Here is a 227,211-nt window from a genome sequence, read left to right as displayed (position 1 = left end):
TCGTGCCCGGTGCCGGAACCGATGACGACCATCCAGGCGTTCGGCCCGGTCCGATAGAGGATGCAGTCGTCGGTGAACTTGCCAGCCGCGTTCAGCATGCAGGCATAGACGGCGCGCCCCGGATAGAGCTTGCGCACGTCCCGCGTCGTCGCGTGCTGCAGGATGTGATGGGAATGCGGCCCCACCAGATGGTACTTGCGCAGGCCCGACACGTCCATCAGCGCCGCGCGCGTCCTGATCGCCTCATGCTCGTCCGGCAGCGTGCTGGCCGAATAGGACCACGGCGTCTCCATGCCGTTCCAGTCCTCGAGATTGGACCCGAGGGCCCGATGCCGCGCCGCGAGCGGCGACCGGCGCCATGACATCGCACTCATGTCAGCGACCTCCTTGTTCTACTGCCGTCCATCCTTGCACCTCGTCGCCGGCGCCGCTCACGCATGACGCCTGCCTCCGGTGACACGCCGGCTCCAGGCCCGCAGCCGGCGGCTCACAGTCGCGATGTCACGCCACCTGCAGCGTCACCGACGGATTGCGACCGCCAGCGATGCTCTTGCCCCAATACGGCGCGGTACGGCGCTTCAGCATGGCCCTGAATTGCTGGGTGGTCTTGGACAGCAGCTCGCCGGACCCCCAGTTCACGATCACGCCATAGGTCCGGATCAGGTCGAGCATGCCGAGCTCCTTGGCGCGATACCGCGCCGCGATGGCCTCGGCATCCTCATCGAGCCACTTCATGCGGTTCGCCCGGATGTAACTGCGCTTGGCGAGCGTGGCCTCGGCATCGACCTCGTAATGCGCAAGGTCGGCATCGATCTCCTTGATCACGACGCCGTAGTCGATCGCCGCGCGCTCGACCGAGACATAGCCATCGATGACGTCCTCGCAGACCAGCGCCGCATCCCGCTCGAGCGGATCGCCGAGGCCGCCGCCGCCGGCCGACGGCCGCGTGACCGTGTCGCCGGCTTCCAGCGACACGTTGGAAAAGATCGAGCCAAGATAGCGCTGTCCCTGCGTGCCCGGATTGACCCAGACACCATGCGGGATCGACGGAAGCCCGCCCCACAGGCCCCAGGTGATCGAGCGCTCCCGGTCGCAGCAATAGGATGCGACGGTGCGGTCGACCTTGGTGAGGATCACGCCCTTCTCGACGCCCATGCCGCCGCGGAATTCACCGGGCCCGCCCGAGTCGACGCGAAGCTCGTGGCAGGTCGTCAGCACCGGCGCCAGACGTTCCTGGCCTTCGAACGGCTGGGTCCCGAGCTGGACGCCGAACACCGGCCCCGTGGCCGCCCAGCCATCGCGACCGTTGCGTGCGCCCCAGCCGCCGACCATCCAGTCGTACCACATGAAATATTTGTAGCCGTCGGCCTGCCGGCCATCCCTGCCGCCGATCAGCAGGTAGTCGAGGTTGAACGTGCAGGCCATCGCGCGATCGGGCAGGATCTCGGCCCACAACTCGAAGATCGAGTTCATGATCTTCTCGAAGGGTCCCGAGCAGAAGCCCGCGACCGGGGTTGGCCATGCTGCGTTGACGACGGTGCCCTCGGGCCCGAGATTGACCGTGACGACGCGATAGAAGCCGGAGTTCAGCGGGATCTCGGGAAACTGCATCTTGGTGCCGGCGACGATGGCCGCAAACGAGCCGCCGAAGCAGGCGTTGAGAAAGCTCGATATGGATTTCGGGTGCGACTTCGACAGATCATAGTGGACGGTGTCGTCCTTGATGGTCATCACGATCCGGATCGGAACCAGCCCCTCGCCCGCGCCGGGATCGACGTCGATGTAGTCCTCAGTCTCCCAAACGCCGTCTGGCAGCGCGGCGACGCGTTGCCGCGTCAGCGTCTCAACGTAGTCCTGCACCGCGCCGAAGGAGGTCTTGATCGTCGCCAGACCGTATTTCTCGACCAGCCGGCAGATCTCCTGCTCGGCCACCCGCGTGGCCTCGGCCTGCGCCTGCATGTCGCCGATGATGTCGGCCGGCGCCCGTGTGTTCGATGCGATCAGCCGGCAGACGTCGTCGAGACACTTGCCCTTGCTCCACACCCGCGTCGGGGTGATGCGCAGCCCCTCGGCCATGTGGTCGAGCGCGTTGACGTTGAACGAACCCGGGACCGCGCCGCCGACGTCGGCCCAATGGCCGTTGGCCTGGGCAAAGCCGAGCAGCTCGTCGCGGTAGAAGATCGGCCGCACGATGCGCGTGTCGTTGAAATGCGTGCCGCCCTGATAGACGTCGTTCACCACGAACACGTCGCCGGGATGGATGTCATCCTTGAAGTTGTTGATCACCGCCTTCGCAGTGTAGTGCAGCGTCCCGACATGAGCGGCGATGTCGCCGCTGCCCTGCATGATCGTGTCGCCATTCGGATCGCAGAGCGCCGACGAGAAGTCGCGGGAATAGATCACGAAGGAATAGCAGGTCCGGAAGATCTGCTCGGCCATCTGATCGACGATGTTCACATAGGCATTTTTCAGCACTTCGAAGGTGACCGGATCGAGATCCGTCTTGAAGGTCGCCATGGAATGGTCTCCGTGTGTCTGTTGTCCGAATGTCAGGCTTGCGGGATGCGCATCACGATCGTCAGCGACCGGTCGATCTCGGCCGTAACCCCGGGGGGAACGAGCGTCGTGGAGTCGAGCTGATCGATCACGGCGGGGCCTTCGACCTTCATGCCGGCCTTCAGCAGGTCGCGGTCGTACACCGGTGTCGGCACGGCCATCTCCGTCTCGTCGAAACGGACGGCGCGGCTGCCCACCGGCTTGGCCGGCTCGTCGGTGAGCTCGAACTCGGCGAATTTCGCCTTCGGGGTGAGGCCCGTCGCGATGACGCTGACGCGGTAGATCTCGACCGGCGCGCCGGGACGCGAATAGTTGTGCTCGCGCCCATGCTCGTGGTGAAAGATCGAGACTGCCTCGTCGAGCGAGGTGATGCTGGACGGCAGCGGGATCGACAGCGCGCGCCACTGGCCGAGATAGCGCATGTCGATCTTGCGCTGGAACACCATGCGGTCGTCCGGAACGCCCTCGTTCTTCAACCGCTCGCGCCCCTCGATCTCGAGACCGCGATAGGTCTCCTCGAGATTGGCGACGTCGACATCCTCGACCTTGGACAGGTACATCTGAGTGACGTCGTGCTGGATGTCGACCAGCAGGCAGCCCAGGGCCGAGGTCACGCCAGGGTTCGGCGGCACCAGCACGACGGGAATCGCGAGGTCGCGTGCGAGCGCCGCGCCGTGCAGCGGTCCGGCACCGCCGAAGGCAACGAGCGCAAAGTCACGCGGGTCGTAGCCGCGCCGGATCGACAGCAGACGAACCGCGTCGGCCATGTTGGCGTTGGCGACCTTGAGCACCGACAGCGCGGCGTCTTCAAGCGAGAGACCGAGCGGCTTGGCGACGCCGCGCTCGATGGCCTCGACGGCCAGCGCCCTGTCGAGCGAAACCTTGCCGCCCGCCAGCCTGTCGCTCAGCCGGCCCAGCACGACATTGGCATCGCAATTGGTCGGGTTGGCGCCGCCCCGCCCGTAGCAGGCCGGTCCGGGAGTCGAGCCCGCCGATTGCGGACCGTTGCGCAGCGACTTGGCGGCGTCGATCCAGGCGAGCGAGCCGCCCCCAGCGCCGATGGTCAGCACCTCGATCGATGGGAAGCAGATCGGATAGCCGTACTCGACATACCATTCCTTGGTGACGCGGAGATTGCCGTTGTCGCACAACGAAACGTCGGTCGAGGTTCCTCCCATGTCGAGGCCGATCGAGTTCTTGAAGCCCGCGTTCTCCGCGACGAAGCGGCTGGCGATCGCGCCGGCGGCAATGCCGGAGGCGGACAGTCTGGCAGCGAACTTCTCCGCCGTCTTCGCCGTCATGACGCCGCCGCCCGAATGCAGCAGCAGCACGTCCTCGTCGTAGCCGCCTGCCTTCATCCGGCCTTCGAGCCGCTGGGCATAGGAGCCGACCACGGGCGCCAGCACGGCATTGGCCACCGTCGTCGAGAACCGCTCATGCTCGAAGATCTCGGGCAGAATGTCGCTGGACAGAGAGATCGTCGCGTCCGGCAACTCGGCCGCGAGGATGTCGCGCATGCGGCGTTCGTTCGCCGGGTTCATGAAAGCGTTCGCAAAGCAGATCGCCACCGTCTTCACGCCGCGCTTCTTGACGATGCGGGCGATGTTACGCGCCTCGTCCTCGTCAAGCGGCGTGATGACTGCGCCGGAGAAATCCACGCGCTCCGAGACGACGAGCCGGTCGCGGCGCGCGATGTACGGCTTGGCCATTTCCTTGTAAGTGTCCCAGAGATCATCGCGATTGCCGCGGCGAATCTCGATCGTGTCGCGAAATCCCTTGGTCGTGATCATCACCGCGGGCGGGAAACGGCGCGTGATCAGCGCGTTGGTCGCGAGCGTCGTGCCATGCGAGAACAGCACGAGATCGTGCAGGTCGACGCCGCCCGCTTCGATCCCGGCCAGCACGCCCTCGATCGGATCCGGCGTCGTCGGGACCTTCGCGACATGCATGCGTCCCGACAGCTCGTTGAGCACGCAGATATCCGTGAAGGTGCCGCCAACGTCGCATGCGACGCGAACGGATTTGTCAGTGAGATCACCAGCCATCGTCATTTGCTAACTCTCCTTCGCTCCCGTGAGGGCATAGGTCCGCGTTGGCGCGCGCCGGTCGGCACGAGCCCAAAACAAAAAAGCCACCGACAGCCGCTACGGGCTGCTGGTGGCTTCCTTAGCCGCGATCCGGCGACGACAGCTTTGGCGCGCGCACGGATCTAGTCGTTGTTGGAATTGTCTGTTTCGGAGGCTCCCGAGCCGCCTTGGCTCAATCTCCGAACACCTCATTCGCCTCGACGATGGCCGCACATAGCGCTTCCATCGTCGTCCGCTTGGACATCGCTCTCTCGCGAAGATAGTCGTAGGCCGCTTGCTCGGTGAGGCGCTTACGATCCATCAGCAGCGTTTTTGCCTTCTCGATCTGCTTCAGAGAGGTCAGTCTCGTTTCGAGCTTCTTGACTCGCTCGGAGACAACTCGAAACTTATCAGTTAGCGTATGGGCGAGGACAATGCTTGTCAATAGACCAAAAGCGCGGATCGGTTTTGTGACGATTGCCGTGGTACCTGCGCGCACAATACACTCGATCACGTTCGGACTTTCGAACTCGACGATGCCGATCACCGTGCTCCCTGGCGGACGCCGTTCCAGCGACCTTGCCAGGCTGATACTGATGGCGTCCTGACGAAACAGGACGAAGATCACATCCGCGTCCGGCGGAATTTCATCCTGCGGCGGCCAGATCGCCTCGACGCGGCAACCTATCCTACGAATTTGAGTCGTGAGCTCGTCACGCTCACGATCCTTCGGATGGAAAACGAGCACCCTTACGTTGCGTATATCCCTGAGGGCGTTCAGCACGTCTTCAACTCGCTCTTGGAACCAGCTCGATGTCCTCTGTCGTGCGCCAATCCTCCAGACTATGATTGATCATGTAAGGATCTGGCTTCATCGCGGCCGGACTTTGTTCGACGATGGCGAACTGCCCCGTCGCCTCGGCCCGACCAATTCGCGGCCACAGGTAACAGTGGCCATTGTCCGGATCGAGGCGCACCGTGCCTTGCGGCGCCTCGAACGGAGTCCTTGCAAGCTCGGCGCGGACGACAGCGACATCAGTGGATTCGCTGAGGGCCGCGGCCTGTAGCACCATGTGGGTCAGGCTGTAGGCTGTCTCAGCCATTGCATTCGTCGTCGCCTCGGGACCGTACTTCGCCTTGTAGCTACTCACGAAGCGCCGGTTGGCCGGCGAGTTGATCGACTGGAAATAGGTCGCAGCGGTCAGATGTCCGACCGCGAGCTCGGGTCCCATCAGCGCCAGCTCGGCCTCGGTGATCGTCAGGCTGGCAATCTGGGTATGCGCGCAGATATCCGCGTCACGACAGAGCTCATAGAAAATGCGAGCCGCCTCGCCCACCACGGTACAGAAGACGACGTCCGGCCGCTTCAGCCGGATGTCCTCGACGATCGCCTTCAGCTCGCGATGGCGGACGTCGAGGGGAACATAGCGCTCGGCCAGCACTTGCCCCTTCTGTTCCGCAACCAGAGTCATCATCACGCGGTTCGATTCAATTGGAAATGTGTAGCGCGTTCCGACGAGATAGAACCGCTTGCCGACATTCGCGATCAAATGCCGCGCCAGAAGCAGAATGTGCTGGTTCGGCACGGCGCCGCCATAGATGACGTTCGGGGAATATTCGAAGCCCTCATAGGGCGCAGTATAGGCCAGCAGCGCGCCGCGCCGCTCGACGACGGGAACCACGGCCTGCCGCGTGTTGGTCATGTAGCAGCCGATCAACAGCGAGACGTGCTCTTCGTCCAGCAGATGTTCGGCGAGCTGGCTGAAGCGATTGGGATCCGATCGCGCGTCACCGCTGACGGCGATAACTTCGCGTCCGGCCAGCCCCCCGGCGAGATTGATCTCCGTGATCGCAAGCTGCAGGGCGTTCCATTGCGTGCGCTCGATAAACGCTGTCGGGCCGGTTTCGGAAAACAGAGCTCCAACTTTGAAAGGCCGATGCGGGTCGCCCTCCCATGCCATCGCGTACTCCAAAAAAATAGGGGGCCCTCCCCGACCAATGCGGTGAGAGCCCCCTTTGCTCATATCCAAGGCTAGCGGCTACAAGGGATTGCGTCAAGCTTTGCAATCAGCAGGCCTTCCGCTGACCGATCAAGGCGGCGCAGCTCCACTGTGAGAATATCAGGTGTTGAGTGCCGCGGCCAAGTGGACCGACTATCCCGTGATGGTCGTGATCAAGGGACTCTCCGGGACGCTTCCGCTCGACGGAGGCGCGACGATCACGAGCGCGATGCCGCCGTAGCAAGGCTTGAACGACGATGCGACCGCCGCCGTGGTCAACTACGTCTTCCGCCTCAACCTGCCAGGGTCCAGCTCAAGGCCGCCGACGTCGCCCGCATCCGCGGTCGCCCAATGGGCAATGACGACATCAAGCAGATCCGTTCCGGTCTGATGCCATGAGACCTCTCACCCTTGCCCTGATCGCAGCAACCACGATCGGCGTCATCGAACAGTCGAAGGCCGCAGAGAGCACTGAATATCTCTATCGGCTGCACTGCTCCGGCTGCCACGGTCTCGATGGCGAAGGATCGTCCGTCGACCGCATCCCGCCCTTCCCCGGCATCGTCGGACATTTCGCCGGCAGTGAACAGGGCCGGCTCTATCGTGCGAACGTCCCCGGCGTCGTGAATGCCGCCCTTCCCGATAGCGAGACCGCGGACCTCCTGAACTACGTCCTGCACGTCTAGGGCGCGCCGGCGCGCGATCGAGGCAAACCCTTTAGGGCGGACGAAATCCGTCGCCTGCGAGCGAGGCCGGTGGACGACATCTCGGCGCTCCGACAGGCGCTCGCTGTCGAGCTCGCCAAGAAGCGCATCTCGATCGCCTACTGACAGTCGCGGATCACACGGTGTCGATCTCCGCCGCTCGACGCTCTCGGGCTGGATGAAACGGCCTCAATCTGTGCCCCGATCTGTACACCAGAGGAACTGAGAAGGTCGGGAGCGAAGGCTTCTGGTCAAAAGCCGCCTTTCGGCCACGCCGTAAGTTTTCTTCCGGTTGTTCCTCGGAGGGGGACATCGCCCGCGCCAGCCGAGAGGTCCGATATGGGCTCAGAAGCGGACGTGGTGGGTGGAGCACGGCACCGCAGCTCGTCTATCAGCCACTGGGGCCGTCCTTCATAAGGCAGGCCATCAAGTCGTCCGCGCCGCTGATGTTCTTTACGACGTCTCCGATTGAGATCGCGCCACGACCGTGATCGCGCCCAGCGAGAGGATCGTCGCCAAGCACTTTCATCGATTATCGGGGTGCCCCAGTGAAGCGGATGAGGCTGAGAAAAGGTCTCAATCTGTACCCCAGACGAGGGAGACCAAATGGCGCAACCGAAAGGGCAAAAGCTGCAGGGGAAAAATGGTCGGAGCGGCAGGATTCGAACCTGCGACCCCTGCGTCCCGAACGCAGTGCTCTACCGGGCTGAGCCACGCTCCGACTTGGGAAGCCGGCTTATAGCGTCGGGTTTCCGTCTTCGCAAGGCACACGAGGCAGGAAATCGCATCGAAATCGCAGATCGCCGAGCGATGGGTTAACTCCTTGGCGCAATGGCGCTTTGCACGCCGGCCATGGCGCAGATGCAAGGCAGCGCACGATTTGCGTGCTTCATTCGCCCGGCACCAGCCGCTATAGCGGGCGCGCAGAGGTACCACCGCCGGCCCCAGATGTCCGAGCCCGAGACGACAGCGCTGAAGACCGAGATCCTGCCCGCCGACGCGACCGGAATCGCGAGAGCGGCGGCCGTGCTCGCGCGCGGCGGGCTGGTGGCGTTTCCGACCGAGACCGTCTACGGCCTCGGCGCCGATGCCGCCAATGCGACGGCGATCGCTCATCTCTATCAGGCCAAGGGACGGCCCGCCTTCAACCCGCTGATCGCCCATGTCGCGGACAGCGCTGCGGCGCGCCGCATCGGCCGTTTCGATGCCACCGCGGAGCGTCTCGCCGCCGCCTTCTGGCCGGGGCCGCTGACGCTCGTGGTGCCCCAGGCGGAGCGCTGCCCAGTCGCCGATCTCGCCACGGCCGGCCTCGACACGGTCGCGATCCGCGTGCCTGCCGATCCCATCGCGCGGGCGCTGCTCGCGGCGTTCGGTGGTGCCGTGGTGGCGCCGTCGGCCAACATCTCCGGCCACGTGTCGCCGACCACGGCCGGCCATGTCGCGGCCGACCTCACGGGGCGAGTCGATCTGATCCTGGACGGTGGCCCGGTCGAGGTCGGCGTCGAATCGACCATCGTCGGCTGCTTCGATGCGCCCACCCTGCTCCGCCCCGGCGGAGTTCCAAGCGAAGCCATCGAGGCGGTGCTTGGCCGGCCCCTGGTCCGGCCGGCCGCAGCGGAGCTGCATGCCGCCGAGCAGCCGCTGGCGCCGGGCATGCTGGCCTCGCACTACGCCCCGCGCGCGGCGGTCCGCCTCGGGGCAACGGAGGTCGCCCCGGACGAGGCCCTGCTCGCCTTCGGTCCGGCAGCGTTGCCGGGCGCCGCACGGGCCGCTGCGGTGCTCAACCTCTCGGCTGCCGGCGATCCGGCAGAGGCAGCCACGCATCTTTTCGGCTATCTTCGCAGCCTCGATGCGAGCGGCGTCCGCAGCATTGCCGTGATGCCGATCCCGAACGACGGGCTGGGCGAAGCCATCAACGACCGGCTGCGCCGCGCCGCCGCGCCAAGATAACCCTGGAAGCGACTGACCATGAACATCAGCCAGCCTGCCCTGCCGCCACTGTCCCCCGAATTGATCGCGCAATTCGCCGCCATCGTCGGCGAGCGCCAGGCGCTGACCGCGGAGACCGACGTCGCGCCTTACGTCACCGAGGAGCGCAATCTGTTCCACGGCCGCTCGCCGCTGGTGCTGCGCCCCGGCTCGACCGCGGAGGTCGCAGCGATCTGCAAGCTCGCCAGCGCGCATCGCATCGCACTGACGCCGCAAGGCGGCAACACCGGCCTGGTCGGCGGCCAGACGCCGCACAATGGCGAGGTGGTGGTGTCCTTGAAGCGCATGGACGAGATCCGCGACATCGACACCGCCTCCAACACGATGATCGCCGAGGCCGGCGTGGTGCTGCAGACCGCGCAGCAGAAGGCCGCGGAGGTCGACCGGCTGTTCCCGCTGTCGCTCGGCGCCGAAGGCAGCTGCACCATCGGCGGCAATCTCTCGACCAATGCCGGCGGCACCGCCGCGCTGGCCTATGGCGTCGCGCGCGAGATGGCGCTCGGCGTCGAGGTGGTGCTGGCGGACGGGCGGGTGCTCAACGGCCTGTCGAAGCTGAAAAAGGACAACACCGGGTACGACCTGCGCAACCTCTTCATCGGTGCCGAGGGCACGCTCGGCATCATCACCGCGGCGAGCCTGAAGCTGTTTCCGAAGCCGCGCGCGATCGAGACCGCCTTTGTCGGGCTGAAGTCGCCGGAGGATGCGCTGAAACTGCTGGCGATCGCGCAACGCGAGGCGGCCGGCAGTCTCACGAGCTTCGAGCTGATCGCCGCGATCGCGCTCGATTTCTCGATCCGCCATGTCGTGGGCAACCGCGCGCCGCTGTCCGGCCCGCATCCGTGGTTCGTGCTGATGGAACTGTCGTCGTCGCGCGACGATGCCCGCACCACCTTGGAGAATATTCTCGAGCAGGGCCTGGAGGCCGGCATCGTCGACGACGCCGCGATCGCCGAAAATCTCACTCAGCGCCTGGCGTTCTGGAAGCTGCGCGAGGACATCTCCTGGGCGCAGAAGCCGGAGGGCGGCTCGATCAAGCACGACATCTCCGTGCCTGTCGCGGCCGTGCCGGCGTTCATCGCCGAGGCCAACGAGGCCGTGGTCAAGCAGGTGCCCGGCGCGCGGCCGGTGCCGTTCGGCCATCTCGGCGACGGCAACATCCACTACAATGTCAGCCAGCCGGTCGGCGCCAATTCGGCGGACTATCTCGCGCGCTGGCACGAGGTGAACAAGGTCGTATTCGACATCGTGCTGCGCATGGGTGGCTCGATCTCCGCCGAGCACGGCATCGGCGTGCTCAAGCGCGACGAACTGCCTGATGTGAAGGACCCGACCGCCATCGCGCTGATGCGCGCGATCAAGGCGCAGTTCGATCCGCTCGGGATCATGAACCCCGGCAAGGTGCTCTAGGCCATCGATACGCTCATGACCCCTGCTCCGCTCTCGATCTCCGACATCACCGATGCCGACATGCCCGCGATCATCGCGCTGTGGCAGCGCTGTGGCCTGACGCGGCCATGGAACGATCCCGCTGCCGACATCGCGCTGGCCCGCCGCGGCGGCAGTTCCACCGTGCTCGTCGGCCGCAGCAGCGGCGCCATCGTGGCCTCCGCGATGGTCGGTCATGACGGCCACCGCGGCTGGGTCTACTACGTCAGCGTCGATCCCGAGCATCGCGGCCACAGCCTGGGGCGAGCCATCATGGCCGCCGCCGAGGACTGGCTGCGCGCGCGCGGCATCGCCAAGCTGATGCTGATGGTCCGTGGCGACAACACCAAGGTTCAGGCGTTCTATCAGACGCTCGACTATGCCGTGCAGGACAGCGTCGTGTTTTCGAAATGGCTCGACGGCCGCCCGCCGACGCCGGGGATGAAGTAGGAATTCAGCATGAGCATCTCCGATCGCATCCGCGTGCATGACAAGCGCGTGCTCTCCGATCACTACGGCACGCTGACCTCGACCCGGTTCGAATGGCGGCGCGACGACGGCACCTGGCAGATGCAGAGCCGCGACGTGTTCGACCGCGGCAACGCCGCGGCGATCCTGCCCTACAATCTCGCGCAGCGCCGCGTCATCCTGGTCAAGCAGTTCCGATATCCGGCATTCCTCAACGGCTATGACGACCTGCTGATCGAGACCGCCGCCGGCCTGCTCGACAACGCCTCGCCGGAGGAGCGCATCCGGCTCGAGGCCGAGGAGGAGACCGGGTTCCGGCTGCACGACGTCAAGTTCGTGTTCGAGGCCTTCATGAGCCCCGGCGTGGTCACCGAGAAGATCCACTTCTTCGTCGCCGAGTACGAGCCGGGCATGCGCGTCAGCGCCGGCGGTGGGCTGGCGCATGAGGGCGAGGAGATCGAGGTGCTGGAACTCGGCATCGACGAGGCGCTCGCGATGGTCGACGACAAGCGCATTCAGGACGCCAAGACCATCATGCTGCTGCAGCACGCGGCGCTGCGGATCTTCAAGTAGAGCACACACGCGCATCGTGTATTTCGCTGTCGTCCTCCACGAAAGCGGGGGATCGAGTATGCCACTGGCCGTCACGACATCACGAAAGGCCGCGGCGTACTGGATCCCCGCCTTCGCGGGGATGACGACAGTCTCTGTCGAGACATCCCACCTCAGAACAAACTCCCCTGCCCATCGTCGACGACAGGTGTAGCCTTGCGGGGTGCAACCTTCTTCGCTGGCTTGCGCTGCGCATCCTCCGCCGCGCGCATCTCCTCGGTCATCGGCAGCAGCAATTGCTCGTCGTCATTGGCGACCGCATTGACGCGCGTCGAAACCTCGTACCAAGCGAACTCGCCGTCGTCGGGCGCCACCATCAGCCGCATCGCGTCGGTCGGATCGTCGCTGCGGCAGTCGAGCCAGAGCGAGAAATCATCGGGCCTGATGGTCACGGGAACACGATGATGCAACACCGAGAGTGCGGGATTGGCCGCCGTCGTCACGATCGCCACCGTATCGACCTCCTCGCCGTTCGGACCCATCCATGTCTCGGCGAGAGCTGCGAAGCCGAACGGCGCGCGGTCGCTGCGATGGATGAAGAACGGACGCTTGCGGCCGTCGATCACCTGCCATTCGTAATACCCATCAGCGGGCACAAGCACGCGGCGCCGCCGGATCGCATTCTTGAACGCGGGCTTCTCGCGTACGGACTCCGAACGCGCGTTGATCACGAGCGTAAAACTACGGGGATCCTTGACCCAGGCCGGCATGAAGGCCCAGCGCATCAAACGATAGTGACGCTTGTCACGATCCAGCAGGACTACGGGGATCGGCTGCGTGGGCGCGATGTTGTGACGTGGCGGAAAGTTCGGCTGTTCCTCGTAGCCGAAGATCTGCCGCAACGCTGCGGGTGGTGAAGTGATGACGAAACGTCCACACATAATCTCACTCAAATCGTCGTGTGTTCAGCACCTTTTAACTCGGTTTGCCAACACTGCAGCCCGATGACCGCAGTTGCGACCCAATCCGTGCCGTCCGATCGCACGACCCAACGACCGGCCGGCAGCGCTATCGATCCCGCGCGCGCCGCGATCCTGCGCGCCGCGAACATCAATCCGCGCACCGGTCTCGCCACCGACTATCTGAATCATTTCAACGAAGCCGTGATGCTGCTCGAAATGATTCCCGATATCCCGGAATGCGCCGAGGATTTCCTGGCGTGGTCGCCGCTGACCTATCCAGAACATTTCACGCACACCAATTTCAAGGCCCGCGATCTCGTGATCGAGGCCTATGAACAGGCCGATCCGTCGATTCGCGATCGTTTCGACCATCTCACCAAGACCATGACCGACATCCTGCTCGCGGTCGGCAGCGCCATGCGCGAGGCCAAGCAGGACAAGACCAAGGCCGCGCTCGCCGAACAGGCCGCGGGCTGGGTCAAGCCGCTGGTGGCCCAGGCTGGCGGCATCATCAACGGCGACATCGAGTTCGATCCGGAACCGGTGGCGGAGGTCGACGAGGTCGACGCCGTCGACGCGATCATGGCCAGCTTCTGACCAGAACGACGCTGCGCGCGCCGCGGTCTTCACGGTAGAGTGCATGCCCCAGCCGGAGCGCCTCGCATGACCGCCACGCCGCCGTCTCCTCCCCAACTCGCTGTGAGCGCCGCGATCTTCCGCGACGACCGGCTGCTGCTGGTGCGTCGCGCCCGGTCGCCGGCGAAGGGCGTCTACACGCTGCCCGGCGGACGGGTCGAGTTCGGCGAGACTTTGCACGAGGCCGTGGCCCGCGAGGTCATGGAGGAGACCGGGCTCTCGATCGCCATCATCGGCCTCGCCGGCTGGCGCGAGGTTCTGCCGGCCGCGGGCGGCGGCGGCCACTACGTGATCCTGCCATTCGCGGCGCGCTGGATTGCCGGCGAAGCGCAGCTCAATCCGGAACTGGACGATGCCCAATGGCGCGTCCCCGACGCGCTGGACGGCCTGGTGCTGACCGAGGGGCTGCCGGAGATCATTGCCGCGGCCCGGGCGCTGCTGTAGGCGCCTTGCGTCCGCCGCTGGGCACAGGCATATCACGGACGTGTTCCCGATGCTCTCCAAGCGCCTCCTGGCCCTCCTGATGCTCGTCATGGCCTGCGCCGCCGCCCCGGTGCGGGCGCAGGATGCGGCTGCGCCCTTCGATGGCGATCTGCAGCGCCTGGCCGAGATTCTCGGCACACTGCATTACCTCCGCGGCATCTGCGGCAGCAACGAGGGCGCCAAATGGCGCAACCAGATGCAGGCGCTGATCGACGCCGAGACCCCGTCGGGCGAGCGCCGCGCCCGCATGATCGCCGGCTTCAACCGCGGCTATAACGGCTTCCAGCAGACCTACCGGACCTGCACGCCGGCCGCCATGGTCGCCATCCGCCGCTACATCGACGAGGGCTCGAAGATCTCGCGCGACCTCACGGCGCGCTACGCCAATTGAGGCCCGCGGCGCGTTATCCACGTTTGCGTTAACCTTGTTAACCTTTCCTAAAGAACTGGCCTAGGCGTTCCCGCCGCGCGTGTTAAACCTCGCTTGTCCGGCGCGCCCGCGCTTGGATTTCCTTGCGCCGCGGCGCACCGCCAGACTGAATTCAATGAGCTTCCCCGTACCCTTCAGCGCCCTCCCCGACGTCCTGCCCGACCATGAGCAGAAGCAGGCCGCGCTCAGCTATCTCAACGAAGCCTGGGCGGAAGCGCGCCATGACGGCGTCGATGGCGACTGCCTGGCCCAGGCCAGCCTGTTCGCCGCCCTCGCCGAGCTCGTGACGACCTATGGCGAGGACGCGGTCGCGACCTTCGTCGAGGGGTTTCCGGAGCGCATCCGCAACGGCGAATTCTCGCTGGCCCGCGCGACGCAGTAGGCTGTTCGCGTCGGCTGGAGGTGGGCAAAGGCGCGCCCGCCTCGCCTGCGGATCATGCCGCGCTGTCGCCGGCGCCGTGCCCACCATCGCGCTCCGCGTTCGTCTCACGACTCACGCCACAACTCACATCGTCATGCCCGCGCAAGCGGGCATCCAGTACGCCGTGACCTCTCGGTTGATCACGACAGGCGGTGAGACCTGGATCCCCGCCTTCGCGGGGATGACAGCAGTGGACGCGGCGGCGTCACGGCCCCGCAGCCGCGCAACGTCAGCAGCGTGAGCTGGCGCCTTCTTCACGTCTTCAAACAGCACAGGACACGTTTCATCGTCCTCGCGGCGCCGATTGCGTCCGAGCGATGGCCGACGTTCGGCCCTCGCAAATCGAGGGCGCAGGAAAGGCTGGGCGTCGGCTGACGCCCATGGCCCCCGTGCGAACAAGAATGCACGGGGCAGGAACCACAGGTGCAGCCGGATGAGCCCAGCCTTCCCTGCGCGATGGGTTTAACGCTTACTCCGTGCTCTCCCTGGGGACCGGCTGTCTTGCCCCCATCGTCCGCGCCGACGCTCTCGCATCGACAGCAGGCTTGACCTCGGCATCGGGAGGCCAGGACCACACGGCTTCACGTCCGCATCGAGATTGTTCGTCCGCGCGGACAAGCCACGCTGCAACCCGACACGGCCACCGCCTGCCCGCCTCGCGTCTCGTGACGACCGCGCGTACGCCCCTCTCGTTGAGGCGGGATGCGAGAGGAGTGACACATTTTCTGGAAAAAAGAAAGACCATTCTTCCGCCGACGCGGTGCTGCGAGCGCGATGCCATTGAAGCAACGCGCCAACTTTCCGATTCGGCGCATGCGTTGCGTGTCGTCGCCGTGATCGAGATCGTCGCCCCGCCTGACCAAGTCGCGCACTGATTCGCCCGTCGGGCGGCGCGGAGCAGCAACCGCTCATACCTCGTTCGACGCAAGGACGGACGTGTCCTGTCAGGCGGCCCGGCCGCCAAGTCGCGTCAGAAATCCTTCACCATTCGAAGGCCTTGGGCATGATTGAACATCCGCCCTTAACGAAAATGGGAAAAACTGAGCCGCTGATCTTCACCGACCTGATCACAGTACCGATTCGAGCTGACGCGAAAACTCGGCTCCGTGTCGCGACCTGGTCATCGCCAGAACGAGGTCCGACATGCCGTCACGGACGAGCAGGCGGAGCTTGATGCTGCCGCGTGAAGACTTCGGTTAAGGAAACGTTAGGGAACAGCTGGGGATTGCTGATGATTGCGCCGGAAGAAGAGAGGATGCTGAAGACGCTCCTGGTCGAGATGTTCGGTCACCTCAGCAGTATGCGACGGGAATTCGCCGCTCTTCAAGGCGACAGCAAGTACAATTTCGCGAGCATGGCCGATACCCTCGACGCGATCGTCGAGAATACGGAGACGGCCGGGAACGCAATCCTCGAAAGCATGGAAGAGATCAGCACCAGCGTCGGGAAGTTGCAAGGTGTCAAGGACCCGACGGTGGCGGCGGTCAGCGACGAGATCGTCGACAGCACCAACAAGGTGTTCGAGGCCTGTGCGTTTCAGGACCTCACCGGGCAGCGGATCACGCGCGTGGTCAAGTCGCTGAAGTTCATGGAGGAGCACATCAACCGGCTGGTCCGCATGTGGGGAAAAGAGGAGCTGGCGCGGATGGCCGCCGAGGTCGCCGCCCCGAGCACCGAGCCCGATTTGCTCGAAGGCCCCAAGCGGGTGGGCGTGGCGATTTCCCAGGACGACATCGACAAGCTGTTCGCGTGAATAGCTGCGGGACTGTCGTATCAGCTCCCGCGTCATTGCGAGCGCAGCGATGGGATCATACCTCGCCCCGCTTGCGGGGAGAGGTCGGATTGCATCGAAAGATGCAATCCGGGTGAGGAGGACTCTCCACGCACCGCACTCGTGGAGAGTCCCCCTCACCCCAGCCCTCTCCCCGCAAGCGGGGCGAGGGAGCGCACCGTCCGTGCGTTAAAGAGCCGGGATCCGATTTCGATAGGTGCGCTCGCGCCAGCCTCCTTGTCGCAACCGCGTAACCCGGATGAGCGCAGCGACATCCGGGGTCTCGCCTGCTGTGTTGGTGAACCCGGATGTCGCTGCGCTCATCCGGGTTACGAGCCGATCATCCGAAGCGCGATGCTCCTTCCGCGTCATTGCGAGCGCAGCGAAGCAATCCAGGACCCAGCAAGAACTCTGGATTGCTTCGCTGCGCTCGCAATGACGGAGCACATAGTAAGCGCCGTTACGGCCGCAGCGTCTCCATGAAGCGCACCGGTTCGCCAGTCGCCGGAGTCAGCAGTTCGCCCTGCCACATCACGCGCTGCCCGCGGACGAAGGTGCCGACCGGCCAGCCGGTGACGCGCACGCCGTCATACGGCGTCCAGCCGGCTTTCGAGGCGATCCATTTGTTGGTGATGGTGTCGCTGCGCTTGAGGTCGACGATGGTGAGATCGGCGTCGTAGCCGGCGGCGATGCGGCCCTTGCGGGCGATGTTGTAGATGCGAGCCGGGCCGGCGCTGGTGAGGTCGACGAAACGTTGCAGCGACAGCCGGCCGGCATTGACGTGGTCCAGCATGATCGGCACCAGCGTCTGCACGCCGGTCATGCCGGAGGGCGAGGCCGGATAGGTCTTGGCCTTCTCCTCGGCGGTGTGCGGGGCGTGATCGGAGCCGAGGATGTCGACGATGCCCTGGTGGACGCCCCACCAGATGACGTCGCGATGGTCGGCCGAGCGCACCGGCGGATTCATCTGCGCATAGGTGCCGAGCCGCTCGTAGCACTCGGGCGCTGTCAGAGTGAGATGATGCGGCGTCGCCTCGACGGTGGCGACGTCCTTGTGGTCGCGCAGATAGACGATCTCTTCCTTGGTCGAGATGTGCAGCACGTGGATTCGCTTGCCGGTCTCGTAGGCAAGATTGACCAGGCGCTGGGTGGCGCGCAGCGCCGCCTCCTCATCGCGCCATACCGGGTGCGAGCGCGGATCGTTCTCGACGCGCAGACCCTTGCGCTCGTTGAGGCGGTATTCGTCCTCGGCGTGGAACGCGGCGCGACGGCGGATGACCTGGAAGATGCGGCGGAGCGAGTCATCGTCCTCGACCAGCAGCGAGCCGGTGGAGGAGCCGACGAACACCTTCACACCGGCGCAGCCCTCGGCGCGCTCGAGCACCGGCAGTTGCTCGACGTTCTCGCGGGTGCCTCCGATGAAGAAGGCGAAGTCGCAATGCATGCGGTGCCGGCCGGCCTCGATCTTGGCGGTGAACGCCTCCTCGGTGACCGTCAGCGGGTTGGTGTTGGGCATCTCGAACACGGCGGTGACGCCGCCCATCACGGCGCTGCGCGAGCCGGTTTCGAGATCCTCCTTGTGGGTCAGGCCGGGCTCGCGGAAATGCACCTGGGTGTCGATCACGCCGGGCAACACGTGCAGGCCCTTGCAGTCGATGATCTCGGCGGCCGAAGCCGCGCCGAGATCGCCGATCTCGACGATGCGGCCAGCGGTGATGCCAATGTCGCGAACGCCCTCGCCGTCCTGATTGACCACCGTGCCGGATTTCAGAATGACGTCGAACCGCTGGCTCATGAACCCCTCTAGGATTTCATTCTCCGCATTCATCGGAGACAGATCGATCATGCTGCGCGCCTGCCCATTTGCTGGCCTGCCAGGCCTCGCGCGGCTTGATCTTTAGGATGAAGCCACCGCAGTGCAGCGTTTCAGCCTTGTGGTTTAAGCCAGGGCGGCTTACGTTTCGGTGCGGCGTGTCGCAAGAGGTTTTTCGAATGAAAGCGACGTTTCTCGACGACCGGGGCGTGGTCCAGGTCAGCGGCGACGATGCACGCAAGTTCCTCAACGGACTGGTCACCACGGACGTCACCAAGCTCGTTCCGGGCGAGGCCCGGTTCGGGGCATTGCTGACGCCGCAGGGCAAGATCATCATCGACTTCCTGGTGGCGCAGGCGCCCACGGGCGAGGCCGGTGAACGCTTCCTGCTGGATTGCCCGCGCGCGCTGGCGCAGGCGCTGGCGGACAAGCTCAATTTGTACAAGCTGCGCGCCAAGCTGACGGTCGCCAACCTGTCGGATCAGGTGGGTGTCATCGCAGTGTGGGACGGCACGCCCGGTGCGGCGCTCGATCTCTGCTTCAGAGATCCGCGTCACGAGGCGATGGGTGACCGCGTCATCGCGCCGCAGGCCGAGCTCGCCGAGATCGCGGCGGGACTCGGCGCCGACATTGTCGCGGCCGCAGACTACGAGGCGCATCGGATCGATCATGCCGTGCCGCGCGGCGGGCTCGACTTCATGTATGGCGACGCCTTTCCCTACGAGACCAACATGGACCGCCTGCACGGCGTCGACATCGGCAAGGGCTGCTATGTCGGCCAGGAGGTGGTGAGCCGCATGCACCATCGCGGCACCACGCGGACACGCACCGCCAAGGTGCTGATCGACGGCCCGAGCCCGGAGCCGGGCACGCCGATCTTGGCCGGCGAGAAGAGCATCGGCACGATGGGCTCGGCCGCTGCGCAGAAGGGCCTGGCGCTGCTGCGCATCGATCGCGCCGCGGAAGCCATGGAGGCTGGCACGCCGCTCACTGCTGGCGGGCTGACGCTGCGCATCGCCGATCCCGACGCGCTGCAGGGCGCGCCGAAACAAACGGTCGCCTGAGCGGATCGTATGGGCCGCGCCGCCGTCGTCCATCCTGATGGTCTGACGCGCTGCCCCTGGCCGGGCAGCGATCCGCTCTATGTCGCCTATCACGACACCGAGTGGGGCGTGCCCGAGTATGACGACCGCGCCCTCTACGAGAAGCTGATCCTCGACGGCTTCCAGGCCGGGCTGTCGTGGATCACGATCCTGCGCAAGCGCGACAATTTCCGCCGCGCCTTCGATGATTTCCAGCCGGAGAAGATCGCGCGCTACAGCGACAAGAAGATCCATGCGCTGATGAACGATGCCGGCATCGTCCGCAACCGCGCCAAGATCGAGGGTGCCATCCTCAGCGCGAAATCCTGGCTCGACATCCAGGACAAGGGCCCCGGCTTCTCGAAGCTGCTATGGGGCTTCATGGACGGCGCGCCGAAGGTGAATCAGTTCAAGACCACGGCGAGCGTGCCGGCTTCGACGCCGCTCTCGATCAAGATGTCGAAGGAGCTGTCCTCGCGCGGCTTCAAGTTCGTCGGACCCACGATCGTCTACGCCTTCATGCAGGCGACCGGGATGGTCAACGACCATCTCGTCACCTGCTTCTGCCACGAGACCTGCAGCGGCAAGCGCCGCGCCCCGCGCCTCAAGATCAAATGACGACCAAGACGCCCGACAACGGGCACGACCGCGTCTGGCAGCGCATGCTGTCCGGCCGCAGGCTCAACCTCATCGATCCCTCGCCGCTCGACGTCGAGATTGCCGATATCGCGCACGGATTGTCGCGCGTGGCGCGCTGGAACGGGCAGACGTCCGGCGCCCACATCTTCTCGGTCGCGCAGCACACGCTGCTGGTGGAGACGGTGATGCGCGCGAAGAAGCCGAACATCGATGCCAAGCTGCGGCTCGCTGCGCTGCTGCACGACGCGCCGGAATACGTCATCGGCGACATGATCTCGCCGTTCAAGGCGGTGCTTGGCGGCAGCTACAAGAGCGTCGAGAAACGGCTGCTCGGCGCGATCCACATCCGCTTCGGCCTGCCGGCGGAGGTCGCGCCCGAGATCGAGCGCCAGATCAAGGCGGCCGATCGCGGCGCGGCCTATCTGGAGGCGACACGACTGGCCGGCTTTTCCGAGAGCGAGGCGAGGAAGCTGTTCGGCCGCGACCCCGGCCTGCCGGAGGCGACCGTCACGGAATATCTGACGCCGTGGAGCGCGGCCAAGGCGGAGAAGCGGTTCCTGACCCGGTTCAACCTGGTGCTGGGGTCCTGACGGCCATGCCGTTGACGCCGGACGAACGCCGCAACGAACGGCTGAAGCTGACGGCCAACTGGCTCAACACGCTGGCGACCGCCATCGTCACCGCCGGAACGTTCGTGCCGCTCGCGCAGTTCGTCTACGGCGTCCTGCCGCAGAATACCCCGGCCGGCCTGATCTACGGCTCAGGCGTGGTTTGCATTGTGACCGGAGTGCTCTTACATTTGCTGGGCCAGTGGATCCTGGGAGGTCTTCGATGACCACGCACCAGCTTTTTGCCATGAGCTTCCCGCTCCTGACCGCCGTGGCCGTCGCCATGGTGGCCCTGCTCGTGCGCCGTCCCTGGTCGGAGAAGCCGGTCGAGATCGCCTCGCCGAGCCGGGAGCGCGTGCTCGAGCAGGTCGAGCGCCTCAATGCCGAGATCGAGGTCAAGGCGCATCTGGTCCGCCAGGAGCTGCGGCAGCTCAGGAACACGCGCTGACGGCCGCCCGCCCCCGCTGCGCCGGCCTGACGGCAGCCATCTCGAAGCCGCTTTTGCCCTGCCGCTTCCGATCGTATAATCGAGCTTTCAAAGGCCCGATATGATCCACGTCTGTTCGCTTGCCGCATTGCCCGAGACCGTGCGCCTGACCGGCGCCAGCCACGTGCTGACCATCATGGCCAATGTCGAGCAGGTGCGGCGGCCCGAGACGATCCTTCCCGAGAACCATCTCCGGGTCTCCGTGGACGACATCACCGAGCACATGCCGGGCTTCGTCGCGCCGTGCGACGAGCACGTCACGCAGGTGCTGGAGTTCGTGCGCGGCTGGGACCGCGCGGCGCCGCTGGTGATCCACTGCTACGCCGGCATCAGCCGCTCGACCGCGAGCGCCTTCGCCGCGGCCTGCGCGCTCAACCCGCACCGCGACGAGCTCGACATCGCCTGGGCGATCCGGCAGGCCTCGCCGATCGCCTCGCCCAACCGCCTGCTGGTCAGCCTCGCGGATCGGGCGCTGGGGCGCGAAGGCCGCATGATCCGGGCGCTGGAAGCGATCGGACCCGGCGCGATGATGGTGGACAGCACGCCGTTCCGGATCGATCTGGAGTGAGCTTGGTCCCGTCATTCCGGGGCGCCGCGTCAGCGGCGAACCCGGAATCCCGAGATGGCTGATCTCATCGCGGCATCCACCAAGCCACCAACCTCTGGGTTCCGGGTTCACGCTTCGCGTGCCCCGGAACGACATTGCATCGGCAGGGCGCGCGCAGGGGCGAAAGCCGAGTATCTGCGCACCGGCGCCGGTTGAACTTGCGCCGCGCCGTTTGACACTCATGGAACTGCAGCCATCGTGGCGGCGCGCGCGGGCCGGCCGTCGATTCGCTGCGCATCCCTCCGGGGCCGACATGGCCTCTCTCTCCTCTCCCATGACGCCGGCGGGCGCCATCGACTCAGGACTCCCAGGCGTGATGTTTGATTGGCCACTGGACTGGATTGCCCTCCTCATCGCGTTCGCGGCGCTCGCCTTCGCGCGCAAGACCTCCGATCGACTGAGGGAGGTCCAGGCGCGTCTCGCCAAGCTCGAGGCCCGCTCCGGCGAGGCACCGCTGGCGGGCGGACCGCCGCTGAGCCCGCTGTGGGACGCCCACGGAGCCCCGCCCGTGCCGCCTCCGCTGCCCGAGGTGACCGAGCCCACGCTGCAGCCTGCGGCAACGAGGGACGACGAGACCGTCGCCGAGGCCCCGCCGTTCGCGCCGCCGCCGCTGCCGCAAGCCTCGGCCGGCTTCGAGGAGCGCATCGGCACCCGCTGGGTGGTGTGGATCGGCGGGCTCACGCTGGCGCTCGGCGGCTTCTTCATGGTGCGCTATTCGATCGAGGCCGGCCTGGTCGGCCCCGAGGTCCGCGTGGCGCTCGGCGCGCTGTTTGCCGCAGCCCTGCTCGCCGCCGGCGAATGGACCCGGCGCAAGGAAAGCATCTCGCAGATCGCGGCGCTGCCGATCGCCAACATCCCGGCGATCCTGACCGCGGCCGGCACGGCCGTCGCGTTTGCGACCATCTACGCGGCCTATGCGCTGTATGAATTCCTGGCGCCGGCGATTGCCTTCGTGCTGCTCGGCGCGGTCGCGCTCGGCACACTTGCCGCGGCGCTGCTGCACGGCCCGGCGCTGGCCGGGCTCGGCCTCGTCGCAGCTTTCACCACGCCGGTGCTGGTGTCCACCGGACAGCCGAACTACTGGGCGCTGTACATCTATCTCGCCATCGTCACCGCAGCTGCGTTTGCGCTGGCACGGGTGCGGCTGTGGCGCTGGCTGGCGATGACCACGATCGGGCTGTCGTTCCTGTGGACCCTGCCCGGCCTCGACGCGGGCGTCGAGACCGTCGCGCCGCATGTCTTCCACGTCGTCGCAGGTTTTGCGCTGACCGCGCTGATCGTCGTCTGCGGCTTCCTGTTCGGCCCGGCGGCCGACAATGACGAGGTCGAGCCGATCTCGTCGGTGGGTCTCGCCGTCTATCTGCTCGGCGCGATGCTGGTCGTGCTGTCGAGCTTCCATGATGGCCTGGCGCTGATCGGCTTCACCGTGCTGATCGCGGCCACGCTCGCGGTGGCCTGGCGTGCGCCGAGCGCGACCGGTGCGGTCGCGGCGGCGGCCGGAACCGTGTTCCTGGTGTTCGCCGAATGGGCGTTGCGCGACAATCCGGACCTGCTGGTGCTGCCGGGTGGCGCGCTGCCCGACATGGGACCGAACCCGCTCGGCGCATCCGTGTCGTGGCACCTGGTGACCGCGGCGATCTTCGCGATCAGCTTCGGCGGCGCCGGCTTCCTGGCGCAGGGGCGCTCGCAGAATGCCGCCGTGCCGGTGGTGTGGTCGGCCGCCGGCGTGTTCACGCCGATCGCATTGCTGGTCGCGCTCTACGCCCGCATCGCTCATCTCGACCGCTCGATCCCGTTCGCGATCGTCGCGGTCGTGCTGGCGGCTGCGTTCGCGGTCGCCACCGAGCTCCTGACGCGGCGCGAGGAGCGGCCGGGACTCTCCGCCTCGATCGCGCTGTTCGCCACGGGCACGCTGGCGGCGCTGGCGCTGGCGCTGACCTTTGCGCTGGAGAAGGGCTGGCTGACGATTTCGCTCGCCTTGATGTCGCTCGGCACCGCCTGGATATTCGAGAACCGGCCGATCCCGTTCCTGCGCACGCTGGCCGCCGTGTTCGCCGGATTGGTGGTGCTCCGGATCGGCTACGATCCGCGCATCGTCGGCGCCGATGTCGGCACCACGCCGATCCTCAACTGGCTGCTGTGGGGCTATGGCGTGCCGGCCGCCTCGTTCTGGGGCGCGAGCATTCTGATGCGCCGCTATGGCGACGATGCGCCGCTGCGCGCGGTCGAGGCCGCCGCGATCCTGTTCACGACGCTGCTCGCGTTCCTGGAGATCCGCCATGCCGTCAATGACGGAGACATGCTGGCGGTGCCGTCGCTGGCCGAAGCGGGGCTCGACGTCTGCGTCGCGCTGGCGCTGGCGATCGGGCTGGAGCGGCTGCGCGTCCGCAGCCAGAGCATCGTGCACAATGTCGGCGCCGTGATGCTGACCGGCTTCGCCGGCGGCGCCACTCTGTTCGGATTGCTGCTGTTCGAGAACCCGATGATCTCGGACGTCACCATCAAGGGCGGCGTGCTCAACATCCTGATCCTGGCCTACGCCTTCCCCGCGGTGCTGATGCTGCTGCTGTCCTACGCGGTCGCGGGCCGGCGCCCCCCGGCCTATGGCAATACGCTGGCCGCCGGCGCGCTGATCATGGCGCTGGCCTATGTGAGCCTGGAGATCCGCCGGATCTATCACGGCCCCGACCTGACCAGCGGCGTCACCAGCGCGGCCGAGCAGTATACCTACTCGATCGCCTGGCTCGCCCTTGGTGTCGTGCTGCTCGGCATCGGCATCGTGGTGTCGTCGCAGCGGGCGCGACTGGCCTCGGCGATCGTGATCGCGCTGACCATCCTGAAGGCCTTCCTGGTCGACATGTCCGCGCTGACCGGCGTCTGGCGGGCGCTGTCCTTCATCGGCCTCGGCCTGGTGCTGGTCGCGATCGGCTGGCTGTACCAGAAGGTGCTGTTCCGCCGGCAGCAGCAGGCGCCGCCTGCTGCTGCCGGCAGGATGATCGTCAGGCCGCGCGCACCGACTGCAGGAACGAGGCGACCTCGCGCTTGAGCCGGTCGCTGTCGGTCGCCAGCGACTTGGCGGCGTTGAGCACATGCCCCGACGCCTGGCCGGTCTCGGTCGCGCCGCGCTGCACGTCGACGACGTTCGCCGACACCTGCTGCGTGCCGTGCGAGGCCTGCTGGACGTTGCGTGAGATCTCCTGCGTCGCAGCGCCCTGCTCCTCGACCGCAGCCGCGATCGCCGAGGAGATTTCCGACAGCCGCTCGATGGTGCCGGAGATGTCGCGGATGGCGCCGACGGATTCCTGCGTCGCCGCCTGAATGCTGCCGATCTGCTGGCCGATCTCGCCAGTCGCCTTCGCGGTCTGTTCGGCGAGTGCCTTGACCTCCGAGGCCACCACCGCGAAGCCGCGGCCGGCTTCGCCGGCGCGCGCCGCCTCGATGGTGGCGTTGAGCGCCAGCAGGTTGGTCTGGCCCGCGATCGAGTTGATCAGTTCGACCACGTCGCCGATGCGTGCCGCGGCCTTCGACAGCTCACCGACGCGATCGTTGGTCTGGCGCGCCTGCGAGACCGCCTCCTGCGCCATGCGCGCGGATTCCTGCACCTGGCGGCTGATCTCGGTGATGGACGACGACAGCTCCTCGGTGGCCGAGGCGACCGACTGCACGTTGGTCGACGCCTCCTCGGACGCGGCCGCGACCTGGGTGGAGATCTCCTGCGAGCGCGTCGCGGTCGAGGACAGCGCGCCGGCGGAATGCTCGAGCTCGGTGGACGCGGACGATACCGTCTGCACGATCTCGCCGATCGTATTCTCGAACTGCCGGGTGATGTTGTCGACGCGGCGGCCCCGCTCGATCTTGGCCTCGGCGTCGCGCGCGGCGAGCGCATCGGCGTCCCGCTTGGCGATCAAGGCCTCCTTGAACACCTGCAGCGTATCCGCCATCGCGCCCACTTCAGTCGGCTCGCCGCGATGCGGCACCTCGGCCGAGAGATCGCCCTGGCCGAGCGCCTGCATCGGCCTGATGATCGAGGCGATGCCAGACGAGACGTCCTGGACGAGATAGAGACCGACGGCGATGCCGCCAGCGACCGCGGCGATGATGATCGTGGTCACGAGCCAGAAGGTGCTGTTGTAACTGTCCGCCGCATCGCGCGTGCTCGCTTCCGCGCCGTTGTCGTTGAAGTCGATCGCCTTGACCAACAATTCCTCGGACGCCGCGGAGGCAATGCCGGCCGGCTTGAACAGCGCCTCGACGTCATCCGGCATCTTGCCGACGTTCTTGCGCGAGAACTCGAGCACCTTCTCGACCTCGGCCATGTATTTGTCCCACGCCCGGGTCCAATTCTCGTAGATGCCGCGCTCCTCGGCCGACGAGATCAGCGGCTCGTAGGTCTTGATGTCCTTCTTCACCTTCGCCAGCGTATCGGCCATGCGCTTGTCGTTGCTGGCCTTCGCCTCCGGCGTCTGCGCCATCACATGGGCGCGGAGCGTGAGCCGGTAGACGTTGATGTCGGCCCGCAGATTGCCGAGCGCGCGCACGCTGGGCAGCCAATTGGTGGCGATGTCGACTGTCCGCGCGTTGATGCCCCGCATGCTGTGCAACGAAAACACGCCCATGCCGGACATCACGATCAGCATGAACGTGATGACGGCGATGATCTTGATGCGAATGGAAAGCTTGGACACGTCCGTTGATCTCCCGAGAGAATCGTCTCTAACAACCGGCCGTATCTGCCAGGTCACGACGTCGTCGTGGCGACCGGTGCATCTGCGCAAACAAAAAGCGGCATCTGCTGTCGCGCAGATTGCCGCTTTCTCCGCAAACTTCTGTTAATGGTCGGCTACGTACTACTACGGAACAATGCGGCGGCGAGAGCCGCCGAATTGTCAGGCCGCGCGCACGGACTCCAGGAACGAGGCAACCTCGCGCTTCAACCGGTCGCTGTCGGTGGCGAGCGATTGCGCCGCCGAGAGAACATGCGCCGATGCTTGACCGGTCTCCGACGCGCCGCGCTGCACGTCGACGACGTTCGCCGAGACTTCCTGCGTGCCTTGCGAGGCCTGCTGCACGTTGCGCGAAATCTCCTGCGTCGCGGCACCCTGCTCTTCCACCGCCGCGGCGATCGCGGACGAGATCTCCGACAACCGCTCGATGGTGGTGGAGATCGCGCGGATGGCACCCACGGACTCCTGCGTCGCCGCCTGAATGCCGGAGACCTGCTGACCGATCTCGTCGGTCGCCTTGGCGGTCTGCTCGGCCAGTGCCTTCACCTCGGAGGCGACGACCGCGAAGCCGCGGCCAGCCTCGCCGGCGCGCGCCGCCTCGATCGTCGCGTTGAGGGCCAGGAGATTGGTCTGGCCGGCGATCGTGTTGATCAGCTCGACGACGTCGCCGATGCGGGCTGCGGCCTTGCTCAGCTCGCTGACGCGATCATTGGTCATGCGCGCCTGGTCCACGGCTTCGGTCGCCATCCGCGCCGATTCCTGCACCTGCCGGCTGATCTCGGTGATCGACGACGACAGTTCCTCGGTGGCGGACGCGACCGACTGCACGTTGGTCGAAGCCTCCTCCGAGGCGGCGGCAACCGCAGTGGAGATCTGCTGCGAGCGCGTCGCCGTCGAGGACAGAGCCCCCGCCGAATGCTCGAGCTCGGTCGAGGCCGACGATACCGTCTGCACGATCTCGCCGATGGTCGCCTCGAACTGCCGCGTGATGTTGTCGACGCGGTGGCCGCGTTCGATCTTCGCCCGGGCATCAGCAGCGGCGTGATCGTCGGCTTCCTTCTTGGCGATCAGCGCTTCCTTGAACACCTGCAACGTATCGGCCATGGCGCCGATCTCGGTCGGCTCGCCGCGATGTGTCACCTCGGCGGAGAGGTCCCCCTTCGCGAGCTCCTGCATCGGCTTGATGATCGAGGCGATACCCTGCGAGACGTTTTGTACGAGATAGAAGCCGACGGCGACTCCGGCGATCACGGCCGCGACGATGATCGACACCACCAGCCAGATCGCGCGCGAGAAGCTCTCGGCAGCCTGCCGCGTCGCAGTCTCCGCGCCCTTGTTGTTGAACTCGATGTCCTGGATGAAATACTTGTCGGCGTCACGCGCGATCGCCGCCGCGGACTTCTCCAGCAGCTCGGTCGCCTCGCGCGGCATCCTCCCGACGCTCTTGTTCGATTCGTCCATCACTTGCTTGACGGCGACGACATACTTCTCCCAGGCCTGTACCCAGTTGTTGTAGATCGCCCGCTCCTCGGCCGAGGTGATCATCGGCTCGTAGGTCTTCCGATCCTTGTTGATCGTTTCGAGGATCCCGTTCACGCGCTTCTCGGCGGCCTGCTTGGTCTCCGCCGTATCCGACATGACATGCGCGCGTAGTGCGATACGCAGGAGGTTGATATCTGAGCGCAGCTCGCCGATCGCGCGCACGCTCGGCAACCAGTTGGTTGCGATGTCGACCGTGTTCGCATTGATCGATTGCATGCTGACGACGGCCAGCGCTCCAAGCCCGCCCATTGTCACGAGCATGAACGCGATGACCGATATAATCTTCGAGCGAATGGACATTCTGGACACGGGTGACCTCAGCTGGCTGCGGGTTCGACCGCTTTCTTTGCAGTGCAAAAAAGACTGCCTGAAACGACCAGGTCTGCACTGCGTCGACGTCAGAGCACTTCGAATCAATCGAAGCTCCGGTTCCGATCTGACGATGCCATTGGGCGCGAAAGCGCCTTATCGGAGGTTAATGGGGAAGCCGTAGGACTACTGACAATGCAAATAAAACAATCACCGTCGCGACGCGAGCGGTGTTTGATGACCGTTCCTTGTTCTACCATCGTGGCACACGGATCCTGATGAGTTACAACTCGCAGATCATCGCCCGACGCTCTTGCAACATCTGGTATACCAACCTTGATGAAGCGAGAGTTAATAGTACAACCAGAACAATCACTGGGTTCGCGAACATGTCAGATCAGGACGTCTGCGACGGTCACGATCGCAGTTCGCCGGTTGCTCCAAACAAGCTTTGGAAGATCTCAGCGATCGCACCGACGGCGACATCGACGTGGCGCCGTCGCGGTGACCTCGAGAGAGATAGGAGAAAGGAGAGGGGCGTCGAGACGTCCTCGACGACATCACATCGCGGAAGCCGCTGGCGCAGAGCAACAGCGTCCCGGCGCACCGACGATCCGCATGACGCGGCGCGCGCGATCGCTGCTTGAACTCAGGTGACGGCCTCGGAGACGAGACGGATTCGGAACACGGGCTGCTTGGCCTCGTCCAGCAGTTCCATCTGCCATTCGGTGCCCTGCTGCAACGTCTTGGAGATGCCGCCGATGAGATCGGAGCAGACGGCCGTCAGTTCGTTCCAGGCGGATTCCCGGTTGGCGAATTCGTAAGGCTGATCAGCAGCACCAGAATATCGGCCCTGGCTGATCCGGAAGAAATAAAGCGACATTACCGACCCTTTCGATTGGGTCACCCCCCCGGTCGCAAACTGCAGAATGAGTCGCTACCGAGGCATGAATCCAACTGTCCGTACGACTACGGCGCAATGACCACTAGCGTGCGCTAGCGTCGTCGCAGATTGATCCATGTTAATCCGCGACGTGTTTTTCAATCGATGAGTGAACTAACAACTAATCGGTAGAGCGACGCAGTTCAGACGCACCGTCAGCATTCGCGTTTTCAGACTTGCTCGGCGCGGACTTCGCGGATTCGGTTTTCACCGGTTCCACCTTGCTGCGCTCGACGCGCGGCGTCTCCACCCGCGCGGCAACCTCCGTGTGCGACGGATCGGCAGCAGGCGCGGCTGCACGCGCCGCGCGTGGGCGGGCCACGGCGCGCGCCATCAGCATGGTGGCACCGCCCTGGTGCTGGAAGTCGCAATACGCGAAGGCGCCGAGTCCGGAGACCGAGCCGCGGAAGCTGCGCTCATCCTTCTTGTCGAGGTTGAAGCAGGGCTCGAACGGCATGCCCTTGATCGAGGCACAAACGTTCTGGCCACGGATCTGCAGCGTGTTGCCGGGCAGGCGAATGTGACGGACCGGGCCCGAGCCCGAGAACTGCACAGCGCCGGCGGCGCCCATGTCATCAAGAATGCGGCCCGCGCCCCGCGTGCCGTCGACACAGGTGAAGGCGAACACCTTTCCGGCGACGAACTTGCGTGCCTCGTCGGCCGTCATCGACCCCGCCAGCGCGGGAGCGACCACGGCGCCAGCCGTCAGGGTTCCCAGCAAAAATCGCCCGAGCATGCATCAAACTCCCACTTAACCCCACACAGCGGGTAAGGCGGTATCTTTACCCCATGCTTACCATACCATTCATGGCAACAATGGAGCAGCATGGTTTGAAAAGTCTGAACAAGTTCAGGATATCCTTACCACGGTGCGGCCGCGAACCTGGCCGGCGAGAATCTGCGGGCCCAGCGAGGCGACCTCATCCAGGGCGATTTCGCGAGTAATTTCAGACAGTTTTGACCGGTCCAAGTCGGTTGCGAGGCGCGACCAGGCAGCCTTGCGGGCCGGCAACGGGCACATCACCGAATCGATGCCGAGCAGGCACACCCCGCGCAAAATGAATGGGGCGACCGAAGACGGCAGATCCATGCCGGCGGCCAGGCCGCAGGCTGCGACCGCGCCGCCATATCTGGTCATCGACAGCAGGTTCGCCAGCGTGTTGGAGCCGACGCTGTCGACGCCGCCGGCCCAGCGCTCCTTCGCCAGCGGCTTGGCGGCTCCGGAGAGCTCGTTGCGGTCGATGATCTCGGCCGCGCCGAGCGACCTCAGGTAGTCCGATTCAGTGGAGCGCCCGGTCGAGGCGATCACATGGTAGCCGAGCTTGGCGAGCACCGCGATCGCCACCGACCCGACACCGCCCGCGGCCCCCGTCACCACCACCGGACCGCTCGCCGGCGTCAGCCCGTGCTTCTCCAGCGCGAGCACCGAGAGCATGGCGGTGAAGCCGGCGGTGCCGATCGCCATCGCGTCGCGGGCCGAGAGACCTTGCGGCAGGGCCACCAGCCAGTCGCCCTTGACCCGGGCCTTCTCGGCATAGGCGCCGAGATGCGTCTCGCCCATGCCCCATCCGGTGCAGATCACGGCGTCACCGGGCTTCCATGCGGGATGGCTGGACTGTTCGACCGTGCCGGCGAAGTCGATGCCGGCGATCATCGGAAAGCGGCGGACTACCGGCGCCTTGCCGGTCAGCGCCAGCCCGTCCTTGTAGTTCAGGTCGGACCATTCGACCTTCACGGTGACGTCGCCGTCCATCAGCTCGGCTTCGTCGAACTGCGTCAGCGTGGCGGTCGTTCCCTTGTCGGCCTTGTCGATCCGGATCGCCTTGAACGTTCCCACAGCGTCACTCCCTGAGCTCTTGAAGATTCAGGCCATGTTTAGCCGATCGGATCGGACGCGCAACTCAGGTCGCTGCGACTGCGCGCGCCACCGGCTTCTCGACGATCGGCAGGTTGATCAGGGCCGACAGCACGCCGAACAGGATCGAGAGCCACCAGATCGGCGTGTAGGAGCCGTAGCGCTCGAACACCAAGCCGCCGAGCCAGACGCCGAGGAATCCGCCGACCTGATGGCTGACGAAGGCGAAGCCGTAGAGTGTCGCAAGCCAGCGGGTGCCGAACATGATCGCGACCAGCGACGAGGTCGGCGGCACGGTGGAGAGCCAGGCGAGACCGGAGACGGCGCCGAACGCGATCGCGCTGGCCGGCGTGACCGGAAACGAGATGAAGGCGAGCGTCGCCAGCGCGCGGGTGAAATAGATGAAGGACAGGATGTAGCGCTTCGGCAGCCGGCTCTGCAGCCAGCCGACGCTGAGCGAGCCGATGATGTTGAACAGGCCGATCGCCGCGATCACCCAGCCGCCGACCTGCGCCGACAGGCCGCGATCGACCAGGAAGGCCGGCAGATGCACGGTGATGAAGGCGAGCTGGAAGCCGCAGGTGAAGAAGCCGAGCACCAGCAGCACGTAGGAGCGATGGCCGAACGCCTCCATCAGCGCCGTCGTGAACGACTGCTGCTCGGCCTCCGTCGGCTTGGCCTCGCTGGCCGGCGGCGTCGCCACCGCAAGCGACAGCGGCACGATGAACAGCATCAGCGTCGCGAACACCATCAGCGCGCTCTGCCAGCCGAACTGGTCGATCATCGCCACGCCGAAGGGCGCGAACAGGAACTGGCCGAGCGAGCCGGCTGCCGTGCCGGCGCCGAGCGCGACGCCGCGCCGCTCCGGCGGCAGCAGCTTGCTGAACGCTGACAGGATGAGATTGAACGAGCAGCCCGACAGGCCGAAGCCGACCATCACGCCGGCGCCGATGTTCAGCGACAGCGGCGACGAGGAATAGCGCATCATCAAGAGGCCGCCGGCATAGAGCAGCGCACCGACGCAGATCACGCGCATGACGCCGAAGCGGTCGGCGATGGCGCCGGCGAGCGGCTGGCCGAGCCCCCACAACAGGTTCTGCACGGCGACCGCGAGCGCGAACACGTCGCGGCCCCAGGCGAATTCCCGGCTCATCGGCTGCACGAAGAAGCCGAGGCTGGAGCGCGGGCCGAAGCTGAGCAGCGCGATGGCGCAGCCGCAGATGATGATGACGAGCGGCGTACGCCAGCTCTGGGTCCGGGCTGATGCGAGATCGCCTGCCTGTATCGACATGAATGTCTCCCCCGAATGCGCCGCGTCATCCGGCTGCTCGCTTCGGATTAATGCATTTGCATTGATCCCCCAAGCTCAAAAGCCGGAACCCAGCCATGAAAAAAATCATGCGGAGCCTCCTCATGAGCGGGAGTCATGCGAGGTGAAGTTCCAACGGCGGAACATTCGGCTCTTGCAACGCGAGTGCTTGCCGATGATTCAGCCCTTGCGCGAACGACCTTCAGAACGGCGGCGTTTTATCGCCAAACACGGCTAAACAGCGAGGGAAGTCTCTGAAGAAGAACTAACAGGTGCGGAGGTACAGATGCGCACGCAATGTGGAATTTGGACTGCCTCATGGACCACGATCGGATCGAGACCTCAGGCCACATCGTGATCGTCGGCGCAGGTGTCGCTGGACTGTCCTGCGCGCTGGCACTCGCACCGCAACCGGTCACGCTGATCTCGGCGACATCCCTTGGCGAGGCTTCGTTCGGCGCGACGATGCAGGCCGATATTGCCGCGGCGATTGCGGCCGGCGACAGCCCCGAGGCGCACGCCGCCGACATGATCGCGGCCGGCGGTGGCCTGGTCGACGCGACCGCCGCGCTGGACCTCGCGCGCGAGGCTGCGGAGCGGATCGAGCACCTTGCGCGCCTCGGCGTTGCCTTCGATCGCGATCACAACGGCAGGCTGGCGACCTCTCGCACAGCGGCCCATGGCACGCCGCGAATCCTCAGCGTGCGCGGCGACTTCACCGGACAGGCGATCATCGCCGCCTTGTCGCAAGCCGTTCGCACGACGCCTTCGATCCGGGTGATCGAAGGCCACGTCGTGGACGCGCTGGTCACGGAAGATGGGGTCGTGCGCGGCGTGCAATTGCGCCGCGCGGATGAGAAGACCTCCCCGCCGCTGCTGATCGCTGCGCCGGCGGTCGTGCTGGCCACCGGAGGCATCGGGCATCTGTTCTCCGTGACGACCAATCCGCCGCACGCGAATGGCGCCGGCCTCGCGGCCGCGGCACGGGCCGGCGCCATCATCGCCGATCCGGAGTTCGTCCAGTTCCACCCGACGGCGATGGCGAGCGGTCACGATCCGGCACCGGTCGTGAGCGAGAGCCTGCGCGGCGCCGGCGCCATCCTGGTCAACCGGCGCGGGCAGCGCTTCATGCTGCCGCGCCATCCGCTGGTCGATCTCGCTCCGCGCGATACGGTCGCGCGCGGCATCATGGCCGAGATCATGGCCGGGCGCGGTGCTTTTCTCGACGCGCGCGACGTGCTCGATGACGATGTCGCCGAGCGCTATCCGATGCTGCACCGGGCATGTGCTGCCGCCGGCCTCGATCCCACCCGGCAGCCGATTCCCGTGGCCCCTGCCGCGCATTTCCACATGGGCGGCATCGCGGTCGATGGCCGCGGGCGCAGCTCGATCGAGGGCCTGTGGGCCGCGGGCGAGGTCGCGGCCACCGCGACCGATGGCGCCAACCACATTGCCGGCAACGCGCTGCTGGCGGCCCTGGTGTTCGCCAGGCGCATCGCGGAGGACATCGCGGGCCGGACCTTCGCGCCTCCCCCTGCGCTGCATGACGCCGCGCTCGTCCGGTCGGGGGATGCGGCGTGCCCGCTGACGGAGAAGGCGCTGCGCGAGATGATGACCGCTCAGGTCGGCGTCCTCCGCGACGAGGAGCGGCTCGCGGAGGCCATCACCCTGATCGCCAAGACGGAGCGGGACAGCGCCGATCCGTGCCTGCGCAACATGGCGACGGCAGCGCTGCTGATCGCCACGGCCGCCTGGAGCCGGCGCGAGAGTCGCGGCGCGCATTGCCGGGTGGACTGTCCGGCGGAGAACCCGAGTTTCGCGCAACGGACGATGACGACGCTGGCCGCCGCACGCGAGATCGCCGACGAGATCGCAGCGCGTCCGTCGGCGCGACTGCCGCGATCGCTGAGCGCGTAGTAGAGACCGATCTCTTCACTCGGAACGACGGTCGTTCCGGGGCAAGGCCGCAGGCCTTGAACCCGGAACCTCGAGCTTGTCTTGCGCAAGCCAATCTCGAGATTCCGGGTTCGATCGTCCACGCGCGGCGCGCGCGGACGATCGCCCCGGAATGACGAAGGTGTTGATAGAGGCTTACCGCCGGGTCCAGTTCGGATTGATCTCGGCTTCGCTCTTGGCGGCTTCGGTCAGCTCGGCGGAAATGGCCGCGGTCTGCTGCGGCGTGCCCCAGCTCGGCGCGTCGCTGCCATCGCCCCAGCGCTTCGGCCGGTAGAAGGTGTGGACCCCGAACTTGTACATGCGCTTCATTTCGGCGACCCAGGACGGCCGCACCCAATAGGCATGATAGTGGGTCGACTTGCCCACCTCCGGCAGCCAGATCTCGCCGTCGAGCATCGCCTTGGCGATCTTCTTGGCGCGATCCCACATCTCGGGCTCGCGAATCACGTCGGCATTGTTGTCGCAGGCGAAGGTGAACTGGCAGGCGAAGTGGCGGTATTTGTTCTGGTAGACGACGCCGCACACCGTGGTCGGATAGTAGCCGGAGAAGGCGCGGTTCAAAACCACCTGCGCCACCGCGATCTGGCCGCGCACGGCCTCGCCGCGTGATTCGAAATAGACCGCTTCCGCAAGGCACTTCTCGGACTTGAAGCGCGACTTCTCGCTGGTCAGGCCAAGCCGCTCGGCCGGCGTCTTGGCGCGCTGGTTGTCGGCGTTGACCTCGCCCTTCGGCGCGATGCTCTCGCCGCCGTCGCCGGACTTCGTGACATCCTCCGCCGGCTGCGACAGCACCGCCATCGATTTGAGTTCGGGATCCGGCATCACGATCAGCGGCGCCTCGCCGGGCTGCCAGGTTTCGATCATACCGGCGGCGCCGCCGAGCGACGCCGTGCCGAAATACAGGCTAGAGGTTTTGATGTTGAGGCCGTCGGTGCCGGCGGCGGCCTCTGCGGAAGCGGGACCGACCGCGGGCTTGAGCTCACCCGAGGGCTGGGTCTCCGCCTTCGCGGCGTCGTACTGCACGAGCGGCGGCGCGCGCAGCGCCTCCTGCAATTCGGGATCGAGCGTTGTGTGCTGCGGCGCTTGAGTGGTCTTGGCGCCGAACACCGAGGAATTCGAATCAGGCTGGGTCGACGGCGTCGGTGACGGCTCGGCGGGCATCGGCTCCATGGGAGCGGCAGACTCCGTCGGCTGCTCCGGCGGCGCGGGGGGACGTACGACGAGACGATCGCCCTTCAGCGTGCGGTCGACCTTGGGAAAGTCGGAAGCCTGGTAGCGCGGCGGAACCTGCAGCGCCGGATTGCGCGGCGTCGTGCTGCCGGTGATGTCGAGATCGCGTCGATCGAGGCTGGCAAAGCGGATGCTGACCGCAGGCGGCGCCGACGTGCCGATCGGCAGGCCGAAGCTGTAGGTCGCCACCTGCACCGAGGCCGCGGCAGAATACACACGCTTCTGCCAGCGTTCGGCAACGCCCGGCTGGCGGGCGAGCAGTGACGCGATGTCTTGATATCCGGTCTCTGTCGGCATCAGAGCGAAGACGCAGAGACCGAGTCCGAAGGACGCATAACGCGCGCCCTTCGGACCGGGACGCAGAACTAACATCGATACGCTCAACGCAACGCTACGCTACTCACTCGATCGAACGACAGTGCTTCCGTGACAATTCGATCTGTCATGTTCGTATCGGGTTTAGGTTGCTGAGCGGTTAACCCGCGTTGCAGGATCGAAACATGCAAGCGGCGAGGTTGCAGCGCGCGCTGCGATCGCTGTGCGTGGTAAACAGCGGCGTGACGAGAGTGGTGAAGATTCCGTCAATGAACGTGGTGGATGAAATCCCAAGCTCGCTTCAATTAAGCGGAACTTTGCGCTCTCTCCTCGTGTCATTCCGGGGCGCGCAAAGCGCGAGCCCGGAATCCATAGCCACGACCGGACATGAGGAGCCGAGGTACTCGTGGCGCTTGTCTTCGACAAACAACCGACTGTGGTTATGGATTCCGGGCTCATTCGCGCTGCTTCAAAATGGCTGCGCCCTTTTGCGCGCGAATGCCCCGGAATGACGGCGGTGGGGATGAGACTTCCCCCTTCGTTCGCTTGCTAAGCGAGCACAAATCGAGCGCCGTTCATCGCGAACGAAAAAGGCCGGCAGTTCATGCCGGCCTTCATCAATTCACGTCAATCACCACAAGCATCACGCCTGGCTGGCGATCTCCTTGCCGAGCGCGGATTGCGCGGCGGCGAGGCGGGCGATCGGCACGCGGTAGGGCGAGCACGAGACGTAGTTCATGCCGACCTTGTGGCAGAACGCGACCGAGGCCGGATCGCCGCCATGCTCGCCGCAGATGCCGACCTTGAGCGTGGGCCGCGTGGCGCGGCCGCGCTCAACGCCGATCTTGACCAGTTCGCCGACGCCGTCGCGGTCGATCGAGATGAACGGATCGATCTCGAGGATGCCCTTGGCGACGTAGGCGCCGAGGAAGCTGCCGGCGTCGTCGCGGCTGATGCCGTAGGTCGTCTGCGTGAGGTCGTTGGTGCCGAACGAGAAGAACTCGGCGGCTTCCGCGATCTGCCCGGCCATCAGGGCGGCGCGCGGCAGCTCGATCATGGTGCCGACCTGGTACTCCAGCTCGGCGCCGGTCTCGCGGATCACGGCCTGCGCCATCGCGTCGATGCGCGCCTTGACGAGATCGAACTCCGCCTTGGTCGCGATCAGCGGCACCATGACCTCGAGGCCGACGGATTCGCCGGTGCGCTTCTCGGCCTCGACCGCCGCCTCGAAGATCGCGCGCGCCTGCATCTCGGCGATCTCCGGATAGGCGATCGCCAGACGGCAGCCGCGGAAGCCGAGCATCGGGTTGAACTCGGACAGCTCACGGGCGCGGTCGGCGAGCCGGCGCGGATCGGTATTCATCGCGCGCGCGACTTCCTCGACCTCGGCCTGGGTGTGCGGCAGGAACTCGTGCAGCGGCGGATCGAGCAGACGGATCGTGACGGGAAGTCCCTTCATGATCTCGAACAGTTCGACGAAGTCGGCGCGCTGCATCGGCAGCAGCTTGGCGAGCGCGGCGCGGCGCTCCTGCTCTTCCTCCGAGAGGATCATCTCGCGCACCGTGCGGATGCGGGTCTCCTCGAAGAACATGTGCTCGGTGCGGCACAGGCCGATGCCCTCGGCGCCGAACTTGATCGCGGTGCGCGCGTCCTCCGGGGTGTCGGCGTTGACGCGCACGCCGGTCTCGCGCACGGCGTCCGCCCAGCCCATCAGGGTGCCGAACTCGCCGGACAGCTCCGGCTCGATCATCGGCATCCGCCCCGCTAGCACCTGGCCGACGGAGCCGTCGATGGTGATGACGTCGCCGGTCTTGAAGGTGCGCGAGCCGATGCTCATCGTGCCCCGGCCGTAGTCGACGCGGATGGTGCCGCAGCCGGAGACGCAGGGCTTGCCCATGCCGCGCGCGACGACAGCCGCATGCGAGGTCATGCCGCCGCGCGTGGTCAGGATGCCTTCGGCGGCATGCATGCCGTGGATGTCCTCCGGCGAGGTCTCGATGCGGACCAGGATGACCTTGCGGCCGTCGGCCTGCAGCTTGGTGGCTTCATCCGACGAGAACACGATCTCGCCGGAGGCTGCGCCCGGCGATGCCGGCAGGCCGGTCGCCACCACGTCGCGCTTGGCAGCGGGATCGATGGTCGGATGCAGCAACTGATCCAACGAGGCCGGATCGACGCGCAGCACGGCGTCGTTCTGCGAGATCAGACCCTCATTGGCGAGTTCGACGGCGATGCGCAGCGCCGCCTTGGCGGTGCGCTTGCCGCTGCGGGTCTGCAGCATCCACAGCTTGCCGCGCTCGACCGTGAACTCCATGTCCTGCATGTCGCGGTAGTGCTTCTCGAGCAGCGTGTAGATCCGCGTCAGCTCCTTGAAGGCCTCGGGCATCGCGACTTCCATCGAGGCCTTGTCGGAGCCGGACTCGATGCGCGCGTCCTCGGTGATGTCCTGCGGGGTGCGGATGCCGGCGACAACGTCCTCGCCCTGCGCATTGATCAGGAACTCGCCGTACAGCTTGCTCTCGCCGGTCGAGGGATTGCGGGTGAAGGCGACGCCGGTCGCCGAGGTGTCGCCCATGTTGCCGAACACCATGGCCTGGACGTTGACGGCGGTGCCCCAGGATTCCGGAATGTCGTGCAGCTTGCGATAGGTCACCGCGCGGGCGTTCATCCAGGATGAGAACACCGCCCCAATGGCACCCCACAGCTGGTCATGCGGGTCCTGCGGGAAATCCTTGCCGGTCTCGATGGCGACGGCATCCTTGTACTTGCCGACCAGCATTTCCCAGTCTTCCGACGAGAGGTCGGTGTCGAGCTGATAGCCCTGGCTGTCCTTGAAGCTGTCGAGGATGTCCTCGAAATGATGGTGCTCGAAGCCGAGCACGACATCGGAGTACATCGTGATGAAGCGGCGATAGCTGTCGAAGGCGAAGCGGCGGTCTCCGGACAGCTGTGCCAGCGCTTCGACCGTCTGGTCGTTGAGGCCGAGATTGAGCACGGTGTCCATCATGCCCGGCATCGAGGCGCGGGCGCCCGAGCGCACCGAGACCAAGAGCGGATTCTCGGGATCACCGAACGTCTTGCCGGTCAATTTGCCGATGTAGTCGAGCGCCTTGTCGACCTGCGACTGCAGCTCCTTCGGATAGGTCTTGTCGTTGGCGTAGAAGTAGGTGCAGACCGAGGTCGGGATGGTGAAGCCCGGAGGCACGGGCAGGCCGAGATTGGCCATCTCGGCGAGGTTCGCGCCCTTGCCGCCGAGCAGATCGCGCAAGCCCGCTTTGCCCTCGGCCTTGCCGTCGCCGAAGGTATAAACCCACTTGTTCGGCTTGATCGCGGTGACCGTGCTCTTTGCTGCGGGCTTCGCGGTCTTGGCCGCAGCCTTCGCAACCGGCTTGGCGGCAACCTTGGCCGGCTTCTTCGGAGCGGTTTTCACTGGCGCTTTCGGCGCCGTCTTCGCAGCAGACTTGGCAGGCGCCTTGGCCGGGGCTTTGGCAGCCGTCTTCAGCGCCTTGCGCGGTGGAGCGAGCGGAGCGGCCTTGGCCTTACCCTGCTTGGAAGGCTTTGATTTCGCTGCGACTTTTTTAGACTTCGCTACCGCTTTGGCCATGAGATGCTTCGATCCGCAAATGGGAGGAGAAATCGCGCGCCTTACACCACTTTGGGCGCTGCGGCGCAAGCACAGAGGTTCCCGACCTTGGGCTGAGGTGCCCCTCGGAAAACTAGAAGTGGAGCCACTTCAGCAGCCCCATGCCGATGAGGCCGTTCAGAATAAGAAAGATCGCGACGATGAAGTTCAGCAGCCGCGGCATGATCAGGATGAGGACTCCGGCGATGACGGACATGATCGGCGAGATATGGGCAACGGTCAGGTGCATCCGCGAACTCTGAATGGATTGAAAGAGGAGGTTGGGCGATTCGATCGGGCGGGACCTTATCCCGGCTGATCGTGGCGGAATAGGAGACGCGCGGCGCGGGTTCCGGTTCCCAACAGCGAGGAACTGCCGCGAAAATGCCCAGTGTTCCCGTGGGAACGATGGCTGAAGGGCAGCATTGGGGAGCAGGTACCCGGCGCGTGCCGGTCTCTCACTTGGCGGATCAACAGCAAGGAGTCCCGCTCATGCGAACCCACATCACCCTTGCCGCTCTCGTGGCTGCCGTCGTGATCCCGGCGGCCGCGCAGGCGCAGTCCACCACCGTCGGACGCGGCGTCGTCGTCGAGGAGGACGCGCCTCTCATCACCGTGGAGCGGCGTCCGGAATTCCGCGAATACGTCGTGCGCGAGCGTGTTCCCAACTATGTGATCCCTGATCGCGTCGTTGTGGGGACCGTTCTGCCGGAGTCGGGTGTTACATATTACGACGTTCCGCAGCGCTTCGGTGCGACACCTTATCGCTACACGGTGGTGAACGGCGAAACTGTTCTGGTCGAGCCGCGATCGCGGCGGATCATTCAGGTGGTTGAGTAGTTATAGAGACGCATTTGGTCGCCAACGCCCCCGCAAGCGGCCAGATGTAAAGGCCCTGCCCGGTTCCCCCCGCCGGGCGGGGCTTACTTTTTTGGCGCTGTCATAGCTTAGCTCGTCATCGCGAGCGCAGCGAAGCGATCCAGGGGCGACACTGACAGTCTGCCTCCACGGCCCCTGGATTGCTTCGGCGCAAGAGCGCCTCGCAATGACGCGTGTGGCAGGCCTTGTCACCGTCACCACAGCTGTCATCGCCCGGCTCGACCCGGCGATCCCGTACGCCGAGACGACTGTGTGTCCACCGAAAAGCCGCGGCGTACTGGATTGCCTGCCTGCGCCGGCATGACAGCGGAGTTCGAGCCACAGACGTCATCGCGAGCGCAGCGAAGCGATCCAGGCTGCTCAGCCCTCGATCTTCGAGAAATCCGCCACCGCGCGGGTGGCGCTGCGGATCTCGTTCAAGAGCTTCAACCGGTTCTCGCGGATCGCGGCGTCGTCGTCATTGACCTTCACCTTGTCGAAGAACGCATCGACCGCCGGACGAAGCTTCGCCATCGCGCTCATCGCCGCGGCGAAATCCTCCTTGGCGACGGCAGCGCCCGCTTCGGCAGCCACCTCGCCGATCGCCTTCGCCAGCGCCTTCTCCTCGTCGAGCTTGTACAGCGCCGCGTCGGCAGCGCCCTCGAATTTGCGCTTGTCCTTCTTCTCCTCGATGGCGAGGATGTTGGAGGCGCGCTTGGTGCCGGCGAGCAGGTTCTTGCCGTCGTCGCTGTCGAGGAATTTGCCGAGCGCCTCGACGCGGCGGACGACCATCAACAGATCATCCTGGCCGCCGAGCGCGAACACGGCGTCCACGAGATCGTGACGCGCGCCCTGCTCGCGCAGTTGGACTTTTAGGCGGTCAGCGAAGAAGGAGAGCAAATCGGCCGTGAGCTTGTCAGGCTCATGCGCGCTCTTCACCTGCAGGCCCGTCAGCGCGGAAGCAGAGACTTGCAACAACGACAGGCGCAGCACATTCTCGGTGATCAATCTGATCACACCCAGCGCCGCACGGCGTAGCGCGTACGGGTCCTTCGAGCCCGTCGGCTTCTCGTCGATGGCCCAGAACCCGACCAGCGTATCGAGCTTGTCGGCCAGCGCCACCGCCACCGCAACCTTGTCGGTCGGCACGCGATCGCCCGGCCCCTGGGGTTTGTAGTGCTCCTCGCAGGCCGCGGCAACCGACGCGTCCTCGCCTTGGGCGAGCGCGTAGTACCTGCCCATCAGGCCCTGCACTTCCGGAAACTCGCCGACCACCTCCGTCAAGAGATCGGCCTTGGCGAGCTTTGCCGCACGCGCGGTCTTCGCGGCATCGGCGCCGACCAGCGGCGCGATCTCGGCGGCTAGCTTCTCGATCCGAGCAATACGAGCGGCCTGCGTGCCGAGCTTCTCGTGAAACACGATCTGCTCGAATTTCGGCAGCCGGTCTTCGAGCTTCGTCTTGAGGTCCGTCTCGTAGAAGAACTTCGCATCCGACAGCCGGGCGCGGATGACGCGCTCGTTGCCGGCGATGATGGTCTTGCCGCCGTCGGTCGCCTCGATGTTGGCGGTGAGAATGAATTTTGGCGCGAGCCCGCCAGTCTTGGGGTCGCGCACCACGAAGCATTTCTGGTTGTTGCGGATGGTGGCGCGGATCACTTCGCCCGGAACCTTCAGGTACTCCGGATCGAACGAGCCCATCAGCACCACCGGCCATTCGACGAGGCCCGAGACCTCGTCCAGCAACACCTGGTCCTCGACCAGCTCATAGCCTTGCGCGAACGCCAGCTGCTTGGCGTCGGTGACGATGGTGTCCTTGCGGCGCTGCGGGTCGAGCACGACCTTGGCGTCGAGCAGTTTGGCCTCGTAGTCCTCGAAGCGGCGCACGGTGAACGCAGCCGGCGCCAGGAAGCGGTGGCCATAGGTGGTCTGCCCGGCCTCGATGCCGTCGACGGCAAAGCTGACGACATCGGGCTCCTCGGTCTCCAGCCCGAAGGTCGCGGTGATCGCGTGCAGCGGCCGCACCCAGTTCAGCGCGCCCGGCTTTTCCGAGCGCTTGCCCCAGCGCATCGATTTCGGCCACGGGAAGGTGCGCACGATCACCGGCAGCATCTCGGCGAGCACGTCGAGCGTGGCGCGGCCGGGCTTCTCGATCAGCGCGACGTAGAAATCGCCCTTCTTCGGATCGCGCTGGATCGTCGCCTCGTCGAGCGAGGACAGGCCGGTGGCCTTGAGGAAGCCCTGGATCGCGGCGTCAGGGCCGCCAACGCGCGGACCCTTGCGCTCCTCCTTGAGGTCCGCCTGCCGCGCCGGGATGCCGTGCACGGTCAGCGCCAGCCGCCGCGGCGTCGCGAACGCCTTGGCGCCTTCGTAGACGAGGCCCTCGGCGACGAGCTTGTCTGTCACCATGCGGCGCAGATCGTCGGCCGCCTTGGCCTGCATCCGCGCGGGGATTTCTTCGGAGAACAGTTCGAGGAGAAGATCGGGCATTAGTTGAACTCGTTGGCAGGGCTGGCGCTGCTGCGCCCCCCTCCCCCACGCCGCAATCGCGCAGCGATTGTCGGCAGCGGGGAGGGGGTGGGGGTGGGGGTCGGCGCGCGCTGAAGGTGGTGATGAGCGTCGTCAGGACTGACGAGGACTTTGTTGTGGGCGATCGAGCGCGCGGCTTGATGCAAAGGCGTGTGGCGCCCCATCAGGCATATCGCCCGGGGACCCCCACCCCCGACCCCTCCCCGCAAGGGGGAGGGGGGCAGAGGCACCGCGTGTGTTGCGACATTCGACGGCACGACAGATCTCGATCCGAACCAAAAATGAGGAAGGCTTCAGCGGGCTTGCTCAGCCAGCTGTTGCAGCCCCCGCCCCGCCCGCTTCCGTGTGCAGCCACGCCTCGCCGCAGGCTTTCGCCAGCTCACGCACACGCAGGATGTAGCTTTGGCGCTCGGTTACGGAGATGACGCCGCGGGCGTCGAGCAGGTTGAAGACGTGGCTGGCCTTGATGCACTGGTCGTAGGCCGGCAGCGCCATCAAATGTTCTTTGCGGCCCTCGCCCCAGCCGGCGTCGAGATATTTGCGGCAGGCGCCCTCGGCCATCTTGAACTGCTCGAACAGCATGTCGGTGTCGGCATGCTCGAAATTGTGCCGCGAATATTCGCGCTCGGCCTGCAGGAAGACGTCGCCATAGGTGACCTTCTGATCACCGTCCCGGCCGTTGAAGTTGAGATCGTAGACGCGGTCGACGCCCTGGACATACATCGCCAGGCGCTCGAGGCCGTAGGTCAATTCGCCCGCGACCGGCGCGCATTCGAAGCCCGCGACCTGCTGGAAATAGGTGAACTGCGACACCTCCATGCCGTCACACCAGCACTCCCAGCCGAGGCCCCAGGCGCCCAAGGTCGGGCTCTCCCAATCGTCCTCGACGAAGCGGATGTCGTGCACGGCGGCGTCGATGCCGATCGCGGCGAGCGACTTCAGGTACAAGTCCTGAAGGTTCGGCGGCGACGGCTTCATGATCACCTGGAACTGGTAGTAGTGCTGCATCCGGTTCGGATTCTCGCCGTAGCGGCCGTCCTTCGGCCGCCGCGACGGCTGCACATAGGCCGCGTTCCACGGCTTCGGCCCGAGCGCGCGCAGGGTCGTCGCGGGATGGAAGGTGCCGGCGCCCATTTCCATGTCGTAGGGCTGCAGGATCACGCAGCCCTGCTCGGCCCAGAACCGTTGCAGGGCCAGGATGAAGCCCTGGAACGAACGTTCGGGGCGCATGTGCGGAGGCAGCTCGTCCATCGTCGGCATCGGTCTTTCGCGCAGGTCTGAAAAGCGCGCGGACCGTATCGGCGAGGGCATCAGGAATCAAGGCAATAGGCCGATGACGGCGGCCTCGTCAGCCGCCGATTCGAGGCGCGGACGAGGTCAGACCGGCCGGTAGGCGCCGGTGACGGGATCGCGGCGCAGGGTCTTGATCTCCGCCGGAGCGGCCTCGGCGACGCGCGACAGCCGCGCCTCTTCGAGCTCGTGATTGATCTTCTGCGCGGTCCTGTAGGCCCAGCGAACCACGGCAAGCCCGCCCAGCATTCCCGCGAAAGCAACGAACGGCGGCATTGGTCGATCCTTGTTCATGAGGAGTGCCACCCCCGACTCATATTGTCGCTCATCCGTGTTCCCCTCGCAATCCGGATTGCGAGGGGCGAAATGACGCGAAGCCGGGCTCTAGAACCCGAAACGGGCCCAGATTGCGCGGGTTTCGGCGGCGGAGATCAGCTCCTCGGCCAGCCCCGCCCAGCCGCCTCCGAGTGCAACGCTGCCGGCGCCCCCCGGGGAGCGGCGGCCGAGCAGGCCCGACAGCAGGCCCGCGGCCGGCGCCACCACGGGCATCCCCACCTTGTCGCCGAAGCGCGCCCGCAGCACCGAGCGCAGATCGCCGATGGCATCCGCCAGCCCGAGCGACACGGCGGTATCGCCGGCCCAATATTCGCCGGTGAACAGCACGTCGTCGGCGCCCTTGAGTTTCGTGGTGCGGCTCTCCTTGACCAGCGAGATGAACAGCGCGTGGATCTCGCGCTGGATCTTCTTGAGCCGCGCCACGTCATCGGGATTTTCGGGCAGGAACGGATCGAGCATCGCCTTGTGCTCGCCGGCCGTATAGAGCCTGCGCTCGATGCCGATCTTCTTGATCAGGTCCTGCAGCCCGAACGAGCCGCCGACCACGCCGATCGAGCCGACGATGGACGAGGGATCGCAGAAGATCTCGTCGCCCGCGCAGGCGATCATGTAGCCGCCGGACGCCGCGACGTCCTCGACGAACACCAGCACCGGCAGCTTCTTCTCGGCCGCGAGCTGGCGGATGCGCAAATAGATCTGGCGCGACTGCACCGGCGAGCCGCCGGGCGAATTGATCACCAGCGCCACCGCCTTGGCGTTGCGCATCGAGAACGCACGCTCCAGCATCTTGGCGACGCCGGCAAGCGTCAGCCCGGGACGCAACGGCGTCACTGCGCCGATCACACCGGACAGGCGGACCACGGGCACGACCGGCGCACCGCGCAGCCTGGCCGGGAGCAGCGCCTTCAACCGATCGAGCGGCCCCTCTGCAGCGGCAGGTTGTGTCAAATTGTCCACCATCCAGTTACCTCGAATTTACCATTTTTTATCGCCCCACTGCCATTCAATGGGCTGGAACGCGCCTTGCTATGCCCTGGGCAATGGCACGGCGAGCGAAGTTGCAGAGTGCGGCGGAGGAATCCATGAAGGTCTACCTGTTGATGCTGCTGATCGGTACTCTCTTGACTGCGATCCGTTTCACGGCGGTAACCGAACGCCAGTCCGAGGCGCAGACGCAGTAACGCGCGACCCCGATCACCCGTTCAGGGAGCCGGCCAAGGCCAGCTCAAGGCCAGCTCCCCCTTCCCTTCCAGTACGCGTCTCGCGTCCTCATTCGGCACACCTGTTGCCTCATTCAGCACCACGCTTGCGAGAATTTGCGTCGGCGCCCGGCCTCCCTTAACGGCCCGGACCAGGATACGGATTGCCGGCTTTCCGGCTTGGCCATGCACCGGCTGCAGCACCAGGCTGCCGAAGCCCCGCGCCAGCGCCGCCAGCACCTCTGACAGCCCATCCGCCCGCCAGATCAGCGTCAGCGCTCCTCCCGACTTCAGCATCCGCCGCGCCGCATGCGTCCAGGTCTCCAACGTCGTCCCGGTCGCCATATGCGCCGTCGCGCGCGCCTGATCCGGCGAGGCGCGATGCCGCGCGGCATCATGGAATGGCGGATTCATCAGCACGACGTCGACGCTGTCGGGTCCGAGCCCGGCGGCCGCAAACGCCGCCGCGTCAGCGGCGACGTCCAGCACGGCCACGTCCGCCTGCAGATCGTTGGCATGCGCATTGTCGCGCGCGAGGCCGGCAAGATCCGGCGCGCGCTCGACCAGGGTCAACGCAAGCCCGCCGACGCGCCGCGCCAAAGCAAGCCCCGCGGCCCCTACGCCAGCACCGAGATCGACCACGCGATCACCCGGACGGGCGGCCGTGGCGGCGGCCAGCAGGATCGCATCGTGGCCGGCGCGATGGCCGCGCGTGGGTTGGCGCAGGCGCAATTGCCCGCCGAGAAAGGCGTCCTCGGTGAGGTCGGCGGCGTCACTCATCCGGACGCAATTCATGCGCGAGCCCGGCCTCGGTCAGCAGCCGCCGCGCCTGCAGATTGTCGTCCTCGTGCACCAGGATTCGCCGCGGCAGGATGCCGAGTGAGCCCTCAATGATGCTCATGTTCTGGTCGAGCACGAGATGGTGGATGTCGGCGCCGTCCAGCAGCGCCCCGACTGCCGAAACCAGCACGATGTCATTGGTCCGAACCAATTCCTTCAATCGTTATGTCTCCGTGCAGGTCAAGGTTCCGTGTCCCGCCCTTGCCGCCTGCGGCCGCAGTTTCTATTGTCGATCCCTAGGATAGCAAAATTGGAGACCAGCGTGGCGGTTATCGTACCTTTCGAAAGTCCATCGGGCGCTTCGATCGATGGGCTGGTCGGTCTGGTCGCGGCCGACATGGAACGAGTGAACGCCACGATCATTTCGCGGACCGGCTCAGACGTCACGATGATTCCGGAGGTCGCCAATCATCTGATCTCCTCGGGCGGCAAGCGGCTGCGGCCGATGCTGACGCTCGCGATGGCGCATCTCACCGAGTACGGCGGCGACGGTCACGTCAAGCTCGCCGCGGCCGTCGAGTTCATGCACACCGCGACGCTGCTGCATGACGACGTGGTTGACGAAAGCGAAATGCGCCGCGGCAAATTGTCCGCGCGCATGCTGTGGGGCAACGAGGCCAGCGTGCTGGTCGGCGACTTCCTGCTCGGCCAGGCGTTCCGCATGATGGTCGAGGTCGGCTCGCTGCGCGCGCTCGACATTCTCTCGGCCGCGGCCGCCACCATCGCCGAGGGCGAGGTGATGCAACTCGCCGCCGCCAAGAACACCGCGACCACCGAGGACGAATATCTCGCCGTGATCCGCGGCAAGACCGCCGAGTTGTTCGCCGCCGCCTGCGAAGTCGGCCCGGTGCTCGCTGATCGTCCCAAGGCCGAGCAGACCGCGTCGCGCTCCTTCGGCATGAATCTCGGCATCGCCTTCCAGCTCGTCGACGACGTGCTCGACTATGGCGGCAAGGCCGCCAAGCTGGGCAAGAATGTCGGCGACGATTTCCGCGAGGGCAAGATCACCCTGCCCGTCGTGCTCGCCTTCCGCCGCGGCAGCGACAGCGAGCGCGCGTTCTGGATCAAGTCGCTGGAGCGCGGCGAGATCAACGATCATGATCTCGACCACGCCATCGGCCTGATGAACAAGCATCGCGCGCTGGAAGACACGATCAGCCGCGCGCATCACTATGGTGCGATGGCGGTGGATGCGCTGGCGCTGTTCCCGGCGTCACCGATGAAGACGGCGCTGGAGCAGGTGGTGGCGTTCTGTCTGGCGCGGTCGCATTAGTTCGCGGGGGTGCGTCTCCACCCTATGGTGTCATGCCCGCGCAAGCGGGCATCCAGTACACCGCGGCTTCTCGTGGACTCACGATCGTCTCGTAGTACCGGATAGCCCGGTCAAGCCGGGCGATAGCAGCGGTGGTGAGGCGACCAAACCTGCCACACGCGTCATTGCGAGGCGCTCTTGCGCCGAAGCAATCCAGGGGCCGTGGAAGAGACTGTCCGTGTCGCCCCTGGATCGCTTCGCTTTCGCTCGCGATGACGGCGGAGCAGCTAACTCAGCGTGCCCGCGTGCACCCACCACTCCGGATGCGCGGCGGCGATCGCAGCACCCGCCGCCTTCGCATCCGCCTCGCTGCCATAGATCGCGAAGCACGTCGCGCCCGAGCCCGACATCCGTGCCAGCAGCACGCCCGTGCTCGCACGCAATGCCTCAAGCACGGTGCCGATGACCGGCTCCACCTTCAGTGCTGGCGGCTCGAGATCGTTCTTCACCTGATCCAATGCGCTGACCCAATCGCCGATTGACGAGCCAGCCTTCGGCCAGGCCGGCGCAGCGAGCACGTCGGTCACCCCGACCAGCAGATCACCCGGCTTCAGCCCGAGCGCCTGGAACACGTCCTTGGTCGCGACCGGCACGCGCGGATTGATCATCACACAGGGAAGAACCGGCAGCGCGAGCGGCTGAAGATTCTCGCCGACGCCAGTCATGGTGCAGGCGCGCGAGGGCACGCAGACCGGCACATCGGCGCCGGTCTTCAGCGCCACCGCCTGCAGGCGCGGATCATCCAGCGCCAGGCCGTTCAGCGTCGCCAGCAGCCGCAGCGCGGCTGCTGCATCGGCCGAGCCGCCGCCGATGCCGGCCGCCACCGGCAGCACCTTCTCCAGGGTGAACGCGCCGAGCTTCAGGCCCGGCACGGCCTCCGCCAACAGCCGCGCCGCCTTGAGCACGAGGTTGTCCGACGTGTCGCCGCAGGCGTCCGCCAGCGGCCCGGTCGTGGTCAGCGTCAGCCCCTCGCCCGGCAGCAAGGTGAGCTGGTCGGCGCAGTCGGCAAACGCGACCACGCTTTCGAGATCATGATAGCCGTCGACGCGGCGGCCGACGACGCGCAGCGTGAGATTGACCTTGGCGCGGCCCTGCTCCTGCAGCGCGCCGGTGACCGTGGACGCCAACATCGGCGCAATGCCCCCAAGCTCTTCGGTGGTGGAGATCTGGTAACGCGACCGGCCCGGGACGAAACGCCCGCGGCCGTCACCACCACACCTTCATCAAAATCAATCCGGGCTCCCCGGCAAGCCGAGGAGCCCGTGATGGCTCTCACATCGTGATCGGTAGGACCTAACCGCCCTTGCCGTCGTCCTTCTTGGCGTCGGCCGGCGTGTCCTTGGTATCGTTGCTGGCCGCCGCAGGCGCCGGATCATCGGCCAGGCCGTTCTGGATCTTGGCCTCGATCTTCGGCAGCTCTTCCGGCTCCGGCTTCAGGTCGCGGGCGTGCGCCCACTGAAACTTGGCTTCCAGCTTACGGCCGATCTTCCAATAGGCGTCACCGAGATGGTCGTTGATGGTCGGATCCTCGGGCTTCAGATCGATCGCGCGCTCGAGGTTCTTCACCGCCTCTTCGTAATTGCCGATGCGGAAATAGGCCCAGCCGAGCGAGTCGACGATGTAGCCGTCGTCGGGGCGCTGCTCGACGGCACGCTTGATCATCTTCATGCCTTCGTCGAGATTGACGCCCTGGTCGATCCAGGAATAGCCGAGATAGTTCAGCACGTGCGGCTGGTCGGGCTGCAGCTCGAGCGCCTTGCGCATGTCGGCTTCGGCCTTCGGCCACTGCTTCGAGCGCTCCAGGCAGATGCCGCGATAGTAGTAATAGACGCTGTTGGCCTTGTCGTTGTTGGCGGGCAGCGAATCGACGCCGAGCGAATAGGTCTTGGCGCAGTCGGCGAACTTCTTGCGGCCGCGCTCGATGTTGCCGAGCGCCATGATGGCTTCGAGATCCTTCGGATCCTGCGCGATCACGTCCTTGAGGATCTTGATCGCCTCGTCGCTGCGGTCGGCGGCATCGAGATCGGTCGCGAGCTGGATCTGCGCGTTGCGCTTCAGCGGCGAGCTTGCCGGCACCCGCTCATACACCTTGATCGCCATCTGCGGCTTCTTCACCGTCTCGTAGAGATCGGCGAGCGACAGCAGCGCCAGCGGATGATTCGGCTGCAGGTGCAGCGCGAGCTGCAGATAGACCAGCGCGAGGTCCTCGCCGCCGCGGCGGCTCAGGGTGGCGCCGATGCCGTACAGCGCCTCGGCGGCGCCGGCCTGCGGCGAATCGACCAGCGGCGGGATCTTCTTGCCGGCCTTGGTGTCGCGCAGGCCTTCCTGCACCAGCGGATGGCGCGCGAGCTTCTTGTCGAAGGCCTCATAGATCGCGGTGGCGGAGGCCGCGTCCTTGTTGCGCGACAGCCAGTGCGCATAGGCCTCGGTGATGCGCAGCATCGAATCGTCGAGCTTGTAGGCGCGCTCGAAGCGGGCGCCCGCTTCCTTCTCCTTGCCGGCGAGTTCGAGGATCATGCCGGCATGAAGGTCCTTGAACAGCGGGTACCAATCCGGACCGGTGAGCTTGTCGATGTTGGCCACGGCGCCCTTGGCGTCGCCCGCGCCGGCCGTGGCCCAGGCCGACAGCAGGGTGGCGACGAGGTCGGTGATCGGCCCGCGCACCGACTGGTTGATGTTGTTCTGCGCGGCCGCGTATTTCTTCTGCTTGATGTCCTGCACGCCCATCACGAGACGCGCGATGCGGTTGGACTTGTCGACCGCAAGCACACGCTCCGCGAGCTTCACGGCCTCGTCGATGTCGCCGTCGGCGACCGAGGAGATGAAGGCGCGATCGAGCAGCTCGTTGTTCTTCGGATCGGTGCGCAGCGCGGAGCGGTAGAACGCCGCCGCCGAGGCCGCGTCGCGCTCCACGCTGGCGTGGCGGGCGGCGAGATAGCTGCCCGAGGTGGTGAGCGACTTCAGATCGACGCTGGTCGGAAACTTCGCGGTGTTATCGGCCGGGTGATCCGGCGTCTGTGCCAGAACGGTACCGGGAAGCAGCAAGGCGGCAACGGCAATTGCGGTCCAGCGATTGCGAATGGATAACATCACGGTGCGCTCTGGTTGTTGGAAATGACGGATCGGCACGGACGAGACCCCGATCGGCAGCTCTTCAGCACGCCGACAATGCCGCGTTTGGCGGCCAACCGCAAGGATTTGCAGGATATTCGGGTCAGCCGGAAGCCCCTTTGGCAAAGCTGACCTGCGTCAAACCGCGCCAGTATGGCCGTATCGTGACCGGCCGCCCCTCCCGGGGCAGCCGACTCACGCAATCGTGCGCAAAAAGGCGCGACTTACATCGCCTCGTAGTTCGGGCCGCCGCCGCCCTCCGGAGGAACCCAGGTGATGTTGCCGTTGGGGTCCTTGACGTCGCAGGTCTTGCAGTGGACGCAGTTCTGCGCGTTGATCACGAAGCGCGGGCTCGCGCCGTCCTCGACCCATTCGTACACGCCGGCCGGGCAATAGCGGTTGGACGGCCCGGCATAGACGTCGTGCTCGGAGCTCTTCTGCAGCGCCATGTCGGCAACCTTCAGGTGTACCGGCTGGTCTTCCTCATGGTTGGTGTTCGACAAGAACACCGAGGACAGCTTGTCGAAGGTCAGCTTGCCGTCCGGCTTCATCGCAGGCTTCGGCTGGTGCGCCTTGGCGGGATCGAGCGTAGCGCGATCCGGCTTGACGTGCGACTGGGTGCCGAACAGCGAGAAGCCGAGCGTGTTGCACCACATGTCGAAGCCGCCGAGGACGACGCCGAGCACGGTGCCGAACTTCGACCACAGCGGCTTGACGTTGCGGACCTTGAACAGGTCCTGCCCGACCGGCGAATCCCGCCAGGCGTTCTCATACTCCACCAGTTCGTCATTGGCCCGGCCAGCGGCGAGCGCGGCGTTCATATGCTCGGCCGCGAGCATCGCGCTGCCCATCGCATTGTGCACGCCTTTGATGCGCGGCACGTTGACGAAGCCGGCCGCGCAGCCGATCAGCACGCCGCCGGCGAACGACAGCCGCGGCACCGACTGATAGCCGCCCTCGGTGATGGCGCGCGCGCCATAGGCGAGACGCTTGCCGCCCTCGAACACCTCGCGGATCGAGGGATGCGTCTTGAAGCGCTGGAATTCCTCGAACGGCGACAGATAGGGATCGTCGTAGTTCAGATGCACGACGAAGCCGACCGCAACCAGATTGTCGTCGTAGTGATAGAGGAACGAGCCGCCGCCGGTCTTCATGTCGAGCGGCCAGCCGAACGAATGCTGGATCAGGCCCTTCTTGTGCTTGGCGGGATCGATCTGCCAGACTTCCTTGAGGCCGATGCCGAATTTCGGCGGCTCGCTCTTAGCGTCCAGCGCGAACTTCGAAATCAGCTGCTTGGAGAGGCTGCCGCGCGCGCCCTCGGCGAACAGCGTGTACTTGCCGAGCAGCTCCATGCCGCGGGTGAACGAGGCCTTGGGCTTGCCGTCCCGGCCGATGCCCATGTCGCCGGTGGCGATGCCGCGCACCGCGCCCTGCTCGTTGTACAGCACCTCGGTCGCAGCGAAGCCCGGATAGATCTCGACGCCGAGCGCCTCGGCCTTGCGCGACAGCCAGCGGCAGACATTGCCGAGCGAGCCGATGTAGCAGTGATGGTTGTCCATCAAGGGCGGCATCGCGAAGGCCGGCAGCGAGACCGCACCGTTCTCGGTCATCCAGTAGAACTTGTCGACCTGCACCTGCGTCTTCAGCGGGCAGTCGTCATCCGTGCGCCAATCGGGAATGAGCTTGTCGAGCGCGGCCGGATCGATCACGGCACCGGACAGGATGTGCGCGCCGACCTCGGAGCCCTTCTCGACCACGACGACGTTGAGATCGGCATTGAGCTGTTTCAGCCGGATCGCAGCCGTCAGGCCCGAGGGGCCTGCGCCGACGATCACGACGTCGAACTCCATGGATTCGCGCTCGGGTAATTCTTCGGTGCTCATGTCTCTCGATCTCAAGGCCCGGCTGGTGCAGTGGATGTGGCCCCTGCCGCCCCCTGGCGCAAGCAAAGGTCAAACCCGAGAGCTGCAATAGCGACAATGACTTAACTAGGGTTCCTCAAGGCGTTCGCGTTTCGCTGGAGGTGGGTCCTGAGGGGAGCGAAGGCGGCCGCCGGAACACTAGGGCGTTCCGTCCCTTTTTTGGGTTATTCCAAGCTCTTGTTTCCGATTTTTCGGGGCAGGACAACCACGTAAATGCATTCCGCCATGCGCCGGGACAGCGTAGACTGTCTTGAGTTGACGATCATGATGACCCCCGAGCCCCTCCCCGACATCCGCCAGCTGCTCGCCTTCTATCTGGAGGCCGGGGTCGATTGCGCGCTCGCGGACGAGCCGATCAACCGGCTGGTCGAGCCAGAGCCCGCGCCCGCGGCTGCGCCGGTCGCGCAGCAGGCGGCTGCGCCGCAGGCCGGCCGGCCGGGCGCGCCGGCGATCATTCCGCCGCGCGGAGAACCGCCGCCGCCTCCGGATGCCGCGATCGCCTCGGCGCGCGAGGCGGCGCGCACGGCGCCTACGCTGCAGGCATTGCGCGATCTCCTGGAGAATTTCGACGGCTGCGCGCTGAAACAAACAGCATCGCGGCTGGTGTTCGCCGACGGCAACCCGGAGGCGCGCATCATGCTGGTCGGCGAGGCACCGGGCCGCGACGAGGACATCGAGGGGCTGCCCTTCGTCGGCCGCTCGGGCAAACTGCTCGACCGCATGATCGGCGCCATCGGGCTCGATCGGACGAAGGTGTACATCGCCAACGTGATTCCGTGGCGGCCGCCCGGCAACCGCACGCCGACGCCGCAGGAGACGCAGATCTGCCTGCCGTTCATCCGCCGCCAGATCGAGCTGGTCGATCCCGACGTGCTGGTGACGCTCGGCAACCCGTCGACCCAGGCGCTGCTCGGCACCACCGAGGGCATCATGCGCGTGCGCGGCAAATGGCGCGAGTATGATACCGGCAAGCGCACCATCCGCGCGATCGCCACCTTCCACCCGGCCTATCTGCTGCGCTCGCCATCCTACAAGCGGCTGTCCTGGCAGGATCTGCGCGCGGTCGCGACGGTGCTGGCGGTTTGAAACGCCTCTCTCCGCGTCATTGCGAGCGAAGCGAAGCAATCCAGAGTCTCGCTCACGACTCTGGATTGCTTCCGCCGTCGCCCTCCGGGCTATGGCGGACAAGTCGTCGCAACTGCTCCTCGCAATGACGGAGAACGTGGATAGCCCTACGTCCCCTTCGGCCGCACGATCGCCCAGCCGATGCGCAGCACCGGCTGGCGGCCGTTGATCAGCCAGTCGAAGCTACGTGGCACTTCCGGCACCAGGCCGGGGAAGCGCTGGACCAGCTCCGGCGGCGGCGTGCCCGCGGTGTCGGAGGCGCGCCAGACCACGATGCCGCCGGTCTCGGCGAATTTCGCCGGCGTGATCCATGGCGTCCGCTGCGGCGTGGCGTCGAGCAACAGATGCGCGCGGCGGCGGCCGAGGGCAACGAGGCTGGCGAGCCGCGGATCGCCGGCGACCGCCTGCAGCCGCTGATTGGTGCGGCGCTCGAAGCTCTCGACGAAGAAGCGCGAGATGTCGCGGGCCGGCATCGAGGTGGCGACCTCGCCGTCGCCGGTCAAAGGCTGCACCACGGCATTGCCGGCGACGAGGATGGCGGGCGCGGCGACCGCGGCCGCCCAGACCACGCGTAAGAGGCGCTGCCGGCGCAGATAGATCAGGTCCCCGGAGGCGACGACCAGGGCCAGCCCGACCATGGTCAGGCTGACCGCGGTGCCGCCGAGCACGCCAGGAAGACCGAACAGGCCGGAGATCAGGCTGCCCGCGAGCGCCGGTGCGATCGCGAAGCAATAGACGAAGTCGCGGGCGAGCGGCGGTACGGAACGGCGGTAGATGATCGGCGCCTCGGTATCGCCGCGGCTGACCCAGGAGGCATCGAGCACGACCAGCAGCAGCATCGCGGCGATCGCCAGCAGCAAGCCGCCGACGAGCGCAAGCCAGTGCCAGCCGCGCAACGAGAGGTCCGCGAGCAGCGGCAAGGCCGGCAGGCCGACGCTGTCGGAGCGCAGCACGAAGATCAGGTAGGGCAGCGCCAGCGCCAGCACCACGAGCAGCGCGAACAAGGGATCGAACGAGCGCAGCACGCGGCGGCCCTGCGCGGTCGAGACCACGAAGCCGGCGAGCAGCAGCAACAGGAAGGCGGCCGCTGGCGTGGTCAGCAGCAGCAGCCCCGCCTCGATCGACCAGGCGAACCAGGCGTTGCGCCGGCCCTGCCCGAGAATCCGCCAGCTATGCAACAGCAGCAGCGCCCACAGCGGCCGTGCCAGCACCTCGGGACCGAATTCGAGCGTGGGCGCGCCGAACGCGGTGATGGTCATCGTGAGCAGCACCGCAAGCACGGCCTGCTGGCCGCCGACGATGGCACGCGCCAGGAGATAGATCACCCAGAGACTCAGCGCCGAACACGCCACGGCCAGCACATAGACGCCGAACAGATGGTTGCCGGCGATGCGGTAGGCGATGTCGGACAGCCAGAACGACAGCGGCGGCCCGAGATCGGTGCCGACCTGGTACTCACGGCCGAAGGCGATCGCGGTGGCGAGCTGGCCGGGCGGGCTGCGGTAGAACAGCACGGCAAGGCCGAGCCACATCAGGGCCTGGCAGAGCACCACGATGACGACGACCAGCCGCGGTCTTGCGCGGATCAGTTCGACAACCAGGGACGTGAAACGCATGAACGGCTGGATCGCTTAGCTGGGATCGCTTTGAAGCTGGGATCGCTTGGGACGTCGGGGATGCCGGCAGGACCGCCCCTCATGCGCAGCAGCCTCGCTGTCCGACGCCCGCAATCGATACCGCACGACTGGGCGCACAACACCGCCCCCGCTGCGAGGAGTGACACTTCGTGCTGGCTGGCTGCCTCAAGCTTTAAGACCGTGGCGCGGTCGAGGCAACCGGCATCAGGTGCCAAGCGAGATTTCGGTGGACGTGACCAGCGTGATCTCCGCGAACAGATCAGGCTCGGGCTCGACCGCCAAAGGCTGATGCTTCTGCCGGGCCGCCACGACCGGGGCAAACAGGCTGCGATGATGCACCGAGGGGCCGAGCCGGTCCAAGGCGGCGAGATGATCCGGCACGCCATAGCCCTTGTGCTGCTCGAAGCCGTAGCCGGGGCAGTCCTGCGCCAGCGCGCACATCAGCCGGTCACGCGTGACCTTGGCGACGATCGAGGCCGCCGCGATCGACATCACCAGCCCGTCGCCGCCGATCACCGCCTCGCAGTTGCAACCGACGTCGATACGGTCGCGGCCGTCGACGAACACGTGCTTCGGCGCCTCCGGCAGCGCCTTCACCGCGCGCGACAGCGCCCACAGCGACGCCCGCAGAATGTTGTCGCGATCGATTCGCGACGGCGAGGCGAAGGCAACGGCGAAGGCCGAGGTCTTGCAGATCTTGTCGAAGAGAATCTCGCGCTGCTCGGCGGTCAACCGCTTGGAATCATCGAGCCCCTTCGGGATGCGGTTGGGATCGAGAATCACCGCCGCAGCCACCACCGGTCCTGCGAGCGGACCGCGGCCGGCCTCGTCGCAGCCTGCGACCGGCCAGATGCCCTGCTTCAACAGCGCCCGCTCGCGCCGAAAGCTTGGCGGGGCCACCGCGATGACGCCCTTGCCGAGCTTGGCGCCGGCCTTGCTGGCCGCGCCCGCCCTGGTCGCGGCCTTCGCAGCGGCGCTCTTCTTCGCAGCACCGGCCGCTTTCGCCCTGCCCGGCTTGTTCGCTTGGTCCCGAATCATGGCCGGCATCGTGCGGAACGAGCCAACGCAGCGCAACCGGAGCGGACCTCAATTCCCCGCTATTCCCATCCGCCGAGTTCCGAATTGAGGTCGCCTCAGAACAGGCTCAACTGCTGCCCGCCGCCTTTCGGCCGCACGAAATGATCCGTGGTCAGCTTGGTCCGCCGCTTGTTCAGGCCGAGCTTCTCGCACGCGATCTCGAAGCGGCGTCCGATCATCCAGGCCATCGGTCCCGTGCCCTTCATGCGCGTGCCCCATTGCGAGTCGTAGTCGCGGCCGCCGCGCATGTCGCGGATCAAGGTGAAGACATGGCGATAGCGGTCCGGATAGTGCTCCAGCAGCCATTCGCGGAAAAGGTCGCGCACCTCCAGCGGCAGCCGCAACAGCACATAGGCCGCTTCCTTGACGCCGGCATGAGCAGCGGCATCGAGGATGCGCTCGATCTCGCTGTCGTTGAGCGCCGGGATCACCGGCGCCACCATCACCGTGGTCGGGATGCCCGCCTTCGACAGCGCCTGCAAGGCCTCCAGCCGCTTCGACGGCGTCGAGGCCCGCGGCTCCATGGTGCGGGCCAGCTTCGGATCCAGCGTGGTCACTGATATCGCGACCTTTGCCAGGTTCTTCTTGGCCATCCGCGCCAGAATGTCGGCATCACGCATCACCAGCGCCGACTTGGTGACGATTCCGACGGGATGGCCAACCTTTTCCAGCACCTCGAGGATGCCGCGCATGATCTTCCGCTCGCGCTCGATCGGCTGATACGGATCAGTGTTGGTGCCGATCGCGATCATCCGCGGCTCATAGCCGCTGGCGGCAAGCTCCTTCTCCAGCAGGGCCGGCGCCTCTGGCTTCACGAACAGCTTGGATTCGAAATCCAGCCCCGGCGACAGGCCGAGGAATGCGTGGGTCGGCCGCGCGAAGCAGTAGACGCAGCCGTGCTCGCAGCCGCGATACGGATTGATCGATCGGTCGAAGCCGATGTCGGGAGAATCGTTGCGCGTGATGACCTTGCGCGAGGTGTCGGTCGCGACCGTGGTCTTGAACGGCGGCAAGTCCTCGAGGCTCTGCCAGCCATCGTCGAAGACAACACGGGCCTCCGCCTCGTAGCGGCCGCTCGCATTGGATTGGGCACCCCGGCCGCGGCGCCGGCCCCGTTCGATGGCGACCGCGAGTTCGGGAAAGTCCTTGTCAGGACCAGTCGTATCAGGACCAGACGAAGGCGCGCCCACCGGCTCGGAGGGCACCGGGACCGGCGGGCGCTTGAGGGCATGTGAAGATGCTCGGCTCATGGCCAAGACATAGCACAAAAAGAGAACATAACAAGATCAAAATTGAACAAGCTCGGAGGATCGGTTCTGAGCCTGCGCAAGGCCAGCCATCACATTCCCGTTCTATGCTGCGGCCGCGTTGGAACGGGACGGTGCGGCGTTACTCTCCTGTACTCTCCCGCAGGCGCGAAACGGACGGCAAGCGAGGTCCCATGCAGCTCAGTTCTCCCCAACCGACCCTTCCCGCTGACGATCTCGACCTGCTCGACCGCTATTGGCGGGCAGCCAACTATCTCTCGGTCGGCCAGATCTATCTGCTCGACAATCCGCTGCTGCGCGAGCCGCTGAAGCCGGAGCACATCAAGCCTCGGTTGCTCGGCCATTGGGGCACGACGCCGGGTTTGAACTTCATCTACGCCCATCTCAACCGCGCCATCGTCGCCCAGGATCTCGACGTCCTCTATGTCTGCGGTCCCGGCCATGGCGGTCCCGGCATGGTCGCCAACACCTATCTCGAAGGCAGCTACAGCGAGATCTACCCCGATATCGGCCGTGACGCGGACGGCTTGCGAAAGCTGTTCCGGCAGTTCTCCTTTCCCGGCGGCATCCCGAGCCACGCGGCGCCGGAGACGCCGGGCTCGATCCACGAAGGCGGCGAACTCGGCTACGCGCTGGTTCACGCCTACGGCGCCGCGTTCGACAATCCCGATCTGATCGTCGCCTGCGTGATCGGCGATGGCGAGGCCGAGACCGGCCCGCTGGCGGCGTCCTGGCACTCGAACAAGTTTCTGAACCCGGCGCACGATGGCGCCGTGCTGCCGATCCTGCATCTCAACGGCTACAAGATCGCCAATCCCACCGTGCTCGGCCGCTTGGGCGATGCCGAGCTCAAATCCCTGTTCGAAGGCTATGGCTACGCGCCGTTGTTTGTCGAAGGCGACGAGCCCAAGGCGATGCACCGGCAGATGGCCGACGCGCTCGACGTCGCCCTCGCCAGCATCCGCTCGATCCAGCAGAACGCGCGCCAGCCGGATGCGGCGATCCAGCGGCCGCGCTGGCCGATGATCGTGCTGCGCAGCCCGAAGGGCTGGACCGGGCCTAGGGAAGTCGACGGCCTCAAGGTCGAGGGCTTCTGGCGCGCGCATCAGGTGCCGATCGCAAATCCGCGCGGCAAGCCGGAGCACCTCGCTCTGCTGGAAGCGTGGATGAAGAGCTATCAGCCGGAGACGCTGTTCGATACGAACGGCCGTCTCGTGCCGGAGTTGCAGGCTCTCGCGCCAAAGGGGACGCGGCGCATGGGCGCCAATCCGCATGCGAATGGCGGCTTGCTCAAGCGCGAGCTGAAGCTGCCGGATTATCGGGCCTTCGCGGTCGAGGTCACCTCACCCGGCGAGACCATCACCGAAGCCACGCGCGAACTCGGCAAGTTTCTGCGCGAGGTCGTGAGGCTGAACGCGGAGGCGAGGAACTTCCGCATCATGGGCCCGGACGAGACCGCCTCGAACCGGCTCGACGCGGTGTTCGACGTCACCGAGCGCGTCTGGATGGAAGGCATCGAGCCCTATGACGTCCATCTCGCCCATGACGGCCGGGTCATGGAGGTGTTGAGCGAACATCTCTGCCAGGGCTGGCTGGAGGGCTATCTGCTCACCGGCCGTCACGGCCTGTTCTCCTGCTACGAGGCCTTCATCCACATCGTGGATTCGATGTTCAACCAGCACGCCAAATGGCTGAAGGTCTCGCGCGAGCTGCCGTGGCGGCGTCCGATCGCGTCCCTGAACTATCTGCTGACGTCGCATGTCTGGCGGCAGGACCATAACGGGTTCAGCCACCAGGATCCCGGCTTCGTCGATCTCGTCGCCAACAAGAAGGCAGACATCGTCCGCATCTACTTTCCGCCGGACGCCAATACGCTGCTGTGGATCGCCGACCACTGCCTGCGGACCTATGACCGCATCAACGTCATCGTCGCCGGCAAGCAGCCCGCGCCGCAATTCCTCTCGATGCGGGAGGCCGCGGTTCATTGCGACGCCGGCATCGGCATCTGGTCGTGGGCCGGCACCGAGCGCGCCGGCGAGGAGCCCGACGTGGTGATGGCCTGCGCCGGCGACGTCCCGACGCTCGAGACGCTCGCCGCCGTCGACCTGCTGCGCCAGGAGCTGCCGGACCTCAAGATCCGCGTCGTCAACGTCGTCGACCTGATGACCCTGCAGCCACGGTCCGAGCATCCGCACGGCCTCAGCGATCGCGATTTCGACAGCCTGTTCACGACCGACAGGCCTGTCATCTTCGCCTATCACGGCTATCCCTATCTGATCCATCGGCTGACCTACAGCCGCACCAACCATGCCGGCATGCATGTGCGCGGCTTCATCGAGGAAGGCACCACGACGACGCCGTTCGACATGGTCGTCCTCAACGAGCTCGACCGTTTCCATCTCGCCATCGAAGCGATCGAACGGGTGCCTGGGCTCAGCGTCGCGGCGGCGCATGTGAAGCAGAAATTCCGCGACGCACTGATCGAACATGCCCGCTACATCCGGGCGCATGGCGAGGACATGCCGGAGATCCGCGACTGGGCGTGGACAAACAGCGCCGGTGGAACGACGCCGGCGCAGCCGGGCGACTGAACTAGCCGAGCGCGCATGTCTGCGCCAAGGCATCTTGAAATAGCACCCGCCGTGCATTGCCCGAACGGATCGCCGCGTGCCCGCTGCTGCAAAATTCCGCAGTGCAGCGGGCTGATTTGATTGTGACAAGATGCTAACAACCAGACCGGAGGCGCTGCAAACGAAGATGCCAGGTTCATGCTGAGCGTGATCATCCCGACCGAGGGCGTCGAGCAGACCGCCGTGGCCACCCTGTCCGCGCTGGTGCCGGGGGCCGCGGCCGGAGTCGTCACCGAGGTCCTGCTGGTCGACCGCTCCGCCGATTCCAGCGTGATGGAGCGCGTCGCCGACGTCGCCGGCTGCCACTTCATGAAGTTCGAGGGGTCTCATGCCGCCGCGCTCGCCGCCGGCGCCGCCAAGGCCCGCGCGCCCTGGCTGATGTTCCTTCCCGCGGGCGCCGTGCTCGATCCCGGCTGGATCGACGAGACCATGCAGTTCATCCAGAGCGTCGGGGCGGGCGGCCGGCCGCTCGCCGGCGTCTTCCGCTATGCTCGCTCACCCTACGCCCCTGTCAGCCTGCGCGACCGGCTGCGGGCGGTGAGCCGCGCTCTCTTCGGTCCGCTCGGCGACCAGGGCCTGCTGATCGCCAGGGACCACTACCGCCAGGTCGGCGGCTACAGGCCGGAGGCCAGGCGCCCCGAGACGCGGCTGCTGCGCCAGCTCGGCCGCTCCTCCCGCACCATGCTGCGCAGCCGGATCGTCATGATCTGAGCGCCGTCTCGATACTTGCCAAAGTCAACCATATGTTTGACAATGGCAAGTATTGGAGACGAGCCATGATTCCAGCGCCATCCGACACCCAGGTCACCGCCGTTCGCGCCTTCAACCGCTTCTACACCCAGAAACTCGGCGCGCTCGATCAGCACCTGCTCGACAGCCCGTTCTCGCTGGCCGAGGCCCGCGTGCTCTACGAGCTCGCCCATCGCGAGGCGGTGTCGGCCAAGGAGATCGGGACCTATCTCGGCCTGGATGCGGGGTATCTGAGCCGCATCGTGCAGAGTTTCGACGAAAAGGGCCTGATCACCCGGACGCCGCTGCCGTCCGATCGCAGGCAGCAGCAGCTCGCACTCACCGCGAAAGGACGGCAGGCCTTTGCCAGGCTCGACCGCAGCTCGCAGAAGGAGATCGCAGCGATGATCGCGCCGCTCACGCCGGCGCTTCGCGAGCGGCTGGTCGGCGCGATGGCGACCATCGAGAGCGCGCTGTCGCCCACGCCGCCGTCGCGCGCGCCGGTCCTGCTGCGCAGCCACCGGCCCGGCGACATCGGCTGGGTGATCGCCCGTCATGGCGCCGTCTACGCCGAGGAGTATGGCTGGAACGCCAGTTTCGAAGCGCTGGTGGCCGAGATCGGAGCGCAGTTCATCCGCAACTACGACCCGGCGCGCGAGCATTGCTGGATCGCCGAACTGGCCGGCGAGCCGGTCGGCTCGATCTTCCTGGTCAAGGGCGGCGACGACATCGCCAAGATCCGCTTGCTGCTCGTCGAGAAGTCGGCCCGCGGGCTCGGCGTCGGCCGGGCCCTCACCGAGCAATGCATCCGCTTCGCGCGCGAGAAGAATTACCGGACCATCGAACTGTGGACGCAGAGCATCCTGACGGCCGCGCGCGACATCTATGCCCGCGCCGGCTTTCGCAAGATCGCCGAGGAGCCGCATGCGATGTTCGGCGTGCCGCTGATGGGGGAGACTTGGCGGCTGGAATTGTAGACGCACGGCGCCGGCGGCCAGCAAACTGCGCTGAACCGCAACCACCGTCATTCCGGGACAAGGCCGCAGGCCTTGAACCCGGAATCTCGATATTGGTTTGCACGCGCCTGCAAGCTCGGGATTCCGGGTTCAATCGCCAGACGCGGCTGCGTCTGTCGATTGCCCCGGAATGACGGAGACATTCCCGGCTAAGCCGTCGCGCCCTGCGCCTTCGGCCGGCGCAGATGCTCGTCGAGGCGCGGCATGATCTCGACGAAGTTGCAGGGCCGCGTGCGGTAGTCGAGCTGGGCGGCGAGGATGCCGTCCCAGGCGTCGCGGCAGGCGCCGGGCGAGCCCGGCAGGCAGAAGATATAGGTGGCGCCGGCGACGCCCGCGGTGGCGCGGCTCTGGATCGTCGACGTCCCGATCTTGGCGTGGCTCAGCATGTGGAAGGCGATCGAGAAGCCGTCCATCCGCTTCTCGAACAGCGGCTCGATCGCCTCCGGCGTGACGTCGCGGCCGGTGAAGCCGGTGCCGCCGGTGGTGATGATGACGTCGACGCCGGGATCGGCGATCCATCCCTTCACCACGCCGCGGATCTTCTCGACGTCGTCGGTGACGATGTCGCGCGCGGCGAGCTTGTGCCCGGCCGCGGTCAGCCGGTCGCTTAATGTCGTCCCCGACTTGTCGTCGGCGAGCGCACGCGTGTCGGACACCGTCAGCACGGCGATGTTCAGGGGGATGAAGCTCTTGCTCTCGTCGATCGCCATCTCGCCAACACCCTTACAGCTGCGCGTTCGCGGCGAACGTATTGCAGGCCTGCACCGTGCCCTGCTGGTAGCCGATCATGAACCAGCGCTTGCGCTGCGCGGCCGAGCCATGCGTGAACGAATCCGGCACCACGCGCCCGGTCGCCTTGCGCTGCAGGGTGTCATCACCGATCGCGGACGCCGTCGTCAGAGCAGCGTCGATGTCGCCGTCCTCCAGGAAGCCCGGACGTTTCTTGGCTTCGCGATTGACCCAGACGCCGGACAGGCAGTCCGCCTGTAGCTCGACCTTGACCTGCAGCGCATTGGCCTCCGCCTTGCTGCCCGCCTGCTCCTGCATCCGCGTCACCCGCGGCAGGATGCCGAGCAGGTTCTGGATATGGTGCCCGGCCTCATGCGCAATGATATAGGCCGCGGTGAACTTGCAGGCATTGCCCTGGCAGCCGCGGAAGCGCGTCTCGACCTCGCGGAAGAAGTTGGTGTCGAGGAAGATCTGCCGGTCCGGCGGACAATAGAACGGACCCATCGCCGACTGCGCCATGCCGCAGCGGCCGCCATTGGTGCTGTTGCGAAACAGCACGATCTTGGGGCCGGTGTAATTCTGGCCCGAGGCCTGGAAGATCTCGCTCCAGCGGTCGTCGATCTCACCGAGCACGCCGGCGATCATGTCGCCCATCTCGTCCTTCGGGGCGCCGGTCTTGCCGGACGACCGGCGATCAGCCTGGTAGCTTGGCGCGCTGCCGTGGCTCAGCATCTCGGCGCCCCCGATCAGGATGCGCGGATCGATGCCGAAGGCGTAGCCGATCAGGCCGAGCACGATGATGGTGCCGATGCCGAGCCCGCCGCCGCCGATCGGCAGACCCATACCGCCGCCCATGCCGCCGCCGCTATCGTCGCGACGGTCGTCGATGTCGTCGCTGCGACGGAAATCATCGTAACGCATGGCGGCCTTTCCTCACTGTCCTTGCGCGGCTCTGCGCGAAATGCCTAACGCGGCAAACAGGTAAAATTTCCACTGTGTTAATCAATAACCCGGCGGGCAAAATTTGCCTAGCGTGGCGCGAAAAATCCGCCGCGCGCATGCCGGCCGAAAACCCGCGCGCCCGCGCGCACGCGGCTGAAAAGCCATTCACATCGCGACGTTGTGCGGCGAGCATCGTGAATGAACGCGCGTCTCGCCATGACCGGTGCGTGTGATGAACATGCTTGCTGAAATGCGAAAAATTTTCCCGGTTAAGTCCATTTTTACTTTGCCGGGTCAATGTGTGGGCAGTCGGTTGTTAGGTCCCGCGTCGCCGACAGCGTCGCCTGAGTCAGAGTTCTTGAGTCATGGTAGAGTCGCGTCGCGGGGCGTCTGCAAAGGCGCCCCGCACTAAATTCCAGCCCCTTGCAGAGCATCAAGTCATCGTCGGCGACTGCGTCGCCGAGATGTCGAAGCTGCAGGCCGCATCCGTCGACCTCGTGTTTGCGGATCCGCCCTACAATCTGCAGCTCAAGGGTGAGCTCAAGCGTCCCGACGAATCGCAGGTCGATGCCGTCAACGACGATTGGGACAAGTTCTCCTCCTTCGCCGCCTATGACGACTTCACCCGCGCCTGGCTGCTCGCTGCGCGCCGCGCAATGAAGCCGAGTGCGACGATCTGGGTGATCGGCTCCTATCACAACATCTTCCGCGTCGGCGCGATCATGCAGGATCTCGGCTTCTGGATCCTGAACGACATCGTCTGGCGCAAGTCCAACCCGATGCCGAATTTCCGCGGCCGCCGCTTCACCAACGCGCACGAGACCATGATCTGGGCGGCGCGCGACGAGAAGGCGAAGGGCTACACGTTCAATTATGAAGCGCTGAAGGCATCCAACGAGGATGTGCAGGCGCGCTCGGACTGGCTGATCCCGCTGTGCACCGGCGAGGAGAGGCTGAAGGACGGCGACGGCAAGAAGGTTCATCCGACGCAGAAGCCGGAAGGCCTGCTGGCGCGGGTGCTGCTGTCATCATCCAAGCCGGGCGATCTGGTGATCGATCCGTTCAACGGCACGGGCACCACCGGTGCCGTGGCAAAACGCCTCGGCCGCCGCTATATCGGCTTCGAGCGCGACAAGACCTACGCGGCAGCTGCCGAGCGGCGAATCGCCGCGGTCGAGCCGCTGCCGGAAGCGACGCTCGCGCCGTTCATGACCGCCCGCGAGGCGCCGCGCGTCGCCTTCTCCGAGCTGATCGAGCGCGGCATGATCTCGCCGGGCACCAAGCTCGTCGACTCCAAGCGCCGCCACGGCGCGCTGGTGCGCGCCGATGGGGCTATCATGCTCGGCGACAAGGTCGGTTCGATCCACCGCATCGGCGCGGTCGCCCAGGGACTGCCGGCCTGCAACGGCTGGACGTTCTGGCACGTCGAGACCAAAGGCGGCCTCAGGCTGATCGACGAGCTGCGCGCCGAGATTCGTTCCGAGATGAGCGCCGCCTGACGCTCAGCCGTTGCGGCGCGGCTGTCCCGAATAGCGCGCCAGCAGGTCCTCGACCTCGTATTGCTCGTCGTAGCGAGCATCGTCGCGCGGCACGACCTTGACCTGCCGCACGCCTGGCGGCCGGCGCTGCGCCAGACCCGGATAATAGTTCTCCACCGGCGGCAGGTGCATGCGGTCGAGCTGCGGCTCCTCCGGCCAGCGCGGCACGCGGCGCGCCGCCACCGGCTCGAGTCGAAGCTGGCGCCGGGCCCGCGCGCGGGCAAACAGCACGCTGGTCGAGAATCCGGCGACCGCGATGGCGCCGAGGAATGCGAACATCCGCGTCTTCGATGCGTCGTCTGCGGCCATGCCGATCGTCGCGGCCGGCGCCGCATCGGCTGCGGCGAGTTCCGGAGTGACAGTGGCGGTCGACGCCGGAGCGGGCTCGCTCGCTGCGGCGAGCTGATAGGACGACGCGCGGGGCGCCGGCTCGGCCGAGGATTGCAGCGCATCGGATGAATCGGGCCAGCGCGTCGCGACGGCCGATTCACTCGCGGACACGCGGGGGACCTCGGGCGCCGTCGTCACCGGCGCGGCTGCGACCGGTGCAGCCGCCATCGGTGCAGGCGCTGCAGCCGCAGGCGGCGCAGCGGGGAAAGCTGCAACGGACGGGAAGGCCGAGGTCGGCGGCAGCGACGTCGCGGTCGGCGTCGACGAGATGACCTTCACCTCGTCGCCGGACTCCCTTGACGACGACGTCTGAATTTCGGCCCGCGCATTGGCGGCCGTCGACGACAATTGCGAACGATCCCGGTGCGAGGCCAGCTTGCGCGTGACGAGAGACGCACCTTGCGATTCACGATCGTCCTCACGCAGATACCAACATTGCTTCTTGGTCGCACGATCGATCCGATAGAACCAATGCTTCCCCGCAGGCGTCGCCCCTGGCTTGGCCAGGCATTCGTCAGCAGCCGATGCCGGTGAAAACTCGATTGTCGCCGCCGCCGTCCCCGCCAGCACAGCGACAGCCACACACGGCAACAAATTCGCCGTTCGATTCGTCATCAGTCCTCCGACGATTCAACGCGCCCCCGATGGGCCGTTTCGGCGATGACTTCGTTCGGAATAAGGCTGCCGTGGTTCCATTTGTCGAAACAATGTTAGAACAGCGGTGTACCTTTGATGCGTTCTAATATTTTCGGGCTGTTTTGTCGCAGCAACAGCCGGAATAGGCGTCGAAGTCTCCGTCCATCGGCGGGTGTCGCAGTTGCGACAACACGCGGATGTGAGCTGGAGGACGGCCATCGCGTCCAACCTTACGATGAGATGTTGCATGCCAGCGTCGCGCAACGCGTGGAAACGCGCACGCATCGCCGTTCATGTCAGCTTCGACAGCGCCTTCTCGACGAGTTCGCGCGTGTACGGTTTCTGGATCACCGGCGCGTCCGAGAGCTCTGCGGGAATCGGTGCGCGCTCGCCATAGCCGGTGGCGAACATGAAGGGCACGCCGAGCTCCTTCAATTTGTGCCCGACAGGGAGGCTGCTCTCCGCGCCCAGGTTGATGTCGAGCAGCGCAAAGGTCGGCACCGCACGCTCGATGGCCTTGAGCGCCTGGCTCACCGATGCGGCCGTGTCGATATGACGCGCGCCCAGTTCGAGCAGGATCACCTCGGCACCCATCGCGATGATCAGATTGTCCTCGACGATGAGAACGTTGCCGGCCAGGCGCGGCGTCTGCTCCTCCGCAGGCGCGACACGCAGCAGCGCCCCGCCCATCGCCTGCACCATCTGCACGAAATTGGCGGGGATGACGAAGCGCGCCTGCACGCCGAGAAGGTCGAAGCGAATCTCGGCATCGCCCTTGAGATCGAACGGCACCGAACGCTCGATGATGGTGGTGCCGAAGCCGCGCCGCGACGGCGGCTGCACCGGCGGCCCACCGCTTTCCTTCCAGTCGATGACGAGGCTCGACCCGGAGTCGAGACGCCACAGCACCTCGACCTGTCCGGTCGAATCGGCCAGCGCGCCGTATTTCGCCGAATTCGTCATCATCTCGTGCACGACGAGCGCGAGCGTCGCAAACGCCTTGGGGTCGAGCGCGACGTCCGGGCCTTCCATGCGCACACGCCCTGCGCGCGAGCCGAGATAGGCGCCGGCTTCGGATTCGAGCAGCGAGCGCAGCGCGACCGGGGCCCAGTTCAGGTTCGTGATCTGGTCATGCGCGCGCGCCAGGGCCTGGATGCGGCCGCCGAGCACGGCGGCGAAGTCCTCCACAGAGGTCGACGTCTCCTTGCTCTGCGCGACCAGCCCGCGCACCAGGCTGAGGATGTTGCGGACGCGGTGATTGAGCTCGGCGATCATCAGCTCCTGCCGCTCCTGCGCGCCGCGGCGCTCGCGCGCGGCGAGCTCCGACAATTGCAGGATGACTTCCAGCAGCGTGACGCGCAGGCTCTCTGCGATGCGCAGGTCCGCGGCGGTCCATGGCTTCGACTGGCCGGCCACCGTCTGCTGCCAAAGTTCGAAGCTCTTGCGCGGCGTCAGCCGCGGCCCGAGCGGACCCTCGGCATAGGTCTTGTTAGGATCGCCGGCCCAATTGACCGAGCGCAGCACCTCGCGGCGGAAGAAGATCAGGCAATCGCGCGGCGCGCGCGAGATCGGGATCGCCAGGAATCCGGCGGCGCGATCGCGGAACGCCTCGCCCGCCGCATAGACCTTGGCGATCTCGGCGCTGGCGCAGATGCGGCCCGGCGATGTCCTATTGATGAAGCCGATGAGGTCCTGCACCTCATCCTCGGTCGGCGTCTCGCCGTCGAGCGTGATCTCGTCGTCCGACCACACGGCCAGGCCGTCGCATTCGATCATCTGGCGGTAGTCGGCGACGAAATCGAGGATCGCCCGCTTGCTGTGCGCCAGCGCGGCGGCGCGCTCGATCAGCCGCTCCTGGATCTGGTGCGCCCGCGTCTCATAGGCGACATCGGTCTCGCGCTCGCGCGCCTCGAGCAGCCAGGAGTACATCTGCCCGAACAGCTCGGCCGCGGTGCGCTTCTCGAACGACAAATGGCGCGGCGAATAATGGTGGCAGGCGAACAGCCCCCACAGCTTGCCGTCGCGCAGGATCGACACCGACATCGAGGCGGCCACGCCCATGTTGCGCAGATATTCGATGTGGACCGGCGACACCGCGCGCAGCACGCTCATCGACAGATCGAGCAGCCCGGCATTGTGCGCCGGCATCGACGTCAGCGGCGACGGCGTGGCGTTGATGTCGGCGATGATGCGCAGCCAGTTGCGCTGGTAGAGCTGCCGCGCCTGGCGCGGAATGTCGGACGCCGGATAATGCAGGCCGAGGAACGGCTCCAGGCCGGAGCCCGCGGTTTCTGCGATGACCTCGCCCGACCCATCCGGATGGAAGCGATACACCATGACGCGGTCGAAGCCGGTCAGGAGCTTGAGCTGGCGCGCGCCCTCCTGCGCAAGCTCGGCCATGCCCGCCGTCTTGCGAATGCGGCCCAGCATCAGCCGCACCAGCTCGCCGGAATTGACGCCGGTCTCGATCAGGCTCGGCTCCGCCTCGACCACCAGGTAGGCGCCCGAGAAGTGGATCGCGAGATCGAACAGCCGGCCCTGCCCTTGCAGATCGATGCCGAACGCGCGCTCGACCGCGTCCGGTCCGCTCAGATAGTCGACCCGCGCACGGATCGTCGCCACCGCGGCCTCGGAGAGGACGACGTCGAGCGGCCTGTGCAGCAGCCAGCCGAGATCGCCGCCGAGGAAATCCGGCGCATTCTCCGAGGCCATGCAGATCGTGAAATCGGACACCAGCGCGAGCAGGAAGCCGAACGGCTGCACGTTGCCGGGGACATGGATCGGCTCGCGATCGCAATTGGTGAGGTTGACAGGCTCGTTCATGATGCGGCCATCGCGGTCGCAAACACCGCGAACGCCTCGCGCGCGCTTGTCATCACCCTGATGTCCTCGCCTGGCGGAAGCCGCTCTGCGGCAAGCACCGACAGGAAGCTGCGCCACAGCCCCTGCCCGGCGCCATGACGCAGATAGCGCGTGGCGCGTCGCACCCGGGGATCGGGCGACGCCGCCACGATGCGCAGCAGATACACGGCGCCGAGACGCGACCCTTCCAGGACATAGAGCGTGCCGAGGACGGCGGAACGGTCGAGCGGCCGGGCTGGCAGCTCCATCGGAGCGGCGCGGCCGTTGAGCTCGGCGAGATCGGCGCAGATCGCCTCCGAGCGCCGCCGCCGGGTCCAGTCGCCGAGCATCGCGCCGGCACCGGCGCGGTCGAGCATCTGCTCCAGCGGCAACAGCGCGGCCGCGCTCGCCTGCAGGAACCGGCGATAATCCGCGGTGGTCGTCAGGTCGAAGCGGCTGAGGCGCTCGTCGAGGGCATGGTGAGCCGCTGCCGTGGCGGCCCTCAATCTGTCGCGAATGCCCTCGTTGCCGTCAGCGAGAAATGGGTCATCGGAAATGGCTGCCAGCGACATCAAGGGGCTCAGAAAAAGGAAAGGGGCCGCAGGCGCGCCACGGCCTCATGCAACGTCACTGGAACGGGTGGGTTCCCGCTCCAGCTCGCTTTTTTCTGGCACGATGATGCGGCCCTCCGCCCCGGGTTCCGGTCGCCGCCTCAGCGGTCGTCGCGCAGGGCCGCCGACGGTGGCGGCCCCAGCGCGGTCTCGATCAACAGCGTGTCGCAATACTCCACCCATTCGGTGATGCGGCCATTGTCGAGCCGGAGCACGTTGCAATAGTCGTTCTCATAGGCGCGGCCATCGGTGGTCGTGTTGCGGCCGCGCGCCTGGACCACGACGTGGTCGCCGTCCGCGATCAGCCGTACCGGGATGGTGGTGATGCGGCCGAGCCGCGCCCGCAGCGGCGCGAACAATTCGGCGAGAACGGTCTCCTTGCCGTCATAGCTGCGCGACCACGATCCGCTGCCCATGATGACGAAACGGAAATCGTCCGCGAGATGCGCCAGCAGCGGCTGCGGGTTGCTCCTGGCCAGTTCGTCGAAGACGTGCTGCACGATCTGCTTGTTGTGCCGGCTTGTGGTGTCCACGGTGCTCATCGGTGCGTCTCCCCCGGCTCTTGCCATCAGCTCGCCTGCCGCAGCGACGCTGGGTACGATCCCAGCACCGCCTCCGTCAGTGCGGAATCGCAATATTCGCGGATCTCGACGATGCGCCGCTCGTGCAGGCGAAAGATCAGGCAGTAGTCGTTGTTGTAGGCCTGCCCGGCCTTGGTGCGCATCTCCCCCTTGCCTTCGACCACGACGAGATCATCCTCGGCGATGAAGCGGTGGGGAACGGTGCGGCGGCCCTCCGCCAGCAGGCTGGCGAGGTGGCCATGGAGATTGCGCAACAGCGCCTCCTTGCCCCTGATGGTCTGCGACCATGAATATTGCCCCGTGATCACCATGGTGACGTCGTCGGCGATCGCCGAAAGATAGGCCGCGCGGTCGCCGGCGGCGGCCTTCGCGAGCAACTCCTGCATCCATTGCTTGTTGGCGCTGGCTGTCATGAGATCGTTCCTCCTGAATTTCCCGGGTCCGACGGGAGGATGGAGCAGGTCGGGGCATTCTTCCAATCGATATGAAATATGATATCCATTCGCTTGATGAATTTGGCCGCGCTCGATCTCAATTTGCTGGTGGCGCTGGACGCTTTGCTCCGCGAGAGCAGCGTCAGTCGCGCGGCGTTGCGGATCGGCCTGTCGCAGCCGGCGACCAGCCATGCGCTGCAGCGGCTGCGCGATCTGCTCGGCGATCCCCTGCTGGTCCGAACCGGCGCGCGCATGGAGCTGACGCCGCGGGCGCTCGCGCTGCAGGCGCCGCTCGCGCTGGCGCTGGACCAGGTGCGCGGCCTGTTCACGCCCGATGTCTTCGATGCCGGCCGCAGCGAGCGCCAATTCCGGCTGATGATGCCCGATCTCGCGGTCGAGCTGCTGATGCCGTCGCTGATGGCCAAGGTGACGCGCGCGGCGCCCAACATCCGCATCGACGTCGTGCCGTGGCGGGGGCCTGCGATCTTCCACGCCGAGTTCGCGCGCACCATCGACATGGTGATCTCGATCGGCGACGCCTTCAAAGGCTTTCACCGCCAGCTGCTCTACACCGACAGCGATGCGCTGGCGGTGCGCCGCGGCCATCCGGCCGGCGCGCGTCTTTCGAAGCGCGAGACGTTCCTGTCGGCGCGGCATGTCGCGGTCGTGCTGCGCGGCCAGAGCGAGGACCTGATCGACAACTGGCTGCGCAGCAAGGGCTGGGAGCGGCGGATCGCGCTGGTGGTGCCGAGCTATATCGAGGCGCTGCATGTCGCCGCGCGCACCGACCTCGTCGCCTTCGTGCCGCGCCGCCTGATCTCGGCGCTGGCGCGGCCGCTGGGGCTGACGACCGTCGCGCCGCCGCTCGATCCCGGCGTCGACGAGCAGTACATGTTCTATCCGACCCGCGCCCAGGTCGAGCCGGGCTCGATCTGGCTGCGCACGCTGATGCTGCAGACCGGCCGCGAGCTCGGCGGCGGGCCTGTGCGAAAAACGGCGGCCTCATGAGCCGCCGCCGCACGACGCAGACGCGCTCGTCAGGCCAGTTCGGCGAACGCCTGCTTCACCGCCGGCCGTTCGGCCATGCGCTTGAAGTGGTCGGCGACCTTCGGGAAGGCGTTGATGTCGACGCTGTCGCCTTCCAGCCATTGCGCGATCGTGAACAGATAGGGATCGCAGATCGTGTACTGCTCGCCCATCACGAAGGGACCGCGCAGCATCTTGCCTTCGATCAGCGAAAAGCAGGCGCTCATCGTCTCCGGCACCTTCCTCTTCATGTCGGCGAAAGACGACTCCTCATTGGCCCAGCGATGGCCGCGCATCTTGTGCGCATGGGCGATGTGGACCGTCGAGCAGAGATAGGCGGTGAAGGACTGCACTTCCGCGAAGGCGAAGATGTCGTCGAGCGGCGCGAGCTGCGCCTCCGGGAAGCGCTGCGCGATATAAGCGAGCATGGCGGGCGTCTCGGTCAGGATGCCCTGCTCCGTCACCAGCGCCGGCACGCGGCCCTTCGGATTGATCGCGAGATAGTCCGGGCTGTTCTGCTGGTTGGTCTTGAAGCTGAGCTTCTCAACCGTGTAGGCGGCGCCGGCCTCGGCGAGCGCGATGTGTGAGGCAAGCGCGCAGGTGCCTGGCGCGACATAGAGCTTGAGCATAGTGTGACCCCCTCGAAATTGACGGCGGACCGTAGCGGCGCCGGCTCGAGCCGTCCACCCCTGCCCGTGCGCGCCTGTCATTCATGCTGGCTGGCAAGGAACTCGACCAGCGCCTCGCGATCGGCGGCATTCTTGACGCCGGGAAACGCCATCAGCGTGCCCGGCACCATCGTCTGCGGATCGGCCAGATAGACGTCGAGCGTCTCGCGCGTCCAGACCAGGCCGGAGCTCTTGTTAGCCGAGGAGTAACTGAATCCGGCCACCGTGCCGGCCCTGCGGCCGAGCACGCCGAACAGCGACGGCCCGAGCTTGTTGCGGCCGGGCTCCAGCGAATGGCACATCGCGCAGGATTTCTTGAACTGGGCCTCACCGAGGTCGGAGGCCGGCCCGGCAAAGGCGAGGTCGCACGCGACCACGAGCGCGCTTCCGCTTAGGATCCAACACAAGGCTGGCGCACGCATTCGCGATCGACGCGCCACTTTGCCTCTCACCTCCTTCGATTGCTGTGCGACTGTCCGAAGCGCCGATGGTCCAAGTTGTTTCGTCATTCCAGGGCATTCGCGCGCAAAATGGCGAAGCCATTTTGAAACAGCGCGAATGAGCCCGGAATCCATAGCCACGACATAGGCTGTGAGGCGAGATGCCCACCGCGCGCGTGCCCCACACGACATCCTGTGGGTATGGGGTCCGGGCTCGCGCTGCGCGCGCCCCGGAACGACGACAGAGGCGAGAGTGCGCTCACTCAATTCGGCAATCCCAGGATGATCAGCGTCGGGTTGCCGAGTTCGCCGAAGGTGAACCGCGAGACGTTGCCGGAGGTCAGCGCGACGTATTGCCTGCCGCCGGTCTGATAGGTGACGACGCCGCCGGCGATCATGCCCTGCGTCGCCAGTTGATACAGCGGCTTGCCCGTCTGGCTGTCGAGCGCGAAGAAATTGCCGCCGGTGTCGCCGCCGAAGACGAGACCGCCCGATGTCGCCGTGATGCCGCTGACCACCGGCTTGGCCGCCTTGTACTTCCACTTCACCTCGCCGCTGACCGCGTTCAGGCTGGTGACCCAGCCGGCGGCCTGGTCCGGCGGATCGAGCGTCGGCTCGCCGCCGAAGAAGAACTCGCCCGCGACATATTTCGCGTCGCCCTTCTTGAAGGTGCCGCACCAGTCGACCGCACCGAAATAGATCGAGCCGTTGACCGGGTCATAGCTGCCGCCGTTCCATTCGACGCCGCCGAGCAGGCCCGGACAGACATGGACGCCGGCTTCCGTCGGCCGCGCCGTCACGTTGTCGATGGTCGTGACGGCCGTGCGATAGATCGGCTTGCGCGTGGCGCGGTCGATTCCCGTGACAAAACCGTCCTTGCCGCCGAACACGACGATGTCCTGGATATCGGGCGAGCGGAACAAGGTCGGCGCGGCGCCGAGATCGTGGTCGATGCCGTCGTTGGCCTTGACCTGATGATACCATTTCAGCGCGCCGGTGCGGGCATCGAGCACCACGAGCGAGTCCGTATAAAGATTGTCGCCCGGCCGATACTCCGGGAACATGTCCGGCGCGGGATTGCCGACCGGCACGAACAATTCGCCGGTGGTGATGTCGAGCGACAGGGTCGACCACGAGCCGCCGCCGCCGGTGAGCGCCGACTTCTTGTTCTGCCAGGTCTCCGCGCCCGGCTGGTCGCCGGTCGGAATGGTGTCGAAGCGCCAGACCTCGCGCCCGGTCAGCACGTCGAAGGCCATCACGCGGCCGCGCACGCCCCAATCGGAACCTGCGGTGGCGGTGAAGACGAGGCCGTTCCAGCCGACCGGCGCGCCCGACAGGAACTCGCCGAGCAGGGACTCGCCGACCATGTTCTGCCAGATCAGCGCGCCGCTCTGCGCATCCAGCGCGAGCAGATGGCCGTCGGGCGTGCCGCGAATGACGCGGCCATTGATGACGGCGACGCCCCGATTGACCGGCCAGACATCCTCGCGCGCGGACTCATGTGCGTGCCGCCATTTCTCCTTGCAGGTCGCGGCATCCAGCGCGAAGGTCAGCCGCGCCGTCGTCAGATACATCACGCCGTCGATCACGACCGGGCCGGTCTGGAACGGGCCGCCCTCCTGCAACTGGACGCGGCAGATCTCCTTCAGCTCGGCCACGTTCTTGGTGTTGATTTGCTTGAGCCGCTGATAGCGCTGGCCCATGTAGTCGTTGTTGTAAGCCGGCCAATCGACGCCCGGCCCAGCCTGCGCCAGCGTGGCCTGCGACAGCAGGCCGAGCCCAACCAGAGCGGCGACGCGTAACGGTCTCGCATTCCGACACTTCGCACCCACACGCACGTTGCACCTCCCTGCTTGCAGCGCTGTTGGCAGCGACCGGCCGCATGCTCGCGCAAACGCCCCCCATGCGCGGACGCGCGGCTCGGTCGCGATCTCCCAAGATGTCAGAGACGGCTGCGCGGACGCCGCTCAGAGCGGCGCCACATCCATCGTATGCACGGCCGTCGGGAAGTAGCGGAAGCCGTCGCCGGCCCTACCGATGTGCCCGATACCCGGCCAGGGGAAGTGATAGCCGAGCGTCCGGATGCGGTTGATGGCGAGCATGTCGAGCACGCGGACGCGGGTCTTGGCCGCCTGCTTCGGATCGGTGTCGTAAGCGAATTCGATCAGCGGCTTTTCGATCAAGAGCACCGGGTGATGCGAGATGTCGCCGATGTAGCAGAGCTGCTCCTTGCCGGACTGGATCAGGAAGATGGTGTGCCCGACCGTGTGCCCCGGCGTGAACATCGCCTGCACGCCCGGCAGGAACTCCTGGCCGTCCTTGACGAAGGTGATGCGGTCCTTGACCGGCACGAGATTTCGCACCGCCTGCTCGTAGAACGCCTTGTAATTCGGGCCGACCTTGGCCTCGTCGGTCCAGTAGGTGAAGTCGGCCTCTGAGATGAACAGCTCGGCGTTCGGGAAGCTCGGCTTGCCGTCGGGGCCGATCACGCCGCCGCAATGATCGATATGGGCATGCGTCATCACGAGCGCATCGACATCCTTGGCGTCGATGCCGGCCTGCTTCAAGGTCAGCAGCATCTTGCCGGTGGTGTCGCCGAAAAGTTTCGAGACGCCCATGCCGTTGTCGAAGATGATGATCTTGTCGCCGGTGTTGAGCACCAGGATGTTCTGCTCCAGCGTCGCCGCGCCGGTCGGCAGGAAGTTGTTGGTCAGCATCGAATCGAGTTCGCCGGGCGAGATGCCGAGGAACGCGGCATGGGGATCGCCGAGCGGCAGGATGCCGTCCGAGATGATCGTCGCCTCGGCCGTACCGAGCTTGAAGCGGAAGAACGTCGGCACCTGCGTGTTCAGGAACGGCCCCTTGGCGAGAACGGGAGAGCTGGTCATTCCCGTCAATCCATAGAATCCTGCGGCCGCGCCGGCACCCAGCAGCGAACGACGTGAGACAACAGCATTCGTCATGCGTCCCTCCCCTCATATGATCTTGTTCTGGCGAAGCTCGTGTTGGTCCGAGCCGTTGATCGATGACTCTTCCTTGTCCTTGCCCCGCAGCGCTTGTTCGCGCCGCACACAAAAGATGCAAAGCGAAGCAGTACAATCTCAGATTATCTACATCCGCTTTCGCTGGGCAATGAAAAAGATTCAGTGCCGTGGTCACGAAACAGATACGCAGCCATTTGCCTCGCGGGATCGCCCCGACGCCGCGGCTTAATTCTGCTAAAAATAATCTTCTTGCTATTTATCGGAAATCATGATTATCTCCCGTTCGTCCCGCCTCAACGAGAGGGGCGTAGCGCGCGATCGTCACGACACGCGAGGCCGGGATGCGGTGGCCGCGAGAGATCGCAGCGTCTTCGGCAACGAAGGCGCCGACGAACGATGTCTCGCGGACGTGAAGTCGCAGCGTCCTGACACCCCGAAGCTGGTGTCCCCCGCCCGGTGCGCAAGCATCGTCGCGGCATGGTGGCCAACAAGCCGGCGCACCAGGGAGACTGCGTATAAGCGTGAGACCATCGCGCGGGGAATGCCGGTTGTTCTCGGCTGAACCTGTGGTGACTGCCGCCTGCTTTTTGTTTGCAGGCGGGCCATGGGTGCGGCCAGCATCCGGCATTCCCTGCGCCCTCTGCCTGTTTGCGAGGGATGGACTGAGGCCAGCCTCGGGCATGATGTGCCGCGAGAACGCGCAGCCATGTCGCTCTTCATAATTGTCTGCCATGCCCGCTGTTTGAAACGTGAATCGATCTCTCCTTCGTCTGCAAGGATCGTAGGGTAGGCAACGCGGCCGCTGAAGGCAGTGACGTGCCCACCGTCTTGCGGCAGCGTCCCAATCGCGATGGGGGGGCACGGCGCGGGAGACAGCCCGGCTGACTCACAGCAGCGTCACACGCCTTTGCCCACCAGCCAGTCGGCGATTGAGCGCCGCCACAATCTCCAGCAGGGTCGCGCGGATTTTGGACTGGCGCTCGGCTTCTTGTCGCGCTATCAAGTTGCCGCTGCGCTGATGCGCACCGTAAGCGTCTCACGTCAGGCAACGCATTCAACGGATCGGTTCGATCCGGAGGAATGCAGGACGCGTTGCCCGTGATCGACCGACGAATTCCAGAGCTGCAATCATGAAATCTTCTGGTGAACCGCGCTCGCGCGGAAAACTGCCGGCGCGCTATGCGGCCGTCGTCATGCCTTTCACTCTTTCGGTGCTGATGACGTTCGTCGTCTCCGCGATCGCGACGCTGAAGAGCCTAGGGCCGACGCCGGCGTTCATCGCGACCTGGCCCGCGGCATGGGCCATCTCCTGGGTCGTCGCGTTCCCCACCCTGCTCGCGGTGCTGCCGCTGGTGCGGCGGATCGTGGCGCTCGTGGTGGAGGCGCCCAGGCCGAACTAAGCGGAAGCGGGTCACTGACATGCGGCCCCGGCGTCGACCTCACCCTCCGCCGTCATCCCGGACAAGCCGCGGCGCGCAACAGGGCGTCGTGGCGCTGATCCGGGATCCATACGCCGCAGCCGTCGTGATGAGCAAAAGGCCAATGACCAGCATGCCTCAAACCGCTCCCTGGGGGTATGGGTCCCGGCTCAAGGCCGGGACGACGGTGGAGGTTGTAGCGCCGTAGGGTGGGCAAAGCGGCCGCCGGAGGCGGCGGCGTGCCCACCATGTTGCGGCGGACTCGCTGATACAATGGTGGGCACGGCGCGAGAGGCATCTCGGCCAGCTTAGAAGCTTTCGAGGCGCGCCTTTGCCCACCCTACGACTACAAACTACACGCGAAGCGCTGCCTCACTCCCCGAGCCCATGCGCGACGACCTTGCGCATCACGTTGGGCAGCGCCTCGCCGTCGAGCGTGGCAATCTTCACCCAGCGCATGCCGTCGGGGGCGCGCGTCCGTGCCGGCACGGTCGCGGTGTAGACCACGAGCTCCAACGGAAAGTGCGTGAAGACGTGGGTGACGACACCGAGCTTGCGATGCCAGCGCTTGACGCTCGCAAGCTCCGGAGCTTGCGCGAGCGCCTCTTCATCGTCCTGGCCGGCCAGCCAATCCGAGCCGGGCACCTCGGTCATGCCGCCGAGCAGGCCCTTGGCGGGGCGCGAGCGCACCAGCAGCTCGTCGCCTCTGACAACGACGAAGGCTGCTCCGCGCCGGAGCGTCCCGGTCTTCTTCGCCGCCTTGCGCGGGAACGTCTCCTGGTCGCCGCGCTGGCGCGCCGCGCAGTCCTCGTTCAGCGGGCACAGCACGCAGGCCGGCTTCTTCGGCGTGCAGATGGTGGCGCCGAGGTCCATCAGCGCCTGGGCGCTGTCGCCGGCGCGGGACGGTCCGAGCAGGGTCGCGGCCATCGCCTGGATCTGCGGCTTGGCCTGCGGCAGCGCCTCCTCGATTCTGAACAGCCGCGTCGTCACGCGCTCGATGTTGCCGTCCACCGGCATCGTCCGGCGGTCGAACGCGATCGCCGCGATCGCGGCCGCCGTGTACGGGCCGATGCCGGGCAGCTTGCGCAAGCCCTCCTCGGTGTCCGGGAATACGCCGCCATGCTCGCGCAGCACTGTCACGGCGCAGGCGTGCAGGTTGCGCGCCCGCGAGTAATAGCCGAGGCCGGCCCACATCCGCAGCACGTCCTCGAGATCGGCGCTGCCGAGCGCCGAGACATCCGGCCAGCGCGCCAGGAATTTCTCGAAATACGGCCCGACCGCCTTCACCGTGGTCTGCTGCAGCATGATCTCCGACAGCCACACCCGGTACGGATCCGAGCGCTGCCCGGCCGGCGCCCGCCACGGCAGCCGCCGCCGGTGGCGATCGTACCACGCGAGCAGTTGCGCCGGGCGCCCGGCGTGCCCGTGATTGTCTTGCTGGCTCTTGCGCTTGGCAGGAAGGGCTGATGACACCATTGGCTTAATCTAGTACGTCATGAGCCATCGTCGCCTGCGGAACAGCTGGCTCGTCCACGGCTTTCTTCGCGCCGGGATTGACGACAAGCACCACGAGACCCCGTTCATCATGGCAAAGCCCGGCCGCCTCACCGCAAAGCCTCTCGCGCTAATGATGGGCGACGTGCTGACCGCCGCCTATGCCAAACAGGGTTTTGCCGCGCGCGAGCTGGTGACCCGCTGGCCGGAGATTGCCGGCCGCGAGATCGCCGAGCATGCCCAGCCGTTGAAGATGCAATGGCCGCGGCCGGTGGAGGGCCAGCCGCAGGAGCCGGCGACCCTCATCCTGCGCGTCGAGGGGCCGATGGCGCTGGAGATCCAGCATTCGTCTGATGTCATCCTGGAGCGGGTGAACCGCTTCTTCGGCTGGCATGCGGTCGGCAAGCTGGCGCTGCGCCAGGGCCCGCTGACGCGGCCGCCGGTGAAGCGCCGCCCGGCGCCGCCCGATCCGAAGAAGGTGGCCAAGGTGGCCTCGACCCTGACCGCGATCGAGGACGACGCGTTGCGCGACGCGCTGGCCCGGCTGGGCGCCGCCATCAAGCGAAATTGACGCTTTCGCGTCGATCCCGCTTTGAGGCCCGGCATTGCCTCAGACTGGGTTTCAAGCTAGCGAAAAGCCACGTTATGAGCGTTTCAGGCGCCTCAGGCGCCCATTTTGGAGCAGAGCCTTGATCATCACCCGCCGCGCCTTCACCGCCGCCCTGTCGCTGACCGGCCTCGCCGCGCTGGCCGGCTTCTCGCCGCTGCGGTTGATCTCCGAGGCCTTCGCGCAGACCGCGGCCGACGTCGCCAAGCCGCAGTCGCTGCCGGACATGGGCCTCGGCCCGGCGGACGCCGCGGTGACCATCGTCGAATACGCCTCGATGACCTGCCCGCATTGCGCGGCGTTCAACGCGACCGTGTTCCCGAAGCTGAAGGCCGAATACATCGATACCGGCAAGATCCGCTACATCTTCCGCGAGTTCCCGCTCGACATCAAAGCCGCCGCCGGCTCGATGCTGACGCGCTGCATCGCCAAGGACGACGCGCAGAAGTATTTTGCGGTCACCGACATGCTGTTCCGTTCGCAGAACGACTGGGTGGTCAAGAACACCACGGAGACCCTGACCCGGATCGGCAAGCAGGCCGGGCTCAGCCAGCAGCAGGTCGAAGCCTGCCTCAAGGATCAGGCGCTGCTCGACAAGATCGCCGCCGACCAGAAATACGCCAGCGACATTCTCAAAGTGGATTCGACGCCGACCTTCTTCATCAACGGCGAGAAGATCAAAGGCGAATCCTCGATCGAGGAGTTTCAGAAGCGCATCAACCCGCTTCTGAAGAGCTGATCCGAATCACTGAGTCAAACGAGACACAGTGCGGCCCCTTCGTGGGGCCGCTTCTGTTTGGCGGGCTGATTCGGTCGAGAAAGCCTTGGAAAAGCGGGGCGAGCGGGTTGCCCTCACGGACCGGCGTCGCCATTGTCCCGCCCTCAGAATGAGGCGCTCGAGGCGACTCAAGTCACTTTGACTTTGCCATTCATGGTATTGTCGGGGCTGTGAGATTCGTTTCCCGCCAACAGAGAATCTGTGCATGAAACTCACGCGTCTTCGTCTTCACGGTTTCAAGACGTTCGTCGAACCGACTGACTTCGTGATCGAACCCGGCCTCACCGGCGTCGTCGGTCCGAACGGCTGCGGCAAGTCGAATCTGGTCGAGGCGCTGCGCTGGGCGATGGGTGAGACCTCGCACAAATCGCTGCGCGCCGCCGACATGGACGCGGTGATCTTCTCCGGCTCGAACACGCGTCCGTCGCGCAACCACGCCGAAGTGGTGATGACGATCGACAACAGCGATCGCACCGCGCCGGCCGCCGTGAACGACCGCGACATCCTTGAAATCTCGCGCCGCATCGAGCGCGAGGCCGGCTCGGTCTATCGCATCAACGGCCGCGACGTGCGCGCCCGTGACGTGCAGATCCTGTTCGCCGACGCCGCCACCGGCGCGCGCTCGCCGGCGCTGGTCCACCAGGGCAAGATCGGCGAGATCATCCAGGCCAAGCCCGAGCAGCGCCGCCGCGTGCTGGAAGACGCCGCCGGCGTCGCCGGCCTGCATGCGCGCCGCCACGAGGCGGAGCTGCGGCTGAAGGCGGCCGAAACGAATCTGCTGCGCGTCGAGGACGTCATCGGCCAGCTCTCCGGCCAGATGGAAGGCCTGCGCAAGCAGGCGCGCCAGGCGATCCGCTACCGCGAGGTCGCCGCCAAGGTGCGCAAGGCGGAAGCCACGCTCTATCATCTGCGCTGGATGGGCGCGCATGCCGACCTCAACGACGCCGCGCATACGCACGACGTCGCCGTGCGCGAGATGGCCGAGCGGACGCGCGAGCAGGCTGAGTCTGCCCGCATCCAGGCGATCCGCTCCTCGCATCTGCCGGCGCTGCGCGAGGCCGAGGCCCGTGCCGCCGCGACGATGCAGCGGCTGAAGAATGCCCGCGACCTGCTCGACCGCGAGGAGGTGCGCGCCAAGGAGCGCGCCGGCGAGCTCGACCGCCGCCTGATGCAGCTCACCGCCGACGTCGCGCGCGAGCAGCAGCAGAACCAGGATGCCCAGGTTGCCCTGCAGCGTCTCGAGACCGAAGACGCGGAGCTGAAGGAAGAGATCAAGGCGCGCGTCGAGATGCGCAGCGGCGTCGACGAGCGCGTCGCCGAGGCCGAGGCGCTGCTGACCGAGACCGAGCGCCAGTTCACCGAGCTGACGACGCAGCTCGCCGATCTCACCGCGCGTCGCAACCAGCTCGAGGCCAACGTCCGCAGCCATCGCGACCGCCTCGCCCGCCTCGACCAGGACATCGCCAATGTCCGCGCCGACGAGGAGCGGCTGGCGCAGGAGACCGCCCATCTCGGCGATCTCGACGCGCTCGCCGCAGCGCTCGAAGCCGCCGAGGAAGCCGAGGCGCAGGCCGAGGCTGCGGTGCAGACCAACGAGGCCGCGCAGGCCTCCGCGCGGCAGAAGCTCGAAGCCTCGCGCGCGCCGCTGGCGGAAGCCGAGAAGCGCGCGCAGCGGCTGGAGACCGAGGCGCGCACCATCTCCAAGATGGTGAACAGCGAGACCAAGAATCTCTGGCCGCCGATCATCGACGGCGTCACCGTTGCCAAGGGCTATGAGAAGGCGCTCGGCGCCGTGCTGGGTGACGATCTCGATGCGCCGGTCGATGCGTCCGCGCCGATGCACTGGACCGTCGCCGGCGCCGAGGTCACCGACCCCGCGCTGCCGGACGGCGTCGAGCCGTTGGCTGCGTATGTGCAGGCACCGCCGGAGCTGTCGCGCCGTCTGGCGCAAATCGGCGTGGTGTCGCGCGATCGTGGCGCACAACTGGTGTCGCAGCTGCGCACTGGTCAGCGGCTGGTGTCGCCGGAAGGCGACGTCTGGCGCTGGGATGGCTTCATCGCCGCCGCGCATGCGCCGACCGGCGCCGCCCGCCGTCTCGCCGAGCGCGCCCGCCTGATCGACATCGAGGCCGAGCTGGAGCAGGCGCGCATCGATGCCGCCAGCAAGCGCCAGGCGCTGGAGAGCGCCGAGGCCGAGGTGAAGGCCGCGACCGCTGCCGAGAGCGCCGCGCGCGAAGCTTGGCGCGCCGCGCAGCGCGAGGTCAATTCGGCGCGCGAGCGCCACGCCAATGCCGAGCGCGAGATCAACCGCCATTCGGCGCGCAAGTCCGCGCTGGTCGAGGCCTCCACGCGTCTGGCCCATGACCGCGCCGAGATCGCCGAGCTGCATGAGAATGCGCTGGAGGCGATCGAGGGGCTGCCGGCGACCACCGAAGCCGACGGCCGGCTCGCCGCCGTGCGCGCCGAGATCGAGACCAAGCGCCGTGCCGCGGCGCAGGTGCGTGCGGAAGCTCAGGCACTGGCCCGCGAGGCCGAGTTGGCCGACCGCCGCGTGCAGGCGATCATCAACGAGCGCAACGACTGGTTCAACCGCATCCGCGGCGCCGGCTCGCAGATCGCCACCATCGAGGCGCGCATCGCCGAGGTCCGGGACGAGCGCGCCGAGCTCGACAACGCGCCGGAGATCTTTGCCGAGAAGCGCAGCGCGCTGATCGACGAACTCGCGATCGCCGAGGAGGAGCGCCAGGTCGCCGCCGACGCGCTGGCCGAAGCCGAGACCGCGATGGGCGACACCGACCGGGCCGCCAAGGCCTCGCTGGAAGCGCTGTCGAAGTCGCGCGAAGCCGCCGCCCGCGCCGAGGAGCGGCTGGAGAGCGCCAAGCGCCGCGTCGCCGATGTCGAGCGCGAGATCCACGACATGCTCGAATGCGAGCCGAACGCGGTCGCCGCGATGGCCGAGATCGGTCCGGACACGCAGCTGCCGCCGCTGCACGAGATCGAGGACAGCCTGGAGAAGCTGCGTAGGGATCGCGAGCGTCTCGGCGCGGTCAACCTGCGCGCCGAGGAAGAGCTCACCGAAGTCGAGGGCTCGCACACCGCGCTGACAACCGAGCGCGACGACCTGGTCGAGGCCATCAAGCGGCTGCGCCAGGGCATCCAGAGCCTCAACAAGGAGGCGCGCGAGCGCCTGCAGTCCTCGTTCGAGACCGTCAACGACCACTTCAAGCGGCTGTTCACCGAGCTGTTCGGCGGCGGCGAAGCGGCGCTGCATCTGATCGAGAGCGACGATCCGCTCGAGGCTGGCCTCGAGATCATCGCCAAGCCGCCGGGCAAGAAGCCGCAGACGTTGTCGCTGCTCTCGGGCGGTGAACAGGCGCTGACGGCGATGGCGCTGATCTTCGCGGTGTTCTTGACCAACCCCTCGCCGATCTGCGTGCTGGACGAGGTCGACGCGCCGCTCGACGACCACAACGTCGAACGCTTCTGCAACCTGCTGCACGAGATGAAGGGCTCGACCGAGACCCGCTTCATCATCATCACCCACAACCCGATCACCATGGCGCGCATGAACCGGCTGTTCGGCGTCACCATGGCCGAGCGCGGCGTGTCGCAGCTCGTCTCGGTCGCGCTCGACGAGGCCGTGAAGATCCTCGACCAGCAGGTGGCGTGACGCTGCTAAGTCATCCCGGATCGCCGCGTCAGCGGCATCCGGAATGATGCTTGGAGAGCACCAATGATCTCTCCCGATCTTCCCGCCGCGCTCAAGGCCGCACTCGAAGCCAAGCTGCACGGCCTGTCGCGACAGGATGCAGCGACACGCGCCACGCGCATTTCCGACACCTACCGCAGCGGTGGCAATTCCGGAGCGATCACCACCGACGCCGACGCGATCGCCTATGCCACCGTGCGGATGCCGGCGACTTATGCCGCGGTGGCTGCGAGCCTGAATGCTTTGATGCAGGCGAGCCCGGACTTCGCTCCGGGTACAGTGCTCGATGTCGGCGCGGGGCCGGGCACAGCCAGCTTCGCGGCCGCCGAAGCGTTCTCCTCGCTGACATCGGTCAACGCCATTGATGCGAATCCTGCCTTGCGCACCCTGGCGCTCTCGTTGGCCGAGGATGGGCTGCGCAGCCGCAATCTGACCTACGCGCAGGGCCCTGCACGCGCCCTGCTCGATCGCGCCGAGTGCGCTGACCTCGTGATCGCGAGCTACATGATCAATGAGCTGAGCGACGTGGAGCGTAGCTCCGTCGTCGACCTCTTGTGGGAAAAGACAAACCAGACGCTGCTCATCGTCGAGCCCGGCACGCCCGCCGGCTACCAGCGCATCATCGCGGCCCGTGACCAGTTGATCGCAACAGGCGCTCATGTCGCGGCTCCCTGCCCGCATGCGGCGGCGTGTCCGCTGATCGCACCGGACTGGTGCCACTTCGTCCAGCGGCTCGCCCGGTCGCGGGCGCATCGCGAGCTGAAGGGCGCGGATGTGCCGTTCGAGGACGAGAAGTTCAGTTTCATCGCGCTGACACGCCAGCCCGCCACGCGCCGTCCGGCCGCGCGTGTCCTGGCACCGCCTTTGGTGACGAAGATCGCGGCAACCGCCAAGCTGTGCCTGACCAATGGGACCGCGGCCACGGTCAGCATTCCCCGCCGCGACAAACCGGCTTTCGCCGTGGCCCGGCGCTGGGACTGGGGCGACGGCGTGGAGCTGCCGGCGGGTCCATAGAGGGCCCACGCGGCCCGGCATGGTTAACGTCGCGTCGAACTTGCCTCTCATTTTGTCGACTTCGCGAAACCCGAGAGAAATTCGCGTTTGCTACGGTGAGCTGCAACGGGCGCTGAAGGCGCTGCTCACAAGGGAACGCGTGTCGATGTTGAGGACGATGACGATCGCTGCAATTCTGGTGGCTTCGGCAGGAAGCGCCTTTGCCGGAGGGCACGGCGGAGGCCATGGATCCGAACCGCCGCCCCCGCCCAAGCAGGAAGCCGGCCCGGCGCCGGCCAAGGCGGTCGTCGGCAAGAACGGCCCGATCCTGACCGACCTGAAGGGCATGACGCTGTACTATACCGAGCGCGACAATACCGGAAACAAGTCGACCTGCGACGGCGAGTGCGCCCAGAAGCGTCCGCCGCTGCCCGCGCCCGACAATGCGGTCGCGACCGGCGATTTCACCGTCATCACCCGCAGCGACGGCAAGAAGATGTGGGCCTATCGCTACCGCCCGCTCTACACCTCGCAAGCCGACACGGCGCCCGGCGACATCAAGGGCAACGATCCCGACCAGAAATGGCGGGTCGCCCGCCCCTACTAAGCCGGAACCGCTGACATCGGGCCGGACGCCTGGACGACAGCCGAACAGGCACTTGGGCAGGCGCGGCTTGAACGGGCAGCCGCCCTGCCGCGACCAATGCACGCCGGTCCACCCTGGGACCGGCGGCGCCGCCATGTGCCGGCCGCCTCGTCCTCCTGCCCTCTCCCTCGGAGCCTGTCATGTCCGGCTGGATCGTCCTCGGCATCCTCGTCATTCTCGTGCTGTTCGCCTTCGGCGCCTACAACCGGCTGGTGGCCCTCAGCCAGCGCGTCGGCCAGGCCTTTGCCGACATCGACGTCCAGCTCAAGCTGCGCCACGATTTGATCCCGAACCTGGTCGAGACCGTGAAAGGCTACGCCGCGCATGAGCGCGGCACCCTGGACGAGGTGATCAAGGCGCGGAACGCCGCCATTTCGGCTCAGGGCCCGGCCCAGGTCTCCGCCGCCGAGGGCCAGCTGTCCGGCGCGCTCGGCCGGCTGATCGCGCTGTCCGAGGCCTATCCGGACCTCAAGGCCAACGCCAATTTCCAGCAGCTCGCCGGCGAGCTGTCCGACATCGAGAACAAGATCGCCGCCAGCCGCCGCTTCTTCAACAACGCGGTGCAGGAGTACAATACCGGCATCCAGCAGCTGCCCGCGGCGCTGTTCGCAGGTACCTTCGGCTTCACCCGCAAGGAATTCTTCGATCTCGGCACCAGCCGCGCCGAGGTCGAGGCCGCGCCGAGCGTCAAGTTCTGAGCCGGCGCCCTCTCCGCTGAAGGCCCCAACATCATGGCCGCCTACGGTCTCTACACCCACATCGCATCGAACAAGACCCGTTCGATGCTGCTGCTCGGCGGCCTGTTCCTGCTGATCTACGTCCTGGTGTTCGCGGGCGCGCTGATCGCGGAGGTCATGATCAACGGCAATGGCAGCGTCGCCTATTACATGAACGCCGCCACACGCGACCTGATCAAGGCGCTGCCCTGGGCCACGATCGGGGCGGCCGCCTGGATCGTGATCGCCTATTTCTTCCACCAGAAGATGATCGATGCAGTGACCGGCGGGGCCGCAGTGACCCGCCAGGAACAGCCGCGGCTGTACAATCTGCTGGAAAACCTCTGCATCTCGCGCGGCATCACGATGCCGCAGCTGAAGATCATGGACAGCCCGGCGCTGAACGCCTTCGCCACCGGCCTCAACCCGCGGCAATATTCGGTCACGGTCACCACCGGCCTGCTCGCGGCACTCGACGACCAGGAGATCGAGGCGGTGCTGGGTCACGAGCTGACCCATATCCGCAACGGCGACGTCCAGCTGATGGTGGTGGCCGTCATCATCGCCGGCGTGGTCGGCTTCTTCGGCGAATTGTTCTTTCGGCTGTTCACCAACATGAGCTGGGGCGGCGGCTGGGGCCGCTCGTCCTCCTCCTCCTCATCGTCGTCGGATTCCGACCGCAAGGGCTCCGGCGGCGGCGCCATCATCGTCGTGATCGTCGCGGTGGTGCTGATCGTGCTCGCCTGGCTGCTGTCCCAGGTCGTCAAGCTGGCCTTGTCGCGCACGCGGGAGTATCTGGCCGACGCCGGCGCGGTCGAGCTGACCAAGAACCCGGACGCCATGATCAGCGCCTTGCGCAAAATCGAGGGCCGCGGCGAGCTGCCCGGCGCCACTTCGGCCGTGATGGAATTGTGCGTCGACAATCCCCGGGAGGGTTTTGCCGACCTGTTCGCCACCCACCCCTCGGTGGATGCCCGCGTCCAGGCCCTGATCAAGTTCGCCGGCGGCCATGATCCAGGCCCGCTGGCGCTGCCGTCGGAGGCTGAAGACGCCGACAGCACCGCCGCTGAAACGGCAAATGACGCGCCGCCGCCGCTGCCCCCGTCCGGCCCCTGGGGCGGCGCCAATGGAGCGGGCAGTACGTCCGCTGCCGGGCAAGATGCGCCGGCAGGCCCCTGGACGACGCCGGCCGCGGGTCCCTGGGGACGACACTGACGCGCAAGCGAGACGATTGTTCGCCCGCCAGTCAAAGGCGGCGAGCAGCCGTCTTGCCATTCCCTCTCAAGTGCCTCCGCATCCGTCCCGACGGCCGGGCGAGAATGCGCCCGATTGCTCCCTCCTGTTGCAGCAAAGGCGCAAATTTCCCCCGTCCCGTGCTGCAATGAATTTGAATTCTTCAGCGTTTCTGCCATGTTCGCGCCCAAAGCAGAATGCAATGCGCCGGCCCACTGGCCGGCCTCAGGGCTGAAGGACTTTCCATGGCGAAACCGGCAGTGGTTGTGGTGGGCGCGGACAAGGGCGGGGTCGGCAAGACCACGGTGTCCCGGACGTTGCTCGATTATTTCAGCGCCAACAACGTCCCCACCCGGGCGTTCGACACCGAGCATCCGCGCGGCACCCTGAAGCGCTTCCACCCGGAGATCACCGAGATCGTCGACATGAACTCGACGCCGGACCAGATGAAGATCTTCGACACCCTGAGTGCCGTGGCCCCGTCGGTGACCGTCATCGACGTCCGCGCCGGCCTGATGTCCCCGACCCTGGCTGCCTTGCGCGACATCGGTTTCCTCGACGCCGCCCGCTCCGGCCAGATCACCTTCGCGGTGTTCCACATCCTGGGCTCCTCGATCGCCTCGCTGGACGAGATCGCCGAGACGGCGAGCTACATGATCGGGGCGAAGTATTTCCTGGTGAAGAACTTCATCAACAACACCAGCTTCTTCGAGTGGGACCAGTCGACCTACAATTCCTACTTCCACCGCATCAAGGATGCGACCGAGCTGACCATCCCGAAGCTGAACGAAATGGCGTTCGAGCAGGTCGAGGTCGCCTCGGTGCCGTTCCTCAAATTCGTCGCCAACAAGGGCCCGCGCGACGAGGCCGCCAACTACTCCTTCGTGCTGCGCGGCTATGTCCGGCATTGGCTCGCCAATGTCTGGAGCGAGTACGACCGGATCAAGCTGACCGACATCGTCGGGTCGAGCAAGCCGGCGGCGCCGCGGCCTGCCGGGGAAAAATAGCAGCTCCGTGAATGATGGGGCTTTATCGCAGGCGCGTTTGACCTGATATAGGTCGGATGCCCGCGACGCCCGTCTACATCGTCTGCTCGCCCCGGCCGCAGTCCGGGAAGACGCTGCTTGCGCGGGTCCTGAGCGAGTTCCTGCTGCTCAAGAACGGCCAGGTGCTCGCCTTCGACGTCACCCTGCGCGAGCCGTCGCTGCTCGACTATCTGCCTCAGATCACGGAAACCGCGACCATCGAGGACACCTACGGCAAGATCCAATTGATGGATCGGGTGATCCTCAACGACGGCATCGCCAAGGTGATCGACCTCGGCTTCTACTCGTTCGACGAGTTCTTCAAAATGTCCGAGGAGATCGGCTTTTTGAAGGAGGCCGCACGGCGGAACGTGGTCCCGATCGTCCTCTATTGTGCGGAAGGCGACCGGGTGTCGATGCGCGCCTATGAAAGCCTGCGGCGACAGATCCCCCGGCCCCAGCTGATCGTGGTCGAGAACGACCACGTGCTGCGCGAGGAGCTGCCCGACCTCTACAGCCGCGGCAAGCACCTGCGCATCGCCGCCCTGCCGGCCTTCCTCAGGACCTATATCGAGCGTTTCTCGTTCTCCTTCACCGGCTATCTGCGCCAGGAGAAGGACGGCTCCACCGAGCTCTATCAATGGATCCGCCGCAACTATTACGCGTTCCGGGAGATCGAGAACGAGCTCCTGATGCAGCGGTCCTGATGCCGCCTCCTCAATGGCCCTCGAACGCGATCAGCGAGCGCACGGGCACGTCGAGCGCGCGCAGCTTGGCGGCGCCGCCGAGATCCGGCAGATCGATGATGAAGCAGGCCGCCACCACGGTGGCGCCGATCTGGCGCAACAGCTTCACCGCGCCCTCGGCCGTGCCGCCGGTGGCGATGAGGTCATCGACCAGGATGACGCGCTCGCCGGGCTGCACCGCGTCGACATGCATCTCCATCTCGTCGGTGCCGTATTCCAGCGCGTAGGACATGCTGACGGTCTTGTGCGGCAGCTTGCCCTTTTTTCGGATCGGCACGAAACCGGCCGAGAGCTGATGCGCGACCGCGCCGCCGAGGATGAAGCCGCGCGCCTCGATGCCGGCGACCTTGTCCATCTTCGAGCCGGCCCACGGATGCACCAGCTCGTCGACCGCGCGGCGGAACGCGCGCGCGTCCGCCAGCAGGGTCGTGATGTCCCGGAACAGGATGCCGGGCTTGGGATAGTCCGGAATGGTGCGGACCGTGTTCTTGATGTCCAGATCGAACGTCATCGTGCTCTCATCCACTCTATGTGTTGCCGTCATTGCGAGCGAAGCGACATGTCCGCCGAAGCCCGTTTGGGCGAAGGCGGAAGCAATCCAGGGACCGCGAGAGAAGAACTGGATTGCTTCGTCGCTGCGCTCCTCGCAATGACGGTGTTGATCAACTCCCCGGCTGATTGAGCCGGAACGCATTCTCCACGATCCTCAAGCCCACGGCATCGCCGAGCGACATCAGCGATTCCGGGTGGAACTGCACGCCGCCGACCGGCAGCGTCTTGTGCTCGATCGCCATCGCCACCCCGTCCTCGGTCGCCGCCGTCACCGTCAGCACCTCCGGCATGCTGTCGCGCTCGACGAACAGGGAATGATAGCGGCCGATGACAATCTCGTTCGGCAGCCCCTGCATCAGCCGTCCGCCGCGCACCTGCACGCGTGAGGGCCGGCCATGCGCGGGCTGCGCGAGCTGGCCGAGCTGGCCGCCGAAATATTCGCCCATCGCCTGCACGCCGAGGCACACGCCGAAGATCGGCAGCTTCTTTTCGAGCGCCGCATCGATGGTGGTCGAAATCTTGAAGTCCTCGGGGCGGCCCGGCCCCGGCGACAGCACGATCAGGTCCCAGCTGCGCTCGGCCAGCATTTTCAGCGCGTGAACATAGCGCACCACGGTGACGTTGGCGCCGACCTGGCGGAAATAGTCGGCCAGCATGTGCACGAAGGAATCGTCGTGGTCGATCAGCAGCACGTTCTTGCCCGAGCCGGTCGCGTCCGGCGCCGTCGACGACAGCGGCTTCGGCGGATCGCCGCGCAGCGCCTGGAACAGCGCCGCCGCCTTGACCTGGCACTCGCGATCCTCGGCCGCCGGATCTGAATCGAACAGGCAGGTGGCGCCGACGCGGACCTCGGCGAGCCCGTCCTTCATGCGGATGGTGCGGATCGTCAGGCCCGTATTGATCGAGCCGTCGAAGTTCACCGCACCGATCGCGCCGGCGTACCAGCGCCGCGGCGAGCGCTCGTTGTCCTCGACGAACTGCATCGCCCAGAGTTTTGGCGCGCCGGTCACGGTGACGGCCCAGGCGTGGGTGAGGAACGCATCGAGCGCGTCGAAGCCCGGACGCAACATGCCCTCGACGTGATCGACGGTGTGGAACAGTTTCGAGTAGGTCTCGATCTGCCGCCGCGCCAGCACCTTGATGGTGCCGGGCACGCAGATGCGCGCCTTGTCGTTGCGGTCGACGTCGGTGCACATGTTGAGCTCGAACTCGTCCTTCTCCGAGTTCAGGAGCTGGCGGATCTGCTCGGCGTCGCCAATGGCGTCGCGGCCGCGCGCGATGGTGCCGGAGATCGGACAGGTCTCCACCCGGCGCCCGTCGGAGCGGACGAACATCTCCGGCGAGGCCGAGACGAGAAACTCGCCGTCGCCGAGATTCATCAGCGCGCCATAGGGCGACGGGTTGATGCGGCAGAGCCGCTGGAACACTTCCGCCGGCGAACGCTCGCAGTGCTCGGCGAACAGCTGGCCGGGCACCGCCTCGAACAGGTCGCCGCGGGCGAACGCCGCGCGCGCCTTCTCGACCGTCGCCTGGTACTCGCCGGGCGCGTGGTCGGCAAAGCCCTGGCGCGGCTCCTTGAGATAGACGCTGGCGTCGGTCTCGCGCGGCAGGCCCGAGGTCGACTGGCCGTTCCAGGCAAAATCGTAGGACAGCACCACGCCACGGCCGGTGGCGCGGTCATAGGCCAGCAGGCGATCCGGCACGTAGAGCACGATGTCGCGCTGGTCCTGCTCGCGCGGCCGCTTCTGCACCAAGTCCTCGATCTGGAACACCAGATCGTAGGCGAAGGCGCCGAACAGGCCGAGCAGCGGATCGTCATTGGCCGACAGCGCCGCGATCATCGCGCGCACCAGCGACATCACGCTGGCGCGCCGGGTGCGCTGGTCCTCCTCGACCGGGGCGGGACCGCGGACGATGTGGCCGGCGAGCCGCGCCGGCGAAGCCTCGGTGATAACGACGCAGGGCTCGCGCACGGTGTCCTTGAGGAACGCGATCAGCACCTCGCCGCGGCGGTTCAGCGCCTGCAGCGTGAAGTCGGTGCCCCTGGTCTCCAGCACCAGCGGCGGATCGGCGAAGCCAAGGTCGAAGCTCTCGTAGCGGCCGGGCACGGTGGTGCCGGAGGACAGCACCACGCCGCGGCGGCGGTCGAGCAGGTCGATCAGGTCGTCCAGCCGGCTGGCGCCGCCGGAAAACTGCTCGACGGCGCGCGTGATCGCGAGCCCGCCTGACGTGCGGTAGTCGCTGCGGGCCGGAAGGGCGAAAACGGTCCTGTTCATGGGGTCCTCTTGGGCGTCCTCTTACGGAATTTGCCGAGGAAACGCCACACAGGACCAACCGGAAGCCGCCGCTGCGTGGCGGCCCCTCTGCGATCGAATGTCAAATGAATCGCACCGGCCACCTTTTACAAGGTGCGCCACCAGAGACGGGCTGGGCGGACGACGGTGCTCATGGGCCGGAACTGACCACGGGCGGCCGCCGGGGTCAAGGGCGGCGGGGACACAGGTGGGGGTAGCGGTGGTGCTTCCGCGGTCGCCACTCCGCTCATCAGGCCGGTATTGAAGCCGAGAGGCAAAGCCCGGCTGATTTTCACCGGCGTCATGCCCGCGCAGGCGGGCATCCAGTATTCCATCAGCGCTGCGGCTCATGTCGATGGGCCACGGCGTACTGGATCCCCGCCTTCGCGGGGATGACATTGAAACATGCAGCAGCATCCTCGCGACACGACCTGTCCGAGTCATGATCACCAACATCGCCCTCATCAAATCGAGGGCGCAGGGAAGGCCGGGCATCGGCTGATGCCCATGGCCCGCCTGCAGCAAAAAAGCAGGCGGCAGTCACCACAGGTCAGCCGGACGACCGGCCTTCCCTGCGCGATGGTTGGACGGATTATACGCATTCTCCCCGGGGACCGGGCTGTCTTGCCCCCGTGACCGGCGGATCATCATCACCACCGGCGTAGCCTCAGCGTCGGGAGGCCAGGACCATGCGACTTCACCGTGCGCGCCCGCCGTTCGTCCGCACAACATCAGCCATGCTGCGACGTGACGCGCCCACCGCATCTCCACCCCGCGTCTCGTGACGATCGCGATACGCCCCTCGTGCCGGGATGGGACGCGCGCATCTAAGCATAAATTCTGAAAATTAGAAACAAGAATATTTTCCGGTGCAGGACTGGACAGGCCAAATCAGCTTGAGACCGCAGGACAATTCGGCATCTGGGCGCATGCGTCAGGGCGCGAGTTGAAGCATTCTCGAGCGCTGTCGTGCGCAGCGCTGGTGAGATGAGCAAACAAAAAGGGGCTCCCTCTCGGGAGCCCTTGATCACTTCGGTCGGCAGACGCCGCGAGACGCTCGCTACGCCGCGCGCAGCTGTCCGAGGAAACGATCCAGCTCGTTCTTCAGCCGGCTGCTCTCCTGCGACAGCGACTGCGCGGAGGTGAGCACCTGGCTGGATGCAGCGCCGGTCTCCCCTGCTCCGCGGTTCACCTCGGTGATGTTGGAGGCCACCTGCGTGGTGCCCTGCGCGGCCTGGTCGACGTTGCGGGCGATCTCCTGGGTGGCGGCACCCTGCTGTTCGATGGCGGCCGCAATGGCGGCAGAGATCTCGGCGATGCGGTTGATGGTGCCGCCGATCTCCTTGATCGTCATCACCGAGGTCTGCGTCGCGCCCTGCATCGCCATGATCTGTGCGCTGATCTCGCCGGTGGCGCTCGCGGTCTGCGCCGCCAGCGCCTTCACCTCCTGGGCGACCACGGCGAAGCCGCGGCCGGCATCGCCGGCACGGGCGGCCTCGATGGTGGCGTTCAGCGCCAGCAGATTGGTCTGGCCGGCAATGTCCGTGATCAGCTTGACGACGTCGCCGATGCGGCTGGCGGCCTCAGACAGCTCGCTGATCTGGCCGTCGGTCTTCTCCGCATGTTTGACAGCCTCGTCGGCGATGCGCGACGCCTCCTGAACCTGGCGGGCGATCTCGCCGACCGAGGTCGACATTTCGGTCGTGGCCGAGGCGACGCTCTGCACGTTGGCCGAGGCCTGCTCGGAGGCGACGGCGACCGTCGAGGACAGCGACTGCGTGGTATCTGCGGTGCGGCTCAACGTCGTCGCCGCCACTTCCAGGTCGGAGGACGCCGTCGACACCGTGCGGACGATATTGCCAACAGCGGCCTCGAAGCTCGACGCCAGCTGCTGCATGTCGGACTTGCGCCGCTGCTCGGCCTGCTGCTTCTGCTGCGCGGCCTCCGCCTCGATTTCGCGCGCCCGCACCAGAGTCTCGCGCAATTCGAGCGAGGATTTCGCCAACTGGCCGATCTCGTCGCTGCGTCCGCTCTGCCTCAGCGTCACGCTGAAATCGTTCCTTGCCATGCGGACGATGGCGTCGGTGACCTCGGCCATCGGGCGGCTGATCGAAGACGTCGACACCATGAACGAGATGACCAGCGCGACGATCAAGCCCGCGATGGTGGCAGCAGTGGCGATGAAGATCGTCTGATGCGTCTCGCCGGTCAGAGCGTCGGACAGCCGCGAAGAGCTCTTCTGCAAGGCCTCCGTCAGTTGTCGTTGCGTCGCGAGCGCACTGAGCATCGTTGGCTCGCACGTCGTCTTCAGCGCCGCGCCGGCAGCAAACGTCCCGGCTTCGCTGGTCGTCGACGCCGCCTGGTTGATCGCAGGCGCGCACCGCTCGAAAGCGGACCGCACCGTCGACTGCGTGGACGAGACCTGCGTGGCGAAACCGGGAACGAGCCGCGCAATCTCATCCAGCTGGTCGAGATAGAGCTTCTGATTGTCACGCAGCTCCTTCAGCACGGCTGCATTGCCCGCGTCGGTGGACTCGAAGGCAAGGCTATAAGCATTGGCAAGAACGGCCATCAGCACCCGGCCCGATCGCGAGCTGAGAACGGCCGCCTTGTCCTCGTGGTCGATCAGGGCGCTGTAGTGATCGTCGATCGACTTCATCGACAGGCCCGAATAAGCGACGCTGCCCAGGCTCACGAGGCCGAGCAGCAGCAGCAGCACGATGATCTTCGAACGGATCTTGAGGTTGTTCATTGCGGAGTCCCGAAAATGGCGGCGCGGGCGATCACTCGCGGCGCCCTCGCACGAGGGCGCGCTATCGCCAGGAATGGACGCGTCGTTGCGTCCGATATGAGCCGGATGGAGATGAGCTCGTGCAGCGAGGCCGAGAAATGCGGAAGCCTCGAGCCGAAGCGTGAGGTCATCAGGCAATCAAGTTCGTCTTAAGTTTGGTTGAAGGAACCGGCACGTCCGAAGCGGCAAAGGCCGTGTTCAGCGCGAAATGCGCACCGTATCACTACGGCATCGGCTTCGTCAGTCCGAGTTCCCCGAACTTCTGCTCCGTCGCCGCCACCGCGCTCTCATAGACCTCGCCGCGCTCGACGAAGTAGTTGAAGTAGCCGGCCGGAGTCTCCGGCTGGATCTCGACGAGCTCGACCGGCTTGTATTTCGAGTCGGTGATGACGCCGGCCTCGATCAGGTCGTTGATGCGCTTCAGCGCGTCGACTTCGGCCTTGTAGCCGACAGAGAACCACATCTCGGTGGTCCAGTCCTGCACCTCGAACCAGTTGGCGGGAGCGTGGCCCTGCCAGCCCTGAGCGAGCGGGCGAACGGCGAAGATGCGGTCGAAGCGGTGGAGTTCGGAGATGATGCTGGCACGGTGATAGGCGCCGTCCATCTGTCCCTGGGGCAGCGCCGTGAAGCCGTAGAGCGACAGCCACAGCGCGGCCTTGATCGCCTCCGGCGTGATCGGACGGATGGAGCGCTCAGCGCTGACGTCGGAGGCATAGCGCAGGTCGCGCTTCGCGGCCGAGCGGCGCGCCTTTTCGCCATGGTCGTTGCGGATCGACTTCTGCTGCGGCAGCAGGTCGCGCGCGGCGTCGTTGCCGTAGAGACAGCCGGTGCCGGCCTCGGGGTCGTAGGTGTTGAAGACGACGCCGATCGGCGTCGCGTTCAGCGTCTCCGCGGTGCGGACGAAGTCGGCCTCGCTGCGCACCGGGACGTATTGCTGCGCCGGAAGCAGGCGATCGGCGAGCACGTTGAACGGACCGTCGCGCCAGTCCGGCCAGGAGGCGAAGCGCGCCAGCGCCTCCGCATAGGCGGGGCGGAACACGCCGGGATAGCCGAACATCACCGTGCGCAGTTGCGACGTCGGATCACGTGCGCGGTCCGAGGAGATCAGCTCATCGCGCAGGTCTCGGCCCTGCAGCCAGGCGGCGAGCACCAGGATCTGGCCCGATGTCACCGTCACGAGATCCGGCGCGACGCCCCAGGCACGGGCGGTATCGAGAAAGCCGGCGCCATGGGCGTTCAAGCCGCCCAGGCCCGCGAGCGCAAAGGCCACACTCAAATGCCGTCTCCCTGAACAGAACAAAGAATTCGGGGATGCTACCTCAGATTGATATCGTCCGACAAACGGCGGCGCGCGCCGGTTCGGATAATGAACGACACGACAGCTGCGCGAACGCAGCTGCCGCGCAAGACCCGCCGGAAATAAAGGTGATTCGCGGGCATAAGAGGCCGGACGCGGGGAGAAAACCTGCATCCACCGGGTGTGACACACATCACAACCTCATGTTGCGCGCGTGTATCACACCTTATTCACCTACCGGCAGTTGCCGTCAGCCCAAAAAGTTACATAACTTGACCGGGCGTGAAGGCAACACCTGTTGTCTATCTGCAATAGTGTGGCAATGATTGGTTAACCATATTGAATTACCTTGGTTAACATGGCTCGCGGCAAACAGCCTTCCGTGTCGCATGCGCTCCCGAAGCAGCAGACGCTGCTCGATTGCTTCCTCGAAGCGCAGGCGAAGAGGACAAAGCGTCGACGGCGATCCGCCGACGAGGCGACCGGCGCGGCCTCTCCGGAACCGGTGGACAACGGTTCGATCAGCGACGATGTCGAACCGCTGGCGCCGGACGCAGCGACCGCCCGCGCGGTCTGACCCGCGCGGATCGATCGGTCGGCGCGACGCGCTCAGCTCATCCGAGATGTTTGTGGAAGAACGCCGTGGCCCGGCCCCAGGCGAGCTCGGCGGCGGCGCGGTCGTGCACCGTCATGCGCTGCTCGTTCACGAAGGCATGCTCGGCGTCGTAGCGATACAGCTCGAGCGATTTGCCGGCGGCCTGCATCGCCTTCTCGAAACCGTCGACCAGCGCCGGCGTGCACCAATCGTCGGTGTTGGCGAAATGCGCCTGCAGCGGGATCTTGACGTCGGCGGGCTTCGCCGCCTGCTCCGGCGGGATGCCGTAGAACACGACACCGGCGGCGAGTTCGTCGATCTTGGTGGCGCCGATGATCGTCACCGCGCCGCCGAGACAGAAGCCGGTGAGGCCGACCTTGGCGCCGTTGCGGGCGAGATATTGCGCGGCGCCGCGCACGGTCTGCGTGGTCGCGTCCATGAAGTCGAGCGAGTTCATCTCGCGCCCCGCCGCGTCCGTGTCGTGATACGGCACCACCGTGCCCTTGTAGAGATCCGGCGCCAGTGCGTTGAAGCCGGCGAGCGCGAAACGGTCGGCCATGCCTTTGATCTGGTCCTGCAGGCCCCACCATTCCTGAATGACGACGACGCCCGGCGCATCGGCCTTCGCCGCCTTGGCGAGATAGCCCTTGGCCTCCTGGCCGTCGGGACGCTTGAAGCTGATAAGAGTGCCCATGTGGTCCTCCGTCGTTTCTGTTGACAGTTGGGATTGCGGTTTACCGCAAATCCCGTGACGGTGCGACAACAGGCCGGAGGCTTCGCTCGAACGTGAGAGCAGTGGTCCATCGGTCACCTTGTCGAAAGCGCCTCTCGTCATTGCGGGGCGCCCGAAGGGCGAGCCCGGAATCCATAACCACGACTGAGCGTGAGGAACGGGGATGGCGCGGCTCTGCTCTTCGTCCCAAGCCGGCCTGTGGCTATGGATTCCGGGCTCGCGCTCCGCGCGCCCCGGAATGACGGAGCGAGAAACGTCGAGAACAGGCAGTACAGCGCTACACCGGCATCGCGCGCGGGGCGAACAGGATTATGGCCATGCCAGCGAGGCAGATCAGCGCGCCGGCGACGTCCCAGACATCCGGCCGGTGGCCTTCGACCAGCCAGCCCCACGACAGCGCCGCGGCGATGTAGATGCCGCCATAGGCGGCATAGGCGCGGCCGGCGAACGGGCTGTCGGCGACGGTGAGCAACGCGGCGAAGCCGGCGAGTGCGGCCATGCCGGGCAACAGCCACAGCGGCGACTGGCCGAGGCGCAACCACGCCCAGAACGCGAAGCAGCCGGCGATCTCGAGCCCGGCTGCGCCGACGAACGCGAGGAGTGAGGACATGGGATGGCTCCAATTCTCGTAAGGCTTGCTGACAAGACCTCTTGAGATGCCCGACCAGAAGCTCATGCTGCCACTGCTCCGGCGACGGGCACGGTGCACCTCGGGAGAGGTCTGATTGCATCGTCAGATGCAATCCGGGTGGGGTACAGGTCTCTCAGCGATCACTGCTCGCGCGTTTGCTCATCACCTCGATGCACCGCCCGTGCGGCTGCCCCTCACCCCAGCCCTCTCCCCGTAAGGACGGGGAGAGGGAGCGCTCCGTTCGTGCCGCGCCAGCTGTGCTCCGCATCCGCCAGTCGCAGACGGCCAACAAAAAAGCCCCCGCAGGGGCTTTTTCAAACTCAGCAGTGATGTCCGCGCGCCGCTCAGTGGGCGGCGGCCCAGACGCGCTTCTTGGTGAAGTACATCAGGCCGGCGAAGATGATCAGGAAGATGAACACCTGATAGCCGAGACGCTTGCGCGCTTCCATGTGCGGCTCGGCGGCCCACATCAGGAAGGTCGTGACGTCGTGGGCATATTGCGCCAGCGTCGTCGGCGAGCCGTCGTCATAGGTCACTTGGCCGTCGGACAGCGGCTTCGGCATCTTGATCGCGTTGCCGGGGAAGTACTTGTTGTAGTACGAGCCGTCCGGGATGGTGACGCCGTGCGGCGGGTTGTCCTCATAGCCCTGCAGCAGCGCGTTGATGTAGTTCGGGCCCTGCTCCTGGAACTGGGTGAACAGGTCGATCAGGAACCAGGGGAAGCCCCGCTTGTAGGAGCGCGCCTTGGCGATCAGCGACAGATCCGGAGGAGCCGCGCCGCCGTTCGCCGCGCGCGCCGCCTGCTCGTTCGGGAACGGCGCCGGGAAGTAGTCGGCCGGGCGGCCCGGACGCTCGAACATGTCGCCGGCGTCGTTCGGACCGTCCTTGATCTTGTACTCGGCCGCGAAGGCCGCCGCCTGTGCCGGCGTATAGCCGGGGCCGCCGGGCTCGGCGAGATTGCGGAATGCCACGAAGTTCAGCGAGTGGCAGGCCGAACAGACTTCCTTGTAGATCTTCAGGCCACGCTGCACGGCGCCACGATCGAACTTGCCGAACGGGCCGGCGAACGACCACGTCGCCGACGGCGGCGTGGCGCTGCCCTCGCTGGCACGGGCCTCGCCCATGCCGACGGAGAGCAGCGAGCCGACGGCGACCAGCGCGATCGCGACGGCGGCCACCGCCTTGCGGCCCGACTTGGCCAGCACGTCGTCGGCGATCGAGTTCGGCAGCGGACGCGGCTTTTCGATCACCGACAGCAGCGGCAGCACGATCAGGAAGTAGGCGAAGTACAGCACGGTCAGGATGCGGCCGAGGATGACGTAGATGCCCTCCGGCGGCTGCGCGCCGAGATAGCCGAGGCCGATGCACACGGCAAAGAAGATCCAGAAGAACTGCTTGCCGAGCGGGCGGTACTTGTTCGAGCGGGTCTTGGCCGCGTCGAGCCAGGGCAGGAACACCAGCACGATGATCGCCGCGAACATCGCCACGACGCCGGCCAGCTTGTTCGGGATCGAGCGCAGGATCGCGTAGAACGGCAGGTAGTACCATTCGGGGACGATGTGCGCCGGAGTCACCGCCGGGTTGGCCGGGATGTAGTTGTCGGCCTCGCCGAGATAGTTCGGCATGTAGAAGATGAACCAGGAATAGAAGATCAGGAAGCAGGTGACGCCGAAGAAGTCCTTGATGGTCGCGTACGGCGTGAACGGCACCATGTCCTTCTCGGTCTTCGGCTCGACGCCGGCCGGGTTGTTCTGACCGGCCACGTGCAGGGCCCAGACGTGCAGCACGACCACGCCGGCGATCAGGAACGGCAGCAGGTAATGCAGCGCGAAGAAGCGGTTCAGCGTGGGATTACCGACGGAGTAGCCGCCCCACAGCAGGGTCACGATCGCTTCGCCGAAATACGGCACGGCCGAGAACAGGTTGGTGATGACGGTGGCGCCCCAGAAGCTCATCTGGCCCCACGGCAGCACGTAGCCCATGAAGCCCGTGGCCATCATCAGGAGGTAGATGATGACGCCGAGGATCCAAAGCACCTCGCGCGGCGCCTTGTACGACCCGTAATAGAGTCCGCGGAACATGTGGATGTAGACCGCGAGGAAGAACATGGATGCGCCGGCCGCATGCATGTTGCGGATCAGCCAGCCGTAATTGACGTCACGGACGATCAGTTCGACCGACTTGAAGGCGAGATCGGCGTGCGGCGTGTAGTGCATCGCCAGGATGACGCCGGTCAGGATCTGCACCCCCAGCATCATCGACAGGATGGCGCCGAAGGTCCACCAGTAGTTCAGGTTCCGCGGCGTCGGATAGGCAACGAAGGACGAGTGGACCAGGCCGATGATGGGGAGTCGCTGCTCGAGCCACTTCAAGGCGGGGTGGCTCGGCTGGTAGTCAGATGGTCCACTCATGATGCGTTCCTGAAAGAATTATCTTGCACGATCGAGCTTGAGCTTGCCGACGTAACGTCGGCTCAGCCGATCTGGATCTTGGTGTCGGAAACGAACTGATAGGGCGGGACGGGCAGGTTCAGCGGCGCGGGTCCCTGGCGGACGCGGCCGGACGCATCGTACTGAGAGCCGTGGCACGGGCAGAAGAAGCCGTCGTAATTGCCCTCATGGGCGATCGGGATACAGCCGAGATGGGTGCAGATGCCGATCACGACGAGCCATTGCTCGTGGCCGTCCTTGGTGCGCGACTGGTCGGTCGCCGGATCGATCAGGCTCGACACCGGAACCGCGCGGACCTCCTCGATCTGCTTCTTGGTGCGGTGGGAGATGTAGATCGGCTTGCCGCGCCAGAACACCTTGATGTCCTGTCCTTCGGCGACCGGGGTGAGGTCGACCTCGATCGGCGCACCCGCCGCGATGGTCGAGGCATCGGGATTCATCTGGGAGATGAAGGGCCACAGGGCGGCCACGCCACCGACCGCTGCGGTCGCGCCCGTGGCGACGAAGAGAAAATCCCGGCGTGTCGGATGATCCGCAGTAGACGCTGTCACGATTCCAACCCTTTCTTTCGTTGCAGCCGGCGCAACGCCCCGCTCGACGTGTCAGATCTCAGCGTTGGAGATCACGTGACCGGGAGATGCCTGCCGGCGCCCGCGTCCCCCGCGGCGGCAGAAAACGGCTCGTGCTACCGCCCCGGTAGGAACAAGCCGTCCAGAATCGTTCTATTGGCACCCTTGCGATACGAGCGCAAGCCCGCTATCGGCCCTGCAGCACGCCATGCACCAATTCCCGCTTCATCAGCGGACATTCCGCCTCATCCTTAAGACCTATTCGCATGCAGATCGCGCTCTATCAGCCCGATATTCCGCAGAACACCGGAACGATTCTGCGCCTGTGCGCATGCCTCGGCCTCGGCGCCCACATCATCGAGCCGGCGGGCTTTCCCGTGTCGGACCGGCAGTTCCGCCGCGCCGGGATGGACTATCTCGATCAGCTGAACTGGCGGCGGCACGATTCCTGGCAGGCGTTCGAGGCGTGGCGGGCCGCGGCCGGCCACCGCCTGCTGCTGCTGACGACCAAGGCCGCGACGTCGTATCTGGATTTCAGCTATCGCAGCGGCGATATCCTGCTGCTCGGACGCGAGAGCGTCGGCGTGCCCGCCACGGTGGCAGAGGCCGCGGATGCACGGCTGCGCATCCCGTTGAAGCCCGGCCTGCGCTCGCTCAACGTCGCCATGGCCGCGGCCATCGCCACGGGCGAGGCGCTGCGCCAGGTTGGACATTTCGTCCAATTGCAGTCTCCAGAGGGACCATCAGTGTGAGCTACGCGGTGAAGGAAATCTTCATGACCCTGCAGGGCGAAGGCGCCCAGGCGGGGCGTGCCGCCGTGTTCTGCCGCTTCGCCGGCTGCAATCTGTGGAGCGGCCGCGAGGCCGATCGCGCCTCGGCGACCTGCCGGTTCTGCGACACCGATTTCGTCGGCACCGACGGCACGTTGGGTGGGCGGTATGACAGCGCCGCTGCTCTGGCCGCGGCGATCGCGGGACAATGGACAGGCGGCGCGGCCGACCGCTATACGATCCTCACCGGCGGCGAGCCGCTGCTGCAGGTCGATGCCGACCTGATCGCGGCGCTGCATGCCCAGAGATTTGCAGTCGGGATCGAGACCAACGGCACGCTCATTCCGCCTGACGGGATCGACTGGATCTGCGTCAGCCCGAAGGCCGGCGCCGAGCTGAAGCTGCGGCATGGCCACGAGCTGAAGCTGGTCTATCCGCAAGCGGGCGCCGAGCCCGACAAGTTCGAGGCGCTCTCGTTCGAGCGCTTTTCGCTGCAGCCGATGGACGGGCCTGATGCGGCCGCGAACACGGCGCGCGCCATTGACTATTGCCAGCATCATCCGCAATGGCGGCTCAGCCTGCAGACGCACAAGATGATCGGCATCAGATAGGGATTGTGACTGAACCGATGTGGGAATTGACCAAGTCGTTCACCTTCGAGGCCGCGCATGCGCTGTCGCACACGACGCTCGGCGAGGTGAGCCAGGAAATCCACGGCCACTCCTTCCGCGCCGAGGTCACGGTGCGTGGCACGCCCGACCCCAGGACCGGCATGGTGGTCGATTTCGGCGTGCTGACGCAGCGCCTGGGCGAGATCCAGGCCACGCTCGACCACAAATTTCTGAACAAGATCGAGGCGATCGGGCTGCCGACGCTGGAGAACCTCTGCCGCTTCATCTACGAGCGCGTCCGCTCGATCGGCCACGTCACCAAGGTCAGCGTCCACCGCGACAGCTGCCGCGAGACCTGCACCTATTTCGGTCCGCAGGACTGACCGAGTGTGGTAGGACGTCACCTGCAGCGACAACGATGCTGTCACCTCCCGCTGTCATGGCTTCTTGACAACAAGGTGACCGCCAATGTGCCTGGGGGACGTCCATGACCACTGCCGCCATCGAGGATCGCAAGGCCCGCGCGCGGGCCTGGTTCGAGAGCCTGCGCGACCAGATCTGCGCGGCGTTCGAGCGGCTCGAGGACGAGGCGCCGGCCGAGCTCTATCCGCGCGCGCCCGCCCGCTTCGTGCGCACGCCCTGGGAGCGCACCGACCACAGCGGCGGACATGGCGGTGGCGGCGTGATGAGCATGATGCACGGCCGGCTGTTCGAGAAGGTCGGCGTGCATTGCTCGACCGTGCATGGCGAGTTCGCCCCGGAATTCCGCAGCCAGATCCCCGGTGCCGCGGAGGACCCGCGGTTCTGGGCGTCGGGCATCTCGCTGATCGCGCATCTGTGGTCGCCGCATGTGCCGGCGGTGCACATGAACACCCGCTTCGTCGTCACCACCAAGGCCTGGTTCGGCGGCGGCGCCGACCTCACGCCGGTGCTGGATCGCCGGCGCAATCAGGAAGACCCCGATACTCTCGCCTTCCACGCCGCGATGAAGAGCGCCTGCGATGCGCATGCGAGCGTGGCGTCCTACGACAAATACAAGAAGTGGTGCGACGAGTACTTCTATTTGCCCCACCGCAAGGAGCCGCGCGGCATCGGCGGCATCTTCTACGACCACCATGATTCCGGCGACTGGGACGCCGATCTCGCCTTTACCCAGGATGTCGGCCGCGCATTCCTCAAGGTCTATCCGGAGCTGGTGCGGCGCAATTTCGCCGCGCCGTGGACAGAGGCCGAGCGCGAGGAGCAACTGATCCGCCGCGGCCGCTATGTCGAATTCAACCTGCTTTATGACCGCGGCACCACATTTGGGCTGAAAACCGGTGGCAATGTGGAGTCCATATTGTCGTCGATGCCGCCCGAAGTGAAATGGCCCTGAAACCCTCGTTTGATTGAACCGTAAGACTGTTATGACCGCCGCCCTGCCCCGCGCCATGCTGATCGACATGGATGACACCATCCTGTCGGCCTATGGCCGACCCGAGATCGCCTGGAACATCGTCGCCACCGAGTTCGCCGACGAGCTCGCGCCGCATACTCCGCACGCCGTCGCCGCCGCGATCCTGGCCTCCGCACGCAGCTTCTGGTCGGTCGCCGGCGCGGAATGGCGGATGAAGCTGATCCAGGCGCGGCAGGAGGTGGTGAAAGGCGGCTTCGCGGCGCTGACCAGTCCCGGCCCTGCCCTGCCGGTCGAGCTTGCCATCAGGATCGCCGACCGCTTCACCCGCTATCGCGACGAGCAGATGTTCGTCTTCCCGGGCGCGCACGAGGCGATCGACGAGTTCAAGGCGCGCGGCGTCCGGCTCGCGCTGGTCACCAATGGCGAGGCCGGGCAGCAGCGCGCCAAGATCGAGCGCTTCGCGCTGGCGCACCGCTTCGACCACATCCAGATCGAGGGCGAGCACGGCTTCGGCAAGCCCGAGGAGCGCGCTTATCTTCACGCGATGGAGCGACTCGGCGTCGGCCCGGAAGACACCTGGATGATCGGCGACAATCTGGAATGGGAGATCGTCGCGCCGCAGCGGCTCGGAATCTATTCGATCTGGATCGACGTCCATGGCGACGGCCTGCCGGAAGGCTCGGACGTCAAGCCCGACCGCATCATCCGCTCGCTGACCGAGCTGCTGCCGGGCTGACACCGCGTTAGCCTGACGTTCACCCTTCCGGCACACCTGCATTTAACCAGGTCCGGCATTCGAGGCCGCCCCCGGGGCCCTACGGACTTTCCGTAACCGAATTGCAATTCGGCCAAGGGTCTGATGGCGCGGGGCTTGGAGGGGAAAACGCGGCCTGCCCGTGCGCGCCGCTTCGACCGATCGCAAGCCGTCGGTAGCAGCGTCGGTATTATGGCTCTCAATCTGCCACAGATCTCCCTGAGCGTGTCGATCAGGAATTCGCTCCTGACCTCGGTCTTCCTGCTGCTGGCGATCCTCGCCGGCGTGTCGGTGCTCGCCACGATGCGGCTGTCGGCGCTGCAGGATGCGGTCGAGAGCATCAACCGCGACCGGGTGCCGAAGATCCAAGCGCTCGGCGATCTCAACGTCAGCATCGCGCACGCCCATCTCGTCGCGATCCGCGCCGCGTTATCGACCGCACCGGATCCGCGCGCCGAGGCCGAGGGCGAGCTCCGCCGCCGCATCGTCGAGGTGCAGGCCAAGCTCGCGCGCTTCCAGGAGACGATCGGCTCGGATGCGCCGATGAAGATGGCCTTCGATCAGTTGATCAACAAATGGGACCTGTACCTGAAACAGCAGGCGGTGGTGCTCGAGCCCGAGGTCGGCGCCAGCCGAAACCGCCTGGAGCACGAGGTCAACGTCCAGACGCCTCCGATCTTCCAGGCTGTCGTCGATGCGGTCGAGCACGCCATCAAGCTCGCCGATCATCGCGCCGACAGCGCGATCCAGGACGCGACGCTGGATGCGCAGCTGTTTCGCTGGGTGCTGTGGTCGGTCAACGGCGTCAGCGTCATGATCGGGCTGGCAACGCTGTTCTTCGTCATCCACGACGTCTCGATGCCGATCTTCCGCATCACGCGCAGCATGGAGGCGATCGCCAAGGGCGAGCTGCAGACCGAAATTCCCTATGCCGACCATACCAACGAGCTCGGCCTGATGGCGCGGGCGCTGGCCGTGTTCCGCGCGAGCCTGGTCGAGAACGAGCGGCTGAATGCTGCGACGCGTACCTTGTCCGAGCTCAGCGAATGGCTGCAATCGGCGAAGTCGGAATCCGAGCTCTACCAGATGATCTCCAAGGTGCTCGGCGGCCTGATGCCCGAATGCACCGGCACGCTCTACATCTACGCCGACAGCCGCGACGTGCTGGAGGTCGCCGCCGAATGGAATGGCGAGGCGCGCACCCGCTTCCTGCATCCGGACGATTGCTGGAGCCTGCGCCGCGGCCATGTCTACATCCACGGCACCAACGAGGTCGAATTCCGCTGCGACCACGTCCACGACGGCGCCGATGAGAACTATTGCTGCATCCCGATCCTCGCCCATGGCGAAACCGTCGGCCTGTTGCATGTCGAGTACAATTTCAAGGGCGAGGAGACCGCAGCGCAAGCCAAGGCGCGCTTCGCCGACCGCGCCCGGCTCGGGCTCGCCTGCGCCGAGCATCTGTCGATCGCCATCGCCAACATGAAGCTGCGCGAAGGCCTGCGCGACCAGTCGCTGCGGGACGCGCTGACCGGACTGAACAACCGGCGCTGCCTGATCGAGACCGCGCGCCGCGAATTGCTCAGGGCGTCGCGCAACGGGACGCCGGTCAGCCTGGTCACGCTGGACATCGATCACTTCAAGTCGTTCAACGACAATCACGGCCACGAGGCCGGCGACACCGTGCTACGGCACGTCGGCGAAATCCTCAAAGCCGGCTTTACCGACGGCGACCTGCCCTGCCGGCTCGGCGGCGAGGAGTTCGTCGTGCTGCTGCCGAACTGCACGATCGACGAGGCCGCGCTGCGCGCCGAAGAGCTGCGCGCCCGCGTCGAGGCGCTCAATATCAGCTATGGCGACGGCATGTTGCCGCGGGTCACGGTCTCGGTGGGCGTCGCCGCCTATCCCGAGGCCGGCATCGATCTGCCGGAAATCCTGCGCGTCGCCGACGGCGCGCTGTACCGCGCCAAGCACCGCGGGCGCAACCGCGTCGAGCTCGCCAACGGCGGCATGGTGCCGCCGATCGACGAGATGACGAACCGCGCCGTCGCGACGCTCGATGCCATCGTTGCGCGCGCGGAGTCAGGCGCCCCCACACCGGGCAATCAGGAGGACGATCAACGCGTCGCGTAGCGCGCGCTATGCCGGCAGCAGATGCCGCAACGCTGTCGCGATCATCACGCCGCCGCCGGTGATGACGGCGGCATCGAGGATGGCGGCGTGGATGTGCACCGGCATGCGGGCGACGAAGGCCTTGGCGAGGAAGGCGCCGGGGATGGCGACCGCGCCGATCAGCAGCGCGAAGGCGAGCACCTGCGCGGTGACGACGCCGGCGAGGCCGAACACCGAGATCTTGATGATGCCCGTCGCGACCGAGATCATCGCGTCGGTGGCGATGACGGCCGCGCCTTCGAGGCCTGCGGCCATCAAGAGCGACAGCAGGATCACGCCGGAGCCGGAGGTGCCGCCGACCAGCACGCCATAGCCGACGGCACCGGCGGCGAGCCCGCCATTGCCGATGCGGACGTCGCGCTTGCGCAGGATCCGGCGCAGCGGCACGCTCATGATCAGCATCGTGCCGATCACGAAGGCCGCGCCGGCATTGGTCAGCCGTGTGTAGCCATAGGCGCCGAGCGCCGTCGTGAGCGCCGCCGCGGCGACGACGATGCCGGCGCGCGTGCGATCGGCTTCCTTGATGTAGGCCGCGACGCGGCTGAGATTGGTCAGGATCGCCGAGATCGCGATGATCGGCACCACCGGCTCGGCACCGACCATCGGCACCAGGACGAGCGGCATCAAGGCGCCGGTGCCGTAGCCGGCCAGACCACCGATGATGGAAGCAAAGAGAGCAACGGAGGCGACGAGCAGGAGCTGAAGCAGCGAAATATCGGCGAAGCCTGCCAGAAAATTCATGTCCATCAGTCGCGGTTGACGCGCGCCGCCGCCTGATCGGCGATCGCGGTCAGCGATGATCCGACGCACGCGATATGCGGCGAGCGAGCCATCCTCTGCGAGAGCCAGCTCATGACCGAGATGCGGTTCCTGCGCAACCCCATGCAGGATGGATTCGCGTGCATCTCGCGATCACGTCGGCGCGATGACGCCCTGCTGCGGTCGCGCCGCGCGACGCGTGCATCCGGACGTAGCCACTCGCGACGGGTCGCTCAGCGCTCGGTGTAGTCCTGCGCCGTGTGCTCGCCGGACCAGATCTTGTCGGGATCGTAGATTCGCTCGCGGCGCTTGGGTCTGAAATCGGCCAGGCGAACGACCGCGGCCGACGCTCGGACCGAGGCAACGTCGCGCGACGCATCGGACGGCCCGACGCGCCGGCTGCGGATAATTTCGACGTTACTCACGCGGATGCTCCTGGTGTCAAATTTTGTTACGTTATAACATAACAAAAATCAACCCGATTGCGGCAGCGCTCCGCCGGCGAGGACGAGCCGCGACCATCCGCCCCGCCGAGCCGTGCCGTGACCCGTGAACCACCTCCAAAGCGCCGAAAAGGACAACATGACCGCCGCAGCCCCACAGACTCCCGTGACCGTTCTCACCGGCTATCTCGGCGCGGGAAAAACCACCCTGCTCAATCGCATTCTCACCGAGACGCACGGCAAGCGCTACGCCGTCATCGTCAACGAGTTCGGCGAGGTCGGCATCGACAATGATCTGGTCGTCAATGCCGAGGAAGAAATCTTCGAGATGAACAACGGCTGCATCTGCTGCACCGTGCGCGGCGACCTCATCAGGATCCTGCAGGGGTTGATGAAGCGGCGCGGCAAGTTCGACGCGATCATCGTCGAGACCACCGGGCTCGCCGATCCCGCGCCGGTGGCGCAGACCTTCCTGGTCGACGACGACGTCCGCCGCAACACCAAGCTGGACGCCATCGTGACCGTGATCGATGCACGGCACCTGCTCGGCGAGATCGACCGCGCCCATGAAGCGCAGGAGCAGATCGCCTTCGCCGACGTGATCCTGCTCAACAAGACCGATCTCGTCTCCGAGACGGAGCTGGCGTCGATCGAGGCGCGCATTCGCGCCATCAATCCCTATGCGGTGATCCATCGCACCGAGCGCTGCGCGCTCGATCTCGACGAGGTTCTCGACCGCAATGCCTTCGATCTCGACCGCATCCTCGCCTTCGAGCCCGATTTTCTCAACGAGGAGCATGAGCACGAGCACGACGCGCACGTCAAAAGCCTGTCGCTGACGACCGAAAATCCGCTCGTGCCCGAAGCGTTCCTTCCCTGGCTGCAGCAGACTGTCCAGCACTTCGGAATGGACATCCTGCGGTTGAAAGGCATCCTCCATTTCCGGGATGATCCGGACCGCTTCGTCGTGCAGGGTGTGCACATGCTGCTCGAAGGCGACCATCAACGTCCCTGGAAGCCCGGCGAGACGAAGCTCAGCCGCCTCGTCTTCATCGGACGCGATCTGCCGGAGGACATCCTGCGCGAAGGCTTCCGGCGCTGTCAGACCGCCGCCGTCCCCACGTGAGGCCCGATCGCGGCGGACGGAGTCAGCTTCGTCCGTCGCGGTTCACGCGCGCGGCCGCCTGGTCGGCGATCGCGTTCAGCGAGGCCTCGTCGAGCGGGAAATCCGCCGCCAGCCAGGCATCCTCGGCGAGCGTCAGCACGTGGCCGAGCAGCGGCCCCTCCGCCACGCCGCGCGCGATGAAATCGGCGGCCTTCAGCGGCAGTTTCGGCGGCGTGAAGCGCTGCGGCAGCAGCGCGCGCTCGCGCCAGCGCGGATCGTCGCGATCCCGGCCGGCGCGCGCCCAGCCGAGCAGCAGGCGATCGCGATAGACGGTCTCGCCGAGACGATACAGCAGCCGCCGCACCCGCGCCTCGTCGGCCGAGGCAAAGCGCCACCAGCGATGGCCCATGCCGTCCAGCGCCTTGGTCTCGGCATTGGAGAGCTTCAGCCTGCTGCCGAGCCGGCGCGCATCCTCGGTGACGGCAACGGCGAGCGCCGCGAGGCGGCGAACCGCACTCGCCGGCAGCGCGAGCTCGCGCTCGATCTCGATCATCGCCGCGAACGGGCCGAGATAGGCGACGCCGCCGAGGATTACCGTCAGCAGGCCGCCATCGGTCATCGCGGTGACCGCGCCGACCGCACCGTCCGTGACCAGGAGCTTCAGCATCTCCATCCGCACACGTTCGGCCGACAAGGTGGCGAGCCCGGCACGGCCGGCGATGCAGGCGAGATAGCCGTCCTGATCCGGTGCACCATGACCGAACGCCGCATGAATGCGGAAGAAGCGCAGGATGCGTAAGTAGTCCTCGGCGATGCGCTGGGCGGGATCGCCGATGAAGCGCACGCGGCGCGCGGCGATGTCGTCGAGGCCGCCGACATGATCGTGCACGACACCGTCCGGGCCGACCGACAGCGCGTTGATGGTGAAATCGCGCCGATGCGCGTCGCCGACCCAGTCGCGGCCGAATTCGACCTTCGCCTTGCGGCCGAAGGTCTCGGTGTCCTCGCGCAAGGTCGTCACCTCGAACGGATGCCCCTCGAGCACCAGCGTCACGGTGCCGTGGTCGATGCCGGTCGGCACGCTCTTGATCGAGGCGGCCTTGGCGCGCCGGATCACCTCGACCGGAAGCGCCGTGGTTGCGATGTCGATGTCGCCGATGGGAATGCCGAGCAGCGCATTGCGGACGGCACCGCCGACGACGCGCGCCTCCTCGCCGTCGCAGTTGAGAAGCGCGAGCACCCGCGCGGCCGGACCGGACGACAGCCAGGGCGCATCCAGCACCCGCGCGTCGGTCATTTCTCGACTCCGGGAACGAGCCTGCCGTTCTCGATGTGAGCCGGCACATAGGTCGAGCGCGGCGGCGCGCCGGAGAACTCGACAACCAGGAGCAGACTTGCAATCACCAACACCAGCGCCGCCACCGTCAATTTCGTCACCAAATGAAGCGGCCAGTGAGCGGGCACCAAGAGCCCCGACCTGGTCGCGAGCAAGAACAACACATAAACTGCGAAAGGAATGAGGAAGATTCCGATTTCCGTCAACACGGCTCGGATCATGACAGACAAATCCGTTCGTACAAAACCCTCAAGATGCCCGCCGTAGCGCCCCAAATGTAGCGCTCGGCGAACGGCATCGCGTAATACGAGCGCTCCATGCCGCGAAACTCCTTGGAATGCAGCTGGTGATTGGCGGGATCCATCAGGAACGCCAGCGGCACCTCAAAGGCATCGTCGACCTCGCCTTCGTTGATCCGCAGCGAAAATCCCGGCCGCACCCGCGCCACCGTCGGCAGGATGCGAAAGCCGAACGCCGTGCCGTAGACGTCGAGATAGCCGATCGGGTCGACGAAGCTGCGGTCGAGCCCGACCTCCTCCTCGGCCTCGCGCAACGCCGCGTCCAGCGGCGAGGCATCGGTGACGTCGATCTTGCCGCCCGGAAAGGCGATCTGCCCGGCATGGCTGGAGAGATTGGGCGAGCGCTGGGTCAACAGCACCGTCGGCTCGGGATGATCCACCACCGGGATCAGCACCGCGGCCGGGCGGATCGGCTGCTCGCGCGAGATGATCTCGAGCATGCGGTCGGTGCCGGAATCTCCGCTGGCCGGAATGACATCGGGATCGAGCAGCGCCGGCGGCACGTCGAAACCCAGCCGCGCGCGCCCCCGCGCGAAGAATTCCGCCGAATCGAGCGTCGCAGCCACGTTCCTCAGGGGCTGGTTCAAAGCGCCGCCCTCACCTCTTCTGCACTGGCCATGGGGAAGAACGCGCCGCCCGACCCCACGCCGAACATCACCTCGCCATCGATCATCCGCTCCTCCCCCATGTCAACAAGCTCATAGTAGAGGGGGCGCGTCACCTTGGCCCAGAGATCGGCGCGGACATGAAGATAGGGCGTGAGGCCGCCGCTCTCGCCCGGCTCGAATCGCAGCCGGTGCGTGGTGTCGCAGGTCACCCAATCGTCGACATTGGTGCGGAAATGCAGCAGCTCGCCGCTTGCATCGCCTTCCTTCCGCAGTTCTACGGCCATGAAGGGCACATCATCGACGCGGATGCCGACTTTCTCGACCGGCGTGACCAGGAAATACTTCTCACCTTCACGCTTGAGGATCGTGGAGAACAGGCGCACCAGCGCAGGCCGGCCGATTGGCGTGCCCATGTAGTACCAGCTACCATCATTGGCGATTCGCATGTCGATATCGCCGCAAAAAGGCGGATTCCACAGATGCACCGGCGGCAGCCCTTTGCCGGCTGTGCCGGCCTGTGTCGCAGCCGAAGTGAGCCGGTCGAGTCCCGTGTTGGTGGTCTGCCCTTGCTTCGCCATGGTTTGCCCTGAGTTTGCTTGCGCCTTGGCACGATTGGTGCAGGATTTTATCGCCATCGTCTGTGCAAAAGTTCCTGGCGTCAGTGCACGTGATGTAAGGTCGCCATATCGTGATGCCGTCAATACCCCGGAATGCCGATAATATGGGGATAGTTTAACTCAACGAATACAGCGCCTTCGCATGGATTGGCAGCCGTGTCCCGATAAACTGGAGCGGAACGCCGGTCGACAGGTTGAATCGGCAAGTTGAAGATGCGGGGCAGAAGGAGCGACGGGAATGGCTGAGAGTGCCGAGAAGCTCGAGGATGCGATCATCCGATCGGCCGAACAGGTCTCCGGGCAGATCCGCGCGGCGAAGGAAGCGATCTCCAACGTGATCTTCGGCCAGGATCGCGTCGTGGAGAACACGCTGGTGACGATCCTGTCCGGCGGACACGCGCTGCTGATCGGCGTCCCCGGTCTCGCCAAGACCAAGCTGGTCGAGACGCTCGGCGTCACGCTCGGCCTCGATGCCAAGCGCGTGCAGTTCACGCCCGACCTGATGCCGTCAGACATTCTCGGCGCCGAGGTGCTCGACGAGAGCACGGTCGGCAAGCGCTCGTTCCGCTTCATCGCCGGACCGGTGTTTGCGCAACTGCTGATGGCCGACGAGATCAACCGCGCCAGCCCGCGCACGCAATCGGCGCTGCTGCAGGCGATGCAGGAACAGCACATCACCGTCGCAGGCGCGCGGCATGATCTGCCGAAGCCTTTCCACGTGCTCGCCACGCAGAACCCGCTGGAGCAGGAGGGAACCTATCCCCTGCCCGAGGCGCAGCTCGACCGCTTCCTGATGGAGATCGATGTCGACTATCCCGACCGGGACGCCGAGCGCCGCATCCTGTTCGAAACCACTGGCGCCGAAGAGAGCGCCGCCAAGGGCGCAATGACCGCCGACGCGCTGATCGCGGCACAGCGGCTGGTGCGGCGTCTGCCGGTCGGCGATTCCGTCGTCGAGGCGATCCTGTCGCTGGTGCGCTCCGCGCGTCCCGGCCCGGATGCCGGCGATGCCGGCAAGCTGATCGCCTGGGGCCCGGGTCCGCGCGCCAGCCAATCCCTGATGCTCGCGGTGCGCGCCCGCGCGCTGCTCGACGGCCGCCTCGCGCCGTCGATCGATGACGTGCTCGACCTCGCCGAGCCGGTGCTCAAGCACCGCATGGCACTGACCTTCCCCGCTCGCGCCGAGGGTCGCACCATTCCGGACGTGATCCGGCAACTGAAGAGCCGGATCGGTTGATGGCGACAGCACCGGGGCACGCCGACAAGGAGATTCTCGCGATCCGGCGTGCCGATGGCGAAAGCCGGACGCTGGCGTCCTCGCTGCCGCGTCTCGTGCTCGAAGCCCGGCAGATCGCCGCCAACGTCATCCATGGCCTGCATGGACGGCGGCGGGCCGGCTCCGGTGAGAGCTTCTGGCAATATCGCCGCTTCGTATCCGGTGAGCCCTCGCAACGCGTCGACTGGCGCCGCTCGGCACGCGACGACCATTTGTATGTCCGCGAACAGGAATGGGAAGCCGCGCACACCGTGTGGATCTGGCCCGATCGCTCGCCCTCGATGGCGTTCGCGTCAAAAGGCGCGCGCGACAGCAAGCTCGAACGCGCGCTGATCGTGACCTTCGCACTGGCTGAGCTGTTGGTCGCCGGCGGCGAGCGCGTCGGCATTCCCGGCCTGCTGCATCCGACCGCGAGCCGCAACGTCATCGACCGCATCGCGCAGGCGATGCTGCATGACGAAGCTGCACGGCCGAGCCTGCCGCCATCCTTCGTGCCTTCGGCGCTCGCCGAGATCGTCGTGCTCGCGGACTTCTGGTCGCCGATCTCCGAGATCAGCACCATGCTGGCCGGCCTGTCCGCTTCGGGCGCGCACGGCACGATGGTGCAGGTGGTCGATCCCGCGGAAGAAAGCTTCCCTTATTCCGGCCGCGTCGAATTCGTCGAGCCCGAGGGCGGCGAGGTGATCACCGCCGGCCGCGCCGAGAGCTGGGCGCAGGACTACGTCGCCCGCGTCGCGCTGCATCGCGACCAGATCCGCGCCGAGACCGGCAAGCTGGGCTGGTTGTTCACGACGCACACCACCAGCCGCTCGGCGGCTGAGCTGCTGCTGTTTCTCCACGCCGGCATGACGACGAGCAAGGTTGGCGGAGGACTGCGCGCATGATGGGCCTGCCGCTGTCCTTCGCCGAACCGCTGCTGCTGACCGGACTGATCAGCCTGCCGGCGTTGTGGTGGCTGTTGCGGGTGATGCCGCCGCGGCCGCGGCGCATCGAGTTCCCGCCGACGCGGCTGCTGTTCGACATCACGCCGAAGGAGGAGACGCCGTCGCGATCGCCGTGGTGGCTGACCCTGCTGCGCCTGATCGCGGCCGCGCTGGTGATCTTCGCGGCAGCCGGCCCGATCTGGAACCCGCGCACCGAGGCGGTCGGCAGCAAGGCGCCGCTGGTGCTGCTGCTCGACGACAGCTGGAGCGCGGCGGCGAGCTGGGAGACCCGCATCAAGGCCGCTGACGAGATCATCGCCAATGCCGATGCCGATCGCCGTGGCGTCGCGCTGCTGCCGCTGTCGGAGCCGGCGCGTGATCTCACGCTGATGCCGGCCGGCGCGGCGCGCGTGGCGTTGCGCCAGATCGCGCCGAAGCCGTACACGACCGAGCGCGCCGATGCGCTGCCGCAGCTCGACCGCTTCCTCAAAGCAACCGGCGATGCCGAAATCCTTTGGTTCTCCGACGGCGTCGATCCCGGCCGTGGCAGCGAGTTCGTGACCGGCCTCGCCAAGACCATCGGCGAGCGCAGCCTGACCGTGTTCGAAGGCGGCACCACCTCGACGCTGGCGCTCGCCGGCGCCGAGAACGCCGCCGCGAAGATGACGGTGAAGGTGCTGCGCGCCGATCTCTCGGTGCCCGGCGGCATCGTGCGCGCGCTGGATGCCAAGGGCTCGCCGCTCGGCGAGGCGCCGTTCAGCTTCACCGGCAATGCGCACGACGCGGAAGCGAGCTTCGATCTGCCGGTCGAGCTACGCAACGACATCACGCGATTGGAAATCGCCGGCGAGCGTTCAGCCGGTGCCGTGCAGCTGCTCGACAAGCGCTGGCGCCGCCGCGCGGTCGGCATTGTTTCGGGTGCAACCAGCGACACCGCGCAGCCGCTGCTCGCGCCGACGTTCTATCTGACACGCGCGCTTTCGCCATTCGCCGATCTCCGGCTCGGCGATCGTGGCGCGCCGCAGCAGGTCATCACGCAGTTCCTGGATCAGAAAGTGCCGATGATCGTGATGGCCGACGTCGGTACGTTGTCGCCGGAGCTGCGCGACCGTCTCAACGGCTGGATCGAGAATGGCGGCGTGCTGGTGCGCTTCGCCGGTCCGCGGCTGGCGCAGGGCGACGACGACCTCGTGCCGGTGAAGCTGCGCCGCGGCGGCCGCACGCTCGGCGGCAGCCTGACCTGGGAGAAGCCGCAGCATCTCGCCGCCTTCGCCGCCGACGGCCCGTTCGCCGGCATCAGCGTGCCGAAGGACGTCACCGTCAACCGCCAGGTGCTTGCTGAGCCCGACGCGGTGCTCGCGACCAAGAGCTGGGCCTCGCTCGAGGACGGCACGCCCCTGGTCACCGGCGAGCATCGCGGCAAGGGCCTGATCGCGCTGTTCCATGTCAGCGCCGACATGCGCTGGTCGGACCTGCCGATGTCGGGCGCGATGGTCGAGATGCTTCGCCGCATCGTCGACATGTCCGGCTACACCTCGACGCCGGGCCCTGGCCCCGCGGGCGAGACCGCCAAGGCGACGTTGGCGCCGCTGCACATCCTCGACGGCTTCGGCGCCTTCGGACCGCCGCCTTCGACCGCCAAGCCGCTGCCGGCCGATTTCAACGACAGGGCCTCCCTGGATCATCCACCCGGCTTCTATGGCCCTGCCGACGGACCCACCGCCGTGAACACGCTCAGTCCCGCCGATCGCATCCTGCAGCTCGACACCTCGGCGCTGCGCGCCAAGCGCGCCAGCTACACCACCGCCGAGCCACGTGATCTCCGGGGCATCCTGCTGTCGACCGCGCTGCTGCTGTTCCTGATCGATGCCATCATCGTCGCCCTGCTCGGCGGCGCGTTGGCCTCGCTGATCCGGCGCCGCCGCCCGGCTACGGCCGTCATCGCTTTCGCGATGCTTGCGACGGCGGCCGTGCTGGCGATCGCGATGCCGACCAGCGCGCGCGCCGATGCGGCCAGCGATGACTTCGCCATGCGCGCGGTGTCGCAGACGCGGCTCGCCTATGTCGTGACCGGAAATGCCGACGTCGACTCCATCGTCAAGGCCGGCCTGACGGGGCTGACCCTGTTCCTGGCGCAACGCACCGCGCTCGAAGCCGGCGATCCCGTCGGCGTTGATCCCGCCCATGACGAGCTGGCGTTCTTCCCGCTGATCTACTGGCCGATCGTGCCGGGCGCGCCGAAGCCGCCGCAGGACGCGATCAACAAGATCGACGCCTATATGAAGCAGGGCGGCACGGTGATTTTCGATACGCGCGACGCGGTCGAGGCGCCTCCGGGCGAGAATGGCGCGCAGCAGACCCCGGGCATGCAGTCGCTGCGCGAGATCCTGTCCTCGCTCGATGTGCCGGAGCTCGAACCGGTGCCGCGCGAGCACGTGCTGACCAAGACGTTCTATCTGCTGCGCGACTTCCCCGGCCGCTTCACCGCCGGCCAGACCTGGGTCGAGGCGCTGCCCAAAGACGAGGATGAAGACAGCGCCTCCAGGCCCGCGCGCGGCGGCGACGGCGTGTCGCCGATCATCATCACCTCCAACGACCTCGCCGGCGCCTGGGCGATCCGCCCCGACGGCCAGGCCATGCTGCCGATGGTGCCGGGCGAGCCGCGCCAGCGCGAATTCGCCTTCCGCGCCGGCGTCAACATCGTGATGTACACCCTGACCGGCAACTACAAGGCCGACCAGGTCCACGCGCCGGCGCTGATCGAACGGCTCGGGCAGTGATGTCATTTGTGCGCGTAGGTCGCGCCCAACCCACAGCCGTCATGCCCGGGCTTGACCCGGGCATCCACGTCACTCAGCGGACCCTGCTGGACGTGGATGCCCGGGACAAGCCCGGCCATGACGACAACTGCGAGTTTGCCTCATGAACTACGGCATCGCGTTCACGCCTCTCGTCCCGACGATCGTGCTGTGGCTCGCGATCGGCGCGATCGTGGTCATCGCGGCGCTGCTGCTGATCAGCCGCTCCCGCTCCGCCTGGATCCGCGTCACCGCGCTCGCCTTGATCGCGCTCGCGCTCGCCAATCCGCAGTTCACGCGCGAGGACCGCGAGCCGCTGAGTTCGGTTGCCGCCGTCGTCGTCGACAAGAGCCCGAGCCAGAATTTCGGCGACCGCACCCGGCAGACCCAGGCCGCCCAGGAGGCGCTGGTCGACAGCCTGAAGAAGATCAAGGGCCTCGAAGTGCGCGTCGTCGACGCCGGCCAGGCCGACGGCGAGACCGACGGCACGCATCTGTTCAGCGCGCTGACCTCGGCGCTGTCGGACGTGCCGGTTGACCGCGTTGCCGGCGCGTTCCTGATCACCGACGGCCGCGTGCACGACATTCCCGGCAACATGGCCGCGCTGGGCTTCCAGGCGCCGCTGCAGGCGCTGATCACCGGACAGAAAGCCGAGCGCGACCGCCGCGTCGCGATCACCGCAGCTCCTCGCTTCGGCATCGTCGGCCAGCCGCAGACCGTCAGCTTCCGGCTCGACGACCAGGGCGTCGTCGGCGCCAGCGCCAAGGTCGTGATCCGGCGCGACGGCGAGGTCATCAGCGAACGCACCATGACCAGCGGGCAGACGTCGAAAATCGACGTCGACGTCAAGCATGAAGGCCAGAACATCGTCGAGATCGAGGCCTCGCCGCTCGACAATGAGCTGACCCTGGTCAACAACCGCGCGGTCGTCTCGATCGATGGCGTGCGCGACAAGCTGCGCGTGCTCCTGGTGTCGGGCGAGCCGCATTCCGGCGAGCGCACCTGGCGCAACCTCCTGAAGTCGGACGCCAGCATCGACCTCGTCCACTTCACGATCCTGCGGCCGCCGGAGAAGCAGGACGGCACGCCGATCAACGAGCTGTCGCTGATCGCGTTTCCGACCCGCGAGCTGTTCCAGCAGAAGATCAACGAATTCCAGCTGATCATCTTCGATCGCTACGCCCGCCAGGGCGTGCTGCCGATCGCCTATTTCGACAACATCGCACGCTATGTCCGCAATGGCGGCGCGGTGCTGGTCTCGGCCGGGCCGGACTACGCCTCCAACACCAGCATCTGGCGCACGCCGCTGGACTCGGTGCTCCCTGCAGAGCCGGTCGGCGTCACCGAGAAGCCGTTCTACGCGCATCTCTCCGACGCAGGAAAGCGTCATCCCGTGACGCGCGGCCTCGAAGGGTCCGCCTCCGAGCCGCCGCGCTGGAGCCGCTTCTTCCGCACTGTCGAGACGCGCAATGCGGTGAGTCCTCCGGTGATGACCGGCGCCGATGGCAAGCCGCTGCTCTTGCTGTCGCGCTTCGGCGCGGGCCGCGTCGCGCTGCTACTGTCCGATCACATCTGGCTGTGGGCGCGCGGCTATGAAGGCGGCGGCCCGCATCTCGATCTGCTGCGGCGCATGTCGCACTGGCTGATGCAGCAGCCTGATCTGGACGAGGAAGCGCTGCGGCTGCAGATGCAGGGCAAGGATCTCGCGGTCATCCGCCAGACCATGGGCGACACCGTGCCGCCGGTGACCGTGACGTCGCCGTCCGGCCAGACGCGCGAGCTCACGCTCGCCCAGGGCGATCCCGGCGAGTGGCGCGCGACCCTGCCGGCCAGCGAGCTCGGCCTGTGGCAGGCCACCGACGGCACGTTGAAGGCGCTGATCAATGTCGGCCCGACCAATCCGAAGGAGTTCTCCGAGGTCACCTCGACCACCGAGACCCTGAAGCCGCTGGCGCAGGCCACCGGCGGCGATGCCCGCCGCATCGCCGACGGATCGAGCCTGGACATGCCGCGCATCGTGCCCGTGAAGTCGTCGACGCTGTTCAGCGGAGACGGCTGGATGGGCGTGCGGATGCGCGACGCCAGCGTCGTCAAGGGCGTCGGCGTGCTGCCGATGTTTGCCGGCGTGATCGGCCTGTTGCTGCTGCTCGGCGCGCTCGCCGCGACCTGGGTGCGCGAGGGACGCTGACCCCGGGCTTGCACCCTGAGGTGCAAGCCGCGTGGCGCGAAGGGCACAATGTCTGTGATTCTGCGCGAACGCGACTGCGCTATGATTGACGCCGCGCCACCCCGCTGCGATGTTACATTGTAACAACGGCTGAGCTACTCAGCTGAACGGGGTGGCCAATCGACATGAACCAGATCGACATGAGCCAGAGCTGGCCATGAGCTGGTTTCGCGCGAACATCAAGGATGGCTCGCGGCTGGCGCTGTTCGCGCTGCTGCTGCAGTTCGCGCTCGCCTTCGGCCACGTTCACTGGATCGCCGGCCAGGCTGGCGATGGCGGCCGGATCACGACGGCGCAGGCTCACACCGGATCCACACCAAACCAGGATCCCGATCAGCAGCCGTCCGCCGATGGCTGCGCCATCTGCGCCGTCATGGCGATGGCGCAATCTGTCCTGCTGTCGCCGGTCCCCGTTCTGACGCTTCCTGAAGCGGTCGGATTTCGTCTCCCCGAGGCGATTGCCACCGACGTCGCGGCTGCCATCATTGATGCCGCCTTCCAGCCACGCGCCCCTCCCCTCGCCTGATCTGACACCGGTCGAAACGCCGGCGCGCTGCGCTCATGCGCACCTGTATGGCGTGAAGGAATGGATCCGTCGCAAGCGACGGCAGGCGCATCCCACCCGCAACGAAGGACGTGGGATCGCCTGATCAGGATCAGGAATGGAAGAATGTTGCCGAGAGCTTTGATGTCGGGCTGCAGCGTCGCAGCCATGTTGTGCGCTTTGGGCGCGCCTGCGCGCGCCGATGATCCTGTCAAACCTTCGGCGGAATTGCCCGAGGTCACGGTCACGGCGCCGAGTCCGATCCGCGCCCGCAAGCCGGTGGTGCCGCGGCCCAATCCCACGGCCCGCGTTGCTGGCCGAGGCACGCGGACCCCAGCGCCGTCGCGCGAAGCCCAGGCCGCGCCACCTCCGCCGCAGCAGGGCGTGCTGCCGATCGTGACCGATCAGTTCGCAACCGTGACCGTGGTCCCGAACGAGGAGATCCGCCGCTCCGGCGCGGCCACGCTCGGCGATCTCCTCAACTCGAAGCCCGGCATCACCGGATCGAGCTTCGCGCCGGGCGCCTCCAGCCGGCCGATCATCCGCGGCCTCGACGTCAATCGCGTCGGCATCGTCGAGAACGGCATCGGCGGCGGCGGCGCCTCCGATCTCGGCGAAGACCATTTCGTGCCGATCGATCCGCTCACCAGCGACCAGATCGAAGTGGTGCGCGGCCCGGCCGCGCTGCGCTACGGCTCGACCTCGATCGGCGGTGTCGTCAGCGCCACCAACAACCGCATTCCGCAGGCGTTACCGACCTGCTCGACCGCGCCGTTCCAGACCTATGGCCTGCCGGCCAGCGCGCCCGCCGCAAGCAGCGCGCCTTGCGTCACCGCGGAAACGCGCACCTCCGTCAGTTCGGTCGACCGCGGCGTCGAGGGCGGCATCCTGCTCGATGCCGGCGGCGGCAATTTTGCCCTTCACGCAGATGCCTATGGTCGCAAGACCGGCGACTATTCCATTCCGGGCTATCCCTACCTGTTCGATCAGACCCGCCCCGTGAACGGGCGGCAGCCGAACTCGGCCGTGCAGAACGAGGGCGCCTCGATCGGCGGAAGCTACTTCTTCACCGGCGGCTTCATCGGCGCGGCGATCACCCAGACCAACGCGCTCTACCACATCCCCGGCATCGACGGCGCCGACAGCCGCACCCGGATCGACGCGCATCAGACCAAGATCACCGCCAAGGGCGAGTACCGTCCGGACTCCGCGGCCATCGACGCCGTCCGTTTCTGGCTTGGCGCGACCGACTATCGGCACAACGAGATCGGCTTGGCCGATACGACCGATCCGACCACCGACGGCGTGCGCCAGACCTTCACCAACCGCGAGCAGGAAGCCCGCGTCGAGATGCAGATGATGCCGGTCAATCTGCGCTTCGCCACGCTGACGACCGCCTATGGCGTGCAGGCCGGCCACCAGGAGCTGAACGCGCCGAGCCCCGACAATCCCGGCTCGGTCTTCAACGGCCTGTTCGGGCCGAACACAAACAACCGCGTCGCCGGCTACGTCTTCAACGAGCTCGCCTTCACACCCTCGACCAAGGCGCAGATCGCCGGCCGTATCGAGCACGTGTCGCTGAACGGCTCGACGCCGAACTTCCCCGGCGACTATCTGCCGGACGGCACGCCGCAGGCCAACATCGCGCGCAACCCGTCCTACACGCCGAAGAGTGCGAGCGTCGGCCTGCTGCAGAACCTGCCCGGTGATCTCGTCGCGAGCGTCACCGCGCAATATGTCGAGCGCGCGCCGAAGGCGGCCGAACTGTTCTCGCGCGGCGGGCATGATGCGACGGCGACGTTCGACATCGGCAATCCGAACCTGACGATCGAGACCGCCAAGACCGTCGAAGTCGGCCTGCGCAAGGCCACCGGCCCGTTCCGCTTCGAGGCCACCGCCTACTACACGCAGTTCAGCAACTTCATCTATCGCCGGCTGACCGGCGTGATGTGCGATGACGATTTCGATTCGTGCGGCACGACCGGCACCGAGCTGAACCAGGCGGTCTACTCGCAGCGCAACGCGTTGTTCCGTGGCGCCGAGTTCCAGAGCCAGTTCGACGTCTCCCAGCTCGGCAGCGGCATCTGGGGAATAGAGAACCAGTTCGACGTCGTCCGCGCCACCTTCCCCGACGGCACCAACGTGCCGCGCATCCCGCCGATGCGGGTCGGCGGCGGCCTGTTCTGGCGCGATGCCAACTGGCTGACCCGCATCAACCTGCTGCACGCCTTCGCGCAGAACGACGTGGCGCAGATCGCGGAGACGCCGACGGCGGGCTACAACCTGTTGAAGGCCGAAGTCAGCTACCGCACCAAGCTCGACCCGAACATGTTCGGTGCGCGCGAGATGCTGGTCGGCATGGTCGGCAACAACCTGCTCAACGAGAAGATCCGCAACTCCGTGTCCTACACCAAGGACGAGGTGCTGCTGCCCGGCATCGGCGTGCGGCTGTTCGCCAATCTGAAGTTCTGACCGACGGCGCGGAGGGGGAGCAGCCTCCCCCTCCGCGTCATTGCGAGGGGCGAAGCGACGAAGCAATCCAGAGCCGTGGACGGGACTCTGGATTGCTTCGCTCGCAATGACGAAGAGACCGAGACTACTTCGCGTAATCCCAATCCGGACGGATCGCGCCTTCGACGCCCTCGAAGGCGCCGTCCACCAGCTCATTCACCAGCAGCCGGTTATAATCCACCGGGCCCGGCATCGTCGCCCGGCCCTTCGGCACCGGCTTGAAGCCGACGCGGGTGTAATAGGCGGCGTCGCCGACCAGCAGGATGAAGCGGTGGCCCTGCGTCCGCGCGTCCGCGATCGAGCGCTCCATCAGCATGCGGCCGATGCCGTGCTTGCGGAACGGCGGCTCGACCGTCAGCGGCCCGAGCATCAGGGCCTTGGTGTCGCCGACGCAAATCGGCAATTGCCGGACGGAGCCGACCAGCAGGGTGCCGATATGGGCCGTGAACGACAAGGCGAGCAGATGGTCGACATGCTCGCGCAGGCGGTAGGCGCTCAGCACGAAGCGGCCGGGGCCGAAGGTACGTTCATGCAGCCGCTCGATGGCTTGCGCATCGCCCGGCTTCTCGGCGGAGATCGTAATGGACAGGTCACTCATGTGGGGTGGCGGGATAGCATCCCCAAGCGGCGCGGTCCATGGCTCCATTTCCTCTCATAAGCCCGGCGGCGAGCCGCCGGATTCCGGCCGAGTCTCACTCCGCCGGCATCGTCTTCTCGACCAGCCGCACCCAATAGGACGCGCCGTGGCCGAGGATGTTGTCGTTGAAGCGATAGGCCGGATGATGGCAGTCGTTGCCGTCGCCCATGCCGAGGAAGACGAAGGCGCCTGGACGGGCCTGCAGCATGAAGGCGAAATCCTCCGCGCCCATCAGCGGCGGTGCGTTGTCGACCACACGCTCGGCACCGACCACGTCGCGGGCGACATCGGCGGCGATCACGGCTTCGCGCGCGTGGTTCATCGTGATCGGATAGAGCCGGGTGTATTTGGTCGTTGCCGTGCCGCCATAGGTGCGGGCGATGCCGTCGGCGACCTCGGCGATGCGGCGCTCGACGAGGTCCTGCACCTCGGGATCGAGCGTGCGCACGGTGCCCTTCAGCTCGACCGTCTCGGGAATCACGTTCATCGCCTTGCCGGCCTCGACCATGCAGATCGAGATGACGGCCGATTTGACCGGGTCGACATTGCGCGAGACGATCGACTGCAGCGCGGTGATGATGTGCGCGGCGATCAGCACGCTGTCGACCGCCTTGTGCACGCCGGCCCCGGCATGGCCGCCCTTGCCGTGCACGGTGATCTCGAGCTGATCGGATGACGCCAGCATCGGGCCCGGCCGCAGCGCGAACATGCCCTCGGGCACCCCCGGCGCATTGTGCAGGCCATAGACCTCCTGGATGCCCCAGCGGGTCATGAGCCCATCATCCACCATCGCCTTGCCGCCGGCGCCGCCCTCTTCGGCCGGCTGGAAGATCACGATCGCCGTGCCATCGAAATTGCGGGTGTCGGCAAGATGCTTGGCGGCGCCGAGCAGCATCGCGGTATGGCCGTCATGGCCGCAGGCATGCATCAGGCCGGGCGTCTTCGAGGCATAGGGCACGCCCGAGGCCTCCTCGATCGGCAGCGCATCCATGTCGGCGCGCAGGCCGATGATGCGGCCGGAGTCGGTCTTGCGCCCGCGGATGACGCCGACCACGCCGGTGCGGCCGATGCCCGTCACCACCTCGTCGCAGCCGAACTCGCGCAACCGATCAGCGACGATGCCGGCGGTGCGGTGCACCTCGTACATCAGCTCGGGATGTTCATGGAAATCGTGGCGCCAGGCCGCCATGTCGTCGGCGAGCGCGGCGATGCTGTTCAGGATGGGCATGGATGATCGTCTCGTTCAGGACATCGAAGCCCGGACCATGGCCGGAACAGCGCACGGACACAAGCTTCGGCCTCGCCCTGGCAAGCCCCCCACGTCCAGCGTCAGCCTCCCACAGGCGATTGCGACAGATACGCCAAGAGCTTCATCTCGCGCCGACCGCGCGTGACGGTGTCGAGCACCAGACCCGACGAGGCCGACAGCAGTGCCATGATCATCAGGCCCATCGACAGCACCGCCGTCGGCAGCCGCGGCACCAGACCTGTCTCGATGAAGGTGACGAAGATCGGAATAGCGAAGCCCACCGAGACCAGCGCGAAGAAGATGCCGATGGCGGTGAAGAAGCGCAGCGGCTTCTCGGAGCGGTACAGTTTCAGGATCGTGTTGAGGATGCGGAAGCCGTCGCGCCAGGTGTTGAGCTTGGAGACCGAGCCCTCGGGACGTGCGTAGTAAGGGGTTGCGATCTCGGCGACCGGCAGCGCCAGCTCCAGCGCATGCACGGTGAGTTCGGTCTCGATCTCGAAGCCGTCGGACAGCACGGGAAAGGATTTGACGAAGCGGCGCGAGAACACGCGGTAGCCGGACAGGATGTCCTTGAAGGCCTGGCCGAACACCTCGGCGAGGAAGCTCGTCAGCATCCAGTTGCCGGTGCGATGGCCCATGCGGTACGCCGCCTGCTCCTGGTCGACCCGCAAGCCGACCACCATGTCGAGCCGCTCGCTCACCAGCCGCTCGATCATCGCGGGCGCGCTCGGCGCGTCATAGGTGGCGTCGCCGTCGACCAGCACGTAGATGTCGGCATCGACGTCTGCGAACATCCGCCGGACGACATGGCCCTTGCCCTGCCGCCGCTCGCTGCGGACCTCGGCGCCGGCAGCGCGCGCGACCTCGACGGTGCGGTCCTTGGAATTGTTATCGTAGACGTAAACAGTCGCCGTCGGCAGCGCCTGCATGAAGTCGCGGACCACGGTCGCGACCGCCGCCTCTTCATTGTAGCAGGGCACCAGCACGGCAATCCGCATCGGTTGAGAACTCATGGACCCGTCTCCCATGGCCGGGAGATTGCCCGCATTCGGTGCAGAATCTCATAATGAGCCGGCGCGCTCGGGCCGCCATGTCGGAATGATCTTAACGCCATCCATCACCTCGCGCAGGCGGGACAGCGTTCCGAGCGTGGTGCCCTCCGGCAGCGCATCGAAGGCAAAGAATCCGGTCTCGACGATCTCGCGGTTCGGCTCCGGCGGCCGGTCCTGCGTAAACCTCTTGATAACGAACACGGCGACGTGGTCGCGCGGCGAGACGTGGCTGTTGAGGAAGATGCCGTGCAGCTCCGGCTCGCCGGCCAGCGCGATCCGCCCCTCCTCGAACAGCTCCCGCTCCAGCGCCTGCATGAAGGTTTCGCCGACCTCGACGCCGCCGCCCGGCAGGTGCCAGCCCGAGACATAGCCATGCCGGACCAGGAACACCCGGTTCTCGGCATCCAGCACCACGCCGCGGACGCCGAGCGTCATGCCCCTGGCGAAGCGCCAATAGAGATGGAATCCGCGCCGCAGCACCGGCTCGAACCGGATCCGCAACCTGCTGAGCTGTGTTGTCGTCAAATCGCGTCATCCCCGGTTGGTCTTGCGCTCGAAGGCCGGGCTTGCCATGAGAGCGCCAGCATGAGGGATAGCACGACATGATCGTTGAGCGCGCACGCATCCGCCATCGGCGCAGGGACCGGTGATGGCCGCCTTCACGCTCGCGCATCTGTCCGACCCCCACCTTGCCCCGCAATCGCGGCCGCGCCTGTCCGAGCTCGCGGGCAAGCGGGCGCTCGGCTATCTCAATTGGACGCGCAACCGCTACAAATATCACCGGCGCGACATCCTCGACCTCCTGATCTCCGACCTGCACACGCAGATGCCCGACCAGATCGCCGTCACCGGCGATCTCGTCAATTTCGCCCTGGAGTCGGAATTTCCGCTCGCCCAGGCCTGGCTCCAGACAGTGGGACCGCCCGACAAGGTCACCGCAATTCCGGGCAATCACGACGCCTATGTCCGCTCGACGCGCCTGCGCTTCGCCGAGAGCTTTGCCGCCTATTTCGGCGGCGATGCCGAGGGCCCGGCGACGTTTCCGTCGTTGCGCCGGCGCGGGCCGCTGGCGCTGATCAGCCTGTCCTCGGCCGTGCCGTCCGCGCCGTTCATGGCCACGGGACGGATCGGCAGCGCCCAGCTCGCGGCGCTGGATCAGCTGCTCGCGTCGCTGGCGCATGAGCCGCTGTTTCGTGTGCTGCTGGTGCATCATCCGCTGCGCTCGGCCAATCGGATGAAGCGGCTGACCGACTCCAAGGCGCTCATCGCGCTGCTCGCGCGCCACGGCGTCGAGCTGGTGCTGCACGGCCATGACCACGTGCATTCGACGCTCTGGATCGATGGCCCGGAGCGCAAGATTCCGGTCGTCGGCGTGCCCTCCGCGTCGTCGCTCGCGCATGGCCATTATCCGGCCGCGGCCTACAACATTTTCGCCGTCGCGCCCGAAGGCAATCATTGGCGTTGCGAGATGACCGTGCGCGCCGTCAACGATGCGATGCGCGTGCGTGAGATCCGCCAGATCCGCCTGCTCTGAGCGCGTCAGAAGTTGATCGGCTTCAGGCTCTCGTAGAGCGCGATGCCGAACAGCGACAGCGCGCCGAGCACGAAGCCGAGCACGAACGGCCAGAACCGTCCGCGCCTTGGCGTCTCGCTGCTCGCCTGAGCCTGCATACGCGCCACGCCGAAGGCGCGCTCGCGCTCGACCATGCGGCGGGCGACGTAGTCGGTCACGGCCTTCACGATCGCGCCGATGTCGTGCGACTCGGCGAGCACGATGCGGCCGTTGCGGGTATCCTGCACGAAGCGGTACTGCCGCTTGTCCCGCCCCATCACGACATGGGCGACGACATCGATCCATAGCCGAGGCGTCTCGCCCTGGCTGATCGCGCGATCGAACAGGTCGATCTGACTGGGGATCTCGGCGAACAGCGGGTCGAGCGCCTCGTTGAGAATCTCCAGCCGCGCCACCTCGGCGTCGCGCAGATCGACCACCACGCCCGTCCGGTCGGCGGCCTCGATGCGGGCCTGGCGCAGCGCCTCGCGCAAGCGGAGGGGACGCGGTTCGGTGCTGCTGTCGGGGGCCTCGGACATCGCTGACGCTTTCACGGTTCGGCCCTGGTTTCGCCAGGTTTTCTCCCATTAACCTATCAGTAACCCCGTATTCCGCAAACCCCATTTGTCTTCAATGGGTTATAAGCACGTTGATATCATCAGCCGCGCCTAAACGGACGTGGGCGGCCCCCTCCGGTATGACCCGGCTGAGACCGCCCCGTCCTTGGGCTCTTCCTCGAGCTTTATTCAGATACCTTGCAGTGCCGTGCTTGCTGGCGGTCAGGCCGCCGGCGCGCGCTGCGGCTCCTCGACGATCGAGAAGCGGACGCCGGCCTTGTGACGGTTCTCCTCGGACACTTCGCGCCAGCAATCCTCGGCTTCCTTGCGCGACTTGAACGGCCCCTTCACCTGGGCCGAGCCCTCCACCAGCTTGTGGAAATTCATCGAGCCGAACTCGCCGCCGATCACCCAGAAATTGCTGGTCATGAGACCCTCCATCAACCGTCACAACTTTGACAGTGCATTGCGATTTGCGTGACCAGAGATAAACGCGAAACCGGCAGCTTCGTATAGAGGCCTTGTTTTTGAATGGTGATGTCATGTAACATCATCACTTGTCACAAATGTCATTTTGTAAATCTTGTCACAAACCGAGAGCTGGAGGGCTCTGAGGGGTCGCGATGCCCGGCGAATCCGGAAAGAAGCTGTTCGTCGGTCCGCGCTTCCGGCGCATCCGCCAGCAATTGGGCCTGTCGCAGACCCAGCTCGCCGAGGGGCTCGGCATCTCGCCGAGCTACGTCAACCTGATCGAGCGCAACCAGCGCCCTGTCAGCGCCCAGATCCTGCTGCGGCTGGCCGAGGTCTACGACCTCGATTTGCGCGATCTCGCCACCGCCGACGAGGACCGCTTCTTCGCCGAGCTCAACGAGATCTTCTCCGATCCCTTGTTCCGCCAGATCGAGCTGCCCAAGCAGGAGCTGCGCGACCTCGCCGAGCTCTGCCCCGGCGTCACCCACGCGCTGCAGCGGCTGTACGCCGCCTATGCCGAGGCCCGGCGCGGCGAGACGCTGGTCGCGGCGCAGATGGCCGACCGCAACGCCGGCGGTCATTTCGAGGCCAATCCGATCGAGCGGGTGCGCGACCTGATCGAGGCCAACCGCAACTACTTCCCGGAGCTCGAGCAGCAGGCCGAAGCCCTGCGCGACGCGCTCGACGTCCCGGCCGAGGGGCTCTATGCCGCGCTCGCCGCGCGCTTGCGCGAGAAGCATTCGGTGCAGACCCGCGTGATGCCGGTCGATGTGATGCGCGAGACCCTGCGCCGCTACGACCGCCACCGGCGGCAATTGCTGATCTCCGAACTGGTCGATGGACCAGGCCGCACGTTTCAGCTTGCCGTGCAGCTCGGCATGGCGGAGTGCCTGCCGCAGTTCGAGATCATCATCGGCCGCGCCGGCGCGATCGACGACACCTCGCGCCGGCTCTACCGCATGACGCTGGCGAGCTACTACGCTGCCGCCGTGATGATGCCCTATGCGCCGTTCCTCGCAGCGGCCGAGGCGCTGAGCTACGACATCAACGTGCTGGCGCAACGCTTCAGCACTGGCTTCGAGCAGATCTGTCACCGCCTCACCACCTTGTCGCGTCCGAACGCGCGCGGCATTCCGTTCTTCATGCTGCGCGTCGACAATGCCGGCAACGTCTCCAAGCGCTTTTCCTCGGGAACCTTCCCGTTCTCCAAATTCGGCGGCACCTGCCCGCTGTGGAACGTGCATTCGACCTTCGACACGCCGGACCGGCTGCTGAAGCAGATCATCGAGCTGCCGGACGGCTCGCGCTATTTCTCGATTGCCCAGATGGTCCGCCGTCCGGTGGCGCCGCATCCGCTGCCGCAGCCGCGTTTCGCCATCGGCCTGGGCTGCGAGATCAGGCATGCATCGCGCCTCGTCTATGCCGCCGGCATGGATCTGGACACGGCCGAAGGCACGCCGATCGGCGTCAACTGCCGGCTCTGCGAGCGCGAAAACTGCGCCCAGCGCGCCGAACCGCCGATCACGCGGACCTTGATCCTGGACGAGACAACGCGGCGTGTGAGTTCGTTCGCGTTCAGCAATGCGCGGGAGTTGTAGAGTCACTCCCCTATCCTCCGTCATTCCGGGGCGCGCGCAGCGTGAACCCGGAATCCATCTAACAACACGGCCCGCGGCCCGATGGATTCCGGGTTCGCGCTGCGCGCGCCCCGGAATGACAGCGAGTTTGTAGCACCGACCTCTCCACGTCATTGCGAGCGCAGCGAAGCAATCCAGGGCTCCGGACGTGACTCTGGATTGCTTCGCTGCGCTCGCAATGACGCGGACAGACGAAGGCCCAAGGCGGAAACTCATGACGCCAAGATATGCATGCGGTCACCCTCTCGCGGCGCATCCGCACCCGAGCTTTGTTTGTTCGTTCGCCCCCCTCAACAGAGGGCGCAGGGAAGACCGGGAGCACGCCGCCCCCATGGCCCCCGTGCGTGAAGAAATGCACGGGGTAGGAACCACAGGTTCGGCTGGGACATCCCGGCCCTCCCTGCGCGATGGCTTTACGGCTTACTCCGAGCTCTCCCCAGGGACCGGCTGATTGACCCTGTCATCAGCGCCATCGTCGGCGCGAACTTGATCTCGGCACCGGGAGATCAGGACCACACGGCTTGACCGTGCGCGTCGGACCGTTCGTCGACACGATTGCTCGCGCTGCGATCCAACACGCCCATCGCATCCCGCATCAACGCTCGTGACGACCGCGATACGCCCCTCCGATCGAGGCGGGATGCGCCCATACAATCATGATTTCTGTAAAAACGCAATATCTTTCGCCTCTGGCGACGAAATTTTTCACAGCCGCCGGCGACGGCCGCGATTGACGGCGGCGTTCGCGTTCAATGTGCGACGAGCGCCAACATGAACAGCAAGGCGGAGCCGAGCGAGGCGAATGTGCGTAGGTGATTCCAGACACTCCAATCGCGGACGTAGCTCGCCCATAGCGCGGCGCCCTGCGGACTTGCCGGGTCGACGGCCGCCAGCGCGTTGTTCAGCGGGACATTGAGCGCCAGGGTGACGACGAACATTCCCAGGACGTAGAGGATGCCGGCCGTGAGCAGCGCGAAGGAGCCCGGCTCGCCCCAGCGCACGACGGCAAAGACCGCGAGCAACGCAGCCGCGAAGGTCGTGCCCATGAAGAGCGGGATGAAGAGCGAATTGACGATGTCGAGGTTGATCGCATTCATCGCGGCGATGCCGGAGGCCGGCGGGATCCGCGACAGCGCCGCCATGACGAAGGTTGAGAAGGCGAAATAGACACCCGCCATCAAGCCGCAGCCGATCGCGGCGAACCACAGGAGGCCGGAGACAAGCAAGGAGTTCATCGCGGCGCCTCTCTAAAATACGATAAAGTCTCGCATTCCAAAATGCGATAAACTCTCTTATTATGTAGGTCAAGTCTGATCTGGAGGCGTCATGGCAGGAAGGCGGGTGGGCCGGGGTTCGACAGACGCTCACACCGGTCGAGAGGACAGGATCGCACGGCTGGCGCCGAGCCAGCAGCGCAGCCGTGCGCGATTCGAGCAGATCCTGGCCTGCGCCGTCGAGCTGATGGCCGAGAAGGGCAGCGACGCGCTCAAGATGAGCGACATCGTCGAGCGAACCGGAATCGGGTTCGGCTCGCTGTATCAGTATTTTCCGGACAAGACCGCCGTGATCGCCACGTTGGCCGAGCGCTACAATGCGATCGGTCGTGACTGCGTGCGCAAGGAGCTGACGCGCCTCGAGACCTTGGATGATCTGCAAAGCGTGCTGGGCCGCATCACCGACAGCTACTACCACTTCTTCATCGATGAACCCGTGGTGCGCGACATCTGGCATGTGACACAGGCCGACCGCGCCCTCCAGGCGCTGGACGCGGAGGATTTCACCGTTCTAACCGGCCTGCTGATCCAGGCCTTGCAGCCGTTCGCGCCGCAGCTTCGTGGGAAAACCCTCGACGAATTCTGTCAACTCATGATGGTCCTGATCGCGGCCGCCGTCCGGCACGCGGTCACGCTGCCGCCGAAGGACGGACGTCGCGCGCTCGCGCGCTTCAAGCAGCTGTTGCCCAGGACGATAGAGGGGTGACGTCGCTGCGGCAGTGACGCTTTCGGGCCCGAGGCCATCGGCACATCATTCCCACGCGAGCCGCAAGAGGCAGACGTCGCAGTAACACGCGCTTTCCTCAGGCATGGTCGTCTGGCCTGCCATTCACGCCATGGCTCCGCGCAAGGGTCATGGCCCGATCGCTGCCGTTCATGTGCCGTTCGGCTGCGCCGTTCCACTGTGCGAGCACGTCAAGCTCCCCCGTGAATGGAACCCGACGCCTCTCAGAATGTTGCTCCGCAGTTCCACTCAGCAAAGCGAGAATAAGTTGAATCGCCGTCAGTTCATTCAATCTGCGGCTGCGATCCCGGTCGTCGCATCCATGGCGCGGCCCGCATCGGCCGCAGCGCCTGCGGCGCAGCCGTTCAATGCGGCCTATGTGCGCGACCTCGCGCGCAATCTCGCGTCCAAGCCCTATGCCGCGCCCGACGACAAATTACCGGACGCGCTGGCGAAGCTCGACTACGACGCCTATCGCTCGATCCGTTTCCTGCCGGATCACGCGTTGTGGCGCGGCGACAATCTGCCGTTCCAGGCGCAGTTCTTCCACCGCGGCTCGATTTACAAGGACCGCGTCGACATCTACGAGGTCGCGGACGGCCAGGCCAAGCCTGTGGCATATCGTCCTGAGGATTTCGCGTTCGGCCAGCAGGTCCCGGCCTTTCCAGCCGCCGATCTCGGCTTTGCCGGCTTTCGCATTCACGCGCCGATGAACCGGCCGGACTATTACGACGAAGTCTGCGTGTTTCTGGGCGCCAGTTATTTCCGCGCGGTCGCCAAGGGCGAGCTCTACGGGTTGTCGGCGCGTGGGCTGTCGATCGATACCGGCGAGGCCAAGGGCGAGGAATTTCCCGTGTTCAAGGCGTTCTGGCTGGAGAAGCCGACGCAGGGCGCGACCGCGATGGTCGTGCATGCGCTGCTCGACAGCAAGAGCGCGACCGGCTCCTATCGTTTCACCATCCGCCCCGGCGAGACCACCGTGTTCGACGTCGAGGCCTCGCTCTATCCACGCGTCGAGATCGCGCATGGCGGGCTGGCGCCGATGACCAGCATGTTCTTCTTCGGACCGAACGATCGCGGCGAGGTCGACGACTTCCGGCCGGCCGTCCATGATTCCGACGGGCTCGCGATGTTCAACGGCAAGGGCGAGCAGCTCTGGCGTCCCCTGAGCAATCCGCGCGACCTCCAGGTCAGCGTGTTCAACGACCTCAATCCGCGCGGCTTCGGCCTGATGCAGCGCGAGCGCAAGTATAGCGCCTACCAGGATCTCGAATCGCATTTCGAGAAGCGGCCGAGCCTGTGGGTCGAGCCGATCGGCGATTGGGGCGAAGGCGCCGTGGTGCTGTTCGAGATTCCAACCAGGCAGGAGATTCACGACAACATCGCCGCGTTCTGGCGGCCGAAGGCGCCGCTCGCCGCCAAGGGCGAGCACAACATGACCTATCGCCTGCATTGGGGCCAGGATGCGCCGAAGCCGCATGCGCTGGCGCGCTTCACACGCACCGGAATCGGCGTTCACGGGGAAGGAAGGCTGTTCGTGCTGGAGCTCGAAGGCGACGCGCTCAAGGGGCTCGATCCGGCGCAGGTCAAGGGCGTGGTCAACGCCGACAAGGCCGAGGTGACCAACATCGTCACCCAGCCCAATCCCGAGACCGGCGGATGGCGGCTGAGCTTCCAATGCGCCGCCAAGGACGCGCCGGTCGAGCTGCGCGCCGAGCTGACCGCCGGCGACAAGCTGGTCTCCGAGAGCTGGATCTATCGATGGACGCCGTAGCCGCATCGCAGATGCGCGTGCCGCGTCACGCGCCCGGCAACGGCTTCCTTCCTGCCGAGGCGCCGCTTCAGATGGAGCCGTCGCCGCTGCATCACGTTCCCTCCGCGCATCAGGCGGTCTCAAGCGGACCAGGCGTCGCGCTACGGCGCGCGCTGATCTTTGCCGGCACCGCCGGGCTGACATTGGCCGGCTGTGTCAAGATGTACGAGGTCGTCGAGGTCGGCGGCGTGACCGTGCTGGAAGGCATGGTGCTCGTGCTGTTCTCGGTCCTGCTGGCCTGGATCGCGTTCGCCTTCGTGTCGGCGCTGGCCGGGTTCGTCGTGATGTTCGCGCGCCGGCGCGACGCCATCGCCATCGCTGTCCACGGCCCCCTGCCCGACCTTTGCAGCCGAACGGCGATGCTGCTGCCGACCTACAACGAGGATCCGCACGCGGTGATGGTGCGGCTCCGCGCCATGATCGAGTCCGTGGCCGCGACCGGCCAGGCCGATCAGTTCGACTGGTTCCTGCTCAGCGACACCACCGATCCCGACATCTGGATCGGCGAGGAGGCTGCGTTCCTGGCGCTGCGCGAGGCCTGCGGCACGGCCCGCGTGTACTATCGGCACCGCGCCGACAATGTCGCGCGCAAGGCCGGCAACATCGCCGAATGGGTGCGGCGGTTCGGCGCGGCCTACGATCACATGCTGATTCTCGATGCCGACAGCCTGATGAGCGGCGCGACGGTGGTGCGGCTCGCTTACGCGATGGAGCATGCGCCGCGGGCGGCGCTGATCCAGACGCTGCCGGTGATCGTCAACGGCGCCAGCCTGTTCGCGCGCCTGCAGCAATTCGCCGGCCGGCTGTATGGTCCGATCATCGCCGCCGGCAATGCGTGGTGGTACGGCGCCGAAGGCAATTACTGGGGCCACAACGCGATCATCCGCGTCGAAGCCTTCGCGCAGGATGCCGCCCTGCCCGAGCTGCGCGGCCGCAAGCCGTTCGGCGGCCACATCCTCAGCCACGACTTCATCGAGGCCGCGCTGATGCGGCGAGCCGGATGGGGCATCTACATGACGGTCGATCTCGACGGCAGCTACGAGGAGGTGCCGCCGTCACTGATCGACCACGCGGCGCGCGACCGCCGCTGGTGCCAGGGCAATCTGCAGCATCTCGCGGTGCTGCCGGCGCGCGGCCTGCACTGGATCTCGCGGCTGCATCTGTTGATCGGCATCGGCGCCTACATCACCGCGCCGCTGTGGTTCGTGTTCCTGGTGCTCGGCATCCTGATCTCGCTACAGGCGAACTTCGTGCGGCCGGAATACTTCCCCAAGGGCTTTGCGTTGTTTCCGAGCTGGCCGGCGCAGGATCCGGTGCTCGCCGCCCAGGTGTTTGGCGCAACGCTCGGGCTGCTCTTCATCCCGAAGCTGCTCGCCCTGCTGATCGCACTGGTCACGCGGGCGCGGCGCCGCGGCTTCGGCGGCGGCATCCGGCTGTGTCTCGCGGTGATCGTGGAGACCGTGCTGGCGGCGCTGATCGCGCCGTCGATGATGATCTTCCAGTCGGTCGCGGTGATCGAGATTCTGCTCGGACGCGATGCCGGCTGGCAGGTGCAGCGGCGTAACGACGGCGGCATCAGCCGTGCGGAGATCATGCGCAAGCTCGCGCTGCCGACCGCGTGCGGCCTCGTCATGGCCGTGAGCGCCTATGCCGTTTCGCTGCCGCTGCTCGCCTGGATGTCGCCGGTCGTCGCCGGCCTCGTGCTGTCGATCCCGATCGGATTGCTGACGGGCAGCCGCCGCCGCGGCGCCGGCCTGTTCACCACGCCGGAGGATACCTCGCCGCCACCGGTGCTGGTCCGCGCGCGGGAGCTCGCCACCACAGCTTCGCCCCACACCGGCGCCGCGCTGCTCGAACTGCAACGCCATGCCGGACTGCGCCGCCAGCATCTCGACGCGCTGCCGGCGCGGCCGCTGCGCAAGGCGGGAGATATCGACGTCGAGCTGACCACGGCAAGAGCGCGGCTCGCCGACGCGACCTCGGTCGCGCAGGCGGTCGGCTTCCTGTCCCGCCGTGAGACCATGGCCGTGCTGAACGATCGCGCCACGCTCGAGCAGCTCGCCGAGCTGCCCGAGGCGTGAGGCGGGACCGGCTTACTTGGTGAGATGTGCGGAGGCGATCGCCTGCTGGAACAGCGCGGTCAGGGCGGCGCCGATGCTACCGCTGGAGTCGACCTCGTAGTAGTAGCCCGGGCTGGCGCAGGACTTCATCACGGTGCCGATGTCGTTGCGCCACGGCGCGATATAGGTCGTGTACCAGCTATTGTTGGTGATCGCGAGATAGGTGGTGTAGAGCACCGCGATCTTGATGCCGCGCGCCTTCAGCGCGGTGCAGGTCGCGGTGTTCAGCGGCTCCTGGCAGCGTCCGCCGGAGACCGTCGTCTTGCTGCAGGTGGTCGGATAGTTGTAGTCGGCGACGCCGTCGGAGACGAAGAACAGCCACTTCTGCGGGCTGGTGGACGAGCCGTCGCCCTGCGCCGGGATGACGCCGCTGATGGCCGACATCGCGCCGTCGAAATCGGTGCACTGGTCGTTGTTGTAGCCGCTATAGGGAATGGTCATCAGGTCGAGCGAGCCGACCGACGACTTCACCGACGACATGCTCGACGACAGGCTGGCGACCGTCGTCAATCCCAGCGAGCCGCAGTCGCTGCCCAGGCTGTAGACCGCCATGCGGTACTGGTTGCTGACGACCTGGCTGGCGGTGGCGGTGTCCGTCAGCGATTGGGTCGCCGAGCGCACCACGTCGATCCGCATCGTCACGCCCTTGTTCTTGGCGATCTGGTAGTAGCTGTTGGTCTGCAGCGTCTTCTTCGTGCTCGACGTGTAGACGTCGTGGCAGGCGAAGGCGCATTTGTCCGACGTCGCGTTCTGCAGCTTGGTCATGTCGGCGGTCGTCGCGCCGAGGCCCTGCGACGGCGAATTGTCGACCAGCACGTAGAAGTCCATATAGGTCGGGAACGACGCGGAGGCCGAGGACGAGGCCGAGACGGTCATGGTCGGGAAGCCGAACATGTACATGAAGGCCGTCTTGACCACGACGCTGCCGGTCCCGGTCACCGTCCGGGCGCTCACGCTGTCGGTCACCGTGATGTTCAGCGAATCGGACTTCAGATTGTGGGCCGCCATCTGGCCGTTGAACATGTTGGTCGCCGCGGTCTTGGCGTCGGCCGTGGTTCCACGCATCGCGGTGTAGCCGGTTGCCGCCAGCATCGCGGCGTCGATCGAAGCCGACAGCTTCGCCTTGGCGCGCACCGCCATCGAATAGTCGATGGCCGAGCCGACGAAGGTGAGGATCGGCAGCAGAGCGAGCGCGAAGATGATCGCGATATTGCCATTCCGGTCGCGGCTGAAGCGCGACAGAAGCCTGAGGTATCGGTATCCGGGCCGCACGGCCGCAACTCCAACAAACGGTGATGTCGGCGGCGATGTTGCGGATCAACCGTTGCTTTGAAATTTATTGAATTGCCGAATCTCCGTTACGTTTCGTTTCCGAATGTCGTAAGCCGGCTTGGAGCGGTGCCTTCGCACCAGCAGGCGCGGCATGACTGCCATGCGCGAGGGCGGTGGGCCGGCGGTCCCGCGGCAGGTGTCCGGCCTTCGCTCCGTGCGCCCGCCGCCCAGGCCGTGCCTGCCCCTCCCATGGTACCCCGATTGCAATGCGGCCGCGCCGATTGCATAGTCCGCGCGCTTTGCAGCGCGGGGGCGCGCTGATTCTCTGGGGTTTGAGGACGACGATGGCGGATGCCGATCTTGATGCCGTGATCCGGCAACTGGCCAAGCAGCAGAACAAGAGCCTTCTGGCAGCGGCAAAGAAACGGAAGGACCGCTTCAACGGCTTGGCCATGAAGGCCAAGGACAAGGACGCCAAGGAGCGCTTCAAGCTGCTCGCCCGCGAGGTGGTCGAGCAGGCCAGCGCCGCGGCGCGCCGGCTCCTGATCTCCGCCGACAACGTCGCCGACAGCTACGCCCGGGCGATGCGCCAGGCGGCGGCCGCCGAGCTGCCGAAGAAGGCAGAGGTCAAGAAGGCCGAGCAGAAGAAGGACGAGATCGCGCCGGCGAAGTCGAAGGCGGACAGCAAACCGGCGAAGAAGTCCGCAAAGTCCAAGAAGGCCGCCTGACCGCCGCCGCCTCCATCGTTGTTGCCTAGCGAAAGCCTGCGGAATCCTCTGGCGCGCATCTGCGCCGGCGGACAGCCTGACGTTGACTCAGATCAATGCGCGCATGCGAGCGCGGGCCTTCCCTTCCCATCCATAGAGCTGGCATCGGCTCCGGGACGCATCGCGCGCCCGCCGACATGGAACCGAAGCCGCCGCATCAGCGAGGGAGGTCACCCATGGCGCGTTTCCAGTCGCTCGTCCTGCTCGGCTCCATCATCCTCGTCTCCTGCGTTGCCTCGGCCGCACGCGCCGAGGTTCTCGCGCACTATGAATGCAGCATCATCGGCCCGTCGCTGCCCGAGCCGATCGGCGATCGTCCCGGACACGCGCTCGCCACCGTGCAGTTCTCCTGCTTTGCCGTCGACGGCGCCATGAAGGGCGCGGTCTACACCGCGGTCAACGTCGCCGAATGGGACGGTCCGAAAGGGACCTATCAGTTCGCCGGCGGCGTTCACCGCATCACGGGCGGCTTTGCTGTCACACAGATGAGTGAAGGCAGCGCGACCGTCGTGCTCAACGACGGTCAGCCGGCGGGCACGGCGGGCTCCGGCAAGGCGGTGATCAAATATGCCGCGGGCACGCTGGCGCAGCTGAACGGCAGGACCGTCGCCTTCACGACGAAGACCACCAGCCTCGGCCGCTTCAGCCTCGATTTCACCGACTGAACGCGGTGCATGCGCGCGGCGCAAAAACGCCGCGCCGCTAGCAACCATCCAGCGCTTGCCGACTTTCCCCCGGGACATTCTCCGGAGGATTGCATGAAGGCGCTGGTCTGGCATGGCAAAGAGGACATCCGCTGCGACACGGTCAGCGATCCCGAGATCGAGGACGCGCGAGACGCCATCATCAAGGTGACGAGCTGCGCGATCTGCGGCTCCGACCTGCACCTGTTCCACAACTACATCCCCGCGATGATGCCCGGCGACATCATGGGCCACGAGACCATGGGCGAGGTCGTCGAGGTCGGTTCCGGCGTCAACGGCAAGCTGAAGAAAGGCGACCGCATCGTCGTGCCCTTCACCATCATCTGCGGCGAGTGCGAGCAGTGCAGGCGCGGCAATTTCTCGGTGTGCGAGACCACCAACCGCAACAAGCACATGGCGGAGAAGGTGTTCGGCCACACCACCGCCGGCCTGTTCGGCTACACGCATCTCACCGGCGGCTATCCCGGCGGCCAGGCGGAATATCTGCGCGTGCCGTTCGCCGATGCCACGCACATCAAGGTGCCGGACAGCATGACGGACGAGCAGGCGCTGTTCCTCAGCGACATCTTCCCGACCGGCTGGCAAGGGGCGGCGCAATGCGACATCGAGCCAGACGATACGGTCGCGGTGTGGGGCTGCGGCCCGGTCGGCCAGATGGCGATCCGCAGCGCCATCTTGCTCGGCGCCAAACAAGTGATCGCGATCGACCGCATTCCGGAGCGGCTGGCGATGGCCGAGGCCGGCGGCGCCATCACGATCAATTTCGACAAGGAGAGCGTGGTCGGCCGGCTGAACGAGCTGACCGACAACAAGGGCCCGGAGAAATGCATCGACTGCGTCGGCTTCGAGAGCCATGTCAGCATGGCGCAGCCGGACAGCGTGCTCGACCGCGCCAAGCAGATGTTCATGCTGGAGAACGACCGGCCGCACGTGCTGCGCGAGATCATCTATGTCTGCCGGCCCGGGGGCATCGTCTCGATCCCCGGCGTCTACTCCGGCCTTTCGGACATGGTGCCGATGGGCGCGCTGATGAACAAGGGTCTGACGATCAAGACCGGCCAGACCCACGTCAACCGCTGGACCGATGACCTCACGCGGCGGATCGAGGACGGCCAGATCGATCCGTCCTTCGTCATTACCCACACCGTGCCGCTGGCGCAGGGACCTGAGATGTATCGCGCGTTCCGCGACAAGCAGGACAGCTGCGTCAAGGTCGTGTTGAAGCCATAAGGGATCGCATCGCATGTTCCACTTTTCAAATCTCGTCAGGTCCAAGGGCGATCCGAAGATCATCTCGACCGGCCCGAGCTCGCTCACCTCAGCGGATCGTCTGGCCCGCGGCCTCGGCTGGTTCTCCATCGCAGTCGGCACGCTCGAACTGCTGGCGCCGCACCGGGTCACCAACGCCCTCGGCATGCAGGGGCGCGAAGGCCTCGTGCGCGCCTACGGACTGCGCGAGCTGTTCGCCGGCGTCATGACGTTGTCGGTGGAGAAGCGGGCCGGCCTGATGAGCCGCGTCGCGGGCGACGGGCTCGACATGGTGACCTTGGCGAGCGAACTCAGGCCGAGCAATCCGCGCGCGGGCACCGTGCTGGCGGCGATGGTGATGGTCGGCGGCCTCACCGCGCTGGACTACATGTGCGCGCAGGACTTGAAGGCGCAGCATGATCCCAGGCGCGGCCGCAAGCGGCTGTACACCGACCGCAGCGGCTATCCGAAGGGCATTGCTGCCGCGAGGAAGGCCGCCTTGCCACGGCCGGCGCAGAGCACGGCCGCGAGCTAGAGTACGCCCGAGCCAGACTGCGGCTCAAGGCTTCAGCGCGAGCGTGAACAGGCGGAAGCCCGCGATTTTCGGAAAGGCTTCCGCCGCCTCGGGCGACGCCAGCGCCACGACGGCTGCGTTCACCTCGCCGTTGCTGAGCCGGGTGATCGCCGTCGCCTGCCCCTCGAGCAGCAGCACCTCGGCGGCGCCGGCGGCATTGATGGCCGCGGTGATCTTGGCGTTCGACTTGGCATAGCGCTCATCGATCGCGATCACCTTGCCGGCCAGATCGCTCACGGCGTTCACCATGGGACGCGCGAGCAGCACGGCGACCAGACGCGTGTCGGCGGGAACCTCGGGCACGCGCAGCGCCGTCATCCGCTCGGCCAATTCGGCCGCCACCTTCACCGCTGCGAGGGTCACCTCGCTCTGGATCTTGGCTGGGCTCGACGGATTCGCGGTCACGGGCGATGGGATCTTGACGACGGGAGCGGACGCGCCGTCGGCGGGCGGGAGCGGCTCCGGCCGCTTGTCTCTCGGCTTCTGTACGGGCGTCGCAACAACGACCTTCGCCGGCGTTTGCTTTTGAGCGGCCCGGGCGTGCTTGCGCTGGTGAGCCGCCCGGCGCGCGACGGCTGCTTTCCGCGTGACCTTCGCGGCGGCTTCCGGCAGCTTCGGCTGATCGACCGGCGGCACTTGCACGCAGGCTCTTCCGCTCTCGTCCACGCAAGGCAACGTTGCCTGCGGCGGTGGCTGATGGCTGCATCCGGCCAGTGCCAAGGTTGAAACGACGGCCAACGCGCCGAGACAAAGCGCTCTCACTTCCCCGCTCCTGACGACATCCCCTCGCGCAAACCGCGCGTCTTCGTTGGCCTCCTATTTCTCCTATGATGCGTTAAACCCAGCCTTAAACGACGCGGCTCGGTCCGCTCTCCGCACAAAGTGGTTAATGTCGCGCGCACAGGTCGGCCATTGCTGCCATCGCGCGAGTGTCATCAGGTGGGGCTTCGACCCAGGCCGCCCGCAGCGGGCTTTGCGCGCGCAAGTCGCCCCCTCCCACAAATTCCATTGATCGGATCACCGCCGGCCGCCATGTTGGGCCGCCTGCCGGGTGGCGGCGGAACGAACCGCCTCGCCCGCTGTTTTTCGAACTTGCGAAGGATGCTCCATGGCCAAGACAGACCCCGCTGCCGGAAAGCCGATCGCCAACGCCGCGCTCGCCAACATTCCGCGGCTGATCACGGCCTATTATGCCCTCAAGCCCGATCCGCACGAGCCGACCCAGCGCGTCGCCTTCGGCACCTCGGGCCACCGCGGCTCGTCGCTGAAGACCGGCTTCAACGAGAACCACATCCTCGCCACCACGCAGGCGCTCTGCGACTACCGCCGCCAGCAGGGCCTCGACGGCCCGCTGTTCATCGGCATCGACACCCATGCACTCGCCGAGCCGGCGCTCGCCAGCGCGCTGGAGGTGTTCGGCGCCAATGGCGTGGACGTGATGGTCGACAAGGACGGCGGCTATACGCCGACGCCGGTGATCTCGCACGCCATCATCTCCTACAACAAGGGACGCACGGCGCATCTTGCCGACGGCGTCGTCATCACGCCGTCACATAACCCGCCGGAGGACGGCGGCTACAAATACAATCCCCCGCATGGCGGCCCGGCGGACACCGACGCCACTGCCGAGATCGAACGGCAGGCCAATGTCTATCTCGCCAACGACCTCGATGGCGTCTCGCGCATCAGCTACAAGCAGGCCAAGCAGCGCGGCTCCGTGCATGCGCACGACTACATCACGCCCTATGTCGCCGATCTCGCCAACACCGTCGATCTCGACGCCATCAAATCCGCCGGCATCAAGATCGGCATCGATCCGCTCGGCGGCGCGGCGATCGCCTATTGGGCGCCGATCATCGAGCGCTACGGGCTGAACGCCACGATCGTCAACGACCTCGTGGATCCGACCTTCCGCTTCATGACCGCGGACTGGGACGGCAAGATCCGCATGGACTGCTCGTCGCCCTATGCGATGGCGAGCCTGATCGGCATGCGCGAGCGCTTCGACGTCGCCTTTGCCAACGACACAGACGCCGATCGCCACGGCATCGTGACCCGCTCGGGCGGACTGATGAACCCGAACCATTATCTGGCGACCGCGATCTCCTATCTGTTTGCGCATCGGCCCGACTGGCGCGGCGATGCCGCAATCGGCAAGACCATCGTTTCGAGCTCGCTGATCGACCGCGTCGCGCAGAAGCTCGGCCGCAAGCTGGTGGAGACGCCGGTCGGCTTCAAATGGTTCGTCGAAGGCCTCGGCTCCGGCAGCTTCGGCTTCGCCGGCGAGGAGAGCGCCGGCGCCTCGTTCCTGAAGCGCGACGGCACGGTGTGGACCACCGACAAGGACGGCCTGATCCTCGGCCTGCTCGCCGCCGAGATCATGGCCAAGCGCGGCCGCGATCCGAGCGAGCTCTACGAGGAGCTGACCTCGGAGCTCGGTGCGCCGGTCTATGAGCGCATCGACGTGCCGGCGAGCCCGCCGCAGAAGGCGGCGTTGAAAGCGCTGAAACCCGAAAAACTGAACCTCAAGGAGCTGGCCGGCGATCCCGTCCGCGTCGTCCACACCAAGGCGCCCGGCAACGGCCAGTCGTTCGGGGGCATCAAGGTCGAGACCGAGTACGGCTGGTTCGCCGCGCGTCCCTCCGGCACCGAGGACGTCAACAAGCTCTATGCCGAGAGCTTCCGGGATGCGGAACATCTGAAGCGCATCCAGAGCGAGGCGCAGGCGGCGCTGGCGAAGGTCGCGTAGCTTCGCGAACGAACGCATATCGACGAACAAGCCCGCAACGCAAACGCCTTGCGGGCTTTCGTTTTGCCCGAGTCGAGTCTCGGCACGCGCGCCTCACGCAGGCGCCGCAGCTGGGCGTCATTCGCAACGCCCGGCCCTCACGTGAGCCGCATCACATGCGCTCGCTGAACTTCGAGCCATGCTGCGCCCACCACCACGATCGACACCGACATCAAGATCAAGACGGGATCATCCCATGACCACACGCATCTGCTCGATCGCTCTGGCCGTTCTGCTCGGCCTCGCCGCCGGCACCGCAAGCCTCACCTCGGCCGACGCCGCCCAGAAGGTCGTGACCGGCCGGGAGTCCGCGACCGACATCCCCGACCGCCAGAGCGCCAAATCGCCCGTCGTCAAGACGACGGTGTCCCAGAGGCCGCCCTGCACCGGCGCGGTTCGCAGGCGTCCCTGCCGCAACTGACGGCTCGCGTTCGAGCAGATCAGTCCCTCCCACTCAGGACCTCAGCCCATCATGACCAGATCCATCTCCGCGGTCACAGCCGCCCTGCTCGCCATCGCAGTGACCTTCGCTGCCGCACCGACCCCGGCCGAGGCGGGACGTTTCGTCACCGGACAAGGCGACATCAGCAACAAGCCAGTGACTTCCGTCAGGCTGCCCCCTCGCGTCAATCCAGACCTCACCAAGGAGCGCGTGTGTCGCGACAGATACGGCAGACGGGTGACGTGCCGCTGATCCGACAAGCGCGCCCATAGGCCAATCAAGGCATGATCCGCCGCCGCGCCCACGACACCTGCCCATGGCCGTTTCCCTTTTCCCCCGGTTCGGATATCGATGGAGGCACAAGGGATTAGACAGCCATCGGTGAGACCGGATGCGAAGCTCTTCGACTGCCTTGCGCGTGACCTTCAGCGCGCTCGCAACCTCCTTCATGCTGGCTGCGAGCGCGTCGGCGCAGATGGCGCCGGAGGCGGCAGCGCCGCGGCCGAAGCCGGCGCCCTCGATGCGCGCCGCGGCCTGCCATAACGGCCAAAGCTTCGATCGCTTCCTCGCCGAGCTGAAGCAGCGCGCCATGGCCGACGGCGTATCGCAGCGCGCGATCGCCGCCGCATCGCCCTACCTCACCTACGACCAGGGCATCGTCAACCGCGACCGCGGCCAGCGCGTGTTCGGCCAGTTGTTCACCGAGTTCGCCGGCCGCATGGCGGCGGTCTACCGGATGCAGAATGGCCAGCAGCACATCAGGATGCATGCGGCGGCGTTCGCGCGCGCCGAGAAGGAGTATGGCGTGCCGCCGGCGGTCATCGCCGCGTTCTGGGGGCTGGAGAGCGATTTCGGCGCCAACATGGGCAATCTGCCGGTGCTGCCGTCGCTGGTGTCGCTGGCCTATGACTGCCGCCGCAGCGAGCGCTTCCAGAACGAGACCATCGCCGCGCTGAAGGTGATCGACCGCGGCGATCTCACGCCGACCGAGATGATCGGCTCCTGGGCCGGCGAGCTCGGCCAGACCCAGTTCCTGCCGACGCATTATGTGACCTACGCCGTGGACTATGATGGCGACGGCCGGCGCGACCTCTTGCGCAGCCCCGCCGACGTCATCGGCTCGACGGCGAACTACATCGCCACGGGGCTGAAATGGCGTCGCGGCGAACCGTGGCTGGAGGAGATCCGCGTGCCCTCGAGCTTCCCCTGGGAGCAGGCCGATCTGACCGTCAAGGCGGCGCGCAGCAAATGGGCCGGTCTCGGCGTCACCTATGCCGACGGGCGGCCGCTGCCAAACGATGCGCTGGAAGCCTCGGTGCTGCTGCCGATGGGCCGCAACGGCCCGGCGTTCCTGGCCTACGCCAATTTTGCCGCCTACACCGAGTGGAACAATTCGCTGATCTATTCGACCACCGCCGCCTACCTCGCCACCCGCATCGCCGGCGCCGCCCCGATGCGCAAGCCCACCGCTCCCGTCGCCCAGCTGCCGTTCAACGAGATCAAGGAACTGCAGCAGCTCCTGGTGAAGGCCGGCTTCGACGTCGGCAAGGTCGACGGCGTGCTGGGACAGCAGAGCCGGATCGCGGTCAAGACCATGCAGCAGCGGCTGGGGCTGCCGGCGGATTCCTGGCCGACGGCGGAGCTGCTGGCACGAATGCGCGGCGGCACGCCGCGGGCGCAAGCCGCGCCGGCTCCTGCCACGGCGTCGCGCTGATCATCAACGTCGAAGGATAAGGCCAATGCCTCACGTCATCGTCAAGCTCTACCCGGGCAGGACCGAACAGCAGAAGCAGGCGCTCGCGAAGGCGCTCACCGAAGCGGTGATGCGCACGCTGAACTCCACCGAAGATTCCATTTCGGTCGGCATCGAGGATGTCGCCGCGAATGAATGGACGGCCAAGGTGTACGGGCCCGACATCATCGACAAGGCCGGTACGATCTACAAGAAGCCCGGCTACGAGCCGCAATGAGCTGATGGTGCCATGATCGCACCCACAGCGTTGTGATTTGCCGCTGCGACGATCGAGCGGGACAGCCTGACGCGTTCGGAGGATCATCCATGGCCATCGTCTTCATTACCGGCAGCACCGATGGGCTCGGCCGCGCCGCCGCGCAATCGCTGCTCGATCAGGGGCATCGTGTGGTGCTGCACGCGCGGACAGCCGACCGCGCCGCGGTCCTGGGCGAGTTGGGATCGCGGGCGGCCGGGATCGCGGTGGGCAATCTCAGCAGTGCTGAGGAGACGCGACAGATCGCAGACCAGGTCAACGCAATCGGCCGCATGGACGCGGTCATCCACAATGCCGGCGTCTATACGCAGCCGGGCCGCGGCGACACTCCGGAAAGCCACGCCATCACCTTCGCCGTCAACACGCTCGCACCGTACATGCTGACCGCGTTGATCGAGCGCCCGGCCCGGCTGGTGTATCTCAGCAGCGGGCTGCATCGCGGCGGTGAAGGCTCGCTGGCGGATCTCGACTGGACCAAGCGGCCCTGGGATTCGGCCAAGGCCTATGCCGAGACCAAGCTGCACGTCGTGGCCCTGGCATTTGCGCTGGCGCGACGCTGGCCCCAGGTGCTGAGCAACGCCGTCGACCCCGGCTGGGTGCGCACGCGCATGGGCGGAGCGGGCGCGCCGGTCGACATCGACACCGGGCAACGGACGCAAGCCTGGCTCGCCGTCAGTGAGGATGCCGAGGCGCAGGTCAGCGGCCGCTACTGGCATCACCTCCGGCAGCAGGAGCCGGCGCGCGAAGCCACCGATCCGGCATTCCAGGACGGGCTGATCGCGAGACTAGGCGAATTGACCGGAATTGCTCTGCCGTAGGCCCGCGCTCGTAGCTGTCGCGCTGTCCCGCAACAAGCTTCTCGCTTGCCGGACGCGGAAGCCGAGACGGTTCCAACGCGACCGAATACCTCATGTCATACCGACCTCTTGACTATATATCCGGGGGATCACGAGAGGGACGATCATGACGCGACGACAGGCTGTGTTTCCCGCCGGGCGCCAAGCGCTGTACGACAAGTATAAATATTCGGCGGCGATCCGCTCGGGCGACCTCCTATTCGTCTCAGGGCAAGTCGGGTCTCGCGAAGACGGCTCTCCGGAGCCGGATTATCAACGTCAGGTCAGGCTTGCCTTTCAGAACCTGGAGGCGGTGTTGAGTGCTGCGGGCTGCACCTCCGCAGATATCGTCGATGTCACGATGTTTCTCACCGATCCTCCATCGCAAATGGACACCCTGCTGAAAGTCCGCGACGAATTTCTTGGTGAACCACCCTATCCGAACATCACCGCTGTCGGCGTTAATTGGCTGGCCGGGTTCGATTTCGAGGTGAAGGTCGTTGCGCGCATTCCTGACGCCTGATGGCTTCTCCCCTGTCCTCCAGAGCCACCGGGAGCATGCGGTCGAATCGATCGGGCCGACGGTCCAGGATGCTCTGACGACCGGAGTGGTGCTGCCGTAATCCCGCGCGCGGGACCATCGTGACTGGCCACGAGCATGATCTCCTCCCACGAGAGCGCTGGAGATGACATCCGTTCTGCACAGCTCGCGCGGAACCCGTCTGCATTTTTTGAATGGCTCTGCCCATTGTGCCGTCTGCGGCGATGCACAATTCACCCTGACCTGTCCCCTCCCAAAGGAAGAGCCGATGAGCACGTCGAAACTGTTCGAGCCCGCCAAGCTCGGTCCGATCACGCTGGCCAATCGCATCGTGATGGCGCCGCTGACGCGCAACCGCGCTGTCGAAGGCCTCGCCGCCGGGCCGCTGACGGCCACCTATTATGCCCAGCGCGCGGACGCGGGCCTGCTGATCTCCGAGGCCAGCCAGGTCTCGCAGCAGGGCCAAGGCTATCAGGACACGCCCGGCATCTATTCGAAAGAGCAGATCGCCGGCTGGCGCAAGGTGACCGACGCCGTGCACGCTAAGGGCGGGCGCATCTTCATTCAGCTCTGGCACGTGGGCCGCATATCGCACGTCTCGCTGCAGCCGAACGGCGGCGCACCGGTCGCGCCCTCGGCCATCGCGGCCAAAACCAAGACCTTCGTCGGCGGCACCTTCGCCGATGTCTCGGCGCCGCGCGCGCTCGAGCTCAACGAGATCCCGGGAATCGTCGAGGCGTTCAGGCAGGCGGCCCTGAATGCAGTCGAGGCCGGCTTCGACGGCGTCGAGATCCACGGCGCCAACGGCTACCTGCTCGACCAGTTCGCCAAGGACGGCGCCAACAAGCGCATGGACGGTTACGGCGGATCGATCGAGAACCGCGCCCGGCTGATGCTCGAGGTCGCCAAGGCGGTCTCGGGCGCGATCGGCGCCGGCAAGACCGGCATCCGCCTGTCGCCGGTGACGCCCGCCAACGACATCAGCGACTCCAACCCGCAGGCCTTGTTCGACTACATCGTCGACCAGCTCAACGCGCTGAACCTCGTTTACATCCACGTCATCGAGGGTGCCACCGGCGGCCCGCGCGACGTCGCGCCGTTCGACTACGCCTCGCTGCGCAAGCGCTTCAAGGGCACCTACATCGCCAATAACGGCTACGATCGCGCGCTCGCCGACAAGCAGCTCGACGCCAATGCCGCCGACCTGATCGCCTTCGGCCGCCCCTTCATCGCCAACCCCGATCTGGTCGAACGCCTCAAGGCGAATGCCCCGCTCAACGAGCTCGACCGGGCCACGCTCTACGGCGGCGGCGAGAAGGGCTACACCGACTATCCGACGCTCAAGCCGGCACAGGCGGCGGAGTAGTCGTGGTTTCGTAGGGTGGGCACGGCGCGCGAGCAAGCGGAGCATGATGCCGGCAGGCATCTCGCCTTGCGCCTTTGCCCACCCTCCCGCTCAGCGACAAGCGGTGCATTCGCGGCGCCGATCGAACTAGATCATGCTTCCCGGCAGGAAGCAGCGGATGTCGATCCGCAGGCCCGTATTGAGCTCGCGATAATACACCGGCCACACCATCGGCTTGCCGACGCGGTTGGGCTCGGTCACCACCGCCTCATCCGGAACGGTCCACCAGATGCCCTCGATGCGCACGCGGTAGCGGCCGTCCTTCATCTCCCAGTCGACATCCGCCAGCGCCGTGCCGTCGGCATCCGAGCAGCAGGGCCCCTTGCTCGAGCGCAGGCCCTCGAACCAGCCCTTCAGCGGCGAGTTGACGTAGCGACCGTCCAGATCGCGCGCCATCGCGCCGGGAGCCGGAAAACCGCCCATGAGACCGAGCGCGAACGCCGCTGCAAAAACGCTCGCGGCAGATATCGACGACTGACTTCTCATGTTCATCACCTCATGGCTCGCTGCGACGGATGCGCAATAGCTCTGTGAGATCTGTGGCCGAACTACGTAGTTGATCCCGGCTCATTGCACGCGACCCGCAAATTCCTGGCACGCCCGGCGATCTCTCCCACCACGGCCGCGGGACGATTGCCCGACGTGAACCTCACGGATAGGAAGCGTGCCTGTCGTCCGGCGTGAGCGGCGGCGCGGGCGCGCCCTTCCCCACCCCAGCCTCATTCGCGCGCGCCAAACAAAAGGCCGGGATCGCTCCCGGCCTTTCGCCCATTGGACTTTGGATGCGCCCGCCTCAGAACTCCGCGCGCACCTTCAGCACCGCGGATTGTTCGAGATATTGGCTGCCGACGACGGCATTGTAGCCGAGCGAGATCGACTGGCGTTCGCCGAACGCCACGAGCTTGAGCGCGGCACCGAGTTCGGCGAGGTTGCGTTCGGGCGACGGACCCGCGGCCACGAAGGTCGCGCCGCCGCCGGCGAAGCTCGCGGTGACGTTCTGCGCCGTGTTGCCGAACTCGTGGCGCCACGCCGCCAGGGTCTCCAGGCCGAAGCCGTAGGTCGAGGTCACGAGCAAGGGGACGGTCGCGCGCAGGCCGAGGTTTGAGCGCACCGAGTTGGTCGTCTGCTTGGCGACCGCCAGGGCCGCGCCGGCAGCGCTGGTCTCGGTATAGGCCTGCTGATCGAGACGCGCATAGGTCACGCCGGCAAACGGGGTCAGCACGGCCTGATCAACCCGGACCGGCATGCCGAACTCGCCGCGCACCGTCGTCAGCCAGCCCTTGTGGCTGCCCGAGGCGGCGTCGCTGAAGCCTGCAAAGTTGATGCGCCGCGTGGTGGTGTAGTCGACCAGCGCGATGCCGGCAGAGCCGTTGACGTACCATGACGGCTGCACATAGGCGCCATAGACCGTGCCTTGATAATGCTGCATGCCGACGGCGTCGCCCGGAGCGGTCCGGTCGTCCATGCTGGAGGTGGCGTAGCCGAAGGCGGCGCCGATGCGGGACGCAGCATCGATCCGCTGATCGATACCCGCCACCAGTCCGCCGGTGTTTCCGGAATAGCCCGCGACGCCGGCCACATCAAGCTGCGAGACATTGGTGCCGATCAGGCTGCCCCACACGGTCCGCTCCGGCTCTGGCACGAGCGCCGGCGCCTTCAGCGCCGGGCGCGCCTTGGTCGCACCAAACGCCATCAGCATCGAGGTCAAAGGATCGGTCTCCGCTGCGAACGCGGAGGCCACCCGCGAATTCGGCGACGCGGCCGCGGCCGTCAGTCGGTTGTCGATCTGGGTCTGGAACAGCGCGGCGGTGCTGAGCGGCACCTGGACCTGTGCGCCATTGACGAACGGACGCAGCTGGTCGCCGGCATTGCGCACCTCCCGGTCGGTGCCGAGGCTCTGCACGGCGCCGCCGAGCGCCTGCACCTGCGCATTGCCGCCGGTGGAGGCGAACAGGCCGTTCAGGGCGGCCAGCGTGCTCGGCGAGATGCCGGCGATCGTGGCAGGCGAGCGCACGGACGCCTTCAACAGCAAGGCGCCGGTCGACGTATCCGCGGTCAAGCCGACCAGCGCGCTGGAGAAGTCGACGTCGAGCGGGGTCGCCGACACCGAGGTCGCGACGCGATAGACGTCACCGTTGCGGACGATGCTTTGCAGCGTCGGCGCGATCGTCCCCGCCCCCGCAAAGGTCACGTCGCCCGTGATGTTGCCGAGCCTGGTCGACGGCGACGCCGCCGTGCCGCCCGGGCCGAAGATCGTCGTGCGCAGCACCGCGCCGTCGACGAGTTGCACGCCGGCGCCGCCGCTGACCGTGACCTGCGACTTCATCAGATCGAGCATGCCGAAATTGACCACGCTGGCCAGACTGGTCACGCCGTCGAGCGTCAGCTCGTTGGTGCCGAGCCCATTCTGCGCGACGACATTGCCGCTGAAGCCGGTTCCCTTGAGCAGGATGGTGTTGGTCGCGCCGTCCTGGTCGTTGATCACGATGTCGCCACCGAGTTTGCCGGTGTTGACCAGATTGAAGACGCGCTCGCCGAAGAAGGTGGCGGCAACCGAGGTCGTCGCGGCGCAGAGCGGATCGGCCGTGTTGGCCCCTGCCGCCGGACAGGCGTTGCCATTGGCGTCGGTGCCCGAGCCTGAGCTGCGGAACGTGCCGTCAACGGTGCCCGCCGTGCCCTTGGCGAACGATCCGCGCGAAGCGCTCTGATCGACCGAGATCGATCCGGCGATGGTGCCGCTGTTGGTGATCTCGTGCTCGCCCGAGCCGAGATAGAGATTGCCCTGGATCAGGCCGGCATTGGTGATGACGCTGTCGCGCGGGCCGGAGTTCGAGCCGCTGCCGGTCAGCGGGAAGGTCGCGCCCGTCGCAAGGCCCGCGGCCGTGGTCAGCGGATTGGTGTCCAGCGCCAGGATGTCGCCCTTGATGACGCCCGTGGCATTGTTGGTCAGGGTCAACGCCTTGGTCTCGGCGACGGTGACGTTGCCGCTGGAGTCGAACTTGTAGAGTGGCGAATCCGGGTTGCTGCCGGGGATGGTTTCGAACTCGGCGCCGGCGAAGGCTGCGATGGCCCAGTGGCCGTCATAGAACCGGCTGGCCGCCGTCCAGCTGGTGTTGCCGATGGTGCCGGAGTTGGTCACCGTGGTGTCGGCGCGGCCAAAATAGGCGGCGGCGAAGTTGCCGGCCGCGGAGATGGTGCCGCCGGCCTTGTTGTTCACGACGAAGCTGTTGGTGTTGTCGTCGGAGAACAGCGCCGAGATGATCGCGAGGTTCGTGCCGTTGTAGCGAGCGGACGCCGTCGTGCCGACCGAAACCGTCAGCTTGGTCGGATCGAACGTGCCGAAGAAGTTCTGGGTGACGGCAAGCGTCCCGGTGTTGTTGACGGTGAACTTGTTGACCTGGCTGTCGGCCACGATGACATGCAGCCGGCCGGCGCTGAGCTGGCTGGTGGTGAGGCTGAGCCAGCCGGCATTGTTGATGATGACGTTGTTGACCGCAGGGTCCTCGTCATTGGAGAAATTGGCCGCGATCATGCCGCGGTCGGCCAAGCCCGTCTGGGTGTTGGTGGTGAGATTGCGGACGGCGGTGGAATCGAGCGTGATGGTCGCCGTCGGCGGATTTGGATTGTAGCCCGTCGCCGGGAAAGCCGGGTTGGCCGGCGTGTAGCCGTTGCCGCCGCCGGCCGGCGTCGCCGTCGCGGCCGCCGCATCATACACCGTGATCGCTGTGCTGATGGTGCCGCTGCAGGTGACGGTCACGCCGGGCGTCGTGCATTCCGCCCTCGCCTCGCCGGCAGCCATCCATGTCGACAACAGCACGACACTCGCGGCGGCTGCTTCGCTGCGCTTCCTGTTCTTAGATCTCACCCGACGCCCCCAACTACGCAATACATACGCTTCTTGTTGATGAGCGATTGCATCGAAACCTTGGCAAGAGGCTGCGAGGCGAAATTTTCTCGAAATAACAGGGACAAAATCCAACTAACAATCTAATTAGTAGGCAACAACGGGCTATTTGTTGCGATTGGAGAGCGCCCACATCGACACGACTGATTGGATGGGAAGACACTCCGACCCGGAGCGAAGACGATCGCGACGCGCCGGCGCCTGCCCCTCCCGGCATCGAGCCAAAAACGAAAAGGCCGGGATTTCTCCCGGCCTTCCTGCCACGGTGGGGGGCTTTCCGTGGAGCGGCGCGACTGCGCCTATGCGATGCCGCCGTCCTCGACGCGTCAGAACTTGGCGCGGATGCCGGCATAGGCGGCGAGCGGCATGCCCGGCACCATGCTGCGCGGATCGTTGAAGGCGAACGCGTTGCCACCGCCGGCCGTGTTGAAGCCGGCCGTATCGAACACGGCGCCCGCCGAGTAGTAGCGCTGGTTGAACAAGTTCTGGACCAGGCCGAACACCTCGACGTTCTTAGTCACCTGATAGGACGTGTTCAGATTGACGACCCAGTAGGACGGGACCTTCGGATAGACATTGGTCTCGTCCCGCAGCAGATACTGGGTGCCGACATAGTTCACGCTGGCGCCGACCTTCCAGGCATCCGTCACGGCATATTCAGCCCCGAACTTCAGGCGATGCGCCGGAATGCCGGGAATGTGGTTGCCGGACACGACGCCGACCGGAATGCCCAGGAACGGATCGTTCACGTCGAAGGCGCTGCGGAAGGTGGCGTCGATGAACGTGTAGTTGGCGTAGGCGCTCCACCGGTTCCAGGCGAGGTCGAGCTTGGCCTCGACACCCTGGCGCAGGGTGGTGCCGGCGTTCTTGAAATAGCCGCGCACGGGGTTCGCCGGATCGACGACGTTGATGATGTCGTCCGAATTCTCGGTGCGGAACACGCTCAGGCCCCAGCGCAGCCGCCAGCCATCGTCGAGGATCGGGGCCTTGACCGGCGCCTTGCGATAGGCCGGCAGATCGGCGGCCAGCGCCGAGCGGCCGCCGGAGATCTCGCCGCGCAGGCCGCCTTCGATGGTGCGGGACACCACCTGCTTCAGCGGCGGATCGGCGATCAGGAAGTTGTCGATCAGACACGGATTGGCCGGATCCGAACAGCCGAGCTCGAGCGGCGTCGGCGCGCGGTTGGCCTCGGAGTAGCCGGCATAGGCGGTCATGTTGGGCGTAATCTTGTAGGTCAGGCCGACCACCGGGTTGAAGCGCTGGAAGTTGTTGTTGCTGTTGAGCAGCGGCGCGAATCCGGTCTGGTCGCGCAGGTTGATCTGCGCCCAGTTGAAGCGGCCGCCGGCGGTCAGCGCCAGCTGCGAGGTGATGTCGAAGGTATTGGTGGCGTAGATGCCAAGATAGGTGTTCTTGGCGTTCAGGTTGACCGGCGCAAGGCCGGCATCGGGCTGATCGATGTAGACGCCGAGTCCGGTCACGAACAGCCGGTCGTCGATGGTACCGAGCTCGGAGGTCGCCCGGAAGTTGGTGTTGCCGTGATCGACGCTGGCGCCGACGACGAAATGATTGTCATGGCCGAACAGCTGGGTGGTCGAGGTCGCCTGCAGCGAGCCGCCATAGCTGTCGGTCTTCACCGTATTGCGGTCGATCTGGCCAAGCGCGATATTGCCTGCCAGCGTGTTGGCGGTCGGGCCCGCGCGATTGATCGGGAGGTCGTTCCCGTTGGCGTCCTCGATGACGAACTCGCCGTTGTCGTCCTCCACCTCGGAGCCGTTGCCGTCGATGCGCGAGGATTTGTAATTGCGGTAGTAGCCATTGGCCTGGACCGACAGCGTATCGGTCGGCGCCCATTTGAGGCTGGCCTGCACCATCTGCATCTGCAGATGCAGCGACTGCGGCCAGGTGTAGACGCTGGACCAGCGCCGGTTCAGCATCTCGATCGGCGTCGCCGCCACCGAGCCGAGCTTGTTGTCGGCGCCGGTGAAGGAGAGATGGAATTCCGTCGTGTCGCCGCGCGCGCCGAAATCGGCATACATGCGCCGGATCTGCGATGCCGAAGAATAGTCGCGCCAGCCGCGGTCATAGGCGCCTTCCGCCGCGATATAGGCCGAGTAGGTGCCGTTGTTCCAGCCATATTGCGCGCCCGACTGGACGCGGCCAAACGAGCCGCCGAACAGCTGCGTCTCGGCGCCCTGGTAGTTGAAGCCGTTCTTCATCTCGATCGACATCGCGCCGCCGGTGGCGTTGAGGCCGAACAGCGGATTGTTCGGCATCAAGGTCATGCGCGCGATCGCCATCTCCGGGATCAGGTCCCAGTTGACGATGTCGCCGAAGGCCTCGTTGATGCGGGTGCCGTTCTGATAGACGGCGATGCCCTGCGGCGTGCCGAGCACCGGCGAGGCGGTCTGGCCGCGGTAGTCGAGGTCGCGCTGGAACGGGTTGCCGGTCTGGTCGCTGAGCGAGACGCCCGGCATCGACTGCAGAATGCCGTCGAGCAGCGACGGAGTCCGGGTGCGATCGAGATCCTTCGCGGTGATCGTCTGGACGTTGGAGGGGATCTTGTCTCTCGCCATTTCGCTGCCCTGTACGGGCGAGACGTTGACGACATCAAAGGTCGGTAGAGCATCCTGCGCGGATGCCATTGCAGGCAGAAACGCACACGTCGCGAGAAGTGCGCTCTTCAGCGCCGAGAGTCTGGTCAAGACGTCCCCCAGTTTCTGATCGACCCGACCCGGCGCCAGCTCGCCCCACGAGCTGCACCCCCGCCAAATCCAGTCGATTCACACGATTTTACGAACGGTAATATTGGTAAATAGCGCCCATAGCGGCCGCAACGGGCAATATTCTTCCCTCCCTAGGGAGATTCTTCCCGAATCCGGAAATCGGCGATCATTTTGCCTTGGTGCGCCCTCGGCTCCGCCGCATTGTCGCACCCGGTGCTGGTTTGCAACGGAACCGGGATGATAGAACACATCGGCGCCGCCTGCGCCTTCAGGGCAAGACCGTCACTCGGATGTATCGCGTTCTGCTTGTTGATGACCACCCGGTCGTGATCACGGCCTGCCGCTGGCTGCTCAATGCGGCCGGAATCGGCGCCGTGTCCGAGGCGCATGACGCGGACAGCGGCTACGAGGCCTATGTTCGCGACCGGCCCGATGCGGCCGTGGTCGATCTGCGCCTGCACGGCGATGAGCGCGGCGGCATCGGCCTGATCGAGCGCATGCGCTCGCATGATCCGCGCGCCCGCATCCTGGTGTTCAGCATGCTGGCCGACCCCCGCATCGTCCGCTCCGCGATCGACGCAGGCGCCAGCGGCTATCTGCTCAAGGATGCACCGCCGCATGAACTGCCCAGGGCGCTGGAGCAGATCAGGAGCGGCGGCACCTATCTCGACCCGGATCTCGCAAAGCGTATTGCGCTGTTGGGCACCGAGGCCGATGGAGGCGCGACCGCACAGCTCACGCCCCGCGAGCGCCAAGCGATCGCCCTGCTGGCGCAGGCGAAATCCTATCAGGCGATCGCCGACCAGCTCGGCATCAGCTACAAGACGGTCATCAACCTGACCTACCGGCTGCGGCAAAAACTCGGTGCCCGCAGCCTGCCGGACCTGGTCCGCCTCGCGGTGGAGATGTCACGGCCGGGCGCGTGATCAAGCCGCGCCCACAAGCAGAAGGCCCACGACGGTGTCCCGTCGCGGGCCTCATCCCATGTCGAACGGTCCGGGACGGACCGCGTGCTTACTTCAAAAGCTTGGCGACCGACTTCAGCTCTTTCGCGTCGAGCGTGCCGTCATTGTCAGGATCGGCAGCCTTGAAGCGGCCCTCGACCAGCGCCATGTACTCGCCCTTGGTCAGGGTCCCGTCATTGTCGGGATCGGCGGCCTTGAGATCCTTGGCCGAGACGCGGCCGCGCAGTTCCTTGACATCCAGCGTGCCGTCATGGTCGCGATCGAGGCGATCGAACAGCGCGAGGGCCGCGGCGCGAACCTCGTTCATGTCGGCGGTGCCGTCCTTGTCCGGGTCGATGGATACCAGCAGCTTCGAGGGAGCCGGTGCGCTCACCGCCATCGTGGAAGCGCCGACAATCGCAGCCATGCCGACGGCGGCTGCCGTCATCATCAGTTTCCAATTCATCGAATTGATCCTTTGTCTCCGCCGTCCAACGGGGGCGGCGATGAAGGGCGCGGTAACAACGTTGACGCGCACCAGCGGTTTCACCGCGGCGACGCGTGACGTTGACCTATGGGACGTGTTCCAATTTCGCAAGTGCAAGAACGAGACGTCCGGGAATTTACTGTAGGCGGGCCGGGACTAGAACCTGGGCCCATGCAGGAAATATCTCCCGGGTCGGTCGCGACGCGGCCCATCCTCACGGGCGACGGGGCCTGCTCCCGCCTCGGCACGGGCATTGGCGGCAAGGTGGCGCCCCCGCTTCGCTGCGCGTCGCGGCTTTGGCGCCTCGGCGATACTCATGTCCGCTGCCGGCGCCGCCTGCCCTGCGGCCTCGACGTCCTTTCCGGACGACGCGCGCCTGACATGCGTGACGCGACCATGCTCCGCCTCGGGCGGCGCCATCGCGGCTTCGCGTCCGTTGCGCGATCGGGCGATCACGGGCTTGGCGCAGCCGTGCTCGGATCTGGCGCAGCTCTTCCTCGCGTGCTTGCCGACCTGGGTCTGCTTCCACCAGGCCTCCAACTGATCTCGCAGCGATTCTTCCGCAACGGCGGCCCCAGGCACCACACTCAGCAGGGACAACAGGAGTGCGATCGTCAGTCCCGACCGCATCGGCTGGAGAGATCGGCGGCGACGATGACCGAAAGTGCGAAGCACGGGCACATCCATTCTCTGGCTGATGCGGCGATCAGCGATACATGCTGCAGCGCATGTTTTCCCCGCTCTATGACCTCAATGTGTTTGCAACACGCCACATTCATCGCAGCGCTGAGATTCATTCGCGGATGGGACGCCATATTGTATCGGTGAAGATATCCCGATCGGCTTGCCGAAACATCCCTATTGCCTTCGAACCAAACAATCAGCTGAGAAATGCGGCGATCCGCAACGGATCGTTCCCGATTGCGTCACCTTTCAGCCGAGACTACCGCATTTTTTTGCCGCTCCGACTCGTTAGCTGCTGAAGTCACGGGGAGCGCGAGGATATGCAATCGGCGGGCATTGCAAGACGACGATCTGGACGAGGAGGATCGCGATGGATCATGGCCGCCGCCACCCTCCTGTTCGCGCCGTTCGCTGCGCGGGCCGAAGAGATCCAGGGTAACGATCCCGCCTCCCCCGGTCACTTCCAGATCGAGCAGCGGTTCGGCTATCTCACCACGTTCAATCCGCAGCAGAACGGCGGACGCCGCGTGCCGCAGCGCGCGCTGACCGGTGAGACCGAGATCGGCTATTCGCCGACCGAATGGTACGAAATCGCGCTGACCTCGCCTTATGCGTTCGCGCGCGCCAACGTCCCGATGGCACTGGGCAACGTGATGGACAATGGCGTGCCCGGTTACTCATTCCAGTCCGGCGGCGTGACGATACGCCAGACCTTCATCCAGGGCGACCGGCTCGAGCGCACGGTGTTCCTCGGCCTCGTCTCACGCACCATCCTGGCGCCGCAGGGCGGCCTGACGCCGGATCTATGGGTCGCCAACAAGGGCGCCGCCGGTCAGCCGGGCGCGCCTCGTTTCGTGCAGGAGGCCATGCCGCGCGTGTCGCAGATGATCACGCCGATCGTCGGCGTCAATCTGCCCAACGACTACCAGTTGATCTTCAACGCCAACATGACCTTCGGCGTCGTCGGCGCCGGCTCGGCCTTCGAGCCATCGGTCCGTTTCGTCAAGCGCCTGAGCGACCGCTGGACGGTTGGCATCGAGCATTTCTCCAATCTCGGGCCGATCGGCCACATCCTGCCCTGGCATCAGCAGATGCAGACGCTCTATGCGGTGGCCGACACCCGCTTCAAGGGTTTCGAGTTTAGCTTCGGCGTCGGCTACGGCCTGACGAATGCCTCGCGCGGCCTCGCGATCAAGACCAGCATCGGCAAGGATTTCTGAATCTCCGCGCGCCCTGCTCATACCAACTCCATCCAAGCAAAAGGATTCGTCATGCGTCGCTCCGTCACCGTCTGTGCCGTTCTCCTCCTGGCTGGCTCCGCCGCCTCAGCCGAGGACGGGCCGCGCTTTCTCAACCGCACCGGGCAGACGATCGTGAAAATGTACCTGGCGGCCGCGGGCACCAAGAACTGGGGTGCCGACCAGTGCAAGAACGACGACGAGGGCATGGTCGACCACAACGAGCGCATGACCCTGGCCGGCGTCAAGTCAGGGCGCTACGACATCAAGCTGTCCGAACAAGGCGGCCGCACCTGCATCGCCAAGAACATCGAGCTGAAGGAAGGCGCGCAGTTCGTCGTGCGCGACACCGATTTGACAGACTGCTCCAAATAGCGCGAGCGCTATCTCATTCGGCATCCCAAGCCGCTGTCGCCGCTCACGATCTTGCTTACTGGGGACGCATGCGGATCGGGATGACCAGCGACGTTTGCGCCTGGGTCATCTCGGCCGGAAATGGCGGGAACGGCTGGGCACGATCGACCAGTTCGAGCGCGGCTCGGTCCACGGTGGCGGAGCCGGAACTCGCGGCGATCCGGCGCGAGACGAGGCGTCCGTTGCGCGCGATGACAGCGCTGACGCTGACCAATCCTCCCTCTTTGCCGCCGGCCGCCGCGGTGTTGTAGCGCCGGAAATGGGCGATGAACTCGCTATTCCAACTGGCCCTGCCCTGACGCGCCCCCTCGCTATCGGCACCGGCATTCGGCGCAGCAGCCGAACGCGCCGGGCGGCTTGGCCGTGCCGCAACCTGCTTGGCTGGCGCAGGCTTCTTCTCCGCCTTCTCCTTGGCGTCTTTCTTCTCGACCGGCTTGCGCTCGACGCGCTCCGGCTGAGGAGCGGGCTTTGCTTCCGGCGGCTTGGCCTCGACCGGCTTCGGCGGCGGTGGCGGCGGCAGCACGACGTCGTCGGCGCGCGGCGGTTCGGGCGCGAGCGCGACCTGCGGAGCGGGCTCCGGCGATGGCATCACGTCGGGCACCGGCTCCGGCTGCGCCATGACCTGCGGCTCAGGCTCGGAGGACGGCTGCGGCGCGGGCTCGGCGACGGCCTCGCGCGCAACGGGCTCCTCCTTGACCTCTTCCTTTGGTGGTTCGACCGGCGTCGAGGGCTCGGCCTGTGGCGTGTCCTGGATCGCGGGAGCGGGTTCGCTCACGACCGCCGGCGTGAACACGACATCGAACGCCGGAGCTTCGGCGCGCCCTTGCGGAGCAGGACGCAGCAGCAAATAGCCAATGGCGAGTCCGACATGCAGCCCCGCCACCACCAGCGCCGCCGTCGTCCACAGCGCCCGCTCGCGGCGGTCTTCATTCTCGAACGGATCGAGCGTCAGGACGCTCATGGCGCGGCCCGGTCTTCCAGCGCGACCAGCGCCACCTTGGTGTAGCCGGCGCGACGCAGCGTGTTCATCAGCGCCATCACCTCGCCATAGGGCAGCGTCTGGTCGGCGCGCAGCAGCACGCGCTGGCCGTGATCGGACTTCGTCGCCGCATCCAGCGTGGCGGCGATGTCGGCCTGCGCGACGCTTTGATCACCCACGGCGAGCGACCGGTCAGCCTTGAACGTCACGAACACCGGCGTCTCCGCGCGCGGCTGCGGCTCGGCCGAGATCGCCGGCAGATTGACGGGAATATCGACGGTGGCGAGCGGCGCGGCCACCATGAAGATGATCAGCAGCACCAGCATGACGTCGATGAACGGCGTCACGTTGATGTCGTGCGTCTCCTCGAACTCGTCGGGACGCTTGGCGAGCTTGACCGCCATGGCTCACTCCGCGGGATTGACGATCGACATCAGCGGCGCGTCGACCGCGCGGATGGCGCTGCGCCGGGCCTCAGCGGGACCCGCGTGCTGCCGGTCGAGATCGCGGCTGAGCAGGCGCATGACGGCGACCGACGCATCGGCGATGACGGCGCGATAGCCGCCGGTGGCCCGCGCGAACAGGTTGTAGATGACCACGGCGGGAATCGCGGCGGCGAGGCCGAACGCGGTCGCGAGCAGTGCCTCGGCAATACCCGGCGCGACCACGGCGAGGTTGGTCGTATGGGCATGCGAGATGCCGATGAAGCTGTTCATGATGCCCCAGACCGTGCCGAACAGGCCGACGAAGGGCGCGACGGCGCCGACGGTCGCGAGGATGCCGATGCCGCGGCCGATGCGCGACACGGCCGCCGCTTCGATCCGCTCGAACTGCCAGGCCACGCGCTCCTTGATGCCGTCGGCCGGCAGGCCGCGGGACTTCTCGATCTCGTCCTCGGCGGTGGCAAGCAGGCGGCTGACGACGCCGCCTTCGGCGGAAACGCCGCCCGTCGCGTCGGAGAGCGATCGCGCCGCGACCGAGATGCTCAGCGCCGCCCGCCCCTTGCGCAGCGCCGAACGCAGCTGGATCGTCTTGACGACGAGCACGGTCCAGGTCGCAACCGAGGCCAGCGCCAGCCCGATCATGACGGCCTTCACGACGAAGTCGGCCTGCAGGAACATCGTCCAGGGCGACAGCGCCTCGGGCAGCGGGCTCGCCAGACTGGCGATCTGTGCCTGGTCCATGATCGTACTCCCTCGTGGCCCCGTGAGATTGGTGATCACGATGGTGGCGCCGTCACGGAATCGCGCAGCGCCGGATCGTGTCGAGGCCTTGTTGTGTCGCGGTCTTGGGGCAAAGTCGCGGCGAAGGTCGCGATCATCCCGATCGTGAAAGAGTGCCGCCTGTGCCTATCGGCTTCAAGGCACTTGAGGTGTGGAAGTTGTCCCCAATGATCCGGGAAAAACTCCCGATCGGAACGGGAGCCGTTGACGTCGTAGGCAAAGGAAAAGGCCGGGATTGCTCCCGGCCTTCTTGATTTGGATCGCCTCTGTCCAGGCGAGAGAGGGTCGAGCGAGAAGGCTTACTTCGCCTCGGCGCGCTTCGGCGGCGAGGCCGGCCACGACTTGATCAGGGTGTCGTAGTCGACGGTCTCGCCCTTCGGCTTCTCGTTCGCGAGCTTGCGCTGCGGAGCGATGTTGCCGTCCTTGGCCGACTTGTTGAACCAGAACTCGGCCGATTCCTTCTTGTTCAGCTTCGGACCGCAGTCGCCCTGGACCTTGGACTTCTCGAGACGCTCGAGGACGGAGTCTTGGGCGGCCGCGAGCGCGTCCATCGCGGCTTGCGGCGTCTTCGCACCGGACGACGCATCGCCGATGTTCTGCCACCACAACTGCGCGAGCTTCGGATAGTCGGGCACGTTGTTGCCGGTCGGGGTCCACTGCACGCGCGCGGGCGAGCGGTAGAACTCGATCAGGCCACCGAGCTTCGGCGCACGCTCGGTGAACGACTTGTCCCAGATGTCGGATTCACGGATGAAGGTGAGGCCGACATGGCTCTTCTTCAGGCTGACCGACTTCGACACGATGAACTGCAGGTACAGCCAGGCGGCCTTGCGGCGATCCGGCGGGGTCGACTTCAGCAGCGTCGCCGAACCGGCGTCCTGGTAGCCGAGCTTCATGCCCTCCTTCCAGTACGAGCCGTGCGGCGACGGCGCCATGCGCCACTTCGGCGAGCCGTCCGCATTCACCACCGGCAGCCCGGGCTTCACCATGTCGGCGGTGAAGGCGGTGTACCAGAAGATCTGCTGGGCGACGTTGCCCTGCGCCGGGACCGGACCGGCCTCGGAGAAGGTCATGCCCTGCGCCTGCGGCGGCGCGTACTTCTTCATCCAGTCGAGATATTTGGTGATCGAGTAGACGGCCGCGGGACCGTTGGTGTCGCCGCCGCGCTCGATCGAGGAGCCGACCGGACGGCAGCCTTCCATGCGGATGCCCCATTCGTCGACGGGCAGGCCGTTCGGGATGCCCTTGTCGCCGTTGCCGGCCATCGACAGCCAGGCGTCGGTGAAACGCCAGCCGAGCGAGGGATCCTTCTTGCCGTAGTCCATGTGACCATAGACCTTGACGCCGTTGATCTCCTTGATGTCGTTCGTGAAGAACTCGGCGATGTCCTCATAGGCCGACCAGTTCACGGGAACGCCGAGCTCGTAGCCATACTTGGCCTTGAACTTGGCCTTGTAGTCCGGGTTGGTGAACCAGTCGTAGCGGAACCAGTAGAGGTTCGCGAACTGCTGGACCGGGAGCTGATACAGCTTGCCGTCCGGCGCGGTCGTGAACGACTTGCCGATGAAGTCGTCAACGTCGAGACCGGGATTGGTGACGTCCTTGCCCTCGCCCTTCATGTAGTCCGAGAGCGCGACGGTCTGGCCGTAGCGGAAGTGGGTGCCGATCAGGTCGGAGTCGTTGATCCAGCCGTCATAGACGTTCTTGCCGGACTGCATCTGGGTCTGCAGCTTCTCGACGACGTCGCCTTCCTGGATCAGGTCGTGCTTCAGCTTGATGCCGGTGATCTCGCTGAACGCCTTGGCCAGGGTCTTGGCTTCATACTCGTGCGTCGTGATGGTCTCGGAGACGACGTTGATCTCCATGCCCTTGAAGGGCTCGGCCGCCTTCGCGAACCACTGCAGCTCCTTGAGCTGCTGTTCCTTCGACAGGGTCGAGGGCTGGAATTCGCTGTCGATCCACTTCTGGATCGTGGCGTCGTCGGCGAGCGCCGGGATGGACAACGTCATGGTCGCGGCAAACAGCGCCACCGCGCTGGTCATCGCAAGATAGCTGGCCTTGCCTGGGTGATGCTTCCGTTTCAAGTGTCGCATGGTTTCCTCCTTGCAGCGACAGACGTATCCAGGTCCGGGTTGGCCCCGGATCTGCCCTTCTTCGCTTGCGTCAGACGGTGCGAAAGATCGCAACGGCTGATGCCAGCGAAATTGCGGTCGCGAGCCACAGGCTCGAAACCTCAAAACCTTCCTCGCCGATCGGCAAGGTCGCAATTGTATCGGTGCCGACCAGCCCGATCCATGCGAGATGAATAACGGCGGCTGTTATCAGCGAGATGAACAGGCGATCACCGCGCGTCGTCGGGATGCGCAGCACGCCGACTCGCTCGGCCTCCGGATAGCGCGCCGCAAGCAAGGTCATGATCCCGAGCGTGCAGGCCAGCGCGGCGAAAAAGATCGCGGTCGGCAAGGTCCACGCCATCCATGCGATGCTGTCCATGGCTAGTAGCTCCAGGCGATGGTGAGCCCCCTCCCCCGCTTGCGGGGGAGGGTTGGGGTGGGGGCGCCCCGATTCGGACGGCCCGAGTGGATAGAGGCCCCCACCCGCATCGCATCTGGCGATGCGATGCGACCTCCCCCGCAGGCGGGGGAGGTGCAGAGGCCGCGAAGATCGGAGCACGCCATCATCACACCCGCCCCAGCGCGAAGCCGCGCGCGATGTAGTTGCGGACGAACCAGATGACCAGCGCGCCGGGGATGATGGTGAGCACGCCGGCGGCCGCCAGCAGGCCCCAGTCCATGCCCGCCGCCGACACCGTACGAGTCATCACCGCAGAGATCGGCTTGGCGTCCACGGATGTCAGCGTGCGCGCGAGCAGGAGCTCGACCCAGGAGAACATGAAGCAGAAGAACGCCGCGACGCCGATGCCGCTCGCGATCAAGGGCACCAGGATCTTCACGAAGAAGCGCGGGAACGAATAGCCGTCGAGGAACGCGGTTTCGTCGATCTCGCGCGGCACCGACGACACGAAGCCCTCGAGGATCCACACCGCCAGCGGGATGTTGAAGATGCAATGCGCCAGCGCCACCGCCCAGGGCGTATCGAACAGGCCGATCGCCGAGTATAGGTTGAAGAACGGCAGCGCATAGACGGCGGCCGGCGCCATGCGGTTCGACAGCAGCCAGAAGAACAGATGCTTGTCGCCGAGGAAGCGGTAGCGCGAGAACGCGTAGGCCGCCGGCAGCGCCACCAGGATCGAGATCACGGTGTTGATGATGACGTATTTCAGCGAGTTGATGTAGCCGGAGTACCAGCTCTCGTCGGTGAAGATCCTGACGTAATTGGCCAGCGTCGGCTGGTGCGGCCAGAGCGTCATCGTCGTGACGATCTCGTTGTTGGTCTTGAAGCTCATGTTGACGAGCCAATAGATCGGCAACAGCAGGAAGACCAGGAACAGCGAGATGATGATACGGCGGCCCGGAATGGTGTTCATCACGCGCCCCCTTCCACCGGCCGGCGCTCGGCGCCGGCATTGGTCATGATGGTGTAGAACACCCAGCACACGATCAGGATGATCAGATTGTAGACCAGCGACAGCGCGGCCGCCTTGCCGAGGTCGAACTGTCCGAGCGCGATCTTGACGAGCTCGATCGAGATGAAGGTCGTCGAATTGCCCGGCCCGCCGCCGGTCACCACGAACGGCTCGGTGTAGATCATGAAGCTGTCCATGAAGCGCAGCAGCACGGCGATCAGCAGCACACGGTGCATCTTCGGCAACTGGATCGCGGTGAACACCGCCCAGCGTGACGCGCCGTCGATCTGCGCGGCCTGGTAATAGGCGTCGGGGATCGACTTCAGGCCGGCATAGCACAACAGCGCCACCAGGCTGGTCCAGTGCCAGACGTCCATGACGATGACGGTGAACCAGGCATCGGCCTCGTTCGAGACATAGTTGTAGTCGAACCCGACGGCGTTGAGCGTGTAGCCGAGCAGGCCGATGTCGGAGCGGCCGAAGATCTGCCAGATCGTGCCGACCACGTTCCACGGAATCAGCAGCGGCAGCGCCAGCACGACCAGGCAGAACGCAACCGTCCACCCCGCCCGCGGCATCGACAGCGCCACGACGATGCCGAGCGGCACCTCGATCGCCAGGATCGCGAGCGAGAAGATCAGATTGCGGCCGAGCGAGGCCAGGAAGCGGCCGCCGAGATCGGTGGAGGGATCGAGCAGCTCCTTGAACCAGCCGACGCCGTTCCAGAAGAACTGGTTGTTGCCGAAGGTGTCCTGCATCGAATAGTTCACCACCGTCATCAGCGGCAGGATCGCGGAGAACGCGACCAGCAGGAACACCGGCAGCACCAGGAACCAGGCCTTGTTGTTGATGGTCTTGTCCATCACTCAGGCTCCCTCGACCAGACGGCTGTCGGCATAGACGTGGACATAGGCCGGATTGAACTTCAGGCCGATCGCCGAGCCCGATGGCGAGAACCCGGCCGGCAGCCGCGCGGCGAACTTGGCGTCGCCGACGCGGACGCGCGCGAAGCGGATACGGCCGAGATCGTCGACCCGTTCGATGTTGGCATCGAGCAGTCCCGGCCCGGGCTGCGCAACGTCGACGAATTCCGGGCGGACACCGATTTCGATCTTGGCGCCCGCCGGCAGCGCATCGTAGCTCCGCTCCAGCGACAGCGTGTGACCGGCGATGCGCGCCTCGCGCCCCTTCACTTCGGCGGAGAGAATGTTCATGCCGGGCGAGCCGATGAAATAGCCGACGAAGGTATGCGCGGGCTTGTCGAACAACTCGGCCGGCGTGCCGCTCTGCACCACGCGGCCGTCATGCATGACGACCACGGTGTCGGCGAAGGTCAGCGCCTCGGTCTGGTCGTGGGTGACGTAGATCATCGTGAGATCGAGCTCGCGATGCAGCGCCTTGAGCTTGGAGCGGAGCTGCCATTTCAGCTCGGGATCGATCACCGTCAGCGGCTCGTCGAACAGCACGGCGGCGACGTCGGAGCGCACCAGGCCGCGGCCGAGCGAGATCTTCTGCTTGGCGTCGGCGGTCAGCCGCGTCGCCTTGCGATTGAGGTCCGGCGTGAGGTCCAGGAGACGCGCGATCTCCGCGACGCGCTTGTCGATCTCGGCCCTGGGCACGCCGCGGTTCTTCAGCGGGAAGGCGAGGTTCTCGCCGACGGTCATGGTGTCGTAGATGACCGGGAACTGGAACACCTGCGCGATGTTGCGCTCGCGGGTCGATGCCTGCGTGATGTCCTTGCCATCGAACAGGATCTTGCCACGCGACGGCGTCAGGATGCCGGAGATCAGGTTCAGCAGCGTGGTCTTGCCGCAGCCGGACGGGCCGAGCAGCGCATAGGCGCCGCCCTGCCGCCAGGTCATCGTCACCGGCTTCAGCGCGAAGCTTTCGATGTCGGCATCGTTGCCGTGATAGGACTGGGCGAGGTCGACGAGGTCAATGCGGGCCATGCGGCGTCTCCCTCAGATCGCCGGTGCCGCGACCAGGCGGTCGCCGGCGTCGAACACGAAGACGTTGGTGGGATCGAGCACGGCGTCGAGGACCTCGCCGGGCTCGTATTCATGGACGCCGTGCAGCACCGCCACCCAGTTCAGGCCATCGCGCGTCAGATGCACGAAGCTCTCCGAGCCCGTGATCTCGGTGACGGAGACCGTGGCCGGGAAGGCATGGCGCCCGTGGCTGCCGTCGCCCTTGGCCAGACCAAGCTGATGCGGCCGGAAGCCGACGCGATAGCTGCCGTCCGGCAGATCGGCATAGAGACCGGCCGCGGGAGCGGTGATGTCGCCGGCATAATGCACGCTATCCCCGCGCTTCTGAATGTCGACGGTGTTCATCGGCGGGTCCGAGAACACCTGGCCGACGCGCAGCGTGTCGGGACGGCGATAGACCGCCGCGGTGTCGCCGACCTGGAGCGCCTGGCCTTCCCACATGCAGACGGTGCGGCCGCCGAGCAGCAGCGCCTCCGACGGCTCCGTGGTGGCATAGACGAAGATCGCGCCGGACGCCTCGAAGATGCGCGGCAGCTCGGCGCGCAATTCCTCGCGCAGCTTGTAGTCGAGATTGGCCAGCGGCTCGTCGAGCAGCACGAGGTCGGCGCCCTTCACCAGCGCGCGCGCGATCGCCGTGCGCTGCTGCTGGCCGCCGGAGAGCTGCAGCGGCGTGCGCTTCAGATACGGCTCGAGCCGGAGCAGCCTGGCGGCTTCCGCCACGCGCTTCTCGATCTCCTCGCGCGGCTTGCCCTGCACGCGCAGCGGCGAGGCGATGTTCTCGTAGACGGTCAGCGAGGGGTAGTTGATGAATTGCTGATAGACCATCGCGACCGAGCGCTGCCGCACGTCGGCGCCGGTGACATCCTTGCCATCGACAAGCACCTTACCCCTGGTCGGCTTGTCGAGCCCTGCCAGCAGCCGCATGATCGAGGTCTTGCCGGACAGCGTGGGCCCGAGCAGCACGCTCAGCGTGCCGCGCTGCAGGGTCAGCGAGACGTCGCGAATCGTGGTGACGCCGTCGACGACTCGGGAGACGTGATCGAGCGTGACGCTCATGCGCGCGCCCCCGATTCACGCGCCGTCACGGCTGCGCGCTCGCGGTTTGCGTTGATCCACGCATCGAGCGCGGCGATCTCGGCCGCCGACATTCGCAATCCCAGCTTCGATCGCCGCCACACGATGTCCTCGGCCGTCAACGCCCATTCATTCGTCATCAGGAACCTGACTTCACGCTCCGTCAAGGTGCCACCGAAATCCTGGCCGAGATCGGCCGAAGATGTCGCACCCGCGAGCATGCTCTTGGCGCGCGTGCCATAGGCGTGCGCGATGCGCTTCGCATGCGGATCCGACAGGAACGGATGGGCCTTGCGGAGATCCGCGATCAGCGAGGCGACCGCGTCGACTGCCATGTCACCGCCGGGCAGCTTTGACTTGCCGGTCCACCCCTCCTCCGCCTTCGCGCCCTTCAGATAAGGACCAAGGCGTTCGAGCGCCTCTTCCGACAGGCGCCGATAGGTCGTGATCTTGCCGCCATAGATCGACAGCAGCGGCAGGCCGCCCGGCGTATCGAGCTCGAACACGTAGTCGCGCGTGGCGGCCTTGGCTTCGCTGGCGCCGTCGTCATACAGCGGGCGCACGCCGGAATAGCTCCACACCACATCGGCCGGCGTCACCGGCTTTGCGATGTATTCGCCGAGCGCCGCACAGAGATAGGCGATCTCCTCGTCGGTCGCCTTCACCTTGGCCGGGTCGCCCTGATAGTCGCGATCGGTGGTGCCGATCAGCGTGAAGTCCTGCTGATAGGGGATCGCGAAGATGATGCGGCCGTCGGCATTCTGGAAGATGTAGGCGCGGTCGTGATCGTACAGCTTGCGCACCACGATGTGCGAGCCCTGCACCAGCCGCACCTTCGCCTTGGCATTGACGCCGGCGCCGGTCGACAGCACCTGCTCGACCCAGGGGCCGGCGGCATTGACGAGCGCGCGCGCCTTGATGGTCTCGCGCTCGCCGGTCTGCGTGTTCTCCGTCGTGACCAGCCAGACCTGGCCGTCCTGCCGGATCTCGGTGGCGCGCGTGCGCGTGCGAATCTCGGCGCCACGGTCAGCGGCGTCACGCGCCGTCAGCACGACCAGGCGCGCATCGTCGACAAAGCAATCGGAATATTCGAAGCCGCTGTTGTAGCGTCCGGAGATCAGCGGACGGCCGACCTCGTCGCTGCGCAGGTTCACCGAGCGGGTCGGCGGCAACAGCTTGCGGCCGCCGAGATGATCGTACAGGAACAGGCCGAGGCGCAGCAGCCAGGCCGGGCGCAGGCCGGAATGGTGCGGCAAAACGAAACGCAGCGGACGGATGATGTGGGGCGCGATCTGCCACAGGATCTCGCGCTCGATCAGCGCCTCGCGCACCAGGCGAAACTCGTAATATTCGAGATAGCGCAGGCCGCCATGGACGAGCTTGGTCGACCAGGACGAGGTCCCGCTCGCCAGATCGTTCATTTCACACAGGAAAACGGAGTTTCCACGGCCGGCGGCATCGCGCGCGATACCGCAGCCATTCACGCCGCCTCCGATGATGGCGAGGTCGTAGATCCGCTCCAAAAGACGCATCCCCCGAGCAATCGCCTTCAATCGGCGATTTCACTTTCGGTTTCGATTTAAACACAAACGAAAGTGAAAGCAAATCGAAAATCGCACATTGGGCCGCGATTGGGCAAAACCTGCCCAAACCGGAGTCAAACAGCCTTGAGGGGTGGCGGGTGATCAGGCTCGGCGGAGCACGGAGGACGACGCGGTTTCGTTTGCCTCGGCGGTGTCCTCCGCCTCGTCGGCAGGCATGGCCGAGATCACCTCGATGCCCCTGCTGTGGCACAGGCTGGCCAAGCCGTCCGGCAGGGGACGGTCGGTGACGAAGGTCTGGATCTGGCTGAGATGGGCGATGCGCACCGGCGCGCTGCGGTGAAGCTTGGTGGAATCGGCCACCAGCATCACGCTGCGCGCATTGGCGATGATCGCCTGCGCGACCTGCACCTCGCGATAGTCGAAGTCGAGCAGTGCGCCCTCCTCGTCGATCGCGGATGCGCCGATGATCGCGTAGTCGACCTTGAACTGGCCGATCAGCTGCGTCGCGGTCGAGCCGACCACGCCGCCGTCCGAGCGCCGCACGCTGCCGCCGGCGACGATCACCTCGATGCGCGGATGCGGATAGAGCAGCATCGCGACGTTGAGGTTGTTGGTGATGACGAGCAGGTCCTGATGCGAGGTCAGCGCGCTCGCCACCTCCTCCGTCGTCGTGCCGATATTGATGAAGAGCGAGGAGCCGTTGGGGATCCGCGCCGCGGCGATCGCGCCGATCGCCTTCTTCTCGTCGGCAGCGACGAAGCGCCGCGCCTCATAGGCGAGATTCTCGACCCCCGAGGCGATGATCGCCCCGCCATGGATCCGGGTCAGCGCGCGCTGCTCACAGAGATCGTTGAGGTCCTTGCGAATCGTCTGCGCCGATACTTCGAACCGGCGCGACAGATCCTCGACCATGACGCGGCCGGAGGCACGGGCGATGTTGAGGATATCGGTCTGACGCTGGGAGAGCACGGCCATGGCAAGCTTTCGAAAGTGAGCTGCACCATGGTGATGCTGATCGAGTCAACGGTCAATCAGGGAGGCGGCGCGCGCAGTGCAGCAATCCCGTTGCCCGCATTCTGCAGGCCGCCACGTCGGCCAACGTGGGCAGCCTTAGCGCAGAGCTGTTGGCGCAGAGCTGTTGGCGCGCTCAGGCGGCCGCACTCAGCTCGCCCGCGGCGATGCGCATGGCCGCACGTTCCGCTTCACGGGCGTTGCGGAAGATCTGGCCCTCGAGCGCATTGAAGCGGTGCGACGCCGCGAAGAAACGGAAGCCGCCGCGATCGCGAATCACGATCCCCGCCGCCTGAGAGCTGACCTCGATGATGTAGGTGTCGGACATTGCGAATCCCGTGGTTCATTCCGGGGCGTATAACCGGACTCCATGACGTTTGTTCCGGTCAGGGAGCAGCCGGGCATTCCGATGTGATGAACCGATTCCGACAGCAAATTGTGTGGATGTTATGTTGGCTGCAACGCACGCGACGACGCCGTACGACCGCGAGCTTCGCTCGGCGAATCAGCGCGTGCCATCCGGGACGAGCGTGGCTTCGCTCAGCGACGCCTTGGCTCCGTGCAGACGGTCATAATGCTGACCGAGCAGTTGGAAGATGGTGCGGAGATCTCGCAGCATCTCCACATAGTGGTCGCGAAACATGCCGAGCTGCACTTCGTAAATGCCGATTCGCTCCTCGGCATGATGCAGCCGCTGCTGGAGCTTCCGCAGAACTTCAGTCGTCAGCTTCTCATCGACGTTGGACATCACCCACTCCCGGCGTTCGATCCCTCGTTGGACCAGCTATTCCCCCCGGGAGACAGCTCCCTTCCTCGGCTCCTGGCGGCGGCCAGGAGATGATCGACCGTGTACCCCCAACGGTCGGCGCGACACTAACTACTATAATACCGTCGACGCAACAAGAATTGCGCGACCTGGTTGTGGATGAAGTCCCGCAAGCCGCGGGCATCAACATTCCGACACACATCGAAGTGTGTCCGCCACGGCAAGTGCTTGCGACGAGCGAACGCCGTCACGGAAGCCGGGTTCCGTGGCCGTGAGCCAGTTATGTTACCAGAGCGTTAATGATGATTCGGCGGCAGAGCGGCCGCCGCGTCACGCGGGCAGCACGCCGGGATCACGCTTGATCGGCTGCGGACGGCCGTCATCGTCGATCGAGACGTAGGTGAAGTTGCCGTCGGTGACGAGGATCGGCTGCTCCTCCTTCCGGCGCAGCACCCAGGCTTCGAGCCGCACCGCCATCGACGTGCGGCCGATGCGCACGAGATGCGCATAGACCGAGACGAGGTCGCCGACATAGACCGCCTTGCGGAAGTTCATCGCCTCGATCGCGACCGTCACCGTGCGCGACTTCGCGACCTTGGCGGCGAACACGCCGCCGCCGACGTCCATCTGGCTGAGCAGCCAGCCGCCGAAGATGTCGCCGTTGGCGTTGGTGTCGGCCGGCATCGCAAGCGTGCGGATGCAGAGATCGCCGCGCGGCTCGGTCGGCGCCGACGATGCGGCAGTGGCGGTCGCTTCGGTCACGTCAGTCGGTCTCCAGTGGCGGCGTGCGATGGTGAAGAAAGGCGATCAGTCCGGCCTGATCATCTCGAACATGTCTTCCGCCTTGATCTCGAAATAGTCGCCGCGGCGGCCGGCGCGCACGATCGGATGCGCCAGCGCGGTCTGGTAGACGCCGTCCTTGATCAGCGCCTTGTCGATATGCACCGCGACGACCTCGCCGAGCGTCAGCCAGGCCTGGGCCTTCTTGCCGTCGGCTCCCTGCAGCTGGATGATCTGCGTGACCTTGCACTCGAACGCAACCGGGCTCTCCCCGACACGCGGGACGTTGACGAACTTGCTCGGCACCGGCGTGACGCCGGCGAGCGCGAACTCGTCGACCTCGCGGGCGACGTGGGCGGCGGAGGCATTCATGTGCTTGGCGAGATCCCGCGTCACCAGGTTCCAGACAAATTCGCCGGTGTCCTGGATGTTGGCGACGGAATCCTTCCACTGCGTGGAAGAGAAGCCGATGATCGGCGGCGTGTAGTTGAAGGCGTTGAAGAAGCTGTACGGGGCAAGGTTGGCATTGCCCTTGCCGTCCCGCGAGGAGATCCAGCCGATCGGGCGCGGCGCGATGATGGCGTTGAAGGGGTCGTGCTTGAGGCCGTGGCCGTTCTTCGGCTCGTAGAAGTGCAAGTCGCGTTCGGTCACGCCGTGGTCCCTTCCGTCATGTGCTCCTGACGTCATTGCGAGGAGCGCAAGCGACGAAGCAATCCAGGGCTGCGCATACGGCCCTGGATTGCTTCGCTCGCAATGACGGAGAACTTAGCTTGCAGCGCCGCTGGAACCAAGCCCCACCAGGACGAAATCGATCATCTCGTCGACCGTGGGACCCGGCTTGGTCGCGCATTGCGCGATCATCTGGGGATGGAAGAACCGCATCATCGCCGTCGTGGCGCATTTGGCCGCCAGCGGCAGGTCGGTGACGGCGAATTCGCCCGAAGCGGCACCCTGCCCGATCACGCGGCCGATGATCTCGGTGATCAGCATCATGTGCGCCTCGCACACCTCCCAGCTCTCCTCCATCGCCACCGCGACCATCTCGTGCAGCTTGCTGTCGCCGACATAGCGCTCGGTGTTCATGCGATGGATGGTGCCTAGCAGCTCGCGCAGCCGCGGAGCCGCCGGTCCGGCGCGCTCGGCAATCGCGATCGCGGCCGCCTCGACCTGGCCCATCAGTTCGCGGGCGACGCCCTGGTGGATCGCCTTCTTCGAATCGAAGAACCGGTACACGTTCGCCGGGCTCATGCGGAGCTCCTTGGCGATGTCGGCGACGGTCGTCTTCTGGTAGCCGATCTGTCGAAACAGGCGCTCGGCAACAACCAGGATGCGTTCGCGCGTATCGGGTTCGATGTGTTCGGAAACCAGCGTCATCATGCCTGCGATCTTGTTGATCCCTTATTCGGCCGCCTCGGCGAGCGGGAGCGCGGGAGCCGGCCCGTCAACGTGCTGCGCTGCAGAATGATCCTGCGCAGCTGCCCCGCGCTCATCCAGGCTCTTGCGGAACCATAGGGCATACAGGCCCGGCAAGTACAGCAGCGTCAGGAAAGTTGCAACGAACAAACCACCCATGATGGTGATCGCCATCGGCCCCCAGAACGCCGAGCGCGACAACGGGATCATGGCCAGGATCGCCGCCAGCGCCGTCAGCACCACGGGGCGGGCCCGCCGCACCGTGGCCTCGATGATCGCCTCGCGCCGGGTCAGGCCGGAGGCGACGTCGTGCTCGATCTGGTCGACCAGGATCACGGTGTTGCGCATGATCATGCCGGCGAGCGCGATCAGGCCGAGCAGCGCGACGAAGCCGAACGGCGCGTTGGCGACGTTGAGGCCGAGCGATGCGCCGATGATGCCGAGCGGCGCGGTCAGGAACACCAGGAACAGCCGCGAGAAGCTCTGCAACTGGATCATCAGCAGGGTCAGCATCACGATCGCCATCAGCGGGAAGAGCGCGAAGATCGACGCATTGCCCTTGGCCGATTCCTCGATCGCGCCGCCCATCTCGATGCGGTAGGCCGGATCGAGCTTGGCCCTGATGTCGGCGAGCTTCGGCCAGATCTGATTGGTGACGTCGGGCGCCTGCACGCCGTCGGCGACGTCGGCGCGCACGGTGATCGCCATGTCGCGGTTGCGCCGCCACAGGATCGGCTCCTCATGCGCATACTCGATCTTGGCGATCTGCTGCAGCGGCACGGCGACGCCGTTGCGCGAGGTGATGGTGAGGTCGCCGACGCCGGCGAGGTCGAGCCGCTCGGACGGCACTGCGCGGGCGATGACCCCGACCTTCTCGATGCCGTCGCGGATCGTCGTCACCTGCACGCCGGAGATCAGCATCGCGAGCGACTGCGAGACGTCCTGCGGGGTCAGGCCGAGCGCGCGGGCGCGATCCTGGTCGACGACGAGCTTCAGGTACGGCGACTGCTCGTTCCAGTCGAGCTGCGGATCCCTGACATTCGGATTCTGCCGGACGACGTTGCGCACCTCGCGCGCGATCTCGCGCACCTTGGCGGTGTCCGGGCCGATGACGCGGAACTGCACGGGGAAGCCGACCGGCGGACCGAAATTGAAGCGATCGACGCGGACCCGCGCTTCGTTGAGGTCGCCATTGGCCGCGGCCGTCTCGATCTTCGCCTTGATGCGCTCGCGCGCGGCGACGTCCTTGGCGACGATGACGATCTCGGCGAAGGCCTCGTTCGGCAGCTGCGGCGACAGGCCGAGCCAGAACCGCGGCGAGCCCTGGCCGACATAAGCCGTGAAGGTCTCGATGTCCTTGTCGTCCTTCAACAGCGCCTCGGCCTTGCGCGCGGCCTTCTCGGTGACGTTGAAGGCGGTCCCCTCCGGCAGGCGCAATTGCAGGAACAGCTCGGGCCGCTCCGACAGCGGGAAGAACTGCTGCTGCACGTGGCCAAAGGCGACGATGGAGGCGGCGAAGACGCCGACGGTCGCGGCGACCGTGGTGATGCGGTGCGTGACGCACCAGCGCACCACGGCGCGCAGGCCGCGATACATGCGCGTGTTGTAGACGGCGTGCTCGTCATGGCCATGATGCGCCTTCATGTCCGGCAGCAGCTTGACGCCGATATAGGGCGTGAAGATCACGGCGACGAACCATGACGCCACCAGCGCGATCGCGACGATCCAGAAGATGCTGCCGGTGTATTCGCCGACCGCCGAATTGGCGAAGCCGATCGGCAGGAAGCCCGCAGCGGTGACCAGCGTGCCCGTGAGCATCGGAAAGGCCGTGGATTCCCAGGCGTAGGATGCCGCGCGGACGCGGTCCCAGCCCTGCTCCATCTTCACCACCATCATCTCGACCGCGATGATCGCGTCATCGACCAGCAGGCCGAGCGCGATGATCAGCGCGCCGAGCGAGATGCGATGCAGGTCGAGGCCCATCGCGCTCATCGCGATGAAGACGATGCCGAGCACCAGCGGCACCGACAGCGCCACGACGATGCCGGTCCGCCAGCCGAGCGCCAGGAACGAGACGAACAGCACGATGATCAGCGCCTCGACGAAGGAGTGCACGAACTCGCCGACGGCGCGCTCGACCACCTTGGGCTGATCGGCGATCTGGGTGAGCTCGATGCCCTGCGGCACGGCCTTCATGAAATCGTCGGAGGCGGCGTGAACGTCCTTGCCGAGCTCGAGAATGTTGGCGCCCTTGGCGGTGACGACGCCGATGCCGAGCGCCGGCTTGCCCTCCTGATGCACCTTGTAGCTCGGCGGATCGACGAAGCCGTGGGTGACGGTGGCGATATCGCCGAGCCGGAACACGCGGCCGTTGCTCTCGACCGGCGTCTCGGCCACCGCCTTGGCGCCGTCGAGCGCGCCGGTGACGCGCAGCGGCACGCGCTGCGACGTGGTCTCGACCGTGCCGGCCGGCGTCACATTGTTCTGCTTGGCCAGCGAGTCGAACAGCGCCTGCGGGGTGATGCCGAGGGTCGCCAGCTTGGCATGGCTGAACTCGACATAGATGCGCTCATCCTGGGTGCCGTAGAGATTGACCTTGGTGACGCCGTTGACCTTGAGCAGCCGCTGGCGCAGTCCTTCGGCGACCTTCTTCAGCTGCGCATAGTCGGCGCCGTCGCCGGTCATCATGAACAGGATGGAATCGACGTCGGAGAATTCGTCGTTGACGAACGGCCCGAGCACGCCCGAGGGCAGCGAGGTCTGCGCATCCGCGAGCTTCTTGCGCAGCAGATAGAACAGATACGGCACGTCCTTCGGCGGCGTCGAATCGCGGAAGGTGACCTGCATCGCGGTGAAGGCCGGCTTGGAATAGGTCTGCACCTTCTCGAAGTAAGGCAGCTCCTGCAGCTTCTTTTCCAGGGGATCGGCGACCTGGCTCTGCATTTCCTGCGAAGTGGCGCCGGGCCACATCACCGAGACGTTGACGACCTTCACCGTGAAGAACGGATCCTCGGCGCGCCCGAGCCGCTCATAGGAGATGAAGCCGAACAGGCCGAGCGCGACGATCAGGAACAGCACCAGCGGCGGATGATTGACCGCCCAGGCCGACAGATTGAACCGCTTCATGGCACGCTCCCCGATGATCCGAAGTCGTTAGTTCAGGCCGACAGTCTCAGTGACCGTCATTGCGAGCGAAGCGATGCAATCCGGAGTCGCACGCGTAGCCCTGGATTGCTTCGTCGCTGCCGCTCCTCGCAATGACGACCGGGTTTGGTCTCGTCATTCCGGGGCGCTCGCATCAGCGAGCGAACCCGGAATCTCGAGGTTCCGGGTTCGATGCTGCGCATCGCCCCGGAACGACGATCGTCAGAACGTCAGCGCCGAGACCACGCGCACCTTCTGCGCGGGGTCGATCTTCTGCACGCCGAGCGCGACGACCTTCTCGCCCTCGTCGACGCCGGAGGTGATCAGCACGTCCTTGCTGTCGTAAGCCTTCACCTTGACCGGCTTGAGCATCACCTCGCCCTTGTCGTTGACGACGTAGAGCGAGGGATCACGGCCGTCGTTGAACAGCGCCGACAGCGGCAGCCGCGCGACGCGCGTGGTCGCCGGATCGGACAGCGTGAGCGTCGCGGTCATGCCGAGCGAGACGCTGTCGTTTGCATCCGGCAGCGAGAATTTTGCGAGGTAGGTGCGCGTCGCGGGATCGGCGGCCGGCGCGATCTCGCGCAGCCGCGCCGTGTAGGTCTTGCCGGACTCCGACCACAGCGACACCGTCGCCTTGCCGTTCTTGGCGCGGTCGAGCAGGGTCTCGGGGATCGCGACCACGGCTTCCTTCTCGGCAAACCGCGCGACGCGGATGGCAGCCTGGCCGGCGGCGACGACGACGCCCGGTTCGATCATCGAGGCGGTGACGACACCGCGGGCATCTGCGACCAGCGTCGCGTAGGACAGCGAGTTGCGTGTCAGTTCGACCGAGCGCTCGGCGCGATTGAGCCGCGCACGGGCTTCATCCGCGGACGCCTTGGCCTGGTCCATCTGCGCATCCGTGGTCCAGCCCTTGGCGCGCAGCTCTTTCGCCCTGGTCTCGGCCGCGGAGGCCTGCGCCAGCACGCCGGTGGCGGCGCGGAATTCAGCCTCCGCCTGCTCGGCCTGCAGCTTCAGATCGACCTCGTCGAGGGTCGCGAGCGGCTGGCCGATGTCGACGGTCTGGCCGACCTCGACCAGCCGCTTGGCGACCTTGCCGGCGACGCGAAAGCCGATGTCGGCCTCGATGCGCGGACGGATGGTGCCAACGAAGCTGCGCTCCGGCGTCTCGGCCTCGTAATGGACGGAAGCGACCAGAACCGGCCGGACCGGCTCGGCCTTCTGGGCGACGGTTTCATTGCACCCAGCCAGGGCCGCCGCCATGGTGGCCAGCGCAAGGCCAGTCAACAGCTTGGAATAGCTCGCGAAAATCAGGCGGATCAACATCGGACACCCCTCGCTGCGAATGCGAGGGAGTGTCGAATGTCGAGTGATGATTGTCAATAATCGTCAGAGATCATGACTTCGTGAATATTAAGACATCTTGCCGCAGGTGCTCAGGAGAAGGGGCAGATCTCGATCTGCGGGAGTGTCCATCACCTCACGGCGTCATTCCAGGGCGACCGCGCCAGCGGTCGAACCCGGAATCTCGAGCTTGGTTTGCACCACAGCGACTCATCTCGGGATTCCGGGTTCGGTCGCTGTCGCGACCGCCCCGGAATGACGGCGCCTGGTCCCAACGCACGGTGTCCGCAGTGCGGATCACCGCAACGCGCTCACTCCGCCGGCGCTTGGCCCGCGAACTCCACCTTGCTCTCGTGACCGCCGAAGAACACGAGCAGACCGGCGATCAGCGGCAGCGCCGACAGCGCGAGCAGGCCATGCGTGGTCGAGCCCGTCGTGTCCTTGATCCAGCCGACCAGATAGGGACCGCCGAAGCCGGCGAGATTGCCGATCGAGTTGATCAGCGCGATCGCGCCGGCGGCAGCCGTGCCCGACAGCCACGCCGTCGGCAACGTCCAGAACACGCCGAACACGCAGAACACGCCGATCGCGGCGAAGGTCAGCGCGACCATGGTCAGCGTGGGATCGCCGATCTGGCTCGATGCCGCCAGCGCAATCGCGATCAGGATCATCGGCGCGCCGACATGCACGACGCGCTCGCGCGTCGCATCGGAATGACGCGCCCACAGGATCATCGCAACGGTGCCGAACGCATAGGGGATCGCGGTGACGAAGCCGGTTTGCGTATTGGTCAGGCCGAACGCCTTGACGATCTGCGGCAGCCAGAACTGCATGCCGTAGAGCGCGCCGACGAAGCCGAAATAGATCAGGCTGAGCACGATCACCTTAGGCGACGACAGCGCCTCGCCAAGCGTCATGTGTCCCGCCGCCTGCTTCGCCGCGGTCTCCGCCTCGAGCCTGGCCGCGAGCCAAGCCTTCTGCTCCGCCGACAGCCAGGTCGCGTGCTCCGGCCGGTCGGTCAGATAGAACCAGGTGACGACACCGAGGATGATCGACGGGATGCCTTCGATGATGAACAGCCACTGCCAGCCCTGCAGCCCCATCCACCCGTGCAGGCCAAGCAGCAGGCCCGACACCGGCGCGCCGATCACGGTGGAGACCGGCACGGCGACCGCGAAGGCGGCGAGGAAGCGCGCGCGATACTGCGCCGGGTACCAATAGGTGAGATAGAGGATGATGCCCGGAAAGAAGCCGGCCTCGGCGACACCGAGCAGGAAGCGCAGGACGTAGAAGCTCCACGGACCGGACACCAGCGCCATCAGCGCCGAAATGATGCCCCAGGTCACCATGATGCGGGCGATCCAGCGGCTGGCGCCGAACTTCTCCAGCGCCAGATTGCTCGGCACCTCGAAGATGAAATAGCCGATGAAGAAGATGCCGGCGCCCCAGGCGAACACCAGCGGCGAGAATTTCAGCTCGGCGTTCATCGTCAGCGCGGCGAAGCCGAGATTGACGCGGTCGAGATAGGAGAAGAAATAGGCGAGCACCAGGAACGGAATCAGCCGCCACGAAATGGCGCGGATGGTTGTGGCCTCGATATCGGACCGGCCAGACGCGGCCGGACGAATGGTTGACGAACTCATCGATCTCCTCCCGGGAGCATTGCAAAATTTGATAGTTGATGGCGGTGTTGAGCATCGGTCGTGGCAAGTCAATCGGAAAACCAGATATTCCACGGCCTTCCGCCGCATCGCGGGGGCGCCGCGCACGCATGACGTCCGCATTTCCCGATCATACGAGCCGCCCCGATGCGCGCCGCCGCGCAGCGTTTGCCCTGGTGGTGGCCTTCGTCGTGATCGCGCTAGGCCTCGCTTTGCGCTTCTACGGCCTGGGCCTCGGTCTTCCCGCCTTCGTCGTCAAATACGGCGGTTCCATCCTTTGGGCGACGATGGTGTACATGCTCCTGGTCGCGCTGCTGCCGCTGAGGTCGTGGCGGCAGATCGGTGGTCTCGCGCTCGCCGTCGCCGTGATCGTCGAGGCGAGCCGGCTGATCCATACGCCCTGGCTCGACAGCTTCCGCCTGACGCTGGCCGGCGCGCTGCTGCTCGGTCGCATCTTCTCGCTGTGGAACATCGCCGCCTATGCGATCGGCATCCTCATCGGCATAGCGATCGATCGGATCGCGTTGCGGTCTCCTCGGCCTAACAGCACGGCGAAAGATGCTGCCAATTCGTAACTCCGTCATGCCCGGGCTTGTCCCGGCCATGACGACGTGGAGATGGACGAGCGCAAAACCGCCGTCCAAATGCGATCGCCCAGCACGGCTTAGGTTGCCTGGGGCGAGGCTCCATGCCGGCTGAGATCTCAGTTCGAATTGGCACCCGCGCGGCTGAAGAAAGCCATCAGTTCCTCCGCCAGGACGGCCGGCTGCTCTTCCGGGATGTAGTGGCCGCACGAGCCGATCGTGATGCCATCGACGCGCTCGGCGACCTGCCTGAGCGGCGCGGCCATGTCGACGATCGATCCCTGGTCGGCGCCGACCGCCAGCACCGGCGGCTTCAGTTTGCCTTTGGCTTTCAGCTCGCGGTTCTGATCCGCCGACACTACGGCCGCACGATAATAGCCAAGTCCCGCGCGCAGGCCGCCGGCCTTGGTCAGCACGCGCGCGTATTCGTCGAGATCGCCCTCAGAGAATGCTTCGGGATTGGCGCCCTTGCGGCGCAGAAACCAGGCGAGATAATCGCGCTCGCGGCCCTCAATCAGCATCTCCGGAAGGTCCGCGACGACGTGGAACGCGAAGTGCCAGGTGCGCCACGCGCGGTCCGGCGCGTACGGCAACGCCTCGGGCAAGGTCACGCCGGGAATGCCCGCATCCAGCAGCGCCAGGCTTTGCACCGCATCTTCGAACAGTGCCGCGTAGGGATAGGCCACCCACGCGCCAATGTCGTGCCCGGCGAGATGATGGCTGGTGACGCCAAGCTGCTGCAGCAGGCGATGAACGGAGGTGGCGAGCGTCTGGGTGTCGTAGCCATCCGCCGGCCGGTCCGAGTCGCCCTGCCCCGGAAAGTCGATCGCAATGACGCGATAACGCGCGCCCAGCAGCGGCATGACCTTGCGCCAGGCAAACCAGCTCTGCGGAAAACCGGCCAGCAGCACCACGACCTCGCCATCCGGCCGGCCCCCGCTGACATAGTGCAGCCTGAGGCCGTCGACGGTCGCGAACCGGTGCGTGAAGCCGGGCAACGCGGCGTCATCGCGCGCGAATGGTTCCGCCGCGACCAGCCGCGACGGACCTTGGGCAGAAACGGCGTTCATCAATTCCGACATGGATCACCCTCTTTATTATAGAACAAACGTTTCCTAATTCCGCGCAACATCACGCGAACAGGGCCGCGGCTTGTTTTGCCACCTTCGTCATCTCGCTCTTGGCGCGTCCGGTCTTGCCGACCACCCGCAGGCCCTGGATGACGCAGAACAGAGCCCCCGCCGCGACCTCCGCATCGAGATCCGGCCGGATCGATCCGTCGGCCTGGCCGAGCCTGATCAGGTCGCGCAACAGGGTCTCGACCCGGCGCAGCGAATTGCGGACCTTGGCCGCGGCTTCCGCATCCAAGGTGGCGAGCTCGGTGGCGCTGGTGACGACGAGGCAGCCGCGCCGGCCCTCGCTGTCGCTGGCGTACTCCGCATAGAATGCCAGCAAGGCCTCCAGCTTGTCGCGGCCACGGTGCTGCGCATCGAGCCGCTCGCGCAGCTGCCGGTCGCGGCGCGCGATGTAGTAGTCCAGCGTCGCCAGGAAAATCGCGCTCTTGTCCGCGAAGGCCTTGTAGAGGCTGCCGGTGGCAAGCTTCATCGCAGCCCGCAATTCCGCCAGCGAGGCGCCGTGGTAGCCACGCTCGCTGAACACCACCAGCGCCTTGCCGAGGGCGGTATCCATGTCGAACTCGCGCGGGCGGCCTGGCCCGCGGCGCTCTGATGAATTCGTCTGCGGCTTCGTCATGCCCTCTTTTAGGAAACATTTGTTTCCAAATCAAGCCCGCCGATCGCCCGTCGGACACAAGGTCAGTCTCCCAGTTGAAACCGCTGGAACCGGTGCAGCTCGTCCTCGATCGTCCGCTTCAGCGCCTTGCGATGGTCGCCGCGCGCCGCCTTGCCCTGGCCGACCCAGCTCCATTGCTGCATCAGCAGCTTGCCGTTCTGCCGGTCGGTCTTCAAATCGAGCGCCGCGACGATCTCCTCGCCGACCAGCACGGGTAGCGCAAAGTAGCCGAACAGCCGCTTGTCCTTCGGCACATAGGCCTCGAAGCGGTGGTCATAGTCGAAGATCGCCTGCGTCCGCTTGCGCTGGATGATCAGCGGATCGAACGGCGACAGGATGTGCACGCGCGCAGGGTCGATCGCGATCGCCTCCTCCAGAGCGGCCGGCGCCGCCCAATGCTCGTGCCTGCCGGCGCCCTCCAGCGCGACGGGAACGAGCTCACCGCGCCGGACGCGCTGATCGATCACCCGGCGCACATCCGCCTTGCGCGGCGCATCGAGATGGCACAGCGAATCCAGGCTGACGACGCCCTGCGCACGCAGACCGCGATCGAGCAGATAGGCCGCGATCTCGCGCTCGGTCGCGCCCTTCGGCAGCCGGTCCCAGCCGAAATGCCGCGTCGTGAGATCATAGGTCTTGAGCATGCCGTCGCGGCCGGCGACCGTCAGCACGCCCTCGTAGAAGCCGAGCTGCAGCGCCCGCTTCGACGGCTTGCGGCTCGCCCAGGCGTGGTCCTTCTCGCGCAGCTCGTCATCGTCGATGTCGCGGATCGTCAGCGCCCCGCCCTGCCGGATCAGCCGCATCACCTTGCGGCTGTCCTCGGGCTTCACCGTCTGCAGCCAGCGATGCCCCTCGCGGCGATAGCGCCGCATGGCGGGCACGAAATAGCGGAAGTCCTGCACCGGAACGTAGGACAGCGCATGCGTCCAATACTCGAAGATCGTCTTGTCCGCGCTCTGCGCCTGCGTGAGATCGGCGCGCCGATAGGCCGGGATGCGGCTGAACAGGATGTGGTGGTGACAGCGCTCGATCACATTGATGGTGTCGATCTGCACATAGCCGAGATGCGCGACGGCGGCCGCGACGGCTTCGGGACCGGCACCGAACGGCGCCTCCTGATCGAGGCGCTGGGCGCGCAGCCAGAGCCGTCGCGCGGCGGTCTTCGAGAGCGGGAGGGGAACGGACGGCATGACGGCGCGATCGTGCGAGATTCGCCCGCATCGGCGCAACGGCAATCCGCCGCCGTCCAACCTATTGCTTGGGCTTGTCCGGGATGCTGCTGGTGGCGATCTCGGACTTGCAGCTGGCGCGGCCGGCGTCCGGCGCGTGACACTTGTAGACGCGGCCGGTCAGGCGGTCGACGAGCCAGGCCGTATCCTCCGACGGACTTTCCAGACCGACATAGCGATTGCCGACGGCGGAGATCAGGGTCGACAGCAGGATCGAGGCCGCAATGATGGTTGCCCCGATCAGCGTCGACATGGAACCGGAGGATCCCGACGGGTCCGGAGAGCTCGTCCGGGACGTGTAGTCGCGCCTCTGTGATGAGTTGAACACGGCTATGCTTTTCTGTTCACGCTTCTTCGCTTAATTCGCCGCTGGCCCGCGTCGCTCCTTCTCGTTTGCGATTTTTTTCCGGCGATGGATATCCGGTAGAACCGCATCTGGCCGATTTGTTGTTCGCAGACCGGCCATGGGCCGATTGCATTGCGACAACCTCGCAGCCGCATGGGCAGGACCGAGCCGCGCCGGTTCCCAGGGCGATGCGTGACGTCGATCACATTCCGATGCTTTGAACCGGTTCTACTGTCGGCGCATCCAATGGCCATAGGTCATGAAGACCCCGAGGATACGACGATGACCCCGTTTTATGGACGTTTTGCAGTTCGGGCGGCGGCGTTTTCCGCCGTGTTGACGATGAGCGTGGGCGCGGCGCTCGCCGGCGAGGCGGTCTCCGCCGACCAGATCCTGAACGCGCTCAAGCCGAAATCGGCGACCCGCAGCCTGTCGACCACGCCGGCGCCGCAGGTCGATCCGGCAACCCAGGCCAAGCAGGCCGCCCTGCTCGACAGCGTGCGCAATCGCAAGACGCGTTCGCTGTCGCTTGGCGAGCGCGAGCAGATCGCGGAACTCGCCGCAACCAAGCCGAAGATCGATCTCGAGATCCAGTTCGACTACAACTCGGCCGAGATCAGCAAGGCCTCGATGCAGGCGGTGCAGGAACTCGGCAAGGCGCTGTCGGATCCGAACCTCAAGGGCTCGACCTTCGTCGTCGCCGGCCACACCGACGGCATCGGCAGCGAGAGCTTCAACCAGGATCTCTCCGAGCGCCGCGCCGACACCATCAAGCGCTTTCTGGTCGACAAATACGGCCTCACAGGCCAGGACCTCGTCACCGTCGGCTATGGCAAGACCAAGCTGAAGGACACCGCGAACCCGGCCGATCCGCTGAATCGTCGCGTCCAGGTCGTCAACATGGACACCAAGACCGCAGCGGCGAAGTAATGATCACGGCGTGTCCAGCACCTCGCGGATCTTGGTGCTGAGCATCGCCCGGCTGAGCGGCTTCTGCAGCAGCGCAACGCCCGGATCCAATCGCCCCTGATGGACGATGGCGTTGCGCGAATAGCCGGTCATGAACAGCACCTTCAGCGTCGGGCGGGTGACGCGCAGATCATCCGCCAGCTGCCGCCCGTTCATGCCGGGCATCACGATGTCGGTGAGCAGCAGATCGACGTCCAGCGGCTCGCGCGCCAGCAGCGCCAGCGCCGCCGGACCATCGGGCGCCTCATGCACGGCATAGCCGAGTTCGGCCAGGGTCTCGGCGATGTAGCTGCGCACCTCTGACTCGTCCTCGACCACGAGCACGGTCTCGCTGCCGCGACTGCCGACGACCGCGGCACGGTTGTCCGGCGCCTCGACGGCGGAGGCATGCGCGCGCGGCAGATAGATCTTCACCGTCGTCCCCTCGCCGACCTCGCTGTAGATGTTCACGTGGCCGCCGGACTGCTTCACGAAGCCATAGACCTGGCTCAGCCCGAGGCCGGTGCCCTGGCCCGGTTCCTTGGTGGTGAAGAACGGATCGAACGCCTTCTCCACGACCTCGCGCGGCATGCCGACGCCGGAGTCGGTGATCGCGATCAGGACGTATTGGCCGACCCGGACGTCGGCGTGCTGCCGCGCATAGGCCTCGTCGATGAAGCTGTTCGAGGTCTCGATCGTCAGCTTGCCCTGGCCCTGCATCGCGTCCTTGGCGTTGACGACGAGGTTGAGGATCGCGGCCTCCATCTGGCTCGGATCGACCTCGACCTGCCACAGCCCGGCGCTTTCGACCACCTCCACGCTGATCATCTCGCCCAGGGTCCGCCGGAAGAAATCGGACATGCCCGCGAGCAGCCTGTTGACGTTGGTCAGCCGCGGATCGAGCGGCTGGCGGCGGGCGAAGGCGAGCAGCCGCTGCGTCAAGGTCGCGGCGCGCTGAGCCCCATTCGCAGCATGCGCGATGGCGCGCGCGAGGCGGTCGCGGGCGGCTTCGCCCTGCGCCTGCAGGCTGCGCTCGGCGATTTCCAGGTTGCCGCTGATGATGGTGAGCAGGTTGTTGAAGTCATGCGCGACGCCGCCGGTCAGCTGGCCGACGGCTTCCATCTTCTGCGCGTGGCGCAGCATGTCCTCGGCCTCGCGCCGCTGCCGGCTCTCGACGACCAGCGCCGCCTCGGCCGCGCGCAGCTGCGCGGGCGACGGGATCGCCAGGAGCTTGGGCAGCAGTGGCCACAGGATGCCGGCGGTGAGGATCGAGGCCAGCGCGGTCATGGCCTTGACCAGACCTTCGATGCCGTAGATCGGAACCCAGAGCGTGACGATCGACAGCACATGGGTGACGCCGCAGGCCATGATGAACAGCGCGAACGCCCAGAACAGGAACCCGAAATCGACATCCCGCCGCTTCAGCACGAACAGCGTCAGTACCACCGGAATGGAGAAATAGGCCGCGGCGATCACGGCATCGGACGCGACATGCAGCCAGATCAGCTCGGGTTCCCAGAGCAGACAAATCCCGTGCGGAGACAGACTCGACGAATCGAGCAGCCGCTGCAGCCATCCCAACATTGAGCCTTGCTCCCCCAACGCTTCTCGCGAAGCAGAGCGAAACTGGCTGCGGGGGATGGTCTCGTCAAGCAACAGACGGCGGGAACCCAGGGGAACTCACGTTCCGATGAGGGCTCAGATCCAGCTCTGGAACAGCATCAGCCGCGTGAACGTCTGCATCGTCGTTCCCAGGAACGCCGCGCTGACCGGCAGCAGCGCGAGGAAGCCTGCGACCGCGACCGCGGTATAGGCCCAGAGCGCCCAGCGCGGTGCGCGCAACAGCACATGGACCAGCGCGAGGCTCGCGAGCGTCGCCGACGGCAGATAGTAGTAGAGAAAGCTCAGCGCGCGCGGCAGCAGCGCCCAGGGCAGATAGCAGCCGAGATAGAACGCCAGAATCAGGAACGCCGTCGCGCTTCGCGAAGCGATGAAATCCCGCAGGCAGATCGCAAGCGCCGGCAGCGCAGGCCACAGCACCAGGGGATTGCCGAGCAGCACCACGGCGGCGATGCTGTTGTCGCTCACCTTGTCGAACAGGAACCAGACCGGCCGGACCAGGAACGGCCAGCTCGGCCAGGCGCTCATATAGGTGTGGCCGGCGATCGCCGTGGTGACGCTGTCGGCGAAGATGCGCCGCTGCGCTTCGAAGATGGCCATGACCGACAGACCATGCAACGGAACGAAGGTCGCGAGATAGCAGAGCAGCGGCGCGGCGCCGAAGCACAGCCCGATCTGCGTCCAGCCCAATCCGGGCCATTGCTCCGGCTGATACCAGTCGGTTTCCGCGGCATCGCCGAACGACGCCTGCCAGTGCTGCAGCAGCTTGATCAGGCCGACGATGAGCAGCGCCGTCAGCAGCGGGAACAGGCCGCTCCATTTGCAGGCGATCGACAAACCGAACAGCGCTCCGCTGAGCGCAAACAGAGCTTGCGGCCGTCGCTGCCGGTAGGCGAACAGGAACGCGGCGATCGCGAGCAGGCTGAAGGCGAGCGCGCCGATGTCGAGCATCGCCGTGCGCGCCTGGACGAACAGCATCTGATTGACGAAGGCGAGCAGCGCCGCCGCGATGGCCGGTCCCTGCGCCGCGAACAGCGCGAGACCGCACAGATAGACCGCGGCGACGGAGAGGCCGCCGAGAACGGTGCTTGGATAACGCCACGCGAAGGCATTGTCGCCGAACGTCCTGATCGACAGCGCGATCAGCTCCTTGGCGAGCGGCGGATGCATCGGGTTGAGCTGCGGGTTTGCCGGCGCCAGCCCCAGCATCTGCCGCGCCGCCGGCACGTAATGCACCTCGTCGAAGACGAATTTTGCCGGCGACGCCAGCCCCACCATGAGCACGACATGGGCGACGAAGAAGATCAGGAGTGCCGTCAGCGCGGAGCGGCGGGCCGACAGCGCGCCCTCCGGCGCAGCATCGACCGCGTCCTCATCGTCGTCACGATCGGCAACGGCACCCTTCACGCGCATGCGAATGAACTAATCCGGTTGGCTGTGCAACTAAACACCATCGACGCATCGAGGCAAACTTGTGTCCATTTTACAACAACCTCGCCGATCGTCTTCAGCTAGATTGGCTCGGGAACGATCTTCGGTGTGGATATGAATCTGCGTCGCCGAACATATGTTGCTGCGCTGTCCGTCGCCGCCCTGCTGGGTGCCGCGAGCGGCGCCTGTGCCGACACGCGCATCGGCGAGGCGGTGCTGGTGCAGAAGGATGTGCTGCGCATCGCCGGCGCGTCGACGAGCCCGATCAATGTCGGCGACGGCGTGGTGCGCAACGAGACGGTGCGGACCGGTGCCGACAGCGCCGCGCGCCTCGTCATGATCGACAGCACCAATCTCTCGCTCGGCGCCAATGCCAGCCTGACGCTCGACCGCACCGTGTTCAATGACGAGACCAGCTATCGCGACATCGCGATCCGGCTCGGCACCGGCGCGTTCCGCTTCGTCACCGGTCATTCGGAGAAGGCCGCCTACAAGATCAACACGCCGCTCGCCACGATCGGCGTCCGCGGCACCATTCTCGACATCAGGTCGCAACGCGGCCAGACCATGGTCGTGCTGCAGGAGGGCGCCTCGCGCGTCTGCACCCTCACCTTTCAATGCCTCGAGCTGACCCAGCCGGGCGATACCGCGATCATTACCGCCACCGGCAATGGCCGGAGTTCGATCAAGAAGACCAGCAATCCGTCCTGGAGCTTCGCGGCGACCTGCGGCTCGACCTCGGGCCTGTGCACGGTGACCGATCTCGCCAGCAACGCGCCGCCGCAGGACTTCACCGGCATTCTGTGCGGGCGATGACGATGCGGATGCGCGCGGGCCCGCTCACATCTTTGCTGCTCGCCCTCGCCGGCGGTGCGCTCGCGCTCGTGATGCAGGCGGCACCCGCCGCGGCGCAGAGCTGCGGCGGCGTCGACAATTTCGCCGCCGCGGCGGCGTGCCCGACACCCTCGCCTTCACCCTCGCCCTCGCCGTCTCCCACCGCGACACCGACACCGACACCAACCCCGACGCCCAGCCCGACATCGACGCCGACGCCGTCACCTTCGGTGTCACCGACACCGACGCCGACCCCCACGGGCGCGGGCAACAGCGCGGCCGCCATCAACAGTCTCGCGGACCAGCGCTTCAACCAGATGATCACGAACCGCGTGCTCGGCCTGGTGCTGCTGGGGGTGAACGAGCAGGTCAATTGCAACGACTGCATCAGCGCGTTCGGCTCGGCCGGCTCGTTCTCCGCGGGCATTCACGGCCGCAAGCAGCTGACCAGCAATCTCGCGCTGCTCGCCGGCCTCGCCTACACCCATTACAACGAGAACGGCTATCACGTGACGTCGGCGCCGATCGGCGCCTTCGCGCTGCGCTACGATTTCACCGACTGGGGCGCGTCGCGGCCGTTCTTCGACATCGGCACCATCCTGACGCCCTATGAGAAGGTGCGCTACGGCCGCAGCTACGCGACCAGCCTCGGCAACGTGTCGGTCGACGGCGTGACGACGGCGTCGAACTATGCGGTCTACGGCCGTGCCGGCTGGATCAGCCGGATGTCGCCGCGCGACGAGCTCGCCGCCTCGGTCGAACTGTGGCAGCTCTGGCAGCACGTCGCCGGCTATCGCGATCCCGCCGCCGCCTTCAATCCGTTCGACGCGTCGATCGCCGGCGGCACCGACCGCACCAGCCTCGTCAAGATCGGCGGCCAGTGGACGCATCTGTTCGGCACGAGCATCGAGGCCAACATCAATGGCGGCTACGTGCAGTCCTTCGCCACGCGCTCCGGCATCGTCGCCACCGTGACCGGCACCGGCACGGTGACGCCCACCATGGGCAACCAGGGCTGGTTCGAAGTTGGCGGCCGGCTGGGCTTCCGCCTGCAGAAGGGCTGGGTCGCCGACCTCTTCGTCAACGGCACGCTCGGCCCGCAGCCGGTCGGCAACACCATGCACGGCGGCATCGGCCTGCGCATTCACTACTAGCCGCGTCATCGGGCCGGCTGGCTGCCCCTTCAATTCTTCATGATCGACCCGCCGCCGGGTCTGCTTGACCCTCCCGGCCCTCGGCCCTATTGCATGATGATTATCATTCAAATCGGGCACGCCCGCCCGCGGAGGCAGCATGGACGTCTCGACCCAGGCAAATCGCCCGGCCGCCGCCCCTTCCGCGTCACGGGACACGCCTCCCGCCGCCGCGCCGCCTCCCGATCCCTCCCGCGCCAAGGCCGCCGCGACCCGCGCCGCGCTGCTGTCCGGCCCGGTGCTGCCGACGCTGGCGCGGCTGGCGCTGCCGACGATGTCGGTGCTGGTGGCGCAGACCGCGGTCAACGTCGCCGAGGCCTATTATGTCGGATTCCTCGGCACCGACGCGCTGGCCGGCGCCGCGCTGGTGTTCCCGATCTTCATGCTGATGACGATGATGTCGAATGGCGGCATCGGCAGCGGCGTGTCCTCGGCGGTCGCCCGCGCCATCGGCGCCGGCCGCAATCCCGACGCCGACGCGATCGCGTTCCACGCCATCGTGCTGGCGGTGATCGCGGGCGGCCTGTTCACGCTGCTCACGGCGTTGTTCGGCCCGGCGCTGTACCACGCGCTCGGCGGCCGCGCCGGCGCGCTCGAGGCGGCGCTGCGCTACTCGAACTACCTGTTCGCCGGCGCCATTCCGGTCTGGATCGTCAATCTGCAGGCCGCCGCGCTGCGCGGCGCCGGCAATGTCCGGGTGCCCGCGCTGGTCACGCTGGTCGGCGCCGTGCTGATGATCCCGGCCTCGCCGATCCTGATCTTCGGCCTCGGGCCGCTGCCGGGGCTCGGCATCGCCGGCGCCGGCATCGCCTTCGGGCTGTATTATTGTGGCGCCATGCTGGTGCTGGTGCGCACCATGGCCTCGGGCCGCTCCAGCCTGCATGTGCGCGTCGCGCCGCTGCAGCTCCGGCTGTTCGCCGACATCCTCAAGGTCGGCCTGCCGACGGCGCTCAACGCGGTGCTGGTCAACCTCACCGTGATCCTGGTGACGGCGCTGGCCGGCCGCTTCGGCACATCAGAGCTCGCCGCCTACGGCATCGCCTCGCGGCTCGACTACATCATGATCCCGATCCTGTTCGGCCTGTGCACGGCGACCCTGACCATGGTCGGCATCAATGTCGGCGCCGGCCAGCACGCCCGCGCCCGCCGCATCGCGCTCACCTCGGCGCTGACCGGCGCAGCCCTGGTCGGCGCGATCGGCTGCCTCGTGGCGCTACATCCGCCGCTCTGGCTGGCGCTGTTCAGCCATGATGCGGACGTGCTGCGCGAGGGCGCGATCTATCTGCGCACGGTGGCGCCGGCCTATGCCGCGCTCGGCTTCGGCTTCGTGCTCGCGTTTGCCGGCCAGGGCGCCGGCCACGTGCTGTGGCCATTCATCGGCTCGGCCATCCGCATCCTCATCGCCGCAGGCGGCGGCTTCATCGCCATCAGCATGCTCGGCGGCGGCATGGCCTCACTTGCCGCGATGGTTGCGCTGTCGCTGCTCGCCTACGCCTTGGTGTGCAGCCTCGTGCTCGCGCCGCGGATCTGGCGACCGGCTGCACCGTGAACAGCGTAGCGACGATCGAGCGCAACGCGACGAACTGCAACTAACAAGTTGCCCTCTCCACACCGCCTGAGACAAGCAATTTGCGCGCGCACCACCGGCGGGTGGTGCCAACACGCAGCTCTCGTCGATCTGACAAACAGACTGATAACCGTCGCGTCCTGCCTCCGTGCGTCCGCCCTCCTTTCTGGAACCGGATTCAGAACGCGGTAATGTCTCACCGTCACTTCCTAAGGCTCAGGAGCTCGCACGCGGCGGCGCAGAGCTCCCGATATCAACCAGCAGGAAGCGTTGCACATGACGGCATCTTTCTCGCCAACGGCTCTTCGCCGGCTCGGCCGCAACTTCTGGCGCGCCAATGACGGCCAGATCAGCATGATCTTCGCAATCACCAGCATTCCGATCCTGGTGTCGGTCGGCGCCGCCGTCGACTTCGCCAAGACCGGCGACACCAAGGCCCAGTTGCAGAAGGCGGTCGATGCCGCGGTCCTCGCGGGCGTCACCCAGGCCAGCGCGCAGCAGGTCTCGACCGCGAGCGCGATGTTCTCGGGCAGCATCAGGGACCGCTTCGGCAGCGGCGCCTCGGCGACCTTCTCGGCCAATGCCGACGGCTCGCTGTCGGGCAGCGCCACGACCACGGTGAAGACGTCGTTCCTGAACGTGATGGGCACGTCATCGCTCGGCGTGAGGGCATCCGCCACGGCGAAGCCGGGCGCGCAGGGCAAGTCGCCGGTCTGCATCCTGCTCGTCAGCACGATCAATTCGCAATCGCTGCTGGTCAATTCCGGCGCCCAGCTCAATGCGCCGGGGTGCGAGATCCACGTGCTGTCGACGCAGACGCCGGCCGCGATGTTCAACGCGACCTTGAACGCCAAGCGGATCTGCGTGAAGGGCAACAACATCACCAAGAATGGCGGCGCCAATCCGCCGGTCGAGACCGGCTGCGCCGCGATTGCCGATCCGTTTGCCGGCAAGCTGCCGGTCGTCACCGTGGGCGCCTGCACCACCAATAACAGGACCTACGATCCCGGCTCGGTGACGCTCAGCCCCGGCGTCTATTGCGGCTCGACCAACTTCAACGGCTCGGGCACGCTGACGCTCAGCCCGGGCCTCTACATCGTCAAGGGCACGATGACCTTCAACTCGGGATGGACGGTCACCGGCAACGGCGTCACCTTCTATCTCGCCGACCAGAACGCCACGCTCACCTTCAACGGCAACGTCAACGCCACGCTGTCGGCGCCGACCACCGGCACCTACGCCAACATCCTGATCTACGAGCCCAACGGGCTGTCGACCACGAATCTGCCGATCAACGGCAGCAGCAGCTCGTCCTACACCGGCCTGATGTACCTGCCGAGCCGCAACGTCACCATCAACTCGGTCTCGACGATGAGCAGCAACAGCGTCACCATGGTGTTCAACACGCTCACCCTCAACCAGACCAACTGGACCATCGGCCCCGGCGCGCTGTCGATGTCGGTCACGACCGGGCCGGTGGGGACGGCATATCTGGCGAGGTAGTTGATTGTTCGCATGGGCGGCGCGTATCGTTGTCGTCGCGCGAGCTGTCGCCTCGAGCGCCGCTGCGCCCCCTCTCCCCGTTCTTCACGGGGAGAGGGTTGGGCAAGGGGCAGCCCGCGCTCATCGCGCGAAAGGTGCGCTCCCCTCCCCCTTGCGGGGAGGGGTCGGGGGTGGGGGTCCGCGAACTCCGCTGCCAATAATTGTTCCGGCCTTGTCGATGCAGCGTCGCGCTGTCGCTAGGCACGCAGACGACAGCATCTTAAAAGCGTGCCACTTACTTGCTTCAGCGCTCGGAGACCCCATCGGGATAGGGGGGAGTCTCGCGACTCCTCCCCTCCCACACCACCGTACGTACGGGTCACGTATACGGCGGTTCGACAGATTGAGCGGTTCAGCGGGGTGCGAGGTAAGGCAAGCCGCGTGATACGAAGAAGACGTTTGGGAGAGCCATGGTCAGCCCGGCACTGTTCGCGAGCCGCCAAGGGCCACGTGGGTTGCCAGCGGTTTTGAGCGCCAGCTCCCGGCCAACGCCGCAGCGTTGCAGCTCGTCGAAGCGAGTACGACCGTGCTTCCATTGGGTCCAGACGACGGCGCGCAACCGCCGCCTGATCCACTCATCCAGCTTGCGCAACACCGACGGCGTCTCGCAGAATCCGAAGTAGCCGCGCCATCCCTTCAGGTACAGCGACAGTTTCTCGATGATCTGCGCGAGGCTTCGGCCAGATCGTCGCCACGTCAGTTCCCGAACTCTGGCCTTGCAGCGGGCGATTGCCTCGGGCGCGATGCGCCGGCGCGGCTTTCTCCCCTGCGTGAAGCTGAAGCCCAGGAACTTGCGATGGCTCGGCCTGGCGACCGCGCTCTTGGCCCTGTTCACCTTGAGCTTGAGGCGCCGTTCCAGGAACGTCTCGATGCTCGTCATCACCCGCTCGCCCGCCTTCCGACTGCGCACATAGATGTTGCAGTCGTCGGCATAGCGCACGAAGCGATGGCCTCGCCTCTCCAGTTCCTTGTCCAGCACGTCCAGCATCAGGTTCGACAGCAGCGGCGAGAGCGGCCCGCCTTGCGGCGTGCCTTCCTCCGTCGGGCTGACCAGCCCTCCCTCCAGCACACCCGCAGTCAAGAAGCCGCGGATCAGCTTCAGAAGACGCTTGTCAGCGACCCGTTTGGCAACCAGCCCCATCAGGATGTCGTGGTTGACCCGGTCGAAGAACTTCTCCAGGTCGATATCCACCACGATGCGGTGCCGGGACGCGATGTACGCCTGCGCCTTCGTCACCGCCTGATGCGCCGAGCGGCCCGGCCTGAAGCCGAAGCTCGCATCGGAGAACGTCCGGTCCCATTCGCCCTGCAGCACCTGCAACACCGCCTGCTGGATGAAGCGGTCGACAACCGTCGGGATGCCGAGCAGCCGAACGCCGCCCGAGGCCTTCGGGATCTCGACACGCCGCACCGGCTGCGGCTTGTAGGTGCCATCGAGCAGCTGAGCCCGGATCGTGAGCCAGTTTGCCTTCAGGTAGGCCGGCAGGTCGCCCACGGTCATCCCGTCGACCCCCGCCGCGCCCTTGTTGCGCTTCACCCGATCCAATGCCTTCTTCAGGTTCTCACGTGCGACGATCCTTTCCATCGACGGTCCCGCGACCGCCGGGCGTTCGAGGCAGGTCAACGCCGCACGAGCTTCGGCCTCCCCGGCGCCGGCACGCGGGGCTTCCCCCCTCGGTCCGAGGCGAGGGTTCAGATTGCTCTGATCTTCCGGCCGCATTGGATCGTGCGAGATCACCGCTCTACTGACCACTTCCATCGTTCGGGCCTTCAGCGGCACGCTACCGCCTACTACGCCCTCTGCTGACTTCTGCGCCGCGGTCAGATCGTCTTGCGACGACCCCAGTCCCGTTGCCGGGACACGACGCAGATCTCCCGAGGTAAGACCGACCGCCTTCACCGCATCCCCGTCGGATATACCACCCCGCCCCTTGATGACCGTGGACTTCGCGATTGGTGGCTCGCTCGTCCGGGCGGGTAGGCCTCGCATCCGCTGTTTGTTCATCGGGCCGCGGCTTTGCTCCACGCTGTCTTCAGACCCCACCTCGCGATGACGCCCTTGCGCTTCGCTAATCCTTCGCCGCCATCAGGCTGGATAGAGGACTTCCACCTCCAAGCTGTCGTTCATACTCGGCACACCACCCCCGCCCCCTCCCCGCAAGGGGGAGGGGAGCTCACCTCCTTGTCGCAAGAGCTCGGCTCCAACAGGGGATCGGTAGCAGCACAGAGGACACGCATCGGCTATCTTCAGCCAATGCGTAGCGGACGTCGAAACATGGTCCGCAAAAGCTGGGATCACCTCCGGACACCGCAGGTCCCCCGGGTCTCCCAAGACGCTTCCTCACGCCTTCGTCACCACCCCTCCCTTGACACACCCAGCCTTTCTGAAGATGTTATGTTATAACATCACATCAGAGCCCACATGCCACCTCGCCGGCACCGTCCGCTCCCCCTGAAGAGGCTGTTCGATCTCGATGCGCAAACTCCCCGTCACGGTCTTGTCCGGCTTCCTTGGGGCTGGGAAGACTACTTTGCTGAACCACGTCCTGAACAACCGCCAGGGTCTGAAAGTGGCGGTGATCGTGAACGACATGAGCGAGGTGAACATCGATGCGGATCTCGTTCGCGATGGCGGTGCCAATCTTTCGCGGACGGATGAGCAGCTCGTCGAAATGACCAATGGCTGCATCTGCTGCACCTTGCGAGACGACCTGCTGAAGGAGGTCCGCGCGCTCGCCGAAAGCGGCCGCTTCGACTATCTCGTGATCGAATCCACCGGGATTTCCGAGCCGCTCCCCGTCGCCGCGACCTTCGACTTCCGCGACGAACACGGCGTGAGCCTGTCAGACGTCGCCCGGCTCGACACCATGGTGACCGTGGTCGACGCGGTGAACCTGCTCAAGGACTACGGCTCGTCCGACTTCCTCGCGCAGCGCGGCGAGGCGCTGGAGGGCGACACGCGCGCGCTGGTCGACCTGCTGGTCGAGCAGATCGAGTTCGCCGATGTCGTCGTGCTGAACAAGATCGACGATGCGAGCGCCGAGCAGCGCGACGTCGCGCGCAAGATCATCTGCTCGCTCAACCCCGATGCCGAGCTGATCGAGACCAGCCACGGCCGCGTGCCGCTGGAACGTGTGCTCGCCACCGGCCGCTTCGACTTCGCGCGCGCTCAGCAGCATCCGCTCTGGTACAACGAGCTCTACGGCTTCGCCGACCATGCGCCGGAGACCGAGACCTACGGCGTCACGAGCTTCGTCTATCGCGCCCGGCGGCCGTTCATCCCGGCGCGCTTCGACCAGTTCCTGCGCGAGCCATGGCCGGGGGTGATCCGCGCCAAGGGGCATTTCTGGCTGGCGACACGGCCGCAATGGCTCGGCGAAGTCAGCCAGGCCGGTGCGGTCGTGCGCACCAGCGCGCTCGGCTTCTGGTGGGCGTCGGTGCCGCAGAAGCTGTGGCCCGAGGATCCCATTTGGCGCGCCCGCATGGTGGAGCGATGGGACGAGATCTATGGCGACCGCCGTCAGGAGATCGTTTTCATCGGCAGCAACATGGACGAAGCCGGCCTGAGCGCGCGGCTCGATGCCTGCCTGCTGCCGGGCAAGCCCGCGATGGACGTCGCGGCGTGGGCCCGGCTGTCGGATCCGTTTCCGGTATGGCGGCGCGCCAACGAGGCCGCCTGATCGGCGGCGGTCCGAACTAAGAACTCAAAGCGGCGAGACACACGCGCGACAGTCGCCCCTGCTTCGCGTGTGAGGCGGCAGTACAGCTGCCGCCGGCCCGGCGGAGCCATCGCGAGATGGCTCCGCCAATCGGCGTCGCGCTACGACTTCGACTCGGCGGGATCGCGGTGCACGGGATCGACCCACAGCACGGTCTCCGGCTTCTCGACCGGCTCGATGTCGATGTTGATCGCGACCGCCTCGCCGTCGCTGCGCACCAGCACGCATTCCAGCACCTCGTCGGCGCTGGCGTTGATCTCCTGGTGCGGCACGTAGGGCGGCACGAAGATGAAGTCGCCGGGCCCCGCTTCCGCCGTGAATTGCAGCTGCTCGCCCCAGCGCATCCGCGCCTTGCCCTTGACCACGTAGATCACGCTTTCGAGATGGCCGTGATGGTGCGCGCCAGTCTTGGCGTCGGGCCTGATCGTGACGGTGCCGGCCCACAGCTTCTGCGCGCCGACGCGGGCGAAATTGATCGCGGCCTTGCGATCCATCCCCGGCGTCGACGGCACGTTGCCATCGAGCTGATTGCCGGGAATGACGCGGACGCCGTCATGCTTCCAGCGCTCGTCGCCATGATCGTGGGAGTGCCCGTGCGCGTGGTCGTGAGAACCTGACATTTTCTTCTTCTCGAATTCGTGATGGTCGGTAGGAACCAGCGAATCCTAGCCGAAATGCCGCATCGGCGCCATTCCGGTTCCGCCGAACCTTTTCGCGGCGCCCGCGTTGAGACAGCACAAGTTCACACACACAGGAGAGCAACGATGGGTTCGACCATGGACAAGATCAAGGGCGCGACCAACGAGGCGATCGGCAAGGCCAAGCAGGGTATCGGCGAAGCCACCGGCAACGAGCGTCTGCAGGGCGAAGGCGCCATCCAGGAAGTGAAGGGCAAGGGCCAGCAGGCGCTGGGCGATGCCAAGCAGGCCACCAAGGACGCGGTGAACACCGCCGCCGGCGCTGCCAACAAGAACCTCTGAGCGAGGTGAGCGACGGCGCGTTGCTGATGTGGCGCTGCTGATCGCGGTCGGAGCGAGATCCCAAAGCCGGCTCCTCACGGGGCCGGCTTTGCCTGTTTATTAGTTGTGATCTGTAGGGTGGGCAAAGGCGCCGAGCTAGTTCGATCAAGGCGCAGCTGCCACCCGCCGTTGCCCACCATCCCGACCACCTCTGCCGATCGACGGTGGGCACGCACCCGCCCTGCGGGCGGGTGCCCACCCTACATGATCTGCAAGATCAATAGCCTATCGCTGCCCGATACAGAGCCCTCTCCCCTTCTGGGAGAGGGCTCGTTAATCAGCACCGCGCTCTGCTGATGCTGTGGGGCAGCAGCCGTGACTCACGCCCCCTACTTCACGCCCAGCAATTCCACGTCGAACATCAGCGTCGCGTTCGGCGGGATGACGCCGCCGGCGCCGCGGGCGCCATAGCCGAGCTCCGGCGGGATGATCAGGGTGCGCTTGCCGCCGACCTTCATGGTGGCGACGCCCTCGTCCCAGCCGGCGATCACGCGCTTCATGCCGATCGGGAATTCGAACGGCTCGTTGCGGTCGACCGAGGAGTCGAATTTCTTACCCTTCTGGCCGTTCTCATACAGCCAGCCGGTGTAGTGCATCACGCAGGTCTGGCCGCGGGCCGGCGTCGCGCCGGTGCCTTCCTTGGTGTCGATGATCTGCAGTCCGGAGGGAGTGGTCATGGTCTTTCCTGTCGGTTGGGAACTGGTCTGCGCCGAGGCTCGCTGAGAGCCCAGCCAGGCGCCGGCCGCGGTTGTCACCGCCGCCATCAGCGCAACTCTTCTCGTCATCGGACGCCGCATATGTCCAGACTGCCTCTGCTCGGTTACGGGAGCCGGGGTTTAGCGCAAGCCGCCGCGGCTGACCAGCCTGCGAGGGCCGCGGCGGAACGCGCCTCAAATTCCGGAAAATAAAATCTTCTTGCTATAAATCGGAAATCATGATTGTATGCGCGCATCCCGCCTCACCGCAGAGGGGCGTTGCGCGCGATCGTCACGACACGCGAGGCGGGGATGCGGTGGCCGCGAGAGATCGCAGCGTTCCTCGGCAACGAGGGCGCGGACGAACGATCTGGCGCGGACGTGAAGTCGCAGCGTCCTGATACCCCGATGCTGGTATCAAGCCGCGATGGCACTGACGTGCCGCGTGGTGATGGTGGCCAACAAGCCCGGCGCACCAGGGAGACTGCGTATAAGCGTGAAGACCATCGCGCAGGGAATGCCGGCGTGGTTCGGCTTTGCCTGTGGTACCTGCCGCCTGCATTCTTTCACGCAGGCGGGCCATGGGTGAGGCTGTCACCCGGCATTCCCTGCGCCCTCTGCACTGTTAGCGAGGGACGAACGAAGCGAACAACTCGGGCATGATCAGCCGCGAGAACGTGATGGCACGCTCATCGCTGCTCGACCCGTATCGCCGCCAAAACCACCGCCGTCGTCCCGGACAAGCATCGACGCGCGCCAGCGCGGTGATGCGCCGATCCGGGACCCATACGCCGCAGCAGTCGTGAAGGGCACAAAAGCCAATGACCAGCCCGCCTCAAACCGCTCTCTGGGGGTATGGGTCCCGGCTCGAGGCTGGGACGACACTGCATGTGTAGAAGCACGGCGCCAGCGACAAACTTCGTCATTGCGAGCGAAGCGAAGCAATCCAGGGGCCGAGTGCGCGACTCTGGATTGCTTCGTCGCGGGGCCTGTCATCGGGCCGCGCTTCGCGCGGACCCGTTGGCTCCTCGCAATGACGGTGGTGAGCATCTGTGCCCGACAATGCAAACTGCCGGGTGGGCAAAGCAGACGCCCGCAGGGCGGCAGCGTGCCCACCGTCTATCGGCGAGCGCAGTTTGCGAGTGGTGGGCACGGCGCGTGCGAGAGCGATGCCCAACTGATAGATCGTGGCGCGCCTCTGCCCACCCTACGGGCTGGCGCGCGACGATGAGAGCGACAGAAAACGCGTTCGCCTCAATATCCCAGTGCGCAGCCGTCCTTGCGCGGGTCGGAGCCGCCGGTGAGCGTGCCCTTGTCCCAGTCGATCCAGATCGCCTGGCCGCCGCCGAGCGGCGACACCACCTTGGTGGTCTTGTGGCCGATCTTCTGCAGGCCCTCGACCACTTCCGCCGGCACGCCGTCCTCGAGCTGATAGACGCCTTCGTAATGCAGGCCGCGCGCCATATCGATCGCTTCCTGCACGTCGCAGCCATAGTCGAGGATGTTGGTGAGCACGTGGGTCTGCCCGACCGGCTGGTACTGGCCGCCCATCACGCCGAACGACATCTGTGCGCGGCCGGCTTTGGTGGCCAGCGCCGGGATGATGGTGTGCAGCGGACGCTTGCTGGGCGCGATGCAGTTCGGATGGCCGGGCTGGATGCGGAAGCCGCCCGCGCGGTTCTGCAGCAACACGCCGGTCTCGTTGGAGACGATGGCCGAGCCGAACGAATGCGCGATCGAGTTGATGAAGGAGCAGACGTTGCGGTCGCGGTCGACGACGGTGATGTAGACCGTCTCCGGATTCATCGGCGGCGCGACGTTCGGCAGATCCAGGAGCTTGTCGAGGCTGATCTGCGAGATGTACTCATCGGCGAACTCCTTGGCGAGGATGCTCGCGACCTCGGTGGTCATGTGCTCGGGATCGCCGATGTGCTGCTCGCGCATCATGTAGGCGATGCGCGCGGCCTCGGCCTCCAGATGGAAGCGCTCGACGCTGAGCGGATCGATCCGCGTCAGGTCGAAGCGCGACAGGATGTTCAGCATGACCAGCATGGTGATGCCCGGGCCGTTCGGCGGGCACTGCCAGACGTCGTGGTCCTTGTAGGTGGTGCCGATCGGCGAGGTCACCTCGGTCTGGTGATTGGCGAAGTCTTCCAGCGTGTGCAGGCCGCCGATGCCGCGCAGGGTCTGCACCATGTCCTCGGCGACCGCGCCGGTGTAGAAGCCCTTCGGCCCCTCCTTGGCGATCACGCGCAGGGTCTGCGCCAGTTCCGGCTGGCGGATCACGTCGCCGGCGACGGCGGCCTTGCCGCGCGGCAGGAAGTAGCGCGCGGTGTTGGTGCCGTTCTTGAGCTTCTCGAACTGATTGTTCCAGTCGAAGGCGACGCGCGGCGCCACCACATAGCCGTCCTCGGCGGCGCGGATCGCCGGCTGCAGCAGCCGGTCGAGGCCGAGCCGGCCATGGTCGCGCAGGATGCGGTCCCAAGCGTCGATCGAGCCCGGCACCGACACGGCATGCGCCGAGGTCAGCGGCACCGAATGGATCTTGCGCTCGAGGTACCAGTCCACGGTGGCCGCCGCCGGCGACCGGCCGGAGCCGTTATAGGCCATGATCCGGCCCTCGCCCTTGGGCTGTACCAAAGCGAAACAGTCGCCGCCGATGCCGGTCGACTGCGGCTCGATGACGCCGAGCAGCGCGCAGGCTGCCACCGCCGCGTCCGCCGCCGTTCCACCGGCGCGCAGCACCTCGATGCCGGCCAGCGCGGCCTGCGGGTGCGAGGTAGCGATCATGCCGTTCTGGGCGTGGACCGTGGACCTGCCGGGGAAATGGAAGCTTCTCATCGTTGCTCGCTGGGTGATCGTGTGGTGGCTGGAATGCCAGGGCTCACCGGCTACATCGCACATTCTTTCCGGGCTCGGCAATGCCCGGGGATACCAGCTTTTCTATGGTCAGCTCTGCTGCTAAACGGCCGCATGCCCCTCGCCGTCGCCGCCTTCTATCAGTTCGTTGCACTGCCGGATTACCGCGACCTGCGCGCCCCGCTGCACGCCCTCTGCGCCGCCCGCGGTATCAAGGGCAGCATCCTGCTGGCCGAGGAAGGCATCAATGGCACGGTCGCCGGCACGGCCGAGGCGATCGAGGCGCTGGTCGCCGAGTTTCGCGACGGCGCGCTGTTCGCCGGGCGTCTGGACAATCTGGAGCTGAAGCTCTCGACCGCCGCGGCGATGCCGTTCCAGCGCATGAAGGTCCGGTTGAAGCGGGAGATCGTCACGCTCGGCGATCCCGCCGCCGACCCGACCCGGCAGGTCGGGACCTATGTCAGTCCCGCGGATTGGAACGCGCTGATCGCATCACCTGATACGCTCGTGCTCGACACGCGCAATGCGTTCGAGGTGGCGATGGGCACGTTCGAAGGCGCCGTCGATCCGGGTCTGCGCAGCTTCGGCCAGTTCAAGGATTTCGCCGCGCGTGCGCTCGATCCTGACCGGCACAAGCGGATCGCGATGTTCTGCACCGGCGGCATCCGCTGCGAGAAGGCCAGCGCGCTGCTGCTGGCCCGCGGGTTCTCCGAGGTCTACCACCTCAAGGGCGGCATCCTGAAATATCTCGAGGAGATTCCGGAAGCCGAGAGCCGCTGGCGCGGCGGCTGCTTCGTGTTCGACGAGCGCGTCGCCATCGGCCACGGCCTGCGCGAGCTGCCAATGGCCGCAGACGCAACACAGGGGAGCGCACGCGATGAGCAGCTTTGAGCCGTCCAGCGAGGAGCTCGGCGAGCGGATCGACCGGCTCGAGATGCGGCTGACGTTCCAGGACGATACGATCGAGACGCTCAACCAGACGATCACGGCGCAGTGGCGCGAGATCGATGCGCTGAAGCGGCAGATGGCCCTGCTGATCGAGCGGCTGGAGGACGCCCAGAGCAATGCCGAGGGGCCGCGCAATGAGCCGCCGCCGCATTACTGATGCCGGCGCGGTCTCAGGCCGGAACGGTCGCCGGCGCCTTGCCGGACGGCAGCTCGATCACCTCGCCGGCCATGACCATGCGGTCGCGGCCGCCGTCCTTGGCGGCGTAGAGCGCGCGGTCCGCCGCCTCGATCAGCGAAGCCGGGCCCGCGGAGCGCTCGAAGCCGGGGCGACACACCGCCGCACCGATGCTGGCCGTGACGAAGCCCGGCGGGTTGTGGTCGTGAAGGATGCGCGCCTCATGCAGCGCCCGCCTGATCCGCTCGCCGAGCCGCAAGCATCCGGTGGAGTCGGTATTCGGCAGCAGGATCGCGAACTCCTCGCCGCCGTAGCGGGCGACGAGGTCCGAACTGCGCTGCGCCTCGTCGGCGAGGATGCCGGCCACCGTGTGCAGGCATTCGTCGCCCGCAGGATGGCCATAGGTGTCGTTGAAGGCCTTGAAATGGTCGATGTCGATCATCAAGAGCCCCAGCGTGGTCTTGTCGCGATAGGCCCTGCCCCACTCCTCCAGCAGCCGCTCGTCGAAGCGGCGACGATTGGCGAGGCCGGTCAGGCCATCCTCGATCGCCAGCGTCTCCAGCCGACCCTGCAGCGTCTTCTGCTGGGTCACGTCGCGCGTCACCGCCACGAAGCCGTCGAGCGTGCCGTCGGGCCTGCGGGTGGCGCGGACGGTGGCTTCGACCCAGATCTCGGATTTGTCGCGGCGGCGCATGCGATAGGTCGCCCGCGCCTCGTCGACGACGCCTTTCTTGATCTGCTCCAGCATCTCCTGCAGCTGCGGCCGGTCGAGCGGATTCACGCCGGAGATGGCGCGCTTGCCGAGCAGTTGCGACGGATGCCAGCCGAGAACGCGCATGGTCGAGGGCGAGATGTAGCCGATACATTCGTCCAGCTCGATGCGCGTCACGATGTCGCTGGAGCCTTCGGCAAGCAGCCGGAAGTTTTCCTCCTTGGCCGCGAGCGCGGCCGCGAGCTGCTGCCGCCGCAGCACCTGCTTGGCGAGAAAGACGCCGATGGCCACGATGAGCGCGACCAGGCAGACGAGCACGGCGATGCGCAGAAACGCCTCGTGCCGCCACACCGCCAGAATGTCGGCCTCCGTCCGTGTGGCGAGAATCAGGAACGGGTAGCGCTGCGCGTGCTGATAGAAGCCGATCCGCTGCAGCGTTTCGCCAAAGCGGCGGAACTGCAGGATGCCGGATGCGGGGTGGTACGGAATGGCGTCCACGATCGGACGTCCGAGACGCCGCGGGTCGGGATCGGCGTTGTCGGCAAGCACCGCCCCGTCACGGCTCATCAGGCTGATCGTGCCGTGATGCCCGACATCGAACTGCCGATAGAATTGCGCAAAATAGGCGACATCGATGGTCGCGAGCACGACGCCGCCGAAGCGGCCGTCCGCGTGATTCCAGCGACGCGACAGGGTGATCACCCATTGGCCGCCCGACTTGCTCTGCACGGGATGGCCGATCAGCAGCGAGCGATCGGCCGAGTTCCTGTGATGACCGAAATACTCGCGGTCGGCATTGTTGTAGTTGGCGAGCGTGACATCCTCGGTCGTCGCCAGCCAATCGCCTTTCTCGTCATAGGCGAACACGCCCCTGATGCGGCCAAGGGTCGCCTTTCGCGATTTCAGAATCGTCTGGAGACGCGGGATCGCGCCCGGCTTGCCGTCGTCGGTTTCGAGCGCGGTGACGACCCCGCGCAGCAGCGAATCCGCCAGTTCGAACGTGTCTTCGACATGCTGCGTCAACGACCGCGCCAGGTTGCCGAGATCGACCTCGGCGTTGTGCAGCTCGGCATTCCGCGAGGACCATTCGCTCCAGCCGCTGAACGCGAGGATCGCGCCGCACATGAGCGCAAGAACGCCAGCCGCCCACACGGGCAAGCGGCTCAGATCAACTCTCGTCGTACCAACGTCCATTCCGCGGGACTCTCCGGACGGTTCCAGAGTCCCACGGACATGTTATCTAACTCTGAAATCAGGACCTTCGCCGGGTGGACTAAGCGCCCCGTAAGACTACGGCAACGGCCGTACAACTACGGAAAGCGCCTGCACAGCAGCGCGCTTGTGGCACGATTAGTTCAGCGCGCGAACACCGATCTCACCTTGTCCCACAGCGAGGGATTGTGCTCTCCGTGGCGGTCCAGGTCAGGATCGTGCGCTTTCACCCGCGTCGTCGGCTGCTGCAGGCTGACGGGATCGGATGCCGGGAACGTGTCCATCAAACCCTTGTCGAGCTGCGTCTTGGCTTCCCGATCGAGGCGCTCGGCCTCGCGCGGGTCGACGGCGTGCTTGTCGTGCGGAGCCGGATTGAATTTTTCAGCCATGATCGATCTCCCTTCGGGGAGACAACGCGGCGGCGAAAGGCGTGTTCCCGGACACCTGAGCGCCGGCGGGCGCCGGACCTGCGCATTGCGACCCGATATGAGCTTGGCCGGAACCGTCCCGCCATGTATCACGGACGGTAAACTGATCCCCAGGGGTTGCGGAGCGCCAGCGTGAGTGAAACTGCCGTGAACAAGCCTTTCATCGACGTGCTGGCCGGCCAGCGGCAGAGCGTGCCGCCGATCTGGATGATGCGGCAGGCCGGCCGCTATCTGCCGGAATACCGCGAGGTCCGCGCCAAGGCCGGCGGTTTTCTCGACCTCTGCTTCAACCCGGAGCTCGCCGCCGAGGTCACGCTGCAGCCGATCCGGCGCTTCGGCTTCGACGCGGCGATCATCTTCTCCGACATCCTGGTGATCCCGCACGCGCTCGGCCGCAGCGTCCGCTTCGAGATCGGCGAAGGGCCGCGGCTCGATCCGCTCGATACGCCGGACAAGATCGCGACACTGTCGCGTCAGGCTGATCTCTCCAAACTGGAGGCCGTGTTCGAGGCGCTGCGCCGCGTCCGTGCCGAGCTGCCGCAGAGCACCGCGCTGATCGGATTTTGCGGTGCACCGTGGACCGTCGCGACCTACATGGTGGCCGGCCATGGCACGCCCGACCAGGCGCCGGCGCGGCTGCTCGCCTATCGCCATCCCGACGCCTTCCAGACAATCATCGACGCGCTGGTCGACAGCTCCGTCGCCTATCTCTTGAAGCAGCTCGAGGCAGGCGCCGACGCGTTGCAGATCTTCGATACCTGGGCCGGCGTGCTGCCCCCACGCGAGTTCGCCCGCTGGTCGGTGGCGCCGACGCGGCGCATCGTCGAGGGCGTGCGACAGATCAGGCCGGATGCCAAGATCATCGGTTTTCCCCGCGGCGCCGGCGCGCTGCTGCCGGGCTATGTCACCGAGACCGGCGTCGATGCCGTCAGCATCGACTGGACGGCTGAGCCGGGCCTGGTGCGCGAGCGGGTGCAGAGCAAGGTCGCCGTCCAGGGCAATCTCGATCCGCTGGCGCTGATCACCGGCGGCGCAGCGCTCGACCAGGCGGTCGACGACGTCCTGGCGAGCTATGCGGGCGGCCGGCACATCTTCAATCTCGGCCACGGCATCACGCCGGAAACCTCGATCGCCCATGTCGAGCAGATGCTCAAACGCGTGCGCGCCTACAAGACGTGACCGACTAACGCGGCCGGCTGCGCTCGATCAGCTCAGCCGCGCCGTTGCCGAGAAGTTCGAGCCCGACCGCACGGCCGAGCTCGCGCGGACGATCGGCGGGACCCGTGCGCTGCGCCTCGATGAAGCGGCCGCCGTCCTCGTCGAGCACGGAAGCAGTCAACGTCATCTGGCCGGCCTCGATGGTCGAGAAGCCAGCGATCGGCGAGTTGCAGTGGCCGTTGAGCACCCACAGCACCTCGCGCTCGGCATCCGCGCAGGCCCGCGCCGCCGCATCGTCGATGGTCGCCAGGATGCGCCGGGTCTCGAAATCGGCGGAAGGGCATTCGACGGCGACGATGCCCTGCCCCGCCGCCGGCAGCATGTCGGCCGCGGGGAATTCGTAGGACGCGCGGTCCGACAGGCCCACGCGCTCCAAGCCGGACCGCGCCATGATCAGCGCATCCGCCGGCCCGACCGCGCCGCCGTCCGGCAGCCGCTGCAACTCGCCATTGTCGAGCTTGCGGATGCGGGTGTCGGCAGCGCCGCGGAAATGGATCAGTTCGGCGTGCGGAAACAGCCGCCGCGCATAGGCCGCACGACGCACCGCATTGGTGCCGATCTTGAAGCCCCGGCCACCGTCCTTGCGGAAGTCGTCCAGCGACAGCCCTTGGCGCAACACCAGCACATCGCCCGGCGGATCGCGCGACAGCAGCGCCGCAATGACGAGGCCCGGCGTCTCCTCGTTTCCGGGCATGTCCTTCAGCGAATGCATCGCCGCATGCAGCCTGCCGTCCAGCATCGCCCGCCGGATCTCGGCGACGAACGCGCCGCCCTTGCCGCCATGGGTCAGCAGCTTGCTGGTCTGGTCGGAGTCGCCCGTCGTCTCAAACTTGACGATCTCGATGTCGAGGGAGGGGATCGCGGCCTGCAGCCGGCGCGCGATCTCTTCCGTTTGCGCCAAGGCCATCGTGCTCTTGCGGGTGCCGATCCGGAAACGTGTCACGAACTCATTCCTGCGTCAGCGCGCGTCCTGCAAGATCATGTCGGAGGCCTTCTCCGCGATCATGATGACCGGCGCATTGGTGTTGCCCGAAACCAGGTCCGGCATGATCGAGGCGTCGACGACGCGCAGGCCGTCGATGCCGCGCACGCGCAGGCGCTGATCGACCACGGCCAGATCGTCCGCCCCCATCCGACAGGTCGAGGTCGGATGATAGATCGTGCTGCCGGTCTGCCGGCAATAGGCCAGGATGTCGTCGTCGCTCACGACCTTGGGTCCAGGAAAGGCTTCATCCGAGACATACGGCTTCAGCGCCGGGGCCGCCAGGATTTTCCGCAGGATCCGGAGGCCATCGATATTCGCCCGCCGGTCCGTTTCGCTGGCAAGATAGTTGATACGGATTTCCGGCGGGGCCGCCGGATCGGCGCTTCTGATCCGCAGCGAGCCGCGGCTTTCCGGCCGGAGCTGGCACACCGAGGCCGTGAAGCCGGAGAAGGTGTGCAGCTTCTCGCCCATCTTGTCGGTCGAGAACGGGATGAAATGGATCTGGATGTCGGGGCTGGCGAGCCTGGAATCGGTCTTGAAGAAGGCGCCGGCCGTACCGGCCGCGATCGTCAGCGGCCCGCTGCGGAAGGCGGCGTAGCGCGCACCCGCCAGCACCTTGCGCACGGGATGATTGACGATGTCGTTGAGCGTGATGCGCTGACTGCAGCGCATCACGATGCGCACCTGGAGGTGATCCTGCAGATCGTGTCCGACGCCGGGTGCGTCGAGCACGACGTCGATGCCATGCTGCTTCAACAGGTCGGCCGGACCGACGCCGGAGAGCTGCAGCAGCTGTGGCGAATTGTACGCGCCGCTCGACACCAGGATCTCCTTGCGGGCCCGGGCCGTCCGCAGCCGGCCGCGCTGGCTGAACACGACGCCGCGCGCACGACGACCTTCGAACAGGATGCGCTGGGCCAACGCATCGGTTTCGACGTGGAGATTGCTGCGGCCGAGCGCCGGCCGCAGGTAGGAGACCGCGCTGCTGGCGCGGCGGCCGCGCCGTGTGGTCGTCTGGAAGTACCCGACGCCCTCCTGGCTTGCGCCGTTGAAGTCGGCGTTGAACGGCAGCCCGGCCTCCACCGCCGCCTTCACGAAGGCCTCCGACAGCGGGTCCTCATGGCGCCAGTCCGACACTGGCAGCGGCCCGCCGACGCCATGGTAGTCGTCGGCGCCGCGGCACTGATTTTCCGCCCGCTTGAAATAGGGCAGCACGTCGTCATGGCCCCAGCCGACATTGCCGCGCTGCCGCCAGCGATCGTAGTCCTCGTGCTGGCCGCGGACATAGAGCAGGCCGTTGATCGAGCTGGAACCACCGAGCACCTTGCCGCGCGGCTGAAACACCGAGCGGCCGTCGAGGCCAGGCTCGGGCTCGGTCTGGTACATCCAGTTGACGGTCTTCTCCTTGAACAGCTTGCCGTAGCCGAGCGGCACGTGGATCCAGATGTTGGTGTCCTTCGGACCCGCTTCGAGCAGCAACACCTTGTGCCTGCCATCGCTGCTGAGCCGGTTGGCGAGAACGCAGCCGGCGGAGCCGGCACCCACCACCACGTAGTCAAACTCCAGGTCCGCGCCATCAGACGCCACGCTGCCTTCCATCGTTCCCTGCCCGGCTCTCTTGTTCTTCCATCCCGGATGATACCAGAATGCCAGGACATGCAAGCGGCAAATCGGCAGAGCTGGTGGGCCATGTCAGTGGTTGCCACGCGCATCGAGCAGTTGCGCGGTGTGCCGCGCGATCATCATCTCCTCATCTGTCTTGATCACGAACACGCGCACCCGCGACTCGTCGGACGAGATCAAGGTCTCGCCGGCACGGTTTCGGTCGTCGTGCAGCGCAACGCCGAGCCAATCGAAATCCCGGCAGACACGCGCGCGAATGCGCCAGGCGTGCTCGCCGATACCGCCGCAGAACACGATAGCATCAAGGCCCGACAGGACCGCCGCCATCGCGCCGAGTTCGCGCCTGATGCGATCGACGAAATAGTCGACGGCCTGCTGCGCCGCTTGTGTCCCGGCCGCCTCCAACTCGCGCATGTCCTGCGACAATCCCGAGAGTCCCTTGAGACCCGAATGATTGTAGAGAAGGTCCGTGACGGCCTGCGCCGTCATTCCCTTTTCCTGAAGCAGGTACAGTACGACGCCCGGATCGAGCTGCCCACACCGCGTCCCCATCGGCAGTCCGTCGAGCGCGGTGAAGCCCATCGAGGAGCCGATGCTGCGCCCGTCGCGGACCGCACACATCGAGGCACCATTGCCGAGATGCATCACAACGACGCGCCCCTTCTCCTGCTCCGGCGCGATCTCCTTGAGCCGCGAGATTACGTACTCATAAGACAGCCCGTGAAAGCCATAACGCCGGACGCCGTCATCGTAGAACGCGCGCGGCAAGGCGTAGGTGTCGTTCACCCAGGGATGCGAGCGGTGGAACGCGGTGTCGAAACACCCGACCTGCAGCGCATCGGGAAACGCCCGGTGCGCGGCCCGCACGCCCGCGAGGTTATGAGGCTGGTGCAGCGGCGCCAGCGGGACGAGCGCCTCCAGCCGATCGAGAACATCGTTCTCGATCGCGACAGGACCCGTGAACGCAAGCCCACCATGGACGATACGATGGCCGACGGCGTCCACCGGCATCTGGCCCATGGAACGCCGCAGAAGCTGCAGCACGCGGCCGAGAGCCGCCTCATGGTCGGCCGCCTCGGCAGCACTGACCGGCTCGTCGACAAGCCCATCCTGCAGCTTCGCCTCGAGCTTCGGGGTCGCACTGCCAAGCCCCTCGATCTGGCCACGCAGGATTTCGGCCAGTTCGCCGTCCGCCGCGAACAGGGCGAATTTGATCGAAGACGAGCCGGCATTGAGCGTCAGGATATGTCGCATCGTCATCTCACCGGTTCTCACAGTCCTCAGCCGCAGCACTCAATCTGCAGAAAATGCGATCCATTTTCATGACGATCCGAAGACAGACAAAACGCTAGGTTGCACACCGGCACTGACTTCTCGTCTGCCAACATGTTCCAGAGCGAGTCGGACCGCGGAGGCCCCCTGTGGTGAACATGCCCCAACATCTCCTGCCCACCACCGTGGTCGGCAGCTATCCCCAGCCCGATTGGCTGGTCGATCGCGCCATGCTCGCGAAATCCATTCCGCGCATCCGGCTGCAGGGGATGTGGCGCATTCAGCGGCCGCTGCTCGAGGAAGCCCAGGACGATGCCACTATCGTCGCGATTCACGACATGGAACAGGCCGGCGTCGACATCATCTCGGATGGCGAGATCCGCCGCGAGAGCTACTCCAACCGCTTCGCCACCGCACTCGACGGCATCGACGCGGACAACCCCGCGATCATCATCTCGCCCGCCGGCAACAAGACGCCCGTGCCGCGGGTCGTCGGACCGATCCGGCGCAGATATCCGGTCGAGCTGCGGGACATGGAGCTCCTCCGTCGCAACACCACCCGCGCGGCCAAGATGACGCTGCCGGGCCCTTTCACCCTGAGCCAGCAGGCGCAGGATGATTTCTATCACGATGACGAAGCCGTCGCGATGGCGTTCGCCGAGGTCGTCAACGCGGAGGCCCGCGACCTGCAACGGGCCGGTGCCGATGTCATCCAGCTCGACGAGTCCTGGGTGCGCAGCAATCCGCGGGCGGCGCGGCGCTATGCGGTCAAGGCCATCAACCGCGCGCTGGACAACATCACGGTGCCCACCATCGTTCACGTCTGCTTCGGATATGCGGCCATCGTGCCGGGCTCCAGCAAGCCGGGCGGATATCCCTTTCTCACCGAGCTTGCCGACTGCTGCGCGACGCAGATCTCGGTCGAGGCGGCGCAGCCGCGGCTTGATCTCGGCATTCTCAAGGAGCTTTCGGCCAAGACCATCGTGCTCGGCGTCCTCGATCTCGGCGATCCCGAGATCGAGCCCGCGAGCGTCATCGCCGAGCGCATCCGCAACGGCCTCAAAGTGGTGGCGCCGGAGCGGCTCGTTGTCGCGCCCGACTGCGGCATGAAGTACCTGCCGCGCGCCGTTGCCTTCGGGAAATTGAGGGCGATGTGCGCGGCGGCGACTCGGGTCCGCGAGGAGCTCGCATAAAGGCAATGCGGCGGCCGCGACGCATGTCGGGCAGCGTTCTCCACGGCGAGGCCACCCTTGGACCCCATTCGCGGAATAAGGCAGGCGGTGAACGCTGGAGGTCGGCAGGGCCGCTTCCGGCGGAATGGAGGCTCTGATGGCCGTCTGCTCCACGTCGAAACACGGCTCCACGTCGAAACGCGTTGCCGGTGCGATCGCCCTGTTCGGCTGCGCGTGCAGCGGCAATGCAAGCGCCGATCCGATCGAGGACGTCATGGGCGGCCTGCTGCGCGATGCGCGCAGCTCGTTTGCGCGCGTGGTGCCGCTCGAGCTCGTGCCGACGATGCCGTCGTTGCAGCCTCCTCCCATCCAACAACCCGCGCCGCCAGCACCGGCTCAGGTGTCTCCCGCGGCAGCGACCAAGCCGCCGGCTCCGGAGCAGCGCACGGCCAAGGCCAAGCCGCCGCTTAGCCCCGCTGCCGCCGAATTCGCCGCCGCGGATGCCGCGGAGACCATCGCCGACGCCAATCTCGATGCCGCGCTGGCGGCCAACGAGAAGGCGGTGGCCGATCGCAACGCGGCCGAAGCGCTGGCGAAAGCCAATCCGACCGCCGCTAACATCGCCGCCGCCAAGGCTGCGACCGAGGCGGCGCACATCGCCGAGGCCAACCTCACCGACGCGCTGCTCGCCGACAAGGACGCCGATGCACGCCTCAAGGCCGCGCGCGAGGCGCTCGCATCCGAGCAGACCGGCCGGAAATCGTCAGCCCGGTCGCAGGCGCCGATGCCGGTCAGCCTGACCGGCAGATAGATCTCACACCGCGTCGACACGCTCCAGCGTATCGATCGTCACCACGCCATGGGCGCGCGACACGCAGGCGCAGAACTTGCGGTTCTCGTGCTTCTGCTCGTCGCTGAAGAACACGTCGCGATGATCGATCTCGCCCTCAACGTCGACGACGTCGATCGCGCAGACGCCGCACTCGCCGCGGCGGCAATCGGCCATGACCTCGTGACCGGCCGCGTTCAGCACGTCGAGCATCGAACGGTCGCGCGGCACCACGATTTCCTCGCCGCTGCCGCGCAGGCGAACCTTGAACGGCTCGGTCGCCAGACGCCCCGACGATCCGAACGTCTCGTAACTGAGATCAGCCAAGGGGCGGCCGCACGCGGCCCACGCGCTGCGCGCCGCATCGAGCATCCGCATCGGGCCGCAGAACAGCACCGCCGTGCCCTGCGGCAGGCTCGCGAACAGGCCGGCGAGATCGAGCCGCTGCGCCTCATCGGCCGCGTAGACCGACAGCTTGTCACCGAGCAGCGTCGACAGCTCGTCGGCATAGGCGGCGTCGCCGCGCGACCGCACCGCATAATGCAGCGAGACGTTCGGCGTCTTGCGCGCCAGCGCCTGCGCCGCGCCGACCAGCGGGGTGATGCCGATGCCGCCGGCAACCAGACAATAATGGGGACGCTGCCAGTCGACCTGAAGCAGCGAGGATGGAGTGGCCACATCCAGCCGGGCGCCCGGCTGCAGCGACCACAGATAGCGCGAGCCGCCGCGGGAATCTTCGGCGAAGCGCACCGCGATCCGGTAACCGCGCGGATCGCTCTCGCCGACCAGCGAATAGGAACGGACGTCGGGCTGGCCGTCGATCAGCACACTCACCTTGATGTGGCTGCCGACCGGATAGGGCGCGGCGATGTAGCCGTCGGGTCGCAGGATGAATTCGCGGATGCCGGATGCGAGATCGCACGTCGCCACAAGAGTCGCCGGCGACCAATGGTCCTGGAAGCGCATGATCGTCTCCGTTAGTTCGAACTCACCATCTTGATCAGCACGGCGGCCGGCACGAGGTCCATCGGTCCCCTGGCCTTGACGGCCAGTCGCAGGTTGCGCGCCGCCAGCCGCGCATGCTCGCGCATGATGCCCTCGGCACGCGCGCCCTCGCGGTTCTCGATCGCGTCGATGACGATGCGATGGTGTTCCTGCGCGACCACCAGGATGTGACGCGCTTCGGGGAGCGCCGACTGCGCCATCACGAAACCGCTCGGCGAGGCGAAGGGCAGCGCGCTGGCGCGATCGACCTGGCGGATCACCGGCGGGCTGCGCGACAATTCGGCCAGCAGCGCGTGGAAGCGGGCGTTGAGCGCGACATAGGCCGAAAAAGCATCGAAGGAGATTTCCTGCGGCGCGATCAGCTCGTCGATCTGCGCGAGGCATTCCCGCATCGGCTCGGTGTCGCGGACGGAGACACCGCGCTCGGCGGCAAGCCGCGCGGCGAGGCCTTCCATCGTGCCACGCACCTCGATGGAGTCGAGCACGTCGCGCTCGGAGAACGACTTGACCATGAAGCCGCCGGACGGAATGGCTTCCAGCAGCCCCTCCTCCTCCAGCCGCACCAGCGCCATCCGCACCGGCGTGCGCGAGACGCCCGCGGCCTCCACCGCCTGCAGCTCCGAGATGCGCTCGCCGGGGCGCAAGCCGCCGGTGAGGATCAGGTCGCGCAGCGTGAGCTGCGCGCGGACGGTCTGCGAAATCGAGCGATCGTTCTCACGCTCAGGCATTCCAACTACTCCGCGGCTTGGCGCAGCGGTGTCTCACGCGCGATCATCCGATCGATGATCCGCCGTGCCCACATCGCCCCTGCATCGATGTTGAGATTGTAGAACACGCGTCCCGGGTTCTCGTCCATCGCGCGCTGCTGTGCTTCGAGGATGAACTCGTCCTCGCGGAAGATGCCCGACACGCCTTCGCGGATCTCGGTCGTCAGCCGCTGCTCGGAGAGCTTGTAGTTACGGGCGAAGGCCCAGAAATAGTGGCAGGTCTTGTCGGTCTCCGGCGTGATGGTGTTGAGCACCATGCCGTTGACGCCCTGCGAGCGGTCGCCCTCGGGCGCGCCGGTGCCGGTCGGCGCGACGCCGACGTCGATCGTCACCGTGCACGGCGCCTCGAAACGGATGATCTGCCAGCGATCGACCAGGCCGGGCTTGCCGAGCTGCTTGGCCCAGAACGGCGGCGGCTCGATGCCGCGCATCCAGCGCGTCACGGTCGCGGTGCGCTCGCCATGGGTGACGTCGAACGGGGCCTCCGCCACGGCGTCGTTGCCGATCGACGAGCCGTGCACGAAGGTCTCGTGCGTCAGGTCCATCAGGTTGTCGACCACCAGACGATAGTCGCATTTGACCTGGATGGTCTTGCCGTCGCCGGCCCATGCCGGATCGTGATTCCAGTGCATGTCGGGAATGTCAGCGGGATCGGCGAGCGCCGGATCGCCCATCCACAGCCAGACGAAACGGTGACGCTCGACCGCGGGATAGGCGCGCACGCAGGCGGAAGGATTGATCGTCTCCTGCGACGGCATGAAGGTGCAGCGGCCCTGCGGACTGAACTTGAGGCCGTGATAGCCGCAGACGACGGTGTCGCCTTCGAGCCGTCCCTTGGAGAGCGGCACCAGGCGGTGCCAGCAGGCATCTTCGAGCGCGGCGATCGCGCCGTCCGCCTTGCGGTACATCACCACATGCTTGCCGCAGATGGTGCGGGGCAGCAGGGCCTGCTTGACCTCGGCATCCCAGGCTGCGGCGTACCAGGCGTTCATCGGGAATGAAGCAGCCATCGCGTTTCCTCGTGTCGGTATACTTCCAACTCGATTGCTGTATACAGCACCACGGTCGAGGAACGCAAGTTCCTTGGCTTTTCGAGGGCGGGCGGCCACTTCTGTATACATTACCTCTTTTAGAAGGTGGGTCGCGACGGCAGGTTCCATCGGCAATGTATCGGGATATTCCTTTCTGATTCAATTATATCACCGATGGTTTCGAGCGCGTGCAACGACCGGCGATCGGACCCTTTCGAACTCACCGCCCCACAGTTCTCGTATTGCTCGTCTTGGTAACGGAACACGTGCTTCGCCGGATCAGACTGCGCCGACCAGCCTGCGATGGCGGATTTTGCGCTCGCAGGCGTCGCTGATGCCGGGTTTAACGATCACAGCGGCTCGCCCCGCAGCCACGCCGCGCCGCGCGCGTAGAGCGCCTCCACCTCCGGCCCCTTCAGTCCCGGCATGTCGCGCTTGACGGTGTAGCCGATGCGCGTCTGCAGATAGGCGAGATGGCGGTAGCCGACCGGAAACTGCTCCAGCAGCGCGCGATCGAGCGCGGGCACGGCCCCGGGCGTGACCGGGTCCATGCGGTCCTTCTCGTAGATCGGCTGGCGCAGCACGATGCCCCATCTGTCCTGCCGCTTCTCGAGGAAGTCGTAGAAGCGCCCGGTGCAGAGCACGTCGCACGCGACGCCCTCGACCTCGGCACGCTGCGAGATCGTCATCTTGGTCTGTGAAATCGCTCTGTTACCTGCGAGGTCGACCGAGATGCCGCCGAGGAAGTGCAGGATGTTGACGCCCTTGGCCCAGGCCGCCTTGCTGATCTCGATGAATTCGTCGCCGGTGCCCTGCGTCCACGTCGCCATCATCCGCCCGTCCGGATGCCAAACGGTGCGAAAGCGCTCCCAGTCGCCGGCATCGCGCCAGATCGCCCAGTTCTGCAGCAGCTCGCGGATCTGGCGGTCGTCTTCGATCTCGGCGGCGGTCTTGGTCATGGTGTTTCCTCTTTGCATTGTCCGTGCTGGATACGGGATCGCGATGGCGCTGCAAAGCCGCGGCTGATCATGGCTGTTAGGATCATGCCACATATTCGGTGTCGTCCCGGGCAAGCTCGACAACGCGACAGCGTTGGCGGGCGCTGACCCGGGACCCATACGCCGTGACGGGTGTGGCTGGGTCGGATGGAGCGGCCATCGTGCCTCACAGTCCTCCCTGTGGTTATGGGTCCCGGATCGGCGCGCGCTTGCCGGACAACGCTGCGCGTTGCCGGAGCGCGCTTGTCCGGGACGACAGCGGAGCGGGTGGTTGGCGGCTGCAACAACTCATAAGACACGTCATGAAACACGCGACATCGCCATCCCGCGGCACGGCGTGCCCGAGTGATGCATCGGTCAGGTCCCTCCTCAATCACGAGAGGGCGCGGAGAAGGCCGGACCTCGGCTGAGGCCCGTGGCCCGCCTGCTCAAAAAATGCAGGCGGCAGGTACCACGAGTACAGCCGGACAGACCCGGCCTTCCCCGCGCGATGGTGTTACGGTGTCCTTCGTGCTCTCCCTGGGGATCGGGCGTTCTTGCCCCCATCGCCCGCGCGTGCCGTCAAGCAACGACCACGGACTTGACCTCGGCGTCGAGAGGCCAGGACCACACGACTTCGCCGTCCGCGCCGGCCATGCTCGTCTGGCACGGCCGTCACGTCCATCGCAGCCCACCTCACCGTTCGTGACGACGCGTACGTCCCTCTGCTCGAGGCGGGTTGAAGGGATAAGAACATGAATTCTGAAAAATAGCAATACATTTTTATTTCAGAGAATAAGCCAGCCACCCCGTCAGTCGATCCGGCGTGACACGCCCTGTCCTTCAAGTTCTCACAGGCGGCCTGTCGGCGTTCCAACATCAGACCGGCAACCGGCCAGCATTGTTGGCGGTGTCGTCCGGCGTCGCCAGGCAGCGCCAGGCGACGGGGAGTCTGCAATGCCATCGCCGCCCCTGTCGTTCCGTTGCGCGAGCCGCCAATCTTGCGGCAGCAAGGGTCGTGCCGCTGCACGCATGTGGAGCGCGACGACGAAACCGCCCGCTGCGACCCACGAAAAAAAATTCGTCGACGAGCGATCATGATGTCGGATTGTCATGGCCAGCGTCGTCCTCGGACCAGCCGGATCGAGACGAACTGGCGTGATCATGTCCAAGCGGCCGTCGAATGCGGATGCAATGACGGCTCGTATGCGCAATGGAAGGAAGCTCCGATGGCCAAGCATAAGAATCTGATCTGTCTGTGGTTCGACAAGGATGCCGAAGCCGCAGCGCGCTTCTACGCCGAGGTGTTTCCCGACAGCCGCGTGACCGGCGTGCACCGGGCGCCGGGCGACTATCCCTCCGGCAAGGCCGGCGACGTGCTGACGGTGGAATTCACCGTGTGCGGCATCCCCTGCCTCGGCCTCAACGGCGGCCCGGCCTTTCCGCAAAGCGAGGCGTTCTCGTTCCAGATCGCCACCGACGACCAGGCCGAGACCGACCGCTATTGGAATGCGATCGTCGGCAATGGCGGCCAGGAAAGCCATTGCGGCTGGTGCAAGGACAAATGGGGCCTGTCCTGGCAGATCACCCCTCGGGTGCTCACCGATGCCATGGCCGAAGGCGGCGAGGTCGCCAAGCGGGTGTTCGCCGCGATGATGCCGATGCACAAGATCGACGTCGCCGCGATCGAGGCGGCACGGCGCGGTTGACGTGCGCAAGGCGGAGCGCCGGTGGCGTTCCGCCGTCATGACCGCAGGCAGCGCAGATGCAGGAACAGCGGCACGCGCAGCCAGCGCCGGCTGCTGTCGCGGGTGATGATCGCCTCAGGCGTCGACGGCTCGCGCAGTGCTTCGATCAGGAAGCCGGCCTGTTCCAATGCCGCAAAGTAGCTCTGCAGCGGACGATGCGCGCTATGGAAGATCATGCTGAATCCGTCGCGCTCGATGGGGTCGCTGTAGGTGAAGGCGTCGAGATAGCTACCCTGGATGACGAATGGCGCATCCGGGGCAAGGCTTGCGAATTTGCCGGCCGAGTTGAGCGGATGCACGATGGCCATGCATAGCCGACCTCCGGGCCTGAGCACCCGCGCCGCCTCGGCGATCGCAGCCGGCATCGCGTCGACGTCCTGCAGCGACATGAAGGCGACGGCGAGATCGGCGCAGCCATCACCGAGCGGCAGCGCCGCCGCATCGGCTCGCACCACGGCGATCGCGGGATCAGCCGCAAAAGCGGCCGCGATCAGCGTGGGCGAGGCATCGACGCCGATCACCCGGTGCCCTTTGGACGTGAGATGTCGCGACAGCCGGCCCTCTCCGCAGCCGATGTCGAGCGTCAGTGCGCCGGGCGGCGGCAGCAGCGTGTCGAACTGTTCGCGATGATGCCGCCAGAAGCTGTCATGGCCCGGCGCCCTTGCCCACGCCAGCCATGGCTCGGCCTGATCCTCCCACTGCTCGCGCATGGTCATGGCAGTCGCTCCCCGTCCGGCACCTGTGTTCGAGAACCGCGCGTCATAGACCCGCGCGCGAGCGATGTCATGTGACGTTTTCTTTGCAGCGGCTCGGCATCGCTCGACCGGCCTGCGCCGCCCGTGAGGGCGGCGCAGCTCATATCTCCGGCAAGTGGATGCCGCGCGCCTTGGCCCAGCGCTCAAGGACCTTGCGCTCGTCGGCGTGAGCGACGCGGTTGGCGAAACCGCGCACCTGCACCGCGCGGTGCTGCCGATCGAGCTCGATCGTCAGCAGCCGCTGCGTCCTGCCGGCATGGCGGTGGCGCAGCGACCAGATCGAGGCGTGCCCGGTGATGCACTTGGCCGCGTAGCTCGACACGCAGTGGTGCATCGCCCTGGACTCCGCGACGAGATCCTCCGCGCTCCGCAACTGCGTGATGACGTACTCATCACGCTTCGCGGACGATGGGCTCCACGACCACTCCGCGAGCTGCGCACCCGCCCAATGCGACGGGAGCTGAGCGGCCCGCGCTGTCGGATGCTGGCGCCCCATCTCGATCCGCCGCCGCGCCGCTTCGATGCGCGCGATCACCGCGAGCTCGCGATGCCACGCATTCATCAGGCGGCGCAGCGCCGCGAGCGTCCGCCCCTTGAGGCTGAACTTGCGATCGCGCCGGCGCCGGTGCGCGAAATAGTCGCAGAGATCGTCGATCTCCTCGAGGGTCGTCGGCTGCGCGCAGAAGAACTGCGCGGCCTCGCGCCAGAACGCGATCTCGCCGCGCGGCGTCCGCGCGATCTTCGACCGGGCGATCCGCGACGCCAAAGCGGGATCGTCGGTGTAGGAGCGCGCGATCGCCTGCCAGATCGCCTCGTCGAAGCCGACCTGACCGAGCGGATTGAGGAAGGCGTGAACCTCCTTGCGCGACAGGACGGCCGACGCGCCCGCCTTGTACAGCGAGCCGCCACCGGCGGCCACGATGTACCAGCACTTGCGCAGGTCGCGCTCGTCACGCTCCAGCCCGTCCGCGTCGATCCAGATCTGCTCCAGATGCGCGGCGACCGGATAGCGCGCGAACAGGTGCCGCGCGGCCGCCAGCCGCAGGCGCGCGGGATCGCGCGTCTTCAGCTGCGGCTTCCAGCTTTCGGGGCTGCGAATGATCAGGTCGGAGCCGAAGCCGCGTGCCGCCTCGCGGATCGCATTGTGCAGATCCGGCGGCGGGCGCGACGGCCGCGCCACACGGCGCAGCGTCAGCTCATAGGCTTCAACCCGTGCGCGCTCGGCCTCCTGCCGGCGCGCGATCGATGACTTGGCCATGATCGTTCAACATGATGGAGGGACTGTCAGCCGGACGCACTGCGAGCGTCGGCACGGATCGTGTCGCGCACAGTGGGTTTGACATGGCTGATGGCCTCTCGCGTTGAACGCATCTGGAGTTGAAACGGGCGGCGTACATACATCTCATCAGCTGAGAGAGCAAGCGGAAAAGCTGCTTCACTCAGCGAATGCGGCCAATTGGCCTTCTCCTTGCATCGCCTACTTCTCAGCCGGGTCGCTCCATGGAGTTGTCAGATGTCCGACAGCCTGCACACCGTCGTCGTGGCGAAAAAAGCCATCGAAGCGCACAACATGGCCTCATTCGAGCTCGTTCCGGCTGACGATCAGCCGCTGCCGGGGTTCACTCCGGGCAGCCATATCGACGTCACCCTGCCGAACGGACTGACGCGGCAATATTCGCTGCTGAACAGCGCGGCCGAACGCAACCGCTACTGCATCGGCGTGTGGAAGGATGCCAACAGCCGCGGCGGCTCCAAGGCGCTGCATCTCGACATCAACGAGGGCGACAAGCTGCAGGTCAGCCGCCCGCGCAACCGCTTCAAGATCCCGAAGGACACCAAGCGCGCGCTGCTGGTGGCGCGCGGCATCGGCGTGACGCCGATCCTGTCGATCGCCGACACGCTGAAGGCCAAGAACATCCCGTTCGAGCTGCACTACGTGTTCGCGCTGATGTCGCCGGACGCATTCCGCGGCCGGATCGAGGCCTCGGCGTTCGCCGCCGATACCAAATACTACAAGGAAGCGACCGAGGACAATCAGCTGCTGAAAGCCGCCGAGCTGCTGGCCGACCGTCCCGACGACACCCAGCTGTTCATCTGCGGCGTGGACTGGTGGATGGATCCGATCATCGCGCAGGCCAAGCAGAAGGGTTTTGCCGAAGAGCGCATCCATGTCGAGCGCTTCACCGCCAAGGCCGCGGCCGCGCTGCTCGACAAGGTGTTCGACGTCACCATCAAGAGCACCGGCGCGACGTTCAAGATCCCGGGCGACAAGACCGTCACCGCCTTCCTCGAGGAGAACGGCGTCAAGATCGCGACCTCCTGCGAGCAGGGCATGTGCGGCACCTGCAAGACCCGGGTCGTCGAGGGCGAGATCGATCATCGCGACAAGCGGCTGTCGGCGGCGCAGCGCGCGGAAGGCTATTTCCTCCCCTGCGTGTCGCGCGCCAAGGGCGACCAGCTGGTGCTGGATCTGTAGCTGCCGTGACGAGCGAAACCGATCTGTGGCAGACCGCGTGGATCATCGCCGAACAGCACGGCCCGGACGGGCCGGCTTTCGCGAGCCGCATGGCTGATAGCTTCAAGCTCGGCCACAAGATCGACGCGCATCAGGCGTGGCTGTCGATCGCCGCCAAGGTCGCGGTGCTGATCGAGGCGAGCAGCTCGCGCCGCACGCAGCCGCACTGATGTCGAGAAACGGACAGCGCCGGTCGCGCTGTTCGGAATCGGACAACGCTCTCCGCGCTGTCAGTCCGGGAGACGCGCAGCGGCCAGCCCGGCGTCCATATCAAACACCCGCGGTGATGCATTCCTGGCCTGTGCCGGAGGGGCGCATCCGAGGATGAGGTGACAAGACGGCGGCGTGCTCCCGGAACGGATTTTGCTCCGCTCGATCCGGTCACCAAGCGACCGTTCAGGATGCGCGAACGTCGAGCTCGCGCGTTGTGAGGAACCATGTCCGTGTCACCGTCACCCGCAGCGAAGATGCCGGCGGCCGCCGAGATCGCGCTCGCCTATCACGCCCGCACCAAGCATAGCCTGAAGCGCTATGCGGCCGGGCCGGAGACGCTGGACTGGGACGCGCAGCCGAATCCGTTTCGCGAATTCGCAGGCAGCCCGCGGACGGATCTGCCGCTGACGTCGGATCGCCTCACCGCGAGCTTTGCCGCGGCCTGCGAAGGGACGGCGCCGGTGCACGCGCTCACCATCGACGGCGTCGCGCTGCTGCTGGAATTGTCGTTCGGGTTGTCGGCGTGGAAGGAGTACGGCCCCGATCGCTGGGCGCTGCGCTGCAATCCGTCGAGCGGCAATCTGCATCCGACCGAGGCCTATGTGATCGCGGAGCATGTCGCCGGCCTCGGCGACGGGCTCCACCACTATCTCAGTCGCGACCACGTGCTGGAGCAGCGGTGCCGCCGCGGCAACGCCCCGGACGGACCGCCGCGGCTCTGGCTCGGCCTCTCTTCGATTCATTGGCGCGAGGCGTGGAAATATGGCGAGCGCGCCTTCCGCTACTGCCAGCTCGACCTCGGCCACGCGCTCGGCGGCATCAGCACCGCCGCCGCGGCGCTAGGCTGGACGGCACACGTCATCGACGGACTCGACAGCACAAGGCTGGCCGCCCTCATGGGCCTCGATCGCGCCGGTGATTTCGCCGCGGTCGAGCCGGAGGATGCCGACGTTCTGGTCGCGATCACGCCTCGTAATGCAGACGGGGCCGCGCATGCGGATCTGCCCCGGCCGTGGACGAACGAGGACATCTGGACGGGGACAGCGAACCGGCTCGATCGCCATCCGCTCTACCGCTGGCCCGTCATCCCCGAGGTCAGCGCGGCCACGGCCGGCATGGCGCAGGATGCGATCACGGCGCGCCCGTCCCTGCCCCCACGCGTGCAGCGATCGACGGCCCGCGCGGCCGAGCTCATCCTCGGTCGCCGCAGCGCGCAACGCTTCGATTCCAGGTTCACGATGAGCGCGGATATCTTCTACCAGTTGCTCGACGCGCTGCTGCCGCGCGCGACGCCGCCCTGGGACGCCTGGCCCTTTGCGCCCCGCCTGCATCCCCTGCTGTTCGTCCATCGCGTCGACGGTCTCGCGCCGGGGCTCTATGCTCTTCCGCGCAACGCGAACACGGAAAGCGATCTGCGGCGGGCGCTGCGTTCTGATTTCGACTGGCGCCGCGTCGAGAATGCGCCTGATCATCTGCCGCTGTTTCATCTGCTGCCGACCGACAGCCGCGGCGTGGTCCGCACCGCGAGCTGCCACCAGGCGATCGCCGGCGACAGTTGCTTCACGCTGGCGATGCTGGCCGAGTTCGCTCCGCTCGTCAGCGACCATCCCTGGCGCTATCGCCAGCTGCATTGGGAGGCCGGCCTGATCGGTCAGGTGCTGTATCTCGAAGCCGAGGCGGCCGGCCAGCGTGGCACCGGCATCGGCTGCTATTTCGACGATTCCGTGCACGAGATGCTCGGCGTCGCCAGCGACCGGTGGCAGACGCTCTATCACTTCACCATCGGCCGTCCCCTGACCGATGATCGCATCACGACCCTGGCTGCCTATCCGGGCCGCACACGCAACGAAGCCGGAGTCCTGCCGTGAGAGCACTGCCATGAGACAAACAGCATGAGACCGCGCATTCCGTTCCAGCGCATTGACGTCGGCCAGGCGGCCGAGCTGCTGCAGCGTGACGACGTGCTGCGCTTCGACGTCCGTGACCAGGCCTCGTTCAGCACCGCGCACATCACAGGCGCACAGCATCTCACCCAGCGCAATCTGTCGGAGCTGATCGCCGGCACGACCAGGCGGACGCCGATCCTGATCTACTGCTATCATGGCAACGCCAGCCAGGAATATGCGCAGACCTTCTCCGATTTCGGGTTCACGGAGGTCTACAGCCTCGACGGCGGCTATGAGGCGTGGCGCCAGCGCTTTCCGGCGCGCAGCGGCGCGGCCGACATCGGTCCGGTGCTGGCGGCGTGGCTCGCCGCCCAGGGCTTTCCCGCTGATGACGTCGACGCTGCGATCGGCAACCGGACGACGCCGCTGATGCGCGCCGCCCATCTCGGCAACGTCACCATCATCCGCGAGCTGCTCGCCGCGGGCGCGGACATCTCGGCCAGGAATGCCGACGGCAACAACGCACTGTGGCTCGCCTGCGTCGGCCGGCATCTCGACGCCATCGATGCACTGGTCGAGGCCGGCATCGACCTCGACAACCGCAACGACAATGGCGCGACCGCGCTGATGTATGCGTCGTCCTCGGGCAAGGCCGAGGTGGTCGCGCATCTGCTCGCCAAGGGCGCCGACATCGAGAGCGAAACGCTGGACGGCTTCTCCGCGCTCGACATGGCCGCCTCGCTCGAATGCCTCACCCTGCTCCGCGACGCCGCCAAGGCCGCAGCGAGGTCCGCGCGAGAGGTGCGGCCATGACGGTCATCGAGCATGATTTCGGCATGCAGCAGCGCCGGGTCGAGCGCCGCTTCCGCTCGCTGCTCAGCCTGGATGCGCTGCACGAGGCCAATGTCCGCGCCAATCCGATCCCCTATCTGGAGCGCGCCAGCGAGCGAATCTATCAGCTCGAGAAGGCGCTGTTCGAGGCGCTGCAGGCAGCGACGACGGCCACCGATGATGGCGTGGAGACGGTGAGCATCAGCAAGGCCGAGCACCAGCGCCTGCTGCAATGCCGGGCGATCGTCGAAAGCGCCTATGCGCAACTGGTCGCGGACCAGCCTGACACGGAATGAACCTTGGAGAACAAGATATGAGTGACGGCTTCTTCGTCGACTGGGACGGCAATCTGCGCAGCGCCGCCGACCCCGGCGGCGGCTATCTCTGCGACATCGACACCGTCGCGCGCTATGTCGCGGTGACGACCAAGAACGGCACGCTGGTGCACGAGGCGACGTTCTTCAAGACGCAAGCGGACGTCGAAAAGGCCGGCATCAAGGCCCAGCTGGTGCCGGGCAGTCATCCCTGGGGCAAGAAGGCGGATGGGTTCTGACGGCAAGGAGTGCGTAAGTCGCGGGTAGCGACGTCCTCCTGCCGGACCATGATTCAAGCCGTGCTACCACCACAGGCGACGCTGCGCTCCCTCTCCCCGTCCTTCACGGGGAGAGGGTTGGGGTGAGGGGCAGCGGCACGGGCAGTGTCAACACCATTCAACGACATACGGCCTCATGACAGAGGATCGAGTGAGCGCCATCGCATCTTCGATGCGACCTACAAGGTGTCAGATGACAAGAAAATCTGCCCGTGTGGCTGCCCCTCACCCCAACCCTCTCCCCGTGAAGAACGGGGAGAGGGAGCGGACCGCCCTCGCCTCAAGAGCTTACGTCCCAATCGGCCAAGAGGAGGAGTGATCCTTCAAAATCAGACTCATCGCCCTCAATCCGGATGAATCATGATCTCCATCGTCTCGTCGAGATCGTCGAACGGATCGGGGAAGCCGACATCCTCCACCAGGGCGACGCCGCACAGGCAGATGTCGCCGTCGATCACGGCGAGCGCGATCGGCTCCAGGCTGCTGCCCTCGCAGGCGCCGGCGTTGCAGAGGCCGGTGTCGATCTCGAAGGTCGCGCCGTGCCGGCCGCAGCGGAGCAGGCTGCGGTCGGCGGTGAAGAACTGGCCGCTGCCGATGTTCAGCCATTTGCCCTCGTGCGGGCAGGTGTTGACGTAGCCGACGAAGCCGCCGGCCGAGGTGTGCACGATCACAATCGGAAACGGCCGCGCCTCGCCGTTGTCGCCGATCCGGGACAGGCTGAACGACTTGGCCTCGCCCTTGGCGATGCTCGCGGTCGGACAGATGACGAAGACTTCCGGCTCACGTTCGGTCATGCGCTGATCTCCCTGAACGCGCGACGGGAGCAGCGGGCCGTGGTGACATCTCCTGTCGCAAACCTGACGGCTCCGGCCCGGATTGGCGGGCCAAGCTGCGTCATTCGCAGAACTGCCCCGAACCTTGCATGAAGCATGCCGTGAGGCGCGATAGCGCCCGGACGATGTCGGCTTGGAGACAATGATGGCCGCGATGAAGTTCTACATGACGCCGGGATCGTGCTCGACCGGCATCCACATTATTCTCGAAGAGCTGGAGGAGGTGTTCGAGGCCTACATCGTCAACCTGCCCGCCGGCGACAATTTCAAGCCGGACTATGTCGCGATCAATCCGAAGTCGACGATTCCGGCGCTGGTCCGCGGCGACGGCAGCGTGCTCACCGAGGTCCCCGTGATCGCCTATTGGCTCGGACGCTCGCGTCCGCGCGCCAGGCTGTGGCCAAGCGATCTCGAGGCCGAGACACGGCTGCTCGAGGCGATGACCTACATCGCCGGCACCGTGCACGGCCACGGTTTCGCCCGCATCTTCGCCACCCCGACCTTCAGCCGCAACGAGGCGGACCAGGAGTCCGTGCGCGCGCTCGGCCGTAACGTCGTGGTGAAGGGCTTCGCGATCCTGAGCAAGATGCTCGGCGAGCAGCCCTATCTGGGCGGCGAGTTCTCGGTTGCCGATCCGCTTCTGTTCTATGTGGAGTTCTGGGCCGACAAGACCGGCATCACGATGCCCGCCAACCTGCTCGCACACTACCGGCGGATGCTGGCGCGACCGGTGGTGCAGCGGGTGCTGCGCGAGGAAGGCTATAATCCGGCGGCGCTGGGGAAGATGAGCGAGTAGGCATATCCCCAACGTTCTGTTTGCGTTGAAGTGAATTCTCACCTCTCGTCATTCCGGGGCGCGCACAGCGCGAACCCGGAATCCATCTCTTCCGTATCACAACAGCCTGTGGTTATGGATTCCGGGCTCGCGCTGCGCGCGCCCCGGAATGACGTGTGGAGATACCTCGGCGCGATCGCTTCGCAATCATGCGTGGATCGAGCCGCTTTAGCACCGTTCCAGCCACCTACTCCGCCGCCTCCGCCATAGGCTCGTGGTCACCGAGATCGATGCCGCGGAAGATGGCGCAGCGGCGGAAGACGTCGATGGTCGGATGCACGCTCTTGTGGTGACAGTATTTGGCGACGAGTTTCGCCAGGCCCTTGATGTCGCGGCCGGACGCGCCCGGAAACGTCTCGACCAGGAGCTCGATCAGGCCCGCGTCCACCTTCAACCCGAACTGCTCGCACATCACCCGCCAGATCCGGCCGCGCGCATCGGCGTCCGGCGCCTGGAACTTGATCAGCGCGATGCAGCGCGAGACGATCGCTTCGTCGATGTCGTCGATGCGGTTGGTGGTGAGAAACAGCAGGCCATTGAAATATTCGAGCACGCGCAGGAACACGCCGACGACCGCGTTCATCGTCATGTCGTCCTCGCGGCGCTTGATGTAGACGTCAGCCTCGTCGATCAGCATGACGGCGCCCCAGCGCTGCGCCCGGGTCAGCGCGTCCTTCAGCGCGCCCTCCATCGCCGCGACGTTGAGGCCGAGCTGGCCGGAATGCACGCGGTACAAGGGGCGGCCGATGATCTCGGCATAGACCTCCGCCGTCAGCGTCTTGCCGACGCCGGGAGGTCCGGCACACAACACCGTGGTGCCGCCCGACTTGCCGGCGACGATGTCGTCCATCAGCAGGTCCATCTCGGCGGTGAGGATGTCGATCAGGTCGGTCTGCTCCTCCGGCAGCACCAGCTTGTCCTTCAGCTCGGGCTGATAGACGTAGGGCGCCATGTCGTCGGCATGCACCCAGAGATAATGGTGCAGGTCGAGATGGAACATCAGCATGTAGGGATGCACGGGGATCTTGCAGAACACACCCTGCGGGATCGCCGCCTTGGACTCCTCGACCTCCTGTTCGGCATCGTAGAGATTGCTCTTGGCGGCCTTGCGCAGATACGGACCGAGAATGTCGCCGGTGACTTCCAGCGTCAGCGCACGCTCGGTCAGGATGCCCTCGTCGTTGACGAGCCGCGCGGTGCCGCCGCCGGAGGACAGCACAATGACGTCCTTGCGCGACCAGTCCGTATCGCGGTGCGAGGAGTTCGGATCGTCGGCGAAGAAGCCGATGCCGCGGCCGGAGAACTGCGCCCCGTAGCGGCCGCGCCATGCGAAATAGCGTTCCGCGGTCTCGTCATAGGCCGCGATCAGCTCGGGCGTTTCCTTGAGAAAGCCCTTGGCGGCAAAGATCTCGGCGACGGTCCGGCCGACGATGTCGCCGGTGGAGATGCGCAAGGTCGACGTGGTGATCGCGCCCTTGGCGTTGGCCTTGAGCTCGATGAAGACGCGGCCGGCCTCGTCGTTGGACGGCGCGGTGTAGTCGAGCCGGGTCACGACATAAGGCAGCGGCCGGCTGGCGACGTTGGCGGTGAACATCCAGCCGCGGATGGCGCCGGAGATCAGATAGCGCACGATCGCCGGAAGCACCTGCTCCAGCTCATGCTCCGAGAAGCGCGTGCCGGAACCGCTGAAGGCGCGCTGCAAGGTCGCGATCTGCGCCGCGCGGACGTGCCATTCGGGGCCCGCCTTCTGATAACTGTCACGCAGGACATCGAGCTCGGCGCTCGCGAGCTGGGCGAGGTTGACCTCGACCTTGTCACCGAAGCGAAGCTGCTCCGTCAGCGAGGCGAGATGCGGAAAGGCCGCGGCCATCGCCTCGATGATGGGACGTTCGATCTGCAGCTTCATCGCGCGTGCCCCAGAGCCGTCGCAGTCACGACGACACCCCCGTCGGCTGCCGCGCGGCTTCGGCCTTCGCCAGCAGAATGCGGTTCGCGGCCAGCGAGAACTCCTGCCAGGCGGCGGCGATGTCGCGCAGGATGGTCTGCACATAGTCCTTCGGCGGCTTGTGCTCGAACGGGAAGTTCGAGAGCGCGCAGGAGGTGCGGTTGAAGGCAACGGCGTCG

Annotated in this window: 202 protein-coding genes and 1 tRNA gene (2 of these 203 running past the window's edge); 92 read left to right on the top strand and 111 right to left on the bottom strand. The window is 66.2% G+C overall.

The genetic code is table 11. The features are described 5' to 3' along the window. The 5 genes from ACQR0Z_RS14190 to ACQR0Z_RS14170 all read right to left on the bottom strand — a co-directional run. Window positions 1–374, bottom strand: partial view of an aminomethyltransferase family protein gene (locus tag ACQR0Z_RS14190; RefSeq protein ID WP_434856997.1) — the 5' end (the start) only. Its footprint begins 763 nt before the window's first position; only the first 374 of its 1,137 coding nucleotides appear in the window; its start codon is at window positions 372–374; its stop codon lies off the left edge, out of view. Between the two features lie 127 nt (window positions 375–501). Further along, the gene (locus ACQR0Z_RS14185; RefSeq protein ID WP_434878789.1) at window positions 502–2,517 is read right to left on the bottom strand and encodes a hydantoinase B/oxoprolinase family protein; all 2,016 of its coding nucleotides are present in this window, start codon (window positions 2,515–2,517) and stop codon (window positions 502–504) included. A 32-nt stretch (window positions 2,518–2,549) separates the two neighbouring features. Beyond that, window positions 2,550–4,607 (bottom strand): hydantoinase/oxoprolinase family protein, encoded by a 2,058-nt coding sequence (locus tag ACQR0Z_RS14180; protein WP_434856999.1) that lies wholly within the window; start codon window positions 4,605–4,607, stop codon window positions 2,550–2,552. Between the two features lie 208 nt (window positions 4,608–4,815). Next, window positions 4,816–5,406, bottom strand: coding sequence for an ANTAR domain-containing response regulator (locus ACQR0Z_RS14175; protein WP_434919000.1), 591 nt, complete (start codon window positions 5,404–5,406; stop codon window positions 4,816–4,818). Window positions 5,407–5,410: 4 nt separating this feature from the next. After that, window positions 5,411–6,595 carry a transporter substrate-binding domain-containing protein gene (locus tag ACQR0Z_RS14170; protein ID WP_434918999.1) on the bottom strand — a complete coding sequence of 395 codons (1,185 nt, stop codon included), beginning with the start codon at window positions 6,593–6,595 and terminating at the stop codon, window positions 5,411–5,413. A gap of 422 nt (window positions 6,596–7,017) precedes the next feature. On the opposite strand from ACQR0Z_RS14170, the gene ACQR0Z_RS14165 reads away from it, so the two are divergent. Continuing rightward, the gene (locus tag ACQR0Z_RS14165) at window positions 7,018–7,308 is read left to right on the top strand and encodes a hypothetical protein (protein WP_434918998.1); all 291 of its coding nucleotides are present in this window, start codon (window positions 7,018–7,020) and stop codon (window positions 7,306–7,308) included. Between the two features lie 662 nt (window positions 7,309–7,970). Here the strand turns inward: ACQR0Z_RS14165 and ACQR0Z_RS14160 are convergent. Continuing rightward, window positions 7,971–8,047 (bottom strand) — tRNA-Pro (locus ACQR0Z_RS14160). Between the two features lie 227 nt (window positions 8,048–8,274). Between ACQR0Z_RS14160 and ACQR0Z_RS14155 the strand changes: the two genes are divergently transcribed. Genes ACQR0Z_RS14155 through ACQR0Z_RS14140 form a run of 4 tightly spaced genes read left to right on the top strand, consistent with a single transcriptional unit; the run spans window position 8,275 to window position 11,781 of the window. Then, entirely contained in the window at window positions 8,275–9,276 is a 1,002-nt protein-coding gene (locus ACQR0Z_RS14155; protein ID WP_434918997.1) for an L-threonylcarbamoyladenylate synthase, read from the top strand. 18 nt (window positions 9,277–9,294) lie between these two features. After that, window positions 9,295–10,722 (top strand): FAD-binding oxidoreductase, encoded by a 1,428-nt coding sequence (locus tag ACQR0Z_RS14150; RefSeq protein ID WP_434918996.1) that lies wholly within the window; start codon window positions 9,295–9,297, stop codon window positions 10,720–10,722. Between the two features lie 15 nt (window positions 10,723–10,737). Then, window positions 10,738–11,190 (top strand): GNAT family acetyltransferase, encoded by a 453-nt coding sequence (locus ACQR0Z_RS14145; protein ID WP_434918995.1) that lies wholly within the window; start codon window positions 10,738–10,740, stop codon window positions 11,188–11,190. Window positions 11,191–11,199: 9 nt separating this feature from the next. Continuing rightward, window positions 11,200–11,781: an NUDIX domain-containing protein gene (locus tag ACQR0Z_RS14140; RefSeq protein ID WP_434918994.1), complete on the top strand. Its 582-nt coding sequence runs from the start codon at window positions 11,200–11,202 to the stop codon at window positions 11,779–11,781. Between the two features lie 152 nt (window positions 11,782–11,933). Here ACQR0Z_RS14140 and ACQR0Z_RS14135 read toward each other — a convergent pair whose 3' ends face one another. Continuing rightward, window positions 11,934–12,701: an SOS response-associated peptidase gene (locus ACQR0Z_RS14135; RefSeq protein WP_434918993.1), complete on the bottom strand. Its 768-nt coding sequence runs from the start codon at window positions 12,699–12,701 to the stop codon at window positions 11,934–11,936. A 63-nt stretch (window positions 12,702–12,764) separates the two neighbouring features. On the opposite strand from ACQR0Z_RS14135, the gene ACQR0Z_RS14130 reads away from it, so the two are divergent. The 6 genes from ACQR0Z_RS14130 to ACQR0Z_RS14105 all read left to right on the top strand — a co-directional run bounded on the left by ACQR0Z_RS14130 (window position 12,765) and on the right by ACQR0Z_RS14105 (window position 16,445). After that, the gene (locus ACQR0Z_RS14130) at window positions 12,765–13,319 is read left to right on the top strand and encodes a hypothetical protein (protein WP_434857008.1); all 555 of its coding nucleotides are present in this window, start codon (window positions 12,765–12,767) and stop codon (window positions 13,317–13,319) included. A gap of 66 nt (window positions 13,320–13,385) precedes the next feature. After that, window positions 13,386–13,802, top strand: coding sequence for an NUDIX hydrolase (locus ACQR0Z_RS14125; RefSeq protein ID WP_434918992.1), 417 nt, complete (start codon window positions 13,386–13,388; stop codon window positions 13,800–13,802). A gap of 49 nt (window positions 13,803–13,851) precedes the next feature. Further along, window positions 13,852–14,232: a TIGR02301 family protein gene (locus tag ACQR0Z_RS14120; protein WP_434857010.1), complete on the top strand. Its 381-nt coding sequence runs from the start codon at window positions 13,852–13,854 to the stop codon at window positions 14,230–14,232. Window positions 14,233–14,386: 154 nt separating this feature from the next. Then, window positions 14,387–14,653: a hypothetical protein gene (locus ACQR0Z_RS14115; RefSeq protein WP_434857011.1), complete on the top strand. Its 267-nt coding sequence runs from the start codon at window positions 14,387–14,389 to the stop codon at window positions 14,651–14,653. Window positions 14,654–15,405: 752 nt separating this feature from the next. Continuing rightward, window positions 15,406–15,567 (top strand): hypothetical protein, encoded by a 162-nt coding sequence (locus ACQR0Z_RS14110; RefSeq protein ID WP_434878800.1) that lies wholly within the window; start codon window positions 15,406–15,408, stop codon window positions 15,565–15,567. Between the two features lie 356 nt (window positions 15,568–15,923). After that, window positions 15,924–16,445, top strand: coding sequence for a protein phosphatase CheZ (locus ACQR0Z_RS14105; protein WP_434857247.1), 522 nt, complete (start codon window positions 15,924–15,926; stop codon window positions 16,443–16,445). A gap of 478 nt (window positions 16,446–16,923) precedes the next feature. Here ACQR0Z_RS14105 and ACQR0Z_RS14100 read toward each other — a convergent pair whose 3' ends face one another. Further along, window positions 16,924–18,258: a dihydroorotase gene (locus ACQR0Z_RS14100; protein ID WP_434918991.1), complete on the bottom strand. Its 1,335-nt coding sequence runs from the start codon at window positions 18,256–18,258 to the stop codon at window positions 16,924–16,926. 197 nt (window positions 18,259–18,455) lie between these two features. On the opposite strand from ACQR0Z_RS14100, the gene ACQR0Z_RS14095 reads away from it, so the two are divergent. The 7 genes from ACQR0Z_RS14095 to ACQR0Z_RS14065 all read left to right on the top strand — a co-directional run bounded on the left by ACQR0Z_RS14095 (window position 18,456) and on the right by ACQR0Z_RS14065 (window position 24,745). Then, the gene (locus tag ACQR0Z_RS14095) at window positions 18,456–19,340 is read left to right on the top strand and encodes a YgfZ/GcvT domain-containing protein (protein WP_434876916.1); all 885 of its coding nucleotides are present in this window, start codon (window positions 18,456–18,458) and stop codon (window positions 19,338–19,340) included. A 9-nt stretch (window positions 19,341–19,349) separates the two neighbouring features. Continuing rightward, window positions 19,350–19,976: a DNA-3-methyladenine glycosylase I gene (locus tag ACQR0Z_RS14090; RefSeq protein ID WP_434857015.1), complete on the top strand. Its 627-nt coding sequence runs from the start codon at window positions 19,350–19,352 to the stop codon at window positions 19,974–19,976. Continuing rightward, complete coding sequence (locus tag ACQR0Z_RS14085) at window positions 19,973–20,587, top strand: YfbR-like 5'-deoxynucleotidase (RefSeq protein WP_434857016.1); 615 nt, start codon at window positions 19,973–19,975, stop codon at window positions 20,585–20,587. The genes ACQR0Z_RS14090 and ACQR0Z_RS14085 overlap by 4 nt, the downstream gene beginning before the upstream one ends. 5 nt (window positions 20,588–20,592) lie before the next feature. Next, window positions 20,593–20,832, top strand: coding sequence for a hypothetical protein (locus ACQR0Z_RS14080; protein ID WP_434857017.1), 240 nt, complete (start codon window positions 20,593–20,595; stop codon window positions 20,830–20,832). Beyond that, window positions 20,829–21,053 (top strand): hypothetical protein, encoded by a 225-nt coding sequence (locus tag ACQR0Z_RS14075; protein WP_434857018.1) that lies wholly within the window; start codon window positions 20,829–20,831, stop codon window positions 21,051–21,053. Before ACQR0Z_RS14080 ends, ACQR0Z_RS14075 begins: the two co-directional genes overlap by 4 nt. Window positions 21,054–21,153: 100 nt before the next feature. Next, on the top strand, window positions 21,154–21,660 hold the full coding sequence (locus tag ACQR0Z_RS14070) for a tyrosine phosphatase family protein (RefSeq protein ID WP_434857019.1): 507 nt from the start codon (window positions 21,154–21,156) through the stop codon (window positions 21,658–21,660). A gap of 355 nt (window positions 21,661–22,015) precedes the next feature. Next, window positions 22,016–24,745 (top strand): DUF2339 domain-containing protein, encoded by a 2,730-nt coding sequence (locus ACQR0Z_RS14065; protein WP_434918990.1) that lies wholly within the window; start codon window positions 22,016–22,018, stop codon window positions 24,743–24,745. Here ACQR0Z_RS14065 and ACQR0Z_RS14060 read toward each other — a convergent pair. From ACQR0Z_RS14060 to ACQR0Z_RS14035, 6 genes are all read right to left on the bottom strand, one after another. After that, complete coding sequence (locus ACQR0Z_RS14060; RefSeq protein WP_434918989.1) at window positions 24,699–26,384, bottom strand: methyl-accepting chemotaxis protein; 1,686 nt, start codon at window positions 26,382–26,384, stop codon at window positions 24,699–24,701. The two genes, ACQR0Z_RS14065 and ACQR0Z_RS14060, sit on opposite strands and share 47 nt — an antisense overlap. A 201-nt stretch (window positions 26,385–26,585) precedes the next feature. Next, window positions 26,586–28,274, bottom strand: coding sequence for a methyl-accepting chemotaxis protein (locus ACQR0Z_RS14055; protein ID WP_434918988.1), 1,689 nt, complete (start codon window positions 28,272–28,274; stop codon window positions 26,586–26,588). A gap of 649 nt (window positions 28,275–28,923) precedes the next feature. Continuing rightward, window positions 28,924–29,157 carry a DUF6894 family protein gene (locus tag ACQR0Z_RS14050; RefSeq protein ID WP_434876920.1) on the bottom strand — a complete coding sequence of 78 codons (234 nt, stop codon included), beginning with the start codon at window positions 29,155–29,157 and terminating at the stop codon, window positions 28,924–28,926. Between the two features lie 181 nt (window positions 29,158–29,338). Next, window positions 29,339–29,953: a hypothetical protein gene (locus tag ACQR0Z_RS14045; RefSeq protein WP_434876921.1), complete on the bottom strand. Its 615-nt coding sequence runs from the start codon at window positions 29,951–29,953 to the stop codon at window positions 29,339–29,341. Window positions 29,954–30,067: 114 nt separating this feature from the next. Next, window positions 30,068–31,054: an acrylyl-CoA reductase (NADPH) gene (gene acuI / locus ACQR0Z_RS14040; RefSeq protein ID WP_434876922.1), complete on the bottom strand. Its 987-nt coding sequence runs from the start codon at window positions 31,052–31,054 to the stop codon at window positions 30,068–30,070. A gap of 64 nt (window positions 31,055–31,118) precedes the next feature. After that, the gene (locus ACQR0Z_RS14035) at window positions 31,119–32,363 is read right to left on the bottom strand and encodes an MFS transporter (RefSeq protein WP_434918987.1); all 1,245 of its coding nucleotides are present in this window, start codon (window positions 32,361–32,363) and stop codon (window positions 31,119–31,121) included. A gap of 336 nt (window positions 32,364–32,699) precedes the next feature. Here ACQR0Z_RS14035 and ACQR0Z_RS14030 point away from each other — a divergent pair, with 336 nt between their 5' ends. After that, a complete protein-coding gene (locus ACQR0Z_RS14030; protein WP_434918986.1) occupies window positions 32,700–34,298 on the top strand; it encodes an L-aspartate oxidase in 1,599 nt (532 codons plus the stop codon). A 174-nt stretch (window positions 34,299–34,472) separates the two neighbouring features. On the opposite strand, the gene ACQR0Z_RS14025 is transcribed toward ACQR0Z_RS14030, so the two are convergent. The 3 genes from ACQR0Z_RS14025 to ACQR0Z_RS14015 form a co-directional block, all read right to left on the bottom strand. Next, window positions 34,473–35,939 (bottom strand): cell wall hydrolase, encoded by a 1,467-nt coding sequence (locus tag ACQR0Z_RS14025; RefSeq protein WP_434876925.1) that lies wholly within the window; start codon window positions 35,937–35,939, stop codon window positions 34,473–34,475. Between the two features lie 586 nt (window positions 35,940–36,525). Beyond that, window positions 36,526–39,486, bottom strand: coding sequence for a pyruvate, phosphate dikinase (gene ppdK / locus ACQR0Z_RS14020; RefSeq protein WP_434857029.1), 2,961 nt, complete (start codon window positions 39,484–39,486; stop codon window positions 36,526–36,528). Between the two features lie 112 nt (window positions 39,487–39,598). Further along, entirely contained in the window at window positions 39,599–39,754 is a 156-nt protein-coding gene (locus ACQR0Z_RS14015; protein ID WP_006613564.1) for a DUF3096 domain-containing protein, read from the bottom strand. Between the two features lie 242 nt (window positions 39,755–39,996). On the opposite strand from ACQR0Z_RS14015, the gene ACQR0Z_RS14010 reads away from it, so the two are divergent. After that, window positions 39,997–40,344, top strand: a complete 348-nt coding sequence (locus ACQR0Z_RS14010; protein ID WP_434857030.1) for a DUF1236 domain-containing protein — start codon at window positions 39,997–39,999, stop codon at window positions 40,342–40,344. A gap of 399 nt (window positions 40,345–40,743) precedes the next feature. Here the strand turns inward: ACQR0Z_RS14010 and glyS are convergent, their stop codons facing one another. From glyS to ACQR0Z_RS13980, 6 genes are all read right to left on the bottom strand, one after another. Continuing rightward, window positions 40,744–42,849: a glycine--tRNA ligase subunit beta gene (glyS, locus tag ACQR0Z_RS14005; protein WP_434918985.1), complete on the bottom strand. Its 2,106-nt coding sequence runs from the start codon at window positions 42,847–42,849 to the stop codon at window positions 40,744–40,746. Between the two features lie 345 nt (window positions 42,850–43,194). Next, the gene (locus tag ACQR0Z_RS14000; protein ID WP_434919315.1) at window positions 43,195–44,139 is read right to left on the bottom strand and encodes a glycine--tRNA ligase subunit alpha; all 945 of its coding nucleotides are present in this window, start codon (window positions 44,137–44,139) and stop codon (window positions 43,195–43,197) included. A 126-nt stretch (window positions 44,140–44,265) separates the two neighbouring features. Continuing rightward, on the bottom strand, window positions 44,266–44,454 hold the full coding sequence (locus tag ACQR0Z_RS13995) for a hypothetical protein (protein ID WP_434857032.1): 189 nt from the start codon (window positions 44,452–44,454) through the stop codon (window positions 44,266–44,268). Window positions 44,455–44,562: 108 nt separating this feature from the next. Next, window positions 44,563–45,474, bottom strand: a complete 912-nt coding sequence (locus tag ACQR0Z_RS13990; RefSeq protein ID WP_434918984.1) for a S49 family peptidase — start codon at window positions 45,472–45,474, stop codon at window positions 44,563–44,565. 242 nt (window positions 45,475–45,716) lie between these two features. After that, window positions 45,717–46,493, bottom strand: a complete 777-nt coding sequence (locus ACQR0Z_RS13985) for a tRNA1(Val) (adenine(37)-N6)-methyltransferase (RefSeq protein ID WP_434918983.1) — start codon at window positions 46,491–46,493, stop codon at window positions 45,717–45,719. Then, window positions 46,486–46,713 carry a DUF2007 domain-containing protein gene (locus tag ACQR0Z_RS13980; protein WP_434857035.1) on the bottom strand — a complete coding sequence of 76 codons (228 nt, stop codon included), beginning with the start codon at window positions 46,711–46,713 and terminating at the stop codon, window positions 46,486–46,488. Before ACQR0Z_RS13980 ends, ACQR0Z_RS13985 begins: the two co-directional genes overlap by 8 nt. A gap of 102 nt (window positions 46,714–46,815) precedes the next feature. Here ACQR0Z_RS13980 and ACQR0Z_RS13975 point away from each other — a divergent pair, with 102 nt between their 5' ends. After that, complete coding sequence (locus ACQR0Z_RS13975) at window positions 46,816–47,826, top strand: polyprenyl synthetase family protein (protein ID WP_434857036.1); 1,011 nt, start codon at window positions 46,816–46,818, stop codon at window positions 47,824–47,826. Between the two features lie 266 nt (window positions 47,827–48,092). Here ACQR0Z_RS13975 and ACQR0Z_RS13970 read toward each other — a convergent pair whose 3' ends face one another. The 3 genes from ACQR0Z_RS13970 to ACQR0Z_RS13960 form a co-directional block, all read right to left on the bottom strand. Beyond that, entirely contained in the window at window positions 48,093–48,995 is a 903-nt protein-coding gene (locus ACQR0Z_RS13970) for a 4-(cytidine 5'-diphospho)-2-C-methyl-D-erythritol kinase (RefSeq protein ID WP_434918982.1), read from the bottom strand. A gap of 163 nt (window positions 48,996–49,158) precedes the next feature. After that, window positions 49,159–50,955 (bottom strand): tetratricopeptide repeat protein, encoded by a 1,797-nt coding sequence (locus tag ACQR0Z_RS13965; RefSeq protein ID WP_434919314.1) that lies wholly within the window; start codon window positions 50,953–50,955, stop codon window positions 49,159–49,161. A gap of 245 nt (window positions 50,956–51,200) precedes the next feature. After that, the gene (locus ACQR0Z_RS13960) at window positions 51,201–52,859 is read right to left on the bottom strand and encodes an electron transfer flavoprotein-ubiquinone oxidoreductase (RefSeq protein ID WP_434857038.1); all 1,659 of its coding nucleotides are present in this window, start codon (window positions 52,857–52,859) and stop codon (window positions 51,201–51,203) included. A 306-nt stretch (window positions 52,860–53,165) separates the two neighbouring features. Here ACQR0Z_RS13960 and ACQR0Z_RS13955 point away from each other — a divergent pair, with 306 nt between their 5' ends. Then, window positions 53,166–53,984, top strand: a complete 819-nt coding sequence (locus tag ACQR0Z_RS13955; protein ID WP_434919313.1) for a uracil-DNA glycosylase — start codon at window positions 53,166–53,168, stop codon at window positions 53,982–53,984. 146 nt (window positions 53,985–54,130) lie between these two features. Here ACQR0Z_RS13955 and ACQR0Z_RS13950 read toward each other — a convergent pair whose 3' ends face one another. The 3 genes from ACQR0Z_RS13950 to ACQR0Z_RS13940 all read right to left on the bottom strand — a co-directional run bounded on the left by ACQR0Z_RS13950 (window position 54,131) and on the right by ACQR0Z_RS13940 (window position 57,987). Then, window positions 54,131–55,639, bottom strand: a complete 1,509-nt coding sequence (locus ACQR0Z_RS13950) for a glycosyltransferase family 39 protein (protein ID WP_434857039.1) — start codon at window positions 55,637–55,639, stop codon at window positions 54,131–54,133. 225 nt (window positions 55,640–55,864) lie between these two features. After that, window positions 55,865–56,707, bottom strand: coding sequence for a ribonuclease HII (locus ACQR0Z_RS13945; RefSeq protein ID WP_434918981.1), 843 nt, complete (start codon window positions 56,705–56,707; stop codon window positions 55,865–55,867). A gap of 86 nt (window positions 56,708–56,793) precedes the next feature. Then, window positions 56,794–57,987, bottom strand: coding sequence for a PA0069 family radical SAM protein (locus ACQR0Z_RS13940; protein WP_434918980.1), 1,194 nt, complete (start codon window positions 57,985–57,987; stop codon window positions 56,794–56,796). Between the two features lie 191 nt (window positions 57,988–58,178). Between ACQR0Z_RS13940 and ACQR0Z_RS13935 the strand changes: the two genes are divergently transcribed. The 3 genes from ACQR0Z_RS13935 (at window position 58,179) to ACQR0Z_RS13925 (ending at window position 62,341) form a co-directional block, all read left to right on the top strand. Next, complete coding sequence (locus ACQR0Z_RS13935; protein ID WP_434918979.1) at window positions 58,179–60,596, top strand: phosphoketolase family protein; 2,418 nt, start codon at window positions 58,179–58,181, stop codon at window positions 60,594–60,596. A 177-nt stretch (window positions 60,597–60,773) separates the two neighbouring features. Beyond that, window positions 60,774–61,346: a glycosyl transferase gene (locus tag ACQR0Z_RS13930; RefSeq protein ID WP_434857043.1), complete on the top strand. Its 573-nt coding sequence runs from the start codon at window positions 60,774–60,776 to the stop codon at window positions 61,344–61,346. Window positions 61,347–61,411: 65 nt separating this feature from the next. Beyond that, on the top strand, window positions 61,412–62,341 hold the full coding sequence (locus ACQR0Z_RS13925; RefSeq protein WP_434857044.1) for a bifunctional helix-turn-helix transcriptional regulator/GNAT family N-acetyltransferase: 930 nt from the start codon (window positions 61,412–61,414) through the stop codon (window positions 62,339–62,341). Between the two features lie 188 nt (window positions 62,342–62,529). Here the strand turns inward: ACQR0Z_RS13925 and moaB are convergent, their stop codons facing one another. Together moaB and ypfJ are read right to left on the bottom strand one after the other, a co-directional pair. After that, entirely contained in the window at window positions 62,530–63,090 is a 561-nt protein-coding gene (gene moaB, locus ACQR0Z_RS13920) for a molybdenum cofactor biosynthesis protein B (protein WP_434918978.1), read from the bottom strand. A gap of 13 nt (window positions 63,091–63,103) precedes the next feature. Further along, on the bottom strand, window positions 63,104–64,030 hold the full coding sequence (gene ypfJ, locus ACQR0Z_RS13915; protein WP_434857046.1) for a KPN_02809 family neutral zinc metallopeptidase: 927 nt from the start codon (window positions 64,028–64,030) through the stop codon (window positions 63,104–63,106). 386 nt (window positions 64,031–64,416) lie between these two features. Here ypfJ and ACQR0Z_RS13910 point away from each other — a divergent pair, with 386 nt between their 5' ends. Next, window positions 64,417–65,550: a site-specific DNA-methyltransferase gene (locus ACQR0Z_RS13910; RefSeq protein WP_434857047.1), complete on the top strand. Its 1,134-nt coding sequence runs from the start codon at window positions 64,417–64,419 to the stop codon at window positions 65,548–65,550. Between the two features lie 3 nt (window positions 65,551–65,553). Here ACQR0Z_RS13910 and ACQR0Z_RS13905 read toward each other — a convergent pair whose 3' ends face one another. From ACQR0Z_RS13905 to ACQR0Z_RS13885, 5 genes are all read right to left on the bottom strand, one after another. Next, on the bottom strand, window positions 65,554–66,327 hold the full coding sequence (locus ACQR0Z_RS13905; RefSeq protein ID WP_434918977.1) for a hypothetical protein: 774 nt from the start codon (window positions 66,325–66,327) through the stop codon (window positions 65,554–65,556). 579 nt (window positions 66,328–66,906) lie between these two features. Further along, on the bottom strand, window positions 66,907–69,438 hold the full coding sequence (locus tag ACQR0Z_RS13900) for an HWE histidine kinase domain-containing protein (RefSeq protein WP_434918976.1): 2,532 nt from the start codon (window positions 69,436–69,438) through the stop codon (window positions 66,907–66,909). Next, window positions 69,435–70,028, bottom strand: coding sequence for a biliverdin-producing heme oxygenase (locus ACQR0Z_RS13895; protein ID WP_434857050.1), 594 nt, complete (start codon window positions 70,026–70,028; stop codon window positions 69,435–69,437). Before ACQR0Z_RS13895 ends, ACQR0Z_RS13900 begins: the two co-directional genes overlap by 4 nt. Window positions 70,029–70,168: 140 nt before the next feature. After that, window positions 70,169–70,609, bottom strand: coding sequence for a nuclear transport factor 2 family protein (locus ACQR0Z_RS13890; protein ID WP_434857051.1), 441 nt, complete (start codon window positions 70,607–70,609; stop codon window positions 70,169–70,171). A 26-nt stretch (window positions 70,610–70,635) separates the two neighbouring features. Next, window positions 70,636–71,061 carry a nuclear transport factor 2 family protein gene (locus tag ACQR0Z_RS13885; RefSeq protein ID WP_434918975.1) on the bottom strand — a complete coding sequence of 142 codons (426 nt, stop codon included), beginning with the start codon at window positions 71,059–71,061 and terminating at the stop codon, window positions 70,636–70,638. Window positions 71,062–71,157: 96 nt separating this feature from the next. Between ACQR0Z_RS13885 and ACQR0Z_RS13880 the strand changes: the two genes are divergently transcribed. After that, the gene (locus ACQR0Z_RS13880; protein ID WP_434919312.1) at window positions 71,158–72,090 is read left to right on the top strand and encodes a LysR family transcriptional regulator; all 933 of its coding nucleotides are present in this window, start codon (window positions 71,158–71,160) and stop codon (window positions 72,088–72,090) included. A 29-nt stretch (window positions 72,091–72,119) separates the two neighbouring features. On the opposite strand, the gene ACQR0Z_RS13875 is transcribed toward ACQR0Z_RS13880, so the two are convergent. The 4 genes from ACQR0Z_RS13875 to ACQR0Z_RS13860 form a co-directional block, all read right to left on the bottom strand. Further along, the gene (locus ACQR0Z_RS13875; protein WP_434918974.1) at window positions 72,120–72,737 is read right to left on the bottom strand and encodes a glutathione S-transferase family protein; all 618 of its coding nucleotides are present in this window, start codon (window positions 72,735–72,737) and stop codon (window positions 72,120–72,122) included. A 77-nt stretch (window positions 72,738–72,814) separates the two neighbouring features. Continuing rightward, the gene (locus ACQR0Z_RS13870) at window positions 72,815–73,153 is read right to left on the bottom strand and encodes a c-type cytochrome (RefSeq protein WP_434857054.1); all 339 of its coding nucleotides are present in this window, start codon (window positions 73,151–73,153) and stop codon (window positions 72,815–72,817) included. 326 nt (window positions 73,154–73,479) lie between these two features. Next, entirely contained in the window at window positions 73,480–75,054 is a 1,575-nt protein-coding gene (locus tag ACQR0Z_RS13865) for a pyrroloquinoline quinone-dependent dehydrogenase (RefSeq protein WP_434918973.1), read from the bottom strand. 129 nt (window positions 75,055–75,183) lie between these two features. Continuing rightward, on the bottom strand, window positions 75,184–76,179 hold the full coding sequence (locus ACQR0Z_RS13860; protein ID WP_434918972.1) for an MBL fold metallo-hydrolase: 996 nt from the start codon (window positions 76,177–76,179) through the stop codon (window positions 75,184–75,186). Window positions 76,180–77,330: 1,151 nt separating this feature from the next. Between ACQR0Z_RS13860 and ACQR0Z_RS13855 the strand changes: the two genes are divergently transcribed. Next, a complete protein-coding gene (locus ACQR0Z_RS13855) occupies window positions 77,331–77,600 on the top strand; it encodes a DUF2798 domain-containing protein (RefSeq protein ID WP_434876944.1) in 270 nt (89 codons plus the stop codon). 390 nt (window positions 77,601–77,990) lie between these two features. On the opposite strand, the gene mutY is transcribed toward ACQR0Z_RS13855, so the two are convergent. Continuing rightward, window positions 77,991–79,094: an A/G-specific adenine glycosylase gene (gene mutY, locus ACQR0Z_RS13850; protein WP_434918971.1), complete on the bottom strand. Its 1,104-nt coding sequence runs from the start codon at window positions 79,092–79,094 to the stop codon at window positions 77,991–77,993. Between the two features lie 109 nt (window positions 79,095–79,203). Between mutY and ACQR0Z_RS13845 the strand changes: the two genes are divergently transcribed. The 9 genes from ACQR0Z_RS13845 (at window position 79,204) to ACQR0Z_RS13805 (ending at window position 89,526) form a co-directional block, all read left to right on the top strand. Further along, window positions 79,204–79,683: a DUF721 domain-containing protein gene (locus ACQR0Z_RS13845; RefSeq protein WP_008963313.1), complete on the top strand. Its 480-nt coding sequence runs from the start codon at window positions 79,204–79,206 to the stop codon at window positions 79,681–79,683. 118 nt (window positions 79,684–79,801) lie between these two features. After that, window positions 79,802–80,458, top strand: coding sequence for a DsbA family protein (locus ACQR0Z_RS13840; RefSeq protein ID WP_434876946.1), 657 nt, complete (start codon window positions 79,802–79,804; stop codon window positions 80,456–80,458). A 244-nt stretch (window positions 80,459–80,702) separates the two neighbouring features. Beyond that, window positions 80,703–84,167, top strand: coding sequence for a chromosome segregation protein SMC (smc, locus tag ACQR0Z_RS13835; RefSeq protein ID WP_434918970.1), 3,465 nt, complete (start codon window positions 80,703–80,705; stop codon window positions 84,165–84,167). Between the two features lie 63 nt (window positions 84,168–84,230). Further along, complete coding sequence (locus ACQR0Z_RS13830) at window positions 84,231–85,220, top strand: small ribosomal subunit Rsm22 family protein (RefSeq protein ID WP_434918969.1); 990 nt, start codon at window positions 84,231–84,233, stop codon at window positions 85,218–85,220. 145 nt (window positions 85,221–85,365) lie between these two features. Then, window positions 85,366–85,806 carry a COG4315 family predicted lipoprotein gene (locus ACQR0Z_RS13825; RefSeq protein WP_434918968.1) on the top strand — a complete coding sequence of 147 codons (441 nt, stop codon included), beginning with the start codon at window positions 85,366–85,368 and terminating at the stop codon, window positions 85,804–85,806. Between the two features lie 179 nt (window positions 85,807–85,985). Continuing rightward, window positions 85,986–86,543 (top strand): LemA family protein, encoded by a 558-nt coding sequence (locus ACQR0Z_RS13820; RefSeq protein WP_009028732.1) that lies wholly within the window; start codon window positions 85,986–85,988, stop codon window positions 86,541–86,543. Between the two features lie 33 nt (window positions 86,544–86,576). Further along, window positions 86,577–87,776, top strand: a complete 1,200-nt coding sequence (locus ACQR0Z_RS13815) for a M48 family metallopeptidase (RefSeq protein ID WP_434918967.1) — start codon at window positions 86,577–86,579, stop codon at window positions 87,774–87,776. Between the two features lie 263 nt (window positions 87,777–88,039). Further along, complete coding sequence (locus ACQR0Z_RS13810; protein WP_035646707.1) at window positions 88,040–88,801, top strand: hypothetical protein; 762 nt, start codon at window positions 88,040–88,042, stop codon at window positions 88,799–88,801. Window positions 88,802–88,857: 56 nt separating this feature from the next. Further along, window positions 88,858–89,526 carry a hypothetical protein gene (locus ACQR0Z_RS13805; RefSeq protein ID WP_434857064.1) on the top strand — a complete coding sequence of 223 codons (669 nt, stop codon included), beginning with the start codon at window positions 88,858–88,860 and terminating at the stop codon, window positions 89,524–89,526. A 10-nt stretch (window positions 89,527–89,536) separates the two neighbouring features. Here ACQR0Z_RS13805 and ACQR0Z_RS13800 read toward each other — a convergent pair whose 3' ends face one another. The 4 genes from ACQR0Z_RS13800 to ACQR0Z_RS13785 form a co-directional block, all read right to left on the bottom strand. Then, window positions 89,537–90,076, bottom strand: a complete 540-nt coding sequence (locus ACQR0Z_RS13800; protein WP_434857065.1) for an adenine phosphoribosyltransferase — start codon at window positions 90,074–90,076, stop codon at window positions 89,537–89,539. A 151-nt stretch (window positions 90,077–90,227) separates the two neighbouring features. Further along, complete coding sequence (locus ACQR0Z_RS13795) at window positions 90,228–92,393, bottom strand: anthranilate synthase component I (RefSeq protein ID WP_434918966.1); 2,166 nt, start codon at window positions 92,391–92,393, stop codon at window positions 90,228–90,230. Between the two features lie 1,078 nt (window positions 92,394–93,471). Next, complete coding sequence (locus tag ACQR0Z_RS13790; protein ID WP_434918965.1) at window positions 93,472–95,163, bottom strand: methyl-accepting chemotaxis protein; 1,692 nt, start codon at window positions 95,161–95,163, stop codon at window positions 93,472–93,474. A 262-nt stretch (window positions 95,164–95,425) separates the two neighbouring features. Beyond that, on the bottom strand, window positions 95,426–96,478 hold the full coding sequence (locus tag ACQR0Z_RS13785) for a hypothetical protein (RefSeq protein WP_434876953.1): 1,053 nt from the start codon (window positions 96,476–96,478) through the stop codon (window positions 95,426–95,428). 379 nt (window positions 96,479–96,857) lie between these two features. Here ACQR0Z_RS13785 and ACQR0Z_RS13780 point away from each other — a divergent pair, with 379 nt between their 5' ends. Next, window positions 96,858–97,076: a hypothetical protein gene (locus tag ACQR0Z_RS13780; protein ID WP_434918964.1), complete on the top strand. Its 219-nt coding sequence runs from the start codon at window positions 96,858–96,860 to the stop codon at window positions 97,074–97,076. A 37-nt stretch (window positions 97,077–97,113) separates the two neighbouring features. On the opposite strand, the gene ACQR0Z_RS13775 is transcribed toward ACQR0Z_RS13780, so the two are convergent. The 4 genes from ACQR0Z_RS13775 to petA all read right to left on the bottom strand — a co-directional run bounded on the left by ACQR0Z_RS13775 (window position 97,114) and on the right by petA (window position 101,462). Beyond that, window positions 97,114–97,788 carry a dienelactone hydrolase family protein gene (locus ACQR0Z_RS13775; RefSeq protein WP_434857070.1) on the bottom strand — a complete coding sequence of 225 codons (675 nt, stop codon included), beginning with the start codon at window positions 97,786–97,788 and terminating at the stop codon, window positions 97,114–97,116. A gap of 316 nt (window positions 97,789–98,104) precedes the next feature. Next, window positions 98,105–98,437 (bottom strand): YnfA family protein, encoded by a 333-nt coding sequence (locus ACQR0Z_RS13770; RefSeq protein ID WP_434918963.1) that lies wholly within the window; start codon window positions 98,435–98,437, stop codon window positions 98,105–98,107. A gap of 365 nt (window positions 98,438–98,802) precedes the next feature. Continuing rightward, complete coding sequence (locus ACQR0Z_RS13765; protein ID WP_434876955.1) at window positions 98,803–100,869, bottom strand: cytochrome c1; 2,067 nt, start codon at window positions 100,867–100,869, stop codon at window positions 98,803–98,805. 62 nt (window positions 100,870–100,931) lie between these two features. After that, window positions 100,932–101,462: a ubiquinol-cytochrome c reductase iron-sulfur subunit gene (gene petA / locus ACQR0Z_RS13760; RefSeq protein ID WP_434857252.1), complete on the bottom strand. Its 531-nt coding sequence runs from the start codon at window positions 101,460–101,462 to the stop codon at window positions 100,932–100,934. 281 nt (window positions 101,463–101,743) lie between these two features. On the opposite strand from petA, the gene ACQR0Z_RS13755 reads away from it, so the two are divergent. From ACQR0Z_RS13755 to ACQR0Z_RS13730, 6 genes are all read left to right on the top strand, one after another. Next, complete coding sequence (locus ACQR0Z_RS13755) at window positions 101,744–102,229, top strand: tRNA (cytidine(34)-2'-O)-methyltransferase (RefSeq protein WP_434857073.1); 486 nt, start codon at window positions 101,744–101,746, stop codon at window positions 102,227–102,229. Further along, window positions 102,226–102,858 carry a 7-carboxy-7-deazaguanine synthase gene (gene queE, locus ACQR0Z_RS13750; protein WP_434918962.1) on the top strand — a complete coding sequence of 211 codons (633 nt, stop codon included), beginning with the start codon at window positions 102,226–102,228 and terminating at the stop codon, window positions 102,856–102,858. The genes ACQR0Z_RS13755 and queE overlap by 4 nt, the downstream gene beginning before the upstream one ends. Before the next feature lie 17 nt (window positions 102,859–102,875). Continuing rightward, entirely contained in the window at window positions 102,876–103,241 is a 366-nt protein-coding gene (locus ACQR0Z_RS13745) for a 6-pyruvoyl trahydropterin synthase family protein (protein WP_434857075.1), read from the top strand. A 104-nt stretch (window positions 103,242–103,345) separates the two neighbouring features. Next, window positions 103,346–104,233 carry an oxygen-dependent coproporphyrinogen oxidase gene (gene hemF, locus ACQR0Z_RS13740; protein WP_434918961.1) on the top strand — a complete coding sequence of 296 codons (888 nt, stop codon included), beginning with the start codon at window positions 103,346–103,348 and terminating at the stop codon, window positions 104,231–104,233. Window positions 104,234–104,264: 31 nt separating this feature from the next. Continuing rightward, entirely contained in the window at window positions 104,265–104,990 is a 726-nt protein-coding gene (locus ACQR0Z_RS13735; RefSeq protein ID WP_434918960.1) for an HAD family hydrolase, read from the top strand. Window positions 104,991–105,200: 210 nt separating this feature from the next. Further along, window positions 105,201–107,141, top strand: a complete 1,941-nt coding sequence (locus tag ACQR0Z_RS13730) for a diguanylate cyclase (RefSeq protein WP_434918959.1) — start codon at window positions 105,201–105,203, stop codon at window positions 107,139–107,141. A 6-nt stretch (window positions 107,142–107,147) separates the two neighbouring features. On the opposite strand, the gene ACQR0Z_RS13725 is transcribed toward ACQR0Z_RS13730, so the two are convergent. Continuing rightward, window positions 107,148–107,921, bottom strand: coding sequence for a TSUP family transporter (locus ACQR0Z_RS13725; RefSeq protein ID WP_434918958.1), 774 nt, complete (start codon window positions 107,919–107,921; stop codon window positions 107,148–107,150). Window positions 107,922–108,172: 251 nt separating this feature from the next. Beyond that, window positions 108,173–108,364 (bottom strand): hypothetical protein, encoded by a 192-nt coding sequence (locus ACQR0Z_RS13720; RefSeq protein WP_434857087.1) that lies wholly within the window; start codon window positions 108,362–108,364, stop codon window positions 108,173–108,175. A gap of 157 nt (window positions 108,365–108,521) precedes the next feature. Between ACQR0Z_RS13720 and ACQR0Z_RS13715 the strand changes: the two genes are divergently transcribed. Continuing rightward, complete coding sequence (locus ACQR0Z_RS13715; protein ID WP_434857088.1) at window positions 108,522–109,508, top strand: CobW family GTP-binding protein; 987 nt, start codon at window positions 108,522–108,524, stop codon at window positions 109,506–109,508. A 22-nt stretch (window positions 109,509–109,530) separates the two neighbouring features. On the opposite strand, the gene ACQR0Z_RS13710 is transcribed toward ACQR0Z_RS13715, so the two are convergent. From ACQR0Z_RS13710 to ACQR0Z_RS13695, 4 genes are read right to left on the bottom strand one after another with little or no spacing between them, the layout of a single operon-like run. Further along, entirely contained in the window at window positions 109,531–110,784 is a 1,254-nt protein-coding gene (locus ACQR0Z_RS13710; RefSeq protein WP_434876961.1) for a CCA tRNA nucleotidyltransferase, read from the bottom strand. Then, window positions 110,781–111,044 carry a DUF6111 family protein gene (locus tag ACQR0Z_RS13705; protein WP_434857090.1) on the bottom strand — a complete coding sequence of 88 codons (264 nt, stop codon included), beginning with the start codon at window positions 111,042–111,044 and terminating at the stop codon, window positions 110,781–110,783. The genes ACQR0Z_RS13710 and ACQR0Z_RS13705 overlap by 4 nt, the downstream gene beginning before the upstream one ends. Further along, entirely contained in the window at window positions 111,041–111,709 is a 669-nt protein-coding gene (locus ACQR0Z_RS13700; RefSeq protein WP_434857091.1) for a CoA pyrophosphatase, read from the bottom strand. The genes ACQR0Z_RS13705 and ACQR0Z_RS13700 overlap by 4 nt, the downstream gene beginning before the upstream one ends. Further along, entirely contained in the window at window positions 111,706–112,308 is a 603-nt protein-coding gene (locus ACQR0Z_RS13695) for a DUF1285 domain-containing protein (RefSeq protein WP_434877156.1), read from the bottom strand. Before ACQR0Z_RS13695 ends, ACQR0Z_RS13700 begins: the two co-directional genes overlap by 4 nt. Before the next feature lie 277 nt (window positions 112,309–112,585). Here ACQR0Z_RS13695 and ACQR0Z_RS13690 point away from each other — a divergent pair, with 277 nt between their 5' ends. The 6 genes from ACQR0Z_RS13690 to ACQR0Z_RS13665 all read left to right on the top strand — a co-directional run bounded on the left by ACQR0Z_RS13690 (window position 112,586) and on the right by ACQR0Z_RS13665 (window position 122,587). After that, the gene (locus tag ACQR0Z_RS13690) at window positions 112,586–113,584 is read left to right on the top strand and encodes an AAA family ATPase (protein WP_434876962.1); all 999 of its coding nucleotides are present in this window, start codon (window positions 112,586–112,588) and stop codon (window positions 113,582–113,584) included. Further along, the gene (locus tag ACQR0Z_RS13685) at window positions 113,584–114,507 is read left to right on the top strand and encodes a DUF58 domain-containing protein (RefSeq protein ID WP_434918957.1); all 924 of its coding nucleotides are present in this window, start codon (window positions 113,584–113,586) and stop codon (window positions 114,505–114,507) included. Before ACQR0Z_RS13690 ends, ACQR0Z_RS13685 begins: the two co-directional genes overlap by 1 nt. Then, a complete protein-coding gene (locus ACQR0Z_RS13680) occupies window positions 114,504–117,326 on the top strand; it encodes a DUF4159 domain-containing protein (protein WP_434918956.1) in 2,823 nt (940 codons plus the stop codon). Before ACQR0Z_RS13685 ends, ACQR0Z_RS13680 begins: the two co-directional genes overlap by 4 nt. 142 nt (window positions 117,327–117,468) lie before the next feature. Beyond that, window positions 117,469–119,532 carry a hypothetical protein gene (locus ACQR0Z_RS13675; RefSeq protein ID WP_434918955.1) on the top strand — a complete coding sequence of 688 codons (2,064 nt, stop codon included), beginning with the start codon at window positions 117,469–117,471 and terminating at the stop codon, window positions 119,530–119,532. A 196-nt stretch (window positions 119,533–119,728) separates the two neighbouring features. Then, on the top strand, window positions 119,729–120,097 hold the full coding sequence (locus ACQR0Z_RS13670; RefSeq protein WP_434918954.1) for a DUF2946 family protein: 369 nt from the start codon (window positions 119,729–119,731) through the stop codon (window positions 120,095–120,097). A 162-nt stretch (window positions 120,098–120,259) separates the two neighbouring features. Next, window positions 120,260–122,587, top strand: coding sequence for a TonB-dependent receptor (locus tag ACQR0Z_RS13665; protein WP_434857097.1), 2,328 nt, complete (start codon window positions 120,260–120,262; stop codon window positions 122,585–122,587). A 124-nt stretch (window positions 122,588–122,711) separates the two neighbouring features. Here ACQR0Z_RS13665 and ACQR0Z_RS13660 read toward each other — a convergent pair whose 3' ends face one another. The 4 genes from ACQR0Z_RS13660 to ACQR0Z_RS13645 all read right to left on the bottom strand — a co-directional run bounded on the left by ACQR0Z_RS13660 (window position 122,712) and on the right by ACQR0Z_RS13645 (window position 126,089). After that, entirely contained in the window at window positions 122,712–123,224 is a 513-nt protein-coding gene (locus ACQR0Z_RS13660) for a GNAT family N-acetyltransferase (protein WP_434857098.1), read from the bottom strand. Between the two features lie 94 nt (window positions 123,225–123,318). Continuing rightward, window positions 123,319–124,491 carry a M20 aminoacylase family protein gene (locus tag ACQR0Z_RS13655; protein WP_434918953.1) on the bottom strand — a complete coding sequence of 391 codons (1,173 nt, stop codon included), beginning with the start codon at window positions 124,489–124,491 and terminating at the stop codon, window positions 123,319–123,321. Between the two features lie 101 nt (window positions 124,492–124,592). Next, window positions 124,593–125,525 carry a glycosyltransferase family 2 protein gene (locus ACQR0Z_RS13650; RefSeq protein WP_434857100.1) on the bottom strand — a complete coding sequence of 311 codons (933 nt, stop codon included), beginning with the start codon at window positions 125,523–125,525 and terminating at the stop codon, window positions 124,593–124,595. Between the two features lie 48 nt (window positions 125,526–125,573). Further along, window positions 125,574–126,089: an NUDIX domain-containing protein gene (locus tag ACQR0Z_RS13645; RefSeq protein ID WP_434876968.1), complete on the bottom strand. Its 516-nt coding sequence runs from the start codon at window positions 126,087–126,089 to the stop codon at window positions 125,574–125,576. A gap of 124 nt (window positions 126,090–126,213) precedes the next feature. Here ACQR0Z_RS13645 and ACQR0Z_RS13640 point away from each other — a divergent pair, with 124 nt between their 5' ends. Beyond that, on the top strand, window positions 126,214–127,098 hold the full coding sequence (locus ACQR0Z_RS13640; RefSeq protein WP_434876969.1) for a metallophosphoesterase family protein: 885 nt from the start codon (window positions 126,214–126,216) through the stop codon (window positions 127,096–127,098). Window positions 127,099–127,103: 5 nt separating this feature from the next. Here ACQR0Z_RS13640 and ACQR0Z_RS13635 read toward each other — a convergent pair whose 3' ends face one another. Both ACQR0Z_RS13635 and ACQR0Z_RS13630 read right to left on the bottom strand, forming a co-directional pair. Beyond that, the gene (locus ACQR0Z_RS13635) at window positions 127,104–127,655 is read right to left on the bottom strand and encodes a hypothetical protein (protein WP_434918952.1); all 552 of its coding nucleotides are present in this window, start codon (window positions 127,653–127,655) and stop codon (window positions 127,104–127,106) included. Between the two features lie 240 nt (window positions 127,656–127,895). Continuing rightward, the gene (locus ACQR0Z_RS13630; RefSeq protein ID WP_006612464.1) at window positions 127,896–128,102 is read right to left on the bottom strand and encodes a DUF4170 domain-containing protein; all 207 of its coding nucleotides are present in this window, start codon (window positions 128,100–128,102) and stop codon (window positions 127,896–127,898) included. 194 nt (window positions 128,103–128,296) lie between these two features. Between ACQR0Z_RS13630 and ACQR0Z_RS13625 the strand changes: the two genes are divergently transcribed. Next, window positions 128,297–129,742, top strand: a complete 1,446-nt coding sequence (locus tag ACQR0Z_RS13625) for a helix-turn-helix domain-containing protein (RefSeq protein ID WP_434918951.1) — start codon at window positions 128,297–128,299, stop codon at window positions 129,740–129,742. Between the two features lie 788 nt (window positions 129,743–130,530). On the opposite strand, the gene ACQR0Z_RS13620 is transcribed toward ACQR0Z_RS13625, so the two are convergent. Next, a complete protein-coding gene (locus ACQR0Z_RS13620; RefSeq protein WP_434918950.1) occupies window positions 130,531–131,016 on the bottom strand; it encodes a DUF1772 domain-containing protein in 486 nt (161 codons plus the stop codon). 91 nt (window positions 131,017–131,107) lie between these two features. On the opposite strand from ACQR0Z_RS13620, the gene ACQR0Z_RS13615 reads away from it, so the two are divergent. From ACQR0Z_RS13615 to mdoH, 3 genes are all read left to right on the top strand, one after another. Next, a complete protein-coding gene (locus ACQR0Z_RS13615; RefSeq protein WP_434857108.1) occupies window positions 131,108–131,761 on the top strand; it encodes a TetR family transcriptional regulator in 654 nt (217 codons plus the stop codon). Between the two features lie 340 nt (window positions 131,762–132,101). After that, window positions 132,102–133,553, top strand: coding sequence for a glucan biosynthesis protein G (locus tag ACQR0Z_RS13610; RefSeq protein WP_434919311.1), 1,452 nt, complete (start codon window positions 132,102–132,104; stop codon window positions 133,551–133,553). Further along, window positions 133,541–135,673, top strand: a complete 2,133-nt coding sequence (gene mdoH, locus ACQR0Z_RS13605) for a glucans biosynthesis glucosyltransferase MdoH (protein ID WP_434918949.1) — start codon at window positions 133,541–133,543, stop codon at window positions 135,671–135,673. The genes ACQR0Z_RS13610 and mdoH overlap by 13 nt, the downstream gene beginning before the upstream one ends. A 12-nt stretch (window positions 135,674–135,685) precedes the next feature. On the opposite strand, the gene ACQR0Z_RS13600 is transcribed toward mdoH, so the two are convergent. Then, window positions 135,686–136,984 (bottom strand): TadE/TadG family type IV pilus assembly protein, encoded by a 1,299-nt coding sequence (locus ACQR0Z_RS13600; protein WP_434857110.1) that lies wholly within the window; start codon window positions 136,982–136,984, stop codon window positions 135,686–135,688. Between the two features lie 344 nt (window positions 136,985–137,328). Between ACQR0Z_RS13600 and ACQR0Z_RS13595 the strand changes: the two genes are divergently transcribed. The 4 genes from ACQR0Z_RS13595 to ACQR0Z_RS13580 all read left to right on the top strand — a co-directional run bounded on the left by ACQR0Z_RS13595 (window position 137,329) and on the right by ACQR0Z_RS13580 (window position 140,238). Further along, window positions 137,329–137,712 carry a hypothetical protein gene (locus ACQR0Z_RS13595; protein ID WP_434918948.1) on the top strand — a complete coding sequence of 128 codons (384 nt, stop codon included), beginning with the start codon at window positions 137,329–137,331 and terminating at the stop codon, window positions 137,710–137,712. Between the two features lie 215 nt (window positions 137,713–137,927). Next, a complete protein-coding gene (locus ACQR0Z_RS13590; RefSeq protein WP_434918947.1) occupies window positions 137,928–138,416 on the top strand; it encodes a hypothetical protein in 489 nt (162 codons plus the stop codon). A gap of 93 nt (window positions 138,417–138,509) precedes the next feature. Further along, window positions 138,510–139,685, top strand: coding sequence for a zinc-dependent alcohol dehydrogenase (locus ACQR0Z_RS13585; protein ID WP_434918946.1), 1,176 nt, complete (start codon window positions 138,510–138,512; stop codon window positions 139,683–139,685). Between the two features lie 13 nt (window positions 139,686–139,698). Continuing rightward, the gene (locus ACQR0Z_RS13580; protein WP_434918945.1) at window positions 139,699–140,238 is read left to right on the top strand and encodes a hypothetical protein; all 540 of its coding nucleotides are present in this window, start codon (window positions 139,699–139,701) and stop codon (window positions 140,236–140,238) included. 24 nt (window positions 140,239–140,262) lie between these two features. Here ACQR0Z_RS13580 and ACQR0Z_RS13575 read toward each other — a convergent pair whose 3' ends face one another. After that, complete coding sequence (locus ACQR0Z_RS13575; RefSeq protein WP_434918944.1) at window positions 140,263–140,919, bottom strand: hypothetical protein; 657 nt, start codon at window positions 140,917–140,919, stop codon at window positions 140,263–140,265. A gap of 466 nt (window positions 140,920–141,385) precedes the next feature. Here ACQR0Z_RS13575 and pgm point away from each other — a divergent pair, with 466 nt between their 5' ends. From pgm to ACQR0Z_RS13535, 8 genes are all read left to right on the top strand, one after another. Then, window positions 141,386–143,026, top strand: a complete 1,641-nt coding sequence (gene pgm / locus ACQR0Z_RS13570) for a phosphoglucomutase (alpha-D-glucose-1,6-bisphosphate-dependent) (RefSeq protein ID WP_434918943.1) — start codon at window positions 141,386–141,388, stop codon at window positions 143,024–143,026. Between the two features lie 235 nt (window positions 143,027–143,261). Next, window positions 143,262–143,486, top strand: coding sequence for a hypothetical protein (locus ACQR0Z_RS13565; RefSeq protein WP_434918942.1), 225 nt, complete (start codon window positions 143,262–143,264; stop codon window positions 143,484–143,486). A gap of 51 nt (window positions 143,487–143,537) precedes the next feature. Continuing rightward, a complete protein-coding gene (locus ACQR0Z_RS13560) occupies window positions 143,538–143,759 on the top strand; it encodes a hypothetical protein (RefSeq protein WP_434918941.1) in 222 nt (73 codons plus the stop codon). 223 nt (window positions 143,760–143,982) lie between these two features. Beyond that, complete coding sequence (locus tag ACQR0Z_RS13555) at window positions 143,983–145,221, top strand: lytic murein transglycosylase (protein WP_434919310.1); 1,239 nt, start codon at window positions 143,983–143,985, stop codon at window positions 145,219–145,221. A 25-nt stretch (window positions 145,222–145,246) separates the two neighbouring features. Then, the gene (locus ACQR0Z_RS13550) at window positions 145,247–145,477 is read left to right on the top strand and encodes a tautomerase family protein (RefSeq protein WP_434857119.1); all 231 of its coding nucleotides are present in this window, start codon (window positions 145,247–145,249) and stop codon (window positions 145,475–145,477) included. Between the two features lie 89 nt (window positions 145,478–145,566). Next, window positions 145,567–146,334, top strand: a complete 768-nt coding sequence (locus ACQR0Z_RS13545; protein ID WP_434876984.1) for an SDR family NAD(P)-dependent oxidoreductase — start codon at window positions 145,567–145,569, stop codon at window positions 146,332–146,334. Between the two features lie 145 nt (window positions 146,335–146,479). Further along, complete coding sequence (locus ACQR0Z_RS13540; protein WP_434857121.1) at window positions 146,480–146,875, top strand: RidA family protein; 396 nt, start codon at window positions 146,480–146,482, stop codon at window positions 146,873–146,875. A gap of 286 nt (window positions 146,876–147,161) precedes the next feature. Continuing rightward, a complete protein-coding gene (locus ACQR0Z_RS13535) occupies window positions 147,162–148,259 on the top strand; it encodes an alkene reductase (RefSeq protein ID WP_434918940.1) in 1,098 nt (365 codons plus the stop codon). A gap of 126 nt (window positions 148,260–148,385) precedes the next feature. On the opposite strand, the gene ACQR0Z_RS13530 is transcribed toward ACQR0Z_RS13535, so the two are convergent. The 3 genes from ACQR0Z_RS13530 to ACQR0Z_RS13520 form a co-directional block, all read right to left on the bottom strand. Beyond that, a complete protein-coding gene (locus ACQR0Z_RS13530) occupies window positions 148,386–148,721 on the bottom strand; it encodes a hypothetical protein (protein WP_434857257.1) in 336 nt (111 codons plus the stop codon). Between the two features lie 370 nt (window positions 148,722–149,091). Further along, a complete protein-coding gene (locus ACQR0Z_RS13525) occupies window positions 149,092–152,163 on the bottom strand; it encodes an autotransporter domain-containing protein (RefSeq protein WP_434918939.1) in 3,072 nt (1,023 codons plus the stop codon). A 365-nt stretch (window positions 152,164–152,528) separates the two neighbouring features. Continuing rightward, the gene (locus ACQR0Z_RS13520; RefSeq protein ID WP_434918938.1) at window positions 152,529–154,904 is read right to left on the bottom strand and encodes a TonB-dependent receptor; all 2,376 of its coding nucleotides are present in this window, start codon (window positions 154,902–154,904) and stop codon (window positions 152,529–152,531) included. Between the two features lie 311 nt (window positions 154,905–155,215). Here ACQR0Z_RS13520 and ACQR0Z_RS13515 point away from each other — a divergent pair, with 311 nt between their 5' ends. After that, entirely contained in the window at window positions 155,216–155,851 is a 636-nt protein-coding gene (locus tag ACQR0Z_RS13515; protein ID WP_434919309.1) for a response regulator transcription factor, read from the top strand. Window positions 155,852–155,939: 88 nt separating this feature from the next. Here ACQR0Z_RS13515 and ACQR0Z_RS13510 read toward each other — a convergent pair whose 3' ends face one another. Beyond that, complete coding sequence (locus tag ACQR0Z_RS13510) at window positions 155,940–156,296, bottom strand: EF-hand domain-containing protein (protein ID WP_434857258.1); 357 nt, start codon at window positions 156,294–156,296, stop codon at window positions 155,940–155,942. 1,121 nt (window positions 156,297–157,417) lie between these two features. Here ACQR0Z_RS13510 and ACQR0Z_RS13505 point away from each other — a divergent pair. After that, complete coding sequence (locus ACQR0Z_RS13505; protein WP_434857127.1) at window positions 157,418–158,260, top strand: hypothetical protein; 843 nt, start codon at window positions 157,418–157,420, stop codon at window positions 158,258–158,260. Window positions 158,261–158,311: 51 nt separating this feature from the next. Further along, the gene (locus ACQR0Z_RS13500) at window positions 158,312–158,653 is read left to right on the top strand and encodes a hypothetical protein (RefSeq protein ID WP_434857128.1); all 342 of its coding nucleotides are present in this window, start codon (window positions 158,312–158,314) and stop codon (window positions 158,651–158,653) included. A 55-nt stretch (window positions 158,654–158,708) separates the two neighbouring features. Here ACQR0Z_RS13500 and ACQR0Z_RS13495 read toward each other — a convergent pair whose 3' ends face one another. The 19 genes from ACQR0Z_RS13495 to ACQR0Z_RS13405 all read right to left on the bottom strand — a co-directional run bounded on the left by ACQR0Z_RS13495 (window position 158,709) and on the right by ACQR0Z_RS13405 (window position 179,130). Then, window positions 158,709–159,653 carry a TonB family protein gene (locus tag ACQR0Z_RS13495; RefSeq protein ID WP_434918937.1) on the bottom strand — a complete coding sequence of 315 codons (945 nt, stop codon included), beginning with the start codon at window positions 159,651–159,653 and terminating at the stop codon, window positions 158,709–158,711. Then, window positions 159,650–160,075, bottom strand: a complete 426-nt coding sequence (gene exbD / locus ACQR0Z_RS13490; protein ID WP_434857130.1) for a TonB system transport protein ExbD — start codon at window positions 160,073–160,075, stop codon at window positions 159,650–159,652. The genes ACQR0Z_RS13495 and exbD overlap by 4 nt, the downstream gene beginning before the upstream one ends. Before the next feature lie 3 nt (window positions 160,076–160,078). Then, complete coding sequence (gene exbB, locus ACQR0Z_RS13485; RefSeq protein WP_434918936.1) at window positions 160,079–160,855, bottom strand: tonB-system energizer ExbB; 777 nt, start codon at window positions 160,853–160,855, stop codon at window positions 160,079–160,081. A 338-nt stretch (window positions 160,856–161,193) separates the two neighbouring features. Beyond that, a complete protein-coding gene (locus tag ACQR0Z_RS13480; RefSeq protein WP_434836470.1) occupies window positions 161,194–162,936 on the bottom strand; it encodes an ABC transporter substrate-binding protein in 1,743 nt (580 codons plus the stop codon). A gap of 121 nt (window positions 162,937–163,057) precedes the next feature. Then, entirely contained in the window at window positions 163,058–163,387 is a 330-nt protein-coding gene (locus ACQR0Z_RS13475) for a DUF2160 domain-containing protein (protein ID WP_434857132.1), read from the bottom strand. Between the two features lie 187 nt (window positions 163,388–163,574). After that, window positions 163,575–164,381, bottom strand: coding sequence for a carbohydrate ABC transporter permease (locus ACQR0Z_RS13470; protein WP_315721400.1), 807 nt, complete (start codon window positions 164,379–164,381; stop codon window positions 163,575–163,577). Further along, a complete protein-coding gene (locus tag ACQR0Z_RS13465; protein WP_434836420.1) occupies window positions 164,381–165,283 on the bottom strand; it encodes a carbohydrate ABC transporter permease in 903 nt (300 codons plus the stop codon). Before ACQR0Z_RS13465 ends, ACQR0Z_RS13470 begins: the two co-directional genes overlap by 1 nt. Window positions 165,284–165,286: 3 nt before the next feature. Next, on the bottom strand, window positions 165,287–166,369 hold the full coding sequence (locus tag ACQR0Z_RS13460; RefSeq protein ID WP_434857133.1) for an ABC transporter ATP-binding protein: 1,083 nt from the start codon (window positions 166,367–166,369) through the stop codon (window positions 165,287–165,289). Window positions 166,370–166,381: 12 nt separating this feature from the next. Continuing rightward, on the bottom strand, window positions 166,382–167,464 hold the full coding sequence (locus ACQR0Z_RS13455; protein ID WP_434857134.1) for an ABC transporter ATP-binding protein: 1,083 nt from the start codon (window positions 167,462–167,464) through the stop codon (window positions 166,382–166,384). Next, the gene (gene glpD, locus ACQR0Z_RS13450) at window positions 167,461–169,014 is read right to left on the bottom strand and encodes a glycerol-3-phosphate dehydrogenase (protein WP_434918935.1); all 1,554 of its coding nucleotides are present in this window, start codon (window positions 169,012–169,014) and stop codon (window positions 167,461–167,463) included. The genes ACQR0Z_RS13455 and glpD overlap by 4 nt, the downstream gene beginning before the upstream one ends. A 153-nt stretch (window positions 169,015–169,167) precedes the next feature. Beyond that, window positions 169,168–170,001, bottom strand: coding sequence for a DeoR/GlpR family DNA-binding transcription regulator (locus ACQR0Z_RS13445; RefSeq protein ID WP_434876994.1), 834 nt, complete (start codon window positions 169,999–170,001; stop codon window positions 169,168–169,170). Between the two features lie 172 nt (window positions 170,002–170,173). Continuing rightward, complete coding sequence (locus ACQR0Z_RS13440; protein WP_434857137.1) at window positions 170,174–170,365, bottom strand: hypothetical protein; 192 nt, start codon at window positions 170,363–170,365, stop codon at window positions 170,174–170,176. Between the two features lie 177 nt (window positions 170,366–170,542). Next, complete coding sequence (locus ACQR0Z_RS13435) at window positions 170,543–170,785, bottom strand: hypothetical protein (RefSeq protein WP_434918934.1); 243 nt, start codon at window positions 170,783–170,785, stop codon at window positions 170,543–170,545. A 348-nt stretch (window positions 170,786–171,133) separates the two neighbouring features. After that, window positions 171,134–171,565, bottom strand: coding sequence for an acyl-CoA thioesterase (locus ACQR0Z_RS13430; RefSeq protein WP_434918933.1), 432 nt, complete (start codon window positions 171,563–171,565; stop codon window positions 171,134–171,136). 45 nt (window positions 171,566–171,610) lie between these two features. Next, entirely contained in the window at window positions 171,611–172,234 is a 624-nt protein-coding gene (locus ACQR0Z_RS13425; protein ID WP_434857140.1) for a flavin reductase family protein, read from the bottom strand. Window positions 172,235–172,348: 114 nt separating this feature from the next. Beyond that, complete coding sequence (locus ACQR0Z_RS13420) at window positions 172,349–172,960, bottom strand: TetR/AcrR family transcriptional regulator (RefSeq protein ID WP_434857141.1); 612 nt, start codon at window positions 172,958–172,960, stop codon at window positions 172,349–172,351. A gap of 21 nt (window positions 172,961–172,981) precedes the next feature. Beyond that, window positions 172,982–176,122, bottom strand: coding sequence for an efflux RND transporter permease subunit (locus ACQR0Z_RS13415; protein ID WP_434857142.1), 3,141 nt, complete (start codon window positions 176,120–176,122; stop codon window positions 172,982–172,984). Window positions 176,123–176,362: 240 nt separating this feature from the next. Continuing rightward, window positions 176,363–177,469: an efflux RND transporter periplasmic adaptor subunit gene (locus ACQR0Z_RS13410; RefSeq protein WP_434857143.1), complete on the bottom strand. Its 1,107-nt coding sequence runs from the start codon at window positions 177,467–177,469 to the stop codon at window positions 176,363–176,365. A gap of 329 nt (window positions 177,470–177,798) precedes the next feature. Beyond that, window positions 177,799–179,130 carry an MFS transporter gene (locus ACQR0Z_RS13405; protein WP_434918932.1) on the bottom strand — a complete coding sequence of 444 codons (1,332 nt, stop codon included), beginning with the start codon at window positions 179,128–179,130 and terminating at the stop codon, window positions 177,799–177,801. Window positions 179,131–179,258: 128 nt separating this feature from the next. On the opposite strand from ACQR0Z_RS13405, the gene ACQR0Z_RS13400 reads away from it, so the two are divergent. After that, window positions 179,259–179,723 carry a DUF2809 domain-containing protein gene (locus ACQR0Z_RS13400; protein ID WP_434918931.1) on the top strand — a complete coding sequence of 155 codons (465 nt, stop codon included), beginning with the start codon at window positions 179,259–179,261 and terminating at the stop codon, window positions 179,721–179,723. Between the two features lie 128 nt (window positions 179,724–179,851). Here the strand turns inward: ACQR0Z_RS13400 and ACQR0Z_RS13395 are convergent, their stop codons facing one another. From ACQR0Z_RS13395 to ACQR0Z_RS13380, 4 genes are all read right to left on the bottom strand, one after another. Continuing rightward, entirely contained in the window at window positions 179,852–180,814 is a 963-nt protein-coding gene (locus ACQR0Z_RS13395; RefSeq protein ID WP_434918930.1) for an alpha/beta fold hydrolase, read from the bottom strand. A 49-nt stretch (window positions 180,815–180,863) separates the two neighbouring features. Further along, complete coding sequence (locus ACQR0Z_RS13390) at window positions 180,864–181,421, bottom strand: TetR/AcrR family transcriptional regulator (RefSeq protein ID WP_434918929.1); 558 nt, start codon at window positions 181,419–181,421, stop codon at window positions 180,864–180,866. 125 nt (window positions 181,422–181,546) lie between these two features. Further along, on the bottom strand, window positions 181,547–182,713 hold the full coding sequence (locus tag ACQR0Z_RS13385) for a winged helix-turn-helix domain-containing protein (protein ID WP_434918928.1): 1,167 nt from the start codon (window positions 182,711–182,713) through the stop codon (window positions 181,547–181,549). A 61-nt stretch (window positions 182,714–182,774) separates the two neighbouring features. Further along, on the bottom strand, window positions 182,775–183,005 hold the full coding sequence (locus ACQR0Z_RS13380; RefSeq protein ID WP_434918927.1) for a hypothetical protein: 231 nt from the start codon (window positions 183,003–183,005) through the stop codon (window positions 182,775–182,777). A gap of 375 nt (window positions 183,006–183,380) precedes the next feature. On the opposite strand from ACQR0Z_RS13380, the gene ACQR0Z_RS13375 reads away from it, so the two are divergent. After that, window positions 183,381–184,028 carry an OmpA family protein gene (locus ACQR0Z_RS13375; RefSeq protein WP_434857150.1) on the top strand — a complete coding sequence of 216 codons (648 nt, stop codon included), beginning with the start codon at window positions 183,381–183,383 and terminating at the stop codon, window positions 184,026–184,028. Between the two features lie 3 nt (window positions 184,029–184,031). Here ACQR0Z_RS13375 and ACQR0Z_RS13370 read toward each other — a convergent pair whose 3' ends face one another. Beyond that, entirely contained in the window at window positions 184,032–185,630 is a 1,599-nt protein-coding gene (locus ACQR0Z_RS13370) for an ATP-binding protein (protein WP_434918926.1), read from the bottom strand. 114 nt (window positions 185,631–185,744) lie between these two features. Beyond that, the gene (locus tag ACQR0Z_RS13365; protein WP_434918925.1) at window positions 185,745–187,079 is read right to left on the bottom strand and encodes a glycosyltransferase family 39 protein; all 1,335 of its coding nucleotides are present in this window, start codon (window positions 187,077–187,079) and stop codon (window positions 185,745–185,747) included. Between the two features lie 132 nt (window positions 187,080–187,211). Between ACQR0Z_RS13365 and ACQR0Z_RS13360 the strand changes: the two genes are divergently transcribed. The 4 genes from ACQR0Z_RS13360 (at window position 187,212) to ACQR0Z_RS13345 (ending at window position 192,194) form a co-directional block, all read left to right on the top strand. Further along, the gene (locus ACQR0Z_RS13360; RefSeq protein WP_434918924.1) at window positions 187,212–187,913 is read left to right on the top strand and encodes a FecR family protein; all 702 of its coding nucleotides are present in this window, start codon (window positions 187,212–187,214) and stop codon (window positions 187,911–187,913) included. Next, complete coding sequence (locus ACQR0Z_RS13355; RefSeq protein WP_434918923.1) at window positions 187,910–189,085, top strand: hypothetical protein; 1,176 nt, start codon at window positions 187,910–187,912, stop codon at window positions 189,083–189,085. The genes ACQR0Z_RS13360 and ACQR0Z_RS13355 overlap by 4 nt, the downstream gene beginning before the upstream one ends. A 139-nt stretch (window positions 189,086–189,224) precedes the next feature. Further along, complete coding sequence (locus tag ACQR0Z_RS13350) at window positions 189,225–190,673, top strand: MATE family efflux transporter (protein ID WP_434918922.1); 1,449 nt, start codon at window positions 189,225–189,227, stop codon at window positions 190,671–190,673. Window positions 190,674–190,967: 294 nt separating this feature from the next. Then, a complete protein-coding gene (locus ACQR0Z_RS13345) occupies window positions 190,968–192,194 on the top strand; it encodes a TadE/TadG family type IV pilus assembly protein (RefSeq protein ID WP_434918921.1) in 1,227 nt (408 codons plus the stop codon). Between the two features lie 391 nt (window positions 192,195–192,585). Here ACQR0Z_RS13345 and ltrA read toward each other — a convergent pair whose 3' ends face one another. Continuing rightward, a complete protein-coding gene (gene ltrA, locus ACQR0Z_RS13340) occupies window positions 192,586–194,013 on the bottom strand; it encodes a group II intron reverse transcriptase/maturase (RefSeq protein ID WP_434918920.1) in 1,428 nt (475 codons plus the stop codon). A 694-nt stretch (window positions 194,014–194,707) separates the two neighbouring features. Between ltrA and zigA the strand changes: the two genes are divergently transcribed. Continuing rightward, complete coding sequence (gene zigA / locus ACQR0Z_RS13335) at window positions 194,708–195,913, top strand: zinc metallochaperone GTPase ZigA (protein WP_434918919.1); 1,206 nt, start codon at window positions 194,708–194,710, stop codon at window positions 195,911–195,913. 140 nt (window positions 195,914–196,053) lie between these two features. On the opposite strand, the gene ACQR0Z_RS13330 is transcribed toward zigA, so the two are convergent. Further along, on the bottom strand, window positions 196,054–196,572 hold the full coding sequence (locus ACQR0Z_RS13330) for a cupin domain-containing protein (RefSeq protein WP_434857158.1): 519 nt from the start codon (window positions 196,570–196,572) through the stop codon (window positions 196,054–196,056). Window positions 196,573–196,716: 144 nt separating this feature from the next. Here ACQR0Z_RS13330 and ACQR0Z_RS13325 point away from each other — a divergent pair, with 144 nt between their 5' ends. Continuing rightward, window positions 196,717–196,932, top strand: a complete 216-nt coding sequence (locus tag ACQR0Z_RS13325) for a CsbD family protein (RefSeq protein ID WP_434857159.1) — start codon at window positions 196,717–196,719, stop codon at window positions 196,930–196,932. Window positions 196,933–197,300: 368 nt separating this feature from the next. Here ACQR0Z_RS13325 and ACQR0Z_RS13320 read toward each other — a convergent pair whose 3' ends face one another. Further along, window positions 197,301–197,768 carry an FKBP-type peptidyl-prolyl cis-trans isomerase gene (locus tag ACQR0Z_RS13320; RefSeq protein ID WP_434857160.1) on the bottom strand — a complete coding sequence of 156 codons (468 nt, stop codon included), beginning with the start codon at window positions 197,766–197,768 and terminating at the stop codon, window positions 197,301–197,303. A gap of 1,152 nt (window positions 197,769–198,920) precedes the next feature. Then, window positions 198,921–200,507 (bottom strand): gamma-glutamyltransferase, encoded by a 1,587-nt coding sequence (ggt, locus tag ACQR0Z_RS13315; protein ID WP_434857161.1) that lies wholly within the window; start codon window positions 200,505–200,507, stop codon window positions 198,921–198,923. A gap of 132 nt (window positions 200,508–200,639) precedes the next feature. On the opposite strand from ggt, the gene ACQR0Z_RS13310 reads away from it, so the two are divergent. After that, window positions 200,640–201,416 (top strand): rhodanese-related sulfurtransferase, encoded by a 777-nt coding sequence (locus ACQR0Z_RS13310; RefSeq protein WP_434918918.1) that lies wholly within the window; start codon window positions 200,640–200,642, stop codon window positions 201,414–201,416. Then, a complete protein-coding gene (locus ACQR0Z_RS13305) occupies window positions 201,403–201,630 on the top strand; it encodes a SlyX family protein (protein WP_434857163.1) in 228 nt (75 codons plus the stop codon). The genes ACQR0Z_RS13310 and ACQR0Z_RS13305 overlap by 14 nt, the downstream gene beginning before the upstream one ends. A gap of 13 nt (window positions 201,631–201,643) precedes the next feature. Here the strand turns inward: ACQR0Z_RS13305 and ACQR0Z_RS13300 are convergent, their stop codons facing one another. Together ACQR0Z_RS13300 and ACQR0Z_RS13295 are read right to left on the bottom strand one after the other, a co-directional pair. Then, window positions 201,644–203,554, bottom strand: coding sequence for a diguanylate cyclase (locus ACQR0Z_RS13300; protein ID WP_434918917.1), 1,911 nt, complete (start codon window positions 203,552–203,554; stop codon window positions 201,644–201,646). Between the two features lie 161 nt (window positions 203,555–203,715). Continuing rightward, window positions 203,716–203,961 (bottom strand): hypothetical protein, encoded by a 246-nt coding sequence (locus tag ACQR0Z_RS13295; RefSeq protein ID WP_434857165.1) that lies wholly within the window; start codon window positions 203,959–203,961, stop codon window positions 203,716–203,718. A 171-nt stretch (window positions 203,962–204,132) separates the two neighbouring features. On the opposite strand from ACQR0Z_RS13295, the gene hemE reads away from it, so the two are divergent. Next, window positions 204,133–205,179: a uroporphyrinogen decarboxylase gene (gene hemE, locus ACQR0Z_RS13290; RefSeq protein ID WP_434918916.1), complete on the top strand. Its 1,047-nt coding sequence runs from the start codon at window positions 204,133–204,135 to the stop codon at window positions 205,177–205,179. Between the two features lie 4 nt (window positions 205,180–205,183). On the opposite strand, the gene hemC is transcribed toward hemE, so the two are convergent. The 3 genes from hemC to ACQR0Z_RS13275 all read right to left on the bottom strand — a co-directional run bounded on the left by hemC (window position 205,184) and on the right by ACQR0Z_RS13275 (window position 209,086). Then, on the bottom strand, window positions 205,184–206,161 hold the full coding sequence (hemC, locus tag ACQR0Z_RS13285; protein ID WP_434918915.1) for a hydroxymethylbilane synthase: 978 nt from the start codon (window positions 206,159–206,161) through the stop codon (window positions 205,184–205,186). A 15-nt stretch (window positions 206,162–206,176) separates the two neighbouring features. Then, a complete protein-coding gene (locus ACQR0Z_RS13280) occupies window positions 206,177–207,802 on the bottom strand; it encodes a GMC family oxidoreductase (protein ID WP_434918914.1) in 1,626 nt (541 codons plus the stop codon). 93 nt (window positions 207,803–207,895) lie between these two features. Continuing rightward, window positions 207,896–209,086, bottom strand: a complete 1,191-nt coding sequence (locus tag ACQR0Z_RS13275; RefSeq protein WP_434918913.1) for an acetate/propionate family kinase — start codon at window positions 209,084–209,086, stop codon at window positions 207,896–207,898. A gap of 170 nt (window positions 209,087–209,256) precedes the next feature. On the opposite strand from ACQR0Z_RS13275, the gene ACQR0Z_RS13270 reads away from it, so the two are divergent. Both ACQR0Z_RS13270 and ACQR0Z_RS13265 read left to right on the top strand, forming a co-directional pair. Next, entirely contained in the window at window positions 209,257–210,291 is a 1,035-nt protein-coding gene (locus ACQR0Z_RS13270; protein ID WP_434919308.1) for a uroporphyrinogen decarboxylase family protein, read from the top strand. Window positions 210,292–210,427: 136 nt separating this feature from the next. Further along, window positions 210,428–211,081, top strand: coding sequence for a hypothetical protein (locus ACQR0Z_RS13265; protein WP_434918912.1), 654 nt, complete (start codon window positions 210,428–210,430; stop codon window positions 211,079–211,081). A 3-nt stretch (window positions 211,082–211,084) separates the two neighbouring features. On the opposite strand, the gene ACQR0Z_RS13260 is transcribed toward ACQR0Z_RS13265, so the two are convergent. From ACQR0Z_RS13260 to ACQR0Z_RS13245, 4 genes are all read right to left on the bottom strand, one after another. Further along, window positions 211,085–212,065 (bottom strand): PDR/VanB family oxidoreductase, encoded by a 981-nt coding sequence (locus tag ACQR0Z_RS13260; protein ID WP_434918911.1) that lies wholly within the window; start codon window positions 212,063–212,065, stop codon window positions 211,085–211,087. Window positions 212,066–212,076: 11 nt separating this feature from the next. Further along, window positions 212,077–212,832, bottom strand: a complete 756-nt coding sequence (locus tag ACQR0Z_RS13255; protein ID WP_434857172.1) for a GntR family transcriptional regulator — start codon at window positions 212,830–212,832, stop codon at window positions 212,077–212,079. 5 nt (window positions 212,833–212,837) lie between these two features. After that, window positions 212,838–213,881, bottom strand: coding sequence for a Rieske 2Fe-2S domain-containing protein (locus ACQR0Z_RS13250; RefSeq protein ID WP_434857173.1), 1,044 nt, complete (start codon window positions 213,879–213,881; stop codon window positions 212,838–212,840). 371 nt (window positions 213,882–214,252) lie between these two features. Next, on the bottom strand, window positions 214,253–214,861 hold the full coding sequence (locus ACQR0Z_RS13245; RefSeq protein ID WP_434918910.1) for a nuclear transport factor 2 family protein: 609 nt from the start codon (window positions 214,859–214,861) through the stop codon (window positions 214,253–214,255). 1,247 nt (window positions 214,862–216,108) lie between these two features. On the opposite strand from ACQR0Z_RS13245, the gene ACQR0Z_RS13240 reads away from it, so the two are divergent. Next, window positions 216,109–216,588, top strand: coding sequence for a VOC family protein (locus ACQR0Z_RS13240; protein WP_434857175.1), 480 nt, complete (start codon window positions 216,109–216,111; stop codon window positions 216,586–216,588). A 35-nt stretch (window positions 216,589–216,623) separates the two neighbouring features. Here ACQR0Z_RS13240 and ACQR0Z_RS13235 read toward each other — a convergent pair whose 3' ends face one another. Both ACQR0Z_RS13235 and ACQR0Z_RS13230 read right to left on the bottom strand, forming a co-directional pair. After that, window positions 216,624–217,343 carry a class I SAM-dependent methyltransferase gene (locus ACQR0Z_RS13235; RefSeq protein ID WP_434918909.1) on the bottom strand — a complete coding sequence of 240 codons (720 nt, stop codon included), beginning with the start codon at window positions 217,341–217,343 and terminating at the stop codon, window positions 216,624–216,626. A 139-nt stretch (window positions 217,344–217,482) separates the two neighbouring features. Continuing rightward, window positions 217,483–218,640 carry a PcfJ domain-containing protein gene (locus ACQR0Z_RS13230; RefSeq protein WP_434918908.1) on the bottom strand — a complete coding sequence of 386 codons (1,158 nt, stop codon included), beginning with the start codon at window positions 218,638–218,640 and terminating at the stop codon, window positions 217,483–217,485. Window positions 218,641–218,895: 255 nt separating this feature from the next. Between ACQR0Z_RS13230 and ACQR0Z_RS13225 the strand changes: the two genes are divergently transcribed. The 6 genes from ACQR0Z_RS13225 (at window position 218,896) to ACQR0Z_RS13200 (ending at window position 223,380) form a co-directional block, all read left to right on the top strand. Then, on the top strand, window positions 218,896–219,858 hold the full coding sequence (locus ACQR0Z_RS13225) for a PDR/VanB family oxidoreductase (RefSeq protein WP_434918907.1): 963 nt from the start codon (window positions 218,896–218,898) through the stop codon (window positions 219,856–219,858). 5 nt (window positions 219,859–219,863) lie between these two features. Then, on the top strand, window positions 219,864–220,067 hold the full coding sequence (locus tag ACQR0Z_RS13220; RefSeq protein WP_434918906.1) for a hypothetical protein: 204 nt from the start codon (window positions 219,864–219,866) through the stop codon (window positions 220,065–220,067). A 267-nt stretch (window positions 220,068–220,334) separates the two neighbouring features. Continuing rightward, complete coding sequence (locus ACQR0Z_RS13215) at window positions 220,335–221,978, top strand: SagB/ThcOx family dehydrogenase (RefSeq protein WP_434918905.1); 1,644 nt, start codon at window positions 220,335–220,337, stop codon at window positions 221,976–221,978. 24 nt (window positions 221,979–222,002) lie between these two features. Next, the gene (locus ACQR0Z_RS13210) at window positions 222,003–222,809 is read left to right on the top strand and encodes an ankyrin repeat domain-containing protein (protein WP_434918904.1); all 807 of its coding nucleotides are present in this window, start codon (window positions 222,003–222,005) and stop codon (window positions 222,807–222,809) included. Continuing rightward, entirely contained in the window at window positions 222,806–223,123 is a 318-nt protein-coding gene (locus ACQR0Z_RS13205) for a hypothetical protein (RefSeq protein ID WP_434918903.1), read from the top strand. Before ACQR0Z_RS13210 ends, ACQR0Z_RS13205 begins: the two co-directional genes overlap by 4 nt. A 17-nt stretch (window positions 223,124–223,140) precedes the next feature. Continuing rightward, window positions 223,141–223,380, top strand: coding sequence for a hypothetical protein (locus ACQR0Z_RS13200; protein ID WP_172114072.1), 240 nt, complete (start codon window positions 223,141–223,143; stop codon window positions 223,378–223,380). 383 nt (window positions 223,381–223,763) lie between these two features. Here the strand turns inward: ACQR0Z_RS13200 and ACQR0Z_RS13195 are convergent, their stop codons facing one another. Further along, complete coding sequence (locus ACQR0Z_RS13195) at window positions 223,764–224,213, bottom strand: Rieske (2Fe-2S) protein (RefSeq protein ID WP_434918902.1); 450 nt, start codon at window positions 224,211–224,213, stop codon at window positions 223,764–223,766. Between the two features lie 193 nt (window positions 224,214–224,406). Here ACQR0Z_RS13195 and ACQR0Z_RS13190 point away from each other — a divergent pair, with 193 nt between their 5' ends. Continuing rightward, window positions 224,407–225,048: a glutathione S-transferase family protein gene (locus ACQR0Z_RS13190; RefSeq protein WP_434877162.1), complete on the top strand. Its 642-nt coding sequence runs from the start codon at window positions 224,407–224,409 to the stop codon at window positions 225,046–225,048. 226 nt (window positions 225,049–225,274) lie between these two features. Here ACQR0Z_RS13190 and ACQR0Z_RS13185 read toward each other — a convergent pair whose 3' ends face one another. After that, window positions 225,275–226,993 carry an ATP-binding protein gene (locus tag ACQR0Z_RS13185; protein WP_434918901.1) on the bottom strand — a complete coding sequence of 573 codons (1,719 nt, stop codon included), beginning with the start codon at window positions 226,991–226,993 and terminating at the stop codon, window positions 225,275–225,277. 25 nt (window positions 226,994–227,018) lie between these two features. Next, a protein-coding gene (locus ACQR0Z_RS13180) for a flavin monoamine oxidase family protein (RefSeq protein WP_434918900.1) crosses the window boundary here: on the bottom strand, window positions 227,019–227,211 show its 3' portion. It continues 1,418 nt past the right edge of the window; the window shows 193 of its 1,611 coding nt (coding positions 1,419–1,611); its start codon lies beyond the right edge, outside the window — the gene reads right to left on this strand; its stop codon occupies window positions 227,019–227,021.

The sequence above is a fragment of the Bradyrhizobium sp. HKCCYLS3077 genome (genome assembly GCF_051167555.1).
Classification (GTDB): domain Bacteria; phylum Pseudomonadota; class Alphaproteobacteria; order Rhizobiales; family Xanthobacteraceae; genus Bradyrhizobium.
Note: the sequence above shows the minus strand (reverse complement) of the source record. Positions and strands in the feature narration are given on the sequence as shown.

Coding starts and splice junctions, on each gene's coding strand:
- ACQR0Z_RS14185 (WP_434878789.1), bottom strand. CDS start 2,517: ATGGCGACCTTCAAGACGGATCTCGATCCGGTCACCTTCGAAGTGCTG.
- ACQR0Z_RS14180 (WP_434856999.1), bottom strand. CDS start 4,607: ATGACGATGGCTGGTGATCTCACTGACAAATCCGTTCGCGTCGCATGC.
- ACQR0Z_RS14165 (WP_434918998.1), top strand. CDS start 7,018: ATGAGACCTCTCACCCTTGCCCTGATCGCAGCAACCACGATCGGCGTC.
- ACQR0Z_RS14155 (WP_434918997.1), top strand. CDS start 8,275: ATGTCCGAGCCCGAGACGACAGCGCTGAAGACCGAGATCCTGCCCGCC.
- ACQR0Z_RS14150 (WP_434918996.1), top strand. CDS start 9,295: ATGAACATCAGCCAGCCTGCCCTGCCGCCACTGTCCCCCGAATTGATC.
- ACQR0Z_RS14145 (WP_434918995.1), top strand. CDS start 10,738: ATGACCCCTGCTCCGCTCTCGATCTCCGACATCACCGATGCCGACATG.
- ACQR0Z_RS14140 (WP_434918994.1), top strand. CDS start 11,200: ATGAGCATCTCCGATCGCATCCGCGTGCATGACAAGCGCGTGCTCTCC.
- ACQR0Z_RS14135 (WP_434918993.1), bottom strand. CDS start 12,701: ATGTGTGGACGTTTCGTCATCACTTCACCACCCGCAGCGTTGCGGCAG.
- ACQR0Z_RS14130 (WP_434857008.1), top strand. CDS start 12,765: ATGACCGCAGTTGCGACCCAATCCGTGCCGTCCGATCGCACGACCCAA.
- ACQR0Z_RS14125 (WP_434918992.1), top strand. CDS start 13,386: ATGACCGCCACGCCGCCGTCTCCTCCCCAACTCGCTGTGAGCGCCGCG.
- ACQR0Z_RS14120 (WP_434857010.1), top strand. CDS start 13,852: ATGCTCTCCAAGCGCCTCCTGGCCCTCCTGATGCTCGTCATGGCCTGC.
- ACQR0Z_RS14115 (WP_434857011.1), top strand. CDS start 14,387: ATGAGCTTCCCCGTACCCTTCAGCGCCCTCCCCGACGTCCTGCCCGAC.
- ACQR0Z_RS14105 (WP_434857247.1), top strand. CDS start 15,924: ATGATTGCGCCGGAAGAAGAGAGGATGCTGAAGACGCTCCTGGTCGAG.
- ACQR0Z_RS14100 (WP_434918991.1), bottom strand. CDS start 18,258: ATGAGCCAGCGGTTCGACGTCATTCTGAAATCCGGCACGGTGGTCAAT.
- ACQR0Z_RS14095 (WP_434876916.1), top strand. CDS start 18,456: ATGAAAGCGACGTTTCTCGACGACCGGGGCGTGGTCCAGGTCAGCGGC.
- ACQR0Z_RS14090 (WP_434857015.1), top strand. CDS start 19,350: ATGGGCCGCGCCGCCGTCGTCCATCCTGATGGTCTGACGCGCTGCCCC.
- ACQR0Z_RS14085 (WP_434857016.1), top strand. CDS start 19,973: ATGACGACCAAGACGCCCGACAACGGGCACGACCGCGTCTGGCAGCGC.
- ACQR0Z_RS14080 (WP_434857017.1), top strand. CDS start 20,593: ATGCCGTTGACGCCGGACGAACGCCGCAACGAACGGCTGAAGCTGACG.
- ACQR0Z_RS14075 (WP_434857018.1), top strand. CDS start 20,829: ATGACCACGCACCAGCTTTTTGCCATGAGCTTCCCGCTCCTGACCGCC.
- ACQR0Z_RS14070 (WP_434857019.1), top strand. CDS start 21,154: ATGATCCACGTCTGTTCGCTTGCCGCATTGCCCGAGACCGTGCGCCTG.
- ACQR0Z_RS14065 (WP_434918990.1), top strand. CDS start 22,016: ATGTTTGATTGGCCACTGGACTGGATTGCCCTCCTCATCGCGTTCGCG.
- ACQR0Z_RS14050 (WP_434876920.1), bottom strand. CDS start 29,157: ATGTCGCTTTATTTCTTCCGGATCAGCCAGGGCCGATATTCTGGTGCT.
- ACQR0Z_RS14045 (WP_434876921.1), bottom strand. CDS start 29,953: ATGCTCGGGCGATTTTTGCTGGGAACCCTGACGGCTGGCGCCGTGGTC.
- ACQR0Z_RS14035 (WP_434918987.1), bottom strand. CDS start 32,363: ATGTCGATACAGGCAGGCGATCTCGCATCAGCCCGGACCCAGAGCTGG.
- ACQR0Z_RS14030 (WP_434918986.1), top strand. CDS start 32,700: ATGGACCACGATCGGATCGAGACCTCAGGCCACATCGTGATCGTCGGC.
- ACQR0Z_RS14025 (WP_434876925.1), bottom strand. CDS start 35,939: ATGTTAGTTCTGCGTCCCGGTCCGAAGGGCGCGCGTTATGCGTCCTTC.
- ppdK (WP_434857029.1), bottom strand. CDS start 39,486: ATGGCCAAAGCGGTAGCGAAGTCTAAAAAAGTCGCAGCGAAATCAAAG.
- ACQR0Z_RS14015 (WP_006613564.1), bottom strand. CDS start 39,754: ATGCACCTGACCGTTGCCCATATCTCGCCGATCATGTCCGTCATCGCC.
- ACQR0Z_RS14010 (WP_434857030.1), top strand. CDS start 39,997: ATGCGAACCCACATCACCCTTGCCGCTCTCGTGGCTGCCGTCGTGATC.
- glyS (WP_434918985.1), bottom strand. CDS start 42,849: ATGCCCGATCTTCTCCTCGAACTGTTCTCCGAAGAAATCCCCGCGCGG.
- ACQR0Z_RS14000 (WP_434919315.1), bottom strand. CDS start 44,139: ATGGACGAGCTGCCTCCGCACATGCGCCCCGAACGTTCGTTCCAGGGC.
- ACQR0Z_RS13995 (WP_434857032.1), bottom strand. CDS start 44,454: ATGCCGCCGTTCGTTGCTTTCGCGGGAATGCTGGGCGGGCTTGCCGTG.
- ACQR0Z_RS13990 (WP_434918984.1), bottom strand. CDS start 45,474: ATGGTGGACAATTTGACACAACCTGCCGCTGCAGAGGGGCCGCTCGAT.
- ACQR0Z_RS13985 (WP_434918983.1), bottom strand. CDS start 46,493: ATGAGTGACGCCGCCGACCTCACCGAGGACGCCTTTCTCGGCGGGCAA.
- ACQR0Z_RS13970 (WP_434918982.1), bottom strand. CDS start 48,995: ATGTTGGCGTCCACGGTCACCGGCGCGCTGCAGGAGCAGGGCCGCGCC.
- ACQR0Z_RS13965 (WP_434919314.1), bottom strand. CDS start 50,955: ATGTTATCCATTCGCAATCGCTGGACCGCAATTGCCGTTGCCGCCTTG.
- ACQR0Z_RS13960 (WP_434857038.1), bottom strand. CDS start 52,859: ATGAGCACCGAAGAATTACCCGAGCGCGAATCCATGGAGTTCGACGTC.
- ACQR0Z_RS13955 (WP_434919313.1), top strand. CDS start 53,166: ATGACCCCCGAGCCCCTCCCCGACATCCGCCAGCTGCTCGCCTTCTAT.
- ACQR0Z_RS13950 (WP_434857039.1), bottom strand. CDS start 55,639: ATGCGTTTCACGTCCCTGGTTGTCGAACTGATCCGCGCAAGACCGCGG.
- ACQR0Z_RS13945 (WP_434918981.1), bottom strand. CDS start 56,707: ATGCCGGCCATGATTCGGGACCAAGCGAACAAGCCGGGCAGGGCGAAA.
- ACQR0Z_RS13940 (WP_434918980.1), bottom strand. CDS start 57,987: ATGAGCCGAGCATCTTCACATGCCCTCAAGCGCCCGCCGGTCCCGGTG.
- ACQR0Z_RS13935 (WP_434918979.1), top strand. CDS start 58,179: ATGCAGCTCAGTTCTCCCCAACCGACCCTTCCCGCTGACGATCTCGAC.
- ACQR0Z_RS13930 (WP_434857043.1), top strand. CDS start 60,774: ATGCTGAGCGTGATCATCCCGACCGAGGGCGTCGAGCAGACCGCCGTG.
- ACQR0Z_RS13925 (WP_434857044.1), top strand. CDS start 61,412: ATGATTCCAGCGCCATCCGACACCCAGGTCACCGCCGTTCGCGCCTTC.
- moaB (WP_434918978.1), bottom strand. CDS start 63,090: ATGGCGATCGACGAGAGCAAGAGCTTCATCCCCCTGAACATCGCCGTG.
- ypfJ (WP_434857046.1), bottom strand. CDS start 64,030: ATGCGTTACGATGATTTCCGTCGCAGCGACGACATCGACGACCGTCGC.
- ACQR0Z_RS13910 (WP_434857047.1), top strand. CDS start 64,417: ATGGTAGAGTCGCGTCGCGGGGCGTCTGCAAAGGCGCCCCGCACTAAA.
- ACQR0Z_RS13900 (WP_434918976.1), bottom strand. CDS start 69,438: ATGAACGAGCCTGTCAACCTCACCAATTGCGATCGCGAGCCGATCCAT.
- ACQR0Z_RS13895 (WP_434857050.1), bottom strand. CDS start 70,028: ATGTCGCTGGCAGCCATTTCCGATGACCCATTTCTCGCTGACGGCAAC.
- ACQR0Z_RS13890 (WP_434857051.1), bottom strand. CDS start 70,609: ATGAGCACCGTGGACACCACAAGCCGGCACAACAAGCAGATCGTGCAG.
- ACQR0Z_RS13885 (WP_434918975.1), bottom strand. CDS start 71,061: ATGACAGCCAGCGCCAACAAGCAATGGATGCAGGAGTTGCTCGCGAAG.
- ACQR0Z_RS13880 (WP_434919312.1), top strand. CDS start 71,158: ATGAATTTGGCCGCGCTCGATCTCAATTTGCTGGTGGCGCTGGACGCT.
- ACQR0Z_RS13875 (WP_434918974.1), bottom strand. CDS start 72,737: ATGCTCAAGCTCTATGTCGCGCCAGGCACCTGCGCGCTTGCCTCACAC.
- ACQR0Z_RS13860 (WP_434918972.1), bottom strand. CDS start 76,179: ATGACGAATGCTGTTGTCTCACGTCGTTCGCTGCTGGGTGCCGGCGCG.
- ACQR0Z_RS13855 (WP_434876944.1), top strand. CDS start 77,331: ATGAAATCTTCTGGTGAACCGCGCTCGCGCGGAAAACTGCCGGCGCGC.
- mutY (WP_434918971.1), bottom strand. CDS start 79,094: ATGGTGTCATCAGCCCTTCCTGCCAAGCGCAAGAGCCAGCAAGACAAT.
- ACQR0Z_RS13845 (WP_008963313.1), top strand. CDS start 79,204: ATGGCAAAGCCCGGCCGCCTCACCGCAAAGCCTCTCGCGCTAATGATG.
- smc (WP_434918970.1), top strand. CDS start 80,703: ATGAAACTCACGCGTCTTCGTCTTCACGGTTTCAAGACGTTCGTCGAA.
- ACQR0Z_RS13830 (WP_434918969.1), top strand. CDS start 84,231: ATGATCTCTCCCGATCTTCCCGCCGCGCTCAAGGCCGCACTCGAAGCC.
- ACQR0Z_RS13825 (WP_434918968.1), top strand. CDS start 85,366: ATGTTGAGGACGATGACGATCGCTGCAATTCTGGTGGCTTCGGCAGGA.
- ACQR0Z_RS13820 (WP_009028732.1), top strand. CDS start 85,986: ATGTCCGGCTGGATCGTCCTCGGCATCCTCGTCATTCTCGTGCTGTTC.
- ACQR0Z_RS13815 (WP_434918967.1), top strand. CDS start 86,577: ATGGCCGCCTACGGTCTCTACACCCACATCGCATCGAACAAGACCCGT.
- ACQR0Z_RS13810 (WP_035646707.1), top strand. CDS start 88,040: ATGGCGAAACCGGCAGTGGTTGTGGTGGGCGCGGACAAGGGCGGGGTC.
- ACQR0Z_RS13805 (WP_434857064.1), top strand. CDS start 88,858: ATGCCCGCGACGCCCGTCTACATCGTCTGCTCGCCCCGGCCGCAGTCC.
- ACQR0Z_RS13800 (WP_434857065.1), bottom strand. CDS start 90,076: ATGACGTTCGATCTGGACATCAAGAACACGGTCCGCACCATTCCGGAC.
- ACQR0Z_RS13795 (WP_434918966.1), bottom strand. CDS start 92,393: ATGAACAGGACCGTTTTCGCCCTTCCGGCCCGCAGCGACTACCGCACG.
- ACQR0Z_RS13790 (WP_434918965.1), bottom strand. CDS start 95,163: ATGAACAACCTCAAGATCCGTTCGAAGATCATCGTGCTGCTGCTGCTG.
- ACQR0Z_RS13780 (WP_434918964.1), top strand. CDS start 96,858: ATGGCTCGCGGCAAACAGCCTTCCGTGTCGCATGCGCTCCCGAAGCAG.
- ACQR0Z_RS13775 (WP_434857070.1), bottom strand. CDS start 97,788: ATGGGCACTCTTATCAGCTTCAAGCGTCCCGACGGCCAGGAGGCCAAG.
- ACQR0Z_RS13770 (WP_434918963.1), bottom strand. CDS start 98,437: ATGTCCTCACTCCTCGCGTTCGTCGGCGCAGCCGGGCTCGAGATCGCC.
- ACQR0Z_RS13765 (WP_434876955.1), bottom strand. CDS start 100,869: ATGAGTGGACCATCTGACTACCAGCCGAGCCACCCCGCCTTGAAGTGG.
- ACQR0Z_RS13755 (WP_434857073.1), top strand. CDS start 101,744: ATGCAGATCGCGCTCTATCAGCCCGATATTCCGCAGAACACCGGAACG.
- ACQR0Z_RS13745 (WP_434857075.1), top strand. CDS start 102,876: ATGTGGGAATTGACCAAGTCGTTCACCTTCGAGGCCGCGCATGCGCTG.
- hemF (WP_434918961.1), top strand. CDS start 103,346: ATGACCACTGCCGCCATCGAGGATCGCAAGGCCCGCGCGCGGGCCTGG.
- ACQR0Z_RS13735 (WP_434918960.1), top strand. CDS start 104,265: ATGACCGCCGCCCTGCCCCGCGCCATGCTGATCGACATGGATGACACC.
- ACQR0Z_RS13730 (WP_434918959.1), top strand. CDS start 105,201: ATGGCTCTCAATCTGCCACAGATCTCCCTGAGCGTGTCGATCAGGAAT.
- ACQR0Z_RS13725 (WP_434918958.1), bottom strand. CDS start 107,921: ATGAATTTTCTGGCAGGCTTCGCCGATATTTCGCTGCTTCAGCTCCTG.
- ACQR0Z_RS13715 (WP_434857088.1), top strand. CDS start 108,522: ATGACCGCCGCAGCCCCACAGACTCCCGTGACCGTTCTCACCGGCTAT.
- ACQR0Z_RS13710 (WP_434876961.1), bottom strand. CDS start 110,784: ATGACCGACGCGCGGGTGCTGGATGCGCCCTGGCTGTCGTCCGGTCCG.
- ACQR0Z_RS13705 (WP_434857090.1), bottom strand. CDS start 111,044: ATGATCCGAGCCGTGTTGACGGAAATCGGAATCTTCCTCATTCCTTTC.
- ACQR0Z_RS13695 (WP_434877156.1), bottom strand. CDS start 112,308: ATGGCGAAGCAAGGGCAGACCACCAACACGGGACTCGACCGGCTCACT.
- ACQR0Z_RS13690 (WP_434876962.1), top strand. CDS start 112,586: ATGGCTGAGAGTGCCGAGAAGCTCGAGGATGCGATCATCCGATCGGCC.
- ACQR0Z_RS13685 (WP_434918957.1), top strand. CDS start 113,584: ATGGCGACAGCACCGGGGCACGCCGACAAGGAGATTCTCGCGATCCGG.
- ACQR0Z_RS13680 (WP_434918956.1), top strand. CDS start 114,504: ATGATGGGCCTGCCGCTGTCCTTCGCCGAACCGCTGCTGCTGACCGGA.
- ACQR0Z_RS13675 (WP_434918955.1), top strand. CDS start 117,469: ATGAACTACGGCATCGCGTTCACGCCTCTCGTCCCGACGATCGTGCTG.
- ACQR0Z_RS13670 (WP_434918954.1), top strand. CDS start 119,729: ATGAGCTGGTTTCGCGCGAACATCAAGGATGGCTCGCGGCTGGCGCTG.
- ACQR0Z_RS13665 (WP_434857097.1), top strand. CDS start 120,260: ATGTCGGGCTGCAGCGTCGCAGCCATGTTGTGCGCTTTGGGCGCGCCT.
- ACQR0Z_RS13660 (WP_434857098.1), bottom strand. CDS start 123,224: ATGAGTGACCTGTCCATTACGATCTCCGCCGAGAAGCCGGGCGATGCG.
- ACQR0Z_RS13655 (WP_434918953.1), bottom strand. CDS start 124,491: ATGCCCATCCTGAACAGCATCGCCGCGCTCGCCGACGACATGGCGGCC.
- ACQR0Z_RS13650 (WP_434857100.1), bottom strand. CDS start 125,525: ATGAGTTCTCAACCGATGCGGATTGCCGTGCTGGTGCCCTGCTACAAT.
- ACQR0Z_RS13640 (WP_434876969.1), top strand. CDS start 126,214: ATGGCCGCCTTCACGCTCGCGCATCTGTCCGACCCCCACCTTGCCCCG.
- ACQR0Z_RS13635 (WP_434918952.1), bottom strand. CDS start 127,655: ATGTCCGAGGCCCCCGACAGCAGCACCGAACCGCGTCCCCTCCGCTTG.
- ACQR0Z_RS13630 (WP_006612464.1), bottom strand. CDS start 128,102: ATGACCAGCAATTTCTGGGTGATCGGCGGCGAGTTCGGCTCGATGAAT.
- ACQR0Z_RS13625 (WP_434918951.1), top strand. CDS start 128,297: ATGCCCGGCGAATCCGGAAAGAAGCTGTTCGTCGGTCCGCGCTTCCGG.
- ACQR0Z_RS13620 (WP_434918950.1), bottom strand. CDS start 131,016: ATGAACTCCTTGCTTGTCTCCGGCCTCCTGTGGTTCGCCGCGATCGGC.
- ACQR0Z_RS13615 (WP_434857108.1), top strand. CDS start 131,108: ATGGCAGGAAGGCGGGTGGGCCGGGGTTCGACAGACGCTCACACCGGT.
- ACQR0Z_RS13610 (WP_434919311.1), top strand. CDS start 132,102: ATGGCGCGGCCCGCATCGGCCGCAGCGCCTGCGGCGCAGCCGTTCAAT.
- mdoH (WP_434918949.1), top strand. CDS start 133,541: ATGGACGCCGTAGCCGCATCGCAGATGCGCGTGCCGCGTCACGCGCCC.
- ACQR0Z_RS13595 (WP_434918948.1), top strand. CDS start 137,329: ATGGCGGATGCCGATCTTGATGCCGTGATCCGGCAACTGGCCAAGCAG.
- ACQR0Z_RS13590 (WP_434918947.1), top strand. CDS start 137,928: ATGGCGCGTTTCCAGTCGCTCGTCCTGCTCGGCTCCATCATCCTCGTC.
- ACQR0Z_RS13585 (WP_434918946.1), top strand. CDS start 138,510: ATGAAGGCGCTGGTCTGGCATGGCAAAGAGGACATCCGCTGCGACACG.
- ACQR0Z_RS13580 (WP_434918945.1), top strand. CDS start 139,699: ATGTTCCACTTTTCAAATCTCGTCAGGTCCAAGGGCGATCCGAAGATC.
- pgm (WP_434918943.1), top strand. CDS start 141,386: ATGGCCAAGACAGACCCCGCTGCCGGAAAGCCGATCGCCAACGCCGCG.
- ACQR0Z_RS13565 (WP_434918942.1), top strand. CDS start 143,262: ATGACCACACGCATCTGCTCGATCGCTCTGGCCGTTCTGCTCGGCCTC.
- ACQR0Z_RS13560 (WP_434918941.1), top strand. CDS start 143,538: ATGACCAGATCCATCTCCGCGGTCACAGCCGCCCTGCTCGCCATCGCA.
- ACQR0Z_RS13555 (WP_434919310.1), top strand. CDS start 143,983: ATGGCGCCGGAGGCGGCAGCGCCGCGGCCGAAGCCGGCGCCCTCGATG.
- ACQR0Z_RS13550 (WP_434857119.1), top strand. CDS start 145,247: ATGCCTCACGTCATCGTCAAGCTCTACCCGGGCAGGACCGAACAGCAG.
- ACQR0Z_RS13545 (WP_434876984.1), top strand. CDS start 145,567: ATGGCCATCGTCTTCATTACCGGCAGCACCGATGGGCTCGGCCGCGCC.
- ACQR0Z_RS13540 (WP_434857121.1), top strand. CDS start 146,480: ATGACGCGACGACAGGCTGTGTTTCCCGCCGGGCGCCAAGCGCTGTAC.
- ACQR0Z_RS13535 (WP_434918940.1), top strand. CDS start 147,162: ATGAGCACGTCGAAACTGTTCGAGCCCGCCAAGCTCGGTCCGATCACG.
- ACQR0Z_RS13530 (WP_434857257.1), bottom strand. CDS start 148,721: ATGGGCGGTTTTCCGGCTCCCGGCGCGATGGCGCGCGATCTGGACGGT.
- ACQR0Z_RS13515 (WP_434919309.1), top strand. CDS start 155,216: ATGTATCGCGTTCTGCTTGTTGATGACCACCCGGTCGTGATCACGGCC.
- ACQR0Z_RS13510 (WP_434857258.1), bottom strand. CDS start 156,296: ATGGCTGCGATTGTCGGCGCTTCCACGATGGCGGTGAGCGCACCGGCT.
- ACQR0Z_RS13505 (WP_434857127.1), top strand. CDS start 157,418: ATGGCCGCCGCCACCCTCCTGTTCGCGCCGTTCGCTGCGCGGGCCGAA.
- ACQR0Z_RS13500 (WP_434857128.1), top strand. CDS start 158,312: ATGCGTCGCTCCGTCACCGTCTGTGCCGTTCTCCTCCTGGCTGGCTCC.
- ACQR0Z_RS13495 (WP_434918937.1), bottom strand. CDS start 159,653: ATGAGCGTCCTGACGCTCGATCCGTTCGAGAATGAAGACCGCCGCGAG.
- exbD (WP_434857130.1), bottom strand. CDS start 160,075: ATGGCGGTCAAGCTCGCCAAGCGTCCCGACGAGTTCGAGGAGACGCAC.
- exbB (WP_434918936.1), bottom strand. CDS start 160,855: ATGGACCAGGCACAGATCGCCAGTCTGGCGAGCCCGCTGCCCGAGGCG.
- ACQR0Z_RS13480 (WP_434836470.1), bottom strand. CDS start 162,936: ATGACCAGCGCGGTGGCGCTGTTTGCCGCGACCATGACGTTGTCCATC.
- ACQR0Z_RS13475 (WP_434857132.1), bottom strand. CDS start 163,387: ATGGACAGCATCGCATGGATGGCGTGGACCTTGCCGACCGCGATCTTT.
- ACQR0Z_RS13470 (WP_315721400.1), bottom strand. CDS start 164,381: ATGAACACCATTCCGGGCCGCCGTATCATCATCTCGCTGTTCCTGGTC.
- ACQR0Z_RS13465 (WP_434836420.1), bottom strand. CDS start 165,283: ATGGACAAGACCATCAACAACAAGGCCTGGTTCCTGGTGCTGCCGGTG.
- ACQR0Z_RS13460 (WP_434857133.1), bottom strand. CDS start 166,369: ATGGCCCGCATTGACCTCGTCGACCTCGCCCAGTCCTATCACGGCAAC.
- ACQR0Z_RS13455 (WP_434857134.1), bottom strand. CDS start 167,464: ATGAGCGTCACGCTCGATCACGTCTCCCGAGTCGTCGACGGCGTCACC.
- glpD (WP_434918935.1), bottom strand. CDS start 169,014: ATGCGTCTTTTGGAGCGGATCTACGACCTCGCCATCATCGGAGGCGGC.
- ACQR0Z_RS13445 (WP_434876994.1), bottom strand. CDS start 170,001: ATGGCCGTGCTCTCCCAGCGTCAGACCGATATCCTCAACATCGCCCGT.
- ACQR0Z_RS13440 (WP_434857137.1), bottom strand. CDS start 170,365: ATGTCCGACACCTACATCATCGAGGTCAGCTCTCAGGCGGCGGGGATC.
- ACQR0Z_RS13435 (WP_434918934.1), bottom strand. CDS start 170,785: ATGTCCAACGTCGATGAGAAGCTGACGACTGAAGTTCTGCGGAAGCTC.
- ACQR0Z_RS13420 (WP_434857141.1), bottom strand. CDS start 172,960: ATGATGACGCTGGTTTCCGAACACATCGAACCCGATACGCGCGAACGC.
- ACQR0Z_RS13415 (WP_434857142.1), bottom strand. CDS start 176,122: ATGAAGCGGTTCAATCTGTCGGCCTGGGCGGTCAATCATCCGCCGCTG.
- ACQR0Z_RS13410 (WP_434857143.1), bottom strand. CDS start 177,469: ATGTTGATCCGCCTGATTTTCGCGAGCTATTCCAAGCTGTTGACTGGC.
- ACQR0Z_RS13405 (WP_434918932.1), bottom strand. CDS start 179,130: ATGAGTTCGTCAACCATTCGTCCGGCCGCGTCTGGCCGGTCCGATATC.
- ACQR0Z_RS13400 (WP_434918931.1), top strand. CDS start 179,259: ATGACGTCCGCATTTCCCGATCATACGAGCCGCCCCGATGCGCGCCGC.
- ACQR0Z_RS13395 (WP_434918930.1), bottom strand. CDS start 180,814: ATGTCGGAATTGATGAACGCCGTTTCTGCCCAAGGTCCGTCGCGGCTG.
- ACQR0Z_RS13390 (WP_434918929.1), bottom strand. CDS start 181,421: ATGGATACCGCCCTCGGCAAGGCGCTGGTGGTGTTCAGCGAGCGTGGC.
- ACQR0Z_RS13385 (WP_434918928.1), bottom strand. CDS start 182,713: ATGCCGTCCGTTCCCCTCCCGCTCTCGAAGACCGCCGCGCGACGGCTC.
- ACQR0Z_RS13380 (WP_434918927.1), bottom strand. CDS start 183,005: ATGTCGACGCTGATCGGGGCAACCATCATTGCGGCCTCGATCCTGCTG.
- ACQR0Z_RS13375 (WP_434857150.1), top strand. CDS start 183,381: ATGACCCCGTTTTATGGACGTTTTGCAGTTCGGGCGGCGGCGTTTTCC.
- ACQR0Z_RS13370 (WP_434918926.1), bottom strand. CDS start 185,630: ATGTTGGGATGGCTGCAGCGGCTGCTCGATTCGTCGAGTCTGTCTCCG.
- ACQR0Z_RS13365 (WP_434918925.1), bottom strand. CDS start 187,079: ATGCGCGTGAAGGGTGCCGTTGCCGATCGTGACGACGATGAGGACGCG.
- ACQR0Z_RS13360 (WP_434918924.1), top strand. CDS start 187,212: ATGAATCTGCGTCGCCGAACATATGTTGCTGCGCTGTCCGTCGCCGCC.
- ACQR0Z_RS13355 (WP_434918923.1), top strand. CDS start 187,910: ATGACGATGCGGATGCGCGCGGGCCCGCTCACATCTTTGCTGCTCGCC.
- ACQR0Z_RS13350 (WP_434918922.1), top strand. CDS start 189,225: ATGGACGTCTCGACCCAGGCAAATCGCCCGGCCGCCGCCCCTTCCGCG.
- ACQR0Z_RS13345 (WP_434918921.1), top strand. CDS start 190,968: ATGACGGCATCTTTCTCGCCAACGGCTCTTCGCCGGCTCGGCCGCAAC.
- zigA (WP_434918919.1), top strand. CDS start 194,708: ATGCGCAAACTCCCCGTCACGGTCTTGTCCGGCTTCCTTGGGGCTGGG.
- ACQR0Z_RS13330 (WP_434857158.1), bottom strand. CDS start 196,572: ATGTCAGGTTCTCACGACCACGCGCACGGGCACTCCCACGATCATGGC.
- ACQR0Z_RS13325 (WP_434857159.1), top strand. CDS start 196,717: ATGGGTTCGACCATGGACAAGATCAAGGGCGCGACCAACGAGGCGATC.
- ACQR0Z_RS13320 (WP_434857160.1), bottom strand. CDS start 197,768: ATGCGGCGTCCGATGACGAGAAGAGTTGCGCTGATGGCGGCGGTGACA.
- ggt (WP_434857161.1), bottom strand. CDS start 200,507: ATGAGAAGCTTCCATTTCCCCGGCAGGTCCACGGTCCACGCCCAGAAC.
- ACQR0Z_RS13310 (WP_434918918.1), top strand. CDS start 200,640: ATGCCCCTCGCCGTCGCCGCCTTCTATCAGTTCGTTGCACTGCCGGAT.
- ACQR0Z_RS13305 (WP_434857163.1), top strand. CDS start 201,403: ATGAGCAGCTTTGAGCCGTCCAGCGAGGAGCTCGGCGAGCGGATCGAC.
- ACQR0Z_RS13300 (WP_434918917.1), bottom strand. CDS start 203,554: ATGGACGTTGGTACGACGAGAGTTGATCTGAGCCGCTTGCCCGTGTGG.
- ACQR0Z_RS13295 (WP_434857165.1), bottom strand. CDS start 203,961: ATGGCTGAAAAATTCAATCCGGCTCCGCACGACAAGCACGCCGTCGAC.
- ACQR0Z_RS13280 (WP_434918914.1), bottom strand. CDS start 207,802: ATGGAAGGCAGCGTGGCGTCTGATGGCGCGGACCTGGAGTTTGACTAC.
- ACQR0Z_RS13275 (WP_434918913.1), bottom strand. CDS start 209,086: ATGACGATGCGACATATCCTGACGCTCAATGCCGGCTCGTCTTCGATC.
- ACQR0Z_RS13270 (WP_434919308.1), top strand. CDS start 209,257: ATGCCCCAACATCTCCTGCCCACCACCGTGGTCGGCAGCTATCCCCAG.
- ACQR0Z_RS13265 (WP_434918912.1), top strand. CDS start 210,428: ATGGCCGTCTGCTCCACGTCGAAACACGGCTCCACGTCGAAACGCGTT.
- ACQR0Z_RS13260 (WP_434918911.1), bottom strand. CDS start 212,065: ATGCGCTTCCAGGACCATTGGTCGCCGGCGACTCTTGTGGCGACGTGC.
- ACQR0Z_RS13255 (WP_434857172.1), bottom strand. CDS start 212,832: ATGCCTGAGCGTGAGAACGATCGCTCGATTTCGCAGACCGTCCGCGCG.
- ACQR0Z_RS13250 (WP_434857173.1), bottom strand. CDS start 213,881: ATGGCTGCTTCATTCCCGATGAACGCCTGGTACGCCGCAGCCTGGGAT.
- ACQR0Z_RS13245 (WP_434918910.1), bottom strand. CDS start 214,861: ATGACCAAGACCGCCGCCGAGATCGAAGACGACCGCCAGATCCGCGAG.
- ACQR0Z_RS13240 (WP_434857175.1), top strand. CDS start 216,109: ATGGCCAAGCATAAGAATCTGATCTGTCTGTGGTTCGACAAGGATGCC.
- ACQR0Z_RS13235 (WP_434918909.1), bottom strand. CDS start 217,343: ATGACCATGCGCGAGCAGTGGGAGGATCAGGCCGAGCCATGGCTGGCG.
- ACQR0Z_RS13230 (WP_434918908.1), bottom strand. CDS start 218,640: ATGGCCAAGTCATCGATCGCGCGCCGGCAGGAGGCCGAGCGCGCACGG.
- ACQR0Z_RS13225 (WP_434918907.1), top strand. CDS start 218,896: ATGTCCGACAGCCTGCACACCGTCGTCGTGGCGAAAAAAGCCATCGAA.
- ACQR0Z_RS13215 (WP_434918905.1), top strand. CDS start 220,335: ATGTCCGTGTCACCGTCACCCGCAGCGAAGATGCCGGCGGCCGCCGAG.
- ACQR0Z_RS13210 (WP_434918904.1), top strand. CDS start 222,003: ATGAGACCGCGCATTCCGTTCCAGCGCATTGACGTCGGCCAGGCGGCC.
- ACQR0Z_RS13205 (WP_434918903.1), top strand. CDS start 222,806: ATGACGGTCATCGAGCATGATTTCGGCATGCAGCAGCGCCGGGTCGAG.
- ACQR0Z_RS13200 (WP_172114072.1), top strand. CDS start 223,141: ATGAGTGACGGCTTCTTCGTCGACTGGGACGGCAATCTGCGCAGCGCC.
- ACQR0Z_RS13195 (WP_434918902.1), bottom strand. CDS start 224,213: ATGACCGAACGTGAGCCGGAAGTCTTCGTCATCTGTCCGACCGCGAGC.
- ACQR0Z_RS13190 (WP_434877162.1), top strand. CDS start 224,407: ATGAAGTTCTACATGACGCCGGGATCGTGCTCGACCGGCATCCACATT.
- ACQR0Z_RS13185 (WP_434918901.1), bottom strand. CDS start 226,993: ATGAAGCTGCAGATCGAACGTCCCATCATCGAGGCGATGGCCGCGGCC.